Below are 224,363 nucleotides of genomic sequence, written 5' to 3'. Positions count from 1 at the left end.
CGAGAAGCAGGAGATCTTCGACGTCTACTTCCCGTACCTCGAGAAGGAGGGCTACGGCGACTACATCGAGCCGATCAAGGCCAACTTCCCGGGGACGCTCGGGCTGGATCCGAAGCCGGTGATCGCCGACGAGGACATCAAGCGGTGGGTCGACTGGCTCGACAGCCGCGGTGACGTCGACGGCGACGACCTCGACGTGTCCGACGTCTACACCAACGAGTTCAACCCCAACGCCTGACGACGTTGTGACAGGAGTGACACCACCATGAGCTCACGCATCACACTCGACGGCGTCGGACAGACCTTCTGGGTCCGCGGGGACGAGGACAAGCAGCTCCGCGAGTTCGTCGCCATCGAGAACCTCGACCTGGACGTCGCCGCAGGCGAGTTCCTCACCGTCGTCGGACCGTCGGGGTGCGGGAAGTCGACGGTCCTCGACCTGATCGCGGGCCTCGCCGAGCCGACCAGCGGCGAGCTCCGCATCGACGGGAAGCCGATCACGGGCCCCGGCCTCGACCGCAGCGTCGTCTTCCAGCAGTACACGCTGCTCCCGTGGAGGACGGCCGCCGGGAACGTCGAGTTCGCCCTCGAGGCGAAGGGTGGCCTCTCCAAGAAGGAGCGCGCCGCCGGGGCGCGCGAGTACCTCGAGCTCGTCGGCCTCTCCGAGTTCGCGAACCGCTACCCGCACGAGCTGTCTGGTGGCATGAAGCAGCGCGTCGCGATCGCGCGCAGCCTCTCGTACCAGCCTGAGGTGCTCCTGATGGACGAGCCCTTCGGCGCGCTCGACGCCCAGACCCGCGAGCGGCTGCAGGAGGAGCTCGTCGGCATCTGGAAGCGCACCGGCACCACGGTCGTCTTCATCACCCACGACATCGAGGAGGCCGTCTTCCTCGGGCAGCGGGTGGCCGTGATGAGCGCCCGACCCGGCGGCATCAAGGCGATCATCAACGTCGACCTGGACCGAGACGCGGCGGCCGAGACCGACGTACGGGCGACGCGGGAGTTCGCTGCGTACCGCCACCGCATCTGGTCGTTGCTGCGCGAGCAGCACGCCCCCGCAGCCCGCACCGAGGAGCTCGTCCATGCCTAGTCTCATCGCCGAGAAGACCGAGGCGCGTCCCAACCCGCGCCAGGAGGAGGCCGCTCGCGCGAAGGGCGTGTCTCCGGGTCGGCGACGCGCGGTGTCGGTCGCGCGCGGCGTCGCCGGGATCCTCACGCTCGCCCTGATCTGGGAGCTCGCCCCGACGTACGGGCTGGTCGACGCCTACTTCATCCCGCCGTTGCACGTGGTTCTCGAGGAGTGGTGGCAGATGGCCACCGACGGGGAGCTCGCCAAGCACGTCGGAGCGAGCCTGGTCCGGTCCGCGATCGGCTTCGGTCTCGCGATCGTCGTCGCGATCCCGGTCGGTGCCGCGATCGCCTGGTACAGGCCGGTTCGGGAGTTCTCCACGCCGGTACTCGAGGTGTTCCGCAACACCGCCGCCCTCGCGATCCTGCCCGTCTTCACGCTGATCCTCGGCATCGGTGAGGCGTCGAAGATCTCGATCGTGCTGTACGCGTGCTTCTTCCCGATCCTGCTCGCGACGATCTCCGGTGTCGCCACCGTCGATCCGCAGCTGCTGCGCTCGGCGAAGGTGCTCGGGCTCTCGCCGGTCGCGACGTTCCGCAAGGTCGTGTTCCCGGCGGCCGTGCCGACGATCTTCACCGGCATCAGGATCTCGGGCGCCGCAGCCATCCTCGTGCTCATCGCCGCCGAGATGATCGGCGCGACCGCGGGACTGGGCTTCCTCATCAACTACGCCCAGTTCAACTTCCTCATCCCCAAGATGTACGCCGCGATCATCACCACCGCCCTCCTCGGTGTCGCCGTGAACTACGGACTGGTCGCGCTGGAGCGCCGCTTCTCGCGCTGGCGCCCGGCCTGACAGCTCGGACCAGACCGTTCGGCGCAGACCGTCCCGACCAGACCGTTCGGACCAGACAAGGACAGACGACATGACTCGAACGCTCAGCCTCAACGCCTTCCTCCACGACACCGGCCACCACGAGGCGTCGTGGCGGCACCCGGACTCGTCGGTGGAGCGCGTCCACGACATCACCTTCGTGACCGAGCTCGCTCAGGCGGCGGAGGCGGCCAAGTTCGACGGCGTCTTCTTCGCCGACATCCCCGGGCTGTGGGCAGCAACGCCGTACCGCCCGACCGCGCACCTGGAGCCGATCACGCGCCTGTCGGCGATCGCCGCGAAGACCGAGAGGATCGGGCTGATCGCGACCGCGTCGACCACGCTGTACGACCCGTACAACCTTGCCCGGCTCTTCTCGTCGCTCGACATCCTGTCGGATGGCCGCGCGGGCTGGAACATCGTGACCACGCAGTCGGAGGCGGCGGCGCGCAACTTCAGCCTCGCCAAGCTCCCGAGCCCCGACGAGCGGTACGCCCGCGCGCAGGAGTTCCTCGACGTCGTGACGAAGCTGTGGGACTCCTGGGAGGACGACGCGGTCCTCGCCGACCGCGACAGCGGCCAGTACTTCGACCCGGAGAAGGTCCACGCGATCAACCACGTGGGCCGCTTCTACCAGGTGGAGGGCGCGCTGGCCGCGCCCCGGTCTCCGCAGGGACGACCGGTCTACGTCCAGGCGGGCTCGTCCAACAGCGGACGGGCGTTCGCCGCCCGCAACGCCGAGGCGATCTTCACCGCGCACCAGACGCTCGGCGACGCCCGCGCGTTCGCCGAGGACATCAAGTCCCGGGCGGCGAAGTTCGGTCGCAATCCCGACCACGTCCTGGTGCTCCCCGGGCTCAGTGCCTTCCTCGGTGACACCGAGGCCGAGGCGCGGGAGCTGCAGGAGCACGTGAATGCGCTGACGGTCCCGGCGTACGGCCTCGCGCAGCTGGAGGGGCTCGCCGGCGCCGACCTGAGCCACCTCGAGCTCGACGAGGTCGTCCCGGTCGAGGCGTTCGGCAGCGCCGGCAACGTGCTCGACAACCACCGCAGCCGCCTGCAGGTCGTCGCGAACATCGTCGAGCGCGACCGGCCGACGCTGCGCCAGCTGCTCCACCGCCTGGCCGGGGCGCGCGGGCACAACGTCGTGGCGGGGACGCCGCTGCAGGTCGCGGACCTCATCACCGAGTGGTTCGAGGAGGGCGCCGCGGACGGCTTCAACGTGATGCCGCCGCTCTACCCGCAGCTGTTCGACGCCTTCGCGGAGGGTGTCGTCCCGCTGCTCCAGGAGCGCGGCATCTTCCGGGCCGAGTACACCGGCTCCACGTTGCGCGAGCACTACGGGCTGCCCCGTCCCGACAGCCTCTACGCCGGCGACCGCGCCGCCGTCACCACCGCCTGAGGAGATCCCGATGACCACACGACAGCTCCATCTGAACGCCTTCCTCATGGAGGCGGGCCACCACGAGGCGGCGTGGCGCCTGCCGGAGTCCGAGGCCGGCGCCGGCCTCGACGTACGCCACTACGTCCGGCTCGCGCAGATCGCCGAGGCCGCGCGGTTCGACTCGATCTTCTTCGCCGACGGGGCGACGGTCCAGGGGAGCGGTGAGTTCCGGATCGCCGGCCAGCTCGAGCCGCTGACGCTGCTCACCGCGGTCGCCGCCGCCACGGAGCGGATCGGTCTCATCGCGACCGCGTCGACGACGTACAACGACCCGTACGCCCTGGCGCGCCGCTTCGCGACCGTCGACCACGTCTCGGGCGGTCGCGCCGGCTGGAACATCGTCACCTCCGCGACCCACGAGGAGGCGGCCAACTTCTCGCTCGCCGAGCGTCCGCTTCAGGCGACGCGGTACGAGCGCGCCGACGAGTTCCTCCAGGTCGCGCAGAAGCTCTGGGACTCGTGGGCGGACGACGCCTTCGTCGGGGACAAGGAGCGCGGGCGCTGGGGCGACCCGGCGAGGATCCGCTCGATCGACCACGAGGGGCGGTTCTTCCAGGTTGCTGGGCCGCTCAACGTGCCTCGGCCGCCGCAGGGCTATCCGCTCCTGGTCCAGGCCGGCGCCTCGGAGCAGGGCAAGGCGTTCGCCGCGAAGCACGCGGAGGCGATCTTCGTCGCGCACCAGACGCTCGAGCAGGCCCAGGCGTTCTACACCGAGATCAAGGGGCGGGCGGTCGCTGCCGGTCGCGATGCCGACCACGTCCTCGTACTGCCCGGCATCGTCCCGATCATCGGCGACACCGAGGCCGAGGCGACCGCGCTGGCCCGCCACCTCGACGACCTGCGCGTGCCTGAGTACGGCCTGCGCCAGCTGGCGGCGTTCCTCGAGGTCGACGAGAGCGAGCTCGACCTCGACGCGGCACTCCCTGACCACGTGGTCGAACGCACCCACCGCGAGGGGTTCGACTCGCGGTCTCGGCTCGTCATCGACCTGGCACAGCGCGAGAGCCTGACGGTGCGGCAGCTCCTCGGGCGCCTCGGCGGCGGCCGCGGCCACAATGTCGTGATCGGGACGCCGGTGCAGGTCGCGGACGTCATCGAGACCTGGTTCACGCAGGGTGCCGCCGACGGCTTCAACGTCATGGGTGCGGCGCTGCCGAGCGGGTTGGAGGCGTTCGCGGACACCGTCGTACCGATCCTGCGCGAGCGCGGACTCTTCCGTACGGAGTACGAGGGAACCACCCTGCGCGACCACTACGGTCTGCCGCGTCCGGCCAACCAGCTCGACCTGGTGGGAGCGGACGTTGTCTGAGCACACCGTGCCGGAGCGCGTCGCCGTCGTCGTCGGCAACCCGAAGCCGGCGTCGCGCACCCTCTCCGCCGCCACCTACGTCGCGCACGAGCTGTCCGGCGGCGAGCCGGACCTCGTGGTCGATCTCGCGACCCTCGGCTCCGCGCTGCTCGACTGGTCCTCGGTCGAGGTCGGGGACCTGGTCACCCGGGTGGGAGGCGCGGACCTGGTCGTCGTCGCCTCCCCGACGTACAAGGGCGCCTACACCGGGCTGCTCAAGCTGTTCCTCGACCGGTTCGCGGGACGCACCGGGCTGCGGGGCCTCGCAGTGCCACTGATGCTGGGCGGCTCGCCGGCCCACGCGCTCGCGCCCGAGCTGACGTTGCGGCCGGTGCTGACCGAGCTCGGCGCGACCGTGCCCGGGCGCGGGCTCTTCGTGGTCGACAGCGCGTACGACGACCCTGCGGCGTACCTCGGGTGGCTCGAGGACACGCGCCCGGTCGTGAAGAGCGTGCTCGGCGGCAGCGCCGTGGGAGGAGGACGATGACGATCACGTTCCCGACCAACCAGGACCTGGACCCGCTGCGTCTGCGCAAGGCGTTCGGCGTGTTCCCGACCGGGGTGGTCGCGGTGGCCGCGCAGGTCGACGGCGAGCTGGTCGGACTCGCGGCGAGCAGCTTCGCGAGCGTGAGCCTCGATCCGCCGCTGGTGTCGATCAACCTCGCGAGCAGCTCGAAGACGTGGCCGCAGCTGCGCCGTTCGTCGCACCTCGGCCTGACCGTGCTGGCCGACCACCACGGTCCGCTGTGCCGGCAGCTCGCGGGGCCGGTCGCACAGCGCTTCGACGACGTGGACGTCACCGTCACCGAGGACGGTGCCGTGCTCGTCGACGACGGGCTCGCGAAGTTCGACACCACGATCTACCGCGAGGTCGAGGCGGGGGACCACGTGCTCGTGCTGCTGGAGCTGCACGCGTTCGAGCACTCCGACGTCCCCACGCCGTTGATCTTCCACCGGAGCGGTTTCGTGCGGTTGGCGTGAATGCATCTGTATGCATTTCGTACCGCTCTAGAGTACGATCTGCATGTGACTCGGCCTCGTGTTGATCTGGCTCTCGCTCGAGCGCCCTTGCGTACGGTGCGTCCGCAAGACCTGGCGAAGGTGTACGCCCACCCGCGAACCCAGGTCGCGCGTCTGTCGCGGGGAGGCGCGCTCCTCCGGCTCACGGATGGCTACTACGTCGTCGTACCCGACGACCGTGGAGTCGATTGGCGGCCGACGCTTGAGGCCGCCGCCTTGGGCGTCGCGTCTGCGATCTACGGTGCGGGAGGCGCTGTCTTGATGGGCGTGAGTGCGGCGCGGGTGCGCGGGGCGATCCCGCGCGCCCTCGCGACCGCGACCGTCGCCGTCCCTCGGCAGCACCGCGCTATCTCGCTCGACGGTTTGGGAGACGTCGTCGTGCGGTTCGTCCAGCGCGATACCGACGACCTCGACGCACAGCTCGAGAGCTTCGGTGCCCTCGGGCGGGGCTTGGTGACGACGGTCGAGCAGACAATCCTCGATCTGGGGCGGCGAGTTCCGTCTGGCGCCGATGAGTCGCAGGTGCGCGAGGCGATCGACAACCTCTGGCTCCAGGCAGACCAAGAGCTGCTCGACGAGCTCGCACAGCGACAGCGCGGTCGCGCCACGCTGGTTCGGCTGAGGGGCGAGCGGCGCGATCGTGGATGACGGTGGGTGGCTCCCCTCAGGCCTCGCCCGCGACGAGCTGGCGCAGCGGCAGGAGCAGTTCGGGGTCGCTGAAGATCAGGTGATGCGCGATCACCTGATCTCGGTCCTCCTTGCAGCACTCGCCACGTCGCCGGTGCGAGGCGACGTGCTCTTCATCGGTGGCACGGCGCTGGCGCGAACGCATCTCATCGACTTCCGCCTGTCGGAGGACATCGATCTCCTGGTTGCCGGACGGCGGGTCGAGACTGCGCGGGCAGTCACTCGTGCTTTCGAACGCGCGATCGCCCGGAACTACGGGGCCCCGAGGTGGACGCCTCGGCTGGAGACGACACGCGGCTCGCAGCCGGCGGTGATGTCGGTCGAGGACGGACGGCTGTCGGTCCAGATCCAGTTGCTGGCAGCGGACGGTTATCCAAAGTGGCCGACCGAGGAGCGTGCGATCGAGCAGCGCTACTCCGACGTGGCCCCGGCTCGCCTGCGTACGCTCACCGCGGAGGCTTTCGCTGCCGCGAAGGCTGCGGTCTGGTTCGATCGGCGCGCGCCGAGGGACCTCGCTGACCTGTTCGGGTTGGCGCGGATCGGAGCGGTGACGCCTGCGGCCGCCGAGCTGTTCGCTCGTCTTGGACCGACGGGCGCGCCGCCGGGTCCCTGGATGTTCCGTGAGGCGCCGAGTGAGGAAGCCTGGCGTACGGCGCTCGCGCACCAGGGCCGTATGCCGGTCGGGCCCGCCGAGGCGCTGGCTGCCGTCGCCGAGGCGTGGCAGCGAGCCAAGCGGACATGACTGCAGGTCCGGCTCGCGCAGTCAGGAGGCGGCATCCGCTCGGACACGTCTCGGATCCGAGACACCAGCCGGTGCGATGTCGTAGCGGCGCGGGTCCCGGGCGCCGTGCAATGGACCCATGCACACCGTCATCGTCGGCCCCGGGCCGCTCGCCCCGGAGGACGTCGTCGCCGTCGCCCGCAGCGGGGCACCCGTCACCCTCTCCGAGGACGCGCGCACCGCGATCAAGACCGCGCGGACGCACGTCGAGGCCCTGGCCGCGTCGGACGAGCCGGTGTACGGCGTCTCGACCGGCTTCGGCGCCCTCGCGACCCGGCACATCCCCGCCGAGCAGCGCACGCAGCTCCAGCGCAGCCTGATCCGGTCTCACGCGGCGGGCACTGGTCCGCGGGTCGAGGACGAGGTCGTACGCGCGCTCATGCTGCTGCGCCTCTCGACCATGGCGACCGGCCACAGCGGGGTCCGCCTCGAGACCGCCGAGGCGTACGCCGCGATGCTGAACGCCGGTCTGACCCCGGTGGTGCGCGAGTACGGGAGCCTGGGCTGCTCGGGTGACCTCGCACCGCTCTCGCACTGCGCGCTCGCCGTGATGGGGGAGGGCGAGGTCGTGAAGGACGGTGTCGTACGCCCTGCGGCCGAGGCGCTCCGCGACCACGGGCTCACTCCCGTCGTCCTCGCCGAGAAGGAGGGTCTCGCGCTCATCAACGGCACCGACGGCATGCTCGGAATGCTCGTGCTCGCGCTGCACGACCTGCGCGACCTCCTTGACACCGCTGACCTCGCGGCCGCGATGAGCGTCGAGGGCCAGCTCGGAACCGACCAGGTGTTCTCCGAGGAGCTGATGGCGCTGCGGCCGCACCCCGGACAGGCGACGTCGGCGGCCCACCTGCGGACGTTGCTCGCCGAGTCGGAGATCGTGGCCAGCCACCGGTACGGCGACGGGGTGGTCCAGGACGCGTACTCGCTGCGCTGCACCCCCCAGGTCCACGGCGCGGCCCGCGACACGCTCGACCACGCCGCGCTGGTCGCCGAGCGGGAGCTCGCGTCCGCCATCGACAACCCGTCGGTGCTCGGTGACGGGCGCGTCTCGTCGCACGGGAACTTCCACGGTGCGCCGCTCGCGTACGTCCTGGACTTCCTGGCGATCGCGGTCGCGGACGTCGCCGGCATCAGCGAGCGCCGTACGGACCGGTTCCTCGACGTCTCGCGCAACCGAGGCCTTCCGCCGTTCCTCGCCGACGACCCCGGGGTGGACTCCGGCGCGATGATCGCGCAGTACACCCAGGCCGCTCTCGTCGCCGAGGTCAAGCGCCTCGCGGTGCCGGCGAGCGTCGACTCGATCCCGTCGAGCGCGATGCAGGAGGACCACGTGTCTCTCGGCTGGTCCGCGGCCCGCAAGCTCCGCCGCTCGTTGGACGCGCTCACGCGGGTGCTGGCGATCGAGGTGATGGTCGCTGCACGCGGCATCGACCTCCGGGCGCCGCTCGCACCCGCACCGATGACCGGCGCTGCGATCCGTACCTTGCGCCAGCAGGTCCCCGGCCCCGGCCCCGACCGATTCCTCGCGCCCGAGATCGACGCGACCGTCGACCTTGTCCGCACCGGCACGCTCCGTCCCCGATTTGGGCAGTTCGGTGCCGATTCCGGCACCGAATTCCCACCCGAAGTGCCCGAATCGGGGACGGGACCCGCACAGGAGGCACACCAGTGACCACGCATGAACCCGTACGGGCGCCCAGGGGCACCCAGCTCACCGCCCGCTCGTGGCAGACCGAGGCCCCGCTGCGGATGCTGATGAACAACCTGGACCCCGAAGTCGCCGAGCGGCCCGAGGACCTCGTCGTGTACGGCGGGACCGGGCGCGCCGCGCGCAGCTGGGAGGCGTACGACGCCATCGTCAGCACCCTCAGCACCCTCGCCGACGATGAGACGCTGCTCGTGCAGTCCGGCAAGCCGGTCGGGGTGTTCCGTACGCACGCCTGGGCGCCGCGGGTCCTCATCGCCAACTCCAACCTCGTCGGCGACTGGGCGACCTGGCCGGAGTTCCGGCGGCTGGAGGCCGAGGGGCTCACGATGTACGGCCAGATGACGGCCGGCTCGTGGATCTACATCGGGACCCAGGGCATCCTCCAGGGCACGTACGAGACGTTCGGTGCCGTCGCCACCAAGAGGTTCGGCGGCACTCTGGCAGGCACGCTCACTCTCACCGCCGGCTGCGGCGGCATGGGCGGCGCGCAGCCGCTCGCGGTCACGATGAACGAGGGCGTGGTGCTGATCGTCGACGTCGACGAGTCGCGACTCGCGCGCCGGGTCGAGCACGGCTACCTCGACGAGTACACGACCGACCTCGACGACGCCGTCGAGCGCGTCCTCGCCGCGAAGAAGGACCGGCGTGCGCTGTCGGTCGGCGTGGTCGACAACGCGGCGACCGTCTTCCCCGAGCTGCTCGCACGCGGCGTCGAGATCGACGTCGTCACCGACCAGACGAGCGCGCACGACCCGCTGAGCTACCTCCCCGAGGGCGTCGACCTCGCGGACTGGAAGGCCGAGGCCGAGCGCGACCCCGAGGGGTTCACCGAGCGCGCTCGCGCCTCGATGGCCAGGCACGTCGAGGCGATGGTCGGGTTCCTGGACGCCGGCGCCGAGGTGTTCGACTACGGCAACTCGATCCGCGAGGAGGCGCGGCTCGGCGGGTACGACCGTGCGTTCGCGTTCCCCGGGTTCGTCCCGGCCTACATCCGCCCGCTGTTCTGCGAGGGGAAGGGCCCGTTCCGCTGGGCGGCGCTGTCCGGCGATCCCGCTGACATCGCGGCGACCGACCGGGCGATCCTCGAGCTATTCCCCGAGGACCAGCACCTGCGCCGCTGGATCACGCAGGCGGGGGAGAAGGTCCACTTCGAGGGCCTGCCCGCCCGCATCTGCTGGCTCGGCTACGGCGAGCGCCACCGTGCCGGGCTCCGGTTCAACGAGATGGTGGCGTCCGGCGAGCTGAGCGCACCGGTTGTCATCGGCCGCGACCACCTCGACTCCGGCTCGGTCGCCTCCCCGTACCGCGAGACCGAGGCCATGGCCGACGGCTCCGACGCGATCGCCGACTGGCCGCTGCTCAACGCGCTGCTCAACACCGCCTCCGGCGCGACCTGGGTCTCGCTGCACCACGGTGGCGGCGTCGGCATCGGCCGCTCGATCCACGCCGGCCAGGTGATCGTCGCCGACGGCACCGACCTCGCCGCGGAGAAGATCGCACGGGTCCTCACGAACGATCCCGGGACGGGCGTGATGCGACACGTGGACGCGGGGTACGACCGGGCGCGCGAGGTCGCGCACGAGCGGGGCGTGCGCATCCCGATGGAGGACGCGTGAACACGCGGAGCGAGGTACCGGGGTGGTCGCGGGGAAGGAGCCCAGCGTGAACCTCCTCGCCCCCATCGAGCGCATCGGGCGCGACCCGCGCACGGGAGGCTACCGCCGGTTCGCGTGGAACGACGCCGACATGGAGCTGCGTGAGTGGTTCGCCGGGGAGGCGGCGGCGCGCGGCATGGCGTACGAGGAGGACGGCAACGGGAACCAGGTGGCGTGGGTGGGGGGTTTCGACTCGCAGGCTCGCTCAACCAGCGGGGGCCAGGCTCGCTCAACCAGCGGGGGGCAGGCTCGCTCAACCAGCGACTCGCAGGCTCGCTCAACCAGCGGGGGTGCGCTGCTGCTCGGGTCGCACCTCGACTCCGTGCCCGACGGCGGGGCGTACGACGGTCCGCTCGGCATCGTGTCCGCGTTCGCCGCGCTCGACCGGCTCCGCGCCGACGGCTTCACGCCCTCCCGGCCGATCGCCGTCGCGTGCTTCGCCGACGAGGAGGGCGCGCGGTTCGGTGTGGCGTGCGCCGGATCCCGACTCGCGACCGGCACGCTCGCGCCCGACCGTGCGCTCGGCCTCAAGGACCGTGACGGCCGCACGCTCGCGGAGGCGATGAGCGCCCGCGGCCGCGATCCGCGCGCGGTCGGACGCAGCGCCTGGCTCGACCGGATCGGCACGTTCGTCGAGCTCCACGTCGAGCAGGGACGCGCCCTCGTCCACTCCGGCGACCCCGTCGGGGTGGCGACCTCGATCTGGCCGCACGGCCGCTGGCGTCTGGGGTTCGAGGGCCGCGCAGACCACGCCGGCACCACGCCGATGGAGGACCGGCGCGACCCGATGCCCGCGTACGCCGCCACCGTCCTCGCCGCCACCGCTCGCGCCACGGATGCCGGTGCCCGAGCCACCTTCGGCCGCATCGCCGTCGAGCCGGGCGGCGCCAACGCCGTACCCTCGCTCGTCACCGGATGGCTCGACGCCCGCGCCGCGGACGACGCTGCACTCGCGCACCTGCTCGACGGCATCCTCGACGACGCACGTCGGGCGGCGTCCGGGGCAGGTGTGCGCCTGGAGGTCTCCGTGGAGTCGTCGAGCCCGTCGGTTGCGTTCGACACCGCGCTGCGTGAGCGTCTCGCTGACCTCCTGGCCGCCCCGCTGCTGCCGACCGGTGCCGGCCACGACGCGGGCGTGCTCAGCGCGACGATCCCGACGGCGATGCTCTTCGTGCGCAACCCGACCGGCGTCTCCCACTCGCCGGAGGAGCATGCCGACGACGCGGACTGCGCAGCGGGTGTGGAGGCTCTGGCGCGGGTCGTGCGGGAGCTCGCATGACGACGTTCCCCGGCCTGGCGAACTGCCACAGCCACGTCTTCCACCGGGCGCTGCGCGGACGCGCCCAGCCTGGTGGAGAGCGTGGTGGAGACACGTTCTGGGGCTGGCGTGACCGCATGTACGCCCTCGCGGCCGTCCTCGACCCGGACCTGCTGCACGACCTGGCGGTGGCGACGTACGCCGAGATGCGCCTCGCCGGCATCGGTGTGGTCGGTGAGTTCCACTACCTGCACCACGGCCCGGACGGCACCCCGTACGACGACCCGAACGCCACCGGCGAGGCGCTGATCGCCGCCGCGCGCGAGGTCGGGCTGCGGATCTGCCTGCTCGACACCGCGTACCTCGAGGTCACCGAGCACGTCCACCGCCGGTTCGCCGACACCGACGGCGAGGCGTGGGCGGGGCGTGTGAACGACCTGGCCGCCCGCCACGCCGGAGCCGACGACGTCGTGGTCGGTGCTGCGATCCACTCCGTCCGGGCTGTGCCGGCGGACCAGCTCGCCACCGTCGCCGGGGCGCTTCCCGATGCGCCGCTGCACGTCCACGTGTCCGAGCAGCCGGCGGAGAACGAGTGGTGCCTGGCGACGAGCGGGCTCACCCCCGTCGCTCTGCTGGCCGAGGCGGGCGTCTGGACACCGCGCACCACTGCGGTCCACGCGACGCACCTCACCGACGCCGACGTCATCCTGCTCGGGGACGCGACGGCGTACGCGTGCTTCTGCCCCACCACCGAGGCCGAGCTCGCCGACGGCGTCGGACCCTCGGTGCGGTTGCGCGAGGCCGGCGCACGGCTCACGCTCGGGTCGGACAGCAACACCGTGATCGACGTGTTCGCGGAGGCGAGGGCGGTGGAGATGCACGAGCGCCTGGTGACGGGTCGGCGCGGCGCGTGGGGTGCCGCGAAGCTGACCGAGGCGGCGACCCGTACGGGGTACGCCTCGCTCGGGTTCACCCCCGACCTCGCCGAGACCGACACGGTCACGCTGCGTGACTCCGTACGACTCGCCGGCGTCGACGAGCCGCTCTGGGCTGCGACCGCGTCCGACGTCGAGCCGCCGTCCGACCTCCCGTACGACGCCGCTGAGGTGACCGCCATGCTGCGGCGCGCGGTGGACGCGCTGTGGGAGCGCGTGTGAGCAGCCTCCTCCTCACCCGCATCGGCGAGCTGGTCACCTGGGACGACGAGCAGCCGGTGCGCACGGACGCTGCGCTCGTCATCGCCGACGGGGTCGTCGCCTGGGTCGGCGACGCCGCCGACGCCCCCGCGGCCGACGACGTGCTCGACGTCGCCGGCGGCACCGTCGTCCCCGGCTTCGTCGACTCCCACAGCCACCTGGTCTTCGCCGGTGACCGCGCGGCGGAGTTCGAGGCGCGGATGGCGGGACGGCCGTACGCCGCCGGCGGCATCCGCACGACCGTGGCCGCGACCCGTGCGGCGACCGACGAGGAGCTCGACACGACCGTCCGCCGGCTCGTCGCCGAGATGCGCCGCCAGGGGACGACGACGGTCGAGATCAAGAGCGGGTACGGCCTCACCGTCGCCGACGAGGCGCGCTCGCTGGCGATCGCCGGACGGCACACCTCCGAGACGACGTACCTCGGCGCCCACGTCGTCCCCGACGGCACGACACCCGAGGAGTACGTCGCCCTGGTCACCGGCCCGATGCTCGACGCCTGCGCCCCGCACGCCCGATGGATCGACGTGTTCTGCGAGGAGGGCGCGTTCGGCGCCGACGCGGCTCGCGCCGTCCTCACCGCCGGGCGCGACGCCGGGCTTGGGATGCGCGTCCACGCCAGCCAGCTCACGTACGGGCCGGGGGTCCTGCTGGCGTGCGAGCTCGGCGCCGCCGCCGTGGACCACTGCACCTATCTCACCGACGCCGACGTGGACGCGCTCGCCGCCTGCGGCACCGTGGCGGGCCTGCTGCCGGGGGTGGAGTTCTCCACCCGCCACCCGTACCCGGACGCCCGCCGCCTCCTCGACGCCGGCGTCACGGTCGCGCTCGCGAGCGACTGCAACCCCGGCAGCAGCTACACGTCGTCGATCCCGTTCTGCATCGCCGTCGCCGTCCGGGACATGGGACTCACCCCGTACGAGGCGCTCCGTGCAGCCACGCTCGGCGGTGCCGCGTCGCTCCGGCGCGACGACGTCGGACACCTGCGGCTCGGGGCACGCGGGGACGTGACGGTGCTCGACGCGCCATCGGCTGTTCATCTCGCCTACCGACCAGGCGTCCCGTTGGTGTCGCGCACCATCGCCTCGTCGGACTAGGTTGACCGCCATGGCGAAGCGGCGACGCAGGCGCGGCAAGAAGCGGCCCTGGATCATCAACACCTCCCGGGTCCGGCTGCTGCGCGCCAACCGCGCGTTCGCGAAGGCGACCCCTGCCGGCTCGCTGGTCCTCGACGCGGGCGCCGGGCACGGGCCGTACCGGCGCCTGTTCGCCCACACGCGCTACGAGGCCGCAGACTTCGCCCAGCTCGCCACGCGCTACACCCCGCTCGAGTACGTCTGCAGCCTCACCGACATCCCGGTCGAGGACGGGCGCTTCGACCGCATCCTCTGCAACCAGGTCCTCGAGCACCTCGACGAGCCGGCCGTGGCCCTCGCCGAGCTGCACCGGGTCCTGCGGCCGGGCGGTCGGATCCTGCTCTCCGCACCGCTGTTTTACCCCGAGCACCAGCAGCCGTACGACTACTTCCGCTACACGCAGTTCGCGCTCTCCAAGCTCTTCACCGACGCCGGTTTCGAGGGGGTCCGCACCACCTGGCTCGAGGGCTACTTCGGCACGGTCGCCTACCAGCTCGAGGTGATGCACCAGCGGCTGCCGCGGACGACGGGCCAGCCGCTGCGCCGGCGGATCGCGTACGGCCCGCTGCTCGGTGCGACGCGTGGCCTCGCGTTCGTCCTCTCGGGCCTGTTCGCGCGGCTCGACCTGCGGTGGAAGCACACCGCGAGCGGGATGCCCAAGAACTACGTCGTGCAGGCCGTCAAGCCGATCGACTGACTCCAGACGCACACGTCACGCGTGCAGGTGGGCGCCCTTGACGGTCTTGTCGACGGCGTTGCGGGGCCCGTGCACCGCGATCCCGACCAGGTCGAGGTCGTCGGTGCCCACCGCCCGCACGGCAGCGCGGTTGGCCTCGTCGTGGCCGGTCGCGAACAGGTCGCGCGTGTAGATCGACATCGGCATCCCTCGGCGCAGCGCGGCGGCGTGCGCCGAGCGCAGGACGGACGCGTCCGCGGTGAAGACGAGCATCGGCTGGCGCATCATCGGGAGGTATCGCTGCCCGTCGCCGTCCTCGTACGGCTCGCCGACCAGCCCGTCCTGCCGGGTCGCGATGCCGCTGACGAGGAAGGCCGTGACGTTCAGCTCCTGCCACGGCAGCAGGTCGTCACGCAGGACGATCGCGATCTTGGTGTCGAAGCGGGTGGCGGGTTCCATCACGGTGGTCATGCCTCGATCGTCGTACGCCGCTGCCGCACGGTCTTGTACGTTCTTTGCATGGCCGACCGGGTCCGTGCGTGGCGACCCGACGTGCCGCACCTGCGTGAGGTGCTGCACGCCGAGTTCACCGAGCACGCCTACCCGAGCCACACGCACGGCGACTGGGCGGTGCTCCTGATCGACGACGGCGCGGTCGCGTACGACCTCGACCGCCACCCGCACACGGCCGAGCCGACCACGGTGACGCTCCTCCCGCCGCACGTGCCGCACGACGGGCGTACGGCGCGCGCAGGGCGTCCGTTCCGCAAGCGCGTGCTCTACCTCGACGAGTCGTGGCTGCCGCCCGACACGATCGGCCACAGCGTCGACCAGCCGACCGTCGCCCGGCCCGACGTCGGCGCGGCCGTCCGGCACGTCCACGGAGCGCTGGTCGGCGGCGACGCGTTCGAGGCGGAGTCCGAGCTCGTCCGCATCCACGACCTCCTGCGCGAGCACCTCCACGGCCCCACCCCGCCGGCCGCGACGGACGCGCCGCTCGCCCGGCGGCTACGTGAGCTCCTCGACGCCGCGGTCGCCGACGGGGTCACGCTCGAGGAGGCGTCTCGCGTCCTGGGCGCACACCCGAGCCACCTCGTACGGTCGTTCTCCCGGGCGTACGGCATGCCTCCGCACCGCTACCTCACGAGCCGGCGGGTCGACCTCGCGCGCCGCCTCGTCCTCGACGGTCTGGCAGTCGCCGACGCCGCGGTCGCGGCCGGGTTCCACGACCAGGCGCACCTCACGCGCCACTTCCGCGCGGTCCTCGGCGCCACCCCCGGCGCGTTCGCGCGCTCGGCACGCTCCTGAGGTAGTCCCGGCGGGCCTAAGACCCCCGAGCCGGAAAACCTAGGGCGCTCTCCTGATGTGGGGCGCTACCTCAGACGACGAGAGTCGAGGCATCAGGAAACGAACGAAGGAGACCCTGATGTACATCGATCCCGAGAGCGCAGTCCCCGTCGAGATGTTGCACCGCATCGAGCGGATCCCGGTGCTCGGCGACGACCGCCGGGCCGAGTACGTCCGTGGCCCGCGGCTGCGTCGCCGCCGGGGCCTGCGCCACTGACAGCCGTACCCGCGACCGCGTCGTCCGTGCAAGGATCACCGCATGGGCGACGCGGTCATGATCGAGGTCGGGGACCGCGACGTCCGCATCTCCAACCCCGACCGCGTGTACTTCCCGGAGCGGGGCGAGACCAAGCTCGACCTCGTCAACTACTACCTCTCGGTCGGCGACGGCATCGTGAACGCGCTGCGCGAGCGCCCGTGCATGCTGCACCGCTTCCCCAAGGGCGTCGCCGAGAAGAAGGTCCACCAGAAGCGTGTCCCCGCGGGGGCGCCACCGTGGCTGGAGACCGTGCGGGTGGAGTTCCCCCGCTACAACCGTCACGCCTACGAGCTGTGCGTCACCGAGCTCGCCAGCGTGATCTGGGCCGTGCAGATGTCGACGGTCGAGTTCCACCCCTGGAACTCCCGTCGCGCCGACACCGAGAAGCCCGACGAGTGGCGCATCGACCTCGACCCGGGGCCAGAGTGCGACTTCGTCACCGTGCGCCGGGTCGCGCACGTCGCCCACGAGATCCTCGACGAGCTCGGCGCGGTCGGGTGGCCGAAGACCTCGGGTGGCTCCGGCATGCACGTCTACGTCCGCATCGCGCCGGAGCACGGGTTCGCCGACGTCCGCCGTGCCGCGCTGGCGTTCGCGCGTGAGGTGGAGCGCCGCGTGCCGGAGGACGTCACGACGACCTGGTGGCGCAAGGACCGTGACCCGGCCAAGCTCTTCGTCGACTACAACCAGAACACCCGTGACCACACGATCGCCGCCGCCTACTCCGTACGCGGGGTCCCGGACGCACGGGTCTCCGCACCGATCCGGTGGGACGAGGTCGACGACGTGGAGCCCGCGGACATGACGATCTCGACGATGCCCGGCCGCTACGCCGACCTCGGTGACCTGCACGCGGGCATGGACGAGGCGGTCTTCTCGATCGCGCCGCTCCTCGCGTGGGCGGAGCGCGACGAGGCGGAGGGGGCAGAGACGCCGCCCGAGGAGGGTGGCTGATCGCGCCGTACCGCGCTAGCGTCGAAGGACCATCAGCGACCGAGAGGATCCCTCATGAGCAAGCTCCCTCTTCTGATCGCCGCGGGTGTCGGATACGTGCTCGGCGCCAGGGCTGGTCGGGGCCGGTACGACCAGATCGTGGCTCAGACGAAGAAGCTCGTCGGCAGCCAGCCCGTCCAGAGCGGCGTCACGAAGGCCGGCGAGACGATCAAGGACCAGGCGCCGGTCGTCAAGGACAAGGTCGCGGAGGCGGCCCACAAGGTGGCCGACAAGGTGACGCCGGGGTCCGACTCGTCCGACGACATCGTCGGCACCTACTCCACGACGCCGAGCGGCAACCACGTCGACGTCGACGAGAGCCTGCCCTGGACCACGTCGTCCGACGACTCTCCACGGACCTGACGCCGGCTCCCGGTGGACGACCTGACAGCCGCCGCGTTCCGGGCGCGGCTCCTCCCGCTGGCGAGCGCCGAGCAGAAGGCGAAGTACGTGCGCTTCTTCCCGGGCGACGACTCGTTCGTCGGTGTGCCGATGCGGGACGTGTTCGGGCTCGCCAAGGCCCACCTCGCGATGCCCGCGGACGAGATCGAGGTCCTCCTCGACGACGAGGTCCGCGAGGCGCGCGTCGGGGCCTGCTCGATCATGGGGAAGGCAGCGACGCACAAGCGGGTGAGCGAGGAGCGCCACCGGGAGCTGTACGACCTCTACCTGCGGCGCCACGACCGGATCGACACCTGGGACCTCGTCGACCTCGGCGCGTCCCAGGTCGTCGGGAGCTGGCTGGTCGACCGTCCGCGCGACCCGTTGTACACGCTCGCGCGGTCGGAGGCGTGGCCGGAGCGTCGTACGGCGGTGGTCGCGACCGCGGCCTTCATCAAGCGGGGACAGGTCGAGGACACCTTCGCGATCAGCCGCCTCCTGCTCGGCGACGACGTCGAGCTCGTCCACAAGGGCGCGGGGTGGATGCTGCGGTACGCCGGCGACGTCGATCGCGCCGGGTTGACGGCGTTCCTCGACGAGCACGCCGCGACGATGCCCCGCGCGATGCTGCGGGCGGCGATCGAGAAGCTCGACAAGCCGGACCGTGCCACGTACCTCGCGTCCGGCCGGTCGTGACGGGACGGGGCCGGGCGTGAGTCGGAGCTGGTCGACGCCGGCGGTCCTCTGGGTCGTCGGAGGCGTGCTGGTCAGCATCGTCCTCGTGACCGGAAGTCCCGGTCTCGCGCTGGTCGAGGGCCTCGTCTTCGCCGCGGCGGGTGCGCTGCTCTCGCCGCTCGCCTTCCCGCGCCCCGTGACGGCGGACGAGGCTCGCCGTCGCAGCGCCCAGCACGGGCGCCCGATCGTCTACTGGCGGCCCGGCTGCCGTTTCTGCCTGCGGCTGCGGTTCCGCCTCGGTCGGCTTGCGCGCTCGGCGTCCTGGGTGAACATCTGGGCTGATCCCGACGGCGCGGCCGCGGTGCGTGCCGCCACCGGTGGTGACGAGACCGTCCCGACCTGCGTGCTCGGCGGCGTCACGGTCGTGAATCCCGATCCTGCCGACGTGCGCGCCGCGTGCCTCGCGTCGGGCAGGTCCTGACGCGAGACACGCGGAGCGGGTGGTGCAGGGTCCGCCACCTGCGTCGGGGGCGCGGGTGGCGGACCCCGGTCCTCATCGGGTCGAGAGCCCGAAGCCGTACGGGTAGAGCGGGTCGTAGTCCGCGTCCCCGACGTTGATCGGCTCCTGCTCGACCGTGCGCGGCCAGGTCACCGGCAGCTTGCCCGTGAACCGCTTCTTGCCGAACAGCACGTCGGCGACACCGTCGCCCTCGCTGCCCGGCAACCAGCCGGCGACGAGCCCGTCGATCTTGGACAGCAACGCCGGAGCAATCTCCAACGGGCGGCCGGAGATCACGATCACGACGCACTCCGCGGCCTGGGTGCACACCGTGTCGACGGCCTGCTGGTCGGCTGCGGACAGCTTCATGTCCTTCACCGGGCGCGGCACCCCGTTGTCACCTGGGTCGTACGCCCACTGCGGGCCACCGACGTCGCCGAAGCCCTCGGCGTACGGCGTCTCGCCGACGACGACGATCCCGGTCGCGCCGCTCGGGACGGGCGTCGACGCGGTCTCGCTGAACGTGACGTTGCGCCGGGAGGCGTCGTCGACGGCCTCGAGGATCGTCGAGCCCGGGATCACGTTCGTCGATCCGCCCTGCCACGTCAACGTCCAGCCGCCGGCCTGGTTGCCGATGTTGTCGGCGTTGCTGCCGGCCACGTAGAGCGGGGCCTTCTTCGACAGCGGGAGGACGTGCCCGCGGTTCTTGAGCAGCACCTGCGACTCGGCCACGGCCTGGCGGGCGACCTTGCGGTGCTTCGCGCTGCCGACCTCGTCGAGGTTGCGCCGGTCGGTGTAGGGCTCCTCGAAGAGCCCGAGCTCGAACTTCGCCGTCAGGATCCTCGTGACCGCGTCGTCGATGCGCGCCGTCGACACGCGCCCGGCCTCCACCTCCTCGGTCAGGGCGGTGATGAACTGGCGGAACTGCGCCGGCTCCATCGCCATGTCGATGCCGGCGTTGACGGCGGCTCGGACCTGCTCGTTCCAGGTGCCGGGGAGCTGGTGGATCGCCTCCCAGTCGCTGATGACGAGCCCGTCGAAGCCCATCCGGCCCTTGAGGACGCCGGTGAGGAGCTCGCGGTGGGCGGTCATCTTGGTCGGGTTGCCGACGCCGTCCTCGGTCCAGTCCACCGAGGAGAACGACGGCATCACGGACCCCGCGCCGTAGCGCTGGATCGCGGGCCAGTACGGCGCGAGCGCGAGGCGGGCGAACTCCTGCCTGCTGACGATCGAGATGCCCTGGTCGACGGTGTAGTCGCCGGTCGGCGTCCCGTACGTCGTCAGGCCGTCGCCGGCGAAGTGCTTCGGTGTCGCGAGGACCCGGTCGCGGTGGTCGAGCTGACCGCGACGACCCTGCAGGCCGCGCACCGCGACCGACAACCTGGAGACGAGGCCCGGCGTCTCGCCGAAGCTCTCGTACGTCCGCCCCCACCGGTCGTCGCGCACGACGCAGAGGCAGGGTGCGAAGTTCCACTGCGGCCCGGTCGCCCGGGTCTCCTTCGCCGTGATGTGGTTGACCTCCTCGACCAGCTTCGCGTCGCGGGTCGCGCCGAGACCGATGTTGTGGGGGAAGACGGTCGCGCCGTACAGGTTGGCGTGGCCGTGGACGGCATCCACGCCGTACAGGACCGGGATCCCGAGCCGGGAGGCGAGGGCGCCGTCCTGGAAGGCGTCGACCATGTCGGCCCAGCCCTCGGGAGTGTTGTCCTCCGGGACGGACCCGCCGCCGGACAGGATGCTGCCGAGTCCGAGCTCGGTGACGTCCGCGGGAGTGGCGTTGGCCCGCTCCGCCTGGGTCATCTGACCGATCTTCTCGGCCATCGTCATGCGGGAGAGCAGGTCGTCGACCCGCCGTTCGGTCGACAGTCGGGGGTTGAGGTACGGGAGCGTGGCGGACTGCTTGCCCGGGGCTGCTGTGTCGAGGGTGGCCGGTGCGGCGCTGGCGCCGACCCCGGCGAGCCCGGTGACGAGCGCGACTGCGGCGCCCACCGCCAGGGCGGCTCGACGGACGGTCGGGCGGGGCTCGGTGTCTCTGCTTCGACGTGCGACTTTCATGGAGTCCTCCGTTCGAATGTGATCTACGTCATACCCGCCTCCGAATATCGCGTACCTCGCAACAAATGACAAGGGGTGGCGCAAACCGCCCAGAACTGAGGTAGCCCGAGCAGCGGCCTAGGGACATCGCCTGATGCCTCCGGCTACCTCAGGCGACCACGATCGAACCATGATCGTGATGCCGGAGTACTACGTGAAGTACGAGATCGACCGCCGTATCGAGCAGGCGCACCCCAGGGCGCACCACCGCACCGCACGCCGTCGGCGGGGCGGTGCACGCGTCGCCGCGCCGCGCACCAGGACGTGACGAAGCCCGCAGAGCAGGCCGACACCGCGGCAATGGGTTCGAATCCTGTCGGGGGAGTGCGAGACGATGGACTCATGCCCTCCGACTGGACGACGACCGAGCCTCTCGTCGGACGAGAGGTCGAGCTGCAACGGCTGCTGCAGGCGGCCGGCGTCGGCGACCGGGAGGCCCGCGGGGGTGTCCTCCTGAGCGGCGATGCCGGCATCGGCAAGACGCGGCTGCTGCGCGAGCTGGCAGCGCGTGCCGCCGACGACGGGCACCAGGTCCTTGCCGGCCACTGCCTGGACCTCGGCGACAGTGCGATCCCGTTCCAGCCCTTCGCCGAGGTGCTGGTCGGGCTCGACGTCGCGACGCGCGAGGCGATCTCCGAGGCGATGCCTCCGCTCGGCCCGCTGATGTGGGGGGCGGTCGACGGCGCCGGAGTCGACCGCGGCGAGCTCTTCTCGTCGGTGGTCGCAGCCCTCGAGCTGCTGGCCGCGAGCCGGCCCCTGCTCCTGGTCGTCGAGGACGCCCACTGGGCAGACGCCTCTACCCGCCACCTCATCCGGTACGTCCTCGCCCAACGCTACGAGGGCCCGGTGCGGTTCGTCGTCTCCTACCGCAGCGACGACCTGCACCGCCGTCACCCGCTGCGGCCCGACGTCGCCGAGTGGAGCCGGCTGCCGGGCGTCCAGCGCCTCGAGCTCGGACCGCTCGGTGACGACGAGGTGCGGGAGCTCGTGCGGTCGCGCGCCACCGCCGGCCTCGGCGCCCCCGACGTCACGGCGATCGTGCGTCGTGCCGCCGGCAACGCCTTCATCGTTGAGGAGCTGCTCGACGTCGACGACCAGGAGGGGCCGCTGCCGTCGACGCTGGCCGACCTCATGCTGGTGCGGCTCGACCGGCTCGACGAGTCCGGGCGCCAGGTCGTACGCGCGATCGCGTGCGCCGGCGGTCAGGTGACCGACGAGCTGCTGGGTGCTGTGGTCGACCTTCCCGCGGCGACGATCGAGGAGGCCCTCCGCTCGGCCCTCGACCACCGCATCCTGACCCGCACCCGCTCCGACGGCTACGCCTTCCGGCACGCGCTCCTCGCGGAGGTGGTCCGCGACGACCTCCTCCCGGCCGAGCGACGCCGCATCCACACCGCGTACGTCCGCGCCCTTCTCGACGACGGCGAGTCCGCCGACGTGGCCCGCCACGCGTTCGAGGCGCAGATGCCCGACGTCGCGTTCACCGCGAGCGTCCACGCCGCCGAGCAGGCCACCCGGGTGACCGGGCACGAGGAGGCGGCCCAGCACTACGAGCGCGCGCTGAGCATCGCGGAGTCCGCACCCGACGGCACTGACGTCGTCGATCTCGTGATCGCCACGAGCGAGGCGCTGACGGCGTCCGGCTACGTGCGCCGAGCCTTCGGGGTCGTCGACGACTTCCTGGACCGGGAGTCGGCCGGTCTCTCCGACCACGACCGCGGGCGGCTCCTCGTCGCGTACGGCGCTGCCGCCCTCATGGCCGACCGTCAGGTCGAGCCGGCCCAGGCGGTCGAGCGCGCGTTCGCGATCGTCCCTGAGCAGCCGACCCCCCTCCGCGCGTCGCTCGAGGCGCTCGCCGCCATCGTCGCGGCCAACGAGCGCCGGCACGAGGACGCGATCCGCTGGGCGACACAGGCGGTCACGCTCGGGCAGCGGCTCGGCCTGACCCGGGTCGTGGCCGACGCCGCCGCGACGAAGGCCCGGGTGCGTGCCCGGATCGGCGACGACCCCGCGGGTGACGAGAGGCGCTTCCTCGAGGTCGCCGAGGCCGCGCGGGAGTCCGGCAACATCGTCGCCGAGCTGCGGGCGCGTCACCACCTCGCCTTCCACTACCACGACCGCGGCGACCTCGACATCGCCGAGCGCGAGTTCCTCTCCACCATGGACGCCGCCGCCAAGGCTGGGCGGCAGTGGGCACCGTACGGGTTCGACGGGCGCTTCTTCGCCTCCGTCACCGCCTACCTGCGTGGCCGGTGGGACCTGGTCGTCGAGCTCGGCGACGTCTCTGCTCTGCGCCCGCCCACGGTTCACGCTGCCTGCCTCGAGGCGGTCGGCCTCCTCGTCTCCGCGGGCCGCGGCGAGACCGACGCGCTCAGCACCGCCGAGCGCCTGCGCGACGGCTTCTGGAAGAAGGACATCGCGCTGGCGATCCACAGCGGCACGGCGGCGATCGACCTCGCCCCCGACGTGGTCTCGGCCGAGAGGTGGCACGACGACCTGGTCAAGACCCTGGCCTCGGACTGGGCCGGTGAGCTCGCTCCCGCGCGGTTGCGCATGGCCGGCCTGCTCGTCAGCCGGTACGCCGATGCGGCACCGCACGCCTCCAGCGTCGAGCGCAGCGGGTGGATCGAGAACGCCGCCCGCCTGCGTGCGGTCGGCGACCGGACCATCGTCGAGCGAGGTCCGTTCGGCCTGGAGGGCCGCGCCTGGAGCATGCGCCTCGACGCCGAGATCCTCCGACTGCGGTGGGGAGCAGGGGAGGAGGTGCCGCTCGAGACGATGCTGAGTGCGTGGCGCGAGACGACGGCCACCTTCGCCGAGCTCGGACACGTCTACGAGGAGGCCCGCTCCGCGTCACGCCTGGCGGCGGTGCTGCACGCCGCGGGCGACGTCGCTGGCGCCAAGCAGGTGGCGAGCGCCGCGTTCGAGAAGGCGGCAGACCTGCGTGCCGACCCGCTCGCACGCCAGCTCGAGCAGCTCGCCGGGACGACGACCCGGTCGTCCTCCTCGGACCGCGCGCCTGCGTCGACCCCAGCGGTCGCGGGGGAGAAGCCGCTGACGGCTCGCGAGCGCGAGGTGCTCGACCACCTCGTCGAGGGACGCACCAACGGCGAGATCGCCTCGATGCTGTTCATCAGCACCAAGACGGTGTCGGTGCACGTCTCCAACATCCTCGCCAAGCTCGGCGCGTCCACGCGCACCGAGGCCGCGGCGATCGCACGGCGCCAGCAGGTCTAGCCGCTCGGCTTCAGGCCGGTGGCGGCGTCGAGCCTCTGCAGCAGGTCGTGCGCCGCGAGCTCCACGTCCTTGTGCCTCCACTCGCCGGCGCGGTACACGCAGGCGATGAGGCCGCTGCGGTGCAGCCGCCGGAAGTCTCCGTAGACGAAGGCGTAGCGGCCCTTCGTCTCGTCCGACGCATCCACCGTGAGCCCGAGGAACCACTCCGCGTAGTCCTCCCACGGGTGCTTTTCCCGGTATGCGTTCTCGTCCGCCGCCTTCGGCTGCACCTCACCCCAGTCGCTGTCGAGGACGTACTGCCTCGCGTCGATCAGCGCGCGTGCCTTCGCCACGCCGGCGGGGTTCACCTCGTACTTCGCCATCGCCTCATCGTGCGACGCACCGTGGGTCCGCGCACCCGGGAGGGGTCGAGACTTCTCATCGGAGCCACGCGTGCTCCAGGTCGTCGTTCGTCCGGCCGCTGACGACGGACGCGAGGTCGTCCTCGGCCGGCTCCGACCCCGCCGCTACGCCGCGGCACGCATCTTCACGAGGATCCACTGCTCTTTCGGCCCGGCCGGGCCTGTGCGTGTCAGCGCGAAGGGTCCTGTCAGCTTCTGGCCGTGGAGGTCGACGACGAGATGTCCGGCGGCGAGCGCGGCTCCCGCGTCGACCGGCTCGCCGGGGCGCGGCGGGCGGCGGTCGAACGTTCCGAGGTCCCAGACGACGACGCTGCCGACCTTGCCGCCTGTGCGCTCGTAGGCGCCCTCGTACGTCGCGTGAGCCAGGTCGTGGTCGTCGGTCCGTACGGCGAGGCGCTTCTGCCCAGGGTCGGGCGAGGGGCCCTTGGGGACCGCCCACGAGACGAGGACACCGTCGATCTCGAGTCGGAGGTCGAAATGGAGAGCGGTCGCGTTGTGTCGCTGACACACGTAGATCGGGTGTCGCTGACACACGTCGATCGGGTGTCGCTGACACACGTCGATCGGGTGTCGCTGACACACGTAGATCGGGTGTCGCTGAGGGTTGGGGACGGGTCCGGACGGCGCGGTCACCTCGGCACCGTAGTCCGCCGTCGCGCTCCCTGCGCGCCGACGGGACCCGGGCATAGTCTCGAGAGGTGGAACGACGAGGAGGACACGTGACGCAAGCACGCATCGGAGTGACCGGACTGGCGGTGATGGGTCGCAACCTGGCCCGCAACCTCGCGCGCCACGGCTATCCCGTCGCCCTGCACAACCGCACGCACGCCCGGACCCAGCGCCTGGTCGAGGAGCACGGCGACGAGGGCACGTTCGTGCCGTCGGAGTCGATGCGGGACTTCGTGCAGTCGATCGAGCGTCCCCGTCCGATCATCATCATGGTGAAGGCGGGGGAGCCGACCGACGCGGTGATCGACGAGCTGGCCGACCTCCTCGACGAGGGCGACATCATCATCGACTGCGGCAACGCCCACTTCGCCGACACCCGCCGACGCGAGGCCGCGCTGCGGGAGAAGGGGCTGCACTTCGTCGGGGCCGGGGTCTCCGGCGGCGAGGAGGGTGCCCTCAACGGCCCGAGCATCATGCCGGGCGGATCCGCCGAGTCGTACGCGACGCTCGGCCCGATGTTCGAGGCGATCGCGGCGCAGGTCGACGGCACACCCTGCTGCACGCACGTCGGACCGGACGGGGCGGGCCACTTCGTCAAGATGGTCCACAACGGCATCGAGTACGCCGACATGCAGCTGATCGCGGAGGCGTACGACCTCCTGCGGCACGGGCTCGGCGCGGAGCCGGCGCAGATCGCCCGGATCTTCGCGGACTGGAACGCCGGCGACCTCGAGTCGTACCTCATCGAGATCACCGCGGACGTCCTCGCGCACACCGACGCCGACACCGGTCGCGCGTTCGTCGACGTCGTGCTCGACGAGGCCGAGCAGAAGGGCACCGGGCGGTGGACCGTCCAGACCGCGCTCGACCTCGGGGTGCCGGTGACCGGGATCGCCGAGGCCACCTTCGCGCGATCGGTCTCCGGGCACGCCGAGCAGCGCGAGCCGGCGCGCGCCGCCTATCCGGACGCTCACGCCGAGAGCGACTGGCGGCCTGACGACGTCGACGCGTTCGTGGAGGACGTCCGGCGCGCGCTGTACGCGTCCAAGGTGGTGGCGTACGCGCAGGGGTTCGACGAGATCCAGGCAGGCAGCAAGGAGTACGCGTGGGACGTCGATCCTGGTGCGATGGCGACGATCTGGCGCGGCGGCTGCATCATCCGCGCGCGGTTCCTCGACCGGATCCGGGAGGCGTACGACGCTGATCCCGACCTCCCGACGCTGCTGGTCGCGCCCTACTTCGTCGAGGCTGTGCAGGCGGGCCTCGAGTCGTGGCGGCGGGTGGTCGCGATCGCCGCCCGCACCGGCATCCCCGCACCGGCGTTCGCGTCGTCGCTCGCCTACTTCGACGCGCTGCGCGCCGACCGTCTGCCCGCTGCACTGATCCAGGGGCTCCGCGACGACTTCGGCGCGCACACCTACCGCCGCGTCGACAAGGAGGGGACCTTCCACACGCTCTGGGGCGGTGACCGCACAGAGGAGCAACAGGGCTGAGCGAAGCCTGGTCCCGCCAGGTCAGGAACCGCTGAGGGTCCGCACCGACCGTGGCACGGGGATGCCGTCGCGCAGGTCCGGTGCCGGCAGCGCGGCGCCGACCGTCTCGTGCAGCGGGACGACGCCGGCCCACCCGTCCCCGGCCACGTCGGCGGCCTCGTCCTCGGGCCACCCGTCCGAGATCTTGAGCGACCAGCGGTCGATCGGCAGCGCCAGCACCATCGTCGCCACGAGCTCGCGGCGCGTCGACGGCCGTACCTCCGCCGAGCGTCCCGGGATCAACGCCTCGGTGAGCCGGTCCAGCGCGGCGACCTGATCCTCGTCCGGCACCCGTGCCGCAGACCCGAACAGCACCGCGCTGCGGTAGTGCAGCGACGACTCGAACGCTGAGCGAGCGACGACGATCCCGTCGAGCGCGGTCACGGCAACCGAGATCGGAGCACCCCCGGCGACCGTCCGCATCCACGGCGATCCGGTGGACCCGTGGATGAGCAGCGTGTCGCCGTCGCGTGCGAACGCCGTCGGGAACGCCACGGGCTGGCCGTCGACGACCACCGCGACGTGACACACCCGCGTCGAGTCCAGGAGCTGGTCGAGCAGCTCGCGGTCGTGTCGCTGCTTCTCGGCGATCCTGGTGATCTGGGTACGGGGTGCGTCGGAGGAGGGCATGGCTCGCATCCTAAGGATGCGGTGCGCGGCCCCGCAGCCGACTAACGCGCGGACGCGACGTACTCGTTGAGCTGGTCCCGCTCGAACTGAAGCTGCTGCATCCGGAACTTCACGGCGTCACCGATCGACAGCAGCGCGACGAGCTCTGCTTCCTCGTCGACCACCGGGACGTGGCGGATGCGCTCGTTGGTCATGATCTCGAGCATCGCGGTGATCGAGTCGTCGGGTGTGCAGGTGTGCACGTCGGACGTCATGATCGACGACACCAGCTCGGCGGTCGGATCGGCGATGCCGCGGAGCTTGCGCACGACGTCGCGCTCGGACACGATGCCGACGACGTGGGTGCCGTCGTCGCTGACGACGAGCGCGCCGATGTTGCGTTCACCGAGCTCGTCGAGCAGTGCCGAGACTGGCGCGTCGGGTCTGATCGTGAAGACCTCGGTGCTTCCTTTGGACGTGATGACGTCGCTGACCTTCATCGAAGACCCCCTCGCACGCGGACGATGGGGTCAACCTAGCGTGACTCCGGTCACGGTCACCACCCCTGAGGCGGACCCTGCTCCCCGTACGACTGGCCGGGCTGACCGTACGACTGCCCCTGCTGGCCCGGCACCTGGCCCGGTGACGCGTACGGCGCAGCGGCACCGTAGGTGCCGGCGCCACCACCGCCGTACGGGGTGTCCCACCCGGATCCGCTGCGCGAGAACCACGCGTTGGCGCCGCCGGTGAAGAGCAGCACGATGACGGCGATCCCGGCGCCGGCCCACAGGAGCGAGATGAACGACAGGATCAGGAGGAAGCCGAGGATGATGGTCACGGCGGAGAGGACCGTGAGCGCGATCCTGGCCCAGCCCATCCGCCGAAGGACCAGGACGCCGAGCGCGACAGCGGCCAGCGAGACCACGATGCAGACGACTACCACCCCGTACACCGCGGCCATGTTGTCGTCGATCGCGTCGATGTCGCTCGTCGAGAGCTCGTAGTCGGCCGGATTCTTGCGCATCTCGTCGATGACGAGTCCCGCCATCGCGCCGAGCAGGACCCACCCGAGCGCGGTGAGCGCGGACAGCACGATGGTCGTCCAGGCCGCGATCGTCACGGTGACGGGGCGGGCGTCAGGATCGTTCGGGATGGGATAGCTCGCCTGCGGCAGCCCGGTGGCGTAGGGGTCGTACGGCGCGGGCTGCTGCCCGTAGCTGCCGTACTGCTGCTGCGACTGCCCGTACGACGGTTGGCCGTACGACGGTTGGCCGTACGACGGTTGGCCGTACTGCGGCTGTCCGTACTGCGGCGGCGACTGCCCGTACGACGGCTGCCCGTACTGCGGCTGCGGCTGCCCGGGCTGCGACTGCCCGGGGGCGGGCTGCCCGTAGGAGGGAGCCGGGTCCGATCCGGCGGGACGACCGGGCTCGGACGAGGACGGGGGCGTCGGTGTGGACATGCCGCTGATCCTACCGACGGAGGTGTCCGCCGGGACCCCGGATCAGGAGTCGGAACGCCGGTGCGCGGCCAGGTCCGTGACGTTGGTCGGAACGGGGGAGGGCGCGACCGTGTCGTCGGCGTCGTCGCGCTCGTCGTACGGCTCGGTGTCGGGGAAGTAGCCGAGGTAGGCCATCGCCGCGTCGTGCAGCATCGAGTTGGTCGCGAGGGCGTTGCCGTGCCACGGTCCGGGCTGCCCGTTCAGGGCCGTGAAGGTGCCTCCGGCCTCGCGCACGATCGGGTCGAGCGCGGCCATGTCCCACAGCGCGAGCTCGGGCTCGGCAGCGATGTCGACGGCGCCCTCGGCGAGCAGCATGTAGGACCAGAAGTCGCCGTAGCCGCGGGTGCGCCAGCACCGGCGCGTGAGCGCCAGGAAGCTCTCGAGCTTGCCGATCTCCTCCCAGCCACCGAGCGAGGCGTACGACAGGGAGGCGTCGTCGATGCGATCGACCTTGGACACCTGGAGACGGGTCGCCGACATCAGCGACTTCCCCATGAAGGCGCCACCACCCTTGGCGGCCCACCAGCGCCGGCCGAGCGCGGGTGCCGACACGCAGGACGCCACGACCTCGTCCTCGACGGCGAGCGCGATCAGCGTCGCCCAGACCGGCACGCCGCGCACGTAGTTCGAGGTGCCGTCGATCGGGTCGATGATCCAGCGCCGTGTCGCGTCCTCGATGGAGCCGATCTGCTCGCCGTTCTCCTCGCCGAGCACGATGTCGCGGGTCCTCGCACTGCGCAGCGTGCGGCGGATCGCCTGCTCGACGGCCTGGTCGGCCTCCGTCACCCACGTCGTGTCCGGCTTGGTCGAGACCACGAGGTCGGCCGTCCGGAACTTCTCCATCGAGATCGCGTCCGCGTTGTCGGCGAGCACGTGGCAGAGCCGGAGATCGTCGTGGTGGGAGTGCGCCATGGCCCCACATTAGAGGTTCGCGCCCCTAGGATGGACAGCGTCCGGAAGGAGGGCATGTGTTCGACTTCATCGACGGTGTCCCGATGCATCCCCTGTTCCTCCACGCACCGATCGTCCTGATCCCGATCACCGCTCTGCTCACGCTGGCGTTCCTCGTGCCGCGATGGCGCTGGGCGCTGCGGTGGCCGATCGCGATCCTCGCCGTCCTCGCCGCCGGCGCGACCTACGCGACGGTGAAGTCGGGTGAGGAGCTCAAGTCCAACCTCGAGCTCGGCGGGGAGATCGCGGCCGCGATCGACGCGCACGAGACGTGGGGCGACCGGCTCCTGTACGCCACGATCGTGATGGCCGTGCTCGCTGTGGTCGCGGCGATCGTCGTCACCCGTACGGCGGGCGTCGCGGCGACGGTCGTCGCCGTGCTCCTGGCGATCTCCGGCATCACTGCCGCATGGCTGACCTACGAGACGGGCGACCGCGGGTCGCGCGCGGTCTGGTGCGCCACCGGCCTTGCGGCGGGCGAGACAGACTCGCTCGAGGAGTGCCTCCGCACCTGACGGACGTCAGTCGGACCCTTCGCGCGACGCGAGCAGCCGACGGAAGGAGTCGACGCGTGCGGCGTCGAGGGTGCCGTCTGCGACAGCGAGGTCGAGGGCGCACTCGGGCTCGTCGGGGGTGTGCAGGCAGCCTCGAGGGCACTCCTCGGCCGCGGTGGCGAGGTCGGGGAACGCCGCCAGCAGTCGCTCGACGGACACGTGTGCCAGCCCGAAGCTGCGGATCCCCGGGGTGTCCACGATCCACCCGCCGAACGGCAGCGGGAGGACGCGCGTCGACGTCGAGGTGTGCCGGCCGCGACGGCTGACGGCGTTGATGACACCGGTGGCGAGGTCGGCGTCGGGGACCAGGGCGTTGACGAGGGTCGACTTGCCGACGCCGGAGTGCCCGACCAGCACGCTGGTGCGTCCGCGAAGGCGTTCGCGGATCATCTCGAGGTCGCCTCCGTGCTGGGTGACGACCACGTCCACCTCGAGCGGGACGAGCGACTCCACGAGCGCTGTCGGGTCGCCGATGTCAGCCTTCGTGAGGCACACCAGCGGTGTCATGCCGGCGTCGAACGCAGCGACCAGGCAGCGGTCGATGAGGCGCGGGCGCGGCGGTGGGTCGGAGAGGGCCGCGACGACGACCATCTGGTCCGCGTTCGCCACGATCACGCGCTCGATGGGGTCGTTGTCGTCGGCCGTACGGCGCAGCACCGTGGTGCGTTCCTCGACCTCGACGATGCGGGCGAGGGTGTCGGGGGTGCCGGAGGTGTCACCGACGACGCGGACGCGATCTCCGACGACGACCGCCTTGCGGCCGAGGGGCCGTGACTTCATCGCCGTGACGGCGCGCTCGTCGTCGCCGACCAGCAACGTGTAGCGGCCGCGGTCGACACCGATGACCCAGCCGTCGTCGGCGTCGGCGTAGGAGGGACGCTCCTTCGTACGGGGGCGCGTATGACGACGTGGCCGGTCGAACTTCTCGTGCGGCCGGTCCTCGTCGTAGCGCTGGCTCACGACGCGAACCGCTGCCAGTCCTGCTCGAAGCCGGGGTAGGTCTTCGCGGTGGTGGCGACGTCGTGGACGCGGACGTCCTTGACCGCGAGCCCGAGCACGGCCGCGGCGTGCGCCATGCGGTGGTCCGCGTACGTCTGCAGCTCGGCGCCGTGCAACGGGCGCGGATGGATCGTCAGACCGTCCGGGTGCTCGTCGACCTCGCCGCCCATGCGGGTGATCTCGGCCGTGATCGCGGCGAGGCGGTCGGTCTCGTGCCCCCGGAGGTGCGCGATGCCGGTGAGCGTCGAGACGCCGGAGGCGGTTGCTGCGACGGCGGCGACGACCGGAGTGAGCTCGCCCTCGTCGCGCAGGTCGAGCGAGACGCCGCTCAACGTGTCCGGAGCGCTCACGACGAGGTCGTCGCCGTCGATGCCGACGTCAGCCCCGAACGCCCGCGCGATCTCGCGCCAGCGGTCGCCGGCCTGGTCGGTGTCGCGCGGCCAGTGACGGACCCGCACGCGCCCGCCGGTGACCAGGGCGCCGGCGACGAACGCGCCGGCGTTGGAGAGGTCAGGCTCGATGGTGGTGTCGTACGCCGCGACGGGACCGGGGGCGACCACCCAGCGGTCGGCGGACTCCGTCACGGTGACACCCCGGCGGCGGAGCTCGGTCAGCGTCATCTGCACGTGCGTGGCGGAGGGGACGGGCGGGCCGTCGTGCCGGACGTCGATGCCGTCGTCGTACCGGGCGCCGACCAGCAGCAGGGCGGAGAGGAACTGGCTCGAGGCCGATGCGTCGATCGTGATCGGCCCGCCGAGGACGTGCCCGGCCCCTCGGACGGTGAACGGCATCGTGCCGCGGCCGGCGTCGTCGATCGTGACTCCGAGGGCGCGGAGGCTGCTGATCGTCGTCGCCATCGGCCGCTGGCGGGCGTACTCGTCGCCGTCGATCTCGACGTCGCCGTCGACCAGTGCCGCGACCGGCGGCACGAAGCGCATCACGGTGCCGGCCAGTCCGACGTCGATCCTGACGGGCTCCTGCCTCCCGCCCCACGCGCCGGGCGTCACCGTCCACGCATCCTCGTCACCGTCGATGCCGGTGCCGAGCGCGCGGAGGGCGTCGGCCATCAGCGTCGTGTCGCGGGAGACCAGCGGGCGGGTCAGGCGCGACGGGCCGTCGGCGAGAGCCGACAGGATCAGGGCGCGGTTGGTCTGCGACTTCGACCCGGGGAGCGACACGGTCGCGTCGACGGGGTCGGGACGGAACGGGGCAGCCCACAGTGGTGACGTCATCGCACCCGAGCCTATCGGTTCGCCTCAGCCGGGGAGTGCGTCCTTGAGGTGTGCCGCCGTCTCGTGCAAGGCGTCGGCGGCGGACCCCGACGCCTGCACGACCTTGTCCTTCGCCCGCCGCGCGAGCAGCTTCTTCTGCGGGTCGGGGTCGAGCATCGACATGAGCAGGCCGCCGAGGATCGAGAGGTTCTTCGTGAAGTGGATCCGCTGGTTGGCGGCCGCGGCCGGGTCGGACTCCTTCCAGAACGGGTGGCCCGCGACGGTCGTCGGGACCATCGTGCCTGCCAGGACGAGCGCCGACAGCCGCGGGAACCGCCCGAGCGCGAGCGACGTCCCGAAGGCGACGTGGATCGTCCCGTTGACGCGGACCATCGTCTCGGCGTCGGTGGGGATGGCGGTGCCGGGTGCGACGGACTCCACGAGCTCGGCGATGCGGTCGGTGACCGGCTGGACACGGGCGGCCATCGCTGAGGTGTTGCGGAGCGCGTTGACTCCGCCGTAGACGAACATCGAGGCGAGCAGCGGGCGAGCGACGTTGCGCAGAAGGGTCATGGAGCGGTTCCTCTTTCGGGGTGCGTCAGCCGGTTGCGAGGTCGGTGAGGGGTACGTCGGTGTCGGCGAGGCGGGCAGGGTCGACGCGGGTGCCGACGAGCGCCTTGAGCGGCTCTAGCCCGTCGTCCCACATGTTCACGTGCATGGCGGCGCCGACGATGCCGTCGTCCAGCCAGAACGCGTGGAACGCGAGCGGCCCGGCGGAAGGGTCGGCGTTGCCGCGGACGACGACGTCGGCCGTGGCAGGGTCCGAGACGGCCCCGACGTACTCCATGCCGAGGTCGTACTGGTCGGTGTAGAAGAACGGGAGCTTGTCGTAGGTGACGTCCTGCCCGAGCATCGAGCGCGCGGCGACGGGGCCGGAATCGTTGGCCATCGCCCAGTGCTCGACGCGCACACGGCGTCCGAGGCGTGGCTTCTCGGCGGCGGCGATGTCGCCGGCTGCCCACACCGCGGGATCGGAGGTCCGCATCGACGCGTCGGTGTCGATCCCGCCCTCGCCGGCGAGCCCGGCAGCCAGGGCCCACTCGCACTGGGGCGTCGCGCCGATGCCGACGACGACGGCGGCTGCGGGGATCTCGTCGCCGTCCGTCGTGACGACCGACGTGACGCCGGCGTCTCCACGGATCTCGGCCACGCCCGTCCCGAGCCGGAGGTCGACGCCGTGCTTTCGGTGCAGCGCTGCGAACACCTCCGCGACGCGGTCGCCGAGCACCCGCTGGAGCGGGAGGTCGGCGGTCTCGAGGATGGTGACCGGGACGTCGTGGGTGCGCGCGGCGGCGGCGACCTCGAGACCGATCCATCCCGCGCCGATGATCACCAGCGGCCCACCCGCGTCGAGGATCCCCTTGATCCGCTCGGCCTCGGGCATCGTCCGCAGATAGAGGACCCCGTCGAGGTCGGCGCCGGGGACGTCCAGGCGTCGCGGCCACGAGCCCGTCGCGAGGAGGAGCTTGTCGTAGCCGAGCGTCGTCCCGTCCGCCAGCTCCACGAGCCGGTCGTCGAGACGCAGGCCGGTCGCCGTCGTGCGGGTCCGCACGGTGATGTCGTGGGCGTCCCACCACGACGCCTCGTGCACGTAGGCGGACTCCACCGGGTCCGATCCGAGCAGGAACCCCTTGGAGAGCACGGGGCGCTCGTACGGGGGTCGGTCCTCCGCGGTGACCAGGACGATCTCGCCGTCGAACCCCTCCTCGCGCAAGATCTCGGCGGCCTTGCCGCCGGCCAGGCCACCACCCACCACGACGTACGTCTCGTCTGCCATGTCGGCGACCGTACGCCTGCCGCGGCGCTCGCGCTACCGGCTGAGCTCGGGGGAGTCGGGGAGATCGAGCACGAAGGTGAACCGCTGGTTGCGATCGAGCTCGCCGTTGTTGATCCGGACGGTGGCGATGAGCGGGCCGCCGATGCTGGCGGTGGTCGCGTCCAGGACCTGGCTCGGCCGCGCGCGGCTCGCGATCTGCTGCGTGGCCGTCGACGAGGGATCGAGCCCCCACTGCTGGCGCGTGCCTCCCTCGCACGAGCTCAGGGAGAGTGCGGAGACGAGCGGCGTGGACGAGGTCGTCAGGCAGGTCCCGGCGGCAGGGCCGGACGCCGCCCGCATCGTCGTCCAGCCGGATCCGGCGTCGTCCCACACCCTCCAGAGCGTCGCCGAGCCGCAGTCCTTGGCGAGCCGGACCGGGAAGAGCCCGCGCCCGTCGGCGAGGACGCACTGCGTGCCGAAGCCGAGGGGGCGTACGGAGAGCCTGCCCGTGCTCGGCAGCCTGATCGGCCCGAGCGTGGCGGCGTCGGAGTCGCCGTGCGCATTGAGGGCGACCACCTCGTACAGGACCCTGCCGCCGTTGGGGGCGTCACGGTCCACGAAGGACGTGGTGGTCAGCGGCGTCGGTCCGGACACCAGGTCGCCCGACACGGCCGTCGCGACGGATCGTCCGATCCCCGCGGCAGCGCCGCTGGTGCTGCGGTAGACCTCGTACCCGTCTGCGCCCGTCACCGCCGACCAGCGCAGCGTCACGCCGTCCGGCTCGTCGCTGATCGCGAGATCGGTCGGTGCTGTCGGGCGGGCCGGGGGCTCGGTCGGCTCCGTCGGTGTCGGCTCGGTGGGCTCCGTCGGTGTCGGCTCCGTGGGTCCGGGATCTCCGGGCCCCGGCTCCTTGGGACCCGGGCCCGGGTCGGTCGGCCCGGGATCGGTGGGCGACGGTTCGTCGGTGCCGGGGTCGTCCGCGCCGGGTTCGTCGGCGCCCGGGTCGTCCGCCACCGGCGGCGCGGGCGTCGCCGGAGGGAGGACCTGTGGGAGCGACTGCGGCCCGGCGGTCGGCGGCGCTGCGGTCGGCGCGGTAGGGGGCGCGGCAGTCGGCGCCGAGCCGTCCGGCAGGAGCGCGGTCGGTCCGGGCAACGAGAGCGACGGGCCGTCCGAGGCCTGCTCGGAGCTCGGCGTGGTCGGGAGGCCCAGGGTGATGAAGAGGAGCGTGCCCGTCACCGCCGCACCGATCACGCCGAGCGTGACGCCCGCTGCTGCCACACCGTGAGCCGGAGCCGCGACGATCCAGTCCCGCGCGCGGCCCGCGGCGGACCCCGCCCACCCGGTCGCGCTGCCGGCCGCGGCGGTGCCCGCGGCGGTCTTCGCGCCGGCGTCGGCGAGGTAGGCGAGCCCCGCCGCGCCGAGCAGCACGGGTGCGAGCAGCCCGCGGAGACCGGAGTTGACCTCGACGAGCTCGAGGTAGACCGCGGTGCAGCGTGCGCATCCGTCGAGGTGCTCGCGGACCTTGACCGTGTCGCGTCTGCCGAGGCCCTGCCGGACGTACGCACCGAGGTGCTCGGTGGTCCAGCGGCACTCCTCCTCGGCAGTGTCGGCGAGGTGCACCTGCAGGTAGGCCTGGCGCAGTCCCTCGCGGGCGCGGTACGCGAGCGCCGAGACACCGTTGGCCGTCATGCCGAGCATGGGAGCGATGTCAGCGGGCTTGGCGCCCTCCACGTCGAGGTGCCACAGGACGAGCTGCCAGCGCTCGGGCAGCGATGCGAACGCCTGGGCTGCGGCCGAGTTCTCGAACTTCGCGACCGCCGTGTCGTCGAACTCCACGCCGCTGTCGTACCGCTCGAGGTCGTCCGTCGGCTGCGTCCTGCGTTGGGCGCGGACGCGGTCGACGTGGAGCCGACGGATCGCGGTCAGGAGGTATGCGCGGAAGGCGACGTCGGGTCCCGCGCCGGCCCGCAGCTGGTCCATCACCTTGATGAACGCCTCGGAGACCAGGTCGTCCGCGTCGGGTCCGTGCACGAGCTGGCGCGCCATGCGCTGTGCCGCGTCGCGGTGACGCTCGAAGAGCACGCCGTACGCGTCGTTGTCCCCAGCACGGACCGCCGAGATGAGCTCGGCGTCGCTGGGAACGGTCGGGTCGGCGGTCTGATCATCCATGGCGCCTCCCACGGTAGGCGAGAACACAGACCTGACGACAGTTCCTGAGAAAAACGCCGCCGAGGAAAAAGTTCTGCGAAGTGGCGTCATGGTCCGCGTCGGCGCGCGTCTCACCTGCATGAAGCACGACGAGACGAGGGCTGGCACGGCGACCACGACCGGCCAGCAGACACAGGTCCCGCGCCCGGTGGGGGCACCGGCCGCGGTGACGGAGTCGTTGTTCCTCGTCCCCACGCGACACCTCGTCGCGTTGCGGGACGTGCTTCGTAGTGGTGAGGACCCGGAAGGGGCTGCGGTCGAGCTCGGGGCGGCCGCAGCCACTGAGGGGATCGGGTGGAGCGAGCTGTTGCGCGACGTCGAGGACGTGTGTCGCAGCGTCTCGGGCTCGCTCCCACCGTACGAGCTGGTCCGCGCGATGAGCATCGCCTGGACGGAGACGGCGATCCACGACGCCTACGAGACGTCGTGCGAGGACCCGTTGACCGGACTGGCGTCGGCCGCGCACCTGCGGTCGCGTCTCGACGACGCGTACCGGCTCGCCGAGCGTTCCGGGGTCCTCGCCTCTGACACGGCGGCGTTCGTCGTCGTCGAGGTGTCCGGCGGCGTCGGGCCCGACATGGGTCTGCTCCGCTCGCTCTCGATGCTCGTGATCGCCGACGCGCTGCGCACCTGCTTCGACGGCGACGAGACCATCGCCCGGCTCGGCGAGCACAGGGCGGTCGCCCTCGTACGCCGTTCCGACGCGATCCGCGGGTACCGCGCACTGCGCGAGGTGCTCGACCGGTCGGCCGACGTGCCGGCGACGCGGGTCTGGGTCGAAGGGCTCCCTGCGACGAGCGGCGCGGCGACGCGTCTGCTCGGCGAGCTCGGGCGGGGCAGCACCGCCTCCGGGCTCGGCTGACCGTTCTCGGCGTCCGCTCGCTCTCGGGACGGGCGGGCGCCGAGGACGATCAGCATCCCCCGACCGCTGAGTCGGCCGGGAGATCTGTGGAACGCTGGGGGCATGTGCGGCCGCTATGCCACGACCCGATCGTCTGCCGACCTGAGCGCGGAGTTCGAAGCCGAGCCCGCTGACGACCTGCCTGATCTCCGGCCCGACTACAACGTCGCCCCGACGAAGGTCGTCCCCCTCATCCTGGAGCGTCGTTCCCGGGAGGACCCGGCCGTCTCGCACCGCCTCGTGAAAGCGCTGACCTGGGGCCTGGTGCCCAGCTGGGCCAAGGACCGCGCGATCGGGAACCGCATGATCAACGCGCGCGCCGAGACGCTCGCAGAGAAGCCGTCGTTCCGCTCGGCGTTCGCGAAGCGGCGAGCGATCGTCCCCGCCGACGGCTTCTACGAGTGGTACACGAGCGAGAAGGCCGAGACGCCCGCCCCGGGGGGAAAGAAGGCGGGCTCGAAGTCCAAGCCGGTGAAGCAGCCGTTCTTCATCCACTCGCCGGACGGGAGCACGCTGGCGATGGCCGGCCTGTACGAGATCTGGAAGGACCGGTCGCTGCCCGAGGACGACGACGCCGCCTGGCTGTGGACGTTCACGATCATCACGACGACGGCGACCGACGATCTCGGACGCATCCACGACCGCGCACCCATGCTCGTACCCCGTGACCGGTGGAGCACCTGGCTCGACCCCGCGAACGACGACAAGGAGGCGCTGGGCCGGCTGCTCGTCCCGGCAGCGCCTGGCGCGCTCGAGGCGTACCCCGTCTCCACCACCGTCAACAACGTCAGGAACAACGGCCCCGAGCTGATGGAGCCGATCGCCCTCGAGGGCGAGCCGGACGCCGGCGACGGCGCCCAGCCCACGCTCGGGGACCTCTGATGCCGACGCTGTCCGAGCGCACGTACGACACCCCTCACGGCCCCGGCCGGATCGTGTCGCGCCGTTCCGACCGCGCCTGGGCGACCCTCGTGCTCACCCACGGAGCCGGCGGGGGTATCGAGAGCCACGACCTCGACGTGCTGACGCGGGGGCTTCCCCGGCTCGGCATCGGCGTGGTGCGCATCGAGATGCCCTGGCGGACCGCGGGCAAGCGCATCGCACCGGCACCCTCGGTCCTCGACGCCTCGTTCACGGCGCTCGTCGACCACCTGCGTCCGCGCGTTCCGATGTTCGTCGGAGGGCGCAGCGCCGGGGCGCGGGTCGCGTGCCGGCGCGGCCGCGCGCTCGGCGCGGTCGGCGTCGTCGCGCTCGCGTTCCCGCTCCACCCGCCTGGCAAGCCCGAGCGCTCGCGCGTCGACGAGCTCCTCGGTGCGGGGGTGCCGACGCTCGTGGTGCAGGGGGCGAACGACCCCTTCGGTGCTCCGGCCGAGTTCCCTCCCGGCCACGGCGCACTTCCGCTGTCGATGGTCGTGCTGCCGGGCGCGGACCACGCGCTCAAGGTGGCGAGGCGGGCCGACCCGGACCAGGCCGCGATCGACGCCGCGCTGGTCGACGGCGTGCACGCGTTCGTACGCCGGCGGGTGGGCCGCGACCGCCCATCGGGGGAATGACCCCGACCCCGGAGGCGTTGGACGAGACGGTGCCGCCGACAGCGGCGAACGGACGACCTCAGGAGGATGCACGTGCTCGCGACGTTGACCCGACCTGCCGACTCCGCCGCGCTCGACCCCGTTGCGACGGGGCTGCCCGGAGTAGGCTGGACGACGATGAGCGACTCCAGCGACACCGCCGCGACGGTCGTCCCCGACGAGGGGACCGACCGCGTCGAGGCGACCGAGACCCCCGAGCAGCGCACCGCCCGGTTCGAGCGTGATGCCCTGCCGTTCCTCGACCAGCTCTACTCGGCCGCGCTGCGGATGACCCGCAGCCCGCACGACGCCGAGGATCTGGTCCAGGAGACCTTCGCCAAGGCGTACCAGGCATTCCACCAGTTCAGGCCCGGCACGAACCTCAAGGCCTGGCTGTACCGCATCCTCACGAACACCTACATCAACTCCTACCGCAAGAAGCAGCGGCAGCCGCAGCAGCAGATGACGGAGGAGATCGAGGACTGGCAGCTCGCACGTTCGGCGGCCCACACCTCGAGCGGGCTCAAGTCCGCGGAGATGGAGGCACTCGAGCACCTGCCCGACAGCGACGTCAAGCAGGCACTCCAGCAGCTCCCCGAGGACTTCCGCTACGCCGTGTACCTCGCGGACGTCGAGGGATTCCCCTACAAGGAGATCGCCGAGATCATGGAGACCCCGATCGGCACCGTGATGTCGCGGCTCCACCGCGGACGCAAGCAGCTCCGCGAGCTGCTCACGGACTACGCGCGCGAGCGCGGGATGGTTACGGCTGGTGACAAGTCATGAGTGACGAGATCCGTCTTGAGCCCGACTGCCAGCAGGCGGTCGACAAGCTCTACCTCTTCCTCGACCGCGAGCTCGCGGAGGGTGACTGGGATGCCGTCCACGCGCACATCGCCGACTGCGCACCCTGCCTGACGCAGTTCGACGTCGAGCGCATCGTGAAGGAGCTCGTCGCGCGGTCGTGCCGCGAGAAGGCGCCGGAGATGCTGCGGGCGCGGGTGCTGACGTCGATCCGGACGACGGTCACGGTCACCACGACCGAGCGCGTCGCCGGGCCCGACGCGTGAGCGTCATCGAAAAGGGCCTGAGCGCGACGCTCACCCGCACGGTCGGTGAGGACGACACGGCGATCGCGCTCGGCAGCGGGTCGTTGCCGGTCCTCGGCACGCCTCGCGTGCTGGCCTGGTGCGAGGAGGCCACCTGTACGGCCATCGCCGGGGCGGTCGCAGACGGCCAGACCTCGGTCGGCACGCGTGTGCGGCTCGACCACCTCGGGGCGAGTCCTGTGGGCGCGACGGTGGCGGTGGTCGCGACCGTGACCGCCGTCGACGGGCGGCTCGTGTCGTTCGAGGTCGTCGCGACCGACTCCGACGGCAGGCTGCTCGCCGAGGGCGAGGTCCGCCGCGTGGTCGTCGATACCGAGCGCTTCCTGGCCCGCGTCGGCGCATGACGGCCTCCCAGGCGGTCGGGTCGGCCCGGCTCATGGTCCGCCCGGTCCGCCCGGAGGAGTATGCGCGGGCCGGCGCGATCGTGGTCGCCGCATACCGCGCCGAGGGCTACCTGCGCTTCTCCGACGGCTCGGAGGACGTCGCGTACGCCGCCAAGCTCGCCGACGTCGAGACGCGTGCTCAGGACTCCGAGGTCGCCGTCGTCGAGCTCGACGGCCGGCTCGTCGGCACCGTCACGTGGTGCTCCCCAGGATCGACGATGCGCGAGCTCGCGACCCGCGACGACCAGGGCGAGTTTCGGATGCTCGGCGTCGACCCTGCGGCGGCGGGCCTCGGCGTCGGTACGGCGATGGTGCGGTGGTGTCTCGCGCGCGCTGAGTCGGACGGGCTCCGCGAGGTCGTGATCAGCTCGCTCCCCGACATGGCGCCGGCGCACCGGCTCTACGCGGCGCACGGGTTCGTCCGGCGCGAGGACCTCGACTGGTCGCCGGTCCCGGGCACCGAGCTCATCGGCTTCAGCCGCCCCGTCGCCTGACCGGTCCGCGGGACGTCAGCGCCACAGCTCCGTGAGCTGCTCGGCAAGACCTCGGCCTTGTCCGGCACCGGCGTGGGCTGCCGCGGGCCGCAGCGAGAGGTCCATCGCGTTCGCGCCGAACAGGTGCTCGGAGCTGCCGTCCGGGACGACGGACTCGACTCTGCTGCCGGCCGCACGCAGCTCCTCGACCTGCGCGGCGAGCTGCAAGCCCCACTGCGGGGGCGTCCACGACCTGCCACCGAACGGTGCCAGGACGAGGACCCGCTCGTACCCTGCTGCCAGGTCCGCGTTCTCGTTGCGCCGGTAGCCGCCGTCGATGTAGCGACCGTCGCCGATCCCGTAGGCCGAGCCGCTGGCACAGCTGGCGGCCACGGCGTCCGCCAGGTCGACACCGCTCTCGCGGTCGAACACGACCGGCGCGCCGGTGTCGGCATCGACTGCTGTGACCAGCACCCGTCGGTGCGGCCACTGCTGGCTGGGCAGGCGTGCGGCGACGGTGGCGCGCCACTGGTCCTGCCACGAGGGGTCCGACGCGGCGGCCCTCTCGAGTGCGACGGCACCCATCCGGCGGCGCAGGTCGGCCGCATCCTGCGCGGCCTCGATGATTCGGCGGGTCCTCTCGAGCTGGTCGGCGACCCTCGCCGTCGTAGCGCGTCCGCCGGCGGGCCCGGCGGGTCCGGCCGGGCGCCGGGGCACAGGGGCAAGTGCGGCAGTGAGCAGCTCGGCCGGTGGCGCGCCCGTGATCTGGGCCGCCGCCGTCGATCCGGCTGATGTGCCGACGATCAGATCGGCGTCGGTCACGTCCAGCCCGGCCTCGGAGAGACCGGCGACGACGCCGATCAGCCAGGCGTTGCCCGTCGATCCGCCGCCGCCGAGGACCAGTGCTCGCTTTCCAGCAGCACGCGTCGTCGGGGAGTGGTGCAGAGCAGAAGAAGGTGTCGTGTTCATGGGAGTCGCCCTTTCGAGAAGGCCTGTCGGGCGCTCCCGTCGGCGACTAGCTCGGTCGCGCGGTCTCGGAAGGCGGGGGAGCACCCGGTGCGGATACTGCGTTCATGCGGGGCTCACCTCCTGCGGACGGCGTCGAGATCGGCACGACGCTAGCACGCCGACGGCGCGAGTGCGATCGACATTCGGGAGACGCGACGAGGGCCCCGCACCGGTGTGGTGCGGGGCCCTCGTCATGTCGATCAAGCGTTGGGACGCTTGCCGTGGTTCGCGCCCTTCTTGCGACGCGCCCGGCGCTTGCGGCCAGTCTTGCCCATGGGTCCTCCTCGAACTGTGCTGCTCCCATGGTCGCATGCCGGGCCAACCGGCCCGTACGCGACCTCAGGCCAGGTCAGACGCCGGTGGTGCTGCGCGGGTAGATCGCGTTCACGTCGGTCATCACGTTGACGAGGTACGGGATCCCCGACGCGAAGGCGCGATCGAGCGCAGGGCCGATCTCCGCCGGGTCCGTGACCGTCTCGCCACCGCCGCCGAGCGCGACGACGATCTCGTCGTAGCGCGTGTTCGGCGCCAGGTCCGCCGCGACGTCGTAGCCGTAGAGGAACTGCATCGGGGCCTTCTCCAGCCCCCACGCCGAGTTGTTGCCGACGACCATGACGACGGGGAGGTTGTGGCGGACGAGGGTGTCGACGTCGATCAGCGACATGCCGGCTGCACCGTCCCCGAACAGCACGACGACCTGGCTGTCAGGCCGGGCGATGCGTGCGGCCATCGCCGCTCCGAGACCGGCGCCGAGGCAGCCGTACGGTCCGGGGTCGAGCCAGCAGCCCGGACGCGCAGGCTCCAGGAACTTGCCGGCGAACGACACGAAGTCACCGCCGTCTCCGATGACGACGGCGTCATCGGCCAGACGCGGGATGAGCTCACCGTAGATGCGAGCCGGGTGGATCGGGTCGGCCGTGGCGTGGAGGAGCTCGGCGTCGCGCGCCGCTGCCGCGGAGACGGCCTCACGCAGCTGCTCGGTCCATGCGGTCCACGACGGGCGGGACCCGCTCGCCGTCTGCAGCGCCTGCAGGACCTGGTCGAAGCAGGTCGTGAGGTCACCCGACAGGGAAGCGGCGAGGTTGGCCGAGGACGACACCTGGGCGGGGCTGTCGGCGACGTGTACGACCTTCGCGTGAGGAGCGCCGTCCTTGCCGCCGAAGACGCCGTAGCCGAGGCGGAAGTCGAGCGGCGTGCCGACGACCACGACGAGGTCGGCCTTGCCGAGGGCTGCCGACCGTGCCTTGGTGACGAGCTGGCCGTGACCGCCGGGGATGACACCGCGGCCCATGCCGTTGGTGACGGCGGGGATGCCGGTCTCCTCGACGAAGCGCAGCGCGGCCTGCTCGGCGTGGTCGGCCCACACATCGGTGCCGAGGACCAGCACCGGACGCTCGGCCGCAGCGATCAGGCGCGCGACCGCAGCGACCTGGTCGCTGTCGGGCTCCAGGGCGGCGGGCAGCGTGCCGTAGTCGGCGCCGGTCACCGTCGTACGGCTGAAGAGCTGGTCCATCGGGACGTCCAGGAACGTCGGGCCGCGGTGCGAGCTGCCCGCGAGGGCGAACGCCTGGTCGACCGTCGGGGCGATCTCGTCGACCGTGAGCGCCGTGCCGGCCCACTTGGAGACCGTCGACACGATCGGCGGGTGGTCGAGCTCCTGGAGGCTGCCCATGCCCCACGTGTGGGTGGCCGCCCGGCCGCCGATCGTCACGAGGGGGGAGCCGGCGAAGTGGGCCTGCGCGATCGGGCTCACCCCGTTGGTGACACCCGGACCGGCGGTGAGCACGGCGAGCCCGGGCGTACGGGTGAGCTTGCCGGTGGCCTCGGCCGCGAACACCGCCGAGGGCTCGTGGCGGACGTCGACGATGCGCATCGGCTCGTCGGCCTTCACCGCGGCGTCGTACAGCGGGAACACGTGGGCTCCGGACAGGGTGAACATCGTCTCGACGCCGTGTGCACGAGCGGCGTCGAGTGCGTGGTCTCCGCCGTGGCCCTCGCGGCCCTCGGGGGCGGGAGCGTCGGCAGCAGTGGGGGTCTCAGCGGTCATGTGACCTAGGTTACCTATCGGTAGACCCCGTCAGCGTCCGGTGGTGACCGTCCTGCGTCCGCTGGTCGTCGCCGCGAACAGCCACGGCGTCTCGCCGCGGATCTGCTCGATCGCCGCGAGAAGGAGGTCGGCACGGTGCGGCGGCTGCGCTCCGAAGAGCTCGTCGTCGCCGGCGACACCCGCGCGCCCCTTCACGCCGAGGGCGAGCTGGACGTACAGCGCGCGCAGGAATCGCGACGTGTTGTACGCCGCCGGTGTGGGCCACTCGCCCACGGAGCTGCCGCGCGTCCGCGGGCGCTGCGTCCCGGCGCCGAGTCGCGCGAGCCACGGCTCGACGACGTTGGGGGAGACGACGCCGCGGTGCAGCACGGCCATGGCGGCGTAGGCGAGCCGGTCGTCCTCGCCGTGGCGCAGGACGTGGTCGGTCGGGATGAGGAGCCGGTCGGCGATCACGTCGAGGAGCACCGTGAGCTCGAGCATGTCGAAGTGGGGGGAACGGGCGAGAGCGCCCACGAGGTCGGCGCCGTTGGCGAGCGCGTGGGCCCAGCCGACGTCGGGGATCCAGCCCCGGAGGTCCTTCTCGCGGACCAGCCACGAGGTCGCCTGGTCGCCCCAGCCCATCACCGTCGCCGCCGGGAGCAGCTGCATCTCGTTGTCGCGGCAGATGATCTCGGAGAGGACCAGCGCGGTGTAGGAGCGTCGCAGCACCGTCAGGTCGCCCTGGTTGCCGAGCCCCGCACGAAGACCGGTGACCACGCCGTTGCCGAACCCGCGCAGCAGCCCGTCGTACTCGCCGGTGCTGATCCACGTCGCGAGCAGCGGGAAGGCGATCCCGTCGCGCACGTCGGCGTCGGAGCTCGCGAGCATGTCGACCAGCTCGAGCGTGAGGTCGTTGAGGGACCGGTCGCTCGGGACGGCCATCCCGGCGTCGATCACTGAACGCCAGTACGCCTCGGACACGGGGCTATCGTCGCACGTTCGGGAGTCGGAAGGAGACCCGGGCCACACCTGTCCGCTGCGGGAGCCGTCGCGCTGTCGCACGCTGGATACGCTGGGCTCCGTGCCATCACTCGACGACGTCGCCAGCCACCAGACCAGCCTCGACGCTGCGGACATGGAATGGCTCCACCAGCTCGTCGCCGACTGGCAGATCCTGTCCGACCTGTCGTTCGCGGATCTCGTCCTCTGGCTGCCCGACGCCGAGGGCAAGGGGTTCTGGGCGGGGGCGCAGATGCGGCCCACCACCGGTGTCACCGCGCACCTCGACGACGTCGTCGGAGACTTCGTGCCGCGCAACCGCCGCCCCACCATCGACGCCGCCTACCGTGACGGCCGCGTCGTGCGCGAGGGGGACCCTGAGTGGAGGGACGACATCCCGGTGCGGCTCGAGACGATCCCCGTCCGCCGCGCAGGCAACGTCATCGCCGTCATCGCCCGGAGCACCAACCTGCTGGGCGTCCGCACGCCGAGCCGGCTCGAGCTCGCGTACCTCTCGATGGCCGACGACCTGACGGAGATGATCTCCGAGGGTGCCTTCCCGCTCTCGGGGGAGCAGTCCGACCTCTCGCACTCGCCGCGCGTCGGCGACGGCCTGATCCGGACGGACGCAGACGGGTGCGTCGTCTACGCGAGCCCGAACGGCGTGTCGGCGTTCCGGCGGCTCGGCGTCACCGGTGACCTGGAGGGCGCGGACCTCACCGAGGTGGCCAGGGCGCTCATCGCCGCCCCGAACCGGCCGACCGACCAGGCGATCCGCCCGGCGCTCACGGGGCGCGGCGGCACCGAGGCCGAGCTCGAGAACGGCGACGCGTCGCTCAGCCTGCGCTCGATCCCGCTGTGGTCGTCGGGTCAGCCGTCCGGCGCGCTGGTCCTCCTGCGGGACGTCACCGAGCTGCGGCGCCGCGAGCGCGAGCTGATGAGCAAGGAAGCGACGATCCGCGAGATCCATCACCGGGTCAAGAACAACCTGCAGACCGTGCAGGCGCTGCTGCGGCTCCAGGCGCGGCGTACGGAGCCGGGCGCGGGACGCGAGGGCCTCGAGGAGGCCGTACGCCGCATCGAGTCGATCGCCGTCGTCCACGAGACGCTCAGCCGGGCGTTCGACGACATGGTCCAGTTCGACGAGGTCGCCGACCGGCTGCGGACGATGGTCGCCGAGGTGGCCTCCGCCGCGCGGAGCGTGACCACCGAGCGGGTCGGTGCGTTCGGCGAGCTCCCGGCCGAGATCGCGACGCCGCTCGCGATGGTGCTGACCGAGCTCATCCAGAACGCCGCCGAGCACGCCTTCGGCGAGGAGGAGCGCGGGCACGTGGTGCTGGAGGTACGCCGCCGTGGCGACCGGCTGGACATCTCGGTGCTGGACGACGGCGTCGGGCTCCCGTCAGGGTTCGACCCGCGCAACACGACCAGCCTCGGCGTCTCGATCGTCACGACGCTGGTCGAGTCGGAGCTCGGCGGGGTCCTGTCGTTCGGGCCGCGGCACCCCAACACGGGCGGGGGAGGGACCCGGGTCCGGGTCGAGGTCCCGCTCAGCGGCCGCGGGCGCTGAGACCGCGCCCAGCCCAGGACGTACCCAGCCCAGGACGTACGAAGGTCCCGCCCCGCGGTGCGGGGACGGGACCTGGGAGCGACGGCTCGTGGCCTGCGCGGCGTACTGTTCAGGCGGTGCGGATGCGGGCGCGAGCCGTACGACGCTTGAGTGCGCGACGCTCGTCCTCGCTCATGCCGCCCCAGACGCCGTGGTCCTGTCCGGACTCGAGAGCCCACGTGAGACACTGCTCGCGGACGTCGCAACGGCGGCACACCACCTTCGCATCCTCGACCTGCGAGATCGCCGGCCCCGTACTCCCGATCGGGAAGAACAGCTCCGGGTCCTCGTCGAGGCATGCAGAGTGGTGACGCCAGTCCATGGCGAAACGTCCTTTCTTCTGACCGTGGTGCTAAGCACGATCTCGCGTTGTGAATTGCTTCACGAATAGGGTGGAGACGGAGCTGCCCAAACCGTGTGGGTGGGGGTGGTGTCCGAGCTTCCGATGTGCCGTCGGGGCCGGGAATCTGACGGTTTGCGTCCGGTGATTTCGGCGCCGCGCAGCAGCACTAAGATCGTCGCAAGAAACCTGGGTTAACACAAGAGCAATAGAACGGAAGGGGCCTGTCTCGTGGGTCACACAACGCCCTCGCCGACCCCGAGGATCAGGCTGGCGGCGCTGCTCGTGGCGCTCGAGGGAGTGGGCATCGCCGCGTTCGGTGTCCTGGACCTCCTCGACATCCATCGCGACCGCGTCGTCCTCGCGCTCGCGACGTCGTTGTTCTTCTTCGCCTACGCCACGCTGCTGCTCGCGACAGCCCGCGGCCTGTGGCGCCTGCAGGTCTGGGTCCGCGCTCCGATCGCCTTCACCCAGCTCATCCAGCTCGGCATCGCGTGGAGCCTCCGGGACGCGGCGCCGTTGGTGTCGGCCGTGCTCGCCGTGACGGCCGCCGTCGTGATGTTCGGGACGCTCTCGCCGGGCACCAGCGCCCTCCTCCGCGAGGTCGACGAGCAGGCGCACGACTCGCAGCCCTGAGCGGTGTGGTTGAATGACCGACGGGGTCACCCCCTCGTCACTGCTCCCGCGGCCTGACCGGCCGTGCGTGGGGCTTCGGTGTCCGGTCCCGTCTCGACCGGTCCGTCCCTGTCTTCGGCACGTGTGTGCCGACGTGGGCCACTCATCCCAACTCCCAGTGAGGTTTCGTCGTGGTTGCCGAGTCAGTCGACCGTTTCCCGAACTCGTCGCAGTTCGCGGGGGATCCGGTATTCGACGTACACCGGGGCGGCAAGATGCAGATCGCCGCAACCGCTCCGCTGCGTGACGCCGACGACCTGTCGCTGTCGTACACGCCGGGCGTGGCACGCGTCTGTGAGGCCATCGCGGAGGATCCGACGGTCGCCGACGACTACACGTGGGTCTCCAACACCGTCGCCGTGGTCACCGACGGCTCCGCCGTCCTCGGGCTCGGCGACATCGGTCCGACCGCGTCGCTCCCGGTGATGGAGGGCAAGGCGATCCTGTTCAAGCAGTTCGGCGGTGTGGACGCGATCCCGCTCGCTCTGGACGAGCGCGACCCGGACGCCTTCGTCGACACCGTCGTGCGCCTGGCGCCGAGCTTCGGCGGCATCAACCTCGAGGACATCGCGGCCCCGCGCTGCTTCGAGATCGAGCGTGCGCTGCAGGCGCGCGTCGACATCCCGGTGTTCCACGACGACCAGCACGGTACGGCGATCGTCACGCTCGCCGCCCTGCTCAACGCGCTGCGCCTCACCGGTCGCGACGCCGCGGACACCAAGGTCGTCATCTCGGGCGCAGGCGCCGCCGGCGTGGCGATCGCCCGCATCCTGCTCGCGAGCGGCATCCGCAAGCTGGCGGTCGTGGACCGGGCAGGCGTCGTTCACCCAGGTCGTACGGACCTCACGCCCATCAAGGCGGAGATCGCGTTCGAGACCAGCGAGTGGGGCCGGTCGGGTCAGCTGTCCGACGCGCTCGACGGAGCGGACGTGTTCATCGGCGTGTCCGGCGGCACCGTCGGGGAGTCCGCGATCGAGCGGATGGCCGACGACGCGATCATCTTCGCGCTGGCCAACCCGACTCCGGAGGTCCACCCGGACATCGCCCGCCGTCACGCACGCGTGGTCGCGACGGGTCGCTCGGACTACCCGAACCAGATCAACAACGTCCTGGCGTTCCCGGGGCTGTTCCGCGGGGCCCTCGACGTGCGCGCGTCGAAGGTGACCGAAGGCATGAAGGTCGCCGCGGCGCGGGCGCTGTCCGATCTGGTCGGGGAGGCGCTGACCGAGTCGTACGTCATCCCGTCGCCGTTCGACGACCGGGTGGCGCCGGCGGTGGCGACGGCGGTGATGGCGGCGGCGCGTCGTGACGGCGTCGCGCGTCGATGACCTCCTCCCCGCCGTACGTCCTCGTGACTCGTCGGTAAGGTGCGGACATGTTTGCCGTGTATGCCGATTCCTTCAGCAACGACGACCCGCTCTCCGGCCTCGTGGTCGGTGAACGGCCCGATCCCGAGGTCCCGGACGGCTGGACCACCGTCACCGTCAAGGCCGCTTCGCTGAACCACCACGACGTGTGGTCCCTGCGTGGTGTCGGGCTGCGCGAGGAGTCGCTGCCGATGATCCTCGGCTGCGACGCCGCCGGCTACGACGAGGACGGCAACGAGGTCGTCGTCCACGCCGTGATCAGCGACCCGTCGTGGTCGGGCGACGAGACGCACGACCCGAAGCGGTCGCTGCTGTCCGAGCGCTACCAGGGCACGTTCGCCGAGAAGGTCGCCGTGCCGCGACGCAACGTCGTCCCGAAGCCCGCCGGCCTGTCGTTCGAGGAGGCGGCATGCCTCCCGACGGCGTGGCTGACGGCGTACCGCATGCTCTTCACGCAGTCCGGACTCAAGCCGGGTGACACCGTGCTCGTGCAGGGCGCCGGTGGTGGCGTCTCGACGGCGCTGATCACGCTCGCGCGAGCGGCCGGGATCCGGGTCTTCGCGACGAGCCGTGATGAGGCCAAGCGGGCCCGTGCCCTCGAGATCGGGGCCAGCGACGTCTTCGAGTCCGGTGCTCGCCTGCCTGCGCGGGTCGACGCGGTGATGGAGACCGTCGGCGCTGCCACGTGGTCGCACTCGATCAAGGCGCTCAAGCCCGGCGGCACCATCGTGATCGCGGGCGCGACGTCGGGCAACAACCCGTCGCAGGCGGAGCTGACCCGCATCTTCTTCCTGCAGCTGCGCATCCAGGGTTCGACGATGGGCACGCGTACGGAGCTGGCGCAGCTGGCCGAGTTCCTCGACGTGACCGGCACGCGACCCCTCATCGACCAGGTGCTGCCGATGACCGATGCCGCCAAGGGCTTCGAGGACGTGGCGTCGGGCGACGTGTTCGGCAAGATCGTCCTCACCCGCTGACCCTGCGCGGCGCGAGGTCCGGCCGGGTCCCGCCGGGTCCGCCGCCGGGTCCCGCCGGGTCCGCCACCGGGTCCTGCCGGGTCCTGCCGGGTCCCGCCGGGTCCGCCGCCGGGTTGCTGCCGGGTCGCGCCTCCTGTGTTTGCCACGCCCACCACGCAAACACCCCTGGTGCACCGCAAATTTGCGGTGCACCAGGGGTGTTTGCTGTGGGGGCGTGGCAAACGCCTGGGCGACGCCTGTACGCCTCGACGACGGGGCTGGCGGTGGTGGTGCGGTTGCTCAGTCGTCCTCGTCGTCGAGGCGGGCCAGCCACGTGGCCAGCCGCTCGACGGGCACCTCGAACTCAGGATTGAGGTCCACGAACTCCTGCAGCCGCTCCGAGAGCCACGCGAACGTGACCTCCTCGTCGCCGCGGCGCGAGTCGAGCTCCTCGATCCCTCTGTCGGTGAAGTACACGGTCGGTCCTCAGGCGAACGCGCTCGCCATCAGCGCCTTGTTCTCCTCGACGTGGCGCTTGTGGCTGCCGACCGACGGAGCGGCCGACGCGTCCCGCGACACGCGGACGAGCGGCAGGTCGAGCTCCGGAGCCAGGTTCAGTGCCATGTGCGGCCACGGACCCTGGTTGGCAGGCTCGTCCTGGACCCAGCGCAGCTCGCGTGCGTTCGGGTACTTCGCGAGCTCGGCCTTGATCTCCTCGACCGGCACCGGGTAGAGCTGCTCGACCCGGAGGATCGCCGTACGGATGCCGTCGGCCTCCACGGTGCTCCGGTGCGCGAGGAGGTCGTACGCGACCCGCCCGGAGGTCAGGATCACACGCTCGACGGCGTCCGCGTTGATGCTCGCCTCCGACGGGTCGGCCAGCACCGGCTGGAACGTCCCGTTCGTGAAGTCCTCGGGCTGCGACGTGGCGGCCTTCAGACGGAGCAGCTGCTTCGGCGTGAACACCACGAGGGGGCGGTGCTCGCTCCCGAGGTTCTGCTTGCGCAGCAGGTGGAAGTACGAGGCAGGTGTCGACGGCTGCGCGATGACCATCGCGTCCTCGGCAGCGAGCTGAAGGAAGCGCTCGATGCGTGCGGACGAGTGGTCAGGACCCTGGCCCTCGAAGCCGTGCGGCAGAAGCAGCACGACGCCGGACTTCTGGCCCCACTTCGCCTCGCCGGCGGAGATGTACTCGTCGATGACCGACTGGGCACCGTTGACGAAGTCGCCGAACTGCGCCTCCCACATCGTCAGCGCCTCGGGGCGGGCCACCGAGTAGCCGTACTCGAAGCCGAGGGCAGCGTACTCGCTGAGCAGCGAGTCATAGATGTAGAACGTGCCCTGGTCGTCGGCCATGCGCGTGAGCGGCGTCCACTCGTTGCCGTTCACGCGGTCGATGATCGTCGCGAACCGCTGCGAGAACGTGCCACGGCGCGAGTCCTGGCCGGCCAGACGCACCGGGCGCCCGTCGAGCAGCAGCGAGCCGATCGCGATGATCTCGCCCGTGCCCCAGTCGATGGGCCCGGCCGTGATGGACGCGGCGCGGCGCTGGAGCTGCGGGAGCACCTTCGGGTGGACGGTGAAGCCGTCGGGGACCGCCGTGTACGCCTCGGAGACCGCCTTCAGCGTCTCCGGGGTGACCGCCGTCTCGAGGCGCGGCAGCTCGGGCTTCTCCGGGTACTCCGGCGCCGTCTGGTAGTCGTCGGCGGCGGTGCCGGCCTCGGCGAAGACCCGCTGGAGCTGGTCCTGGTAGTCCTTGAGCGCGCTCTCGGCCTCTTCCATGGTGATGTCGCCACGACCGACGAGCGCCGACGTGTAGAGCACACGGACCGACTTCTTCTTCTCGATGACGTCGACCATCAGCGGCTGGGTGAAGCTCGGGTCGTCGCCCTCGTTGTGGCCGCGCTTGCGGTAGGTGATGAGGTCGATGACGACGTCGCTCTTGAACGCCTTGCGGTACTCGTAGGCCAGCTGGGCGATCCGGATGCACGCCTCCGGGTCGTCGCCGTTCACGTGGAAGATCGGCGCCTGGATCATGCGGGCGACGTCCGTCGCGTACGTCGAGGACCGCGACGAGCTCGGCGAGGTGGTGAAGCCGACCTGGTTGTTGACGATCACGTGGATCGTGCCACCGGTGCGGTAGCCGCGCAGCTGCGAGAGGTTGAGCGTCTCCGCGACCACGCCCTGGCCGGCGAACGCCGCGTCGCCGTGGATGAGCAGCGGCAGGACCGGGAAGTCCTCGCCGCGGTTCAGGCGGTCCTGCTTCGCTCGCGCGATGCCCTCGAGCACCGGGTCGACGACCTCGAGGTGCGACGGGTTCGCGGCGACCGAGACCTTGATCTTGTCGCCGTTGGCCGCGGAGAACTCGCCCTCGACGCCGAGGTGGTACTTGACGTCGCCGGAGCCCTGGACCGTACGCGGGTCGATGTTGCCCTCGAACTCGCGGAAGACGAAGCCGGGGTTCTTGCCGGCGATGTTGACCAGCACGTTGAGGCGACCGCGGTGCGCCATGCCGATGCAGACCTCGTCGAGGTTGTCGGCGGCAGCGGCCTCGCAGATCTCGTCGACCAGCGGGATCGTCGTCTCGGAGCCCTCGAGGCTGAAGCGCTTCTGCCCGACGAACTTCGTCTGGAGGAACGTCTCGAACGCCTCCGCCTGGTTGAGCTTGTGCAGGATCCGGAGCTGCTCCTCGCGAGGCGGCTTGGAGTGCTCGCGCTCGACCCGCTCCTGGATCCAGAGGCGCTGCTCCGGGTCCTGGATGTGCATGTACTCGATGCCGGAGGTGCGGGCGTAGGAGTCGCGGAGGATGCCGAGGATCTCGCGCAGCTTCATGAAGCGGCGCTCGCGGCCGCCGAAGGAGCCGGTGGCGAACTCGCGCTCGAGGTCCCACAGCGTCAGACCGTGCGAGGAGATCTCGAGGTCGGGGTGGCTGCGGGGGGAGTGGTCGAGCGGGTTGGTGTCGGCCATGAGGTGGCCACGCACGCGGAAGGCGTGGATGAGCTCGAGCACGCGCGCCTGGCGGTGCACCTCGTCGTCGTGGCTGACGGCGATGTCGCGGGCCCAACGGATCGGCTCGTAGGGGATGTTGAGAGCGCGGAAGATCTCGTCGTAGAAGCCCTCCTCACCGAGGAGCAGGCCGCTGACGCGCCGGAGGAAGTCGCCGGACTGCGCGCCCTGGATGATGCGGTGGTCGTAGGTCGACGTCAGCGTCATCATCTTGGAGATCGCCTGGGTGGCGATCGTGTGCTCGGACGCACCCTGGAACTCCGGCGGGTAGTCCATCGAGCCGACGCCGATGATGGCGCCCTGGCCCTTCATCAGGCGCGGGACCGAGTGGTTGGTGCCGATCGTCCCCGGGTTGGTCAGGCTGATCGTGGTGCCCTGGAAGTCGGCGACGGTCAGCTTGTTGTTGCGCGCCTTGTCCACGACGGCCTCGTACGCCGTCCAGAAGCCGGCGAAGTCCATCGTGTCGGCCTGCTTGATCGACGGCACCAGCAACTGACGCGTGCCGTCGGGCTTCGCGAGGTCGATCGCGAGACCGAGGTTGATGTGCTCGGGCTTGAGCAGGTTCGGCTTGCCGTCGACGACCTCGAAGCCGGCGTTCATCTCCGGCATCGCCCGCAGCGCCTTGACGAGCGCATAGCCGATGAGGTGGGTGAACGACACCTTGCCGCCGCGCGCGCGAGCGAGGTGGTTGTTGATGACGATGCGGTTGTCGATCAGCAGCTTCACCGGGACCGAGCGGACGCTGGTCGCCGTGGGGACCGTGAGGCTGTCGTCCATGTTGAGGGCGGTCCGGGCGGCGGCACCGCGCAGGACGACCTTCTCGACGTCGGTGGCGGTCGACGCGGGCGCCGCGGCCTTCGCCGGCGGGGCCGATGCGGTCGCGGGCTTCGCGGCCGGCTTCGCGGCCGGCTTCGCGGCGGCGGGCTTCGCGGCAGGCTTGGCCGGCGCGGCGGGCGTCTTCACGGCCGTCGCGGCGGGGGCAGCCTTCGTCGTCGCGGCCGCGGTCGGTGCGCTGGCCGGCGTCGTTCCACCTCCCTCGAAGAGTCGCGACCACGATGCGTCGACCGACTTCGGGTCGGTCTTGTAACGCTCGTACATCTCTTCAACCAGCCACTGGTTGGTGCCAAAATCTGGCAGGGGGCTGTCGCTCTCGGCCACGGCCTCGATCGCCTCTTCCGGGTTGTCCGATGTCTCCCACGCCCACAGGGCATACGCGTACCAGGGTAGACCCCGACCGAAGGGTCGCCACCGACGGGCGCGATCAGTGACGACGGTCACGCCCGGCGCGGCGCGAGAGGTCTGTCTAGCGTGCGCCGGGTGTGCTGAAACGCGACTCCGCGGCCCGCAACGCGTTCCTCGCCGCGGCCCGCACGACGGGCACCAGGGGAGCGACGAGGGCGGTCGCCGACTCGGGCAGGCGCTCGCGTCCCCAGCGGCGTGCGTCGCTCCATGCGTCGATGCCGCGCGCGTGCAGCTCGAGGCGTCGCCAAGCCAGCTCGAGGTCGCTGACGGCCTCGCGGTACGCGACGACGGTCTCGTGCTCGCGGGGGCGTACGAGGTTGCGCGCGTCGGTGGACCGGGCGGCGAGCGTCACGAACCGTGCGGTCGGCGCCCTCAGCACGTCGTCGGCGAGCCGGGTCGACGGCCGGTCGGCGTCGCCGTCGCGCATCGTCATCCACGCATCGAGGATCGCGTCGTGACGGCGGAGGGTGGTGCGGTGGAGCCGGGCGAAGTAGGCCCGCGCGCGCCGTCGGTAGCCGACCTCCTCGGCGGTGAGTGCAGCGGCGCACGCGCCGGCGGCGAGGACTGCGACCACTGGACCGATGGTGAGCCCCGCGAGTGCGGCAACCGAGAGCCACGCTGCCCAGCTGGGGAGGCGGTTGCCGCGGTTCGCACGCATGGAGACAGCGTACGTCTGCCGAGTGCGGCGCTGGGGTTCTGCAATAAAACGGAGTACGCTCATTTATGAGTGGACTTCAGGAAAGACGAGGTGGCGCGGTGACGGGTCCCGGTCGGCGCGAGCGCAACAAGCAGGAGAAGCGCGAGCGGATCCTCGCCGCCGCGTCCGCGCTGTTCGACGAGCGCGGGTACGCGGCGGTGACCACCCAGCAGGTGGCCGACCGCGCCGACGTCGCTGCCGGGACGCTCTTCCGCTACGCCGCGACCAAGCCCGAGCTCCTGCTGATGGTGACCAACGCCCGGGTCGCGGCGGCGCTCGAGACGGGGCTCCGGAGAGCCGACGGCGAGGGCGACCCCGCACGGGCGGCGCTCGCGCTGGTCGCGCCGCTGCTCGAGCAGAGCCGCGCGAACGCCGAGAACACCGCCTGCTACCAGCGGGAGGTGGTGTACGGCGCGGACGGCACCTACCGCACCGAGGCGCTCGAGCTCGTCGACGGCTTCGTGACGGCGATCGCCGCACTCCTCGAACGGGCGTGGACGCGCAGCCACCCCCGTACGGATGCGCCCGACCCCTCGGCGGCCGCCGACGCGGTCTTCGCCTCGCTCCACGCGGCGATCCTGGCCGCCGCGCGCCCCGACCTCGCCGCCGACCCGCTGTCCGACCTCCTCGCGGCCCAGGTCGCCCTCATCGTGCGTGGCTACCTGACCACGCCTCGCCCTGCTCGGAAGGGAGCAACAACATGACCGACATCACGACCGTCACTGTCCTCGGGACCGGTGTCCTCGGCTCGCAGATCGCCTACGCCACCGCGTACGCGGGGTTCGACGTGGTCGCCTACGACATCGACGAGCCGGCCCTCGAGAAGGCCCGCGAGCGCTTCGCCGGGCTCGTCACGACGTACGAGGCGGAGGTCGACGGCGCTGCGGGAGGCAAGGCGGAGGCAGGCCTCGCGCGCATCAACGTCACGTCCGACCTCGCCGCAGCCGTCGCCGACGCGGACCTCGTCATCGAGGCGGTACCGGAGAGCCTCGAGATCAAGCGCGCGACCTGGACGGCCGTCGGAGCGGCCGCGCCCGAGCGGACGATCTTCGCCACGAACTCCTCGACGCTGCTGCCGAGCGACTTCATGGAGGCCACCGGACGCCCGGACCGGTTCCTCGCCCTGCACTTCGCCAACCGCATCTGGGTCCAGAACACCGCCGAGGTGATGGGGACCCCGAAGACCGACCCCGCCGTCTACGCGACCGTCGTGGACTTCGCGCGCGAGATCGGCATGGTCCCGATCGAGGTCAAGAAGGAGCGGCCCGGATACGTCCTGAACTCGCTCCTCGTGCCGCTCCTCAACGCCGCCTCCGCGCTGTGGGTGGACGGGGTCGCCGACGTGGAGACCATCGACAAGACCTGGCGGATCGCCACCGGGGCTCCGTTGGGGCCGTTCCAGATCTTCGACGTGATCGGGATGGTCACCCCGTACAACATCGCGCGGACCTCCGACGATCCGACGCAGCAGAAGTTCGCCGAGATCCTCAAGCGCGACTTCATCGACGCAGGCAAGCTCGGGGCCGCGTCCGGCGAGGGGTTCTACTCGTACGGCGCCTGAGCCGTACGGCGCTGAGCAAGCCGAAGGGCCGCCGACCTGTCGTTGCAGGTCAGCGGCCCTTTGTCTGTGCCCCCGGTAGGATTCGAACCTACGCTCCCGCCTCCGGAGGGCGGTGCTCTATCCCCTGAGCTACGGGGGCGCGCTCGCGTTTTGTAGCGGGCCGGACAACGGTATCGCACGCCGAGTACGGTTGCGCACATGCCCTTCCCGAACGGCCGGCCGCCGCGTGTCCTGGTGGTCGACGACACCGACTCGATCCGGCTGCTTCTGCGGACGAACTTCGAGCTGGAGGGCTGGACGGTCCTCGAGGCCGCCGACGGGCTCGAGTGCCTGGACGTGGTCGTCGACACCCGTCCCGACGTCGTCACGATCGACGTCGTCATGCCGCGCATGGACGGCCTCGACACCGTGCGAGCGCTGCGCCGGTCGCCGAGCACCAAGGACATCCCCGTGGTGATGGTCACGACGCAGGTCCAGGCGCACGACCTCCAGCGCGGCCAGGACGTCGGCGTCGACGCGTACGTCACCAAGCCGTTCGACCCGATGGTGCTCGTCCGGACGGTCCGCGAGGTCCTCCAGGGCAACGGCGTCGACGCGTAGCAAGCGGAGATCCGCCGAATCCGCGTTGACGGGCCTCGATACGATCTGCAGGTGACTCCCGAACAGCTGTCGGACGCGATCGTCGACGCCCTGAAGTCCCTCGTGGCTGCAGGGACCCTTGCCCTGACCGAGCTGCCGACGACCGTGGTCGTCGAGCGACCCAAGGTCAAGGAGCACGGCGACTACGCGACCAACGTCGCGCTGCAGCTGGGCAAGAAGGCGGGCATGGCTCCGCGCGACCTCGCTGCGGCGCTCGCCGAGCAGCTCGCCCAGGCACCGGGGATCGGCTCGGTCGAGGTCGCCGGGCCCGGCTTCCTCAACGTCCGCGTCGACACCGGCGCGCAGGGCACGCTCGCGGGCGAGATCGTCCGCGCCGGCAGCGCGTACGGTCGCTCCGACGTGCTCGCCGGCCGCGCGGTGAACCTCGAGTTCATCTCCGCCAACCCCACCGGCCCGCTGCACCTCGGCCACACGCGCTGGGCGGTCGTCGGCGACGCGATCGCGCGGGTGCTGACGGCGGCAGGCGCACGGGTGTCGACCGAGTTCTACATCAACGACCGCGGCAACCAGATGGACAAGTTCGGCGCGTCGCTGATGGCGGTCGCGCGCGGCGAGGCCGTTCCCGAGGACGGCTACCACGGCGGCTACGTCGTCGACCTGGCCGCGGAGATCGTGGCTGCCGACCCCGGGATCCTCGACCTGCCGGAGTCCGAGCAGGCGGTCGCCTTCCGGGAGAAGGGGTACGCGCTGCAGCTCGCGAAGCAGCAGGCCGATCTCGCGAGCTTCCGGACGCTGTTCGACGTCTGGTTCTCCGAGCGCTCGCTCATCGCCTCCGGGGCGGTCGATCGCGCGCTCGAGGTCATCGCCGCCGAGGGCCACCTGTACGAGGCGGACGGCGCGACCTGGATGCGTACGACCGACTTCGACGACGACAAGGACCGCGTGCTGGTCCGCTCGAACGGCGAGCTCACCTACTTCGCCTCCGACACCGCCTACTACCTCGACAAGCGGGCTCGCGGGTTCGAGCAGTGCCTCTACCTGCTGGGAGCCGACCACCACGGCTACGTCGGCCGCCTCCAGGCGATGGCGGCCTGTGCGGGCGACCAGGCCGGATACAACCTGCAGGTCCTGATCGGGCAGCTGGTGAAGATCCTGTCCAACGGGGAGGAGCTCAAGCTCTCCAAGCGGGCCGGCACGCTCGTGACGCTGTCGGAGCTTGTCGACATGATCGGTGTGGACGCGCTGCGCTACACGCTGTCGCGCCACCCGGTGGACTCGCCGCTGACGATCGACGTCGCCGAGGTGACGCGGCAGAGCGCCGAGAACCCCGTGTACTACGTCCAGTACGCCCACGCGCGGCTGTCGAGCATCCTGCGGAACGCCGCGGACCTGGGGCTGGTCCCCGCGCCCGACTCCGCTGACCTCTCGCTGCTCTCGACCGAGCGCGAGGGCGACCTGCTGCGGGCGCTCGCGGAGTTCCCGCGGGTCGTGGCCCGCGCCGCCGAGTACCACGAGCCCCACCGCATCGCGCGCTACCTCGAGGACACCGCGTCGGCGTTCCACAAGTTCTACGACGTGTGCCGCGTCCTGCCGCAGGGCGACGAGGAGATCGGCGACGTCCACCGCGCACGCCTGGTCCTCGTGGAGGCCACGCTGACGGTCGTCGCCAACGGCCTCGAGCTGCTCGGCGTCTCGGCGCCCGAGCGGATGTGACGCCCGGTGCGCGCGCACGAGGCCGGGGCCCTGCACGGCCAGGCCGGAAGCCGTGGACCCGCCTGGCTGCGGGAGCCCGAGGACACCAACGCACTGGTCGCGTCCCTGTGGGCGACGAACGTCGAGCGTCGCGCGGACGGTGAGATCAGCGTCGCAGGCGTGAGCGCGACCGCGCTCGCCGCCGAGTTCGGCACGCCGCTGTACGTCGTCGACGAGGACGACTTCCGCGGACGGGCCCGCGCGTTCGCCGACGCGTTCGCCGGCTGGGACGTCTACTACGCCGCGAAGGCCTTCCTCTGCACGTCGGTCGCACGGTGGATCGCCGAGGAGGGCCTGCGGATGGACGTGTGCACCGGCGGTGAGCTCGCCGTCGCCCTGCGTGCCGGGGTCGACCCGTCCCGCATCGGCCACCACGGCAACAACAAGAGCGTCGCCGAGATCCGCCGGGCGCTCGAGGTCGGCGTCGGCAAGATCATCGTCGACTCCTTCGTCGAGATCGAGCGCGTCGCGGCCCTCGCCACGGAGCTCGGCGTCACCGCCCACGTCATGGTGCGCGTCACCGCCGGCGTCGAGGCCCACACCCACGAATACATCGCCACGGCGCACGAGGACCAGAAGTTCGGGCTCTCGATCACCGAGGGCGACGCTCTCGAGGCCGTACGCCGGGTGCTGGCGCAGCCGTCGCTGCACCTGCTCGGCCTCCACTCGCACATCGGCTCGCAGATCTTCGACACGGCCGGCTTCGAGGTCGCGGCCCACCGCGTCGTCGGGCTGCACGCCCGGATCGCCGCCGAGCTGGGCTACACCGCGCCCGAGCTGGACCTCGGCGGTGGCTACGGCATCGCGTACACGACCCAGGACGACCCGTCCACGCCGCAGCTGCTGGCCGACGGGATGCGCACGATCGTCGAGCACGAGTGCCGGGCGCTGGGCATCGAGGTCCCGCGCCTGTCGATCGAGCCGGGTCGCGCCATCGCCGGCCCGTCGACGTTCACCCTGTACGAGGTCGGCACGACCAAGGAGGTGGCTCTCGACGGCGGTGCCTCGAGGCGCTACGTCGCGGTCGACGGCGGCATGAGCGACAACGTCCGTACGGCGCTGTACGACGCGGACTACTCGTGCTCGCTCGCCTCGCGTGCGTCCACGGCCCCGCCGGTCCTCAGCCGGGTCGTCGGCAAGCACTGCGAGTCCGGTGACATCGTCGTCAAGGACGAGTTCCTCCCGGACGACGTCGCGCCGGGCGATCTCGTCGCGGTGCCCGGCACCGGCGCGTACTGCCGCTCGCTCGCCTCCAACTACAACCACGTCCCGCGCCCCGCGGTCGTCGCGGTCAAGGACGGGGCAGCGCGGTTGATCGTGCGGCGCGAGACCGAGGACGACCTGCTGCGCCTCGACGTCGACTGACCGACGGTGACCCGAGTTCGGACATCGAGGTCCGACGTTCCCGACCACGACTAGGCTGGACCGGTGACTTCCCACCCGCACGAACCCCGCACGCTGCGCGTCGCGTTGCTCGGCCACGGCGCCGTCGGCAGCGAGGTCGCACGCCTGCTGACCCGTGACGCCGACGAGCTGGCGCAACGCATCGGTGCCCGTCTCGAGCTGGTCGGCGTCGCCGTCGGCAGCGACCGTCCGGACCGCCAGACGGCGTTCGACCCGGCCCTGCTGACGACGGACGCGGCAGCGCTCGTACGGCGTGGGGACCTCGACGTGGTCATCGAGCTCATCGGTGGCATCGAGCCGGCGAGGTCGCTCGTGCTGGCCGCGCTGGAGCACGGAGCGTCGGTCGTCACCGGCAACAAGGCCCTTCTCGCCGAGGACGGCAGCACTCTCTTCGCGGCCGCCGAGGACGCCGAGCGGGACCTCTCGTACGAGGCGGCGGTCGCCGGCGCGATCCCGATCATCCGCCCGTTGCGCGAGTCGCTGACCGGTGACCACGTCCGGCGCGTGCTGGGGATCGTCAACGGCACCACCAACTTCATCCTCGATGCGATGACGACGACCGGGCAGGGCTTCGACGAGGCGCTCGCCGAGGCGCAGCGCCTCGGGTTCGCTGAGGCCGACCCGACGGCCGACGTCGAGGGGTTCGACGCCGCCGCGAAGGCCGCGATCCTCGCGAGCCTCGCCTTCCACACCCGCGTCACGATCGAGGACGTGCACCGCGAGGGCATCACCACGGTCACCGCGGACGAGATCGCGTCGGCCGACGACATGGGCTGCGTGGTCAAGCTCCTGGCGATCTGCGACCAGAGCATGGACGGCGGCGCCGTCTCGGCCCGTGTCCACCCCGTGATGATCCCGAAGGACCACCCGCTCGCCAGCGTCCGCGGCGCCTACAACGCCGTGTTCGTGGAGAGCGAGTCCGCGGGCCAGCTGATGTTCTACGGCCCCGGCGCCGGGGGAGCCCCGACGGCGAGCGCCGTGCTGGGCGACGTCGTCTCGGTGGCCCGCAACCGTCTCCTCGAGGTCACCGCGCCGCCCGAGCGGACCCACGCGCGCCGCCGTCTCCTCGGGATCGGTGACGCCCGGACCCGCTACCACATCGCCCTCGACGTCGACGACAAGGCAGGCGTGCTCGCGTCCGTCGCCCTGGCGTTCGCCGACAACGAGGTCTCGATCTCGGCCGTCCGCCAGGAAGGCCACGGCGACGACGCCCAGCTCGTCGTCATCACCCACACCGCGACCGACGCCGCACTGTCGCGGACGGTTCAGCAGCTCAGCGACCTGCCCATGGTCCGCGAGGTGTCGTCCGTCATGCGCGTCGAAGGAGAAGGACTGTGACCGAGCAGCTCGGCGCCCGCCCCTGGCGTGGCGTGATCGAGGAGTACCGCGACCGCCTCCCCGTGGTCGGCGACGCGCCGGCCGTGACGCTGGGGGAGGGCGGCACACCCCTCGTACGCTCCACGTGGCTGTCGGAGGCCACGGGGAGCGACGTCTGGCTCAAGGTCGAGGGCAGCAACCCGACGGGGTCGTTCAAGGACCGAGGCATGACGGCAGCGATCACGGTCGCGGCCGCCGAGGGCGCGAAGGCCGTCGTGTGCGCCTCCACCGGCAACACGTCGGCCTCGATGGCCGCGTACGCCGTCCGTGCGGGCCTCCAGCCGATCGTGCTCGTCCCGCAGGGCAAGATCGCTGCCGGCAAGATGGCGCAGGCGCTCATGTTCGACTCGCTCGTGGTGCAGGTCCGCGGCAACTTCGACGACTGCCTCGCCATGGCGCGCGGGATGGCCGACGACTACCCGGTCGCGCTCGTGAACTCGGTGAACCCGGTGCGGCTCCAGGGCCAGAAGACCGGCGCCTTCGAGATCGTGGACGTCCTCGGCGACGCGCCCGACCTCCACGTGATGCCCGTCGGCAACGCCGGCAACATCTCCGCGTACTGGTTGGGCTACGGCGAGTACGCCGCGGACGGCGTCGCCACCCGCACCCCGGAGATGTGGGGGTTCCAGGCCGAGGGAGCGGCGCCGCTCGTCGTCGGATCGCCGGTGCCGGATCCCGAGACCGTCGCCAGCGCGATCCGGATCGGCAACCCCGCGTCGTGGGACCTGGCGATCGCTGCTCGTGACGAGTCCCGTGGGCGGATCGCCGCAGTCAGCGACCAGGAGATCCTCGACGCCCAGCGTGAGCTGGCCCGTCGCGACGGCGTCTTCGTCGAGCCGGCGTCGGCCGCCGGCGTGGCGGGGTTGCTCAAGGCGGCCGCTGCGGGCGAGGCTCCCAGCGGCGCCACGATCTCGGTGGTCGTGACCGGCAACGGACTGAAGGACATCGACACGGCGCTCTCGCACCTCGGCGTCATCCCGGAGAACGTCATCGACGCCGACGTCAGCAAGGCCGCCGAGCTCGCCGGTCTCGCATGAGCAGGTTCGTCCCGGGGTCGGTCACGGTCGTGACCCCGGCCTCGTCGGCGAACCTCGGCCCCGGATTCGATGCGCTCGGGCTCGCGCTGCGCCTCTACGACGAGGTGACCGCCGAGGTCGTCCACGGCGACGGGCTCGAGGTCACCGTCTCCGGTGTCGGTGCGGACGAGGTCCCGTTGGACGAGTCGCACCTGGTCGTGCGCGCGCTGCGCTCGGTGTTCGCCCGGCTCGGCGTCCCCCAGCCCGGTCTGCGCGTGCACTGCGTCAACCGGATCCCGCACGCACGCGGGCTCGGGTCCAGCTCTGCGGCGATCGTCGGCGGCATCTCGGCGGCGCGCGCCCTCCTCGCGGTCGAGGATCCGGCGCCAGAGGTCGCGGCGTTCGACGACGCTGCCGCGCTGCGGCTCGCCACCGAGATCGAGGGCCACCCCGACAACGTCGCCGCCGCGCTCCTCGGCGGGTTGACGATCGCGTGGACGGACGAGGACGGGGGCCGTGCCGTCCGTCTCGACGCGTCGGTCTCCACCGTGGCGCTCGTCCCGACCGACGGCGTGAAGACGGAGGTCGCGCGCGGGCTGCTGCCCGCGTCGGTCCCGCACGCCGACGCCGCGCGCAACGCTGGACGCGCTGCCCTGCTCGTCGCAGCGTTCGGAGGACGCCCCGAGCTGCTCCTCGAGGCGACCGACGACCGGCTGCACCAGCACTACCGCGCTCCCGCGATGCCGGAGTCCTTCACGCTGGTGGAACAGCTGCGGGCCGACGGCGTCCCGGCGATCATCTCCGGTGCCGGCCCGACCGTGCTCGCGTTCGTCACCGACGCGTACGACGAGGCGCGCCTGGTCGCGCGGGCTCCCGCGGGCTGGGCGGCCCTCCCGCTGGGGATCGATGCTCAGGGTGCGCGCCCCGCGTGAGCGCTCGGGCGTTAGGTCACGATTGTGTGACTCGCGGCACCCGCGTGGAACAGATGGACCGTACCGGGTGTTATGGTCGATCAGGTGATCCGAGAGGGTCTGATTCGATCGAACCCCCTCGATCTCCCGTTCATCCCCGCATCCTCCCCGACGTCGCTCGACGCTCGGAGCTCCAGGACCCGCGTGGGAAATCTGCAATGCTTCGTTCGGCCTCGTTGTGCGAGGTCGAGCTTGGTGGTCCGCGACATCGTACGGACCGCTGACAACGAGCGGTGCCTGAGCGCCGCCTGACGTGGGAAGGACCTCACGTGACCGAAACACCAACCCTGCTCGGCGGCGCCGGCGAGCCCGCGGTCGACACCGCGGCTGCCAAGACCCCGCGCCGACGTGGCACCGGCCTGAACGGCATGGTGCTCCCCGAGCTGCAGCAGATCGCCTCCGGTCTGGGCATCAAGGGCGTCGGCAAGATGCGCAAGGGCGCCCTGATCGAGGCCATCCAGGCTGCGCAGGGAGGCGGCTCCGCCGCTGGCGCGACCCCCCAGGCGGCAGCCGCTGCCGTCGTGGCCGAGCCCGCTCGCGAGCCCGCAGCGCGCGCCGAGGCGCCGCGCGAGGAGCGGACCCAGCAGGCCCGCGCAGATCGCGGTGCGGACCAGCCCCGTGACAAGGCGGAAGCGCCCCGCGAGGACCGGAGCGAGAAGTCGCGCGGCGACCGCGCCGAGCGCTCCGAGAAGAAGGACAACCGCGGCGACGACCGCGGCGAGAAGAAGAACGACAGCCGCAACGAGCGCGGTGACAAGAAGAACGACAACCGCGGCGAGCGCAGCGACCGTGGCGATGCCAACCGTGGCGAGCGCAGCGACCGTGGTGACGCCAACCGTGGCGAGCGCAGCGACCGTGGTGACGCCAACCGTGGCGAGCGCAGCGACCGTGGTGACGCCAACCGTGGCGAGCGCAGCGACCGTGGTGACGCCAACCGTGGCGACCGCAACGACCGTGGTGACGCCAACCGTGGCGACCGCAACGATCGTGGTGACGCCAACCGTGGCGACGACAGCGACGGCGAGGGCGGCGGTCGCCGCCGCAACCGCAACCGCAACCGCAACCGCAACCGGGGCGAGCGCGAGCGCGGCAGCGAGCGTGGCGGTCGCGAGGCCGAGCCGATCGTGAGCGAGGACGACGTCCTGATCCCGGCGGCGGGCATCCTCGACGTCCTCGACAACTACGCCTTCGTGCGCACCAGCGGCTACCTCCCGGGCGAGAACGACGTGTACGTCTCCCTCTCGATGGTCCGCAAGTGGGGCCTGCGCAAGGGCGACGCGATCGTCGGCCAGGTGCGCCAGCCCCGCGAGGGCGAGCGCAAGGAGAAGTTCAACCCGCTCGTCAAGATCGAGTCGGTCAACGGCATGACGATCGAAGAGGCCAAGCAGCGCGTCGAGTTCGCGAAGCTCACGCCGCTCTATGCCTCCGAGCGCCTTCGCCTCGAGACCGAGCCGACCCAGATGACGGGCCGGATCATGGACATCGTCGCCCCGATCGGCAAGGGGCAGCGCGGGTTGATCGTGTCGCCGCCGAAGGCCGGCAAGACGATGGTCATGCAGCAGATCGCCAACGCGATCACGACCAACAACCCCGAGTGCCACCTGATGGTCGTCCTCGTCGACGAGCGTCCTGAGGAGGTCACCGACTTCCAGCGCACGGTCAAGGGCGAGGTCATCGCCTCGACCTTCGACCGTCCAGCGACCGACCACACCACGGTCGCCGAGCTGGCGATCGAGCGGGCCAAGCGCCTCGTCGAGCTCGGGCACGACGTAGTCGTGCTCCTCGACGGGATCACACGCCTCGGCCGCGCCTACAACCTGGCGGCACCCGCGAGCGGTCGAATCCTCTCCGGCGGCGTCGACTCCTCGGCGCTCTACCCGCCGAAGAAGTTCTTCGGTGCGGCGCGGAACATCGAGGACGGCGGCTCGCTGACCATCCTCGCCACCGCGCTGGTGGAGACCGGCTCGCGGATGGACGAGGTGATCTTCGAGGAGTTCAAGGGCACGGGCAACATGGAGCTCCGCCTGCGCCGCGAGTTCGCGGACCGGCGCATCTTCCCGGCGATCGACGTCGAGTCGTCCGGCACCCGCCGCGAGGAGCTGCTGATGAGCCGCGAGGAGCTCGCGATCATCTGGAAGCTCCGGCGCGTGCTGTCGGCCCTGGACGGTCAGCAGGCCCTGGAGCTGATGCTCGAGAAGCTGAAGTCGACGAAGAGCAACGTCGAGTTCCTGATGCAGATCAACCAGTCGACCCCGTCGACAGGTCGTCGCAACGACGACGACTGACGCGCACGACGCAGAGGCGGCGGGGCCCCGAACGGGGCCTCGCCGCCTCCGTCGTACCCGGCGCAAACATCTGTGGAACGTCGTTCCGAATTTCTCGTCCTTCATCCAGCCGTTGCGTGGAGGAACGCCGCCGTGGCCCGTACGCTGTCGCCATGACCTCCGCATACGACTTCCGTGCCGTCGACATCGACGGCAACGAGCGCAGCCTGGACGAGTTCCGAGGCAAGGCTGTTCTCGTCGTCAACACCGCGAGCAAGTGCGGGTTCACCCCGCAGTACGAAGGGCTCGAGGAGCTCTACCGCAAGTACCAGGACGAGGGCCTGGTGGTCCTCGGCTTCCCGTGCGACCAGTTCCGCAACCAGGAGCCGGGCGACGAGGCCGAGATCAAGTCGTTCTGCTCGCTGACGTACGACGTGACGTTCCCGATGTTCGCCAAGATCGACGTCAACGGCAACGACGCCCATCCCCTCTACAAGTGGCTGCGCGACCAGAAGTCGGGTCTGCTCGGCGACCGCATCAAGTGGAACTTCACCAAGTTCCTGGTCAACGCCGACGGGCAGGTCGTGGACCGCTACGCGCCGACCACGAAGCCCGAGGACATCGCCGGCGACATCGAGAAGCTCCTGAAGTGAGCCCGCTGCTGGTCACGGTGGTGCTGCTCAACGCGCTCGCCGCGGCCTCCGTGCTGTTCGCGCTCACCGAGGCCAACAAGGGCGTCCCGATCTCCGAGCTCGGCGTCTTCCTGACGGTGACGGTCGGTCTGCTCGGGCTGTCGATCATCCTGATCGCGGGCTCGATGATCATGGCGTGAGGCGCGTCCCGGCTCCGGGAATGCCACCCGGGCGATTCGTGTTTCAGAGAACGTCGATGGCACAATGGATAGAGGCTCTGGTTCACGCCCCGACCCGCGGGACGACCCAGCGGCCGATCGAGAGGACGACATGAAGAAGGACATCCACCCCACGTACGTGGCGACCGAGGTCTCCTGCACCTGCGGCAACACGTTCACCACCCGCAGCACCGCGACCGACGGAGTGATCCGCGTCGAGACCTGCGCGGCCTGCCACCCGTTCTACACGGGCAAGCAGCGCATCCTGGACACGGGCGGCCGCGTCGCCCGCTTCGAGAAGCGCTACGGCAAGAAGTAACGACCTCGCGGCGCCGGCCACGCACGAAGCGTGCGCCGGCGCCGTTGTCGTGTCTCGGTCCAGAGCGAAGGGGAGTCGATGAGCAGCCGGTTCGATGCCGTGGAGTCGCTGGTGCGCGAGCACTCCGACCTCGAGACCCGGATGGCCGACCCCTCGGTCCACACCGACCCCGCCCTCGCGAAGCGACTCGGCCAGCGCTACGCCGAGCTCACCGGCATCGTCCGGACCTACCGCGACTGGCAGCAGACGGTCGACGACATCGAGGCGGCGCGCGAGCTCGCTGACGAGGACGCGGGCTTCGCCGAAGAGGTGGAGACGCTGACCGCGCGCGAGCAGCAGCTCGCCGAGCGGCTGGAGCGTCTCCTCGTGCCGCGCGACCCCGCTGACTCCAAGGACGCGATCCTCGAGATCAAGGCCGGCGAGGGCGGCGAGGAGTCGGCGTTGTTCGCCGGCGACCTTCTCCGCATGTACCTGCGCTGGGCCGAGACCCAGGGCTGGAAGACCGAGCTGATCGACGAGAACGCCTCCGACCTCGGCGGCTACAAGTCCGTCACGGTCGGCGTGAAGGCCAAGGGCACTCCCGATCCCGGTGACGCGCCGTACGCGAAGCTGAAGTTCGAGGGCGGCGTCCACCGGGTCCAGCGGGTCCCGGTGACCGAGTCGCAGGGGCGCGTGCACACGTCGGCGGCCGGCGTCCTGGTGCTTCCCGAGGCGGAGTCGGTCGACGTCGCGATCAACGACAACGACCTCCGCATCGACGTGTTCCGGTCGTCGGGTCCCGGCGGGCAGAGCGTCAACACCACCGACTCGGCGGTCCGCATCACGCACCTGCCCACCGGCATCGTCGTGAGCTGCCAGAACGAGAAGAGCCAGCTCCAGAACAAGGAGTCGGCGATGCGGATCCTGCGTTCCCGGCTGCTCCAGGCCGCCCAGGACGCCGCCGACGCCGAGGCGTCCGACGCGCGCCGCTCGCAGGTGCGGACGGTCGACCGCTCCGAGCGGATCCGCACCTACAACTTCCCCGAGAACCGCATCTCCGACCACCGCGTCGGCTTCAAGGCCTACAACCTCGACCAGGTGATGGACGGCGCGCTCGACGACGTCGTCACGGCGTGCGTCGAGGCTGACCTCGCAGCCCGCCTCGCCGCGGTCGAGGCCTCGGCGTGACGGACGTCCGTACGGCGTTGGCGCAGGCCGCAGGCCGGCTCGACGCCGCCGGGGTCGCCTCTGCCCGCAACGATGCGGAGCTGCTGCTGGTCCACGTCCTGGGGACGTCGCGTGCCGGGCTGCTGCTCGTGGACGCGCTCGACGACGCCCAGGCGGCGGCGTACGAGTCGCTGGTCGTCCGGCGCGAGGCGCGCGAGCCGCTGCAGCACCTGACCGCGTCCGCGGCCTTCCGCTACCGCGAGCTGGCGGTCGGTCCGGGCGTGTTCGTGCCCCGTCCGGAGACCGAGTCGCTGGTCGAGTGGGGCCTCGGCGTCATCGACTCCCTCGACGTGGCGCACCCTGTCGTCGTCGATCTCGGGACGGGGTCGGGCGCGATCGCGGGAGCCGTCGCGTCCGAGCGCCCGCACGCCCGGGTGCACGCCGTGGAGCTCGGCGAGTCGGCCTTCGCGTACGCCGAGCGCAACCTCTCCGGCCTCGACGTGGACCTGCGTCACGGTGACCTCGCCGACGCGTTCGCCGACCTGGACGGGTCGGTCGACCTGGTGCTGTCCAACCCGCCGTACATCCCGCTGACCGCGTGGGAGTCGGTGGCCGTCGAGGCGCGCGACCACGACCCGGCGCTCGCCCTGTGGTCGGGGGAGGACGGTCTCGACGCCATGCACGACGTCGCCGCGACCGCCGCCCGGCTCCTGCGTGACGGCGGCGCCGTCGGTGCCGAGCACGCCGACGTCCAGGGGGAGTCGGCACCGGCGGTCTTCGTGGCGCACGGCGCGTTCGACGAGGTCCGCGACCAGCTCGACCTGGCGGGGCGGCCACGCTACGTGACGGCGAGACGCGTCCGACGGTGAGTCCGGATCTCGCGCGCCAGGCCGGACTGGCACCATGGCCCTTGTGAGTGAACGGTTCTCCTGCCTCGACCCCGACGGACGCGACGAAGGGCTCGAGGCCGCGCGGCTCGCGCTGCGAGACGGTGGTCTCGTCGTGATGCCGACCGACACCGTGTACGGCATCGCCGCGGACGCGTTCGACCCTGCCGCTGTCGCCCGGCTGCTCGCGGCGAAGGGCCGCGGTCGCCACATGCCGCCGCCTGTCCTCGTGGCCTCCAACTCCACGCTGGACGCTCTCGCCTCGAGCGTGGAGCCTTACGTCCACACGCTGACCGACGCGCTGTGGCCAGGCCCGCTCACGGTGATCTGCCGTCAGCAGGAGTCGCTGACGTGGGACCTGGGGGAGACCCGAGGGACCGTCGCGATCCGGATGCCCGACGACGAGACCGCGCGCGAGCTGCTTCGCCGTACGGGGCCGCTGGCAGTGTCCAGCGCGAACCTCACCGGCCACCCGGCGGCGACCACGATCGACGAGGCCGAGCAGCAGCTCGGCGAGAGCGTCGCCGTCTACCTCGACGGCGGACCCGCCGGGAGCGGCGTCCCCTCGACCATCGTGGACTGCACCGGCGAGCACCCCCGGATCGTGCGCATGGGTGCGATCACCGCCGACCGCTTCACCGAGCTCGGGGTCGAGGTCGGCTGATCCGTGCGCGAGTACCTCGTCGTCTTCCTCGTCGCCGTCGCGGTCACCTACCTGCTCGCGGTCCTCGCGCGCGAGGGCGCGATGAAGGTCGGGGCGTACGCTCCGGTGCGCGACCGTGACGTCCACGCCGTCCCCATCCCGTACCTCGGCGGTCTGGCCATGCTCTTCGGGCTGCTCGCTGCCTACCTGGTCGCGTCCCAGATGCCGTTCCTGTCGCGGTCGGAGGACGCCGTCCTGGCCGACGCAGGGGCGGTGATGGTCGGAGCGACCGTGATCACCCTGGTCGGCGTGATCGACGACGTCTACGAGCTCGACGCGCTGACGAAGTTCGCGGGGCAGGTCCTCGCGGCCGTCATCACGGTGTCGATGGGCGTCCAGCTCGTCTACCTGCCGCTCCCAGGCTCGACGTGGGCGATCGACCCGATCCAGTCGATCCTGTTCTCCGTCCTGACCATCGTCATCTGCGTCAACGCCGTGAACTTCGTCGACGGCCTCGACGGGCTGGCCGCCGGCGTCGTCGGCATCGGCGCCATCGCGTTCTTCATCTACGCCTTCGTGCTGGTCGCCGAGAACCGGCAGACCAACGCCATCGCCTCGGCGATGCTCTGCGCCGCGCTCGCCGGGGTCTGCGTCGGGATCCTGCCGCACAACTTCAACCCCGCCCGCATGTTCATCGGCGACGCCGGGGCGATGCTGATCGGGTTCGTGCTGGCCTGCTCGGCGATCTCACTGTCGGGCCGCTTCTCGGCGGCGGAGGCGATCCAGGGTCTGGGTGGTGCCGAGGCGTCCCTCTTCCCTGCCCTCCTGCCGCTGCTGCTCCCGTTCGCGGTGCTGCTGGTGCCGTTCGTCGACCTGCTGATGGCCGTCGTGCGCCGTACGCGTGCCGGGCGGTCGCCGTTCGCGCCGGACAAGCTGCACCTGCACCACCGGCTGCTCGAGATCGGCCACTCGCACCGGCGGGCGGTGCTGGCGATGTACATGATCGCCGGGGTCGTCGCGTTCGGCGCGGTCGCGCTCGGCCTGGTCGGGGGCTGGCGTGCCGTGGCGGGGGTTCTGGTCATGGTCGGGGTGACGGCGTTCGTGGTGTTCTGGCTGCCGCGCGTCGGGCGGGCGAGCGGCGCCAACCCCTAGTCGCACCCCGGAGTTGGGGGCGTCCGGGACCTTGTGCTAGTTTTCACAAACACCCACCCCGCACGCTTGGACGGCCGCCCCATGACGACCGAGAGCTCGACCCGACGCCCCGTGAAGGTCACGCGCGCGCTGATCGCGGTCGTTCTCCTGACAGCCGTCGCCTGCGTCGCAGGGAGCGCGCTCGTCGCCGGCGGCCCGGGCGTCGTCGGGGCTCTGATCGGGCTCGTGCTCGTGGCCTTCCTCCTGGGGTTCACCGCCGTGGCTCTGCGCGTGCTCGCGCGGCCGGCCAACGGGGCTACGCTCCTCATCGCGCTCCTGCTCTACGCCACCAACGTCATGTTCGTGGTCGCCGTCGCGCTCGCCCTCACCAGGTCGGGTGTGCTCGGCGACGCGGTGCACTCCGGAGCCCTCGGGATCACCGTCCTCGTCGGCGCTCTGGTCGGCACCGTGCTGTTCCTGGTCGCCGCCGTGACGACCCGCGAACCCCTGTACGACCTGGGGGGCGAGCGATGATCCGGGCGTGCTACCGTTCCGTTGGCAATGAGCGAATCCTCCCGACGTCCTCGACGCAGCCTGGGTCAGGCGATCAGACGGATCGTCGGAGGGATCGTGGTCTACGGAGCCATCGGCTTCGGCCTGGATCGCTGGTGGGGGACCTCGTTCATGGTGTTCACCGGTGCCGCCCTCGGGGCAGCGCTCGGGATCTTCACCGTGTACGCGGCCACGCCGCACAGGTCCTGACCGTTCATTTGCTACCCGACGTATCCGTGACGCCCGTGGAACCGCGGCGCGACCGTGCCACAGATGAGGTGATCGAGTGACCACCGAAGGACGGACTGTCCTCGCCGAGTTCCACCCGCCGGGTCCCTCCAGCTTCGAGCTGCCCCCGATCTTCACGATCGCCGGGGTCGAGTTCACGAAGCCGATGGTGCTGGTGATCCTGTCGGGGTTCATCGTCGTGGGCCTGACGTACGCGTTCGCGCGTCGTGCTGCGGTGGTCCCCGGACGCATGCAGTTCGCCGGCGAGTACGCCTACAACTTCGTCCGCAACAACATCGCCCGCGACAACATCGGGTCCGAGCACTACATGAAGTACGTGCCGTACCTCTTCGCGCTGTTCATGTTCATCCTGGTGAACAACTACTACGGCGTGATCCCGTTCATCCAGTTCCCGTCGTTCGCGCGCATCGGCTTCGTCGTCGCGCTCGCGGCGATCACCTGGGTGGTCTACAACACGGTCGGCATCGCCAAGCACGGCTTCGTCGGCTACCTCAAGCACGAGACCGTCCCCGGCGGCATCAAGGGTCCGATCCTGCTGCTCCTGGTGCCGCTGGAGTTCTTCTCCAACATCCTCATCCGGCCGATCACGCTGACGCTGCGACTCTTCGGCAACATGTTCGCCGGTCACCTCCTGCTGATCCTGTTCGCGACCGGCGGCGCCTACCTGCTGCTGGACTCGGGCAACGCGCTGTACGGCGTGGTCGGCGTCCTGTCCTTCGTGCTCGGCATCGCGGTGAGCTTCCTCGAGCTGCTGGTGATGTTCCTGCAGGCGTACGTGTTCACCCTGCTGACCGCGATGTACATCGGCGAAGCCATCGCCGACGAACACTGATTCACCCACCCCAAGAGTTCACCCGAAGCGCCCCCCAGGCGCTGACGACGAAAGGAAAAGCCGTGGAAGGCTCTCTGAACATGATCGGTCTCGGCCTTGCCGCGATCGGTCCCGGTGTCGGCATCGGCCTGATCTTCGCCGCGTACATCGCCGGCGTCGCCCGTCAGCCGGAGGCGCAGTCGCGCCTGCAGACGATCGCGATCCTTGGCTTCGTCCTCGCCGAGGCGCTGTTCATCATCAGCGTCGCGCTCGCGTTCGTCCTGCCTATCTGATCCAGTCCCGAGACGTAAGGGTCCCATCACATGGACATCACACAGCTGGCCGCGGAGGAGGCGCACAATCCCGTCCTCCCGGTCTGGTCCGAGGTCATCCTCGGGCTGATCGTCTTCGGGATCGTCCTCTTCCTGGTCGCGAAGCTCGTCGTGCCCAACTTCGAGAAGGCGTACGCGGAGCGTACGGCGGCGATCGAAGGCGGCATGAAGGAGGCGGCCCAGGCGCAGGAGGAGGCCAAGGCAGCGCTCGAGCAGTACAACGCTCAGCTCGCCGAGGCCCGCCACGAGGCCGCGCGCATCCGCGAGGAAGCCCGCGAGCAGGGCGCGCAGATCACTGCAGAGCTCCGCACGCAGGCGCAGGACGAGGCCCAGCGCATCGTCTCTGCGGCGCACCAGCAGATCGAGGCCGAGCGTGCCCAGGCGGTGCAGTCCCTGCGCCGCGAGGTCGGTCAGCTCTCGACCGAGCTGGCTTCGCGCATCGTCGGTGAGTCGTTGGAGGACGAGGCGCGTCAGCGTCGCACCGTCGAGCGGTTCATCGTCGACCTCGAGGGCTCGTCGAACGGATCGGCGAACTGATGCGGGGCGTCTCCGCGACCTCACGGGCGCAGGTCCTGGACACCGTGGGCGGCGCGACCGCCGACGGTGCGCAGGGCGTGGCTGTCGGCACCGAGCTGTTCGCGGTCGTCGGCGCGCTCGACTCCAACCCGGTCCTCCGACGCGTGCTGTCCGACCCGGCGACCGAGGCTGACGCCAAGGCCGGCCTGGTCGGCACGCTGTTCGGCGACAAGATCGGTGCGGGCGCTCTCGACGTCGTCGGCGCGGCCGCGCGCGGCCGTTGGAGCGCCGGACGCGACCTCGCCGACGCGCTCGAGCAGGCGGGTGTCCAGGCGGTGCTCAGCGCCGCGGACAGCGCCGGCTCGCTCGCCACGGTCGCTGACACGCTATTCGCGTTCACGCGCGTGGTCACCGGCAACCCGGAGCTGCGCCAGACGCTCAGCGACCGGTCGGCGTCCGTCGAGGGTCGCCAGGAGCTCGTCTCCCGGCTGCTCGGCGACCACGCGGACGAGGTGTCGCTCGCCCTGGCCCGCCAGGCCGTGGCGTCACGCGGACGCAGCTACGAGACGGCGATCGTCGACTACGCGCAGGACGCCATCGTCCGAGAGGGCAGGCTCCAGGCGCGGGTCGTCGCGGCGTACGCGCTCGACGACGACGAGAAGCAGCGTTTGGCCGGAGCCTTGGCCCGCAAGTACGGTCGAGACGTGCACGTGGACGTCACCGTGGACCCGGACGTGATCGGCGGCATCTCCGTCGAGATCGCCGGCGAGCGGATCGACTCCACGGTCTCGACCCGGCTCGCAGACGCCCGACGGGCCCTCGCCGGCTGACGATGGCTCCCACAACCCCCTCCCGAGAACTTCCCCAGCACGATCGAGAAGAAGGCAGGCACTGACATGGCGGAGCTCACGATCCGTCCCGACGAGATTCGCGACGCGCTCCAGCAGTTCGTCAGCGACTACAAGCCGCAGGCGACGACCGAGGAGATCGGCACCGTCGCGGAGGCGATGGACGGAATCGCCCGTGTCGAGGGCCTGCCGTCCGCGATGGCCAACGAGCTGCTCGAGTTCGAGGACGGCACGCTCGGCCTCGCCCTGAACCTCGACGTGCGCGAGATCGGCGTCGTCATCCTCGGCGACTTCGCCGGCATCGAGGAGGGTCAGCCGGTCAAGCGGACCGGCCAGGTCCTGTCCGTCCCGGTGGGCGACGGATACCTCGGCCGTGTGGTCGATCCGCTCGGCAACCCGATCGACGGGCTCGGCGAGGTGGAGACCACCGAGCGTCGTGCGCTCGAGCTCCAGGCGCCGACCGTGGTCCAGCGCAAGAGCGTCCACGAGCCCCTGATGACCGGCATCAAGGCCATCGACTCGATGACCCCGATCGGCCGCGGCCAGCGTCAGCTGATCATCGGCGACCGCCAGACCGGCAAGACCGCGATCGCGATCGACACGATCATCAACCAGAAGCAGTACTGGGAGACCGGTGACCCGGCTCAGCAGGTCCGCTGCATCTACGTCGCGATCGGTCAGAAGGGCTCGACGATCGCCTCGGTGCGCTCGGCGCTCGAGGAGGCCGGCGCGCTGGAGTACACCGCCATCGTCGCGGCCCCCGCGTCGGACTCGGCCGGCTTCAAGTACCTCGCTCCCTACACCGGCTCGGCCATCGGCCAGAAGTGGATGTACGAGGGCAAGCACGTCCTCATCATCTTCGACGACCTGAGCAAGCAGGCCGAGGCCTACCGCGCCGTGTCGCTGCTGCTGCGCCGCCCGCCGGGCCGCGAGGCGTACCCCGGCGACGTGTTCTACCTCCACAGCCGGCTGCTCGAGCGCTGCGCGAAGCTCTCGGACGACCTGGGCGCGGGCTCGATGACCGGTCTGCCGATCGTCGAGACGAAGGCCAACGACGTGTCGGCCTACATCCCGACGAACGTCATCTCGATCACCGACGGCCAGATCTTCCTGCAGTCGGACCTGTTCAACTCGAACCAGCGTCCGGCCGTCGACGTCGGCATCTCGGTGTCGCGCGTCGGCAGCGCGGCGATGCTCAAGTCGATGAAGGCCGTCACCGGCTCGATCAAGGTCGAGCTCGCGCAGTACCGCGCGATGGAGGCCTTCGCGATGTTCGCCTCGGACCTCGACGCCGCCTCGAAGCAGCAGCTCGCCCGCGGTGAGCGTCTGATGGCGCTGTTCCGGCAGGGCCAGTACGAGCCGTTCCCGGTCGAGGAGCAGGTCGTCTCGCTGTGGGCGGGCACGACCGGCAAGATCGACCCGGTTCCGGTCGACGACGTGCAGCGCTTCGAGTCCGAGTTCCTCGACTACCTGCGCCGCAGCGAGCCCGGCATCCTCGACTCCATCCGTGAGTCGGGCAAGTTCGACGACGACACCGCGTCCTCGCTCGAGTCGGCGTACAACAGCTTCGCCGACCAGTTCGAGACCAGCGACGGTGGTTCGATCAAGCCGGGCAAGGAAGAGCACGAGGCTCTCGCGGACGAGGACGTCTCGCAGGAGCAGATCGTCGCGCAGAAGCGAGGCTGACCTGTCATGGCAACCTCACTGCGCGAGTACCGCGCGAAGATCAAGTCGACGCAGTCGATGAAGAAGATCACGCGCGCCATGGAGCTCATCGCTGCGTCCCGCATCATCAAGGCGCAGCAGCAGGCCGCGGCGGCGACGCCGTACGCCCGTGAGCTCACGCGCGCGGTGTCGGCCCTCGCGACCTTCGGTCACGTCGATCACAAGCTGCTCACCGAGAACCCCGAGCCGAAGCGCGCGGCCATCCTGGTCATCGCCAGCGACCGCGGTCTTGCCGGCTCGTACTCGTCGGCGGTCCTCAAGGAGTCGGAGCGTCTCATCGAGAAGCTGCGCGCCGAGGGCAAGGAGGTGGACATGTACGTCACCGGCCGCAAGGCCGAGGGCTACTTCCGCTTCCGCCAGCGGCCGGTCGTCCAGTCCTGGACGGGCTTCTCGGACCGACCGACGTACGCGGACGCCCGCGAGGTGGGTGACGTGCTGACGGCGGCGTTCCTCATCGACCCGGAGGACCCCGAGACGGGCGACCCGGAGCGTGAGGTCGACGAGCTGCACGTGGTCTTCACCCGGTTCCGGTCGATGATCAGCCAGACGCCCGAGGTCATCCGGCTGCTGCCGCTCGAGGTCGTCGAGGGGACGGAGGCGCCGGAGAACGGCGACGTTTACCCCCTGTACGAGTTCGAGCCGTCGGCGACGGAGGTCCTCGAGGCGCTCCTGCCGAAGTACGTGAACCACCGGCTCTACTTCTGCTTCCTCCAGGCGGCAGCCTCGGAGCTCGCGGCGCGCCAGCAGGCGATGAAGAACGCCACGGACAACGCCGAGGATCTGATCCAGAAGTACACGCGAGTCGCCAACCAGGCCCGCCAGGCCGGTATTACCCAGGAAATCAGTGAGATCGTCGGTGGCGCGAACGCCCTTGCCGACGCGAACGCCGGGAGTGAGTGAAACCATGACTGCCACTGTCAACGAGACCACGACGACGGGCCGCATCGCCCGCGTCATCGGTCCGGTCATCGACGTCGAGTTCCCGACGGACCAGATGCCCGACATCTACAGCGCGCTCCACGTGAACTCGGCGCTGGACGCCGACGGGCGTCCGCTGACGCTCGAGGTCGCGCAGCACATCGGTGACGGCATGGTGCGTGCGATCTCCATGCAGCCGACCGACGGCCTGACCCGTGGTGCGGAGGTGCGCGACACCGGCGAGCCGATCTCGGTCCCGGTCGGCGACGTCACGCTCGGCCACGTGTTCAACACGATCGGCGAGTGCCTGAACCTCGAAGAGGGCGAGGTGCTCGACATCAAGGAGCGGTGGGGCATCCACCGCAAGGCGCCGTCGTTCGACTCGCTCGAGCCGAAGACCGAGATGTTCCAGACGGGCATCAAGGTCATCGACCTGCTGACCCCGTACGTGCTCGGCGGCAAGATCGGCCTCTTCGGTGGTGCGGGCGTCGGCAAGACGGTCCTCATCCAGGAGATGATCGCCCGAGTCGCGCGCGACCACGGTGGCGTGTCGGTGTTCGCCGGAGTCGGCGAGCGCACCCGTGAGGGCAACGACCTCATCGTCGAGATGGACGAGTCGGGCGTTCTCGGCCAGACCGCGCTGGTCTTCGGCCAGATGGACGAGCCGCCGGGCGCGCGTCTGCGCGTGGCCCTGTCGGCGCTGACGATGGCGGAGTACTTCCGCGACGTCCAGAAGCAGGACGTGCTCCTCTTCATCGACAACATCTTCCGGTTCACGCAGGCCGGCTCGGAGGTCTCGACGCTGCTCGGCCGCATGCCGTCCGCGGTGGGCTACCAGCCGACGCTGGCCGACGAGATGGGCGTCCTCCAGGAGCGCATCACGTCGACGCGTGGCCACTCGATCACCTCGATGCAGGCGATCTACGTTCCCGCCGACGACTACACCGACCCGGCGCCGGCGACGACGTTCGCGCACCTCGACGCCACGACCGAGCTCTCCCGTGAGATCGCGTCGCAGGGCATCTACCCGGCCGTGGATCCGCTGACCTCGACGTCGCGCATCCTCGACCCGCGCTACATCGCCGCCGACCACTACGCGGTCGCCACGCGCGTCAAGCAGATCCTTCAGCGCAACAAGGAGCTGCAGGACATCATCGCGATCCTCGGCGTCGACGAGCTGTCGGAGGAGGACAAGACGGTCGTGTCGCGCGCCCGTCGCATCCAGCGCTTCCTGTCGCAGAACACCTACGTCGCGAAGCAGTTCACCGGCATCGAGGGCTCCACGGTTCCGCTCGACGAGACCGTGGACGCGTTCAAGAAGATCGCCGACGGCGAGTACGACCACGTCGCCGAGCAGGCGTTCTTCATGTGCGGCGGTCTGGACGACGTCGAGAAGAAGTGGGCCGAGATCCAGAAGAGCTCCTGATCGAGCGATCGAGGAAAGAAGGAGTCGTCTGATGGCAGGCACACTGCACGTCGAGCTCGTGAGCGCTGACCAGCTGCTGTGGTCGGGCGAGGCCACGTCGCTGCTGGCGCGCACCCTCGAAGGCGACATCGGCATCCTCCCGGGCCACGCCCCGGTGATGTCGCTGCTCGCCGACGGAGTCGTGGAGATCGACACCGAGGACAACGAGACCTGGGTCGCCGCTGTCGACTCCGGCTTCCTCTCGGTCGCCCAGGACCGCGTGTCGATCCTGGCTGAGAGCGCGGAGATGTCGCACGACATCGACCTCGAGCGTGCGAAGCAGGAGCTCGCCCGCGTGCACGCCGAGGGTGCCAACGACGAGGAGGCTGCCGAAGAGGTACGCCGCCTCGAGGCCCGTATCCGCGCCGTCGAGCTCGCCTCGTCCTAGGGTCGTTCTCTAAAGCGTCCGGACGCTACGTCGAGGGAGGAGGGCACACATGCCGATCTGGTTGTGGGTGCTCGACTCCCTCGGCGTGCTTCTGGTCCTGGCGATCCTCGCCGTCCTCGGGCTGGGCGGCCGTCGCCGCTACCTGGCGCGTGGCGGCAGCACGTTCGACCTCAGCGTCAACCGACGTGCCGAGGCACCCCGCGAGGAGGGCGATCCGCGCGGGTGGACGCTCGGCGTCGGTCGCTACAACGCGAGCCACCTCGAGTGGTTCCGCACCTTCTCGTTCTCGCCGCGCCCGGTGCTGCGCTTCGAGCGAGGCCACGTCGAGGTCGAGCGGCGGCGGACGCCGGTCGGCTCCGAGACGTACGCGCTCCACGCGGGGAACACCATCGTCGAGTGCTCGCTCGACGACGGTGCCCGGATCCAGCTCGCGCTGAGCCCTCAGGCGCTGACGGGGCTGCTGGCCTGGTTGGAATCGTCTCCGCCCGGCCGCGAGGTCAACAACGTCATCTGACTCCGGGTCAGTCCGCTCCGACGTCGTGCCGGGTCAGCGTTCGCCGCCGGGCACCCAGAGGACGTCCCCTGTCGCCCGGTTGGCGTAGCGGGCCAGGATGAACAGCAGGTCCGAGAGCCGGTTGAGGTATTTCGCGGTGAGGACGTTCATGGTCTCGCCGTGCTCCTCGATCGCCGCCCATGCCGAGCGTTCGGAGCGCCGGCACACCGTACGCGCGATGTGGAGCACCGATGCCGCGGGCGTCCCGCCGGGCAGGATGAACGACCGCAGCGGCTCGATCTCGGCGTTGTAGTGGTCGCACCACGCCTCGAGACGATCCACGTACGCCGGCTCGACCCGCAGCTGCGGGTACTCAGGGTTCTCGACGACCGGGGCTCCGAGGTCCGCGCCGACGTCGAACAGGTCGTTCTGCACCCGCGCGAGGACCGCGTCGACGTCCTCGTCCAACGTCCCGAGCGCGCGGGCGTACCCGATCTGGCTGTTGAGCTCGTCCGTGTCGGCGTACGCCTGGAGACGGAGGTCGAGCTTCGACGTCTTGCTCATGTCGACGAGCCGGGTCGTGCCGTCGTCGCCGGTCCGGGTGTAGATGCGGGTGAGATTGACCATGCCGACACACTATGCCGCCAGCCGGCGACCTGGGGACGCCGGGAGCGACCCGGTCAGGGATGGTGGGGGGACTGCCTCGAGGCCACCCAGGCCCTGGCCACGTCGGCCTGCGTCTTCCACGCCAGCACCAGCCACCCGCGTACGTCGTGGGTGACCGAGGCGCGGATCCCTTCGGCCCGCAGGCGTGCAGCGGTGACCTCTGCGCCGTGCTGGTCCTTGCAGCGCGCGACCGGCACGAGCATCCCGTACGACGGCAGCTTGATGCGCTTGCCGGGAGACTGGGCCCAGCGCAGGATCAGTGCCAGGCCCACGATGGCGAGCGCGCTGACGAGCGGCACGAAGAGATAGCCCACCGCGGATCCGCCACCGGTCATCTCTCCAGTGTGCACCCGTCGGCCGGGAATGTGACCGACGTGACTCCGCTCACTCGGCTGTTACCCATCGGTCACAAGGAACTAACCTAAGCCGCATGGCCGACTCGACTCACCGCGATCGCCCCTGGGTGATGCGCACCTACGCCGGGCACTCCTCGGCGTCTGACTCCAACGCGCTCTACCGTCGCAACCTCTCCAAGGGCCAGACCGGGCTCTCGGTGGCGTTCGACCTGCCGACGCAGACCGGCTACGACCCCGACCACCAGCTGAGCAAGGGCGAGGTCGGCAAGGTCGGCGTCCCCGTGCCGGACCTGGGCGAGATGCGTCGTCTCTTCGACGGCATCCCCCTGAAGACCATGAACACGTCCATGACGATCAACGCGACGGCCATGTGGCTGCTCGCGATGTACCAGGTGGTCGCCGAGGAGCAGGCGCGTGACGCGGGCGAGGACCCGGCGGACTGGGTCGGCCAGCTCACCGGGACCACCCAGAACGACATCATCAAGGAGTACCTCTCGCGCGGGACGTACGTGTTCCCGCCGGAGGCGTCGATCAGGCTGACGACCGACATGATCGCCTACACGGTCGTCAACATGCCGAAGTGGAACCCGCTCAACATCTGCAGCTACCACCTGCAGGAGGCGGGCGCGACCCCGGTGCAGGAGCTCGCGTACGCCCTGTCGACGGCGATCGCGATCCTCGACGCCGTCCGTGACGCGGGCCAGGTCCCGGCAGAGGAGTTCGACAAGGTCGTCGGCCGCATCTCGTTCTTCGTGAACGCCGGTGTGCGCTTCATCGAGGAGACGTGCAAGATGCGCGCCTTCGGTCAGCTCTGGGACGAGATCACCCGTGAGCGGTACGGCGTGCAGGACCCGAAGATGCGTCGCTTCCGCTACGGCGTGCAGGTGAACTCGCTCGGTCTCACCGAGGCCCAGCCCGAGAACAACGTCCAGCGCATCGTGCTGGAGATGCTCGGTGTGAGCCTGAGCAAGAACGCTCGCGCCCGCGCGATCCAGCTGCCGGCCTGGAACGAGGCGCTCGGCCTGCCGCGGCCCTGGGACCAGCAGTGGTCGCTGCGGCTGCAGCAGGTGCTGGCGTTCGAGTCCGACCTCCTCGAGTACGGCGACATCTTCGACGGCAGTCACGTCATCGAGGCGAAGGTCGCCGAGCTCGTCGCCGGCGCCAAGGAGGAGATCGATCGCGTCCAGGCCATGGGTGGCGCGGTCGCGGCCGTGGAGTCCGGCTACATGAAGCAGGCGCTGGTGGCCTCGCACGCGGCTCGTCGCGCGCAGATCGAGGCAGGTGAGCAGCTGGTCGTCGGGGTCAACGCCTACACGGAGTCCGAGGACTCGCCGCTGACGGCTGACCTCGACGGCGCGATCCAGACGGCCGACCCGCTGGCCGAGGCGAGCGCGATCGAACGCGTCGACGCCTGGCGGGGTCAGCGTGACGAGTCCGAGGTCGCTGAGGCGCTCGATCGCCTCCGCGCCGATGCGAAGACCGACGCGAACCTGATGGAGGCGACCCTCGCCTGCGTACGCGTCGGGGCGACGACCGGTGAGTGGGCAGGCGCGCTGCGCGAGGTGTTCGGCGAGTTCCGCGCGCCGACCGGTGTGACGGGGGTGGTCGGTGTGGCCGAGGCGGGAGCAGAGCTCGCCGGTGTCCGTGAGCGGGTCCGGGCGACGGGGGAGGAACTGGGCGGACGTCTGCGGCTGCTCGTCGGCAAGCCCGGGCTCGACGGTCACTCCAACGGTGCCGAGCAGATCGCGGTGCGTGCGCGCGACGCGGGCTTCGAGGTCATCTACCAGGGCATCCGCCTGACCCCGACGCAGATCGTCGCTGCCGCCGTCGACGAGGACGTCGACTGCATCGGGCTGTCGATCCTGTCGGGCTCCCACATGGAGCTGGTGCCGGAGGTCCTCGCGCAGCTGCGTGACGCCGGCATCGGTGACGTGCCGGTGGTCGTCGGCGGGATCATCCCCGAGTCGGACGCCCGACGTCTGCTCGACGAGGGAGTCGCCGCGGTCTACACGCCGAAGGACTACGGCATGACCCAGATCATGGATGACATCGTCAGCGTGATCCGGCGGGCGAACGAGCTCGACTGACGCTGGCGCGCGTGCGCCGATCCAGGTCGAGCCTCCCTCATGCGGTGCTGGGGTCGCCGGAGCGTTGGTGGAGCGTCCACCAGCCCCAGGCGCCGACTCCGATCGGGATCGGGAGCCAGAACGAGAACAACCGGTACAGCAGCGTTCCGATGACTGCCGTGTCGGCCGGCACGCCGATGACGACCAGCAGCGCCGTCAGACCTGCGTCGACGAACCCGACACCACCGGGCGTGATCGGGATGATGGCGAAGGCCTGCGCCACGACGTAGGCCAGGAGCACCTCGGACGGACGTGCGTGCGCGCCGAACGCCACCAGGGCTGCGACGAGCGCCGCGTAGTCGAACATCCGGTTCGCGGCAGCGGCAACGACCGCCTGCCACCATCGGCCGCTGAACGCGACCACGATCCGGTCGCGTTCGACGAGGAGGATCTCGGCGACGCGGTCGGCCGTCACCTTGCGACGTACGAGGTGGACGACGGCGCCCACCGCGGCTCCGACGGCCTCCACGACGCGCGGCCAGGTGAACGCGGTGACCCCGACCGCGACGATGACCGTCGCGATGATCAACGAGACGAGCAGGCCGAGCTGGAGCTGCTCGGCCGGCGGTGGCCCGATCAGCAGCGCCGGGATCGTGAGCACCGGCAGCAGCATGAGGACGGCAGTCCCGAGAAGGCCGGTCGACGCCATCGCCGACGCGACCGCGCCGCCGGGTTGGCCTGAGGCGACCAGGATCTTGCCCTGGACCACGGCCCCGGCGGCGGGGCCACCGGGAATGACCTTGCTCGCCGCGTTCCCGGCCATCTGGGCGACCGCGAGCGTGCCCCACCCTGGCGGCGCGGGTGGCGTCAGGTGGTCCGCCGACCTCGACGGACGGCGGCCGGGCGTGAGGGCGATCCGCGTGAGCCACCACAACGCGGCGAAGCTGCCGAGCTCGAGCAGGGCGAGGACGGCGAACCAGTGCACCTCGACGTCGGCGAGCTGCGGCCACGCGTCGAACATCGTGAGCAGGCTCGGCGCCACCACGTACAGTCCGACGCCCGTGACGGCGAGCCCGACCGCACGGCCACCCCAGCGACGCACGATCGCGCCTGCCGAGATCCCCATGGCTCCCTCGTCACGTCGTGCGACCGCGTCGCGCTCGTGTCCTCCGCGCTCACCGTAGCGGCCGGCGCGCGACCCTGCTGAGGCCAGCCACGCCTACCTGGAAGGAAGCATCCGTACCGACTAGCGTCCTAGGTACCGACGTCGACGCGGGTGGACCCCGCAGCAAGGAGCCAGCCATGGCATCGGACAAGTTCGCAGCGCTGCTCAGCGAGCAGGTGGGCCACGAGTTCGCCGCCCACCAGCAGTACGTCGCGATCGCCTGCTACTACGACGCCCTCACCATGCCCCGCATGGCCGCCCTGTTCTTCAACCAGGCGGTCGAGGAGCGGGACCACGCGATGATGATGGTCCAGTACCTCCTCGACGCGGGCGTCTCGGTGCGCATCCCCGGGGTCGCCGACCCGACCAACGACTTCGACGACGTCGTCGCGCCGGTTCAGCTGGCCTTCGAGCAGGAGCGCCGCGTCACCGAGCAGATCAACGAGCTCACGCGCGTCGCCCGCGACGCGAACGACTTCGCGTCCGACCAGTTCATGCAGTGGTTCATCAAGGAGCAGGTCGAGGAGGTCTCCAAGATGAGCGACCTGCTCGCGGTGGTGTCCCGCTCGGCGGACGACCTCGAGGCGATCGAGCACTGGATCGCGCGCGAGGAGAAGGGCGAGGCCGCCGATCCCACGGCGCCGCCCATCGCCGGCGCCTGAGCAGGTGGCCGGACGGTGCGCGTGCTGGTCGTCGGAGCAGGGGTCACTGGACTGACGTGCGCCGTGGTGGCCGCTGAGCGCGGCCACCACGTCGACGTGCTCGCGCGCGACCTGCCGCTGGAGACGACGTCGGCCGTGGCAGCAGCCTGGTGGTACCCGTACCTCGCCGAGCCCGCCGACCGGGTCCTTGCGTGGTCGCGCCGGACGTACGAGGTGCTGGCCGGGCTCGACGGAGCAGACGCGGGCGTGACGATGCGGCGTTCGGTCGAGCTGCTGACGGACCCCGAGCCCGAGCCGTGGTGGGCGAGCGCCGTGGGCGTGCTCGCGCCGCTGCAGGACGTCCCACCTGGGTACGCCGCCGGCCGGGTGTTCGAGGCGCCCGTCGCGCACATGCCGACGTACCTCGACTATCTCGTGCGCCGGCTCGCCAGCTCCGGGGGGACGGTCACGCGCATGGCACTGTCAGCGCTGCCGCCGGGCGCCGACGCGGTCGTCAACGCCTCCGGCCTCGGCAGCCGTCTGCTCGCCGGGGACCCGTCGACGACACCGGTGCGGGGCCAGGTGCTGAGGCTCCCCGCGGTCGCCGGCGTCGACGAGGTCCTCCTCGCGGACCGTCCCGGCGAGACGACGTACGTCGTGCCGCGCGGAGACGACGTGATCGTGGGCGGCACAAGCGATCACGGGGAGTGGGACCTCGCTCCCCGGACCGAGGACACGACGGCGATCCTCGCTCGGGCGGTCGCGCTGGTCCCGGCACTGGCGGGCGCACCCGTGCTCGGCGTCCGCGTCGGGCTCCGCCCGGGCCGACCCACGGTGCGGCTCGAGCGAGAGGACCGTGCCGGGGCGAGCCCGGTGATCCACTGCTACGGGCACGGCGGTGCGGGCGTCACGACGTCGTGGGGCTGTGCGGAGGAGGTCGCCTCGCTGCTGGACGCGGTGGCCTGACCTGGCGGTTCAGCCGGTGGTGAGCTCCTTGACCGGCTCGTCGACGGGCTCGATCGCTGCGGGTGCGGGTGCGGGCGGCTCGGCTGCCGCGGGAGGCTCGGTTGCGGCGGACGGGCTGGCTGCGGGCGCGGACGAGCTGCCGGCCATGCCGGTCGGCGTCCGATCGAACGCCACCGATCGGGACGCGCGTGCCGTCAGGCTCGGCGCGGTGGCCTCGACTCGCGTCCACTCCTGCCGGATCTCGGCGAGGCGGTCGTCGGTGATCCGCTCGGAGAGGATGGCCTGCTCCAGCTCGCGTCGCAGGATGCCGTACTCGGCCGCGGCTCGTTGGTGTCCGGCGATGACGTCTGCGGGATCGCCGACCGTCTGCAGGAGCGCGACGGCCGCCGCGAGCCCCGAGAGGACGCCGGCGCCGATCGTCAGCCACGCGCCGTCGCTCACCGAGTAGGCGGCGAAGGCGCACGCGGCGGAGAGCGCGGCAAGGATCACGGTCGTGGTGCCGAGCACCCGTGCTCGGCGACGCCGTGACCGGGCAGCGAGGTGGTGGGCTTCGTGGCCGACGCTGATGGCGTCGAGCCACTGGAGAACGGTCGGCTCGTTGCCGCGATAGGTCCACACGGAGTCGGATGCTAGCGATCCCCGCCCTGTCCCGGCACGGGTTTGCCCGTGCCGTCCCACGGTACGGGCACCGAACCGTCCGCCAGGAGCGGACGCCGTTGCAATCGTGACGGATTCGGCGTAAGCCTGATTACATGATTACTCAGCAACAGACAGACGAGATCCGCGGATGGTTCGTCGGACGCCTTCCCGACGGTCTCTTCGAGAGCGTCGTGAGCGTCACCGTGGATCGGGAGGAGATCGTCGTCATCGGTGCGATCCCCGGGCCCAGCCTCGGTGACGACGCGTCGGACGCCGAGCGTCGTGGGGCGATCGAGGGGCGGGTGCGCGAGTTCCGTGAGCGCACCCGCGCGGAGCGGATCGAGGTGGCCCGTGAGGCCGAGCACCGCTTCGACCGGAAGGTGTCGTGGGGCGTCGAGTGCGAGGGCAGCCGGGTCCTGTTCACGCACCTGGCGGCACCGGTGATGACGCGCCTGCGCCAGCCGGACCGTCAGGTGCTCGACACGTTGATCGCCGGCGGCGTCGCACGCAGCAGGAGCGAGGCGCTCGCGTGGTGCGTCCGCCTCGTACAGAAGCACGCCGACACGTGGCTGGACGAGCTCCGGGACTCCTTGGAGAACGTGCGTCGGGTGCGTGAGCAGGGTCCTGACGCACAATCCTGACGCCGAGGCGGTCCTGAGCGGGCCGCTCAGCCGACGGCAGCGCGAAGAAGGCGTTCAGGAGCCTCGCCGTACGCCACCAGGAGGACGCGTTCGACGGTGGTGTCGGCCTCCCGCACCGTGGCGACGGCGATCGAGACCGCATCGTCGAGGGGCCAGCCGTACGCGCCGGCTGAGATCAACGGGAACGCCACCACCCGCGCCTCGAGCTCGTCGGCGACGGTGAGGCTTCGGATGTACGCCGAGCGGAGCAGCGCAGACCGGTCCTCGCTCGGCGACCACACGGGTCCGACGGCGTGGATCACCCAGCGCGCGGGAAGGAGCCCGCCCGTGGTGGCGACGGCATCGCCCGTCGGAAGGCCGTCGGGGTGGCTGGTCGTGCGGAGCGCGCGGCACGCCGCGAGGATGTCCGGCCCGCCCGCACGGTGGATCGCGCCGTCGACCCCGCCGCCGCCGAGCAGCGTGCTGTTGGCGGCGTTGACGATCGCGTCGGCGCGGACCGTCGTGATGTCTCCCTGGACGACCTCGATGCGGAGCATGCCTCCTGCTTACCTGATCGCGCCTCGGAGGGCCACGTCCACGACGGCGTCCGCGTACGCGTCGTCGAGAGCTCCCGAGCCGAGGAGCCACCTCCCGGCCACAGGTCCGACCAGGCACTCGACGAGGACGTCCAGGTCGACGTCGTCCCGCAGCAGGCCCGCGTCGTACGCGGTGGCGAGCCGCTGGCGGACGGCTGCCCGCTGGGGTGTGAGGAGTCGTTGCCTGTACTGCAGCGCGACGGCCTCGTCCTGGAGGATCTCCACCGTCACCGCGCGGAGGAACGCATCGGTCGACGGCGCCGTCATCTCGCGCGCCGATGCGCGGAGGAAGGACGACAGGTCGGCCCGCAGGTCGCCGGTGTCGGGGAGCGCGGCATCGCCGCCGCCGGAGCGTTCGAGCAGGGCGTCGAAGACGACGGCACCGCGCGACGGCCACCACCGGTAGATCGTCTGCTTGCCGACCCCCGCGCGCGCGGCGATCGCCTCCACGGTCAGCCGGGCGTACGGAACCTCCTCGATCAGTGCAGCGGTCGCGTCGAGCACCGCCGTACGGGCGCGTTCGCTGCGGCGCCGAGGGGCTCGGGAAACGGATTCGCGTTCGGGCACGTCTTCAGCATACGGTAGGCGAGACGAGACGGTCCGTCTCGCCAATCACAGACAGGAGCTCATATGCCGGAAGCCAGGACCTGGTTCATCACGGGAGCCGGTCGAGGACTCGGCCGCGCGTTCGCCGAGTCGGCGCTGGCGCGAGGCGACCGCGTCGCCGCCACCGTCCGTACGCCGGGCGTGCTCGACGACCTCACCGCCTCGTACGACGGTGCCGTGGCCGTCTACGAGGTCGACGTCACGGACCGCGGAGCCGTACACGCCGCGGTGTCCGCCGCGCACGACCGCTTCGGGCGGCTCGACGTGATCGTCAACAACGCGGGCTACGGGCAGGTCGGAGCGATCGAGGAGCTCACCGAGGCAGAGGTGCGCGCCCAGATCGACACGAACCTCCTCGGCGCGATCTGGGTGTCGCAGGCGGCGTTGCCGTACCTGCGCGAGCAGGGCGCCGGGCACATCGTCCAGATCTCGACCGTCGGCGCGGTGGGAACGGTGCCGCTGTTCGGCGCCTACAACGCGAGCAAGTGGGCGCTCGAAGGATTCAGCGGCGCCCTGGCCGACGAGGTGGCCGGCTTCGGCATCCACGTCACGATGGCCGAGCTCGGCGGGTTCGCGACTGACTGGGCGGGGTCGAGCATGCGGTTCGCCGCAGCGCCGCAGCCCGCGTACGAGGGAATGAGGGAGGCGGTGCTCGGGATGCCGGGATATCCGGACGCCGCAGCGGGCGCCGCAGCTGCCGAGGTCGAGTCGACCGACGAGAGTCCCGATGTCGCCGCGGCTGCGATCCTGGCGCTGGTCGACGACCCGCAGCCGCCGCGGCGCGCGATCATCGGTGCCGGCGCGCACGACATGGTGTCGACCGCGCTGGCGTGGCGGCGCGACGAGTATGCCCGCGATCCGGCGTTCAGCTGGCCGGAGGCCTGAAGGGCGGGGCGCCGTTCAGAACAGGCGGAGGGTCGGGTCGTCGATGCCGCGCAGCGCGTCGTAGTCGACGACCCGGCACTCGATCCCGCGGTCGGTCGCCAGCGTGCGCGCCTGCGGCTTGATCTCCTGCGCGGCGAAGATGCCGCGCACGGGGGCGAGAAGCGGGTCGCGGTTCATCAGCTCGAGGTAGCGCGTGAGCTGCTCCACCCCGTCGATCTCACCGCGCCGTTTGACCTCGACGGCAACGGATGCGCCGGTGCTGTCCCGGCAGAGCAGGTCGACAGGCCCGATCGCGGTCATGAACTCTCGACGGACGAGCGACATCCCTTCGCCGAGGCTGGTGGGGTGCTCGGCGAGGAGCTCCTGGAGGTGCTTCTCGACGCCGTCCTTCTGCAGCCCTGGATCGATGCCGAGGTCGTGGCTGGAGTCGTGAAGAAGGTCCTCGATCAGGATGCGCAGCGTGTCGTCGGTCTTGGTGGCAGAGACCGTCCACTCGATCGTGCCGTCGTCGGTCACGCCCTCGCGCATCACGGCCGGCGGACTCATCCAGTTCAGCGGCTTGAACGCACGGTCGTCGGAGTGGATCGAGACGGATCCGTCCGACTTCACGAGGATCAGGCGGGTCGCCATCGGGAGATGGGCGGTGAGGCGGCCGGCGTAGTCGACCTGGCAACGAGCGATGACGAGGCGCACCCCGACAGGCTAGCGACCGTCAGCGCACCCGCTTGAGCACGGTCCCGCGGATCGTGATCGTGTCGCCGGCGAGCCTGCCGCGGGTGGTGATCCCGTCGCCTCCCTTGAGGACGACGACCTTGCCCTTGAGGCGCCACGTGCCGGAGCGGATGTTCTTCACGCCGTCGAAGTCCTCCACGAAGCGACCGCTCGCCTTGATGCGCAGGACCCACGCGAGCTCACGGTTGCGCCAGCGGCCGACCGGGCTGCGCTTGGCGCTGGCCGCCGGCTTCGCGGCCTCGGACGGCGTCGCGGTGGCGGACGGCGTGGGGGCGGACGTCGTGTCCGGGGGCTCCGGGGTCTGAGTGGTTGTGCCGGCCGGGGCGGTCGTTGCGGTCGCCGACGGCGTCGGAGAGTCGGACGCGCTCGGGGAGGGAGACGTCGCGGTCGGGTCTGCGCCGGCGTCCCCGGACGACGTGCCGCACGCGGTGAGCACGAGTGCGAGGGCTGCCGTCGACGAGGCCACGACGAGGCGTCGTCGGACGCGTCGAGCGACGGCGGGACGGGCGACGTGGGGGCGATCGTCCAGGCTCGGCATCTGGCCATGCTAGGTGGCGAGGAGGTCGTCGGCAGGCCGCGCGGTCCGGGAATTCGTGACATGTGTCACGCGTACGACGGTGCTGCTGGCGGCTACTCGGTAGTAACCTGCCGGTAACTTCCGTCCCAGACACAGGAGACCTCCGTGGCGCGCGAGATCAACACAGTCGGAGTCGTCGGCGTCGGCACCATGGGTGCCGGCATCGCAGAGGTGCTGGCACGCAACGGCATCACCGTGCTCGCGGTGGATCGTGACGATGCGGCGCTCGAGCACGGCCGCTCGACCATCGAGCACTCCACCCAGCGCGCTGCCGAGCGTGGCAAGCTCGACGCCGCGGACCGGTCCGCGCTGCTCGCCCGCATCTCCTTCAGCACCGACCTCGCGAGTCTTGCCGACGCCGACCTCGTCGTCGAAGCGGTCGTCGAGCGGCTCGACGTCAAGATCGACGTGTTCCAGCAGCTCGACAAGATCGTGCGCGACGACGCGATCCTCGCGTCGAACACCTCCGCGCTCTCGGTCACCGAGATCGCGTCCGCGACGCGCCTCCCGAGCCGCGTGGTCGGGCTTCACTTCTTCAACCCGGCGCCGGTCCAGGACTTCGTCGAGGTCGTCCGGACGGTCGTCTCCGCCCCCGACGTGGTCGAGGACGCGGTCGCGCTCGCGCAGCGGCTCGGCAAGAGCCCGGTGACGGTCGGAGACAAGGCCGGCTTCATCGCGAACGCGCTCCTGTTCGCCTACCTCAACCACGCCGCCTCGATGTACGAGGCGCAGTACGCGACGCGCGAGGACATCGACGCGGCCATGCGGCTCGGCTGCGGCTACCCGATGGGTCCGCTCGCGCTGCTCGACCTGATCGGCCTCGACACCGCGTACGAGATCCTCGAGACCATGTACCTGCAGGACCGCAAGCGCGTCCACGCCCCGTCGCCGATCCTCAAGCAGATGGTCACCGCCGGCCTGCTCGGTCGGAAGTCGGGCCGCGGCTTCTACACCTATGCCGAGGAGTACTCCTCGACGGTCGTCGACGACGCGGTGACGCCGTCCTCCGACGCGGCGCCGCAGCTGCGCCGCCCGATCGGGCTGGTCGGTGTCGTCGGCACCGGCACCATGGCGTCGGGCATCGTCGAGGTCTTCGCGAAGGCCGGGTACGACGTCGTGTACGTCGGCCGTACGCCCGAGAAGCTCGACGGCGTCCGCGCGGCCATCACGAAGTCGCTCGACAAGGCGATCTCGCGCGGCCGCTCGACGGAGGAGAAGAAGGCCGAGGTCCTCGGGCGTCTCACCGGCAGCACCGAGCGCGAGGCCTTGGCCGACGTCGACATCGTCGTCGAGGCGATCGCGGAGGACCTCGACGTCAAGGTCGAGCTGTTCAAGGACCTCGACCGGATCTGCAAGCCGGGCGCCATCCTTGCCACCACGACGTCCTCGCTCCCGGTGATCGCCTGCGCCGCGGTGACCGACCGTCCGCAGGACGTCATCGGGATGCACTTCTTCAATCCTGCCCCGGTGATGAAGCTCGTCGAGGTCGTCTCCACGGTGGCGACCGCCGACGACGTCACGGAGACGGTGCAGGCGCTCTGCGCGAACGTCGGCAAGCACGCCGTCGCATGCGGGGACCGTGCCGGTTTCATCGTCAACGCGCTGCTGTTCCCGTACCTCAACGACGCCGTGAAGATGCTCGAGGCGCACTACGCGACCGCCGACGACATCGACGTCGCCATGAAGCTCGGATGTCGCCTGCCGATGGGTCCGTTCGAGCTCCTCGACGTGGTCGGCAACGACGTGTCGCTCGCGATCGAGCAGACGCTCTTCCGCGAGTTCCGCGAGCCCGCGTGGGCGCCGGCACCGCTCCTGGAGCACCTCGTGACGGCGGGCTACCTGGGCCGCAAGACCGGTCGTGGGTTCCGCGACTACGCGCGCCGCTGACCCGTACGGCGTCCCCGTACGCTGGACGCATGTCCCGCCGACGCCGCACGCCCCGTGGTCCTCGAGGCGCGCCACCTCCGCTCAACGGGGGCAACCAGCGGGTCGAGGAGCGGGGCGACGGCGACTGGGTCGTCCGTACGATCACGGGGTCCTCGTCGACGAAGACCTACACGTGTCCCGGCTGCTCGCAGGCCATCCGTCCGGCGACACCGCACGTCGTGGTCTGGCCGCTCGAGCCGGGGCTCCTCAGCGCGTCCGGGCTGGAGGAGCGGCGTCACTGGCACACGCCGTGCTGGAGGCGCCGCCGCTGAGCCGGTCTGCAGCTGGTGCTCGCGAGCCGCAGCGACCGGTCGACTCACCCGGCCCGGGTGACGCCCCCGGACTCCGGCTGCGGACAGACTGGCACGCATGGCGGCCGCGGACAGGATCGAGCGCTGGCGCGCGCGGTTCGTCACCGCCCGTGACTGGTTCGAGCGTTCGTTCCCGGGCCGTTGCATGCGACGGATGTACGAGATCGACGGCCGCAACCGTGCGATCACGCTCGCCGGCCAGGCCTTCATCGCGCTGATCCCGTTGCTCGTGGTCGTCTCCGGCTGGCTCTCGCGTGACGGGAACGCGCAGGCTGCCGACATCCTCATCGAGTACTTCGACCTGACGGGCAGCACGGCCGAAGCCGTCGAAGCGCTCTTCGCCAGCCCGCCCGACGCCACGGGGGGCCTCACGCTGCTCGGGTTCCTGATCCTGCTCTTCTCGGTCGGATCGTTCAGCCGATCGCTCCAGCGCCTGTACGAGCTGGCCTGGCAGCGCGCGCCAGCACCGCGCGTGCGGGCAGCCGTCTCCGGCATCGGCGGCCTGGCGTTCATGCTCGGGACGTTCGTGCTGGTCGGCTGGGTCGGTCACCTCCTCGGGCCGGCCGGGATCGTCATCCAGCTGCTGCTCTCGGTCCCGCTCTGGGTCGTGCTGATCCGGATCGAGCTGGGCGGACGCGCCGATCTGGAGGACCTGCTCCCCGCCGCGGTCCTGACGACGATCGTCCAGCTGGTCGCCGGCTGGTGGAGCCACCTGTACGTGCCGCATCTCATCGCCATCGACGCGCAGCGGTACGGCGTCATCGGCGTCGCGTTCGCCATCGTCGCGTGGCTCGTCATCGTCGCGTACGTCCTGGTCGGGACCGCGGTCGTGGGCTACGAGCTGTCCGTCTGGATGCGCGATCGCGGCCTCACCGCGCGCCTGCTGGCCACGGCCGGGCGCGCAGTCCCGGGCCGGCTCCGTCAGGATGAGCCATGACCGAGCACGACCGCACCGCTCCCGGGACACCGATCCCCGTCGCGACGTTGCCGAACCTCCGCAGCCTCGCCGGCTGGCGCGCAGCCGACGGGCGGGCCGTGCGCGAAGGCGTCCTCTTCCGATCGACCGACCTGAGCCGGCTCACGGGCACGGACACCGCCGTCGTCGAAGGTCTCGGCATCCGCACCGTCGTCGACCTGCGGACCGCGCCGGAGCGCGAACGCCGACCTGACGTCCGTCTCGACGGCGCCGACGAGGTGGTCCTCGACGTCCTCGCCGACGCCGTACAGGCTGCGCCGACCGACATGGCGGAGATCCTCGAGGACCCAGGGCGCGCGCGTGACCTGCTGTCGGACGGACAGGCTCGAGCAGCGTTCCTCCAGGCGTACGAGCACCTCGTCACGCTGCCCAGCGCCCGTGCGTCGTACGGGGCGTTCTTCAGGGTCCTCGCCGCCGGCAGCGGTGCGACGCTCTTCCACTGCACGACCGGCAAGGACCGGACTGGTTGGGCGGCGGCGAGCACGCTGATGCTCCTCGGGGTGCCCGAGGAGGTCGTGGAGCACGAGTACCTCCTGACGAACGACCAGCTCCTCCCGGCGCTCCAGCCGGTCCTCGACCACTTCGCGTCGCTCGGCGGCGACCCGGACCTGCTCCTGCCGGTGCTCGGGGTACGCCCGGAGTACCTCGCGACCAGCCTCGCGGTGATGCGGCGCACCTACGGGGACGTGGCGACGTACTTCGCCGACGGGCTGGGCATCGACGCGGCGACTCAGGCCGCGCTCCGCGAGCGGCTGCTCGTCGACCGCTGAGCGGATCACCCGTCGAGGGTGATCCGCGCTCGACCGGCAGCGGAGAGGCTGGTGGCAACAATGTCGGAGAGAGGGGTACCGATGGCCGAGAGCGTAGGCCCGTCCGGTCCGGTCGATATCGCCGTGCTGGGGTTCCTGGAGGGCTACCAGCCGGATGGCAGCGTCGCCAAGGTGGTCGCGGACGCCGTCGCGAGCGGCGCCGTGCGCCTGCTCGACGCGGTGATCGTCGCGCGGGCGGACGACGGAGACCTGACCATCATCGACGTCGACGACGGCGAGGCGGTGAAGGACGTCCTCGGGATCGAGAGCGACGTGCCGGGACTGCTCGGTGAGGAGGACATCCTGGCGATCGCCGACGAGGTTCCGCCGGGCACCGCCGCCGTACTGGTCGTCTGGGAGAACGTGTGGGCCGCTCGCTTCGCCGCCGCGCTCGACAGGGTCGGCGGCGTGGTGCTGGCGCACGAGCGCATCGACCGAGCCGACCTCGACGCCGTCGCCGCGGCGCTGAGCACAGACTGAACGAGGAGGAGAGCATGCTCGCACGACGCATGGGACGACCGGGGCTGGTGGGACTCGCCGCACGGACCGCTGTGGTGGCCGGAACCGCAGGAGCGGTGAACAACCGGATGCAGCGCCGCAACGACGCCCGGTACGAACAGGAAGCCCAGGCACAGGCGTACGAACAACAGCAGCAGCAGGCCGCGATGCAAGCGGCCGCCGCCCAGGCAGCGGCGGCCCAGCAGTACGCCGCGCCGCAGGCTGCACCCGCTGCTCCGGCCGGCGGCGACGTCGTCGGCCAGCTCGAGCGCTTGGCGGCGCTCCAGCAGCAGGGGATCCTCACGGCCGAGGAGTTCGCGGCGGAGAAGGCGAAGATCCTCAACGGCTGACCGGGTTGCGGCCGGCCCGACTCGTGGTGCGCGAATCACCCCGTCGGAGTGATGCAGCAGCGGTGGCACGCCGACACATTGGGGGTACGCGGCGGGCCGGCCGCCGCCTATCGAAGGAGCACCCATGTCCAGCCGCACCGGCACCAGCAATCCGTGGGCACAGGGAGTCACGATCTTCGCGGCAGCGATGCTCGCGATCATCGGTTTCGTCCAGGTCTTCCAAGGCATCGCTGCCATCGCCAAAGACGACCTGCTGGTCACCACCGAGAACTACCTGTTCTCGTTCGACACGACGACGTGGGGGTGGATCCACCTCGTCCTCGGAATCCTCTTCATCGTGATCGCGTTCGCGATCATGACCGGCAACGCGTTCGCGCGCGGCGCAGGCATCGGTATCGCGATCCTGTCAATCGTCGCGAACTTCCTCTGGCTGCCGTACTACCCCGTCTGGGGCGTCCTGATCATCGCGTTTAACGTCGTCCTGATCTGGGCACTTGCCAACTACACCCCTGACTTCGAAAGCTGACGGAGATGCCATGACGAGTGCCTCGCCGGGCCGCCGCACCTCGTTCGGGGTGGTGGTGCGCGCGGACCTGGACGAGGCACTCGTCTCGGCGCTCGGAGCGCTGCGGCTGCGGGTCGACGTGGGTGGCCCGGTGGCGCTGCGCGGTGAGTTCAAGGACCGAGCCGAGCTGCTCGGGGCGCTCCAGGCGCTCGAGGAGCTCGGCGTCGAGCTGGTCGAGGTCACCCAGCAGGACGATCCAGCTCCCTCAGACCCCGGCCGCGGGCGGGACGTCGGCTGAGTCGTCGCTGGCCTGCTCGTCGGTGCGGCGGGGCCCCGCGAGGAACTCGACGACCACGATGCCCAGGACGACGAGAATCACGATCACGAGCGCACTCCCGCCGGTCGGATGATCCAACGAGATGTAGACGAGCGCCCCGAGGGCGACGACAAGCACTCGAGCAAAGGTCCGGTACGTGCTGACGAACGTCGACACCGGACCACGTCGTACGCCGGACTTCGCCCGCAGCGAGGCGAGGCCGCCGGCGGCGCCCGTCCGGATCGCGGCCCCCGCGCCGGTCGGCGCCAACAGGAACGCTGCGATGGCGATCGCAAGGGCGACGACGAGGATGGCGCGAAGTGCCGTGCGGACGAACTCGACGAGCTGGTCGTAGATCACGGCTGCGGCGTCGACCGGGAGGACGTCGGTCGGCACCGCGTCGAGATAGACGGGCCTGACGAGGTTGAGCGTGAGGCCCAGCAGCAGCATCGACACGGCGACTGCCAACGATGCCGTGATCACCGTACGGCGGCGGTCGCGCGCGACCATCACGGCCGTGGCGAGCAGGATCAGCCCGAGGATCGGGAGCACCCGTGCGAGGGTGTCGAGCCAGCTGAACCACCTCTGCGCCTTGCCGATGTCCGCCGACTGGAAGAGGACGAACGAGGCGTCGACGGTCGGGATGCGCGAGGCGAGCTCGAACCCGCGATCGACCAGGAGCTCCTTCGATGCCTCGATGAAGGGCGCGATGTTGATGCTCACGGCGTTGTCCGACGTCTCGACCGCGCCGCTCGACTCACCGGTCAGGACGGCGACCGCCTGGGCGTGGGCCTCCCGGTTGGCGGCGACCCAGGCGTCAGCGAACGCGTCGCTTCGGACGACCCGTGCGACGGTGTCGTGGACGAAGTTCTCGACGGCGTTCGTCAGCGGAGTGCTCAGCGCAGGCAGGAGCGGCTCGGCACGGGGCGGGACAAAGCTCTGCTGTGACAGCGCGGTGAGCGCGTCCTCGGTCACCTGCTCGAGGTTCAGCCTGGTGACGATCGTCTCGGTCACCAGATCGGTGATCGCCGCCTGGACCGCAGGCTCGCTCGCCAGCGGGCCGACCGTCTCCACGTAGCGATCGGTGTCGCCGATCTCGTCGTGCGCCCAGGTGGCGACGACCGACAGGGGTGCCATGAGGGTGCCGAGCAGCACGAGGACGGCGACCAGCGGGGTGCGCCACCATCCGGTCCGGCCGGCGTCCGAGGACGGTGGTGAGCCTCCGCCCTCGGACTGCTCGGCGAGCTGGCCGCGCAGCGCCGCAACCTCGGCTCGCAGCTGGGTGACCTCGTTATCGGGCTCCGTCATCGCGGGTCTCCTTCGTGCGATGTGAGCGACGCTTCGGCTGAGGAGCGCCGTCTGCCTGGTGCGGTGTGCTGGACAGCAGCGGCCCGATCCAGCTCCGGTCCGGGCTGACGTCGATGAAGATCGCCTTCACGAGCAGGGTGAGCGGAATCGCAAGGATCGCTCCGACCCCGCCGAAGATCGAGGCCCAGAAGATGAGGGAGATGAAGGTGAGCGACCCGGACAACCCGACGGAGTTGCCGACGACCCGCGGCTGGATCAGCGTCTGGAGGACGAAGTTCACGGCGGAGTACATCACGATCACGGCGATCGCGGTGCCGATGCCATGGTCGAGGAGCGCGATGATCGTCGGCGGAATCAGGCCGATGACGAATCCGATGTTGGGGATGTAGTTCGTCAGGAACGCCAGCAGGCCCCACAGCCAGGCATCACGGATCCCGAGCGCGTAGAGGCCGATCACGTCGATGAGGGCGACCACGAGCCCGAACAGCGTCGAGACGACCAGGTACGACCGGGTGCCCGCCGCGAACACGCCGAACGCTTCCGCCGTGCGGGACCCGATCGACGGCACTGCCCGGAGCTTCGAGGTGAACGCGCCCGCGTCCGTGGCGACGAAGAAGAGCAGCACGATGATGAAGAAGAGGCTGGTGATGGTGCCCGCGAGACCGCCGATCAGGTTGGTCGCGACGTCGACCAGACCACCGAGGTCGACGTCGCTGAGCATCGATCGGATCTGCTCGGAACCGATCCCCAGGTCAGCCATCTTCTGGGACACGTCGTCGACGAACTCGTTGAACTGCGGCTCGTACTCGGTGAGTGCGCTGGCGAACTGTGCACCGGTCAGGATGAGCGCAAGGGCGAAGCCGATCACGATCGCGTACACCGCGAGCAACGTGACCATGGTCGCGAACCACTCGGGCAGACCGCGTCCGACTGCCCAGTCGCGGATCGGCTGGACGGCGATGACGAGGACGAGTGCGAGGATCAGCGGGCCTAGGATTCCGGAGAACTGCCGTAGGCCGACAATCGCGAGCAGCGCAGCCGCCAGGGTCACGATGATGAGGGGTTCGCGGGGGATCGAGGACCTCGGCGGAGCAACGGAGTCGTCAGGCACATCTCGACGTTAGGGCACCGCGGGCCGTTCGCGTCTCACCCGCGAGGTGTGACTTCAGGGAATCTGGTGAACCGAGACCAGCCCGAGGCCGAAGTCCTCCAAGGCGAAGATCACGTCGTTCAGCTCGGCGAGACCGGTGAACTCGCCACGCAGTGCGATGCTCCCGTCCGGCCGTGCCAGCACGTCCAGACCCCGGTCGTGCAGTGCCGAACGCGAGACGTCGGAGAGTACGCCGTCGGTCACGATCTCGTACCTCACGGTGTCCCCGCCCCCATCGCTCCATTGTGGGAGGGCACCGAGCACGAGGGATCACCCACGATGGGCGAGATCCGTCGTGCACGAACGGTTCAGAGGAGTCCGATCGACTCGGCCCTGAGCACGGCCTCGCGACGCGACTCCACCCCGAGCTTGCGGTAGATGGCACGGAGATGGGTCTTCAACGTGTTGCGGGAGATGAAGAGCGCCGCGCAGATCTCCGCCTGGTCGAGCGTGCCCGGAAGGTATTGGAGGATCTCGTCCTCGCGGGCGGAGAGCGCGACAACGAGCCCGACAGGATCCCCGCGGTGCTCGCCGCGAAGGTCGACGAGCAGACGCGCGACGGTGTCGGCGTGCCGCCCGACCCGTTGACGCTCAGCGGAGAGGAGGTCGACCGCCGTGGAGCCGAGCTCGCGCCACGGGCGTCGCCATCCGTGAAGCTCGGTGCTGTCGAGCGCTCGCCGAAGCGCTGTCGACGCGGCGGTCGCATCGCCTGCGCGGTGTGCGAGGACGGCCCGCGCGAGGTGGAGGCGTACCTCGACGTCGGGCGGCGGGACCGGCATCGCCGCGAGGTGGTCGGCGAACGCCGTCGCTGCAGCCGCGACCTCACCGATCCCCAGGAGCGCGATCTCGTCGGAGAGACGCGCGTGGTGCTCGACCAGCCACGTCTCCCCGCCGTCGGCGGCCACGGTCTGCGCAGGCACGGTCGCGCCGGTACGCCGGAGGAGGGCGCAGCGCGCCGAGCTCACCTCGCGGGCCGGTACGACGCCGGCGCGCCCACCGGCGTGGAGCGGGCCGCGCTGACCGTCGTCCGTCCCCTGCTCGTCGCGCTCGAACGCGACCCAGTCCTTGACGAGGACGGCGGAGTCGAGCTCGCCGTCGCCGAGGCGCGGGTCGCCAGCGAGCACGGCAGCCGCCCCTGCGAGGTCTCCCGCTCCGAACGCAGCCCACACCTCGATCTCGGCCGCGGCCGACTCGACGCGTACGAGACCCTCCCCGACACGGCGCGCGGTCGCGAGGTGCGCGGCGACGTCGTCGCGGGCGCCCGCGAACGCGGCGACGAGGCCGTTCGTCACCGCCCAGGCCGCCCGCAGCGCCGCCGCGGGAGAGCGTGGCAGGCTGTCGTGCTCGGAGAGCACCGGCTGCGGCGTCCCGAGTGCGCGGCCCACGTCGTCGATACGGTCCGCGCTGAGCGCGAGCCGCGCACGGCAGAGCCGGGTGAGGGCATCCATGTGCCGGGCCGTCACGATGTTGACGGACGGCGGTACGTGGGCCCGACTCAGCTCGTCGCCGGCGACGACGGTGTCGGTGTCCTCGACCCGCAGTGCGCGAGCCGCCGCCACGAGGTGGAGGCGGCCGTCATCCGTGCCGACGGCGTGCGGGATGGCGGCGACGAGGGCGTCGACCGCGCTCCAGGAGCCGTCCGCCAGGGCGACGCACGCCAGTGCGACGGCGTTGTCGGCGACGAGGTCCCAGTCGCGGGCCTCGGCCGCATGGCGACCGCTCGCCGCGTGCTCGGAGCGCTCCGCCTGCCAGTGGGCCGTCTCGCTGTGCAGGCCTGGGACGTCGTCGGGTGCACGCCGGGTCAGCTCGTCGAGCAGGACCTGGCGCATCAGGTGGTGGTAGTGGTAGATCCCCGACTCGACGTCGTGCGTGACGAAGCCGACCCGGTGGGCGACCTCGTCGAGCACGGCGCCTGCGTCCGCCCGGCCCGAGAGCGCGGTCGCGAGCGTGAGGTCGAAGTGCTCGGGCACCGCGGTCACGCGGAGGAAGTCGACGAGGTCGTCGTCGAGCGAGTCGAGCACCTGCGCGACGAGGTAGCTCCCGGTCGGGGAGAAGGCGCCGATGTGGACGGCGGTGCGCTGGGTCCGTCCAGCGCTCAGGCGTACGCCTGCCGGCCATCCGCCGGTCTCGTCGAACAGCGACTGCGCCTCGTCGTTGTCCAGCCGCCGGCCGGCGCGCGCGACCACACGAGCAAGCTCCCCGACGGTGAACGCGAGGTCGTCGGCCCGCAGCTCGCTGACGCGGCCCGCGAGGCGCTGGCCGTGCAGGGCGACGAGAGGGTCGATGCGGGTGGCGATGACCAGCGGCGCCTCCGTGGTCGCCGCCTCGCAGGCTGCGAGGAACTCGTCGCCCCACCCGAGGCGATGGCTGTCGTCGACGACCACTGTGCGCCCGCGTGCGAGCGCGCGCCGGGCGACGTCCCACGCGGCGGTAGTGCCGGCGCCGACCTGCAGGACGTCGGTCGCCCTCGTCTCGATCCACTGTCGCAGCAGCACCGTCTTGCCGTACCCGGCCGGTGTCGCGACCAGGACGATCGGCCGGCGCGCTGCTCGGTCGAGCGCGACCAGCACCCGCCGCCGCACGATGACGGCGTCGTCGACGAACTCCGGCTGGACCTTGTGCGCACGAAGCACCACGGCTTCCCCCTTGTGCCTGCGACCGTCCCCACGTCCGATCGCGGCACTCGGAGGCTACTGCGCCCACGCGTGCCCCGCGACCGGATCGCACAGGACCACGGACCGTAGGGTGGTCGGGTGAGCGACGCACAGGTCATCCGGGGCACCTCGGTGCTGCCCGCCCGACGTACCCCGATCACCCTTCACACCGCCGACGGCCTGGAGCTGGTGGGGGAGCTCGCACTCCCTGAGGACCGCGAGCCGGTCGCCACGATGATCTGCCTCCACCCCCTCCCGACCCACGGCGGGATGATGGACAGCCACGTCTTCCGCAAGGCGTCGTACCGGCTCCCGGCGCTCGCCGGGATCGCGGTGCTCCGGTTCAACACCCGGGGCACGACCAGCGTGCAGGGGACGAGCGAGGGGGAGTTCGACAACGCCCGCGGCGAGAAGTACGACGTCGCCGCGGCGATCGAGCTCGCGGACTTCGAGGACCTGCCGAACATCTGGATCGTCGGCTGGTCGTTCGGGACCGACCTGACGCTCAAGTACGGGCTCGACTCCGAGGTGCAGGGCGCGATCCTGCTGTCACCGCCGTTGCGTTACTCCGACACGGCGGACCTGGACGCGTGGGCGGAGTCGGAGAAGCCGCTCGTCGCGCTGGTGCCGGAGCACGACGACTACCTTCGTCCTGCCGAGGCACGCGAGCGGTTCGAGCGCGTGCCTCAGGCGGAGGTCATCGGCGTGGACGGCGCGAAACACCTCTGGGTCGGTGACACCGAGCGGGTGCTGGACGAGATCGTGGCGCGGCTCGCGCCCGACGTCGCAGTGCCGCTGCCGAAGGTGTGGGACGGTCCCATGGAACGGGCCGACGTCTCCGCCTACCGCGACCGGACAGTCGCGGCGTTCGGAGACGCCGGCCCGCACTCTGGTGACCAGCTGCCCTGAGGCTACTTGTCGTCCTCCGCGAGGTCGGCGGCCGCAGGGCCCCCGAGCCTCGCACGAGGCACGGAGCGCTCGGTCGAGGGGCGCTCGATCGGAGCGCTCTCGGTGGTGTCGTCGGTCGCGGTCTCCTCGACCGTGGCCTCGGCCTCCACGACGGCCTCCTCGACCGCTGCCACGAGCTCGGCCGCCGGCTCCGCTGCCGGGGTCGCGTTGCCGACGCCGGCCTCGGCGTCGGTGTCGAGAGCGTCGAGCCCGGCGAAGGAGCCGATGACCTCGCGCAGCTTGCCCAGCTGGGTCTTGACGGCGTCGCGCTTGGCGACGAGGTTGTCGAGCTCGTGACGCACCGACGAGATCTGCTTCTCGGCATCGGCACGGGCCTGGGCCAGCGAGTGCTCGGACTGGGTCCGGGCGGTGTGCATGATCTGCTCGGCCTCGCGACGCGAGCGCGCGACCATGCGCTCGGACTCGGCCTTGGTCTCCTCGCGGCGCTTCGTCGCAGCAGCGATCGCCTCGCGTGCGCGGGACTCCGCGGCCGAGGCGCGCGACTCGGCGTCGGTGATCATCTTGGCGGTCTGCTCGGTGGCGACGGCGTGAGCCTCGGTCGCCTCCTTGGCCATCCGCTCCTTCTCGAGCGCGAGCACACGGCGGGCCTCGGTCAGCTCACGGTCGGCGGCGGCACGGACCTGCTCGGCCTCGCGCGTCGCGCTGAGGCGGGCGGAGCTGGCCGCCTGGTTGGCCGCGAGCTCGATCTGGTCGGCCTCGCGCTTCGCCTTCGCGAGGATGTCCTCAGCCTCGGCCAGCGCGAGAGCGCGCTCGCTCTCGGCCTCGGCGAGAAGGCGCTCGCGGGTCTCCTCGACGTCGGCGAGCTGGACGGCGCGGAGGTCGTCCGCCTCCTTGGCCGCGGCAGCCTTCAGCGCGGTGGCCTCGGACTCGGCGACGCGACGCACGTCCTCGGCCTCGCGCTTGGCACGGTCGAGCATCTCGGAGGACTGCTGCTCCGCGAGACCGAGCAGCTCGGCGGCGCGGCCACCGAGGCCGGCGTAGCTGGGCTTGCTGGCCTCGGTGAGCTGGTTGCGGAGGCCGTTGATCTCGGCCTCGAGGGCGCCGGCCCTCGACTCGGCCGCCTGGGTGGCGGCCTGGGCGCGAGAGACCTCGGCCCGGTGCTGGGCGAGATAAGCGTCGACAGCGTCCTTGTCGTAGCCGCCGCGGCGAACCAGCGGGAAGCCGGCCCCCGTAGCCGGATCGCCGGTCGAGCGGGCGAACGGGTCGCCGTCGTAGGTCACGCTGTCATGAGGGTCTGACATGGATTGCCTTTGCGTCGTAGTTCGGGGGGAGGTCGCTCGGCAAAGCGTAGCGCGACCTCCCCCCGGAACTCACCACTCAGATGCCGCGAAAACGGTTGATCTCGGTGAGGTGCTTCGCACGCTTCTCGTCGTTGCGCACGCCGAGGCCTTCCTCGGGCGACAGGCAGAGCACGCCGACCTTGCCCTGGTGGGCGTTGCGGTGCACGTCGAGAGCCGCCTGGCCGGTCTCGTCGAGGCTGTAGACCTTCGAGACGGTCGGGTGGATCATGCCCTTGTCGATGAGACGGTTCGCCTCCCACGCCTCGCGGTAGTTCGCGAAGTGCGAGCTCAGGATGTTCTTGAGATTCATCCAGAGGTAGCGGTTGTCGTACTGGTGCATGTAGCCCGACGTCGACGCGCAGGTCACGATCGTGCCGCCCTTGCGTGCCACGTAGACGCTCGCGCCGAAGGTCTCGCGGCCCGGGTGCTCGAACACGATGTCGGGGTCGTCCCCGCCGGTCAGCTCACGGATCTTCGCACCGAAGCGCTTCCACTCCCGTGGGTCCTGCTCGTGCTCGTTCTTCCAGAACTTGTAGCCCTCTGCCGACCGGTCGATGACCAGCTCGGCGCCCATCGAGCGTACGATCTCGGCCTTCTCGGGCGACGAGACGACGCACACCGGGGTCGCGCCGCCGTTGAGCGCGAACTGGGTGGCGTACGAACCGAGGCCGCCGGAGGCGCCCCAGATGAGGACGGTGTCGCCCTGCTTCATCGCCGCGCCGTTCTTGGAGACCAGCTGGCGGTACGCGGTGGAGTTGACCAGGCCGGGGCTCGCGGCCTCCTCCCAGGAGAGGTGGCCGGGCTTCGGCATGAGCTGGTTGGCCTTGACGATCGCCAGCTCGGCGAGGCCGCCGAAGTTCGTCTCGAAGCCCCAGATCCGCTGCTCGGGGTCCATCATCGTGTCGTTGTGGCCGTCAGGGCTCTCGAGCTCGACCGACAGGCAGTGGGCGACGACCTCCTGGCCGGGCTTCCAGGCGTTGACGCCGGGACCGGTGCGCAGGACGACGCCGGCGAGGTCGGAGCCGACGACGTGGTACGGGAGGTCGTGACGCTTCGTGTACTCCGACAGGCGGCCGTAGCGCTCGAGGAACCCGAACGTCGACACCGGCTCGAAGATCGAGGTCCACACGGTGTTGTAGTTGATCGAGCTCGCCATCACCGCGACCAGTGCCTCGCCCGGCGCCAGCTCGGGGACGGGTACGTCGTCGAGGTGCAGGCTCTTGCGCGGGTCCTTGTCCCGTGAGGCAAGGCCCTCGAACATGTCGACCTCGTCCTTGTGGACGGTGACACCCCGGTAGGTCTCGGGGATGGTGATGTTCGCGAAGTCCTCGCTCGAGGTGTCCCCGGCCATGATGGCGTCGAGAATGTGCTGCACGTCGTCCTCCAGAATTGAGCGGCGCGGTTGCGTTACGCGGATATTACTCATCGGTAATGGTTGTGGTGTACGAGTGTGACCGATGTCGCTCCGCGCTGTGCGTCCGGAGCCCCGTGCTCGCCCGATTCGTGATCGGCGGTTGTCTGCCGACAGTACCGCCCGGCCTCCCGCCGGTAGCGTGGGAGTCGCCGTCCGACATCCCAGGAGCGCCGTGAGCACGATCGATCTCAACAGCGACGTCGGTGAGTCCTTCGGCCGCTGGGAGCTGGGGGACGACGCAGCGATCCTCGCCCTCGTGACCAGCGCCAACGTCGCCTGCGGGTTCCACGCCGGAGACCCGCGGACGCTGCGTCGTACGTGCGAGCTGGCCGCGGCGGGCTCGGTGGCCGTGGGCGCCCAGGTTGGGTACCGCGACCTGGCGGGCTTCGGGAGACGGTTCATCGACATGGAGCCCGCCGAGCTCGCCGCCGACGTCGTCTATCAGATCGGCGCCCTGGACGGCCTCGCGAAGGTCGCGGGGACACGTGTCCGCTACGTGAAGCCGCACGGGGCCCTCTACAACGCGACCGTGCACCACGACGCTCAGGCGCGGGCGGTCGCCGAGGCCGTGCACGCGTACGACCCCGGGCTGCCGCTGCTGGGTCTGCCCGGCTCGCGGCTGCTGGCGTGGGGGGAGCGACTCGGACTTCGGACGGTGCGTGAGGCGTTCGCGGACCGTGCGTACACCCCGTCGGGCGACCTCGTGCCCCGCACGGAGCCGGGCAGCGTGCTCCACGACGTCGAGGAGGTGGCGCAGCGCGCGCTCCGGATGGTCACCGAGGGTGCGGTCCGGGCGATCGACGGCCAGGACGTCGCGGTCGCCGCGGACTCCGTCTGCGTGCACGGCGACTCTCCGGGTGCAGTCGCGATGGCCCGCCGGATCCGCGCGGTGCTGGAGGACGCCCGGGTGAGCCTCGGAGCCTTCGTGTGAGGCTCACGCTGTACGGCGACCGTGCGCTGATCGCCGACCTGGACGACGCGGGAGCCGTGGTCGCGTGGGCCGACGCGGTGCGCGCGGCCGGGCTCGCGGGCGTCGCCGACGTGGTCCCCGCGGCGCGGACGGTGCTGGTGGTGGCCGACGACGGGGCCGACCTCGCGCAGCTCGCGGCGGCCCTCGTCCGGATGGACTTCGACGCCGGTGCAGTGCTCGGCGGGGATGCGGCGGGGGAGGGCGACGCGATCGTCGTCCATGTCCGGTACGACGGCCCCGACCTCCAGGAGGTCGCGGAGCTCACCGGCCTCGGCGTACGCGGGGTGGTCGACGCTCACACCGGGCACCCGTGGCGGGTCGCGTTCGGTGGATTCGCGCCGGGCTTCGCCTACCTCGTCGGCGGCGACCCGCGCCTCCAGGTCCCGCGGCGGCCCCGGGCGCGTACGGCGGTGCCTGCGGGTGCGGTCGGGCTCGCCGGGGAGTACTCGGGCATCTACCCGCGGTCGTCTCCCGGCGGCTGGCAGCTCATCGGCACGACCGACGCGACGCTCTGGGACCTCGACCGCGAACCGCCGGCGCTGCTGCGGCCGGGCGCCGCGGTCCAGTTCGTGGAGGAGCACAGCGTGGAGGAGCACAGCGTGGAGGAGCACAGCGTGGAGGAGCACAGCGTCGAGGAGCGCGCATGACGACGCTCGAGGTGGTCCGCAGCGGGCCGCTCGCGCTGATCGAGGACGAGGGGAGGCCTGGGTGGTCCGCGATCGGCGTCGGCCGTTCCGGTGCGGCCGACCGGGCGTCGTACCGGCTGGCCAACCGGCTCTTGGCGAACCCCGCCGGCGCCGCGGCGATCGAGGTGCTCCTGGGCGGGCTCGAGGTGGTCGCGCGAGGCGGCGACGCGTGGGTCGCGGTCACCGGGGCGCCAGCGCGGCTGACGGTGGACGCGCGCGCCGTCGATCCGTACGCGGCGGTGGCGCTGCGGGAGGGGCAGCGGCTCCGGATGGGGCTGCCGCCGGCGGGACTACGGTCGTACGTCGCTGTGCGGGGCGGCATCGACGTCCCGCCGGTGCTGGGGTCGCGCAGCCGCGACGTCCTCGCCGGGATCGGGCCGGAGCCGCTGGCGGCTGGTGACCGGCTCGTCGTCGGCCCCGCGCCGGCCGCGTACCCGCACGTGGACGCGGTGCCCGCCCCGGCGTACGAGGACGAGGTCGTCCTGCGGGTGGTCCGGGGCCCGCGCGACGACTGGATCCTCGACCCGGACCTGCTCGTCGGCGCGACCTGGCACGCGTCGGCGAACACCGACCGCGTCGGGATGCGGCTCGACGGGCCGCCGCTGCGCCTGGTCCGACCGGACCGCCAGCTGCCGTCGGAGGGGGCGGTCCGTGGCGCGATCCAGGTCCCGCCGAGCGGCGAGCCGGTCGTGTTCCTCGCGGACCACCCCGTCACCGGTGGCTATCCGGTCGTCGGTGTCGTGGTCGACGCCGACGTGGACCGCGCAGCGCAGGTCCGCCCGGGCACCCCGCTGCGGCTGCGCTGGGCCTGACCGGTCCCGCCCCGTCCGGCGCCGGCGTACGGGTCAGTGGGCGGCGTCCGCGGCGGGCTCGACGAGCTCCACGAGGACACCACCGGCGTCCTTCGGGTGGACGAAGTTCACGCGGCTGTCCGACGTGCCGCGCTTCGGCTGGTCGTACAGCAGTCGCATCCCCCGGCTGCGCAGGACGTCGCTCACGGCATCGAGGTCGCTCACGCGGTACGCGAGCTGCTGGATGCCGGGGCCGTTGCGCGTGAGGAACTTCGCGATCGTGGACTGGTCCGACAGCGGCGCGAGGAGCTGGATGCGCTGGTCGGTGTCGCCCACGGCGAGCATCGCCTCGCGGACGCCCTGCTCCTCGTTGATCTCCTCGTGCACGGAGTGCAGACCGAAGACGTTGGCATAGAACTCGAGCGCCTCGTCGAGGTCGGGCACCGCGATGCCGACGTGGTCGATGGCGATGAGCAGATGATCGGGAACCATGCGACGCACCCTAGGCCAGATGGCCGGCGCCGAGCGCTCCTGGTCGGCCCTGTGACCTTCCTCACCGCAGGCGACGGCGATGTTACGGGCGAGTATCGTGCAGGCAAGCCAACCGCGAACCGCCGTCCTCGGCCGGCCGCGCCTCCCGCGCTCGAAGGAGTTCTCATGTCTCGTCAGTCCGTCATCGTGGCCGGTGCCCGTACCCCGATCGGCCGGCTCCTCGGTGGTCTCAAGTCACAGTCCGCGTCGGATCTCGGCGGCGTCGCGATCAAGGGTGCGCTCGAGAAGGCCGGCATCACCGGCGACCAGGTCGAGTACGTGATCATGGGCCAGGTCCTGGGTGCCGGAGCCGGCCAGGTGCCCGCCCGTCAGGCCGCTCACAAGGGCGGCATCCCGCTCGACGTCCCGGCGATCACCATCAACAAGGTGTGCCTGTCCGGCCTCAACGCGATCGCGACGGCCGACCAGCTGATCCGCGCCGGCGAGTACGACATCGTCGTGGCCGGAGGCCAGGAGTCGATGACCCAGGCGCCGCACCTGCTCAAGGGGTCGCGCGAGGGCTACAAGTACGGCGCGCAGACGATCCTCGACCACATGGAGTACGACGGCCTGTGGGACTCGCTGACCGACCAGGCGATGGGCAAGCTCACCGAGTCGCGCAACGGCGAGGTCGACGCGCTCAGCCGTGAGGACCAGGACGCGTTCGGCGCCCGCTCGCACCAGCTCGCCGCGCAGGCCCAGAAGAACGGCATCTTCGACGACGAGATCGTCCCGGTCGAGATCGCGGGGCGCCGCGAGACCGTCACCGTGTCCGCCGACGAGGGCGTCCGCGGCGACACCACCGCCGAGACCCTCGGCAAGCTGCGCCCCGCCTTCGCGAAGGAGGGCACGATCACCGCCGGCACGGCGTCGCAGATCTCTGACGGCGCGTGCGCGGTCGTCGTCATGGCCAAGGAGAAGGCCGAGGAGCTGGGTCTGACCTGGATCGCCGAGATCGGCGCGGCCGGCTACGTCGCCGGACCCGACTCGACGCTGCAGATGCAGCCGGCCAACGCCATCGTCAAGGCCTGCGAGAAGGAGGGCATCGCGCCGTCCGACCTCGACCTGGTCGAGATCAACGAGGCGTTCGCGGCAGTCGGCATCGCCAGCCAGCGCGAGCTCGGCATCGACGCCGACAAGGTCAACGTCAACGGTGGCGCGATCTCCCTGGGTCACCCGATCGGCATGAGCGGCGCCCGCGTGGTGCTGCACCTGGCGCTCGAGCTGGCGCGCCGCGGTGGCGGCACCGGCGCCGCCGCGCTGTGCGGCGGCGGCGGCCAGGGCGACGCCCTGATCATCCGCGTCCCGCAGAGCTGATCCCGGCCAGCGCCGTACGGAGGAGAGTGCCCGCTTGATGGCACGTCGTACGGTCGCCGTCGACGAGCTCGTGACCCGAGCCGTCGACGGCGACCCGCGCGCGGTCGCACGCCTGATCTCGCTGGTGGAGGACGCGTCGTCGCTCCTGCCGGACGTCAGCGCCGCGCTCGCGCCGCACCTCGGCCGCGCCCAGATCATCGGGCTCACCGGCTCGCCCGGTGTCGGCAAGTCCACGACGACCGGAGCCCTCGTCGCGGCACTGCGCGCCCAGGACCGGAAGGTCGGCGTGCTGGCCGTCGACCCAACGTCGCCGTTCTCCGGCGGCGCGCTGCTCGGCGACCGGGTCCGGATGCAGGACCACGCCGGCGACCCCGGTGTGATCATCCGGTCGATGGCGACGCGCGGTCACCTCGGCGGGCTCGCCTGGGCGGCGCCGCAGGCCCTGCGCGTCCTCGACGCCGCCGGCTGCGACGTGATCCTTGTCGAGACCGTGGGCGTCGGGCAGTCCGAGATCGAGATCTCCAGGCTCGCCGACACCACCGTCGTGCTGCTCGCGCCCGGGATGGGTGACGGGATCCAGGCGGCGAAGGCGGGCATCCTCGAGATCGCCGACGTCTACGTCGTCAACAAGGCCGACCGCGACGGAGCGAGCCAGGTACGCCGTGAGCTGCGCGGGATGCTCTCGCTCACGCAGCGCCCCGACGGAGGATGGAAGCCCCCGATCGTCCTCACCGTCGCGTACCGCGAGGAGGGCATCGACGAGGTCGTCGCAGCCCTCGATGCGCACCTCGGTCACCTCCGCGACTCCGGAGAGCTCGGGCGTCGCCGGCTGCGTCGTACGCGGGACGAGATCGAGACGGTGGCGACGACCGAGCTGCGGCAGCGCTTCGAGGCGGTCCACGGCGACCGCAGGCTCGACGCGCTCGCCGCCGAGGTCGTGGCGGGGCGCAGCGACCCGTTCGCGGCCGCCCGCACCCTGCTCGAAGCGCCCTGAGCGACCGCTCCCTGCGCCGCGCGACGACTGCGCGCCGAAGTGATGCAGGTCACGACGGCGCGCCTGGTCACACGGCACTCCGCGATCCGCTATAAACGACCGAGAGTGTGCCCCAGCATTCTGCCCCCGAGAAAGGCAGCAGTGGTGAAAAAGGCGATCCAGGTCGTCCTGGTGATTTTCGTGATCTATTTCCTGCTCACGAATCCCACCGGTGCTGCCAACGCGGTGGAGCAGATCTTCAACTGGATCGTCGACGCCCTCGGCGCGATCGCTTCGTTCTTCCAGTCACTGCTGAACTGAGGAGCGCCCGGTGCTGCGTCGGATCCTGCGCGTGGTGCCGGACCGCAACATCGGCAAGCATCTCCTCCTCGATGACGGTGAACGCGTCAAGGACGTCGTCCGTCACCACTGGATCGTGTTCGTCACGCCGTACGCGATCGCGGCGAGTGGCCTGCTGCTGATCCTGCTGTTCCCGGTCCTGCCGATCGATGCCGCGGGGTTCCTCGCGCTCGTCGGCCTCGCCGTGATCGGTTTCGGCATGTACCGCGCGGCAGAGCAGCACCTCGACGTCTTCGTCATCACCAACCACCGCGTCCTCAAGATCCGCGGGGTGTGGGAGGTGAAGGTCGCGACGATGCCGATGGCACGAATCCTCGACATCACCGTCGAACGCACGATGCTGGGTCGGATCCTCGGCTACGGCCACTTCGTGTTCGAGTCGGCCGCGCAGGCCCAGGGTCTGCGCGACATCAAGTTCATCCCGGACCCGCTGGAGCGCGATCGTACGATCCAGCGCGCGCTGGTCGCCGCGGGTCTCCGTGGCCCCGCGCGCTGAGGCGGAGGCCACGGAGCACCGGCGTCAGACCGCGGCGTCGCGCTCCTGGGCGGCGAGGGCGCGCCCGAGATCCGATCGACCCTCGCTCACGTAGCGTCGCGTCGTCGGATCCAGGTCGGCGTTGCTCGCGAGCCATGCGTCGACGGCGGCGAGGTCCTCGGCGCGCGGGTTGGCGCGCGGGAAGAAGCTCTCGAGGATCTCCGACGCACGCCACACGCCCTTCTCGATCACCGTCTCGGCGACCTCGAGGTAGCGAGCGACGTACGGGGCGAGGAGCTCGCCCTGCCCCGGCTGCTGGAACGCGCGGGCGATGCTGCGCTGCGTCTCGTTCGGGAGGTCGTCCCGGACGACGACGGCGTCCCACGCGAACTCCTTGGCGGCGGCGTCCGGTCGCCCGGCGCGAGCACCGGCAGCCTTCTCCTGGCCTGCGATCGTGTTGTCGCGGGCGAGCTCGGCGTCGATCTCGGCGTCACCGAACGCGCCGGCGCGCGCGAGACCCGCGACGATCGCCCAGCGCAGGTCGGTGTCGACCGCGAGGCCCTCGGGGGCGACCGAGCCGTCGAGCAGACCCGTCAGGTACGCGATGGACTCGGGCGACTCGGCAGCACCCGCGTACGCGCGGACGAACGCGAGCTGGTGGTCCGAACCCGGGGCCGCGGCGTCGAGCAGCGCACGGACGCCCTGCTCCCATTGCGCACCGAGCGCGTCACGGTTGTCCGGCGCCGAGAACAGCGCGACCGCCGACCCGCCCTGCCGCAGGAGCGTCTGCACCGCGGTGAGGTCGGACTCGGTGCCGACACCGGCGAGCACGATCGGCACGAACTGGCGGGCGGGCAGCTCCGCGTCGCGCAGCATGTCCCACGCCGCGCCCCAGCACAGCGCGCGGGCCAGCGAGTCCGGCAGGTCGGCGATCGAGGTGGTCAGCGTCTCCAGCGACCGCTCGTCGAGGCGGATCTTGGCGTACGTCAGGTCGTCGTCGTTGAGCAGGACGAGATCGGGCTGCTTCTGGCCGACCAGCTCCTCGACCTCGGTGAGCGCGCCCTCGATGTCGGTCTCGACACGCGTCCGGCGGACCAGGCCCGCGTCGGTGCGGTCGTACAGGCCGACGGCGATGCGGTGGCGGCGAAGCGTCGGGTACGCGTCGACGGCGGTCTGCTCGACCGCGAACGACGTGAACGCGCCGTCGGCGTCGACGGTGAACCGCGGGCGCAGGGTGTTGACGCCCGAGGTCTGCAGCCACTCCTTCGCCCACGAGGTGAGCTCACGGCCGGAGGCCTCCTCGAGCTCGACGAGAAGGTCGCTCAGCTCGGTGTTGCCGTACGCGTGCTTGGAGAAGTAGGCGCGGAGGCCTGCGAAGAAGTCCTTCTCGCCGACCCACGCGACGAGCTGCTTGAGCGTCGACGCGCCCTTCGCGTAGGTGATGCCGTCGAAGTTGGCCTCGACCGCGTGCAGGTCGTAGTTGTCAGCCGCGATCGGGTGGGTCGAGGGGAGCTGGTCCTGGCGGTACGCCCAGTTCTTGCGCTGGTTCGTGAAGCCGGTCCACGCGCCGGTGTACTTCGTCGCGTTGACCTCGGCGTGGTGCGACGCGAACTCCGCGAACGACTCGTTGAGCCAGAGGTCGTCCCACCACTTCATCGTCACGAGGTCGCCGAACCACATGTGCGCCATCTCGTGCAGGATCGTGTTCGCGCGCGACTCGTACGCGGCGTGGGTCTGGCGACTGCGGAAGATGTACTCGTCGCGGAACGTCACGGCGCCGGCGTTCTCCATCGCGCCCATGTTGTACTCGGGGACGAACGCCTGGTCGTACTTCCCGAACGGGTAGCCCATCTCGAACACGCCCTCGAAGAAGCCGAAGCCCTGCTTCGTGATCTCGAAGATCTCGTCGTCGTCGAGGTGCTCGCGCAGGCTCTTGCGGACCTGGATGCCGAGCGGGATCTCGCCGTACTCGCCCTTGTACGTGTCGGTGACCGTGTCGTACTCGCCGGCGATGAGCGCCGTGATGTAGGTCGACATGCGCTTGGTCTCGGCGAAGGCCCAGCGGCTGACGCCGTCGCGGACCTCGGTCGGCTCCGGCGTGGCGGAGTTCGAGACGACGGTCCACCCGGTCGGTGCGTCGATGGTGAACGTGAACGTCGACTTGAGGTCGGGCTGCTCGAACGTCGTGTAGACGCGGCGCGCGTCGGGCACCTCGAACTGCGTGTAGAGGTAGACGCGGTCGTCGGCGGGGTCGACGAACCGGTGCAGGCCCTCGCCGGTGCGCGAGAAGGGGAGTCGGGTCTCGACCCGGAGCTCGTTCTCGGCGGCGAGGTCGGTCAACGCGATGCGGTTGTCCGCGTACGCCGAGGCGTCCACCTCGGTCCCGTTGAGCCAGATCTTCGGCTCCCGAGCATCGACCAGGTCCGCGAACGTCGACGCACCCGGCTGCCTGCACGAGAAACGGACGACCGTGGTCGACGCGAACTCCGTGGCGGAGAGGGTGAGGTCGAGGTCGATGGCGTAGTGGTGGACGTCGAGGAGCGCTGCCCGCTCCTGCGCTTCGTTGCGCGTGAGATTGGTTCCTGGCATGCGCCCCATCCTGTCACGGGGCTGAGACGAGCTGTCAGGTGTGGGAGGACGGTGCACGTCGAACGGACGACTGGCGACTCGCTCGCTTCTGGGCAGACGTTTCCCGGTGGAGCCCCTGCCGGGCGGGCGGGCCGCCGACGTGTCGCCGAGCCCACAGCCACAGCCGGAACGTGCGGCTCGCGGCTGGACCGTACCCGGGGCACCACCCTCGACGACGATCGCGCGGACTGCCGACGGCGCGACTGTCAGGTCGGACGGTGACCACAGCTCCGTCTAGAGCGGTGGTCTCGCATCGACGTCCTTCTGTACGGGGTGCAGGCCACCCCTGGGTGGCAGCGGTCGGTCGAACGCCGCTCAGCCGCCCACCTCGCGGGCGTACGTCGCCGGCGGGGTGCCGACGACCTCGGTGAAGCGTCGTACGAGGTGGGCCTGGTCGCTGAAGCCGAGCTCGGCAGCGAGGGCGGCCCAGTCGACGTCGTCGCCGGAGCGGGCGGCCGCCGCGGCTTCGAGCAGGCGGAACCGCTGCAGGACCCACTTGGGTCCGATGCCGACGTACGTCGCGAACTCGCGCTGGAGCGTGCGCAGGCTGATCCCGCCGAGGGCGGCCAGGGCGTCGGCGCGCACCAGCGTGCGGTCCTGCTCGGCTGCGGCGACCAGCTCCGCGACCTCGCCGGCACGCGGGTCGGGGTCGTACCCGACCGCCTCGAGGTAGTCCGTCAGCGCCGCCACGATCGTGTCGTCGGTCGCGTCGGCGGCGAGGATGCGGTCGGCGTACGGCCGGTCGTCCAGGCCGAGGACCTCGCCGGCGGGCACCTCGGCGTCGGACAGCCGGCCGACGGACGAGCGCAGGTAGCCGTGGAACCCGCCAGGGGTGAACGACGCGCCGAGCACGTGCCCGCGGTCCACCAGCCGACGGACGAACGGGCGCCGCGTCACGCCGTGCACCAGCAGCCGCCCCTGCTCGGCGGCAAGGTGGAGGCGCGGCTGCGGCACGACCCGCTGCTCGTACGGCTCGGTGACGTCCCAACGCACCCGCCAGAGGTAGTCGACTCCCGGCGTGCGGGACGTCGCGTCGATACGGCGCACGTCGATCGGCTCCGCGCGCCCGACGATGGCCTCGGGATAGCCCCTCGGCTCGGCCTCCGGTCGTGCACCCACGGTCCCAGCCTAGGGCCGTCGCGTTCCTTCAAGACGGTGCTGCGCGGCGCTCGTAGCGTCCCAGGCATGAGCTACGACAAGACAGCAGAGGCAACGTTCACGGTGGCGAGCTGGGAGGAGTCCGTCGTCGAGGACATCGACGGCACCGGCAGCGAGATGAACGGCGTGTACTACCCGGACCGCGGCGTCACCCGCGCGACCGTCACCTACACCTACTCCGGGGACATGGAGGGCGAGGGCGTCGTCCAGTACCTGATGACCTACAAGCCCGGCGACGCCCCGATCTTCGCGGTCGAGCGGTTCACGGGATCCATCGGGGGGCACGAGGGGTCCTGCGTGATCCTGCACCGTGCCTCGCACGACGCGATGACCGTCACCGACGCGGCCGAGGTGGTCGAGGGAATGGGGACCGGCGGGCTGGAGACGCTGCGCGGCGAAGGGACGCCGGAGGTCGACGGCCACAGCGAAGAGGGGTACAGGTACGTCCTGCGCTACTCCCTCGGTGCTTGATTCGCACAGCGCGAACGTTGTTAACGTCGGACCATGCCCGCCGACGTCACCACCCGCGCCCGCCCTCGCGGCACCCGGGTCCTCCTCGGACTCGTGGGTGCCGCGTTCGTGGTGTCGGTGATCCACTACATCGACAACGTCGCGAACTACTCGTCGTACCCGCAGCCCGGCCCGGACGGCCCGCCGGCGCCGTCCGCGGGAGTGATCGCGGCGTCCTGGTTCGTCTTCACGCTGTGCGGGGTCCTCGGCCTGATCGCGTTCTTCCGCCACCGGCGGGCGGCGTGCGCGGTCGGGCTGGGGTTCTACTCGATCAGCGGGCTCATCGGCATCGGTCACTACACGGTCGAGGGCGCGACGGACATGGTGTGGTGGCGCCAGACGCACGTGGTCGTCGACATCCTGGTCGGCGTCGCCCTCCTCGCCTTCGCGGTGTGGGTCGCCGTCGTACGCCCCGCGCCTTGGGAGCCCTCACAGCGCTCCTGAGGGTCACCCGGCAGGATGGGACCATGTCCCTGCCCTTCGCGCAGTCTCGGCGCTCGACGATCGGCATCGAGTGGGAGCTCGCACTCGTCGACGCCGACACGGGTGACCTCCGCCAGGTTGCGCGGACGGTCCTCGACGCCCTCGCCGGACCTGACGGCTCCCCGCACCCCCACGTGCACCAGGAGCTGCTGCTCAACACCGTCGAGATCGTGTCCGGCGTGCACGAGCGGGTCGCCGACGCCGGCCGCGACCTGCGTCGCAACATCGACGTGGTCCGCGACGTCACCGGGCCCCTGCGCGTCGAGCTGATGTGCGCAGGCACGCACCCGTTCGCCCAGTGGGACCACCAGAAGGTCACGGACAAGGAGCGCTACAACACGCTCATCGACCGCACCCAGTGGTGGGGGCGCCAGATGCTCATCTACGGCGTCCACGTGCACGTCGGGATCGAGGACCGCGCCAAGGTGCTCCCGATCATGCGGGCGGTCCTCGCGTACTTCGGCCACCTGCAGGCTCTGTCGGCGTCGTCACCGTTCTGGGGCGCGAAGGACACCGGGTACGCGTCGAACCGCGCGCTCATGTTCCAGCAGCTCCCGACCGCGGGGCTGCCTTTCCGGCTCGACGAGTGGGCGGACCTGGAGCGCTACACCGACGACATGCTCCACACCGGCGTCATCGACGACTTCAGCGAGGTCCGCTGGGACATCCGGCCGTCGCCACGGTTCGGGACCCTGGAGGTGAGGATCTGCGACGGTACGCCGACGCTGAGCGAGCTGCTCGCGATCGCTGCGCTCACGCAGTGCCTCGTCGACCACTTCTCCACCGAGCTCGACGCCGGCCGGGACCTGCCCGACCTGCCCCAGTGGTTCCTGCAGGAGAACAAGTGGCGCTCGGCGCGCTACGGGATGGACGCGATCCTCATCCTCAACGCCGCCGGTGACGAGGAGCTCGTCACGACCGACGTACGCCGGTTGCTTGAGGTCCTCGCCCCGACCGCGGAGCGCCTCGGGTGCACGGCCGAGCTGGCCGACGTCGAGTCGATCCTGACCGGCGGCGCCTCGTACCAACGACAGCGCGAGGTCGCACGGCGACACGGTGGCGACCTCCAGCCCGTGGCCTTCTCCCTCGTCGAGGAAATGCACGCCGGTAGACCGGTGTTGTGACTGAAGAAGGCTTCTGCTCCGCCGGCGTCCCCGCCGGCCCCCCGACCGAGAGGTGAAGCATGTCCAAGACCGTCGACATGTGGTTCGATCCGCTGTGCCCGTGGGCCTGGATGACGTCGCGATGGCTGCTCGAGGTCGAGCAGGTGCGCGACGTGGAGGTCCGCTTCCACGTGATGAGCCTGTCCGTCCTCAACGAGGACGCCGAGGACCTTCCGGAGTTCTACCGCGACCTGCTCGCACGCGGCTGGGCGCCGGTCCGCGTTGCTACCGCGGCCGCGCAGAAGCACGGTGAGGCGGTCCTGCGCGACCTCTACACCGCGATCGGGACGCGCGTGCACCCCGGCGGTCGCGATCTCGACACGACCGTCCTCGCGGAGGCGCTGGCCGAGGTCGGCCTCGAGCCGGAGCTGATCGAGGCGGGGGACTCCGACGCGTTCGACGAGGCGCTGCGCGCGTCGCACCAGCGCGCGATGGACCTGGTCGGCACCGACGTCGGGACCCCGGTCATCGCCATCGACGACATCGCGTTCTTCGGACCTGTCGTCAGCCCCGCTCCGAAGGGAGAGGCCGCCGGACGGCTCTGGGACGGCTGCCTGCTGGTCGCCGAGACGGATGGCTTCTTCGAGATCAAGCGGACGCGTACGCGCGAGCCGATCTTCGACTGAGCACGCGCACACCCCGGTGGTCGAGTAGGCCGAACCGCGCCTCCACCCCGGTGGTCGAGTAGGCCGAACCGCGCCTCCACCCCGGTGGTCGAGTAGGCCGAGCCGCTGGGCGAGGCCGTATCGAGACCGGTCTCGATACGCGCTCCGCCAGCGCTCCGCGCTACTCGACCAGCGGTGGTGGGGCGTGCTGAACCAGCGGGGCGTGGGGCGGGGCAGCAGCGCTAGCATCGCGGCATGCTGCATCCTCAGGCCCGTGCCGCGATCCCTCCCGACGACGCCACCTCTGTCGCCGCGTCCGACGTGGCTGCGGAGCGCGCGGCGGACCGAGAGGCCGCGCTCGCCGACACGATCCGCATCGACGTCGCCCATGTCGCTGACCTGGACGCCGACGGCGTTCCCGTGCGCCTCTACCGGCCTGAGGAGGACGCACCCGTCCTTCTCTACGTGCACGGCGGCGGGTGGGTCTTCCACGACCTGGAGACCCACGACGCGTTCTGCCGCTACCTCGCGAACGCGACCGGCTGGGCGCTCCTGTCCGTGGACTACCGGCGCGCCCCGGAGGACCCGTACCCCGCACCGCTCGACGACGTCGCAACGGCGCTGGCGTGGCTGCGCGAGCACGGCGACGAGCATGCGCTCGACACCTCGCTCGTCGCGGGGCTCGGCGACTCCTCGGGCGCGAACCTGGTCGCCGGGCTCTGCCTGCGCGACCGCGGCGCGCTCGCGTACCAGGTGCTGGTCTACCCACCTGTGGACGCGCTGGCCGACACCGAGTCCCGCCGGGAGGAGGGCGTCGCCGCGAACGGCTTCGTGACTGCCGACATGGACTGGTACTGGGACCAGTACGCCCCCAGCGAGGAGCTCAAGACCCACCCGGAGGTTTCCCCGCTGCGGGCAGCCGACCTCGGAGGCCTCCCGCCTGCGCTCGTGATCACCGCCGAGCACGACCTGCTGCGCGACGAGGGTGAGGCGTACGCCGCACGGCTCGCCGAGGCCGGAGTCCCCACCGTCGCGTGGCGGGCGCTCGGGATGACGCACGGGTTCTGGCGCCGGCCCTGGGAGTTCGACGCGTCGCGCTCGGCCGTCCGGCTGGTGGCGGGCACCCTGCACGACCTCGCCTCGTCATCGGGCGGCTGAGCCTGGAGCGGTTGATCGTCGCGGGACCGAGTGCTGAGAGACTGAGCGCATGCGCGTTCACATCGGTTGCGACCACGCCGGCTTCGAGCTCAAGAACCACCTCGTCACCCACCTGCGCGGGCAGGGACACGACGTCGTCGACCACGGCCCCGCCGAGTACGACGCGCTCGACGACTACCCGCCGTTCTGCATCGCGACCGGCGAGGCCGTCGTCGCCGACCCCGGCAGCCTGGGCATCGTCATCGGCGGCTCGGGCAACGGCGAGCAGATCGCGGCCAACAAGGTCGACGGCGTCCGGGCAGCGCTGGCCTGGTCCGTCGAGACGGCGACGCTGTCGCGCCAGCACAACGACGCGAACGTCGTCGCGATCGGCGCCCGCATGCACACCATCGACGAGGCCACACTGCTCGCCGAGACGTTCCTGGCGACCCCGTTCAGCGGCGACGAGCGTCACGCCCGGCGCATCGACCTGCTGACCGCGTACGAAGGCTCACGCAGCGCCGCCGAGCGCGGCGGGGACGCCTGACCCGTGCCCGAGGGGCACACGCTCCACCGTCTGGCGCTCGACCTCGACGCTGCCTTCGCCGGTGACACGACGTGGTCGTCGAGCCCGCAGGGGCGGTTCGTCGACGGCGCCGCACGCATCAACGGCCGGCTGATGGAGAAGGCCGAGGCGTACGGCAAGCAGCTCTTCGTCGCCTTCGCCGGCGTCGAGGAGCAGGTGCGGATCCATCTCGGCCTGATCGGCGGTCTCGCCGTCCACGAGTCGCCGCCGGGCACGGGCGGCGTCGGAGACCTCGGTGCCCGACCGGTCGTCGGCCAGGTGCGGTGGCGTCTCGAGTCGGCGCGGTCCTGGGCAGACTTGCGAGGCGCGACCGTGTGCACGCTGCTGACACCGGAGGAGCAGGCCGCGTACGTCGCCAGGCTCGGGCCCGACCCGCTTCGCGACGACGCCGATCCTGACCGCGCGTGGCGGCGCATCAACCGCTCACGCGTCTCGATCGCCGCTCTGCTGATGGATCAGGCGGTCCTCGCTGGTGTCGGCAACGTCTACCGTGCCGAGATCCTGTTCCGGCACCAGCTCGACCCGTTCATGGAGGGGCGGTTCCTCCGCCGCGCGGAGTGGGACGCGGTCTGGGGCGATCTCGTCGGACTCATGGCGTACGGGGTCCTGCACAACCGGATCGACACCGTGCGTCCGGAGCACGAGCCCGAGGCGATGGGTCGGCCGGCACGCAAGGACGACCACGGGGGAGAGGTCTACGTCTACCGGCGCACGCATCAGCCGTGCCTGGTGTGCGAGACCCCGGTGCGTACGGAGGTCGTGGCGGGCCGCAACCTGTTCTGGTGCCCGCGGTGCCAGCCGCGGAGCCGACGTCGTACGCCCGTGCGCGGCTGATCGCTGGCCGGCCCGTTTGCCACGCTCCCACCGCAAACGCCTGCCGTGCACCGCGAATATCCGGTGCACGGCAGGCGTTTGCGTGGTGGGCGTGGCAAACGGCGCTGCTGGTACTGGGAACGGGTCAGCTCAGGTCGGGGAGCGCGCGTGCTGCGAGCATCGCGCTGATCTCTTCGCGCTCCCGACGCGCGGCGGCCAGCTCGTTGGCGGAGCCGAGCGCGTTGGCACGGGAGACGTCGGTGGAAGCGAAACGTGCGAGGCCTGAGGCGGCCACCTGCCAGGCGAGATTGAGGGGACTCATCGCGAACCTCCGAGGAGAACGGCCGACGCGACGCCTGGTCCGCCTTCCCTGCCAAGCGGGCCAGGCGCCGCGTTGTGAGTGCCGGTTCGTGGATGCGTGATCTCGATCCGACACCACCGACACTAGGCGCCCCGGTCGGCGTCGGCGTTATCTGCGAGTGACATTCGGGTAAATTCGCCCGATCTCAGGTCGTCCGGCGGCGATCTCTCAGGGCCTCGAGAAGGGCGGTGCGCACCTCGGCGGGCAGCGGGTCGTCCTCGAGGCTGCCGAGCTCGCGGACCGTCCGGCGCATCTGGTCCACGTAGGTCGTGCAGCCGGGGCAGCCCGCCAGGTGCGCCTCGACGGCGCGGGCCTCCTCGGGCGGCAGTGCGTCCTCGAGGTACGCGGTCGCGAGCTCGACGACGTCACGGCACTGATCGATGCGCATCGGAGCCACCTCCTCCTTCGAAGTATGCCGCGACCTCGTCACGCACGGATGCGCGTGCGCGGTGCAGGAGCACGCGCTGGTGGCCAGGGGTGATGTCGAGGAGGTCGCAGACCTCGGCGCTGTCGCAGCTCTCGATGTCGCGCAGCGTGATGACCACCCGCTGACGGTGCGGCAGCCGAGCGACCGCCTCCTGGACCACGTCGCGAAGCTCGGCCGACGCCAGCGCCTGCTCCGGCCACTCGTCCGGGAAGGCGCGCCAGTGGCCGGGGTACGGGTCTTCGGGCCCCTGGAAGCGTGCGGCGCCGACCACGGGGCCGGCGTCCTCGCCCTCGAGACTGCCCATCGGCAGGATGCGGCCCTCCTGGCTGGCGCGACGTCGCGCCGCGTTCACCAGGATCCGGTAGACCCAGGTCCGCAGGCGGCAGCGCCCTTCGAAGCCGGGCAGCGACGTGACGACGGCGAGCCACGCGTCCTGGACCACCTCGACGGCCGAGGCGTCGGAGGTCACGAACGTGCGCGCGACGCGGCGCATCCCGGGCGACCATCCGTCCACGACGAGGGTGAAGGCCGCCTCGTCGCCCGCGAGCAGCTGCGCGACGAGGATCTCGTCCGCGGGCAGGGGGTGCGACGGCGGGGAAGACATGGTCGACCTCACCCTAGCCCGGGCGTACGGATCTCTCGCCGGTCTCGAGTGCGCGTAACGTCTGGCGGGCTCGTGTCTCTGAACGGTATGAGGAAGACGCGCACCACCCGTACGGCCGACTCCGCGCTGCGGCGGCGCCTTCGCCCGCTGCACCTGGCGGTCGCCCTCCAGGGGACGCTCCTGTGGGTGCCGATCGAGAAGCTCTTCATGGTCGACATCGGCTTCACGGCTGCCAGCATCGGGCTCATGGCAGCCGCGTACGCCGCCGTCGTCCCTCTCCTGGAGATCCCGTCGGGAGTGCTCGCGGACCGGTGGAGCCGCCGCGGCGTCCTGGTCGTCGCCGCGGTGGCGCTGCTGCTGTGCAGCCTCCTCGGCGGGTTGAGCAACGGCGTGGTGGGCTACGTGGTGAGTGCGTTGTTCCTCGGCGTCTACTTCGCGATGTACTCGGGCACCGTCGACTCGATGGTCTACGACACCGTTCTCGAGGAGACCGGAGCCGGGGAAGGGTTCGAGCGACGGATCGGCCGGCTCCGGCTCGTGGAGAGCCTGGCGTACGTCGCGAGTGCGGTCGCCGGCGGCGTTCTCGCGGGGGCGACCTCGCCCCGAGTCACGTACTTCGCCACCGTGCCCTTCGCGGCGCTGTCCGTGGTCGCCCTGCTCCGGTTCCGTGAGCCGCGCCTGCACCGCTCGGAGGCGCCGAAGCCGCTGCGGGAGCATGTCGCGGTGACCCTGCGAACGGTGACGCGGCACCCGGACGTCAGGCTGCTGGTGGTCGTCGGTGCGCTCGGTGGCGCCGTCGTCCAGCTGCTGTTCGAGTTCGGTCCGCTGTGGCTCGTCGCCCTGTCGGTCTCCGCCTTCCTCTACGGTCCCTACTGGGCCGCGATGACCGCGACCCTCGGCCTCGGCGGGCTGCTGGCCGGGCGCCTCGCGCTCGCCCGCGTACGGATGGTCCTGGCCGTCACGGCGGTGATGCTCGGTGCCGCACTGGTGCTGGTGCAGGGCGACGCCGTCCCCCAGGTCGTGGCCGCGCAGGTGCTTCTGGTGATGGCGCTGGTCGTGGTCGGGATCCACCTCTCGCAACGGCTGCACGACGCCGTGCCGTCGGCTGTGCGAGCAGGAGTGGCGTCGGGGGTGGGGACAGCGACCTGGCTCACGTTCCTCCCGTCGGCGCTCGTCTTCGGCTGGGTCGCCGAGGCACACGGGCCGTCGGTCGCCGGGTGGCTGGTCGTGGGGCTGCTCGTCGCGATCGGGGCCGGGATGTGCTGGATCGCCGTCAGGGAGCCGCGTTCTCACCGTGCAGAGAATTCGATGGAGGATGACCCCGCGTCCTCCCTAGGGTCGAACGGTCGGTCGATCCCGATCGGCACTCCGACAGAAGGGAACCATCCATGAGGAACACCCTGGTGCGCACGCTCGCGTCGGCGACGGCCGTGGCAGCGGTCACGGCCGGTGGCGTCACCGCGCTCGCGAGCCCTGCGAGCGCCGACGACTACCGGTGCAAGACCAGCGCGAAGGAGTTCCCGACGACCGGCTTCAACGCTGACGTGAAGGTCGAGCTGTGCCTCGTGCGCAGCTGGGGAGGCTCGGGCGGCAGCAACGAGATCAAGCGCGCCTACGCCCGCGTCAGCTGGGGCGAGTCCGGCTCCGGCAAGTGGGAGAAGTTCGCCGTGCAGGTGCGGATCGAGCAGAACGACTCGATCGTCAAGAGCAAGACGTGCGAGGTCACGAACATCGGCAACACGTCGGGCTCGTACACGTGCACGCTGGGTCCGTACACGAACATCTCGGGCAACACCGCGGACGGGACGGTGACGTACAACGTCAACGACGACGGCCTCGGCAACCAGTCCTGGGGACTGGCCGGGACGCCGAAGCTCTGAGAACGGACTGTGCCGCCTGGATCGGGCCGGGCGGCACAGGGCACGGCTCGCGGCGCAGGACGGGCGTGGAGCGGACGACGGGAATCGAACCCGCGTAATCAGTTTGGAAGACTGAGGCTCTACCATTGAGCTACGTCCGCGCGTTGTCGCCGGGCCGTACGCCCTGCGGTCAACCGCGACCATGATGACACACCGACCTGCTGTTCCCCGCAACGGGGCGAGCTTGCGTGTGGCGTCGAGGAAGTGGAGCGATTCGGGGTCGCTCGGCATCGTCTACTACAGTGGTGCGGGCGCCCGCACCACGCGAACGGTGCGCACCGGGATGTAGCGCAGCTTGGTAGCGCATCCGCTTTGGGAGCGGAGGGTCGCAGGTTCAAATCCTGTCATCCCGACAGCCGACGACACGTCACCACAACGGTGACGTCTGCACGACGACCAAGGAGAACGTACTCGTGAAGAGTGCCCAGGAGAATCTGAGCCCGACCCGGGTCAAGCTGACCATCGAGGTTCCGTTCGAGGAGCTCAAGCCGGCCCTCGACAAGGCCTACAAGACGATCGGGTCGCAGATCTCGGTCCCCGGCTTCCGCCGCGGCAAGGTCCCCTCGAAGGTCGTCGACCAGCGCGTGGGTCGCGGCGCGATCCTCGACCAGGCCATCAATGACGCCCTCCCGGGCATCTACTCGCAGGCCGTCGCCGAGGCCGGCATCCAGCCCCTCGGCCAGCCCGAGGTCGACGTGACGCGCCTCGAGGACGGGGAGCTCGTCGAGTTCACCGTCGAGGTGGACGTCCGCCCCGAGTTCGAGACGCCCGACCTGAGCGACATCGAGGTCACCGTGCCCGACGTGACCGTCGAGGACTCCGACGTCGACGAGCAGGTCGAGGCCCTCCGCGAGCGTTTCGCGACGCTGACCGAGGTCGACCGCGCCGCCGCCGACAACGACTTCGTGACCATCGACCTCTCCGCCAGCAAGGACGGCGAGAAGATCGACGCCGCCCAGGCGAGCGGTGTCGCGTACCAGGTCGGCAAGAACTCGATGCTCGACGGGCTCGACGAGGCCGTGACCGGCATGAGCGCCGGCGAGACCAAGACCTTCCAGACGCAGCTCGCCGGTGGCGACCTCGTGGGCGAGGATGTCGACGTCGAGGTCACGCTGACCGTCGTCAAGGAGCAGGAGCTCCCCGAGCTCGACGACGACTTCGCGCAGACCGCGTCGGAGTTCGACACCGTCGACGAGCTGCGTGCCGACGTCAGCGAGAAGCTCCTCCGCGGCAAGCGCATCGAGCAGGCCGCCGACGCCCGCGACGCGGTGCTCGAGGCCGCGCTCGAGAAGCTCGACGTTCCGCTGCCGGAGACGCTCGTCGACACCGAGCTGACCAACCGCCGCCAGCAGATCGAGCAGCAGCTCGCCTACGCCGGCATGTCGATGGACGCCTACCTCGACTCCGAGGAGCAGACCGTCGACGAGTTCGAGGCCGACCTCGAGAAGCGCGTCCGCGACTCGCTCGTCGCGCAGTTCCTCCTCGACCAGGTCGCCGCCGACTCCGAGATCGGCATCGAGCAGGACGAGCTCACCGAGCACATGCTCCGCCGCGCGCAGCAGTCCGGTGAGGACCCGCAGTCCTTCATGCAGCACATGGTCGAGCACAACCACATCCCGGAGCTCGTCTCCGAGGTCGTCCGCGGCAAGGCGCTCGCGGCGATCGTCGAGAACGCGACCGTCAAGGACGAGTCGGGCAACGTCATCGACCTCGCCAACCTGCGTGGCGACGGCACGATCGGCTCGCCCGACGAGGCCGAGGACGACGAGGCCAAGGCGGACGACGCCGGCTGAGTCTCTGCCGAACCCGTACGACGGCCCCTTCCCGCGCTGCGGGGAGGGGCCGCCGTCCTGTGTGACGAGCGTCCGATTCGGGCGTACGGGCTGGCGCAGACGCCTCGGATACCGGGAGTATGTGACGGTGCCTCCCACGCCACGTACCGCGCACACCGTCGCGCTGGCTCTCGGCTACGCCGACGACGTCGTGGTTCCGTGCGTCCGGGAGGTGCACGGCACGGTCGCGCGCCGCGTCTTCGGGTCGGTTGCGGGCGGCAGGGCGCCGCAGGTGCTCCACGACGCGGTCGCGGCCGTGGCGTACGCAGGAGTCTCGGGAGGTCTGCGCGGGGCGAGCCTCGGGCTCCGGCAGCTCGCCGACCGCGGCATCGGGGCGCCCGTCGAGCGCACCCCGCGCACCCGAATGCTCCGGTCCGCGGTCAACGCCCTGGTCGGTGACCGGCTCGCCGACGCCGAGGACCCGTATGCCCTGCCGATGGCCCTGCGGGTCGGCGGCGAGGACGTCGTGCCCGAGCCGTACGCGTTCGCCCTCGCCTACCCCGAGGCGACCAGCGAGATCGTCGTCCTCGTCCACGGGCTCGGCGAGAACGACGACTCCTGGGACCGTGGTGCCGACCGGCGCGGCGAGACGTACGACGACGTGCTGCGCGACCGGACGGGCACGACGCCGGTCCGGCTGCGCTACAACACCGGCCGGCACGTGTCCGACAACGGCGCCGACCTCTCCAACCTCCTCACCAAGGTCGTCGCTGGATGGCCGGTGCCGGTCTCGCGGCTCCACCTGGTGGGGCACTCGATGGGCGGGCTCGTCATCCGGTCCGCGACGGCGTACGGCGTGGCGCGCCGCGCCGCATGGACCGACACCGTCGCGACCGTGGTCTGCCTCGGCACCCCGCACCTCGGCGCCCCGCTCGAGCGCGCGGTCCACCTCGGCTCGCGGGCCCTGAGCGTCGTCCCCGAAAGCCTGCCGTTCGCCGGGATCCTCGGCTCACGCTCGGCCGGTATCACCGACCTCCGCCACGGCTACGTCACCCGCGAGGAGTGGCACGGCCAGGACCTGACCGCCCGGTGGGGGGACGGCCGGCTCGCGGTCGCACCGCTGCCGCGCGCCGCGTACCACTTCGTCGCGGCCACCGCCGACGTCATGGTGAGCACCGCGTCCGCCTCGGGGACGCCGTACGGCGACTCACCCGTGGTCGACGGAGCCTCGACCACGCGGGTGGCCACCGGCCACCTCGGACTTCTCAACCACCCGCGGGTCGCCGAGCGGCTGGCAGACTGGGTCGCCGGCCGTCCGGCGGCGCTCCCGGCCGGCACGTCCACGGACTGACCCGCCTCGCCCACACCCCGAAGGGACCCGCATGCCCACGCCCACCGCCGACCCGTACTTCCTCGAGGTCAGCACCGACGTCGCCGCATCTCCGCGAGCCGTCTGGACTGCCGTCTCCGACCTGCGGCGCATGCCGGAGTGGAGCCCGCAGACCCGCCGGATGGTGGTCCTTGGCCGCACGGCCGTCGGCACGCGCACGATCAACGTCAACCGACTCGGGTGGAAGGTCTGGCCGTCGACGTCGAAGGTCGTCCGGTACGAGCCGCAGCGGGCGATCTCGTTCCTCGTCCCGGTCAACGGCATGGTGTGGACGTACGAGATCGAGGATCTCGGCGACGGCACGACCCGGATCGTCGAGCGGCGCGAGGCTCCGAAGGGCTCCACGAGCATCTCCAAGGTGCTGATCAAGCGGTTCCTGGGCGGTCACGAGGGCTACTCCGCACGACTCGAGCAGGACATGGCAGCGACGCTGGCGAGGATCAAGGCGGCGGCGGAGCTCGACGCCTGAGCGCTCGGGGCGGGTTGTGCGCCCGTAGCGAAATCCGACGGGTTCCGCTCGGGTTCGTCCGCCCGCCCCGCTAGGGTCGAGCACGTGAACACAGAGACGACTCCCCGCATGGCCGGCGACGTCGGCCCCTCGGATCTCGACGGCCACATCTACCAGCGCCTCCTCAAGGAGCGCATCGTCTTCCTCGGTTCCGAGGTTCGCGACCAGAACGCGAACGCGATCTGTGCGCAGATGCTGCTGCTCAACGCCGAGGACCCGAAGAGCGACATCCGGCTCTACATCAACTCGCCCGGTGGCTCGGTCGACTCGGGCATGGCGATCTACGACACCATGCAGTTCATCTCGAACGACGTCGTCACCGTCGGCATGGGTCTGGCGGCCTCGATGGGCCAGTTCCTGCTCGCTGCGGGCACGACGGGCAAGCGGTACGCCCTCCCGCACGCGCGGATCATGATGCACCAGCCTTCCGGCGGTCTCGGCGGCTCGGCCTCCGACATCCGCATCCAGGCGGAGCAGAGCCTGATCCTCAAGCAGCAGCTCAACGAGCTCCAGTCCTTCCACACCGGCCAGTCCCTCGAGGCGATCGAGCGCGACTCCGACCGTGACCGTTGGTTCACCGCGGAGCAGGCCAAGGACTACGGCTTCATCGACCACGTGATCGCTCGCGAGAACGACGTGACGCGGGGTGAGGCATCGTGACCGCCACGTCCTTGCCGCTGTCCCGTCTGTCGTTGGGCGACCCGACCCCAGGAGCCGACATGACCATGCCGCACCAGCAGTTCGCGCCGTCGATGAACTACTACATCCCGCAGTGGGAGGAGCGGACGTCGTACGGCTTCCGCCGCATCGACCCGTACGCGAAGCTGTTCGAGGACCGCATCATCTTCCTCGGCACCCCGATCTCCGACGACGTCGCCAACGCGGTGATGGCGCAGCTGCTGTGCCTCCAGTCGATGGACCCGGACCGCGACATCTCGCTCTACATCAACTCGCCCGGCGGCTCGTTCACCGCGCTGACGGCGATCTACGACACGATGCGCTACCTCAAGCCGGACGTGCAGACCGTGTGCCTGGGCCAGGCGGCCTCGGCTGCGGCAGTGCTGCTGGCGGCGGGCACGCCCGGCAAGCGTCTGGCGCTCCCCAACAGCCGCATCCTCATCCACCAGCCGTACACCGAGGGCACCTACGGGCAGAGCTCCGACCTCGAGATCACGGCCCGCGAGATCCTGCGCATGCGCGATCTGCTGGAGACGATGATCTCCGAGGCGTCGGGCAAGCCCAAGGACGAGGTCAGCCGCGACGTGGAGCGCGACAAGATCCTCACCGCCGGCCAGGCGGTCGAGTACGGCCTCGTGGACCAGATCCTCGAGACCCTCAAGACCCCTGCGGTCTGATCACGATCTGACACGCCCGTGTGCCGGGTCGGCCGCACGTCGGCCCGGCACAGGGTACGGTCGATAGAAGCATCGCTGGGGGAGAGCCCCGCGCGACGAAGGTGAGGAAGCAGTGGCACGCATCGACGGCGGCGACCTGCTCAAGTGCTCGTTCTGCGGCAAGAGCCAGAAGCAGGTCAAGAAGCTGATCGCCGGGCCAGGCGTCTACATCTGCGACGAGTGCATCGAGCTCTGCAACGAGATCATCGAGGACGAGCTCCAGGAGACGTCCGAGGTCTCGCTCGAGGAGCTCCCGAAGCCGCGCGAGATCTACGAGTTCCTCAACCAGTACGTCATCGGCCAGGACTCCGCCAAGAAGTCGCTCGCGGTTGCGGTCTACAACCACTACAAGCGCGTGCAGGCTGGTGCCGCCGCGGGTCGCCACAAGGACGACGTCGTCGAGCTCGCGAAGTCCAACATCCTGCTCGTCGGCCCGACCGGGTGCGGCAAGACCTACCTCGCCCAGACCCTCGCCCGGATGCTCAACGTCCCGTTCGCGATCGCGGACGCGACGGCGCTCACGGAGGCCGGCTACGTCGGCGAGGACGTCGAGAACATCCTCCTCAAGCTGATCCAGGCCGCCGACTACGACGTCAAGAAGGCCGAGACGGGCATCATCTACATCGACGAGGTCGACAAGATCGCCCGCAAGAGCGAGAACCCGTCGATCACGCGCGACGTCTCCGGAGAGGGTGTGCAGCAGGCGCTGCTCAAGATCCTCGAGGGCACGACGGCCTCGGTGCCGCCCCAGGGCGGGCGCAAGCACCCGCACCAGGAGTTCATCCAGATCGACACCACCAACATCCTCTTCATCGTGGGTGGTGCGTTCGCCGGCATCGAGCAGATCATCGAGAGCCGCAACGGCAAGATGTCGCTCGGCTTCAACACCAACCGCGAGGAGCGCGCGACCGAGCGGGTCACGGGGCACGTCTTCACCAAGCTCATGCCTGAGGACCTGCTCAAGTTCGGGCTGATCCCCGAGTTCATCGGCCGCCTCCCGGTCATCGCGACCGTCGAGAACCTCGACAAGGAAGCCCTCGTCGAGATCCTGACGCAGCCGAAGAACGCCCTCACCAAGCAGTACGGCAAGCTCTTCGCGATCGACCAGGTCGAGCTCGAGTTCGCCGAGGACGCGATCGAGGCGATGGCCGACCTGGCGCTGCTCCGTGGGACCGGCGCGCGTGGTCTGCGCGCGATCATCGAAGAGGTCCTGCTGAACGTCATGTACGAGGTGCCGAGCCGTGACGACGTCGCGAAGGTCGTCGTCACCAAGGAGACGGTCCTCGACAACGTCAACCCGACGCTGGTGCCTCACCGCGACGAAGAGCGCCGCGACAAGGCTTCCTGAGCCCGCACCGCCAGCTCCGCCCACCTCGCTGGCCGAGTGGGCGGAGCCGCGCCCCCACCTCGCTGGTCGAGTAGCCCGAGCCGCGCCCCCACCTCGCTGGTCGAGTAGCCCGAGCCGCGCCCCCACCTCGCTGGTCGAGTAGCCCGAGCCCCTGGGCGAGGGCGTATCGAGACCCCCGGGCGTCGACCAACGCGTGGTCTCGATCGCTTCGCGCCTCGACCAGCGAGGGGGGTCTACGAAGCAAGCGCCGACGTGCCGAGGATGAGCAGCAGCGACGTCCCCGCGGCGGTGCTCGTCGCGACCGTCGCCAGCGTGAGGACACCTGCGGGCAGTGGCCACAGGTCACGTACGCGCAGGCCCAGGCCCAACCCGAACATCCCGGCTGCCAGCAGCAGGGTCGTGGCCGCGTCTGCGAGGTCCAGCGCGACAGGGCCGACCACCCCGGTGGCTCTGACGGCGACGGCGATGACGAAGCCGGCGACGAACCACGGGACGACCGGGGCGCTCGTGGCGCTCTGCCTGCCCTCTCGCCCCGCGGCGACGAGATAGACGCCGGCGAGCGTCAGGACGCGGCCCAGCTTGATCGTCGTGGCCAACGCCACCGCGAGCGGTCCTCCGATCAGTGATGCTGCGACGACGACCTGGGCGACCTCGTGGATGCTGGCGCCGGCCCACAGGGCGGCGTGCTCAGTGGACAGGCCGAGCACGCGCGAGGCGACAGGGATGACGGCGATCATGGCGGTCCCGTAGACCGTGACGAGGGCAACCGCGACCGCGACGTGGCGCTCGCGCGCTCGGACACCGTCCTGGACGGCGGCGATGGCTGCTGCACCGCAGACCGAGAACCCGGCAGCGATCAGGGTGACGAGCCCGCGCTCGACACCGAGAGCATCGCCGACCGCGGTCGTCACGCCGTACGTGATGGCAACCGTTGCGACGACGACGACGGCCCCACCGAGACCGATCCCGAGCAGGTCCCCGAGGGGAAGGCGGAGGCCGAGTAGCACGATCCCGGCTCGTAGGCAGGTGCGGGCTGCGGCGGAGGAGAGGGCGAGGCGCCCCGCCGCTGCCGTCGACGTGTTGGCCACGACGGCACCGAGGGCCAGAGCGACCAGCAGCGGGCCCAGCAGCGGTACGACGCCACTGACCAGCATGGCGGTGGCTCCGGCGGCAACCGGGGCCGATACGAGGACGGGACGGGGGAGGCGGGTCACCTGTCCAGCATCGGCGCGTGGCGCCGTACCCAGTAGTCGCGAAAATCGTCCTGACTCATAAGGTGGGGTGATGACTCCGGACGTGGACGTGCAGACGCTTCGCCTGCTGGTCAGCGTCGCTGAGCGCGGCAGCCTGGGCGCAGCAGCCCGCGAGCTCGGTATGACGCAGCCTGCTGCCAGCGCGCGAGTCCGTGCGTTCGAGGCGCGTTGGCGGGTCAGCGTCCTTGAGCGGTCGCCTCGAGGATCGCGTCTCACCGAGGACGGCGAGGCCGTCGTGTCCTGGGCACGCACCCTCCTCCACGAGCTCGAGACGGTGCGCTCCAGCCTGCTGGCGCTCGGCGAGGAACGGCGGACGGGCGTGGCGGTGGCAGCGAGCCTCACGATCGCGGACCTGATCCTCCCGCGGTGGCTCGCCGAGCTGCGGGCACGCCGACCGCAGGTCAGCCCGCGCCTCCACGTCGTCAACAGCGACACCGTCGCGGCGATGGTCCGCGACGGAGACGTGGATCTCGGGTTCATCGAGTCCGCCCGCACGCCACCGGACCTCGCGGCGCGGGTGGTCGGCCACGACAGCCTCGCCCTCGTGGTCGCGCCCGGGCATCCGTGGGCGCGACGCCGTACGCCGTTGACCCTCGAAGAGCTCCAAGCCGCGACCTACGTCGTGCGCGAGCCGGGGAGCGGGACCCGGAGCACGTTCGAGGCGGCGCTGCGACGGCAGCCCGACGTGGTCCTCGAGGCGAGCTCGACCAGCGCTCTGCTCGGCGCCGCCGCCGCGGGCGTCGGGCCTGCGGTGGTCTCGCGTCGGGCGGTCGCCGGTGATGTCGAACGCGGTCGGCTGGCCGTCGTACCGACAGAGCTCGACCTGCGTCGCCCGCTCACCGCGATCTGGGACCGGCGCCGCCGCCTCCGTGACGCGGCGGCCGACCTGGTCCTCATCGCTGCTGAGGCCTCGCGCGAGGCGTGACGGTCGGCAGGGCGCCGGCGGCCCCTAGACTCGCCCCGTGACCTACGCCTTCGCCCTGCTCGGAGCCACCGGATTCACGGGTGGGCTCACCGCCGACTACCTCGGGGCACATGCTCCGGCAGGCACCACCTGGGCGATCGCCGGGCGCAACCGCGCCAAGCTCGACGCCGTCGCTTCGCAGATCTCCGACGCCGGCGGGGTCGTCCCCGACGTCGTGGTCGCTGACGTGCACGACCCTGGACACCTGCTCGCGCTCGCGGAGTCGACAGGGGTTCTCGCCTCGACCGTCGGTCCGTACTCGCTTCACGGCGCCGCCGTCGTCGCCGCGTGCGCCGCCTCCGGCACCGACTACTGCGACCTCACCGGCGAGCCGGAGTTCGTCGACCGGATGTGGCTCGAGCATCACGACACCGCCGTACGCTCGGGGGCTCGCCTCGTGCACGCGTGCGGGTTCGACTCCGTCCCGCACGACCTCGGAGTGCTGCACACGGTCCAGCAGCTCCCGTCGGACGTGCCGATCACGGTTCGCGGATACGTGCGCGCCAGCGCGGACTTCTCCGGCGGGACGTTCCAGTCGGCGCTCGGTGCTTTCGCCGGCTTCCGGTCCTCGCGTGCGACCGCCAAGGCGCGCCGCCGGCGCGAGGGACGCCCGGCCGGACGGCGGGTCCGAGGTCTGCCCGAGCGACCCGGACGCGGCATCGGCGGGACCGGGTGGGCGCTCCCGCTGCCGACGATCGACCCGCAGGTCGTCCTGCGGTCAGCGCGAGCGCTCCCGGCATACGGGCCCGACTTCTCGTACGGGCACTTCGTCGAGTTCCGTCACCTGCCGGTCGCCGTCGGTGCCGCAGTCGGCGCCGGCGCCGTCGTGGCGGGCGCCCAGGTGCCCCCGATCCGTGAGGCGCTCGGCCGGTTCAAGGGCGCAGGGGAGGGCCCGAGCGAGTCTCGCAGGGCCCGGTCGTGGTTCCGGGTGCAGTTCGAGGCCGAGGCCGGCGGCGCGCGGCTGGTCACCGAGGCGGCGGGCGGCGATCCGGGCTACACGGAGACGGCACGGATGCTCGGCGAGTCGGTGTTCGCGCTCGCCTTCGACGACCTGCCGGACACCGCTGGCCAGGTCACCACCGCGGTCGCGATGGGCGACGCGCTCCTCGCACGGCTCCCGTACTTCCGCACGCTCTGACCGACTGTCGCCCGACACCACTCCGCGCCGAGCAGGAGCGTCGCCCACGCAGCGACGGTTTCGACCGTCGAGCGACACGTCCAGCCGTCGCTCGATGGTCGAAACCGTCGCTCGGTGGGTCCCAGGGCGGTCTCGCGTCAGCCGATCGGTCAGAAGCTGAGCTTGAACCCGACGTGGCTGGCGGTGAAGCCGAGCCGCTCGTAGAAGCGGTGCGCGCCCTCGCGGGATGCATCGGAGGTGAGCTGGACGAGGGTGCAGCCGCGGGCGCGCGACTCCTCGATCGCCCACCGGATCATGGCCGAACCGAGCCCAGCGCTGCGGAGGTCGCTGCGAACCCGTACGGCCTCGATCTGCGCCCGCGTCGCACCGCGGCGGCCGAGGCCGCGCATGTACGTCAGCTGCAGGGTGCCGATGACCTCGCCGTCGCGCACGGCGACCACGACGCGCTGGTTCGGGTCGCCGGCGATGTCGGCGAGCGCGTCGTGGTACGGGGTCAGGTCGTCGGGAGACTCGCGGGTCGCGCCGAGCGGATCGTCGACGAGCATCGCGACGATCGCCCGTACGTCGTCGGCGGCCGCGTCGCGGACCACGACGCCGCTGACCCCGGCGAGGCTCGTGCCGTCTACCCCGCTCACTGCGCCGGTGCCGCCGGCGGCTTCGGCTCGGGGTCGGCGAGCACAGCCTCGACGACGAGGTCGTTGCCCTGCTGGGACGGATCGACCACGAACTCGACCTCACCGGTCACGTTGCCGGCAGACCGCAGGTCCGGGAGGGCGCGCTTCGCGATCCCGACGCGCTGCTCGGAGCCGCGGACGACCAGGCCGGTCACCGCCGTACGCTGGCTCACCTTCGCGGTCGACTTGGCGCCGCGGATGCCCGCGAGCACCTCGCCGGCAGCGACCAGGAGCGCGGGGTCGTGCGGGGTCGTCGTGATCTCGAACTCGGCGTTCGGCCACTCGGCACGGTGGATCGAGCCCTCCTGCCACCACGACCACACCTCTTCGGTGACGTAGGGGAGGAACGGCGCGAGCAGCCGCAGCTGGACCGAGAGCGCGATCGCGAACGCTGCCTTCGCCGAGTCGGCCTCGGCCGCGTCGCCGCGCGCGCGGTCCTTGACCAGCTCGAGGTAGTCGTCGCAGAAGCCCCAGAAGAAGCGCTCGGTGACCTCGAGGGCGGTGGTGTAGTCGTAGGCCTCGAACGCCTCCGTCGCCTCGATCGCGACCTGGCGCAGGCGACGCAGCATCGACAGGTCCAGGGCCTCGGTGACGCGGTGCGGCTCGACGAACGACGCGTCGACACCCAGGCCGTACGACTCTGGTGCGGCGAGCACGAACTTCGACGCGTTGAGCACCTTCATCGCGAGACGGCGGCCGACCTTCATCTGCGCCTCGTCGAACGGCGAGTCCGCCCCCGGACGGGCGCCGGCAGCGCGCCAGCGCACCGCGTCCGCGCCGAACTTGTCGAGGATCTCGGTCGGGACGACGACGTTGCCCTTCGACTTCGACATCTTCTTGCGGTCGGGGTCGACGACGAAGCCCGAGATCAGCGCGTGCGACCACGGCGACGTCTGGTTCTCGAGGTGCGCACGGACGACGCTCGAGAAGAGCCAGGTGCGGATGATGTCGTGCGCCTGCGGTCGCAGGTCCATCGGGAACGTCTTCTCGAACAGCTCCGGATCACGCTCCCAGCCGCACACGATCTGCGGGGTGAGCGACGACGTGGCCCACGTGTCGAAGATGTCGGGATCGCCCATGAAGCCGCCCGGCTTGCCGCGCTGGTGCTCCTCGAAGCCCTGAGGCGCCTGCGACTGAGGATCGATCGGCAGCTCGGACTCGTCGGGGACGATCGGGCTGTCGTAGTCGGGCTCGCCCTCGCCGTCGAGACGGAACCAGACCGGGATCGGCACGCCGAAGAAGCGCTGGCGGCTGACGAGCCAGTCGGTGTTGAGGCCGTCGATCCAGTTGGTGTAGCGCGACTGCATGTAGGGCGGGTACCAGGCCATCTCGTGCCCGCGGGCGACGAGCTGGCCACGCAGCTCGGGCTCCTTGCCGCCGTTGGAGAGGTACCACTGGCGGGTCGAGACGATCTCGAGTGGCTTGTCGCCCTTCTCGTAGAAGTTCGCCATGCGCGTCGTCGGCTTGGGGTCGCCGTCGAGGTCACCCGACTTGCGCAGCGCCTCCACGATCGTCTCGCGCGCGGAGAAGACGGTCTTGCCGGCCAGCTCCTCGTACGCTCGGCGGCCGTCGTGCGACGAGATCCAGCCCGGGATCTCTCGCAGGATGCGGCCGTCGCGGCCGACGACGGTCCGGGTCGGCAGGTCGTACTCCCGCCACCACTGGACGTCGGTCAGGTCGCCGAACGTGCAGCAGTGGACGATGCCGGAGCCCTTCTCGGGGTCGGCGGAGGGGTCGGCGATGACCGGCAGCTCGACGCCGAAGAGCGGGGACGTCGCCGTGCTGCCGAAGAGGTGCTGGTAGCGCTCGTCGTCCGGGTGCGCGATGAGCGCGACCGCAGACGGCGTCAGCTCGGGACGCGTCGTCTCGACGTGCACCTTGGTGCCGTCTGCCAGCGTGTAGCCGACGCGGTAGTAGTGCCCGGGGTAGTCGCGCGCCTCGAGCTCGGCCTGAGCCACGGCGGTCTGGAAGGTGACGTCCCACAGCGTGGGGGCGTCGGACGTGTACGCCTCCCCGCGGGCCAGGTTGCGCAGGAACGCGCGCTGCGACGCCGTACGGGAGACCTCGCCGATCGTCGTGTAGGTCTGCTCCCAGTCGACCGACAGGCCGAGGGTGCGCCAGAGGTCCTCGAACGCCTTCTCGTCGATCGCGACGAGCTGCTCGCACAGCTCGATGAAGTTGCGGCGGCTGATCGGGATCTGCTTCTTGGCGTCCGGCTTCTCCGGCGGCGTGAAGTCCTCGTCGTACGGGAGCGACGGGTCACAGCGGACGCCGAAGTAGTTCTGGACGCGACGCTCGGTGGGGAGACCGTTGTCGTCCCACCCCATCGGGTAGAAGACCTCCATGCCGCGCATCCGCTGGAAGCGGGCGACCAGGTCGGCGTGCGTGTACGAGAAGACGTGCCCGACGTGGAGCGAGCCGGAGACGGTCGGCGGAGGGGTGTCGATCGAGTACACCTGCGCGCGCGTCTTGGAGCGGTCGAAGGAGTAGGTCCCACGCTCCTGCCACAGCGCGGACCACTTGGCTTCGAGGCCCTCCAGGGCAGGCTTCTCCGGCACGTTGCTCATGGACGCCAGTCTAGGAGGCGGGTGCTGGTGTCGAAGAACCGGTTCTGCCTGTGGTCACGGGCTGGGCGGGCCTGCGTCAGTGCCGGCCGAGACCCGCTCCGCCTCGGGCCCGGGGAAGTCGTCCGCTGCGTCGACGTCCTCCTTGCGACCGAGCGCGCTCGGCCACCACATGTGGCGACCCACGTCGAGGTTGAGCGCCGTCACGAGCACCGACCTCACGATCATCGTGTCGAGCAGCACGCCGAAGGCCACCGCGAAGCCGATCTCGGCGAAGAACACCAGCGGCAGCGTCCCGAGCACGGCGAACGTGCCGGCGAGCACCAGACCCGCCGACGTGATGACGCCACCGGTGGCTGCGAGGCCGATCAACGCGCCCCGGCGCGTGCCGAACTGCAGGGCTTCCTCGCGCACTCGTGTCATGAGGAAGATGTTGTAGTCGATACCGAGCGCCACCAGGAACACGAAGACGAACAACGGGAACGACGTGTCGGTGCCGGCGAAGTCGAAGACGTGCCGGAACACCAGGGCACTGACTCCGAGCGCGGCACCGAACGACAGCACGACCGTGCCGAGCAGGATGACCGGCGCGGTGATCGCCCGGAGCAGCACCATGAGGATCAGCAGCACGACGATCAGGACGGCCGGGATGATCACACGGTTGTCCCGTGCCGACGCGTTCTGGATGTCGAGCGTGACGGCGGTCATCCCGCCGACCAGGGCGTCGGGATCGACGGCGTCGAGATCGCTGCGCAGCGACTCGATCTCGTCGTACGCCGCATCGCTGTCCGGCTCGGCCTCGAGCGTGCCCTCCATGTAGGCCCAGTCGCCCTGGACCTGCGGTTCGGTCACGCTGCCTGCCGCGATGCCGTCGCTGGCCTGGAAGGTGGCCCGGACGTCGTCGGCGGTCTCGGGGCTCGACAGGACCACGACCGGCGCCCCTGCGCCGCCCGGGAAGTGCTCGGCCAGGACCTTCTCGCCCTTGACCGAGTCCGGGGTGCCGAGGAACGCCTCCTCGGTGCTGAGCCCCGTCGCGTTGAGCTGCACGATGCCGATGCTGGCGATCGCGAGCAGGAGGGACGTCGTCACCCAGACGCGGCGCGGTGCGCGGGCGATCCGGCGTCCGACCCCTGCCCACAGGCCGTGGGTGCTCGGGTCGGCGTCGAGGTAGTGCGGGATGCGAGGCCAGAAGATCCACCGGCCGAGCACCACGAGCAGCGCCGGCAGCAGCGTGAGCATGACCAGCAGGCCGGCGACGATGCCGATGGCTGCCACGGGACCGAGACCACGGGTGGACGTCATCTCGGCGAGCAGGAGGCAGAGCATGCCGATCGCGACGGTCGCGCCGCTGGCGATGATCGCGGGTCCTGCGCGGTGCAGGGCGACAGCCATGGCTTCGTTCCGGCGCTCGTGCCGGCGCAGCTCCTCGCGGTAGCGGGCGACGAGCAGCAGCGCGTAGTCGGTGCCCGCCCCGAAGACGAGCACGGTCAGGATGCTCGCGCTCTGCCCGTCGACGGTCAGGTCGGCGTGCTTGGCCAGGAGGACCACGACCGCTTGCGCCACGGTGAGCGCGACGCCGGCCGAGATCACCGGGAGCAGCCACAGCACCGGACTGCGATAGGTGAAGAGCAGCAGCACCGTGACGACACCGGCCGCGGCGAGCAGCAGCGTGCTGTCGATGCCCTCGAAGACCTCGGCGGAGTCGGCCGCCTGTCCGGCGGGGCCGGTGACGAACGCGTCGAGACCGTCAGGGCCGTCGTTCGCGACCTCCTCGATCTCGTCGACGACGTCGGGAGCCTTGTTCCAGCCGTCGGCGCCGAGGTTGAGCGGGACGATGATCTCGAGTGCTTCGCCGTCCTCCGACGGGATCGGGCCGACGACCTCCCCGTCGAGGTCGTCGCGCTCGGCGAAGGTCGCCGCGTCCTCCTGCGCGGCGGCGAGGTCGTCCGGTTGCAGGCCGCCCTCCCGCTCGTACACCACGACCGCGGGGATCATGTCGGGCGACGAGAAGGTCGCGGCGGCGTCGAGCGCCTTCGTCGACTCCGCGCTGGTCGGCAGCCAGTTCTCGGCCTCGTTCTCCTGGACGTCGGTCAGCTGCCCGGCCAACGGGCCCAGCAGCGCGACGACGATCACCCAGCCGACGATGGTGAGGGCGGGTGTGAAGCGGTGATTGATCCATCCGGCGATCGAACGGTGCATGACGGTCCCCCCGGGCGACGTTCCCTATCGACCCTACGACCGGGGAGGGTTCCAGAACTCATCGCTTGCATCCCTGGGATACTGGACAGCGATGACAAATCCCACGTACGCCGAGGTCGAGCGCGCGCTGCTGGCGCGCTGGCCTGAGTCGAAGCTCGAGCCGTCGCTGGACCGCATCCGCGCCCTGTGCCGGGTGATGGGCGACCCGCAGTCCGCGTACCCGGTGATCCAGATCACCGGCACCAACGGCAAGACGTCGACCGGCCGCATGATCGACGCGCTCCTGCGGGGCCTCGGGCTGCGGACCGGCCGGTTCACCAGCCCCCACCTGGTCTCGATGACCGAGCGGATCAGCATCGACGGCGAGCCGTTGAGCGAGGACCTCTTCGTCGAGGCGTACGCCGACGTCGCCGCGTACGCGCAGGTCGTCGACGACAGCCAGCCGGTGGCTCTCTCGTACTTCGAGCTGATGGTCGGCATCGCCTACCAGGCGTTCGCCGACGCGCCGGTCGACGCCGCCGTCGTCGAGGTCGGGATGGGCGGCACCTGGGACGCGACCAACGTGGCCGACGCCTCGGTCGCCGTCATCACGCCTGTCGCCGTGGACCACTCCCGCTACCTGGGTGACACGCCGGGAGACATCGCGGTCGAGAAGGCCGGGATCATCAAGCAGGGTGCGCAGGTCGTCGTCGCCCGCCAGCCCGAGGACGCGGCAAGCGAGATCTTCGCCCGAGCCTCCGAGGTCGGCGCGACGCTGCACCGCGAGGGAGTCGACTTCGGCGTCGTCGAGCGGACGCCCGCGCTCGCGGGTCAGATGCTCACGCTCCAGGGCATCGGCGCGACCTACGACGAGGTGTTCCTCCCGCTGTTCGGCGCGCACCAGGCCGACAACGCTGCGTACGCACTGGCGGCCGTCGAGGCGTTCACCGGCGGCAAGGAGCTCGACGCGCAGATCGTCCGCGACGCCTTCGCCGAGGTGACGTCGCCCGGCCGGCTCGAGGTCGTACGCCGCAGTCCGACCGTCGTCCTCGACGCCGCGCACAACCCGGCGGGCGCACGTGCGGCCGCCGAGGCGATCCAGGAGGCGTTCTCGTTCTCGCCGCTGATCGGCGTGGTCGGCGTGATGGCCGACAAGGAGGTCGACGAGATCCTCCAGGCTCTGGAGCCCGTGATGGCCGAGGTCGTCTGCACCCAGAACTCGACCGACCGTGCGATGCCGGCGCACGAGCTGGCCGACATCGCCGAGGGCATCTTCGGCAGCGAGCGTGTCCACGTGGCCAAGGGCCTGCCCGACGCGATCGAGAAGGCGGTGTCGCTGGCGGAGAGCGAGCGGTACGGCGAGGGAGTCGGAGGCGGGGGCGTCCTCGTGACCGGCTCGGTGGTGACCGCAGGAGAGGCGCGAGTCCTGCTCGTGCCGAAGGAGTCGAACGCCTGATGCGCGGGATGTGTGCCGGAGTGCTCTTCTTCGAGGCGATCGTCCTCGCGCTCGCCACGCCGGTGATGATCCAGGTCGAGGGCGTCTCGCCCGCGGTCGCGGCGTCGTACGCCTTGGGTCTGGCCGCTCTCGCCCTCGTGACGTCGGGGCTGCTGCGGCACTCCTGGGCGTACGCCCTCGGCTGGCTCGTCCAGGTCGGTGCCGTCGCGATGGGCTTCCTGCTGCCGATCGCCTTCTTCGTCGGCGGGATGTTCGCCGCGATCTGGGCGGCCGCGTGGGTGCTCGGTCGCCGGATCGAGCGGGACCGCGCGGAGAACCCCGAGTTCTACGCCCGCTGAGAAGGGCTGCGGTCCCTCCTCGCTACTGTGTGACGCATGTCCGAACGCACCCTGGTCCTGCTCAAGCCCGACGCCGTCCGCCGTGGTCTCATCGGTGAGATCCTCGGCCGCTACGAGGCGAAGGGCCTCGCCGTGGCTGCGATGTGGTTCGGGACGATCGACGGCGACAAGGCAGATGCCCACTACGCCGAGCACGTCGAGCGCGACTTCTACCCGCCGCTTCGCGCGTTCGTGACCTCGGGCCCGATGGCCGCGCTGGTGCTCGAGGGCGACTCCGCCATCGAGGTCGTACGTCTCCTCAACGGTGCCACCAACGGCGTGGTGGCCGCGCCGGGCACGATCCGCGGCGACCTCTCGCTCTCCAACCGCGAGAACCTCGTCCACGGCTCGGACTCGGCGGAGTCCGCAGCGCGCGAGATCGCCCTCTGGTTCCCCGAGCTGGGCTGACCGTCCGCCGCTCGTGAGGTTCGTCGAGCCTGACCCGTCGCTCCCCGAGGTGCCACTGGCCGGTGGGGACGTGACCGACGGGCTCGTCCGCGTCGGCGAGACGGTGCGCCGCCCGGTCGGACCGCACAGCCCGCTCGTCGTCGACGTCCTCGCTCACCTCGAACGGGTCGGGTTCGACGGCGCGCCACGTTTCCGCGGGATCGACGCGGCGGGGCGCCAGGTGCTGTCGTACGTCCCGGGCGAGGTCGCCTCGCGCCCGCGGCCGGAGTGGATCGCCGACGAGAACCGGGTCGCGAGCGTCGCGCGCCTGCTGCGTCGATACGACGATGCCGTCGAGACGCTCGGCATCCCGGCGTCTGCCGAGGGCGCGTTGGGCGCGGACCCGCCCGGCACGCCCGCACGGGTCGCCGGCCCGCCGACGCTGGTCGGTCACCTGGACGTCACCCCCGACAACGTGGTCTTCGTCGACGGCGAGGCGCGTGCACTCATCGACTTCGACATGGTCCGGCCGGCGGCGCGTACCGAGGAGGTGCAGAACCTCCTCCTCTGGTGGGCGCCGCTCGTCCCGCGCCCGGACCGGCCGGAGGTCCTCGTGGACGTCGACCCGTTCGCGCGGGCCACCCTCCTCGTGGACGCGTACGGGCTGGCCGCGTCCGACCGCGCTCGCCTGATCGACGTCGCCGAGAACACCGCCGCACGCGCGTGGTTCTTGATGCGCGACCGGGCGGAGCGTCTCGGCGGCGGGTGGGCTCGGATGTGGGACGACGGGGTAGGCGACGCGATCCGGCGGCGGCAGTCGTGGCTCGCACAGCACCGTACGGCGCTGGTCCGCGCCGTCGGCGGCTGACTCGCCACGCCGTGCCGGGCCGTCTGTCAGGTTCTTGCGCAAGATTTGACGCATCGTTGCAGACAGGTGGCGTCCCGCAGGGCTAGGGTTTCGCCATGGCTCGACGAATCGCTGAGGTGGCCGCTCGCGCCGGCGTGAGCGAAGCGACGGTCAGTCGCGTCCTCAACGGCAAGCCGGGCGTCTCGGAGGCCACCCGCTCCACCGTCCTCACGGCGCTCGACGTCCTCGGCTACGAGCGCCCCACCAAGCTCCGGGGGGAGCGGGCGCGCCTCGTCGGGCTCGTGCTCCCCGAGCTCCAGAACCCGATCTTCCCGGCGCTGGCCGAGGTCGTCGGCGCGCACCTCGCGCAGCACGGGCTCACCCCGGTGCTCTGCACGCGCACCGCGGGCGGAGTGGGTGAGTCGGAGTACGTCGACCTCCTCCTCGAGCAGCAGGTCGCCGGGGTGGTCTTCGCGGGCGGCGACTACAGCCAGGCGGACGCCGACCACTCCCACTACGACCGTCTCGTCAACCGCAAGCTTCCCGCCGTGCTGATCAACGCGGCGATCGACGACCTGGCGTTCCCACGGGTGGTGTGCGACGACGCGATTGCCGCCGAGCAGGCCGTCGGACACCTGCTGTCGCTCGGCCACACCCGGATCGGTTTCGTCCTCGGGCCCTCGGACCACGTGCCGTCCGAGCACAAGCTCGCAGCCGCGGTGCAGGTGCTCGAGCGGGCAGGCACGCCGTACTCGCCCGAGCTGGTCGAGCGGAGCCTCTACTCGCTGCAGAGCGGCCAGGCGGCAGCCACGCGCCTGCTGCAGCGTGGGGTGACGGGCATCGTGTGCGCGAGCGACCCGCTCGCGCTGGGGGCGATCCGCGCGGTGCGGCGGATGCGGCTGGGCGTGCCGGAGGACGTCAGTGTCGTCGGGTACGACGACTCCGCCTTCATGAGTGCGACCGACCCTCCGTTGACGACGGTCCGGCAGCCGATCGAAGCGATGGGGCGGGCGGCGATCACCCTTCTGCTGCGCCAGATCGCGGGAGCGCCGACCCCGCCCGAGGACATCTTCTTCGAGCCCGAGCTTGTCGTTCGCCAGTCAACCGGCGCTGCAAAGTTGCGAAATTAATTACATCCTGTCGAGTTCTTGCGGCTTGATGATGGGCGCGCGTAACCTCTCGATCACCTTCGAGAGTGAGGCGGGTCACAGTGACAGCAGGACGTGCGTGGTGGCGCAGCGCGGCGATCTACCAGGTCTATCCACGCAGCTTCGCCGACTCCGACGGTGACGGCACCGGTGACCTCGCCGGTGTGCGCAGCCGCCTCCCGTACCTGCGCGACCTCGGCGTCGACGCGATCTGGTTCACCCCGTGGTACCCGTCGCCGATGGCTGACGGCGGGTACGACGTCGCCGACTACCGCGAGATCGACCCCGCCTTCGGGACGCTCGAGGAGGCCGAGCGGCTGATCGACGATGCCCTCGACTTCGGCATCCGCACGATCATCGACGTCGTCCCCAACCACGTCTCCGACGCCCACGCGTGGTTCCGCGCGGCACTCGCCGCCGAGCCAGGGTCGCCGGAGCGGGAGCGGTTCTGGTTCCGGCCCGGACGCGGCGAGGACGGGGCCGAGGCGCCGAACTCGTGGACGTCGGAGTTCGGCGGTCCCGCATGGTCGCGCGCGCACCGCCCGGACGGCACCCCCGAGGAGTGGTACCTGCACCTGTTCTCCGCGGAGCAGCCCGACCTCAACTGGGGACACCCGGACGTCCGCCAGGAGTACGAGGACGTCCTGCGCTTCTGGTTCGACCGCGGCGTGTCCGGAGTCCGCATCGACTCGGCAGCGCTGCTCGCCAAGGACGCCGGCCTGCCCGAGGTCCCGGCGAACCACGGGCCTGGAGCCCACCCCTACGTCGACCGCGACGAGCTTCAGGAGATCTACCGCAGCTGGCGCAAGATCGCGGACTCGTACGGCGGTGACCGCGCCCTGATCGGCGAGATCTGGCTGCCGGACACCGAGCGCTTCGCCCGCTACCTGGAGCCGGACGTCCTCCACACCGCGTTCAACTTCGACTACATGACCGCACCGTGGGACGCCGGGCGGCTCCACACCTCGATCGACACCACGCTCGACATGCACGCGAAGGTCGGGGCTCCCGCCACCTGGGTCCTGTCCAACCACGACGTCACCCGTCCGGTCACGCGCTACGGGCGGGAGGACACGGCGTTCGCGTTCGCGACGAAGCGGTTCAGCACCCCGACGGACCCGGTCCTCGGTCGTCGCCGGGCCCGCGCCGCCGCGCTCCTCGCGATGGCGCTCCCCGGCTCCTACTACATCTTCCAGGGCGAGGAGCTCGGCCTCCCCGAGGTCGAGGACATCCCGCTCGACCGCCTCCAGGACCCGATGTTCTACCGGTCCCACGGGGTCGACCCGGGCCGCGACGGCTGCCGTGTGCCGCTCCCGTGGTCGGGCGACGTCCCGCCGTACGGCTTCGGCCCGGGCAGCGCGGACGCCTGGCTGCCGCAGCCCGACGACTGGGCGGCCCTGACGGCCGACGCGCAGTCGGTCGATCCCACCTCGATGCTGTCGCTCTACCGGGTCGCACTCCTGATCCGCCGTACCCATCCCGACCTCGGCGACGGGCCGATGTCGTGGCTGGAGTCCCGACCGGGGGTGCTCGCCTTGACCCGAGGCGACTCCTTCGCCTGCGTCGCCAACCTGACCAGCGCCCCGGTCGGCCTTCTCGCCAACGACCAGATCTGGGTCGCCAGCGCACCCCTGGAAGGAGGTCGCCTTCCGGCGGACGCCACCGCCTGGCTGAGGCTCCCGCCCGCGCCCGCGTGACCCAGCACGCGGCCCCACCTCGTACCCCGAACCGTGCATCTCGTGGACGCGAGCCGTCCACCCACGAAGGAGAAGTTCCATGAAGCAGCACCGGAAGCGGATCGCGGCGGTCGTCGCCGTGGCCGCGTCGGCGACCGTCCTCGCGGCCTGCGGGTCCGGCGACGACGACGCCGAGGCGGACGGAAAGGTCACCATCACCGTCGAGGGCTGGCGCCCCGGCGACGAGCAGGCGACCGCAGACTCCGTCAAGGATCTCGTCAAGGAGTTCAACAAGGCCAACCCCGACATCGTCGTCGAGCCCAAGGAGTGGGAGTGGAAGGCGGAGACCTTCCCGGCGCAGCTTGCCGGCGGCACGCTGCCGACGACCTTCCGGGTGCCGTTCACCGACACCCTGGGCCTCGTCCAGCGCAAGCAGATCGCCGACGTCACCGAGCAGGTGGAGGCGCTGCCGTACGCCGACAGCTTCAACGAGAGCGTCCTCGCCGCGGCCCAGGACGCCGACGGCAACATCTACGGCCTCCCGAGCGACGTCTACGGGATGGGCCTGCACTACAACCGTCAGCTGTTCGAGGAGGCGGGTCTCGACCCCGACAAGCCGCCGACGACGTGGGACGAGGTGCAGGCCTACGCCAAGCAGATCACCGACGAGACCGGTCAGCCGGGCTACGCCCAGATGACCAAGGACAACACCGGCGGATGGCTCCTGACGACGCTGACGTACGCCCACGGTGGCCGGATCGAGGAGACTGACGGCGACACGACGAAGGCCGTGATCGACAACCCCGAGACCGCTGAGGTCCTTCAGCGGCTCCACGAGATGCGGTGGGACGACAAGTCGATGGGCAGCAATCTGCTCCTCGACTGGGCCGGCATCAACCAGGCGTTCGCGGCCGGCAAGGTCGGGATGTACGTCGGTGGCTCGGACGTCTACAACGCGCTCGTGACGACCAACAGCGTCGACCCCGACACGTACGGTCTGACCATCGTGCCGCTCACCGACAGCCCCGACGCCGGCATCCTCGGCGGCGGCTCTGTCTCCGTCGTCAACGCGAAGGCGAGCAAGGCCGAGAAGGAGGCGGCCGTGAAGTGGAACGACTTCTTCCGGGTCCGCAAGCTCGTCGAGGAGGACGCCGCCGTCCTTGACGCCAAGACCCTGGCCGCGAGCGACCAGCCCATCGGTACGCCGCTGCTGCCCGTCTTCGACGAGGAGACGTGGAAGCAGCAGCGTGAGTGGATCGCCGACTACATCAACGTTCCCGTCGACCAGATGACCGGGTTCACCGACAACATCTTCGGTCAGAACCTGGTCGCGGAGCCGCCGTCGCACACCCAGGAGGTGTACGGGGTGCTCGACGCCGTGGTGCAGAAGGTGCTGAGTGACGAGAATGCCGACATCGCCGAGCTGCTGAGCACGGCGAACGGCGAGGCCGAACGGATCCTGGCGCAGTGATCCGAGGGTCGCGCCACGGGTCCCCAGCCGTGGCGCGACCCTGTCGCCGTCCGCCCCCACCCCTTCGAGGAGTCGCATGACCTCCGCCGCCCCGCCTCGTCGCCGCCCGCGCCGGTCCCCGTCCACGTGGGTCCGCGGGGGAGGGCTCAGCACGCTCGTGCTGCTCCTCCCGATGCTGCTCGTCTTCGGGCTGTTCTCGTGGTGGCCGATCGTCCGCTCGTTCGTGATGAGCCTCCAGGTGACCAACCTGGTGGGCCCGGCCGAGTGGGTCGGCCTCGACAACTTCCAGGCCGTGCTCGCCGACCCGATGCTCGGAACGGCGCTCTGGAACACGGTCTACTTCGCGCTGCTGGCGCTGATCTTCGGCTATCCGGTGCCACTGGTCCTCGCGGTGCTGATGAGCGACCTGCGGCGTGGCAAGGGGGTGTACTCGACGCTCGCGTACCTCCCCGTGGTCGTCCCGCCGGCGGTCGCGGTGCTGCTGTGGAAGTTCTTCTACGACGCGAGTCCGAGCGGCGTGTTCAACACGATCCTCGGATGGGTCGGGCTCGGGCCCGTCCCGTGGCTCGAGGACACCTCGTGGGCGATGCCGTCGCTGGTGGTCGAGGCGACCTGGGCCGCGGCCGGGGGCACGGTGATCATCTATCTCGCGGCGCTCGTGTCGGTGCCGCCGGAGCTGTACGACGCCGCCGAGATCGACGGGTCGGGGATCTGGCGCAAGATCTGGCACGTCACGCTGCCGCAGATGCGGACGATCCTGCTGATCACCCTGGTCCTCCAGATCATCGGGACCGCCCAGGTGTTCCTGGAGCCGTACCTGTTCACCGACGGCGGGCCGGACAACTCGACGACGACGCTGCTGCTGCTCGTCTACGACTACGCCTTCGGCAACAGCCTCGGCGGCGACTACGGCAAGGCGACCGCGTTGAGCCTCATGCTGGCGGGCGGGCTCGCGATCCTCTCGGCGGTCTACTTCCGCCTGACGCGCAGATGGAGCGACTCATGAGCCTCGATGCACCGAGCAGGCCCGCCGAGGTGGCGGCAGGCACCGCGGCGGCCGCGGAAGCCGCTGCGACGGGTTCGCGACGTGCGGCGCGACGGGCTCGCCGTACGGAGTCGTCACGCGGCTTCACCTCGGCGCACGACCTGCGACGTCCGCGGGTGCTGTGGACGCGTCGCCTGGTCAACGCGCTGGTGCTCGTCGGCCTGGTCGTCGTGGCGCTCGGGCCGCTGCTGTGGCTCGCGAAGGCCGCGATCACGCCGACGCAGGACACCTTGCGCAACCCGATGGCGTTCTTCCCGAACGGCACCGACTGGGCCAACCTCAAGACAGCGTGGGTCGACCTCGACCTCGGGCTCTACTTCGTGAACACGGTCGTCATCGCGCTCGGCTCGTGGCTCACGCAGATGGTGGTAGCGACCACCGGCGGGTACGTCCTGGCGATCGTGCGCCCGCGCTACGGCCGTGTGCTGTACGGGCTGGTGCTGGCGACGCTGTTCGTACCGACGGTGGTCCTGCTGGTGCCGCTGTACCTGACGGTGCTCGACGTGCCGTTCGTCCACGTGTCCCTGCTCAACACGTTCTGGGGGGCGTTCCTGCCGGCCGGTGCGAGCGCGTTCAACGTCGTCCTGGTCAAGCGGTTCCTCGACAACCTGCCTCGGGAGATCATCGAGGCGGCCCGGGTCGACGGTGCCGGGCCGTTCCGGCTGTTCGTCTCGATCGTGCTGCCGATGTCGCGGCCGATCCTCGGCGTGGTGTCGGTGTTCGCGGTGCTGGCGGCGTGGAAGGACTTCCTGTGGCCGCTGCTGGTCCTCCCCGACCCGCTGATGCAGCCGCTGTCGGTGCGCCTCCCGACCCTCGCCCCCAAGACGGAGCTCGACGTGTTCCTCGCCGCGCTGCTGCTCTCGACCGCGGTGCCAATCGTGTTCTTCCTGGTCTTCTCGCGCTTCTTCCTCCGTGGAGGCGGGCTCGGCGGAGCGGTCAAGGGCTGAGCCCCCGTCCCCGATTTGGGCAGTTCGGGTACGAAGTCGGACCGCGATTCCTACCCGAACTGCCCAAATCGGGGACGGGACGGGCGGTAGGGCGTGTCGGCCCGAGATGGAAGCGACCCCGACCTAGCCTGAGCGCATGTCCTTCCCCGTGCGGAGCCTGCTCGGGCGCGACATGGCGGTCGACCTGGGCACGGCGAACACGCTCGTCTACGTACGAGGCAAGGGCGTCCTGCTCGACGAACCGTCTGTCGTCGCCCTCGCTGCGCAGACCCACGAGATCCTGGCGGTCGGGTCCGAGGCGAAGCGCATGCACGGGCGGACTCCTGACGCGATCTCGGTGATCCGACCGATGAAGGACGGCGTGATCGCGGACTTCGAGGCGTGCGAGCACATGCTGCGGCTGTTCATCCAGCAGGTGCACCGCCGGCGCTACTTCACCAAGCCGCGCCTGGTCGTCTGCGTCCCGAGCGCCATCACGTCCGTGGAGCAGCGGGCGGTGCGCGAGGCGGGCTACCAGGCCGGCGCGCGGCAGGTGTTCATCGTCGAGGAGCCGATGGCGGCCGCGCTCGGCGCCGGGCTCCCCGTGCACGAGCCGACCGGCAACATGATCGTGGACGTCGGAGGGGGTACGACCGAGGTCGCCGTCATCGCCCTCGGCGGGATCGTTGCGAGCAAGTCCATCCGGACGGCCGGTGACGACCTCGACGAGGCCATCGTCGCGTGGTTCAAGAAGGAGCACGCGCTGCTGCTGGGGGAGCGTACGGCCGAGGACCTCAAGGTCGCGGCAGGGTCGGCGTTCCCGATGGCCGACGAGCGGACCGTGCAGGTGCGCGGCCGCGACCTCGTGGGCGGACTGCCTCGTACGGTCGAGGTGACCGCCGCCGAGGTGCGCCGTGCGCTCGAGGAGCCGGTCGCCGCGATCGTCGACGCGGTCCGAGCCACCCTCGACCTGACGCCGCCCGAGCTCGCCGGCGACATCATGGACCGCGGCATCGTGCTCACCGGCGGCGGCGCGCTGCTGCACGGGCTCGACGACCGCATCCGCCACGAGACGCAGATCCCGGTCCACGTCGTCGACGACCCGCTGCACTCCGTGGCGCTCGGAGCCGGCAAGTGCGTGGAGGAGTTCGACGCCCTGCAGCAGGTGCTCACCTCCGAGCCCCGGAGGTGACGCCGTGGCCCGGACCAGGACCCGTCCCGACCGCGAGCCGCGCCGTCCACGCACGGTGCTCCTCGTGCTCCTCCTCGCCGCCGTCGCACTGATCAGCATCGACCTGACCGGTGCCGGATCACCCGCGCGTACGGCCGCCGGCGCAGTCCTCGGTCCGCTGGAGTCCGGTGCCAACCGGCTGCTCTCGCCCTTCGGCGTCGACGCGTTCGCGACCCGCGACGACCTGCGCGCGAAGAACGCCGACCTCGAGGCCGAGAACGCTCGCCTCCGGGGGCTCGTCGCCTCCTCCGACGTCGACCGGACGCGGCTCGCCGAGTACGACGCGCTCGCCGCGTACACGACGGCGGCCGACCTCGAGACCGTGACGGCGCACGTCGTCGGCATCGGGTCGGCGCAGTCCTTCCGCCGTACGGTCACCCTCGACGCGGGGACGACCCGCGGCGTCCGTCGCGACATGACGGTGCTCGGCCCGGACGGGCTTGTCGGCCGGGTCATCAGCGCGTCACCGACCAACGCGACCGTCCTCCTGCTCGTCGACGCCGACTCGGTCGTGGGCGCGCGCCTCGGCGCCGAGCACGAGCTCGGCATGCTCCGAGGCGACGGCTCGGTGTCGGGCACCGGCCGTCTCCAGCTCGAGGCGCTGGACCGGTCCGCGGTGCCCGAGGTCGGGGACCCGATCGTGTCGTGGGGCTCGCGCGGCGGCGTCCCCTACATCGCGGGAGTCCCCATCGGACGCGTCGAGAAGGTCGTGGAGTCACCGCGCGACGAGACTGCCTCGGTCACCGTGGCGCCGTACGTCGACTTCTCGGCGCTCGACACGGTCGCGGTCGTGGTCGGCGCACGCCAGGGGTCGTGACGTGGCCGCCCGTCGTGCCGCGCTCGTCGTCGGGCTGCTGGTCGGTGCGGTGATCGTGCAGGTGAGCGTGCTCGCACCCGTCATCCCGACCGCCGTCGTCCCCGACGTCGTGCTCGTGGTCGTGATCGCGGTCGGACTGTGCAGCGGCCCGACCGACGGCGCGTGGGCGGGGTTCGTCGGCGGTCTGCTGCTGGACGTCGCGCCGCCCGCCGACCACCTGCTCGGCCGATGGGCGCTCGCGATGGCGCTGGCGGGGTTCCTCGCCGGCACCGTGGACCGCGGGAGCCGTCCGTCGTGGCTCAGTGACGGTGCCACCGTCGCGGCGACGGCGTTCGTCGGCCTCGCCGTCTTCGCACTGACCGGTGTGCTGCTCGGGGAGCCGGGCCTGACGCTCGCTGCCGCGCTGCCGGTGATCGGGCTGGCCGTCGTGTACGACGTGGTCCTCGGGCTCGCCGTCGTCCCGGCCGTCCGGATGCTCCTCGTGCGTGCCGAGCCCGCGCCGCGGGTGCGGTGGTGAGCATGCGTCGCAGCACGGGACGGCTCGTCGTGGTGCAGGTGCTCGTCGTGGCCCTGTTCGCGACGCTGCTCGTGCGCCTCTGGTACGTCCAGGTCGTCGGCGGTGACTCCTACCAGGCACAGGCCGAGAACAACGCCACCCGCCAGGTCGTCGTGCAGCCGCAACGGGGCCTGGTCGTCGACGCGATGGGCCGGCCGCTCGCCGCGAACCGCGTGACCTGGGTGGTGACCGTCGACCGGTCGCAGCTCACGAGGCTCGACGCCGCGAAGCAGACCGACGTCCTCGGCCGTCTCGCGAAGCTCGTGGACCTGAAGTACGACGTGCTCCTCGACCGCATCAAGCTCTGCGGCGAGGAGGGCGCCCCTGAGCCGCCGTCGTGCTGGAACGGCAGTCCGTACGAGCCGGTGCCCGTCGCCCAGGACGTGCCCCGCGACGTCGCGCTCTCGCTGTCCGAGCGCGGCGAGGAGTTCCCGGCGGTTGCCGCGGAGCAGCGGTCCGTGCGCGCGTACCCGCGTCCCGAGGGCGTCAACGCCGCACAGCTGCTCGGCTACGTCAGCGGGATCACGGCCGACGAGTACGACGCCGCGCGCGAGGCCGACGACCGGACCCTCAACGCCGCGTCGGTGGTGGGGCGCGCGGGCGTCGAGCGCAGCTACGACGCCGACCTGCGGGGTGTTCCGGGGACGACCGGCAAGTCCGTCGACTCCCGCGGACGCGTGATCGCGGAGGGCGCCGCCGTCGAGCCGGAGGCCGGAGGCACCCTCGTGACGAGCATCGACGCACGCGTCCAGGCTCTCGTCGAGTCCCAGCTCGAGAAGGCGATCAAGAAGGCCCGCACCACCCACGACGACGTCACCGGCCGTGACTACGAGGCGTCGGCCGGCGCGGCGGTCGTCCTCGACCCCGATGACGGCCGGGTGATCGCGGCGGCCAGCTACCCGTCGTACGACCCGGAGGTCTGGGTCGACGGCATCACCGACCGCCAGCTCGAGGCGCTGTACGCCGACGACTCCGGCACCCCGCTGCTCTCACGGTTCAGCCAGGCGCAGCTCGCCCCGGGCTCGACCTGGAAGCCGTTCGTCGCCGCCGGTGCGCTGGAGGACCGCTGGGAGACCGGTGACCGGCTCGACTGCTCGTCCGGTCTGCAGGTCGGCAACCGGTGGTTCAAGAACTACGAGTCGGCGTCGTACGGCTCGATCGGCTTCGACCAGGCGCTCGCCGTCTCCTGCGACACGTTCTTCTACCGCATCGCGTACGCCGGGTGGCTCGCCCAGGGCGGCAGCGACGCCGAGATCGGGGTGCACGACCCGCTGGTCGAGATGGCGCGGGCGTTCGGCTTCGGGGAGCGGACCGGCATCGACATCCCGGGGGAGGCGAGCGGGCGGATCGGCGACCGGCAGTGGCGCCAGGACTACTGGGAGGCCAACAAGGACCGCTACTGCCGCATCGCGAAGCGGCCGGAGAAGGTCAAGAGCGCCTACCTCCGGCTGTTCGCGCGCGAGTTCTGCGCGGACGGCTACGTCTACCGCGCGGGTGACGCCGTGAACTTCTCGATCGGGCAGGGCGAGACCCTCGTGTCGCCGCTGCAGCTTGCGACGGCGTACGCAGCCCTTGCCAACGGCGGCACGCTGTACGAGCCGCGCGTGGCCAAGGCGGTCCTCGCCGCTGACGGCTCCGTGGTGCGGAAGATCCCGGCCAAGAAGGCGGGGAAGGTCCCGGTCACCAAGAAGCACCTCCGCTACATCGACGACGCGCTCCTCGACACCGCGAGGACCGGCACGATGGCGTGGAAGATGGGCGGCTTCCCGCTCGACAAGGTGAAGATCCGCTCGAAGACCGGCACCGCCGAGGTCACCGGTCGGCAGACCACCGGCTGGGTGGCGTCGTACGACGACGACTACGTGGTCGTGATGATGATGGAGCAGGGAGGCACCGGCTCCGGCTCCTCCGGCGATGCCGTGCGGGCGATCTGGGAGGGCCTCTACGGCATCAAGGGCGGCACCGTCGACCGCGACACGGCGCTGATGCCGAACGCCCGGCCGCCGAAGGCGCTGCCGCGGATCGCCGAGGACGGCAAGATCCTGCCCCCGGTGGCGCGCAAGCGCGAGGGGGACGACGGATGAGCAGCCGAGGCACCGTACGCCCGCCGTCGCGGCCCGGGAGCGCGCGCCGGCCGTGGTGGGGCGACGTCGACCTCCTCCTGGTCGGCTCAGCGCTCAGCCTGTCGGTGATCGGGATGCTGCTGGTCTGGTCCGCGACGGCCTCGCGCGACGACCTGACCGGCGGCGACCCCACCGCGTACCTCGTCAAGCAGGCCACCAACATCGTGATCGCCGCCGGGCTGGGCGCCGTCATGGCGTGCACCGACCGTCGGTGGATCCGGCTGTGGGCGCCGGTGATCTACGGCGGTGCGGTGCTGGGCCTCGTGCTCGTGTTCGTGCCCGGGATCGGGGCCGTCGTCAACGGGTCGCGCTCGTGGCTGCAGGTCGGAGGACTCTCGCTCCAGCCGGCCGAGCTCGCGAAGCTCGGCGTCGTCCTCGTGATGGCGCTGCTCTTCGCCGAGCGGACGGAGGGGGCGATGCGGCGTACGGTCCGGTCGTCCGACGTCCTCCTCGCGCTCGCCTGCGCCGCCGTGCCGGCGACGCTGATCCTGGCGCAGCCCGACCTCGGCACGCTGATGGTGCTGATCGCGATCGTGCTGGGGGTCCTCGCGGTGGCGGGAGTCCGGCTCGCCTGGCTCGTCGGACTGGTCGCGGCGGGTGTCACGGCGATCGTGGTCGCGGTCTCCGTCGGGCTGATCGAGGAGTACCAGGTGCTGCGCTTCGAGGCGTTCACCGACCCGGGACTCGATCCGAGGGGCGCCGGCTACAACACCGTCCAGGCCAGGATCGCGATCGGCAACGGCGGCGTGCTCGGGCAGGGCCTGTTCCACGGCACGCAGACGCAGGCCGGTTTCGTGCCGGAGCAGCACACCGACTTCGTCTTCACGGTCGCGGGGGAGGAGCTGGGGCTGCTCGGAGCCGGGCTGGTCGTCGTCCTGCTCGGGGTGCTGGTGTGGCGGTGCCTGCGGATCGCCCGCCGTACCGACGACCTGTTCGACCGGCTCGCCGCCTCCGGGGTCGCGTGCTGGTTCGGCTTCCAGGCGTTCCAGAACATCGGGATGTCGCTGGGGATCATGCCGGTGACCGGGGTCCCGCTGCCGTTCGTGTCCTACGGCGGCACGGCGTTGTTCGCCTCGGCGATGGCCGTCGGGCTGCTGGTGGCGATCGACCGCCGCAGCGCACCGCCCGTCGTGGTCGCCCGCTCGCGCGCCGCCCGTTCCCGCTGACCTGGCGACGGATTCGGAGGGTGGGGGCCCGGTCGTTACTCTGGTGAGCATGTCCGTGCAGCCACTCGACGACACCGTCGCGTCGGTCTTCGACCGCCTCGAGCCGATCCTCCCGACGATCAGCAAGCCGATCCAGTACGTCGGCGGCGAGCTGAACTCCGTCGTCAAGGACTGGGGTGCCGCCGACGTCCGGTGGGCCCTGATGTACCCGGACGCGTACGAGGTCGGGCTCCCCAACCAGGGCGTCCAGATCCTGTACGAGGTCCTCAACGAGCGCGACTGGCTGCTGGCCGAGCGCACGTACGCGGTGTTCCCGGACATGGAAGCCGCGATGCGCGAGCACGGCATCCCGCAGTTCACCGTCGACACGCACCGGCCGGTCCGCGCGTTCGACCTCCTCGGTGTGTCGTTCTCCACCGAGCTCGGCTACACCAACCTGCTGACGGCGCTCGACCTCGCTGGCATCCCGCTGCACGCCGTCGACCGGACCGACGCCGACCCGATCGTCCTCTCGGGCGGGCACGCGGCGTTCAACCCGGAGCCGATCGCGGACTTCATCGACGCAGCCGTCCTCGGCGACGGTGAGGAGATCGTCCTCAAGATCAGCGACGTGGTGCGCGAGTGGAAGGCCGAGGGCCGACCGGGTGGACGTGACGAGGTGCTGATGCGCCTGGCGCGCTCCGGCAGCGTGTACGTCCCTAAGTTCTACGACGTCAGCTACCTCCCCGACGGTCGCATCCAGCGCGTCGCCCCGAACCGCGCGGGCGTCCCGTGGCGGGTCACGAAGCACACGCTCATGGACCTCGACCAGTGGCCGTACCCCAAGAACCCCCTGGTCCCGCTCGCGGAGACCGTCCACGAGCGCTACTCGGTGGAGATCTTCCGCGGCTGCACGCGCGGCTGCCGCTTCTGCCAGGCGGGCATGATCACGCGCCCCGTCCGCGAGCGGAGCCTGCAGACGATCGGCGAGATGGTCGACAACGGCCTCAAGAAGTCCGGCTTCGAGGAGGTCGGCCTGTTGTCGTTGTCGAGCGCCGACCACACGGAGATCGGCGAGGTCGCCAAGCAGCTCGGTGACCGCTACGAGGGCACCAACACGTCGCTGTCGCTGCCGAGCACCCGTGTGGACGCCTTCAACATCACGCTGGCCAACGAGTTCAGCCGCAACGGGCGCCGCTCGGGCCTGACGTTCGCCCCCGAGGGCGGCTCGGAGCGTCTCCGCAAGGTGATCAACAAGATGGTGTCCGAGGAGGACCTCATCCGTACGGTCTCCGCCGCCTACTCGCACGGCTGGCGTCAGGTGAAGCTCTACTTCATGTGCGGGCTCCCCACCGAGACCGACGAGGACGTCCTGCAGATCGGCGAGCTCGCCAAGAAGGTCATCGAGACGGGCCGTGAGGTGTCGGGCCGCAAGGACATCCGGTGCACGGTGTCGATCGGCGGCTTCGTACCCAAGGCGCACACGCCGTTCCAGTGGGCGGGTCAGCTCGACCACGAGACGACCGACGACCGTCTGCGCAAGCTCCGGGCGTCGGTGCAGTCGGACAAGCGGTTCGGCCGGGCGATCGGCTTCCGCTACCACGACGGCAAGCCCGGCACGATCGAAGGCCTGCTCTCGCGCGGCGACCGCCGGGTCGGCCGCATCATCGAGGCGGTCTGGCGCGACGGCGGCCGCTTCGACGGCTGGAGCGAGCACTTCTCGTACGACCGCTGGGAGCGCGGTGCGGCCGAGGCGTTGGCGGGCGAGCCGGTCGACCTCGACTGGTACACGACGCGTGAGCGCGAGTACGCCGAGGTCCTCCCCTGGGACCACCTCGACTCCGGTCTCGACCGCGACTGGCTGTGGGAGGACTGGCAGGACGCCATCGATCCCGACGGCGCGATGGAGGTCGAGGACTGCCGCTGGACCCCGTGCTTCGACTGCGGCGTCTGCCCGCAGATGGACACCGAGATCCAGATCGGCCCCACGGGCAAGACGCTGCTGCCCTTAAGCGTCGTCTGACGCGCGTGCGTCGGGCCAGTGCGCGGTGCGGCCGAGTCTTGTACCCGCGACTGCCGTGCCGTGCCGTGGCTGCGCCCGTCGGTGCGTGAGTGGTCACGCGTCCTAGTCGGGTGACCACTCACTGACCAACCCGAGGAGTGCCCCCGTACGGAGGGCTCAGCCCTCGCGGAGCTGGTCCTCGAGCATGATCGGCCGGGCGACGTACGACCCGACGACGCCGATCAGCACGGCGAGCGTGACGAGCATGGCGGTCGGGGCACCCCAACCGCCGCTCGCGTCGTGCAGGGCGCCCGTCCCGAAGGGCCCGAGGGCCGCGATCAGGTAGCCGAGGCCCTGCACGAACGCCGACAGCGCCACCGTGCCCTCGTGGGTCCGCGCACGCTTGGCGATCATCGTCAGCACCCACGGGAACGCCGCTCCGCCGACACCCAGCACGAGCGCCCACAGCCACGGCGCTTCCGAGGGCCACCAGAGCAGCCCGAGCCACCCGACGACCGTGAGGACCGCGAACGACCACGGGAGCACCCACGGGCGTCGGCTGGTCCAGCTGATCAGGGCCGGGAGCACTAGCGCGGCCGGGATCCCGACGCCGGTGAGGATGGCGAGCATCGCGCCTGCGTGCGCATCGTCGAGTCCGGCGTCCTCGAGGATCGCGGGGAACCAGCCGAACTGCGCGTACGCCTGAGCGGCCTGGCAGCCGAAGCAGACCGCCATCGTCCAGGCGAGCGGCGCCCGGACCAGCTGCCCGGTCGAGATCCGGGTGGTGTCGCCGGTGGAGCGTACGTCGTGGCCGAGCAGGCGGAGCCACGGCAGCACGGTCACGGCGGCGAGGAGCGACCAGGCGAACAGGCCCCAGCGCCAGTCGCCGGCAGCCTCGGACAGCGGCACGGTCAGCGCGGCGGAGAGCGTCGCGCCGCCGACGACGGCGGCGCTGGCGATCGAGGAGATCAGCGCGATCCGGTCCGGGAAGTGCACCTTCACCAGCGGCGGCAGGATCACGTTGCCGACCGCGCAGCCGGCGAGCGAGACCGCCGACGCCACGAGGAACACGGCGCTGCTGTCGACGAAGGCGCGCGACGCCAGTCCCACCGCGATCACGGCGAGCGCGACGGTCGCGGTCGTGTGGAGCCCGATCGCGCGTACGACGGAGTTGGCGAGCGATCCGACGACGGCGAACAGCACCACGGGGAGCGTCGTCAGCACCCCGGCCGTGGTGGGGGACATGCCGAGCCCGTCGATGATGTCGGTCAGCACGACGCCGACGCTGCCGACGGATGCGCGGAGGTTCAGGGCGAGAAGCACGATGCAGACGAGGACGAACGCACGCTTGCCGGCGGACTCGAGGGAGGGCTGCGTCACCGAGCCAATCTGTCATGCGCGGTTCTCAAGGACACGGTTGGGTCACGACGTCTCGTTCCGCGAGTCAACCATTGACCAGCGCGACACCTGCTCGCTAGCGTCCGTATATCGTATAGATTAGCCGCCGCTGGCCCTGCCAGTCGCGGCTCGGGACGGATCGGTGGTTGACCGCATGCGGGCTTTCTCGAGTTGGCCTTTCCTGAGTGGAAACGCCTCGAGTTCGGATGGCAGGGCACGACGCGGCGCGCGAGCGGGAGCGGTCGGGGTCGCGGTGCTGGCGCTCACGCTGACGGCGTGCGGCGGGGGCGACGGCGACGCTGACGCCAAGAGCGTCGACGACGCGTCGGTGACGATCGGCAGCACGGCCATCAGCAACAGCCTCGACCCGGCGGCGGCGCTGTCGTCGGTGGGCCGCACCTACACGAAGCAGGTCTTCGACCAGCTCGTGACCTTCGACGAGGACGGTGAGATCGCCGCCAGCCTCGCGACCGAGTGGGAGCGCGTCGACGACACGACCGTCGACTTCACCCTGCGCAAGGACGTGACGTTCTCCAGCGGTGCCGCCCTCGACGCGGCTGCCGTCGTCGCGAACGTCGAGCGTGTCCTCTCCGGCGACCCCGCGTACGCGACCGTGGCCGGCCGCATCGCCACCGTGAAGGAGGCGTCCGAGGTCTCGCCCGAGGTGGTCCGCGTCGTCACCTCCACGCCCGACGCCATCCTGCTCAACCGCATGACCCTGCTCGACATCGTCGATCCGGCGACCTTCGACGCCGACCGACCCGCCGGCACGGGGCCCTTCCAGGTCACCGGCTACGAGGCAGGCACGTCGATCGAGCTCACGCGCTTCGACGACTCGTGGCGCGCGACCGACTCGGTCAAGGACCTGACGATCCAGGCGATCCCCAACCCGGCGACGCTGTCGAGCGCCCTGCGCACCGGCGAGGTCGACGTCGCGTACGGACTGCCCGCCGACGTCGCGACCCAGCTCGAGGGCAGCGGCTTCACGAACGTGCACAAGCCGGCCGGTTCGTCGGCCATCACGAGCCTCATCGCCGACGTCGAGCCCGCGCTGGCCGACGTCCGCGTCCGCGAGGCGATCAACCTCGCCGTCAACCGTGAGGAGTTCGTCGACGCGGTGCTCGGCGGGTTCGGCACCCCGAACGGCAGCCAGCTGCTCCAGAAGGGCTACCTCGGATACGACGACTCCCTCCCGTCGTACGAGTTCGACCTGGACCGCGCGAAGTCGCTCGTGTCCGAGGCGGGGGTCGAGGGGCTCGAGCTCCCGATCGCCACCACGGCACTCTTCAAGGCGCCGGCGGAGGCCGTCGCCGGATACCTCAACGCGATCGGGTTCAAGAGCGAGGTCGTGGTGCAGGACCTCTCAGCGTTCATCCCGACGCTCCTCATGAAGTCCGAGTACCCGCTGCTCTACTGGCAGACCGACTACTACGACCTGCGCGACATCACGTCGGTCAGCCGTTTCGGGCCGACCGCGCCCGGCCAGCAGGCGCACATCCCGGTCAACGAGTACCAGGACCTGTACGCCTCGCAGTCCGGCGAGCTCGACGAGGCGAAGCGCGAGGCCCAGATCAAGCAGATGGCGAAGATCCTCAACGATGAGGCCGGCGTCCTGTTCCTGGCGTGGACCGACAACCTCTACACCGTGGCGCCGCGGATCTCGGACCTGCCGCTGTCGGGTGACAGCCTGGTGCGAGCCGAGGCGATCACCGTCAGTGAGTGACCGAGATGACTGAGGGTGTGGTGGCGTCGGTCGACCCCGGCGCCACCGCACCGCCCTCGGCCGGGCGGGGGCGTCGTGGACGTCGCGCCCGCCGGCTCGGGGCGATGACCGTACGCCTGCTGCTGACGCTGCTGGGCCTGCTGACGCTCCTCTTCTTCCTGGTCCGCCTCAGCGGCGACCCGGCGGGCGTCCTCGCCGGCCCGTCGGCGACGCCGCAGCAGCTCGAGGCCGTACGCGCGGGGCTGGGGCTCGACGAGCCGCTCCTCGCGCAGTACGCCGCGTTCCTCGGCGACGTCGTACGCCTCGACTTCGGCACGTCCGTCTTCTCTGGCGAGTCCGCGCTCGGCACGGCGCTGGGCGCGCTGCCGGCGACGCTGGTCCTGCTGGTCACGACGATGCTCGTCTCGGTCGCCGTCGGCATCCCGTGCGGTGTGCTGCTCGACCGTGGCGGCCGCGTGACCCGGGCGGTCGTCGGCACCTCGATGACGCTCGCGCAGGCGGTCCCGACCTTCGTGCTCGGCATCCTGCTGATCTACCTCTTCGCCGTACGCCTGGGCTGGCTGCCGGCGTTCGGCTCGGGGACGGCAGCCACGCTCGTGATGCCGACGCTGGCGCTCGCGACGTTCGCGATCGCGCGCACCGCGCGGATGGTCGCCGCCGAGCTCGAGCAGGTCGAGGACCAGGACTTCCTCCGTACGGCCGCCGCCAAGGGGGCATCGACCCGACGGGTCCTGTGGCGCCATGCGCTGCCGAACGCGTTCCCCGCGGTGGCGGCCGCTCTCGTCGTCGAGATCTCGTACCTGATCTCCGGGGCCGTCGTCGTCGAGGTGCTGTTCGCCTACGACGGGATCGGCAAGGAGCTCGTGGACGCGATCTTCGCGCGGGACTACCCGGTGGTCCAGGCCTGCGTCTTCGTGATCGGAGTGTTCGTGGTGGTGGTCAACGTGGTCGGCGACGGCCTGCTCCGTGCGCTCGACCCCCGTATCGCTCGGGCCCGCGCATGAGGCGCCGCGGGATCGACCTGCGCCTGTGGGTGCCGCTCGGCGTCCTCGTCCTCACGATCGTGGCCTGCTTCGTCGGCCCGATGCTTCTCGGCCCCGAGGCCGGGCAGCAGGCCCTCGGGGAGCGCCTCGCGCCGCCGGCCTGGCTGCCCGGTGCGATCGACGGGCGGCCGCTCGGCACCGACGCGTTCGGCCGGGACATGCTGACCCGGACCCTGGAGGGCGGCCAGGTCTCGCTCCAGGTCGGGTTCGGCGCGGCGACCGGCGCCGTGCTGGTCGGGATGGTGCTCGGCCTCGTCGCCGGGTACTGGGGCGGCTGGTGCGACCGCGTGATCATGGCGGGTGCCGACATCTGGCTGGCCTTCCCGTTCCTCGTGATCGCGCTCGCCGCCGTCGCCGTCGTGGGCTCGGACATCCCGGTCCTGATAGTGCTGCTGACCCTCGGCGGCTGGGTCCTGCCGACGCGGGTCACCCGGACGATCGCGCTGCGCGTGCGGAGCGAGGACTACGTCGTGGCCGCCGCTGGTGCGGGCGCCTCGGACCTCTACCTCGTACGCCGGCACGTCCTGCCGCAGGTGCTCCCCGCGAACCTCGTCGTGTGGTCCTTCACGGTGGGCGCGCTGGTGGTCATCGAAGGCGCGCTGTCGTTCCTCGGCCTCGGCGTGAAGCCGCCGACGGCGTCGTGGGGCAACATCATCGCCGACGGCACCCCGTACCTCCAGACGGCGTGGTGGATCGTCGCCTGGCCCGCCCTGATGATCGTCGTCACGGTGATCTGCGCGAACGCGCTCGGCAACGCGCTGCGGGGCCGCTGGAACGCCGGCGCCGACGTGATCGACAAGGAGGTGGTCCCGTGACCGCGGCACTGGAGATCGACGACCTGTGGGTCGAGGCGGGCGATCCGGACGACCCGCTGGTGCTCGTCCGCGGGGTGAGTCTCACGGTCGCGGCAGCGAGCGTCGTCGGGCTCGTCGGTGAGTCGGGCTCGGGCAAGACCGTCACCTGCATGGCCTCCCTCGGCCTGGCCGGGCGCGGCGTCCGGATCACCGGTGGCTCCGTCCGCGCCCAGGGGATCGAGCTCGTGGGCGCCGACGAGCGCACGCTGATGCGTGTTCGCGGAGGTGTGGTCGGCACGGTGTTCCAGGACCCGCTGAGCTCCCTCAACCCGCTGCAGCGGATCGGCGACCAGATCGCCGAGGCGGTCATGCTCCACCACGGGGGGCGCCGCAGGTCCCACCATGCCCGCGTCGTCGAGCTGCTCGCCAAGGTCGGGGTCCCCGCTCCTGAGCAGCGCGCACGCGCCTACCCGCACGAGCTCTCCGGAGGGCTGCGGCAGCGGGTCGCCATCGCCATGGCCCTCGCGAACGACCCTGCGCTCCTGGTGGCCGACGAGCCGACGACGGCGCTGGACGTGACGGTCCAGGCCCAGGTCCTCGACGTGATCCGGTCGGCGACACGCGACGAGGCGCGCTCGGCACTGATCGTGACGCACGACCTCGGCCTCGTGGCCGAGGTGGCCGATCGGGTGGCCGTCATGTACGCCGGTCAGATCGTCGAGGAGGGACCGGTGGCGTCGGTGTTCCAGGACCCGCAGCACCCCTACACGCGCGGGCTCCTCGCGAGCCGGCCGGTGCTCGCTGCCGGGCGGCGGCGCCTGGGCGCGATGGTCGGTCGGCCCCCGCTGCCGGGGTCCTGGCCAGCGGGATGCGCGTTCGCGCCGCGGTGCCCCGTCGCGACCGGCGCGTGCGGCGAGGCTCCGCCGATCCGAACCAGCGACCAGGGATGGTCGCGCTGCTGGCACCCCGGGAGCGGGGAGACCACCGCCACGTCGAGGGCCGAGGAGGGCGCCGCATGAGTCCCGTCATCGCGCTGGAAGGGCTCGCGAAGGGGTACGACATCGCCGGCGGTGCCCGGTTGACCGCCGTCGACGACGTGAGCCTCACCATCGCGGCGGGGGAGACGTACGCCCTCGTCGGGGAGAGCGGGTGCGGCAAGTCCACGCTCGCCCGGATGGCCGCCATGCTCACCGCGCCCGACGCCGGGCAGGTCAGCTGGTCAGGGCAGACGGTCTCGCAACAGCGCAGGTCCGCGGTGCGGGCGGTGCGCGACCACACCCAGTTCGTGTTCCAGGACCCGGCTGCGGCCCTGTCGCCGCGCCTGACCGTCGAGGAGGCCGTGAGCGAGCCGCTGCGGATCCGACGCCGTACGGGCTCGCGCTCGGTGGCCGACCTGCTGGACGACGTGGGCCTCGACCGCTCGATGGGCCGTCGCTACCCGCGCGAGCTGAGCGGCGGTCAGCGACAGCGCGTCGTGATCGCGCGGGCGCTCGCGCTCGAGCCGAAGCTCCTCGTGCTCGACGAGCCGGTCGCGTCGCTGGACGTCTCGGTGCAGGCACAGGTCCTCAACCTTCTCGCCGACCTCCAGGCCGAGCACGGTCTCGCCTATCTCCTCATCGCCCACGACCTCGCCGTCGTCAGCAGCGTCGCGGACCGGATCGGCGTGATGTACCTCGGGCAGATCGTCGAGGAGGGTCCGGCGGGCGACGTCGTGACGACGCCGCGCCACCCGTACACGCAGATGCTTATCGCGTCCGTCCCTGCCTTCGTGCCGGGGGAGCGCGGGGAGCGCCCACGCGTCGTCGGGGACCCCGCGAGCCCGACCGAGCGTCGTACGGGGTGTGCGTTCGCGACGCGGTGCGCGTTCGCCACGCAGGTCTGCCTCGACGTCGCACCGCCGCGTCGTGAGCTCGGCGACGTGGCCGTGCGTTGCCACCACGCCTCGTGACCGGCGCCCAGGAGCGCTCCATCGTCGTCGCGTCCCGGCGCTTGGGTACGCTCGAAGCGTGACGAGCCCCGACCGCTCCCCGGCCAACCCCGAGGCGCCCAACCCGCAGCTCCCGACCGTCCAGAAGCTGCGCATCCGGTACGCGAAGCGGGGACGCCTGCGCTTCACGAGCCACCGCGACTTCGGCCGCGCCTTCGAGCGCGCCGTGCGCCGCGCGGGCGTCCCGATCGCGCACTCGTCCGGATTCACGCCGCACCCGAAGATCTCGTACGCCGGCGCGTCCCCGACCGGAGCCGCCAGCGAAGCCGAGTACCTCGAGATCGGGCTGATCCGCGCCCTGGAGCCGAGCGAGGTCGGCGCGGCCCTCGACACCGCTCTGCCGCCGGGCATCGACGTCATCGAGGTCGTTGCCGTCAAGGAGGGCACCGGGTCGCTGGCGGACCGTCTGGAGGCGAGCTCCTGGTCGCTGGAGCTGCCTGGCGTGTCCCTCGAGGAGGCCTCCTCCGCGGTCGACGCGTTCCTCGCCGCGCCCGAGGTGCTGGTCGAGCGGATGACCAAGAAGGGCCTCCGCACGTTCGACAGCCGGGCGGCCGTCGTACGCCTCGCCGCCCGCACGTCGCCGGATGCTGAGGGTGGGTGTGCGATACTGGACCTGGTCGTACGACACGGCACCCCGTCCGTACGACCCGACGATGTTCTCGCCGGGCTCCGCGCCATCGCGGGTCTCGCGCCGTCGGCGGTCCCCGTGGCCACCCGACGCGCGCAGGGTCCCCTTGATGCGCTGTCCGGCACGGTCGGCGATCCGTTCGCGCCCGACCGCGACGCGTCGTAGGCACACGATGCCTGCGGCGGCGACCGCGGCGGCGGATGGAGCGCTCGTGACAGGCCGACAGACATGGGGAGCGTCGCCGTAGCCCGGGATCCCGGGCCGACCGCAGGCTTGCGTCCGCAGTGCGACCCCGTTGCACGCGGCGACGACATCGCCTCGCGCGCAGCAGTGGCTGCCCGCGGGGCCGAAGGAGCACCATGCTCGACGAACAGAACCCGCCCAACCCCGCATCGGACGACGCCGGGGAGCACGAGGGCAACGAGCCGGTCGTCGCGGTGACGCGTCGCCGGCGTACGGCATCACGTCCCGCAGGCCCGCCTCCGGCGGCTGCGGTCTTCTCCGAGGCAAGCGCCCCCGCGAAGCCCGTGAAGGCGACCCGCAAGCGCAAGGCTGCCGCCCCGGCGGAGTCCGCCGACGAGGCTGAGCAGGCTTCGACGCAGGCGCCGGCTGCTGAGGCGCCCGCCGCCGAAGCCCCGGCTGCTGACGCGCCCGCGGTCGCCGCACCGACGGTCACCCGCTCCACCCGGACGCGCAAGACCGCGTCCCGGTCCGCTGGCCCGGCCGCCCCGGCGCCTGCCGCGACGGAGGTCGCGGCCGAGGAAGCGCCGGCCCCCGTCGACGAAGCGCCGGTCGAGGACGCCCTTGTCGAGGACGCCGCCGTCGAGGACGCCGCAGTGGTCGATCCCGAGGTTGACGGCGACGCCGAGCTCGATGACGACCTCGAAGACGAGACCGACGAGATCGCCGCCCCGGACACCAGGGCCTCGGTCGCGCGCTCGCCGTTCGTCGCGCCGCTCTTCCAGGCCCCCGAGCCGACCGTCGCACCACGCCGCCGCCGTGCGGACGCCGAGGTTGTCGCGGACGACGCCGACTGGCCTTCCGACGACGACCGCCGTGCACGCGGTCGCCGCGACGCGGACGACCGGGTCGACAGCGAGGCCGACGTCGACTCTGACGCGGACGACGAGGACAACGGGTCCGACGACGCCGACGGCACCACGCCGGGTCGTCGGCGCCGCCGCCGCGGCGGACGCCGCCGCCGTCGCCCCGGCACCACGGACGCCGAGAACCTCGATCCCGACGCGGAGTCCGACGACGAGGACGGCGAGGACCGACCCGCGAGCACCGACACGCCCGACACCGACGACGAGTCGGCCGAGGACGACGCCGCGGACGCGGGCGACGAGTCGAGCAGCGGTTCGAGCCGCCGCCGCCGCCGTCGTCGCCGGCGTGGCGAGGACAACGACTCGGCCGCAGACGACCCCGAGAACACGGTCGTCCGGGTCCGCGAGCGCCGCAGCGCCGAGGACGAGATCACCAGCGTCTCCGGATCGACACGGCTCGAGGCCAAGAAGCAGCGCCGCCGCGAGGGCCGCGAGGCCGGCCGCCGCCGTACCCCCATCGTCTCCGAGGCCGAGTTCCTGGCGCGCCGTGAGTCGGTGAAGCGCGAGATGGTCATCCGCCAGCGCGAGGACCTCACGCAGATCGCCGTGCTCGAGGACGACGTCCTGGTCGAGCACTACGTCGCGCGTGACTCGCAGTCGTCGATGATCGGCAACGTCTACCTCGGCCGGGTCCAGAACGTCCTCCCGTCGATGGAGGCGGCGTTCGTCGACATCGGCAAGGGGCGCAACGCCGTCCTGTACGCGGGCGAGGTCGACTGGCGCAAGCTGGGCGACGGCAAGCCGCGCAAGATCGAAGAGGTCCTGAAGTCCGGCCAGGCCGTCCTCGTCCAGGTGACGAAGGACCCGGTGGGGCACAAGGGCGCACGCCTGACCAGCCAGATCAGTCTTCCCGGCCGCTTCCTCGTGTACGTCCCGGACGGCCAGACCAGCGGCATCTCCCGGAAGCTGCCCGACACCGAGCGCAACCGTCTGAAGTCGCTGCTGAAGGGCATCCTCCCCGAGGACGCCGGCGTGATCATCCGCACCGCAGCAGAGGGTGCCACGGAGGATCAGCTGACCCGCGACGTCGAGGCGCTCGACGCACGCTGGAAGGACATCGAGAAGAAGTCCACCTCCAGCGGCAACGCGCCTCAGCTGCTGTACGGCGAGCCGGACCTGACCATCAAGGTCGTCCGCGACCTCTTCAACGAGGACTTCTCCCGCCTGGTCGTCGAGGGCTCCGACGCAGCCGACATGATCGAGGGCTACGTCAGCCACGTCGCGCCGGACCTGAAGGACCGGGTCGAGACCTGGAGCGGATCGGCGTCGGGCGACGTCTTCTCGGCTCACCGTATCGACGAGCAGATCGCGAAGGCGCTCGACCGCAAGGTCTGGCTCCCGTCCGGCGGCTCGCTGATCATCGACCGCACCGAGGCGATGACGGTGGTCGACGTCAACACCGGCAAGTTCACCGGGTCGGGCGGCAACCTCGAGGAGACGGTCACCAAGAACAATCTCGAGGCCGCCGAGGAGATCGTCCGCCAGCTCCGTCTGCGCGACATCGGCGGCATCATCGTCGTGGACTTCATCGACATGGTGCTCGAGAGCAACCGCGACCTGGTGCTGCGTCGCATGGTCGAGTGCCTCGGCCGCGACCGTACGCGCCACCAGGTGGCAGAGGTCACCTCGCTCGGGCTCGTGCAGATGACGCGCAAGCGGATCGGCACCGGCCTGCTCGAGGCGTTCAGCGAGCCCTGTGAGCACTGTCACGGCCGCGGCCTGATCCTGCACGAGCACCCGGTCGAGCCGAAGAAGCAGGCCGAGGAGAGCCGTCGCGGACGCGGCGGTCGCGGCGGACGAGGCGGCGACAACCAGAAGTCGGGCGACGGTCAGAAGTCGGGCGACAACCAGCGGTCCGGCAAGTCGCAGAACGACGCCAAGGGCGGCCGCGGCCAGAAGGCCAAGAACGAGCCGAAGGACGCCGAGCCCAAGGACCCGGCGCCCGTGCCCGCAGACCGCGTCGACGCGGTCGAGGACGCCGCTCCTGCACCCGAGGAGACCGTCGAGACGGTCTCGTCGGAGGCAGTCGTCGCGGAGGTCGACGAGGCTCCTGACAGCTCTGCTGAGCCCGCGGCGACCGAAGCCTCGGCCGACGAGTCGTCCGAGCCCGCCGGCCCGCGCAAGCGGCGTCGTCGCCGGAGCGGCTCGGCCCCGACCGATCAAGCGGACGCCCCGAGCGCGCCGGCTGAGGCCCCCGCGCAGGCGGAGGGCACCGCTGGTGTGGAGGCCCCCGGTACGCTGGATGCAGGAGACCCCGACCCCGTTTTGACCGGTGACGGGGAGACTCCGTAGACTAGTGAGTCGGCGCGCCTGTGTGCGTGCCGGTCTGTGTGCCCGAGCCGTGGCCTAGCGCCCGGCGATGCACCACCCAGTTCTTAGTTTGTGAAAAGCCCAGTTTGGAAAGCCCAAGCTCCGACAGCGGAGCAGCAACGAGTGAGGATGTGAGTCGGCGGTGTACGCGATCGTGCGCAGTGGCGGCCAGCAGCAGAAGGTCGCGGTCGGCGACGTCATCGAGATCGACAAGCTCAAGAAGACCACCGTCGGCGAGTCGCTCGAGCTCCCCGCCGTGCTGCTCGTCGACGGCGACGCGGTGACCTCGGACGCCGATTCGCTCGCCAAGGTCTCGGTGACCGCCGAGGTCCTCGGCGCCACCAAGGGTCCGAAGATCATCATCCAGAAGTACAAGAACAAGACCGGTTACAAGAAGCGCCAGGGTCACCGCCAGCACTACACCCAGGTCAAGATCACCGGCATCTCGAAGTGACGCGAAAGTAGGCTTGAGCACATGGCACACAAGAAGGGCGCCGCTTCTACCAAGAACGGCCGTGACTCCAACTCTCAGCGCCTCGGCGTGAAGCGCTTCGGCGGCCAGCAGGTCAGCGCAGGCGAGATCATCGTCCGCCAGCGCGGCACGCACTTCCACCCGGGCACCAACGTCGGCCGCGGTGGCGACGACACGCTGTTCGCTCTCTCCGCAGGTGCGGTCGAGTTCGGCACGCGTCGTGGCCGTCGTGTGGTCAACATCGTCCCGGCGGAGTGATCTGACGGACTTCGACGACGAGGGGCGGGTCCGCGGTGGCGGACTCGCCCCTCGTCGCAGTTGCGGACAGGATGGCCTTGAGCCCGCCCGTCCCTGACACAGCACCGCGTACGACGTCGCCCGCGCGCGTCGTACGGAGCCGCTCCTGCGGCGGTGAGCGCGGCGTAGCAACGAAGAGGTGGCACGGATGGCAGTCCCGACGTTCGTCGACAAGGTGACCCTGCACGTCAAGGGTGGCGACGGCGGCAACGGCATCGCCTCGGTCCACCGCGAGAAGTTCAAGCCGCTCGGCGGCCCGGACGGCGGCAACGGCGGCCACGGCGGCGACGTGATCCTGCGGGTCGCGCCCGAGGTCACGACGCTGGTCGACTACTACCACGAGCCCCACCGCCGCGGCGGCAAGGGCCACCACGGCAGCGGCGACAACCGCAGCGGCGCCCAGGGCGAGGACCTCGTCCTCCCGGTGCCCGAAGGCACCGTGGTCCGCAGCCGCGACGGCGAGCTGCTCGCCGATCTCGTCGGCCCCGGCACGGAGCTCGTGGTCGCGTCCGGCGGCCGCGGTGGGCTCGGCAACGCCGCGCTCGCCTCGAGCAAGCGCAAGGCGCCGGGGTTCGCCCTCAAGGGCGAGCCGGGCGACGAGCTCACGATCACCCTCGAGCTCAAGGTCGTCGCCGACATCGGCCTCGTCGGCTTCCCCAGCGCCGGCAAGTCGAGCCTGATCGCGTCGCTGTCGCGTGCCCGTCCGAAGATCGCCGACTACCCGTTCACGACGCTCGTCCCGAACCTCGGTGTCGTCGTCGCTGGCGACACCACCTACACGGTCGCCGACGTTCCGGGCCTCATCGAGGGCGCCGCGGAGGGTCGCGGTCTCGGGCACGACTTCCTCCGGCACGTCGAGCGCTGCGCGGCGCTCGTCCACGTCATCGACTGCGCCACGATCGAGCCCGGTCGTGATCCCTTGACTGATCTCGACGTGATCGAGACCGAGCTGGCGGCGTACGGCGGTCTCGAGGACCGGCCGCGCCTGGTCGCGCTCAACAAGGTCGACGTGCCCGACGCCAAGACGATCGCCGAGTTCGTCCGCGGCGAGCTGGAGGAGCGCGGCCTCGAGGTGTACGAGATCTCCGCCGCCTCCCACGAGGGCCTGCGCGAGCTGTCCTTCGCCATGGCCGAGGTCGTCGCGTCGTCACGCAAGAAGGCGGCTCCCGCGCCGACGACGAGGATCGTCCTGCGGCCCCGCTCGGCCGACGGTCAGGACGACTTCACGGTCACGCACTCGGGCGGCCAGTGGCTCGTACGCGGTGAGAAGCCGGAGCGCTGGGTCCGCCAGACCGACTTCACCAACGACGAGGCCGTGGGCTTCCTGGCGGACCGCCTCAACCGGCTCGGGGTCGAGGCCAAGCTCGCCGCGATGGGCGCGCAGGCCGGCGACGACGTCGTGATCGGCAGCGTGGACGACGCGGTCGTCTTCGACTTCGACCCGCAGATCCAGACCGGCGCAGAGCTTCTCGGCTCGCGGCGCGGCGAGGACGACCGCCTGATCGAGAACCACCGCCGTACCAACAAGCAGCGCCGTGAGGATCTCGCCAGCAAGCGCGAGTTCGAGCGGACCGCGCGCGAGGCCCGGACCACCGGCCGCGTCGCGCCCGACTCGCTGTGGACCGACGAGATCCTGTCCGACGAGGACGGCGACGAGGACGAGTAGGGGCACGCCGGTGAGGATCGTCGTCAAGGTGGGCTCGTCGTCGCTGAGCTCCACCCTGGGTGGGCTCGACCTGTCACGCCTGCACGGGCTCGTGGACGCGCTCGCCGGGGCGCGCGATCGCGGTGACGAGGTCGTCCTCGTCAGCTCCGGCGCCATCGCGACCGGGCTTGCCCCGCTGTCGCTCCCGACCCGGCCCCGCGACCTCGCGACGCAGCAGGCCGCCGCCAGCGTCGGCCAGGGCCTGCTCGTCGCGCGCTACACGGAGCGCTTCGCCCGCCACGACCTCGTCGTCGGCCAGGTCCTGCTCACCGTCGACGACGTGGTCCGGCGGACCCACTACCGCAACGCGTACCGCACCCTCGCTCGACTGCTGGACCTCGGGGTCGTGCCGATCGTCAACGAGAACGACACCGTGGCGACCAGCGAGATCCGCTTCGGTGACAACGACCGGCTGGCCGCGCTCGTCGCCCACCTCGTCCACGCCGACCGCCTGATCCTGCTGTCCGACGTCGACGGACTGTACGACGGCAACCCGTCGACGCCGGGCACGCGGATGCTCCGGCACGTCCACGGCGACGCTGACCTCGAGGGGATCGACATCGGCACCCCGTCGGCGTCGAAGGTCGGCACCGGGGGGATGGTCACCAAGGTCGAGGCCGCCCGGATCGCCACCGGCGCCGGGATCCCGGTGCTGCTCACCAGTGCGGACCAGGTGAACACCGCGCTCGCGAGCGGGGACGTCGGGACGACCTTCCACCCGACCGGGCCGCGTCGCTCGACCCGGCTGCTCTGGCTGGCGCACGCGACCACGGGCAAGGGCAGCGTCGTTCTCGATCGGGGTGCGGTCCGAGCGATCGTCGAACGCGGCGCGTCCCTGCTGCCTGCTGGCGTGGTGCGGAGCGAAGGCGCGTACGAGGCTGGAGACCCCGTCGATCTCGTCGACGAGGCGGGAGTCGTGGTTGCGCGAGGTCTGGTCAACTACGACAGCGCCGAGGTGCCGAAGCTGATCGGTCGGTCCACCCACGACCTGGCGGCGGAGCTGGGAGCGGAGTACGAGCGCGAGCTGGTCCACCGCGACGACATGGTGCTTCTCGGCTGAATCTGAGAACCTGCGCATCCTCTCGTCCTCGCCTGCCCGGCGTCGTTCCTCAGCGCGCGTGACGCTCTGAGCGACACCGCGGGCGTCGGAAGATCGTGGCCACGGGGACGGGTCCCTGACGCGCTGGACTGTGACGTGCGGGGCGCTCAGGTCGCAGGTTCTGGTCGAAAGTACGAAAGCGCTCCCGTGCCGCGCCGAGCGCGATTAGGGTTGCCGCTGAGGATCACCGACAAGGAGGCACCGTGGCCGGGCAGGACAAGTTGTGGCACGTTGCCCTCACCGTGGCCGGGACACCGCACGACGACGACGTCGTCCATGCCGCGATGCTGCGTCTGCGGGACGAGCACGCGTTCCTCCACTCGCTGCGCTACGCCGAGGACCGTGCCGAGATCTGCTACTGGGAGCAGGCCGCGGAGATGCTCGACGCGGCGGCCATGGCGATGCGGGTGTGGTCCGAGCACCGCGATTCCGCGGGGCTTCCCCCCTGGGACGTGGTCGGGCTCGAGGTGCTCGACCAGGCGACGTACGAGCACCGTTCGCGCGACGACGCGATGGCCAGCCGTGGGGTCGGGTCGGTCATGCCGACTCCGGTCCATTTCTGACCTCACTATCCTGGTGACGTGAGCCACGATCTCGAGTCCCACGTCCACGAGTCCGCCCGCCGCGCACGCGCTGCTGCGCTCGACCTGCGTGCGGTGCCGCGTGCCACGAAGGACGCCGCGCTCGAGGCGATGGCGGACGCACTGATCGCCCGGACCGACGAGATCGTCGCCGCGAACGCGCTCGACGTCTCCGCCGCTCGCGAGTCCGGGACGGGCGAGCACATCATCGACCGTCTGCGCCTCGATGCCGACCGCGTGGCCGCGATGGCTCAGGGCACCCGCGACGTCGCCGCGCTCGCCGACCCGGTCGGGGAGGTCGTCCGCGGTTCCACGCTCGCCAACGGGCTCCAGCTCCGGCAGGTGCGCGTGCCGATCGGTGTGATCGGGATGATCTACGAGGGCCGGCCCAACGTGACCGCCGACGCCGCCGCGATCTGCCTCAAGGCCGGCAACGCGGTCCTGCTCCGCGGATCAGGCTCGGCGGCGCGCTCCAACGAAGCCATCACGGCGGTCCTCCGTACGGCGATCGCCTCGGTCGGGCTCCCCGAGGACGCGATCCAGGCGATCGACCCGTCCGACCGGTCGAGCTCGACGGCGCTCCTCAAGGCCCGCGGGCTGGTCGACCTCGTGATCCCGCGCGGGGGAGCGGGTCTGATCCAGACGGTCGTCCGCGAAGCGCAGGTGCCCGTCATCGAGACCGGCACGGGCAACGTCCACGTGTACGTCGACGCCGACGCCGACCTCGCCATGGCCCTCGACATCGTGGTCAACGCGAAGACGCAGCGCACCAGCGTCTGCAACGCAGCCGAGTCGCTCCTCGTGCACAAGTCGGTGGCGGACGAGTTCCTGCCGCGCGTCGTCGCGGCGCTGCGTGAGCGTGACGTGACGATCCACGGCGATCCGGCGTTCGCTGCGACCGACAGCGCGGTCGTGGCTGCCACGGACGAGGACTACGCCACCGAGTACCTCTCGCTCGACATCGCGGCCCGGGTCGTCGGCTCCTTCGAGGAGGCCGTGGCCCACATCCGCACGTACTCGTCCGGGCACACGGAGGCGATCGTCACCGGTTCGCTGGCGACGGCGCAACGCTTCACCGCTGCGGTCGACGCGGCCGCGATCATGATCAACGCGTCCACCCGGTTCACCGACGGCGGTGAGATGGGCATGGGGGCCGAGATCGGCATCTCGACGCAGAAGCTCCACGCGCGCGGCCCGATGGGGCTCCCCGAGATGACCACCACGACGTTCGTCGTCACGGGCGACGGTCACATCCGCTGAGCTCAGCCGTACCTGGCGGACCGGGGTCGTTCACGTGCGAGCAGGCGCCGGGCGGTAGATTGTGCCCATGTCTTTGAGCGGATCCGTCTTGACCCAGATCGTGGCGCAGGGCGCCGAGAACGAGGAAGCCCTCTCGCCGTACGTCGTGGGCGGCGCCGTCCTTCTCCTCTTCCTCCTCCTCCTCTTCGGTCTCTTCGCGTTCGGCAAGGGGCGCGAGCACTCCTGATGAGCCTGCCGCTCGAGGTCGGCCGGCGCCCCCGCGTGGGGGTGATGGGCGGGACGTTCGATCCCATCCACCATGGTCACCTCGTGGCGGCATCGGAGGTCCAGGCCTGGTACGACCTGGACGAGGTCGTCTTCGTGCCCACCGGCGAGCCTTGGCAGAAGGCCGACCGCAAGGTCTCGCCGGGGGAGGACCGCTACCTGATGACGGTCATCGCGACCGCGTCCAACCCGCGCTTCTGGGTCAGCCGCGTGGACATCGACCGCGACGGCCCGACGTACACCGTGGACACCCTGCGTGAGCTGCGGGCGCACTACGGCGGCGACGTGGACCTCTACTTCATCACCGGCGCCGACGCGCTCGCCCAGATCCTCACCTGGCGCAACGCCGAGGAGATGTTCGAGCTGGCCGAGTTCGTCGGCTGTACGCGCCCGGGGCACGACATCGACATGCACACGCTCGACGGCCTTCCCTCCGACCGTGTCGCGATCGTCGAGATCCCGGCGCTGGCGATCTCGTCGACCGACTGCCGGGAACGCGTCGCCAACCAGGAGCCCGTCTGGTACCTCGTGCCCGACGGTGTCGTCCAGTACATCGCCAAGCACCGCCTCTATGCCGACGTCGCCGCGACGTCGCACCGACCACACCGTCACCCCAAGGGGGGCCCGCAGTGACCGCATCCGAGAGGGCGCTGGAGCTCACGCACGCCGCAGCAGCGGCCGCCGCCGACAAGCTCGCGCACAACATCCTCGCGTTCGACGTCTCCGAGCAGCTCGTCATCACCGACGTGTTCGTCATCGCCTCGGCGAACAACGACCGCCAGGTCCGCGCCGTCGTGGACGCGGTCCAGGAGCAGCTCCTCAAGCTGGGCGCGAAGGTCGTCCGCCGCGAGGGCGAGCGAGAGGGGCGCTGGGTGCTGCTCGACTACGCCGAGATCGTCGTCCACGTGCAGCACGACGACGACCGCTCGTTCTACGCGCTGGAGCGGCTGTGGGGCGACTGCCCGGCGATCCCGCTCCCGGAGATCGGCGACGCGGCGGGACGTGCACCCGCGCCGCGTGAGTCGCGCGAGCTCGAGGACCCCGAGGCGGTCCCGCTGGCCGGTCAGCCTCCCGTCGCCGACGCATGAGCCGTCGCATCATCGTCTGGCGTCACGGCCAGACGGACTGGAACATCGGTGGCCGTCTCCAGGGCCAGACCGACACCCTGCTCAACGCGACCGGACGGGCTCAGGCCGCGGAGTCGGCGGCGCGCCTCGCGGTGCTCGAGCCGTCGCGGATCGTCAGCTCGGACCTGCAACGTGCTTCGGCGACGGCCGCTGCGCTCTCCCGGATCGTGGATCTCCCGGTCGAGACCGACCCGCGACTCCGGGAGGTGGCCTTCGGCGAGCGGGAGGGTCTCACGCACCAGGAGATCCGTGAGCGCTATCCCGAGCTCGAGGCACGCTTCAAGCGAGGCGAGGACATCGTCTCGCCCGGGGGAGAGACGCACGCCGCGGCCGGCGCGCGGTTCAGCGACGCGCTCCGCGACATCGCGACGTCGATGCAGCGCGACCAGACCGTCGTGGTCGTCGCTCACGGAGCCGTCATCCGGGTCGGGATCTGTGCCTTCATCGGCCTGCCGCAGGAGCACTGGCGTTCCTTCGGCGGCTTCAGCAACAGCTGCTGGGCGGTCCTTCAGGAGGGCTTCTCGCGGTGGCAGGTCACCGAGTGGAACGCCGGCAACCTGCCAGTCCCGGAGATGAGCGACGACGCTGCCGACTCGGGAGACGGCGACGAGCAGGAGGAGGGGGACCCCGGTTTCAGGACATTGGGGTCGACCCGCTAAGATCGACCTCGGCTCGATGAGCGGTTCGCCGCTCGCCGCGCGGGGCATTGGCGCAGTTGGTAGCGCGCTTCCATGGCATGGAAGAGGTCAGGGGTTCGAATCCCCTATGCTCCACCAGATCACACCGAAGGCCGGACCCTGTGGGGGTTCCGGCCTTTCGTGCTTTCCTCGTCAGGCCGGTGCAGGAGGCTCGCCTTCCCTAGAGTTCTTGCGTGACGACACTCTCAGTGACGTGGTGGGGACACTCGACGTCGACGGTGGAGCTCGGCGGTGTGCGGGTGCTCACCGACCCGGTCCTCGTCAACCGGTTCGTCCACCTCAGCAGGAGGTCGCCGGCCCCCGGCCCGTCGGCCGCCCTCGCGGACCTCGTGCTGATCTCGCACCTGCATCTCGACCACTTCCACCTGCCGTCGCTCCGGCGGATCCGGCCGGGCACCCCGATCGTCGTGCCCGGTGCGAGCAGCGACCTGCTGACGGGCCTCGACCTCGACGTCCACGAGGTGCTCCCCGGGGACGTCCTCGATATCGCGGGCCTGCAGGTGCAGGTTCTGGAGGCCGACCATCCTGCGACTCGGCACCGCTGGTCGCGCCGGGTTTCGCCGCCGCTCGGGTTCCGGGTCTCCGCCCCGGGGAACGAGTCCTTCTGGTTCCCCGGCGACACCGGCCCGCGGACCGACGTCTCGCACGTCGCGCCGGTCGACCTTGCGCTCGTGCCCGTCGGAGGGTGGGGGCCGACCCTCGGTGACGACCACGTGGACCCCGTGCAGGCGACCGACCTGGTCATGCAGGTCGGCGCGCGGTGGGCCGTACCCGTGCACTGGGGCACGTTCTGGCCTGTCGGCATGGGCAGGATCGGCGCGGCCACCCGCCAGCATCTCTTCGAGACGCCCGGCCAGCGGTTCGTCGATGCAGCCGAAGGTGCTCCGTTTCGCGCGGTGCTGGCGCCGCACGGCGCGCGCGTCGCGCTGGACTGAGCCGCAGCTGCCGCCGGCCGCCGATGCTCCTCGGCCGCCGGTCAAGAACCCCAGGTCAGGGCGGGCTCCGTGCGACCATGAGGCGTGACCCGGACGGCACGCGCCCTGTTCGACCGTGCTCGCCGAAGGTCCCTGGTCGGTCGCGACCGCGAGCTCGCGACGCTGCGGGCGTTCCTCGACGACGACGGCCGGATGCTCGCGTACCTGCACGGACCCGGCGGGGTCGGCAAGTCGGCGCTGCTCGACGCGATCGCGGGCGAGGCGGCCGCATCGGGGCGGCCCGTCGTGACCGTCGACTGCGCCAACCTGGAGCCCGGCCCCGGTGGGCTCCAGCAGTGGCTGCAGGCGGACGCCGGCGCGAGCACTCCAGCAGATGGCGCAGCGTCTCGGTTCGCCGCGGAGTCCGTGCTCGTGATCGACCGGTTCGAGCTGCTGGAGCCCGCCGCCGGGTGGTTCTGGCGCGCGTTCGTCCCCTCCCTCCCGGTCGACGCCCACGTGGTCGTCGCGGGACGGCGGCCGCCACCGGAGTCGTGGCGCCTCGACCCGGCGTTCGCCGCGTGCGGCCTCGTGGTGCCGGTTCGCAACCTCGACGCCGATGCCGCAGCTGCTCTCGTCCGTGCGCGCGGCGTGACGGACGACGAGACCGTCGCCGCCCTCGTACGCGGCAGCCGGGGGCACCCGCTCGCCCTGGTCATCGCGACGGACGAGCACGACGCCGGTGCGGCGACGGGCGGGGTCAGTCCGCTCCTGGACGACCCGGACGTGACGGCGCGCCTGCTGGGGAGGTTCCTCGACGACGGGGTGACCGCGCTCCAGCGTGAGGCGCTCCACGTCTGCGGTCACGCCCGGCGCGTCGATCGCAGCATGCTGCGCCAGGTCCTCCACCTCGAGGACGAGGACGCGGACACCTTGCTCTCGTGGGTTCGCGAGCGACCGTACGCGGAGTCCCACCCCGACGGCCTGACGCTCCACGAGGTCGTTCGGGACGCGCTGGACCGCGACCTCCGATGGCGCGATCGCGAGGCGTTCGTCGCCCTGCACGGACGCATCCGCGACGTCGTCCTGGACCGGATGTCCCGGCCGTCCGGGGCCGACCGCGACCGCCTGGCGGCCGATCTCCTCCACCTCCACCGGGGCAATCCTCAGGCGCAGGACCTGTACGCGTTCGAGGACCTCGGTGCGCTCGTCGCCCGACCGTCGACTCCTGCCGACGCGGCGTGGATCGTGGACGCGTTCGCGGCGGAGGCACGCACGGACGTCGCGGCGTACTGGGTGCGTGAGCAGCCCGAGGCGTGGACGGTCTTCGAGGACGCCGGCGGCCGCCGTACGGGCGTCTGCCTGACCGCGCGGCTCGATCTCGCGGCCGCCGATGCTCCCGACCACGACCCGGTCGCGGCGTGGGCGCTGAAGGCGCTCGCCGCGCGCCGGCCTCCCGAGCCCGGCGAGGTCGTCATCCACCAGGTCGGCCTCGACACCGACGTCCCGGGTCGGATCGGGCCCGTGTCGGACCAGGTTGCGGCCCACTCCCTGTGGGCGTGGCGCATCGGAGGTCTCGGCTGGGTCGTCGTGTCGAGCATGCAGGAGGAAGCGTGGGCGCCGATCTGGACGTACATCGGCTTCGAGCGTCTGGGGTGCTGCCGGGTCGGGGGAGCGGACGTCGGTGTGTGGGCGCGCGACTTCGCCAGGAGCCCGTACGTCGCGTGGCTGGCGGGGCTCGGAGCCCGCGAGCTCGACGACACGGGCACGGCCCCGGCGTCCGTCGTGGCTCCGGTGGCGCTGGCGCGGGCCGACTTCCACGACGCCGTCCGCCAGCTTCTCAAGGACCTGCACGACCCACCACGCCTGCGCCGCAACCCGCTCGTCGGCTCGCGGCTCGCCGGGGCTGGGACGACCGAGGCGAACGAGGCAGTCACGGTGCTGGCGGAGCGCGCGGAGCAGGCGGTGTCGATGCTTGCGGAGGCGCCTCGGATGGAGCTCGCCGCCCGGGCCGTCGACCGCACGTACCTCCGTCCGGGGGGCTCGCAGGAGAAGGTCGCCGGGATGCTCGGGCTGCCGTTCAGCACCTACCGCCGGCACCTGTCCACCGGGATCGACCGGGTCGAGGAGCTCCTGTGGGACTGGGAGCTCCACGGGCCGCCGGTCCTGCCGCACTCGGCGGAGCGTCGTGAGCAGGAAATGGGCAGCAACTCGTCTGGAGAGTGAGCGGCCCGCGCCTCGACGCTGGAGCCACCAGCTCGAGGAGGCACTCATGTCCACCACAGCACTCGACACGGTCGTGGTCGCCGGAGGCAGCATGGCCGGCCTGCTCGCCGCGGCTGCCGTCCGCCCGTACGCCCAGCGCGTCGTCGTCCTGGAGCGCGACCACGTGCCCGACGAGCCGCACGCGCGGCCGGGGACACCGCAGGCGCCGCACACCCACGGCGTCCTCTCGTCCGGCCGAGCGGCGATGGAGCAGCTGCTCCCCGGGCTCACCGACCAGCTGGTCGACGCGGGGGCAGTCTCCGGCGCCGACATCGGCTCGGCCGGCCGGTGGTGGGTGGGCGGTGGACTGATCGCGCAGTGCGAGACCGGCGACCGAGGGCTCGCGGTGTCTCGCCCCCTGCTCGAGCACACGATCCGTGCCCGAGTCGCCGAGCTCCCCGAGATCGAGCTCCGCGAGGCGGCTGACGTCGCGCACCTGGCGGCCGAGGGCGGGCGCGTGACGGGCGTCATGGTCCGCGACCGGGACGGCGACGGGAGCGAGGACGCGATCCCGGCGGACCTCGTGATCGACGCCACCGGACGGTCGGGGCGCGCGGCACGGTGGCTGCCCGACATCGGCGCGTCCGCGCCGGTCGAGGAGCGGATCGAGGTCGGTATCCGCTACGTCACGGTCCACGTGAAGGCGCGTGACGACGACCTCGACGGGCTCGCCTTCGTCGTCAGCGCGGCGACTCCCGACGTGCCGAAGGGCGGCGTCGCGATCCGGCAGGAGGACGGCACGTGGACGCTCACGCTCTTCGGGTACGGCGACGTGCCGCCGCCGCTGGACACCGACGGCCTCCGGCAGCTGGCTGACCTCGTGGTCGCTCCGGAGCTCGCTGAGCTGCTGCGCGACCGGGATCCGCTGCACGAGCCACTGGTGTACCGGTTCCCTGACTGCCGTCGGCGCCACTTCGAGCGGCTCGGCGACCTGCCGTACGGGTACGCGCCGGTGGGGGACGCGATCTGCAGCGTCGACCCGACCTTCGGCCAGGGGATGAGCCTGACCGCGCAGGAGGCTGTCGCGCTCGGTCGGGCGGTGGCCGTGGGAGAGGACGAGGTGCGGACCACCTACCCGAAGGCTGCGGCGGCGATCGTCGACACGGCGTGGGCGGTCGTCCAAGGAACCGATCTGCAGATCCCCGGGGTACGAGGCACGCATCCGCGGGGGCACGGTGTCGTCAGTCGGTACGTCGGGCGCCTGCAGCGGGTCGCACGGCGGGATCCGGCGGTCGCGCGCGCGTTCCTCCGGGTCACGAACCTGGTCGATCCGCCGCCGAGCCTGATGGCGCCGCCGGTCGCCGTACGCGTGCTGCGGCCAGGCGCAGCGGGGTGAGAGCCACTCAGCCGCCGAGGTCCGCGCGGACCCGCTGGCGTGCTGCTGCGTGCTCGGCGAGGAGCCAGTCCGCCGAGCCCGCCAGCCGCGGATCGTCGGGTTCCTCGTCGAGGGGGAGAGCCGCGAGGTAGGTGCGGTCGGCCGCGATGCGACGGAGCAGCTCCGCGCGGTCGCCGACCGTGCCGTGGCCCGGGACCACCACCTCGATCGACAGCGCGATCTCCGCGAACCGGTCGAGCGCCTCGGCGTAGTCGTCCCACGGGCGGGCGGCCTCCAGGTCGAGCAACGGGACCTCGACGTCGGACAGCATGTCTCCGGCCACCAGGACGCGGGCGTCGGTGACGAGCAGTGCCGCATGCCCCTGGGCGTGTGCCGCGTGCTCGACGACCCGGCACGCGCGGCCCGACCACGGCAGCGCGGTCGCGCCGGCCGGGAGCGCCACCACGCGTGCCATGCCGCTCGTGTCCACGCCGTCGAGGGCCTCGTGAGCCTTGCGCACGTTGTCGTCGGTGACCTCGAGCGCTCGTCGAGCACCTGCCGCGGTCGCCCAGCGCGGAGCGTCGCCCAAGGCCGGGCGCCAGAGGAGGTGGTCCCAGTGCGGATGCGTCGAGAACGCGCCCGTGACCGTGAGTCCACGCGCGGCGAGCGCAGCGGCGAGCGCGTCGATCTCCTCCGCTGTGACGGCCGGATCGACCAGGAGACACTCCCTCCCGTCTGCGCCGACGACCACCGTGGTGGTCGTGGCGCAGAACGGGTGGGTCGCGACGAGGACGCCTGGAGCGATCTCGACGAGCTCCGCCGACGTCATCCCACCGCGGGTACGGCTGCCAGCGACGCAGACAGCGCGTCGTCGCTCAGGGGGTCGTCGTCGAGGCGGCCGTGCAGGAACGAGTCGTACGCCCCCAGCTCGAGCAGGCCGTGACCGGACAGGCCGATGACGATGACGGGCTCCTCGCCGGACTCGGCCGCGGCGAGCGCCGTACGCCGTGCCTGGGCGAGGGCGTGCGACGACTCGGGAGCAGGAACGATGCCCTCGGTGCGCGCGAACTCGACGGCCGACTCGAAGCACTCGCTCTGGTGCAGGGCGACGGCCTCGATCAGGCCTTCGTGTGCGACGTGGGAGACCAGCGGGGCCATCGCGTGGTAGCGGAGACCGCCGGCGTGGATCGGTGACGGGACGAAGTCGTGGCCGAGGGTGTACATCTTCATGAGCGGCGTCATCCCGCCGGTGTCACCGAAGTCGTAGCGGTACTCGCCGCGGGTGAGCGTCGGGCACGAGGACGGCTCCACGGCGACGATCGTCGGCTCCTGGCGACCGGCGAGCTTCTCGCGGAGGAACGGGAAGGCGAGCCCGGCGAAGTTCGAGCCGCCGCCCGCGCAGCCGATGACGACGTCGGCGCCCGGCTCGCCCGCCTTCGCGAGCTGGAGCAGCGCCTCCTCGCCGATCACGCTCTGGTGGAGCAGCACGTGGTTCAGCACGGACCCCAGGGCGTACTTGGTCGCGTCGTCCTGCGCGGCGAGCTCGACGGCCTCGGTTATCGCGATGCCGAGCGAGCCCGGGTGCTCGGGGTCGAAGGCCTTGCCGAACTCGGTCAGCGTGCTCGGCGAGCGGTGGACCTTGCCGCCGAACACCTCGATGAGGGTGCGGCGCTGCGGCTTGGTGTCGAACGACGCGCCGACCTGCCACACCTCGCACTCCAGCCCGAACAGCGAGCACGCGTACGCGAGCGCGGTGCCCCACTGGCCGGCGCCGGTCTCGGTCGTCAGGCGCGTGACGCCGTTGAGCGCGTTGTAGTAGACCTGCGGGACCGACGTGTTGGTCTTGTGCGAGCCGGCGGGGGAGACACCCTCGTACTTGTAGTAGATCCGTGCTGACGTGCCGAGCTTCTTCTCCCATCGCACGGCACGGACGAGGGGGGACGGGCGGTACTGGCGGTAGACCTCGCGGACCGGCTCGGGGATCTCGACGTAGCGGTCGGTGGTCACCTCCTGCGCGATCAGCTCCGGCGGGAACAGTGGCGCGAGATCGTCCGGACCGACCGGCTCGTGCGTCGCGGGATGCAGCGGCGGCGGCGGGGGCGTGGGAAGGTCCGCGACGATGTTGTACCAGTGGGTCGGCATCTCCGACTCGTCGAGCGTGATCCGGATGCGGTCGTCGGACATGCGTTCCTCCAGGCTTGGCGATGGTGCCGTCAGGCTATCGCCGCACCCGCCGACGAACGACTGGGTTCAGTCCGCCAGCGCCATCGTCGTACGGAACACGTCGGCGAGGGTCGTGCGTGCGAGCTCGGCTCGGACGACGTCGTCGACGCGGGCGTAGACAGGCTCGAGCGCCGGGCGGATCCCACGGGCCACGGGGCAGGCGGGGTTCGGCTCGTTGCGGTGCATCGCGTACGCCGGCTCGGCGCCCAGGGCGTCGTCGACGTCGGCCAGGCTGATCTCGGTGGCGTCGTGCGCCATCCGCCAGCCGGCCCCGGGGCCGCGCCGTGACTCGACCAGCCCGGCGTCGCGGAGGTCGCCGAGCATGCGGCGAACGACGACAGGGTTGGTGCGCACGCTGTGCGCGACCTGCTCCGACGTCGACCACTCGTGGTCCCGCCGGCGTCGGAGCTCGAGGACGCTCAGCATGTGGACCGCGATAGTCAGGCGACTGTTGGCGCTCATGCTGTTATCGTAACCACATCTGTTACGAGATGACGGTCGTTGCAACGCCGACGTCCGTCTCTCGCCGGTCGAGGGGACGTGCGGTGGCGGTTTCTGTGGCAGTGGATGCGAGCCTCGGCTCACGACACCCGCGAGCGACGCTCGCCGTCGTCGCCTCGGGGACGCTGCTGATGATCATGGCGTTCACGCTGCCGCTCGCCACGATCGTGCCGACGGCCGCGTCGCTCGACGCGAGCACCGCCGCGCGGACCTGGATCCTCAGCTCGATGAGCATCGGCCTCGCCGCCGCCCTGCTGACCGCCGGCGCGGTCGCCGACGACCTGGGGCGGCGCCGTACGTTCGTGGTCGGCCTCGTCGTGCTCGCCCTCGGGGGTCTCGTGTGCGCCGTGGTCTCCGACCCAACGACCTTCGTCCTCGCGCGGGTCGTGCAGGGCGTCGGCGGCGCGGCAGTGACTGCGGCGAGCCTCGGGATCCTGGCGCACGCCTTCGCGCCCGGGCCTGCGCGTGTGGCGGCGACAGGCGCGTGGGGCGCCTCGCTCGGCGCCGGCATCGCGGTCGGCCCGGTGGTCGCGGGCCTCTGTGACGTGTGGGTGTCGTGGCGTCTGGCGTACGCCGTCCTCGCGGTCGCGGCCTTCGTGACCGTCGTCGGGGCGCTCCGCTACCTGGACGAGTCGCGTGCGCCGGTGCGGCGCCGGCTCGACCGGTGGGGCGGGCTCCTCATCGCCGGCGGGTTGAGCTGCCTCCTGGCGGGGCTGGTCGAGAGCCGCGAGCCGGGACGGGGGCTCCTGTCCGGGGGGCTCTTCGTCGCGTCCGCCGCGCTCCTGGTCGGGTTCGTCGTCGCGGAGCGTCGAGGGCGCGCTCCGATGCTCGATCTCGCCCTGCTGCGCCACAGGCCGTTCGTGGCCGCGACCACTGCGGCGTTCGCCACGGGCATGGGCGTGATCGCGCTCTTCTCGTTCATGGCGATCTTCCTCGACACCGGGTTCGGCATCGGTGCGCTCGGTGCGGGCATCCTGCTGCTCTCGTGGTCCGCGACGAGCGTGGTGTCGTCCCTGCTGGCGCGGCGCCTGCCGTCGGGATGGAGCGGTCGGTCCTTGCTGGCGGCCGGGTTGCTCGGCGTGGCGGCCGGGCAGGCGCTGCTGACGGGCGTCGGCCCGGACACGTCGTGGTGGCGGTTCGTGCCTGCGCTCCTGCTCGCCGGCGTCGCGAGCGGCGTGCTCAACGCGGCGCTGGGACGCGAGGCGGTGGCGAGCGTCCCTGTCGGGCGCGAGGCGATGGGCAGCGGGGCCAACAACACCGCCCGCTACGTCGGCTCCGCGATCGGGGTCACCGTCGTCTCCGTGATCGTCGACGCGCACGGCTCGACGCAGCAGGACCTGTACGACGGCTGGAACGTCGCCGCGCTCGTGACGGCGGCCTTCTCTCTCGCCGGCGCAGTGGTCGTCATCGCCTGCCGGCCGCGGCGCTCGCAGTAGCGACGAGCCTGTTCGGCGCGGGCGCCATGTGCACCTGACGCGACCTGCAGCGGCATGCCGAGGCGTGGGACCGCAGGCTGTCGCTGCTCAAGCGCGCTGCCGAGAGCGAGGGGTAGCGGTCCCGCCTCGACACCGGCCGGTCGTGTTGGTTAGGCTCGCCTAACTCAATCGTCCGAGGAGGACCCGTGGCCCGCGCCAACCTGGACTCGACCCGCGTCGAAGCACGCACACCTGGCCTGCTCACGCTGCACGTCGTGGGACGCCGGCAGATCTCGCCGAGCTACGTGCGAGTGACCCTCGGCGGTGGTGACGTGGCCGACTTCGTCCCCCTCGGGTACGACCAGTGGTTCCGGCTGTTCCTGCCGGTCTCGGACACGTCGCTGGCCCGCGTCCCGAAGAAGCTCACCACGCTGTCGTACCTCAAGTTCCTGACCGTCTCCAAGACCGAGCGGCCTGTGCTCCGCAACTACACCGTGCGCGCCTACCGGGCCGACGGCGTCGACGGGCCCGAGATCGACGTCGACTTCGTCGTCCACGGGTCGGCGGAGGACGGCACCGCAGGGCCCGCGGCGTCGTGGGCGCAGTCGTGCAACCCCGGTGATGCCGTGGCGCTCCTCGACGAGGGTCTGTGCTTCAACCCGGCTGCCGGCACGTCTCGGGTGCTCATCGCCGCGGACGAGACCGGCCTGCCGGCCGTCGCGGGGATCCTTGCCTCGCTCGACGCCACCGCGGTCGGCCATGCCGTGGTCGAGGTCCCGAGCGACGCGGATCGTCAGGACCTCGAGGCGCCGGCCGGGATCGAGGTTGCCTGGGTCGTCCGCGACGATCCCTCGGCGGTGCCCGGTCAGGCAGCGCTCCGGGCCGTGGAGGCGCTGACCCTCCCCGACGAGCCCGCGTACGCGTGGGTCGTCGGGGAGTCCAGCCTCGTGGCGGGTGCGCGGCGGCACTGGGTGCAGGCGGGCGTCCCGAAGGAGAACATCACCTTCGTCGGCTACTGGAAGGCCGGCAAGGCCCACTGAAGCCGGGTCGGCGGCTCAGTCGAACAGGTCGGAGAGCCAGTTCTCCTTCTTCTTCCGCTTGTAGCCGCGGTCGTCGTAGCCCCGCTGCGGGTACGACGGCTGCTGGTACTGCTGCGGGGGGCGCTCCTGGTACGTCCGCTCCGGCGTCGGTGCCGGCGTCGGCGCGGGCGCTGTCTGGGCTCCGGCGCGGTCGATGATCTTGTCGAGCTCGCCGCGATCGAGCCAGACTCCGCGGCACTCGGGGCAGTAGTCGATCTCGATCCCGCTGCGCTCGCTCATGACGAGGGTGGTGTCGTCGTTGGGGCATCTCATGGCTTCATCCTGCTGGGTCCGGGGGCCTTATCCAAGGGTTGTCGTCGCTGCTCGGCCGCTGGGCGAGCGCGTCGAGCACTGCGGGGTCCGCCGACATCAGTCGCTCGACCTCCTCGCCGCCGTCGCAGCGGCACAGCGCCACGGTCGCCCGGGCGGAGGTGCGGGCGACGACGCGCCACGTCCCGCCGGCGCGCTCCCATCGCTCGAGATCGTCCCTCAGGTCGGACACGTCCCCATCATGGCGCGCACGGGACACTCGTGGGAGCCTTCGAGCATGCCGATCCCCACGCGCGTGGGCCGCTTCAACCGCGCGCTGCCCAACCGAGCGATCGTCCACGTCGCGCCGTACGTCCCCGGGTTCGGCGTCGTGACGCATCGCGGACGCAGGTCCGGGCGGACGTACCGGACGCCTGTCGCGGTGTTCCGAGAAGGCGATCAGGTGACGCTCGCCCTCGTGTACGGCGCCGAGGCGGACTGGGTGCGCAACGTGCTCGCCGCGGGGGAGGCGACCGTCACCACGCGCGGTCGGACGATCAGCGTGGCGGCGCCGAGGAAGGTCCACGACCCGCAGCGACGTCGTGTCCCGAGGGCGGTCCGGCCGGCACTGCGGGCGCTCGGCGTCGACGACTTCCTGGTCGGCGACGTCGCGCCCCGGTGAGGCGGGGCGTCAGCGGAGCCAGGCGCCGGCGCCGTCGCTGACGGCCTCGGAGAGGATCGCGAGCGAGGGCGAGTCGAGCTGGTACTGGTGCCAGTAGAGCTTCACGTCCGTGCGCGTCCGCTCGGCGATCTCGCGCACCTCGCCGGCGGCCTCGAGGTCGGCGGACTGGAGATCCGGCAGCATGCCCCACCCGATCCCGAGCCGGACCGCGTTGCGGAAGGCGTCGGAGCCCGCGACGTAGTGGCTCGGCGGTTCGGTTCTGCTCCCGCGGGCGACGTGACGCACGAACCGGCGCTGCAGGTCGTCGAGGCGGTCGAAGTTCACCATCGGGGCACGCTCGAGCGTCGCGGCCGTGACTCCGTCGGCGAACCAGCGCTCGATGAAGGCGGGGCTCGCCATCGCGCGGTAGCGCATCACGCCGATCGCGGTCACCGAGCAGCCGGGGACGCGGTCGGCGTCCGCGGAGACCGCCGCCAGCGTGCTGCCGTCCCTCAGGCGCGCCAGCGAGTGCTGCTCGTCCTCGCGCTGGACGTCGATGCGGACCCGGCCGAGGACCGGCGCGACCGACGGCAGGAACCAGGTCGCCAGCGAGTCGGCATTGACCACGAGCGGGACCGTGAGGGGGAGCGCGTCGCCGTCGGCCGGCCGCAGCTCGCGGACCAGGAGGTCCACCTGGCGCGACAGGCGGAGCACCTCCGCGCCCTGCTCGGTCACGGCCACCGGACGCGTACGGCGTACGAGCACGCGGCCGGTCGCCGCCTCGAGCGCCTTGATCCGCTGGCTGACGGCCGACGGCGTGATGCGCAGGGCAGCGGCGGCAGCCTCGAAGCTGCCCTCGTCGACGACCGCCACGAGCGTACGGAGCTGTTCCAGGGCGAGGTCGTTCATGAAGCACTCCTTCATCGACGTAAGAAACATTAGCTGGACTGAAGAAGAACCGGTGCCTACGGTCGAGGGGTGGCAGACACGCTTTCGGTCCTCGCGGCAGGACTGCTCACCGGGCTCTCGCTGATCGTCGCGATCGGCGCCCAGAACGCCTTCGTCCTCCGGCAGGGACTGCGCCGCGAGCACGTCGGCCTGGTGGTCGTCGTGTGCGCGCTGTCCGACACGGTGCTGATCGTCGCCGGGGTCGCGGGCATGGGAGCGCTGATCGCGGGGGCGCCGACCCTGGTCGCGGTCGCGCGGTGGGGCGGTGCGGCGTTCCTCGTCACCTACGGACTTCTCGCAGCGCGGCGCGCCGTCTCGGGCGGTCGGCTCGACGTCGACGACAGGGGGGTCCGGACGTCGCGCTGGGTCGTCATGTCCACCGCGCTCGCTCTCACCTGGCTGAACCCGCACGTCTACCTCGACACGGTTCTGCTGCTCGGGTCCATCGGCTCGTCGTACGGCGACTCCCGCTGGGCCTTCGCCCTGGGCGCGCTGGCCGCGAGCTGGGGTTGGTTCGCTGCGCTCGGGTACGGCGCACGCCTCCTGCAGCCCGTCTTCACGCGCCCGTGGGCCTGGCGGATGGTCGACGCCGGCATCGCCGCGGTCATGTTCGCGGTGGCCTACATGCTGGTCCGCGGGGCGTGACGCGCGGCCAGGAAACCGTCGCCGGCCTGCGGCGTTGCTAGGCTTCGCGGAGATCACCGACGACGTACGAGGGGCCGGATGTCAGCGGGCGACACCGCGGAGGACCACGTCCCGACGGTCCATGTGGGCGACCGCCGGGTCGATCGTGATGCCCCGACGGCACGCGTCGCGACCGGCATCGCCACGCCCCTCGAGGCCGACGGCGGGACCGCCGGCCCGTACCACCTGAAGACTCTGATCGGGTCCGGAGGATTCGGCGCCGTCTACGTCGGCCGGGCGCCGAGCGGGCCTCCAGTGGCGGTCAAGCTGCTCACCTACGTCGGTGACGGCGCCCGCGAGCGGTTCGCGCGCGAGGCCGAGCTGCTCCACCGGCTCGGCGGGGCCGGCTTTCCCCGCTACCTCGACGGCGACCTCCGTGCCACCCGCCCGTGGTTCGCGATGGAGCTCCTCGAGGGCGTCACGATCGCCGATGCGGTGCGTCACGTCGGTCCGCTCTCCGAGGAGACCGTGGTGACGGCGGCCCTCGACGCTGCGCGGTCGCTGCGCCGGCTCCACGAGCTGGGCTACGTCCACCGTGACGTGAAGCCCGCCAACGCCGTGCTCGCCGGACGCCGCGCGACCCTCATCGACGTCGGCATCGCGAAGGGGGAGCACGTCCACGACCTCACCTCGACCGGCGAGATGATCGGGTCGGTGGCCTGGGCGGCTCCCGAGCGCCTCGCGGGCGACCGCGGCACCGCGGCCAGCGACGTCTACGGGATCGGACTCCTCATCGCATTCGCATCCTCGGGCACCATGCCCTTCCCGCGCGGGGACGACGCAGGCACGATGAGCGCGGTCGCCGAGGGGCGCAGCGACCTTCGGGGCGTGCCCGCCGCGCTCCTGCCGCTCGTACGCCGGACCACTGCCGTCGCCCCTGAGGACCGCCCGCCGATGCGCGAGGTCGTGGCCGAGCTCGAACGCCTGGCCCCCGGCGCGGTCATCCCGAAGGCCCCCCGGCGTACACCCGAGGCGCCGAGCCCGACGCGCGTGGCGGCCCCGGCCGTTCCCCCGCCGTCGCCCGAGCCGCCCACACCTCCGGCGCCGCCCGCGCCGCCGGCGCCGCAGACGGTCGCCGTGCCGCAGCCGACGCCGCCCGCGGGACCGCCCGACGGCCTCCAGCGCATGTTCGACAACCGCCGTCTCGCGCTCACGCTGAAGGCGGCGCACGAGCGCGGCTACGACGCGGCCGCGGTCCACCTCGTGGCCCGTGCGCAGCGCCACTCGCACCGCAAGGCCGTACGCGCTCTCGATCCGGCGCGCGTGAAGGCGTCGATCTGGCGTCGTAACGGGTGGTGGGACGGCCAGTACGCCGCGCGCCGCCGTTTCCCCGACACCGAGCACGGCTGGGCGCAGGAGCGCGGGAAGGTGCACCGCGGCTGGTGGCTCGACAAGGCCGCGGGCATCATCGCGCTGATCGCCTTCATCGCCGTCGTGGTCGGCAGCATCTCAGGGCAGGACGCCTCTGTCCGGGCGCCGTTCGAGTGGCTGCGCCGGGTCCTGCCGGTCGTGGAGATCGCGGGCCGGTCGATCGCGTGGGACATGATCGGCCTGCTCCTGGTCGTCGTCGCCGCGCTCTACGGCGCGGTCCGCGTCTCGCGCACCGCACAGCGTGACCGCGGTGTCGGCGCCCCGCAGGCGATCCGCTTCGCCCCGGGGCTGATCGCCGTCGGCTACGCCGTGGCGGCAGCCGCCGGCGTGCTCGCCGTGCTCGGTGTGCTGGCCTGACCTGAGGCGGTCAGGCGAGCGACAGGAAGACGCGTTCGAGCTTCTCGGCGTCGGCCTCGGCGCCCTCGCTGATGCACTCCCTCAACCCGGTGGCGATCAGCGCGAAGCCGGCCCGGTCGAGGGCCTTGCTGACGGCAGCCAGCTGGGTGACGACGTCCTCGCAGTCGCGCTCCTCCTCGAGCATGCGCAGGACGCCCGCCAGCTGACCCTGCGCTCGGCGGAGGCGGTTGACGACGGGCTGCGTGGACTCGGTGGAGAGCTGCATGCCTTGAAGGATACCCCGGGGGGTGTAGGGTCGGCATCAGTCGAAAGATACCCCCCTGGGTATCCAAGGAGGACAAGAGATGTGCCGAGCCGTGGCGTGCAAGACGTGTGGCAAGACGACCTGGGCGGGATGTGGGCAACACGTCGCGTCCGTCATGGGGCCGGTCCCGAAGGCTGATCGCTGCACGTGCGACCGCGCCGCCGTCAAGCCACGCTCGCTCGCGAGCTGGCTCCCGCCGTTCGGGCGCCGGTGAGCGCCGTGGGTGCGCCGCGACGCACCGTCGTGGTCGGAGGTGTTGCCGCCGGGATGTCCGCGGCCACTCGCCTCCGCCGCAACGACGAGCACCGCCACATCGTCGTGCTCGAGCGTGGGACCCACGTGTCCTTCGCCAACTGCGGGCTGCCGTACCACGTCGGCGGTGTGATCCAGGAGCGCGACGACCTCCTGCTCCAGACGCCGGCGTCGCTGGCGGCCCGGTTCCGCCTCGACGTGCGGACGCGGCACGAGGTCGTCGCCCTCGACCGCACGCGCCGCGTCGTCGTCGTGCGGGCCCTGGAGACGGGCGAGGAGTACGAGGAGCCGTACGACGACCTCGTCCTCGCGACCGGGGCGCGCGCCGTACGCCCGTCGATCCCCGGCGTGGAGCGCGCTCACACCCTGCGCGACCTCGACGACATGGACGCGATCCTCGCGGCGCTCGGCGGCGGCGACCGCGCCGGCGCGCGTACGGCGGTGGTCGTCGGCGCCGGCTTCATCGGGATCGAGCTCGCCGAGAACCTCGTCCGCCGGGGGCTGGCCGTCACCCTCGTCGAGCGCGAGCCGCAGGTGCTGCCGCCTCTCGACCCCGAGATGGCCGCCGTGGTCGACCAGCGGCTCCGTGAGAGCGGCGTCGCCGTACGGACGCGCGCCGCGGTCGTGAGGATCGACGACACCACGGCGACCCTGGACGACGGGACGACGCTGCCCGCAGACGTCGTCGTCACCGCGGTCGGCGTGGTCCCGGAGTCCGCACTCGCCGAGCGAGCGGCGCTCGAGGTCGGCGAGCGTGGCGGGATCGTCGTGGACGAGCAGCAGCGCACGAGCGACCCCTCGGTGTACGCCGTCGGTGACGTCGCCGTGAAGCGCGACGCCCTGAGCGGCGGTGCGACCCTCGTCCCGCTCGCGCAGACCGCCAACCGGCAGGGCCGCCTCGTCGCGGACGTCGTCTCCGGTCGCGACGTGAGCGCGACCCCGGTGCTCGGTACGGCCGTGGTCGGGGCGTTCGGCCTGACCGCGGCGATGGTCGGGTGGAGCGAGAAGCGCCTACGGGCCGCCGAGCGGCCCGTACGGGTCGTCCACACGCACCCGAGCGACCACGCCGGCTACTACCCCGGGGCCCGTGCGATGGCGCTGAAGCTGCTCGTGGATCCGGAGACCGACGCGATCCTCGGAGCGCAGGGTGTGGGGGAGTCGGGCGTGGACAAACGGATCGACGTGATCGCCACCGCGATGCGCGGCGGCCTGCGGGCCAGCGAGCTGGCCGATCTCGAGCTCGCGTACGCGCCGCAGTACGGCTCAGCGAAGGACCCCGTGAACATGCTCGGCATGGTGGCCGACAACCTCGCCGCCGGCATCACGGACAGCGTCCAGTGGCACGAGGTCGACAGGGCGATGCGTGACGGTGCGACCGTGGTCGACGTCAGGACGCCGGGGGAGTACGCGTCGGGGACGCTGCCCGGCGCCGTGAACCTGCCGCTGGACGAGCTCCGTATCCGGCACGCCGAGCTGCCGTCGGGACGGCTGGTCGTCACCTGCGCGGTCGGGCAGCGTGGCCATGCGGCGACACGGCTGCTGCGTCAGCTCGGGCGTACGGACGTCGTCAACCTCGACGGCGGCTACCGGACGTGGAAGCAGGCGGTCGGCGTCTGAGACCATGGGCGCCGCCAGGCGTCGAGGGAAGGAGTCCGCGTGCGCGAGCAGGCGCCACCGGTCGTGAGGTTCCGTACCGGGCTCGGGCTCAAGGTTGCAGCCGTCGCGCTTCCGCCGCCGCTCATCGTCGTGGGGCTGGCCGTGGCGGCCACCGTCGACCAGGGTGAGGTCCCTCCTGACGTGCCGCTCGTGCTGGGGATCGCGTGCGCGCTGTCGCTGCTGATCGTCGGGCTGGCACTCGGGGCGGCGCCGTCGCACCGATGGGACCTCGTGCGGGGTCGTCTCACGATCCGGCGACGCGAGGTCGCGCTCGGTTCGGTGACACGCGTGGTCGTGTTCCCAGGATTCCGTGGGTGGGTCGGGATGAGCTTCTGGGACGCCGGCGGGAGGATCGCGCGACTCGGTGCGGACGTCGCCTTCGGGAACCGGCGCTCGCTCGGGCGAGACCAGTGGTCGGCGCTGCGGACGCTGCTTGCGGCGCCCCAGGCTCCGGCCCTCCAGGCCTACCGCTCTGTCACTCAGCGACAGATGGCGACGCGAGCGCCAGCGAGGTCGCTGGCGGGGGAGGGCGCCGTACGCCTCGTCGACGCGCAGATCGCCTGGATCGACTCGGGACGGCGTTCGACGGATCCGGGATCGCCGATCCTGCGCTTCGTCCGCGGATCCTGAGGCTGCTCAGTCCTCGGCGGCCAGGGCGGCCCTGCAGTGGGGGTCCTCCTCGGCAGCGCGAGCGAGCCGAGCACCGAGGAGCGAGGCAGTCTGGGCGAGGCCTTCCACGCGATCGGCGCCGAGGGTCTCCAGCACCAACGACCGCAGCGACGCCTCCCGTACGGCTCTGGCTCGGGCGGACGTCGTCCGTCCCTCCGGGGTGATCACCACGTCGGCGCTGCGTCCGTCGGCCTCGCAGGTCTCGCGCGCGAGGAGGCCGCGTTGCTCCATGCGGCGGATCTGGTGGGACAGGCGGCTCTTCTCCCACTCGAGCGCGAGGCGGAGCTCGCGTGAGCGCAGCCGGCCGCCGGGCACGTCGACCAGGGCGTCCAGGACGGCGTAGTCCGCGTCCGACAGGCCCGTCTCACGCGTGATCTCGCGCGCGAGGTGGCGTACGAGGCGCTCGTGTGCAGCGGCGTACGCGCGCCAGGCGTCCATGCCGGCGTCGGTGGTCGGAGTCGCGGTCACGTCGTCCAGCCTACCGGGAGGTTGATGTGTCATCCAGTGCGATGTACGGTTGATCTATCAACCAAGCACGGAGGATCGCATGCCCGACTACGGCCACGACCTGAGATTCGGCACGTTCATCACGCCCCAGAACGCCGCGCCCGACCAGGTCGTCGCTCTGGCTCAGCTCAGCGAAGAGCTCGGGTTCGACCTGGTGACCTTCCAGGACCACCCCTACCAGCCCGCGTTCCTCGACACGTGGACGCTCATCAGCTACGTCGCCGCGCGCACCGAGCGTGTGCATCTGGCGCCGAACGTCCTCAACCTCCCGCTGCGCAACCCCGCCGTCCTCGCGCGCTCCGTCGCCAGCCTCGACCTGCTCGCCGGTGGCCGGATCGACCTCGGGCTCGGCGCCGGCGCGTTTTGGGAGGCGATCGAGGCGATGGGTGGCCCGAAGCTGACCCCCGGGCAGAGCGTGCAGGCCCTCAGCGAGGCGATCGACGTGATCCGGGGCATCTGGGCCGCCGACGAGCGTGGTGGGCTGTTCGTCCAGGGCGAGTTCCACGCCGCCAACGGCGCCAAGCGCGGCCCCGCGCCCGCGCACGACGTGCCGATCTGGCTCGGCGCCTACAAGCCGCGCATGCAGCGGCTGATCGGTGAGAAGGCAGACGGGTGGCTCCCCAGCCTGAGCTACCTGCAGGCGGGGGACCTCGCCGCAGGCAACACCGTCATCGACGAGGCGGCGGCAGCCGCGGGACGTGATCCACGCGAGATCCGGCGGCTGCTCAACATCACCGGCGGCCGCGAGTGGCAGGGGCGGCCCGAGGCCTGGGCCGAGCAGCTTCTCGCGTACGCGATCGAGGACGGCATCAGCACCTTCATCCTCGGCACGGACGATCCCCGCAGCATGCAGGAGTTCGCCGAGGAGGTCGTGCCGCGGCTGCGCGCCGCGGTCGGGGAGGGGCGTGAGACCTCGTCGTCGGGTGAACGCGTCCGGGGCGCGGCGGCTCTCGCCCGTCGCGCCCCGGGCATCGACTACGACGCGATCCCCGACTCGCTGGCCGCCGACGCGGTCGAGCCCGGTGACGCCCAGTACGCGCGCGTCCGGCACAGCTACGTCCATCCCGGCAGCCCAGGGCTGGTCCTGCGGCCAGCCGACACCGCCGAGGTCGCGGAGGCGGTCGCGTACGCCCGCCGTCAGGCGGTGCCGTTCGTCGCGCGCAGCGGTGGTCACGGCGTCGGTGGACGCTCGACCAACGACGGCGGGATCATCATCGACCTCGGCCGTCTCAAATCGCTCGAGGTCCTCGACCGTGACCGTGGGCTCGTCCGGCTCGGCGCCGGCCTGCGTTGGCGCGAGGTCGCCCAAGGTCTCACGCCGTACGGGCTCGCGATCAGCTCGGGCGACTCCGGCGACGTCGGCGTCGGCGGACTCGGCACCTCCGGCGGCATCGGGCTCCTGGCTCGTGAGTTCGGGCTCACGATCGACCACGTGGTCGGCGCCGACGTCGTCCTGGCCGACGGCACGGTGGTCCGCGCCGACGCCGAGCACCACCCGGACCTGTTCTGGGCCGTGCGCGGCGGTGGCGAGTACGTCGGGATCGTCACCAGCCTCGACATCGAGGCCATGGAGCTGACCGACGTCGTGCTCGCGGTGATCGTGCACCAGCTCGACGACACGCCCGACTACCTCGCCCGCCTCGGCGCGCTCATCGAGTCGAGCCCTCGCCGGCTCACGCCGTTCACCACGGTCTTCCCCGCCGGCGACGGTCAGACCTACGCCCGGATCATGCTCGTGTGGGCCGGGGACGACACCGAGGCCGCGGTCGGCGCCATCGAGCCGTTCCTGCACCTTGCGCCGGTGGTGCAGCAGCAGGCCCAGGTGACGCCGTACCAGGGCATCATCCGCTCCACCGGCGACCCGACCGCGGGTCACCCGCAGCCGCCGACCCGCTCGGCGCTGGTCGCGCACCTCGACGACGAGGCCGCGCGGACGGCAGGACACCTGATGGACGACGGCCGGCTCGGCCTGATCCAGGTCCGTGCCTTCCCCGGGGCGGCGGGCGACCTCGACGCGGACGCGACTGCGTTCGCGCACCGCGACCGCGCGTACAGCGTGATCTTCGTCGCGACCCCCGGCGAGGACGTCGACGAGGCGTGGGACCGCGTCGTGGACGCGCTCTACGGGAACTTCGAGACCGTGACCACACCGGAGACGCTCGCCAAGACGTTCCCGCCGTCGACCCTCGCCCGGCTGCGCGAGGTCAAGGCGACCTACGACCCCGACGGGGTGCTGGGCCGCACACCGCTCGGCTGACCCTCGTGGCGCACCGGCGTCTAGCATGGTGCGCGGCGATGGATCCCGCCGAGACCTGCCCGGTCTGAACCGCCGACCCGGCTGATGGACCCTGTTCCGTTCGAGGGGCAGGGGATCGGCGTGCGTGGGAGACGGATCAGACTGGTCGCCGCGGTCGCGGCAGGCGGAGCGCTGGGTACGACGGCACGGGCCGTGCTGGGGGAGGTGCTCCCGCACGACGGCGGCATCCCGTACGCGACCCTGATCGCGAACGTCACCGGCGCGTTCCTCCTCGGTCTGCTCCTGGAGCGCCTGCTTCGTACCGGCGATGAGACACCGCGTCGACGTCTCGTGCGACTCGGGCTCGGCACCGGCGTGCTCGGCGGGTTCACGACCTTCTCGAGCCTCGCGCTGGAGTCCGTGGAGCTCACCCGCGCTGACGACGCTGCGACCGCGGTGGTGTACGCGGTCGGATCCGTCGCGCTCGGTCTCGCCGCGTGCGTCGCCGGGATCGTCCTCGGCGCCCGGTCCGCCCGGAGGGCCACGTGACCGCGGGGGAGCTGGTGCTCGTCGGTCTCGCCGGCGGGATCGGCGCGACGTGCCGGTTCGTCGTCGAGACACTGGTGCGTCGACGATGGCTGGGCGTGATGCCGTGGGGCACGATCGTGGTCAACGTCTCGGGGTCGCTGCTGATCGGCGGGCTCGCGGCGGCGTGCGCGGACGGCGCGCTCGGCTCGCAGGCGTACGCCGTCGCGGCCGTCGGATTCTGCGGCGGCTACACGACGTTCTCGGCGGCGATGATGGACACCGTCCGCCTGGCCCAGGTCGGCGCGACTGGCCGTGCTGTGCTCAACGCCTGCGGCACGCTCGCCCTCACCTGCACCGCGGCGGCCTTCGGCTGGGCCGTCGTCGCAGCCGTGCTGTGAGGACGGCGGCGCGTCAGGCGTCGTTCGCGGTGCGGAACTCGCTCACGCGGGGAGAAGGGCTCAGACGGACCACGGACGGGAAGCCGCCCCCCGTGAGGGATCGCTCGACGCCGTCGCGGACCTTCGGTCCGGCCAGGCCCGCCGGGGCCTCGTAGAACAACGACAGGCAGCCCCCCACCCGCAGGGTGCGACGCAGCTCGCCCACGAGCTCGGACGCGTCGGTCGTCCAGAACACGTTGACGTTGACGGCGAGCACGACGTCGAACGCGGCATCCGGAAGCGTGGGCGTGACCTCCTCGATGGCGCCGCGTACGACGTCCCAGCGGGCGTCTGGGCCGACGTCGGCGCAGCGTTGCCGCGTACGGCGCTCGGAGACGGCCGAGCGGTCGACACCGAGGTACGACCCGGTGGAGCAGAGCCGTTCGAGGATCAGCGCCGCTGCGGCGCCGGGGCCGCAACCGATCTCCAGGACGTCGCTCGCCGGGGTCAAGGGGAGGGCGTCGACGGCAGCGGTGACGCGTGCAGGGACGGCCATGCCCCACACCGTACGACGTCGCGGCGACGTGCCTCAGCATCGTGAGATCATGCGGCCATGAGCCTGAACCTCACGGGAGACGTCGACGCGGATCGGCTCCTCGACTCGGACCCGTTCGCGCTGCTCGTCGGGATGCTGCTCGACCAGCAGTATCCGATGGAGGCCGCGTTCGCCGGGCCGCACAAGATCGCGCAGCGACTCGGGACGCTCGACGTCACGACGATCGCCGAGCAGGACCCCGAGGCGTTCGCGTCGATGTGCTCGACGCCTCCGGCCGTGCACCGCTATCCGGGTGCCATGGCGAAGCGGATCCAGGAGCTCGCCCGCCTCCTGGTCGAGGAGTACGACGGTGACCCGACCCGCATCTGGACCGACGGCGACCCGGACGGCAAGACGGTGCTCAAGCGCCTGAAGGCCCTTCCCGGGTACGGCGACCAGAAGGCCCGCATCTTCCTCGCGCTGCTCGGCAAGCAGCGTGGGGTCGAGCCGAAGGGCTGGCGCGAGGCCGCCGGCGCTTACGCCGAGGAGGGCTCGCGCCGCTCCATCGCCGACGTCGTGGACGCCACGACGCTGCAGGAGGTGCGGACCTTCAAGAAGGAGCAGAAGGCGGCAGCGAAGGCGGCGAAGGAGCAGGGCTGAGAGGTCTCGGCTGCAGCGGAGCCCGCATCGAGACTGGGGGCCTCGATACGGGCTCCGCTGGCGCTCCGCCCTACTCGACCAGCGAGGGTGAGTGACCTCGACCGGCGAGGGTGAGTGTCCTCGACCAGCGAGGGACGCGCTCACATCGGCGGCATCAGCACCGTGTCGATGAGGTAGACGGTCGCGTTGGCCGTCTTGACGCCGCCGCAGATCACGGCGGCATCATCGGCCCCGACGGTCAGTGCGTCGGGCGTGCCTGCCACCTCGAGCTCGGCGCCGTTGGCCGTCGTGTGCGTGCCGACGACCTCGTCTGGGCTCAGCTGCCCCGGCACGACGTGGTAGGTCAGCACGGACGTCAGGGTCTCCGCGCCGGCGGGCGTCGAGAGCTCGGCGACCGTCTCCTTCGGCAGCTTCGCGAACGCGTCGTCGACCGGCGCGAACACCGTGAACTCGTCACCGTTGAGGGTGTCGACGAGGTTCACGTCGGGGTTGAGCTGACCGCTCACCGCGGCGGTGAGGGTCTTCAGGAGCGGGTTGTTGCTCGCGGCCGTCGCGACGGGGTCCTGTGCCATCCCGTCGACCGACCCTGCGCCGTCCGGCACCTGCTCGGCGTACGCGGCGCAGCCCGGTCCGACCAGGTCGGACGAGGCGTCGGCCATCGCGTCGTCCTCGGCCATCGCGTCGTCGCTCGGCGAGGCGGACGCGCTCGACGAGTCGCTCGTGCCCGCGTCCGAGTCGTCGCCGCCGCACGCGGAGGTGACGAGGGTCAGCGAGGCGAGAAGGACTGCTGTCGCCAGCAGACGGTTCTTTCCAGTGGTGGTTCGCATCATCGTGCCTTCCTTTGGGGATCGGTCACTTCACCGAGAATCTGACGCTGTGCCAGCCGGTGGATCCGTCCGGCCGGGGTGGTTCCCGGTCGGAGGTCTGGGTGTTGCCTTCCGCGTCTGTCGCGCGGACCGTGAGCTCGTGGTCGCCCGGCGATGCGTCGTCCCACTGCCAGGTCCACTGCCGCCAGGTGTCGATGCCGTCCTGCGGGACGAGCCGCGCGCGCTCCCACGGTCCGTCGTCGACGCGCACCTCGACGCTGTCGACGCCGGTGTGCTGCGCCCAGGCGACGCCGCCGACGCGCACCGCGTCGGCGGCGAGCGACTCGAACGAGCGGGGGACGTCGATGCGGGAGGCGAGCTTGATCGGTGCCTGCTCGGCCCACCCGCGCTCGGTCCAGTACGCCGTGAAGTCCGCGAACCGCGTGACCTCGATGTCGACCAGCCACTTGGTCGCCGACACGTAGCCGTACAGCCCGGGCACGACCATGCGTGCGGGGAAGCCGTGGTCGAGGGGGAGCGGCTCTCCGTTCATCGCGATGGCGATCATCGCGTCGCGGCCATCCAGGACGACCTCCAGCGGAGTGCCGATGACCATCCCGTCGGCGCTGGTGCACTTGAGCGCGTCGGCACCCTCGCGAACCCCTGCCCGGCGGAGCAGGTCCGCGAGCGGGACACCGATCCACGTCGCGTTGCCGGCGTACGGCCCCCCGACCTCGTTGGAGACGCACGTCAGGGTGATGCGGCGTTCGATCAGGCGCTCGTCGAGGAGCTCGGCGAAGTCCAGCTCGAGCTCCTGGTCGACGTCGCCGTGGATGCGCAGACGCCAGGTGTCGGCGGGCACGTCCGGGACGAGGAGCGCGGTGTCGACGCGGTAGAAGTCGCGGTTCGGGGTCAGGTAGGACGAGATGCCCTCGAGCGGGTCGACGCCTGCCGGCAGCGCGGGGGCGGCACTCGCGGGCGCCGGGATCTTGACGCCGGCGCGCGACACGGCAGCACCTGAGGTGCCGAGAGTCCGGGTGATGCCGGCGCCGACTGCCGCGACCGCCGCCGTCCCGAGGACGGCGGTGAGAAAGCGCCGCCGGTCGAACCCTGAGGGCAGGTCGTCGCCGGGGCGGCGCCCGAGCGGGTCAGCGTCGCCGGGGCGGCGCTCGAGCGGGGCAGCGTCGCCGGGGCGGCGCTCGACCGGCTGGGTGGCGCCCGCCTGCAACGGACGCAACAGCTGGAGGAGAGCGGCCACGCCGACGACCGTGGTGACCAGCGGTGCGAGGAGCGCGACGGCGATCGGGGCGGACGTGGTCGTGTCGACGGCTGTCGCGAGGGCGGCGAGCACCCCGAGCGCGACGACGAGACCGACGGCGACCCGCGGCCTGGTGAGCCCGATCCAGCCGGCAACCGCTGCCAGCGCGACGAGAACGACTGCCATCCCCCCGAGAAGGACGGCTTTGTCGTTCTCGCCGAACTGGCGTACGGCGAAGTCCTTGAGGAACCCCGGCGTTCGTGCGACCACGGCGTTCCCCACCGCGATCACGGGGGTGGGACCCCCGGTGAACGTGGCGGTCGCCGACCCCGCTGCGAGGCCTGCGAGTCCGGCGAGGACTCCAGCGCCCGCAGCGAGGAAGCGATGCGATGCCATGGGTTCGACCATGCTCCTGATTCGGCACCAGCGGGGCGCCGGATGGGTCGGGCACGGCAGAATGACGAGAAGTTCCTCGACCCATCCATGACGCCCACGGTGTCGAATCACCCGTGACATCCCCCAGGAGCAGGAGGACCGATGCCAGGTCCGGAGCGCGGTCGTCGCGCGGAGAACGACGAGGGTGACCCCCCGTACGAGGATCCGCTCGAGCCGTTGATGGCGCGCGTCGCCCGCGGAGACGAGCAGGCGTTCGGCGCCGTGTACGACGCGCTGGCCGGGTCGGTCTTCGGGCTCGTGCGCCGGGTCGTCCGCGACCCGGTGCGGGCAGAGGAGGTGACGCAGGAGGTGTTCCTGCAGGTCTGGCAGAAGGCTCCGCGCTTCGACGCGAGCCGGGGGCGGCCCAAGACGTGGGTCCTCACGCTCGCGCACCGCCGGGCGGTCGACGTCGTGCGGCACGACCAGGCCGCCTCCGACCGCGACCAGCGCTACGACTGGACGGGCGGACCCGCGTACGACCAGGTCGCCGACGAGGTCACCGTCCGCCTGGAGCACCAGGCCGTACGCCGGTGCCTCGAGACGCTGACGGAGCTGCAGCGGGAGGCCGTCGGCCTCGCGTACTACCAAGGACACACCTACGCCGAGACGGCGTCGATCCTCGATGCGAACCCGGCCACGGTGAAGACCCGACTTCGAGACGGTCTCATCCGGCTCCGCGACTGCCTGGGGGTGACGGCGTGACCAGCGATCCGCACAACCTCTCCGGCGCGTACGCGCTCGACGCCCTCGACGCGGCGGAGCGGGACGCGTACGAGTCCCACCTCGCCGAGTGTTCCGACTGCGCCGAGGAGGTCCGCGGCTTCCGGGCGACGGCCGCTCGTCTCGGCGCGGCCGAGGAGACGCACGTGCCGGAGCACCTGCGCCGGACCGTCCTCGACGCCGTGGCGCGCACGCCCCAGGAACGGCCGGTCGTCGTCGACCTCGCCAGCCACCCCCGTACCCGCTGGGCGACGCGGGCACTGCTGGTCGCCGCCTCGCTCGCGCTCGTGGTCGGTGCGGCGGTGTTCGGCGTGACGCAGCGGGACCGGGCCGACGACATGGCGGCTCAGCAGGAGGCGATCACGGCGGTCCTGTCAGCACCGGACGCCGCGATGGTGTCGTCGCCGGTCGAGGGCGGCGGGACCGTGCGGGTCCTCCAGTCCGCAGAGCTCGCCAAGGCCGTGATGGTGGTCTCGGACCTGCCGAAGCTGGCCGAGGACGAGGACTACCAGATGTGGACGCAGAGCGACGGCGCCATGCACAGCGCGGGAGTGCTGCCGCGCGACGAGCAGGGATCGCGGGGGGCGCACGTCATGGACGACGTCACCGGTGTCACCGCGGTCGCGATCAGCATCGAGCCGGCGGGTGGCTCGGAGGAGCCGACGTCGGACCCGATCGTGCTGATCGAGACCACCTGACCGGGGCCGCGCGCTGGTGACGTGGACGATCGGTGCCTCGGAAGAGCACCGATCGTCCACGGCGTCCGGCCCAGCGGTCAGCCGAGCCCAGCGCGCTCGGCGAGACCACGGACGTACGAGGCCTGTCCGAGGTGCTGGATGCTGTCGTCGAGCATGCTGACGATCCGGACGGACGCAGTCACCGGCGGCTCCCAGCGCTCGTCGACGACGCGCGACAGCTCCTCGACGTCCAGCTCGCGAAGGTGGGCGCGCAGCCGGTCGGTGACGTCGTGGTGGTAGGCCGCGAGGTGGGAGCCGCTCGCGACGACCTGGGCGACCTCGTCCGGGGACTGCCCGTAGCCGGTCGCCGAGGCGGCGAACGGCAGTGCCAGCTCGTCGGACCAGCCGCCGTCGGTCCAGGCCTGCGTAGCACCGGCAAGGTCGGCCCCGTGGTCGTCGAGGACGCGGGACTGGTGCCAGACCAACCAGCACACGGTGTTGGACTGCCCGTCCGGACGATAGGTGCCGACCGGCATCGGGAGGTCTCGGGTGAGGGAGTCGACCAGCTCGTCGATCCGGTCGACGTGGTCGAGAAGGAGGGATCGGAGGGCTTCGAGGGCAGGATCGGCGCTCATGCGATCCACGGTAGGCGGTTGCGGTGACAGGGGATGGTGGGTTTCGACTCGCTGCGCTCGCTCAACCGGCGGTGGGGGCTGCGCTCGCTCAACCAGCGGTGGGGGCTGCGCTCGCTCAACCAGCGGTGGGGCTGTGCTCGCTCAACCGGCGCAGGGGAATAGGGCCGTGTGGCAGATAGTTGAAGGGTGTACTAGTTTGATCCAGTGATCGCATCAGGGCGATCGGAGAGAAGGCAGAGATGCAGTTCGGGATCTTCACCGTCGGCGACGTCACCACCGACCCCACCACGGGCACCACGCCGACGGAGCACGAGCGGATCAAGGCGACGATCGAGATCGCCAAGAAGGCCGAAGAGGTCGGCCTGGACGTCTTCGCGACGGGCCAGCACCACAACCCGCCCTTCATCCCCTCCGCCCCGACGACGACGCTCGCCTACATCGCCGCGCAGACGAAGCGGATCATCCTGTCGACCTCGACGACGCTGATCACGACGACCGACCCGGTGCGCATCGCGGAGGACTACGCCACGCTGCAGCACCTGTCGGACGGTCGCAACGACCTCATGATGGGCCGCGGCAACACCGGCCCGGTCTACCCGTGGTTCGGCAAGGACATCCGTGAGGGCATCGAGCTCGCGGTCGAGAACTACCACCTGCTGCGCCGCCTCTGGACCGAGGACGTCGTGGACTGGGAGGGCAAGTTCCGCACCCCGCTGCAGGGCTTCACCTCGACCCCGCGCCCGCTGGACGGCGTCGCGCCGTTCGTCTGGCACGGGTCGATCCGCAGCCCCGAGATCGCCGAGCAGGCTGCCTACTACGGTGACGGGTTCTTCTCGAACCACATCTTCTGGCCGGCCAGCCACACCGAGCGCATGATCGCGTTCTACCGGCAGCGCTTCGAGCACTACGGCCACGGCAGCGCCGACCAGGCGATCGTGGGCCTCGGCGGACAGGTCTTCATGCGCAAGAACAGCCAGGATGCGGTCAACGAGTTCCGGCCGTACTTCGACAGCGCGCCCGTCTACGGGCACGGGCCGAGCCTCGAGGACTTCACCCGCGAGACCCCGCTGACCGTCGGCAGCCCGCAGCAGATCATCGAGCGGACCCTCGGGTTCCGCGACTACGTCGGTGACTACCAGCGCCAGCTGTGGCTGATGGACCACGCCGGCCTGCCGCTCAAGACGGTGCTCGAGCAGCTCGACATCCTCGGCGAGGAGGTCGTCCCGGTGCTCCGCAAGGAGTTCGCCGCCCTGAAGCCCGACCACGTGCCGGACGCGCCGACCCACGCGTCGCTCGTCGCCGCCGCCGGCGGCGGCCGCGACACCACCGTCCACGCCACGGGAGACGACGTCACCGGACGCTCGCCCGAGGCAGACCTCCAGGAAGAGGTGACCGCATGACCACGCGAAGGATCGCCGTCGTCAGCGCAGGGCTGAGCCAGCCCTCGTCGACCCGGCTGCTGGCCGACCGCCTGGCCCAGGCCGTACGCGACGACCTCATGACCCGCGGCGTCGAGGCGGAGGTGACGGTGCACGAGCTCCGCGAGCACGCGCACGACATCACCAACGCCATGCTGACCGGCTTCGCACCGACCGGGCTCCAGGCCGTGATCGACGACGTCGTGAGCGCCGACGGGCTGGTCGTGGTGACGCCGATCTTCACCGCGTCGTACTCCGGGCTCTTCAAGTCCTTCTTCGACGTGCTCGAGAAGGACGCGCTCGCGGGCAAGCCCGTGCTGATCGCGGCGACAGCCGGCACAGCACGTCACTCGCTGGCGCTGGAGCACGCACTCCGGCCGATGTTCGCCTACCTGCGGGCCGTGGTCGTCCCGACCGCCGTGTTCGCCGCGTCGGAGGACTGGGGTGGCGTCGACGGCATCAGCGGCGCTCTCCAGGCACGGGTCCACAGGGGAGGCGCCGAGCTGGCCGAGCTGGTGGCGGCGCGTGCGTCGTCGGCGCCGGCCGACCCGTTCGCCCTGACCACCTCCTTCGAGGACATGCTCGCCGGAAGGTGACACCGCGTGGCTACCTCCCGCGGGGGGACTGGTGTGTTGTGATTCCGGCATGCGCAGGCCGGTGAGGTTGTCCGACCGGGCGCGCGGGTTCGGGCTGTGGCCGGGGGACATCCTCGCCAGCCTGCCCGGCGCCCGGCTCGGTCACGTCTCCCTCCAGCCCGGATCCGAGTCCGTGATGGTGGTGACGCTGCTGCTCCCCGCGGACACGTCACCTGTCGCAGACGTCCCTGTGCGCATCGTGCTGACGTTCGCCGACGCGAGCGTCCGCTCATGGCGTCCCTCGTGGCGTGCCCGGCTGCGGCCGGCTCGCACCGACCACCGCCCCCTGCTGGTCGAGATGACCCGGGGCCGTGCCGGCCGCTACCGCCTGCTCCACAGTGCCGGGCGCATCGTCGTCAAGAGCCGCGAGCTGCGCATCGACGTCGTCCCCGCGAACCATCTCGTGTCGGTCCGCGACGACGCCATCGCCTCCTGACCTGGGGCCCGGGCCGACGCGGACCGGACGGTACGGTGGCTCGCGTGACCACCGCCGTACGCCCCCGAGTCGGAGCCGTCGTCCTCACCCAGGGGAAGCGCCCCGCCGAGCTGCGGGCTGCCCTGGAATCGGTTCTCGCGCAGGAGGGAGTCGACGTCGAGGTCGTGTGCGTCGGCAACGGTTGGGAGCCGACAGGTCTCCCCGACGGCGTCGCGACCGTCGCGCTGCCGGAGAATCTCGGCATCCCCGCAGGGCGCAACGCCGGCGTGCCCCACGTCGCGGGAGACCTTCTGCTGTTCGTCGACGACGATGCGCGCCTCGCCGACACCGACTTCCTGGCGCGTGCCGCGGCCCTCTTCGCGGCGGACCCGCGGCTCGGGGTCGTCCAACCCCGGGTCGAGAGCCCGGGGGAGGAGGCGCCGACCCGATGGATCCCCCGGATGCGCAAGGGCGACCCGACGCGGTCGTCGCCGGTCTTCTCGCTCTGGGAGGGTGTCCTCGTCGCCCGTCGGACGGCGTTCGACGCCGCGGGGCGATGGGGTGACGAGTACTTCTACGCCCACGAGGGCATCGAGCTGGCGTGGCGGGTCTGGGACGCCGGCTACGAGGTCTGGTACCGCGGAGACCTGAGCTGCGAGCACCCGGCGATCGATCCGGCACGCCACGACTACTACTACCGGCTGAACGCCCGCAACCGCGTGTGGCTCGCCCGCCGAAACCTGCGCTGGCCCTTCACCTGGGCGTACGTCGCCACCTGGACGGCTGTCGCTGTCGTCCGCGGGGTCCGGTCCGCGGGCGGGCGACGGTCGCTTCGCCCGTGGTTCGCGGGCTGGCGCGAGGGATGGCGCACGGATCCGGGGCCGCGCCGACCCATGCGGTGGCGGACGGTCCTCGTGATGACGCGCCGCTGGAGGCCCCCGGTCGTGTGAGGTGCGCAGGCGGGTGCCGCCTGCGGTCAGACGACGGTACGGAGGTTGTCCTCGTCGCCGTCGTCCTCCTCCTCGTCCTCCTCGTTGAGGAGCCCGAGCCGGCGCATCCTGCGCATCCTGCGCTCGTGGCGGCGGCGGAGCGCGGCCTCGTCGCCGGAGTCGCTGAAGTACTGGTCGACGACCTCCTGGATCGGGCCGTCGAGCACGAGCGTGCCCTCGCGCAGATAGAGGCCGCGCGTGCAGAAGCGCGTGAGGTTGGCCTCGCTGTGCGACACCATGAACAGCGTGCGGCCCTGCGAGAGCATCTCGTCGATGCGCTCGAAGCACTTCTCGCGGAAAGCGCGATCACCGACCGCCAGGACCTCGTCCACGAGCATGATCGGCTCGTCGAGCCGCGAGACGACGCTGAACGCGACGCGCACCTTCATGCCGGAGGACAGGTGCTTGTACGGGGTGTCGACGAAGTCCTCGATCTCCGCAAACTCGACGATCTCCTCGAACGAGGCGGCGATCTGCTTCTTGCCCATGCCGTGCAGGCCCGCGGCGAGGTAGATGTTGTCGCGGACCGTCAGGTCGCCGACGAAGCCGCCGGTGATCTCGATCAGCGGCGCGACGCCGCCGTTGACGTTGACCCGGCCCTCGTCGGGGATGAGGACGCCCGCGATGGTTTTGAGCAGCGTCGACTTGCCTTGACCGTTGCGGCCGACCACGCCGATCGCCTCGCCCGGCTGCACGTCGAACGAGATGTGGCGCAGGCCCCAGAACTCGCCGGCTCGGACGCCGGACTCACCCTTGAACAGCAGGTCGCGGAGACTCCGGTGACGACGCGACCGGTGGAACCGGATCGAGATGTCCTGGACGGAGATGATGGGTTCGGTCACAGGTCAGAGCTCCTTGAGCACGGTGCGCTCGAGCCGCGCGAACAGCCACCATCCGAGGGCGAGCACGAGCAGCGAGACCACAGCGGTGTAGCCGACATGGGTCCACTCGAGGTAATGCGGGAAGATCCCCGAGCGGAACATCTGGAGGATGTCCGCCACAGGGTTCGCGACATAGACCCACCGCAGGTCTGGCGGAAGCTTGGTCACGGAGTAGAGGACGGGCGACGCGTAGAAGAACAGGCGCAGGAAGATCTTCACCAGACGATCCAGGTCGGGGACCATCACGGTGAGGACGCTCAACCCGAGCCCGATGCCGGTGAGCAGGACCGCCATCAGCACGATCGCCAGGGGGAACGTGACGAGCATGTTCCAGTGCAGGGGCACCTGGTAGGCGATGAGGAAGCCGGCGAGCACGGGGATCGAGAACAGGAACTCGACGCCGTTCGACGCGACGACGCGCAGGATCCAGATCTCGCGGGGGAGGTTCGTGGAGCGGATCAGCCGCGACGAGCTGCGCAGCGCCTTGGCGCTCTGGGAGACAGTGCTGTTGAACCACTGCCAGGGCAGCATGCCCGCCAGCAGGAAGACGATGTACGGGTCGTCACCGGGGACGTTGCGGGCGAAGAGGATGCTGAACATCGCCCAGTAGACGAAACTCATCAGCAGCGGGTCGAGCACCGTCCACATGTAGCCGAGGACGGAGTTGGCGTACCGGACCTTCAGGTCGCGCCGCACGAGGAGGAACAGGATCTTACGGGCGCCCCAGATCGCGCGCATCCGCGCAACGGGCGACCGCGTGTAGCTCGAGTCGACCATCGGTCCCTTTCGTCCGGATCCCCGTCCCGTCGGGGACGGACCCCCGCGTAGCACGCCTACTGTACGCGCGCGAACAAAGTGATCCACGCGCACCCTGGGGCTCGTGTCTCGTCCGACAAGTTACCCTCTAGGTCGTGACTAGGATGCGAAACGTGGCCGTCGTGCTCGCCGGCGGTGTCGGGACCCGAGTCGGGCTCTCGATCCCGAAGCAGCTGATCAAGATCGCCGGCAAGCCGATCATCGAGCACACGATCGCCGCCATGCAGGCCTCCCCGCTGATCGACGAGATCGTCGTGATGATGACGCCGGGGCACCTCGACCCCATCCGTGCCATCGTGCGCAGCGGCGGCTACGACAAGGTCACCCAGGTCCTCGAGGGCGCCGACACCCGCAACGCCACCACCCAGCGCGCCCTCGCCGCGCTCGGCGACCAGGAGTGCAACGTCCTCCTGCACGACGCGGTGCGCCCGCTGGTGTCCCAGACGATCATCGAGGACGTCGTCGCTGCCCTCGACGAGTACGAGGCGGTCGACACGGTCATCCCGTCCGCGGACACGATCGTGCAGGTCCACGAGGACTCGGGCACGATCTCCGACGTCCTCCCGCGTCACCTCCTGCGACGGGGGCAAACCCCCCAGGCGTTCCGCCTGTCGGTGATCCGCGCGGCGTACGCCGAGGCTGACAAGGACCCCGACTTCGTCGCCACCGACGACTGCACCGTGGTCCTTCGCTACAACCCGAGCGTCCCGATCACGGTCGTCGACGGTCACGAGCGCAACATGAAGGTCACCGAGCCGATCGACGTCTACATCGCCGACAAGCTCTTCCAGCTCGCCTCGGCCGAGCGTCCGGACGCCCTGAGCGAGGCCGAGCAGGTCGCAGCGCTCGAGGGCAAGACGGTCGTGGTCTTCGGGGGTTCGTACGGCATCGGGGGAGACATCGCCGCGATCGCCGAGCGTGCCGGCGCCCACGTCTTCTCGTTCTCGCGATCGGCCACGGACACCCACGTCGAGCGACGCGGCGACGTCCGCGCCGCCGCGGAGACCGTCCTCGCGAAGACCGGCCGCGTCGACTATGTCGTCAACACCGCCGGCGTCCTGCCGATCGCCCCGCTCGCGGAGACCAGCGAGGAGACGATCTACAACGCGACCGAGGTCAACTACCTCGGACCGATCTTCATCGCCCAGGAGTTCTACCCGCACCTCGCCGAGACCTCCGGCTCGCTGCTCCTGTTCACCTCGTCGTCGTACACCCGCGGGCGCTCGGGCTACTCGCTCTACTCGTCGGCGAAGGCAGCCGTCGTGAACCTCACCCAGGCGCTGGCCGACGAGTGGTCCGGCTCCGTCCGGGTCAACTGCGTGAACCCGGAGCGCACCGGCACGCCGATGCGTACCAAGGCCTTCGGCGACGAGCCGGCAGGCACCCTGCTCTCGTCCGACGAGGTCGCCCGTCAGTCGCTCGACGTCCTCCTGTCCTCGCAGACCGGTCACGTCATCGACATCCGACGCGAGAGCGGCCCCGCGGCGATCACGAATGGCTGACGCGGGGCTGGCTCCGCCGGAGGCGGGACGTGTCACGGCAGCGCGCATCGGCGATGCCGCGACAGAGATCGGGACGGCCGCAGCGGTCGTGCTCGCCGCAGCCGCGGCGCTGGCCGGCGTGGTGGACTCCGTGGTCGTCGCCCTGCTGCTGGCAAGCCTCGCCGCACTGGCGTTCGACGCGTGGCGGTTCACGCGCCGTGACGACCTGCCGCTGACCGAGGACCTGGTCCTCCTCGGCCGCGCAGGCCCGATCCGTGGTGGTGTGGGCGCCGCCATCACCGTCTGCTTCGTCGCGTGGAGCGACTCGTCGGTGTGGGTGGCGTCGCTGGCCGCGCTGGTCAGCATCGGTGTCGTCGTCCTTGAGCCGGTCCTCGGTCAGGCCCGCCAGTACCGTGTCACCTTCGTCTCGAACGTCCCCGGGCTGGCCCAGGCGCCGAAGCAGATCGACCTGGAAGGGGCGGCGACGGCTGCCCACCTCGGTGCGCTGGCGTTCGGTGCGGTCGCCGCGGGCGTCGGGCTGCCTGTTGTCTGGTGGGCCGCGGTGACGCTGGTCGCGGCAGTCCCCGACATCGTCATGGGCATCAACGCCGCGGTCAGGATGCGCGCCGGCCGGAGGATCGAGGCCGAGCTCCCGGGGGCGGTGACTCGGTACGCCCCCGAGGCGGTCGTCTACACGGCGTGGCCCGAGGACGGCACCCACCAGGTCACGATGTGGCTCCCGTACCTCCAGCGGACGGAGCGCCGCCTGCTGATCGTGGCCCGTCACAACTTCCCGGCGGAGCTGCTGGCCGAGCACACCGATCTGCCGATCGTCGTTCGCCGCGGGTCCCGCGATCTCGACGACGTGGTCGTGCCGTCGCTCACGACGGCGTTCTACGTGAACGCGTCGTCAGGCAACAGCATCTTCGTGCGCCACAACCAGATCACGCACGTGTTCCTCGGCCACGGCGACTCCGACAAGCCGACCTCGTACAACCCGACCCACGCGATGTACGACCGCATCTTCGCGGCCGGTGAGGCAGCGGTGCGTCGCTACGCCGCGCACGGTGTCTCGATCCCCCGGGAGAAGTTCGACGTCGTCGGCCGGCCCCAGGTCGAGGGCGTGGATCGGTTCGACGGTCCCGTGCCCGAGAAGCCGACGGTGCTGTACGCCCCTACCTGGCGCGGTCATGTCGACGAGACCGCCTACCACTCGCTGCCGATCGGGGTCTCGATCGTCCGCGGCCTGCTCGCCCGCGGCGCGACGGTGGTGTTCCGGCCACACCCGTTCAGCTACCGCTTCGACACCGACACCGACACGATCCGCGCGATCCACCAGCTGCTCCGCGAGGATGCCGAGCGCACCGGCCGCCAGCACGTCTACGGCGAGCGCGCGGAGCGGTCGATGTCGATCTTCGACTGCATCAACGCCGCGGACGCGATGGTCTCCGACGTCTCGAGCGTGGTCGTGGACTGGCTCTTCTCGGGCAAGCCGTTCGCGATGACCGCGATGACCGAGAACGGATCGGACTTCGCTGCGCACTACCCGATCGCCTCTGCCGCGTACGTGATCGAGGGAGACGCCGCGAACCTCGACGTCGCGCTCGACGCCCTCCTCGGCGACGACCCTCTCGCCCTCGAGCGACGTTCCGTACGCGCCGACTACCTCGGGGACTTCGCGGCCGACGGCTACTCCGACGTCTTCGTCGACCGTGCCCGCGAGATCATCGACGCGCGCCGTGAGCACACGGCCGACGAGACCGCGGCTGCCGACACCGAGGACGGCGGTGGCCGCCTCACGCTGGGCGCCGTCCGGCGAGAGCTGGCCGTGGCCGCTCGCGACGTGGTCACGGGCGGGCTCGCGCTCCTCGTCTTCGTCGCCACGCTCGTCGGCTCCTCTCCGACGCTGCCGTTGGTCGTCACGCTCGTCACGATGGCGCTGTTCGTGCCGCTGCACCGTCGGGCACGTCCCGGCAACCCGCAGTACCCGCTGATCGCCGGCACGCTGCAGATCTCACGCATCCTCCTGCTCCTGGCGCTCGTCGTGGGGTGGTTCGACTGGCACGGCGTGTCGTGGGCCGTCGCCGCCGCCCTCGCGGCCGTCGCCGCGGCGACCGCGGCCGAGTCCACGGTCTTCGAGAACTGGGAGCGCGTCGGCCTCGAGGCGCGGAACCTGCCGACGCTGAAGGTCGAGATCCGCGAAGTCGTCTCGCGCGGGACGGTCGGGGTCGTCAACATCGTGGCGGTCGTCGCCCTGTGGATCTGCGGAGCGGCGGGCTGGTCGTTCCTGCTCGTGGCCGTTGCCGTCGCCGTCGCTGCGACGACGCTGGTCTCGCTGGTGGTCGGTCTGACCCGCGTCCACCGGTGCGTGGACGCGGAGGACCGCCTGTACGCGACGCTGGAGGCGCACGCGCCGGAGTTCGCGGTGTACTTCGGCTCGAACATCGGCGCCCCGTACCAGCTCGGCATGTGGATGCCGTACTTCGAGCGCCTGGGCCGCCCCTTCGTCGTCGTCACCCGCAACCTGACGATGTTCCGCATGATCGACGGCATCACGTCGGCGCCGATCGTCCACCGGCCGACCATCCGCAGCCTGCAGGAGGTCGTGGTCCCGAGCATGCGGGCCGCGTTCTACGTCAACAACGCACCGAACAACACGCACTTCCTCGAGCGACGGCAGATGGCCCACGTGTGGCTCAACCACGGCGACTCGGAGAAGCCTGCCTGCTACAACCCGGTCCACGCGATCTACGACCGCATCTTCGCGGCGGGTCAGGCCGGCATCGACCGCTATGCCCGCCACGGCGTCGCCATCCCGCCGGACAAGTTCGAGGTCGTCGGCCGTCCGCAGGTCGAGGACATCGCGCCGGCACGCGGGCCGATCGGCTCGCTCGAGGACCGCACCGTGCTCTACGCGCCGACCTGGCGCGGGCCGTACGCCGACTCCGAGGTCTACTCGCTGCCGCGCGGCGAGGAGATCGTCGCCGCGCTGCTCGCCCGGGGCGCGCGGGTGATCTTCCGGTCCCACCCGTTCAACTACCGGTTCCCGGACGCCACCCGGACGATCGCCCGCATCGGCGCGCTCCTCGACGGCGACAAGGCCCGCACGGGGCGGCAGCACCTCTGGGGGGAGGCCGCCGAGGGAGCGATGTCGGTCGTGGACTGCTTCAACGCCTCGGACGCGATGGTGGCCGACGTGTCGGCGGTCGTCTCCGACTACCTGCAGTCGGGCAAGCCTTACGCGATGGTGTCGGTGGGCCGTACGCCCGAGCAGCTCTGCGAGGAAGCGCCCGCCGCGCGCGCGGCGTACGTGATCGACGGGAACCTCGCGAACCTCGACGACGCGATCGACGCGATGCTCGGTGACGACCCGCTGGTCGCGGACCGGGTGGCGTCTCGGGTCTACTACCTCGGCGAATTCGCGTCAGGCTCGTACGCGGACGGTTTCCTGTCCGCCGCACGGCGCCTGATCGATGCCGGTCCACTCGACGAAGGGTTGCGATGACGACCGACCGCGCAGGATCGATGCCTCCGGTGTCGGTCTTCATGACCGTGCGCAACGAGGAGCGTGACCTCGGCGAGTGCGTCGAGCGGATCCTCGCCCAGGACTATGCCGGTGAGATCGAGGTCGTCGTCGCCGTCGGTCCGTCGCACGACCGGACACGAGAGATCGCCGACGGGCTGGCAGCGGCGCATCCGACCGTGACGATCGTCGACAACCCCACCGGGCTCACCCCGCAGGGGCTCAACGCGGCGATCGCCGCTGCGACGCACGACTACCTCGTCCGCGCCGACGGGCACGCCCTGTTCCCGCCGGACTACCTGACGCGGATCGTGACCGCGCTGGCCGACACCGGCGCGGCGAACGTCGGCGGCCGCATGGCGCCTGAGGGTGTGAGTCCCTTCGGGCGTGCGGTGGCGCGAGCGATGTCGTCGCGGTTCGGCATCGGAGGAGCGGCGTTCCACACCGGCGGCGTCGCTGGGCCGCAGCTGACGGTCTACCTGGGGGCGTTCCGTCGCGACGCGCTCGCCAAGATCGGCGGCTACGACGAGCACTTCGTCCGCGCCCAGGACTGGGAGCTGAACTTCCGGCTGCGCGAGTCGGGCGAGACGGTGTGGTTCCTCCCCGACGTCGCCGTCACCTATCGCCCGCGCGAGACCTGGAAGGCGTTCGCGACCCAGCAGTACCGCACCGGCGGGTGGCGCCGCAGGGTGATCAAGCGCCACCCGGAGACGGCGTCGGCGCGCTATCTCGCACCACCGGCCGTGGTGGTCGCCTCGTCGCTCGGTCTCGCGGCCGGCGTGATCGGTGCGTTCACCACGCCGTGGCTGCTGCTCGGGCTCGCGGTCCCGGCCGGCTATCTCGCAGGCGTCTCCGCGGCGGCGCTCTGGGAGGGGCGCGACCTGGATCCGCAGGCGCGGCGCCGCCTTCCGGTGGCCATGGTGACGCTCCATGGGGCATGGGGGTTAGGCTTCCTCTTGAGTTAGTCGACTGCCTTAGGAGACATTCGTGACGAGGTTGCTGATCCGGGCCCACAAGAGCCCCTTCACCGCTCCCACCGCCGAGCGGGTGCTCGCGCGCAACCTCATCGGCAACAACGTGGGCAACCTGGTCTTCAGCTACGCGGTCCAACGCACGCTGTCGGTGCCCGGCACCACGATCGACGTGGCGCGACTCAACCGGGCACGGACCCTCAGCCCCGCCGAGATCGACGACCAGTACGACCACGTCGTCATCCCGTTGGCCAATGCGTTCCGCAGACGGTTCCTGCCCAACCTCGACGCGATCACCGAGACCATCGAGCAGCTCTCCGTCCCGGTGACGGTCGTCGGCGTCGGCGTCCAGTCCGCCGTCGGGCAGCGCGTCGCAGCACCGCGCCAGGTCGGCGACGCGGTGACCCGCTTCGTCCGGGCCGTGCTCGACCGCTCGCCGTCGATCGGGGTCCGGGGTGAGTGGACCGCCGAGTACCTCGCAGGACTCGGCTTCGGATCCGAGCACGTCGAGGTCATCGGCTGCCCGTCGATGTTCCTGCACGGCGACCGCCTCCCGCTCCGACTCTCGCGGAAGAGGCTCGACCCGAAAGGCCCCGTCGCGTTCAATCTGTCGCCGTACCTGGCGCAGATGGCGCCCGTCGTCGAGGACCAGGTCGCGCGCTACCCGGGGCTCGTCTACTTCGCGCAGGACCTCGAGACCCTCCACCTGCTCCTGGAGGGCACCAGCGACCGCGCGGTCATCGACGAGCGCCTGCCGATCCATCCTGACCACCCCCTGATCACGGACGGGCGGACGCGGTTCCCGACGAACGTGCCGACCTGGATGGCGTCGCTCGAGTCGTTCCCGTTCTCCTACGGGACCCGGATCCACGGGAACATCGCCGCACTCCTGTCCGGGACGCCTGCCTACGTCCTGACCCACGACGCCCGCACCCTCGAGCTCGCGCGCTACCACGAGATCCCGCACCGCCGGATCGACGTCGAGTTCGACGGCGTCGACGCGGTCGCGCTGCACGCGGAGGCCGACTGGGGGCCACTGCTCGCGGGGCACGCCGAGCGCTTCGCGCGCTACTCGGCGTTCCTCCACTCGCACGGCCTGTCGCACGTCTTCGACCCGGGCCAGGCCGCCGGCGCCGAGGCGTTCGACCGACGGATCGCGCGCAAGACCTTCGCACCGCCGGTCGGTGAGGTGGCTGCTGCGCGTCGCCAGAGGGACCGGTTCACTCCGGCGCTGCGGAAGCTGGTCCGATCGGCTCGTCCGCGAGCCTGAGCGCCTCGTCGAGTGCGGACTGGAACCGCCTCGTGCTTGCCCCGTCGGCGGTGTCGCCGAAGTAGTGCTCGGACAGGGCGAGCATGCGGTCTCGTGGCCAGTCGCCGTCGAGCAGCACTGCCGTACGAGGGGCGTCGGCCGCGTGGAGCCGCGGGACCTCGGCCAGGAGCCGTGACGGCGGCAGGGTGGTGCGCGGCTCCGTCGGCACCGTCACGAGCATCGGCTTCGCCGTGGCCAGCCAGTCGTAGGCGACCGACGACAGGTCGGTGACGCACACGTCGGCGAACGCCCACTGCCAGCCGTACGGTCCGACGTCGACGAGGTGCCGCTCGCCGTGCTCGGAGAGCAGTGCGCGGATCCGACGGTCCGCGGCGGCGTACGCCGGGTCCTGCACGCCGGTGCGCGGGTGCGGGCGGTAGATGACGCGGTAGCGGGGGTCGGCGACCAGTGACGACACCAGGGCGACCCCGTGGGACGCCACCGATCCGTACGCCATGCTCGCGCGGTCGCCCTCCCACGTCGGGGCGTACAGCACGCGGGTCGTGCCGTCGTCGGGCCAGTCCGGCGCGCCCGGGTAGTCGAGGTCGAGCTGCGGCCGGCCCACCTCACGCACGTGCGCCGCGTCGTCGAACTCGCGCAGCGCGCCCGCCACCCGCTCGCGCGCGGCCGGACCGGCGACCAGCACCCGGTCGTACGCCTTGTTCTGGTTGGTGACGCTCGAATCCTTGTCGCTCTCGCCGTGTCCGAGGTGTACGTGGACCGGTGAGGCGAAGCGCAGCATCCGGAAGTTGAGCGGGAGGTGGTTCACGTAGAGGACCGTCTTGAGCGTGCCGTGCGCGAGGAGGTCCTCGAGGTACGTCGAGCCGGGCGCGAAGTAGACCGGGAGCGACGTCTCGGCGAGCACCCGGCGCCCGGTGTCGGGGCGGGACACGATCACGACGACGGGCCAGGGGAGCGCCGCGAGCACGCGGTCCCACTGGTGGAGCTGGTAGAGGTTCTCGGGGCCGTCGGCGAAGTACAGCGCGACGGGAGCGCCCAGCGCCGCCGGGTCGGTGTTGCAGCGCGCCGCGAACGAGCCGCGGTCGAGCCGGTTGCGGACCTGCGTGCGCGCCTGCGCGGCGATCCTGGCCAGCCTTCTGAACCGGTGCACGCCGCCGATCCTAGGCCACGGGCCGTCTGGTCATGCGTGAACGGTGGTTCGTCGTTCCTGCAGGTCTTGCGTGGAGGACGACGTCCTACGCCCGGAGCCGTGACGACGCCATGATCGTGACGAAGTGCCCGATCACGGCGAGCAGTGCCAGCGGCAGGAGCACGACGAGCAGGGTGCGGGTCCCGGCGAGCCCGCCCCACGCCGAGCCGGCGACGATGTCGACGATCGCGGCGACGAGCGCGAGCAGGGTCAGCTCGACCGAGTGGTACAGCCGGTGGAACGGGATGAACCGTGCGATGCGGCGCAGCCGGGCGACCAGGCCCGGGCGTGGCGCAGCCGTCTCCGCGCTGTCGGCCAGACGCGGCAGGCCGGAGAAGGTGCGCGAGACGTGGACGAAGTCGTTGAGCGCCTTGTTGAGCAGGATGAGTACGGCGAGCAGGGCGCCGAGGGTCGTCCAGCCGTAGTGCCCGTCGAGGTCGCCGAACCCGCCCGCGGCGCGGACACCCAGCGCGATCGGGATCAGCGACTCAGCCGTGTAGTGGCCGATCTTGTCGAGGAACGTGCCCGCCGGAGAGAACGTCCCGCGCCAGCGCGCCACCTCGCCGTCTGCACAGTCGAGCAGCATCTGGAGCTGGCCGAAGAACACGGCGAGGACGACGCCGACCAGTCCCGGGATCAACAGCGAGCCGGCCGCAGCCCACCCGCTCAGGATCATCAGCCCGGTGACCGCGTTGGCGCTCAGCCCGAGGCGTACGAGAGGGCGGCTCAGGTAGGGCGAGATGTCACGGAGGTAGACGTCTGCGACCCAGTGCTCGGCGCTGCGCCGGTTGCGCACCTCAGGCGGCTGCGCGATCGCGCGGTACTCCGCGAGCGTGGGATGAGCGGGGCGCGGGGGCGACGAGTCGGACACGGCCGCCACCGTAGCACCAGCGTCAGGACACCCAGCGGGCCAACATCGGCGGCTCCGGCACCGACCAGCGCAGCGCCTCGGGGCAGTAGGGCTCGTGCCACTCCCGCACCACCTGGATCCCGCCCGAGGGGACGATCTCCGCCCACCACTGCGGGCAGTGCGCGCACGGCGTGATCACGAGGTCAGAGGCGTCGAACTCCACCGGGACCATCGGCGCACTCTGGGCCGGATGGGCGCCGACCTCGCTCACGTCGACGAGGAACCCGTCGATCCGCGGGCCCAGCTCGCCGCCGTCGGGGACGATCCGTCCGACGACGACGACCTCGTGGACGAGCCCCAGCGCGTCGACGATGCGGTGCGGATAGCTGTAGTCGGCCGGATGGGTGAGGTCACGCATCGCGAACGCCACCTCGGTGCGGCCGGCGTCGTCAGGGTGCTGGTGCCGACGGACGAGGTCCGTGGTCACGGGTGTCGTCTCCGGGATCCCGAGAATCGCGTACATCCCCTCGGAGAACTCCCACTTCTCCGCGTGGGGCCAGTAGGTGTAGTGGCCGAGCGCCGGTGACGGCCCCCACGGCATGTGATTCTTCATCGGCTCCCCCGAGCAGTCAGGCATGCCACCCCCCGGTGGCATGCGACGACGGTAGGTCACCGGTCGCGAACCCGACAAGGGTTGCACCCCCGTTGCGCCGAAGCCGGCCGGAGCAGACCTGGGCGCTGCTCAGTGGGGGAGGCGGTGCCGTCCGGCCATCACCATCCGGATCGCCGGGATGGTGAGGAACGCCGCGACCACGTTGAGCGGCCCGAACCCCCACACGCTCACGATCACGCCGGCGAGCAGCCCGCCGAGCGCGCCACCGAGGTTCATGACGAGGTCGGACGCGCCCTGAACAGCCGGGCGAGAGTCGGGCCCGACGGCCTGCGCGACCAGCGACGAGCCGGCGATGATCGACGCGGACCACCCGAGCCCGAGCAGGACGAGCCCGACGATCATCCGGGACTCCGACTCGCCCGCGGTGCCGGCGACCAGAGTCGCGAGCAGCAGGGTGGCCTGGCCGAGGGTGATGGTGCGTCCACGTCCCCAGCGGTCGGCGAGGATGCCCATCACCGGCGCGAGGGCGAACATGCCGGCGATGTGGAGGCTGATGGTGAGGCCGATCACCGTCAGCGTCGAGCCGTGGTCCTCCATGTGGACGGGCGTCATCGCCATCACGGCCACCATGACCGCGTGGGCGCCCGCGACGGTCACGACGCCCGTGCGTGCGGCGGCGTTCGTCCGCAGGATCGGCCACGCGTCGCGCATCCGCGAGCGCTTGGAGGTGTCGTCGTGCGTCGGGCGGATCATCCGCGCCACCCGCAGCGGGTCCGGGTTGAGCATGACCGCCATCAGCGTCGCCGTGAGGGCGAAGCCGACGGCCGCGAACACGAACGGCCCGGCGAGGTCGGGGATGTCGAGAGCGTCGGCCGTGCGGGCGCCGGCCTCGGTGAGGTTCGGGCCGATCACCGACCCGATCGTCGTCGCCCACACGACGAGCGACAGCGCGCGCCCGACGTGCATAGGCTCGGCGAGATCGGTGGCCGCGTAGCGGGACTGGAAGTTCGTGGCGCTGTTGGCGCCGACCACGAACAGGCCGACCAGGACGAGCCAGGTGGCGTCGAGCTGCGCGCCCCCGACGACGACGAGGGCGCCGAACGACGCGATCAACCAGCCGGTCGAGAGGCTGGTGCGTCGGCCACGCGCGGACGCGAGCGCGGCGAGCGGGACGGCGAGGAGCGCCGCCCCGAGCGTGAGCATCGTGGTGGCGAGGCCCGCCACGGCCGACGAGCCGGAGACGTCCTTGACGAGGAGGGCGCCGACCGACAGTGCGGCGCCCGCGCCGATGCCGCCGACCACCTGCGCGGACGCGAGGACGCCGATCGTACGGCGTTGGATCCCGGCGACCCGGTCGGCGGTGTAGACCTCGGTGCTCACCAGATCGTCACACGCTGGTCAGGCTCGAGCCACATCGCGTCGTCGGGCGTCACCACGAACGCGTCGTGGAACGCATCGAGGTTGCGGAGAACCTGGTTGCACCGGAACTCCGGCGGCGAGTGCGGGTCGACGGTCAGACGGCGTACGACCTCGGCGGGGCGGACCTTGCCACGCCAGACCTGTGCCCACGACGTGAAGAACCGCTGCGCGCCCGTGAGCCCGTCCATCACGGGCGCCTCCGCGCCCCCGAGCGACAGGAGATAGGCCTCGTACGCGATGCCGAGGCCACCGAGGTCGCCGATGTTCTCGCCGATCGTCAGCGCGCCGTTGACCGACTGGCCGTCGGCTCCGTCCGGGGACAGCGCGTCGTACTGGGCGATGAGCGTGCCGGTCAGCTTCTCGAACGCGGCGCGATCGTCGTCGGTCCACCAGTTGACGAGCGCACCCGTGCCGTCGTACTGCGAGCCCTGGTCGTCGAAGCCGTGGCCGATCTCGTGCCCGATGACCGCACCGATACCGCCGTAGTTGACGGCGTCGTCGGCGTCGGCGTCGAAGAACGGGGGCTGGAGGATGGCTGCCGGGAAGACGATCTCGTTCATGGTCGGGTTGTAGTACGCGTTGACGGTCTGCGGCGTCATCAGCCACTCGTCGCGGTCGATCGGCTTGCCGATCTTGGCGAGCTCGCGGTCGGTGGCGACGTCGGAGGCGCGGCGCACGTTGCCGAGGAGGTCTGCCGGGTCGACCGACAGGGCGCCGTAGTCGCGCCAGCGCACCGGGTACCCGACCTTGGGGGTGAACGACTCGAGCTTGTCGAGGGCCTTCTGCTTGGTCTCGTCGCTCATCCAGGCGAGCGTCAGGATGCTTCCGCGGTAGGCCTCGACGAGATTGCGGACCAGCTCGTCCATCCGTGCGGCGGCGGTCGGCGGAAAGTGGCGCTCGACGTACAGGCGGCCGATGCCCTCTCCGATCGCTCCCTCGGCGAAGCCGACGCCGCGCTTCCAGCGGGCGCGCAGCTCGTCCGTGCCCGAGAGGGTGCGGCCGTAGAAGTCGAAGTTGGCGTCGACGAAGGCGCTGGACAGGTACGGGGCGGCCGACGACACCAGGCGGAACCGCAGCCAGTCCTGCCACGACTCGACAGGCTCGTCGCGCAGCGCCTCGGACAGCGCCTCGAGGTAGGACGGCTGGGCGACGACGACCTCCGCGAGGACGGCCGGGTCGAAACGGGCGGCGGCCGCCCAGGCGCGCCAGTCGAGCGCCGTGATCAGCAGCTGGAGCGCGTCGGCGTCGAGGAGGTTGTACGTCTTGACGGCGTCGCGGCAGGCGACGCGGTCCCAGTGCCCCTTCGCGAGCCTCTCCTCGAGCGCGTACACACGAGCGGCGCGGCCCTCGGGGTCGTCGAGTCCCGCGAGCCCGAGCATGGTCGCGACGTGGGTCTGGTACGCGGCGCGCACCGGCGCGAACTGCTCGTCGCGGTAGTAGGCCTCGTCCGGGAGGCCGATGCCGCCCTGGACCATGGTCACGACGTAGCGGTCGGGGTTGCCGGCGTCCGGTCCGACGTACATGCCGATGACGCTGGACGCGCTCTGCCGCTCGAGCCGGCCGATGGCCTCGACCACGTCGTGCAGGTCGGTGACGGCGTCGACAGCAGCGAGGTCGGCGGCGAGCGGGGAGACGCCCAGCGCCTCGACCCGGTCGGTGTCCATGAAGCTGGTGTAGAGGGCGCCGATCTTGGCCGCCTCGTCCGCGACCGTCGTACCGGTGGGGTCACCGGCCGCGCGCTGGCACTCCTCGACGATCGCGCGGACGTTCGCCTCTGCCTCGTCCACGAGCGTGACGAACGAGCCTGCGACGGCACGGTCGGCAGGGATCTCGCTGGTGGCGAGCCAGGTCCCGTTGACGTGCCGGAAGAGGTCGTCCTGCGCGCGGACGTCGTGGTCGATGCCGCTGCCGTCGATGCCTGATCTCATCCGGTCAGTCTAGGGAGGGTCCGACCGGTCTCGCGACGGGATTCCGGCCGGGGTGACGATCACGAGGATGCCCTCGGCAGGCTCGTCGCCGAGGGCGGCGTAGTGGTGGGGGACGTCGGCGTCGAACGCGACGTGCTCGCCAGCGACCGCTTCGCAGGGCTGCGTGTCCGGTCCCAGCTGCAGCGCTCCACGGACGACGACGAGGTGCTCGCGGACACCGGCGCCGTGCGACGGCGAGTGGCGGACCTCTCCGGCCGCGAAGTGCATGACGTACGTCTCGACCGTGCTGTCCGGGTGGTGCCGGACGTCGAGCAGGCGCGCCGTGACCCCGCCGCCGGAGACCTCGGCGCCGACGGCCTCGTCGAGGAGCGCCGCGAGCGGCACGCCCAGGGGAGCCGCGAGGGCGTACAGGGTCGAGAGCGTGGCGTTGCGGCGGCCGGCCTCCAGCTCGGAGAGCGAGGCCTTGCCGATCCCGGCCGCGCGGGCGAGCGCGGACAGCGAGAGCCCGCGGTCCTCGCGCAGACGGCGGACACGGGCCCCCACGCGCAGCGACGTGTCGGCGGACGACGCGGTTGCTCCGTGGGTCCCCGGCACGGGCATCCTCCTAGATCGGCTATCGTTCCGGTTACGGAACGTTCTGTATGCGGAACGATCTCATCCTTGCACGAAGGAGCATCCCGTGAGCACCTCACGACGTACGCCGGTCACGACAGGCCTCGTCACGGCCCTCGTCGGCTTCACGAGCTCCTTCGCCGTCGTCCTCGCCGGTCTGCGTGCCGTCGGGGCCAGCGACACCGAGGCAGCCTCGGGCCTGCTGGTCCTCTGCGTGACGCAGGCCGTCGGCATGATCGTCCTGTCGTGGCGCTACCGGCTCCCGATCACGCTGGCATGGTCCACGCCGGGCGCGGCGATGCTGGCGGGCGCTGCCGCCACCGACGGAGGCTGGCCCGCAGCCGTCGGCGCGTTCGTCGTGACCGGGCTGCTCGTGCTCGCAACCGCGGGCTGGCCGGCGCTGGGCCGGCTCGTCGCGCGGATCCCGCAGCCGGTCGCCCACGCGATGCTCGCCGGAGTCCTCCTCCCGTTGTGTGTGGCACCTGTCCGGGCGCTCGTGACGAGCCCGTGGCTGGTCGCGCCGGTCGTCCTCACGTGGCTCGTGCTGCTGCGCCGCGCACCCCGGTGGGCCGTACCCGCGGCGTTCGCCATGACGATGGTCGTCGTCGGCATCTGGCTCGCGCGCCACGGCGACGCCCTCGACGGCCCTCTGCTCCCGCACCTCGCCCTGACCGCGCCCACCCTCGAGTGGCAGGCGGTCGTCGGGATCGCACTTCCCCTGTACGTCGTCACGATGGCCGCGCAGAACGTGCCGGGCGTCGCCGTGATGGCGTCGTACGGGTTCACCGTCCCGTGGCGCGCCGCGATGGCGACCACCGGCATCGGCACGGTCGTGGGCGCACCCGGTGGCGGGCACGCGATCAACCTCGCGGCGATCACGGCCGCGATGACCGCAGGTCCCGAGGCCGGCCCTGAGCGGGAGCGGCGGTGGATCGCCGCGCAGACCGCCGGCTGGGCGTACCTCGTGATCGCGCTGGGGTCGACCGCGCTCGCGACGGTCGTCGTGGCGGCTCCTGCGGGCGTCGTCGAAGCAGTCGCCGGCCTGGCGCTGATCGGCACGCTGGGGGCGGCGCTGCACGGCGCAGTCACCGCCGAGGGTCCGCGCGAGCCGGCCGTCGTGACGTTCGTCGTCGCTGCGAGCGGTGTCGCCGTCGCAGGGATCGGCGCGGCGTTCTGGGCGCTGGTCGCGGGCGTCGTCGTCCACGCCGTCGTCGTACGACGCGCCAGCGGGGCGGACGCTGCCGACGAGGACGCGGCTACTTCACCGAGCCCGACACCAGGCCGTTGACGATGTAGCGCTGCAGCGCCAGGAACACCGCCATCACCGGGATCGCCGCAAGCACCGCGCCTGCTGCGAAGATCGACCAGTTCGTCGACGTCTGCTCGGACACGTAGCCGAACAGGCCGACGGCGAGCGTCTGCTGGTCCGGGTCGGTGAGGAACACGCTGGCGATGATGAACTCGCTCGTCGCCGTGATGAACGCGAGCAGCCCGACGACCGCGAGGATCGGCGTGACGAGCCTCAGGATGATCCCGAAGAACACCTGCGCGTGACTCGCCCCGTCGAGGCGCGCGGCCTCGTCGATCGAGACCGGCACCGTGTTGAAGAACCCGTACATCAGATAGGTGTTCACCCCCAGCGCGCCGCCGAGGTAGACGAGGATCAGCCCTGCGTGCGTCCCGATTCCGATCGCGGGGAACACGTCGCCGATCGTCGACATCAGGATGAAGATCGCGACCACGGCCAGCATCTGCGGGAACATCTGCACGAGCATCAGCGTCAGCAGCCCGACCCGGCGTCCCGAGAAGCGCATGCGGGAGAACGCGTACGCGGCGAGGGCACCGAGGAACACCGTGCCGATCGCCGTCACGCCCCCCACGACGAGCGTGTTCACGAACCAGCGGCCGTACGGCCTGGACGGGTCGGTGAACAGGTCGCGGTAGTTGCTGAGGTCGATCGTGCTGAACAGCCGCGAGCTGCCCGCCAGGGTGCCGGACGGGTCGAGCGAGGCCGAGACGACGTACAGGATCGGGAACGCGGCGTACACGGTGACGGCGATGCCGACCAGGTGGCGCCAGCCGAGGTCGGTGAACCACCGGCGGAACGTGCGGCGGCGCGGTGCGGGGACGGTGCTCATCAGTGGATGTCCTCCAGAGCCGTGGTACGGCGGAAGAGCAGCGCCGCGATGACGCCGATGACGACGAAGATGATGATGGAGAGCGCGCTGGCGAGGCCGTAGTCACGGCCCGTGCCCGTCCCGAAGGCGACCTTGTAGACCATCGTGATCAGCAGGTCGGTAGCCCCGATGTCGCTCGTCGTGTCCTCGAACCGAGGACCACCCCGCGTCAGCATGTAGATCACGTTGAAGTTGTTGAAGTTGTAGGCGAACGTCGTGATGAGCAGCGGCGCCACCGACACCAGCAGCAGCGGGAGCTTCACCGCCCTGAACGCGCGCCACGGGCTGGCGCCGTCCATGCGAGCGGCCTCGTTCATCTCGTCCGGGATCGACTGCAGCGCACCGGTGCAGACGAGGAACATGTACGGGAAGCCGAGCCAGAGGTTGACGAACAGCACGCTGAACCGTGCGAGCCACGGATCGGTCAGCCACTCGATGTCGGCGCCGCCGAGCAGGACCTGGTTGATGAAGCCGAACTCGGTGTTGAGCAGTCCGGCCCAGACGAGGCCCGACAGGAACGCGGGGAAGGCGTAGGGGAGGATCAGCATCACCCGGTAGAACTTCTTGCCGCGCATGCTGGCGACGTTGAACACCATCGCGAGGAACAGGCCGAGCCCGAAGACCAGGGCGACCGACAGCGTGGCGAACACGAACGTCCAGGCGATCACGGCGAGGAGCGAGTCGCGCAGCTGTGGCGTCTCGACCGCTCGGCGGAAGTTGTCGAGGCCGACGTTGATCTTCCAGCCGGGCACCAGCGCCTCGCCGTCGTCCGACACGTACGACCCCTCGCCCCCGTCGCGGTAGACGGTGCCGGTCGTGGTGTCGGTGAACGTGTCGGCGGCCTCGTCGTAGGTGAGGTTGGAGCGGTACTCGTACGCGGTGCTTCCGTCTGCCGTACGAAGGCTGCCGTCGGACGGGTTGTCGGACACCGGGACGGCGACCGCGAGGATCTCGTCCTGCTGGTCGAGCAGCTCCTCGAACGACAGGGTGGAGTAGCCGTCGACGGAGACCGCCTTGCCGCTGCCGTCGACCTCGGCGTCGTCGACCTCCTCGAGCGGCTCCTCGGACGAGCCGAGCGCGACCGTGCCGTCGGGCGCGGTGACCAGGAACCAGAGGGACGCACGCTTCTCGAGCACCGACAGCTGGTACTGGGGGGAGTCCGGGACGCGCTCCTGGCCCTTGGTGGCGATGGCCTCGATCGCGTCGCTCTTCGTGCTGTTGTGGCCGTCGCCGGCGTTGGTGAACGCGATGTAGCCGGTGTAGACCATCACGAACACCTGGAAGATCAGCAGGAGGGTGATTCCGGGTGCGAGGTACTTCGCGGGGAGACCGTCTCGCCGCAGGTAGACGACGTTGACGCCGACCGTCAGGACGACCGCGACGGCGAGGACCGCCCACTTCTCCTGCGCGGCGAGCACGAACACCGCGTAGATCGCGATCGCGTCGACCAGCCCCAGGAGCACGATCTTCACGAGGATCCCGACCAGCCCGTCGGTCTCGCCGGGTCGGCTCAGGCGAGCCCGCAGACCGCGTCGTTCGTCGGTGGGCGTCATGGGGCGGGGTCCTCCAGGGGCGGGGCAGCAGGGTGGGGAGAAGCACGGCGGCCGGGGAGCGAGCGACGCTCCCCGGCCGTCAGTGGCTGTGGATCAGCCGGCGACCTTCGACTGGACGCTCTGGACCATCTTCGGCCAGGCCGTCGCGGGGTCGACCTTGCCCTTGATGATGTCGAGCTCGGTGGCGCCCCAGTCGGCCCACACCGCGTCCATCTGCGGGATGGCCGGCATCGGTGCACCGGTCTTGCCGATCTCACCGAACGCGGCGACGATCGGGTCGGAGGCGGCCTTCTCGAACGACGCCTTGAGCGCCGGCGGGCGGCCGCCGGTCTTGAACAGCGCGTCCTGCGCGTCCTCGGTGCTGAGGTAGTTCAGGACGAACTCGCTCGCCGCGAGGGCGTTGGTGGCCTTGGAGCTGATGAAGAAGCCGTTGACGCCGATGAACGGGGTCGCGGCCTCGTCGCCGCCGGTCGGGATCGGGTCGATCGCGATCTCGAGACCGGCCTTCTGCATGTCCGGGACGTTCCACGGGCCAGTGAGGAAGTAGGGGGACTCACCCTTGTTGAACGCCGTCTTGGCGATGTCGCCGGTGATGCTGGGGTTCAGCGCGCCGGCCTTGGACCAGGCGGCGAGGTCCTTGGCGAACTCGACACCGCCGGGGTTGCCGAGACCGAGCTGGTTCGGGTCGTAGTCGCCGGCGTCGTTGCGCTCGAAGACGGGTGCGCCGTACGAGGTCTGGATGCCGTAGAGGTGGTAGGGGTCGCCCTGCTTGGGGTCGAGCCCGACGAGGAACGGGTACTTCGCCTTGCCGGCCTTCACGACGCCGTTGCCGGCAGCCACCACGTCGTCCATCGTCTGGGCGGGCGTGTCGAGGAGTGCCGTGTTGCGGACGAGCGCGACGTTCTCGATCGCGTAGGGGAGCCCGTACGTCTTGCCCTCGTACGTCATCGCCTGGACCGCTGCGTCCTCGAAGTCGCCGGCCTTGTCGCCGAGCTCCAGCGGCGCGACGACGCCGTTCTGGACGAACTTCCCGACCCAGTCGTGCGGGCCGACGATCATGTCGGGACCCTTGCCGGTCGGGACCTGGGTGATGAAGTCGTCGCGGGCGGACTGGAAGTCCTTGATGACGAGCTTGACCTCGACGTCCTTGTCCTTCTTGAAGGACGCCGCTGCATCCTTCAGTGCCGGTGCGCGCTCGGCGTCGACCCACATCGTGAGGGTGGTCGAACCCGACGACGAGTCGTCCGAGCCCGAGTCGTCGGACGACCCGCAGGCGCCGAGCAGGAGTGATGAGGCGACGGCCAGGGCACCAGTGGCCAGGACGCGTCTGCGGTTCACCAGCATGAGGATTGCTCCTTCGAGGTAGTGGAATCGGTTCCATTTCTAGGTCACCGAACGCGCTCCTGGCAAGAGCAAGCTTGAAACCTGATCGCAACAGTTCGATAACGCGCGGCGTTCGATCACTGTTATTGCAGGAGTGAAGGGAACTCTGCCTGTGTTCGCCCTTGCGACCGCACGGCGCGAGGCTATGGTGTAATCGCTTCCAACATCCGGTCCATCTTCCTCTCCGCCCTCCAAGGAGCACCGACGTGATCGACGTGGCCCCTCGCACCGACGGACCCACGCCGCAGGCTCGCCCCACAGACGAGCGCGGCTGGTGG

228 protein-coding genes and 4 tRNA genes (2 of these 232 cut by a window edge) are annotated in these 224,363 nt (G+C 71.1%); 161 read left to right on the top strand and 71 right to left on the bottom strand.

Annotated features, from left to right (window positions below):
- The 15 genes from GH747_RS10025 to GH747_RS09955 all read left to right on the top strand — a co-directional run.
- Positions 1 to 238 carry the 3' end of an ABC transporter substrate-binding protein gene (locus GH747_RS10025; protein ID WP_149769397.1) on the top strand. The gene continues 806 nt to the left of window position 1, outside the view, so the window shows 238 of its 1,044 coding nt (coding positions 807-1,044); its start codon lies beyond the left edge, outside the window; the stop codon is at positions 236 to 238.
- 27 nt (positions 239 to 265) lie between these two features.
- Positions 266 to 1,090, top strand: a complete 825-nt coding sequence (locus GH747_RS10020) for an ABC transporter ATP-binding protein (protein ID WP_149769396.1) — start codon at positions 266 to 268, stop codon at positions 1,088 to 1,090.
- Positions 1,083 to 1,925, top strand: coding sequence for an ABC transporter permease (locus GH747_RS10015; RefSeq protein ID WP_149769395.1), 843 nt, complete (start codon positions 1,083 to 1,085; stop codon positions 1,923 to 1,925). Before GH747_RS10020 ends, GH747_RS10015 begins: the two co-directional genes overlap by 8 nt.
- 70 nt (positions 1,926 to 1,995) lie before the next feature.
- The gene (locus GH747_RS10010; protein ID WP_149769394.1) at positions 1,996 to 3,345 is read left to right on the top strand and encodes an LLM class flavin-dependent oxidoreductase; all 1,350 of its coding nucleotides are present in this window, start codon (positions 1,996 to 1,998) and stop codon (positions 3,343 to 3,345) included.
- 10 nt (positions 3,346 to 3,355) lie between these two features.
- Positions 3,356 to 4,696, top strand: a complete 1,341-nt coding sequence (locus GH747_RS10005; RefSeq protein WP_149769393.1) for an LLM class flavin-dependent oxidoreductase — start codon at positions 3,356 to 3,358, stop codon at positions 4,694 to 4,696.
- Complete coding sequence (locus tag GH747_RS10000; RefSeq protein WP_205602867.1) at positions 4,689 to 5,222, top strand: NAD(P)H-dependent oxidoreductase; 534 nt, start codon at positions 4,689 to 4,691, stop codon at positions 5,220 to 5,222. Before GH747_RS10005 ends, GH747_RS10000 begins: the two co-directional genes overlap by 8 nt.
- Entirely contained in the window at positions 5,219 to 5,716 is a 498-nt protein-coding gene (locus tag GH747_RS09995) for a flavin reductase family protein (RefSeq protein ID WP_149769392.1), read from the top strand. The genes GH747_RS10000 and GH747_RS09995 overlap by 4 nt, the downstream gene beginning before the upstream one ends.
- 120 nt (positions 5,717 to 5,836) lie before the next feature.
- Positions 5,837 to 6,403 carry a type IV toxin-antitoxin system AbiEi family antitoxin domain-containing protein gene (locus GH747_RS09990; RefSeq protein ID WP_205602866.1) on the top strand — a complete coding sequence of 189 codons (567 nt, stop codon included), beginning with the start codon at positions 5,837 to 5,839 and terminating at the stop codon, positions 6,401 to 6,403.
- 82 nt (positions 6,404 to 6,485) lie between these two features.
- Complete coding sequence (locus GH747_RS09985; protein ID WP_149769390.1) at positions 6,486 to 7,184, top strand: nucleotidyl transferase AbiEii/AbiGii toxin family protein; 699 nt, start codon at positions 6,486 to 6,488, stop codon at positions 7,182 to 7,184.
- A gap of 118 nt (positions 7,185 to 7,302) precedes the next feature.
- Positions 7,303 to 8,895 (top strand): histidine ammonia-lyase, encoded by a 1,593-nt coding sequence (gene hutH, locus GH747_RS09980; protein ID WP_149769389.1) that lies wholly within the window; start codon positions 7,303 to 7,305, stop codon positions 8,893 to 8,895.
- Entirely contained in the window at positions 8,892 to 10,547 is a 1,656-nt protein-coding gene (hutU, locus tag GH747_RS09975; protein WP_149769388.1) for a urocanate hydratase, read from the top strand. Before hutH ends, hutU begins: the two co-directional genes overlap by 4 nt.
- 46 nt (positions 10,548 to 10,593) lie before the next feature.
- The gene (locus tag GH747_RS09970) at positions 10,594 to 11,865 is read left to right on the top strand and encodes an allantoate amidohydrolase (protein ID WP_228552860.1); all 1,272 of its coding nucleotides are present in this window, start codon (positions 10,594 to 10,596) and stop codon (positions 11,863 to 11,865) included.
- Positions 11,862 to 13,001, top strand: a complete 1,140-nt coding sequence (locus GH747_RS09965; RefSeq protein WP_149769387.1) for a formimidoylglutamate deiminase — start codon at positions 11,862 to 11,864, stop codon at positions 12,999 to 13,001. Before GH747_RS09970 ends, GH747_RS09965 begins: the two co-directional genes overlap by 4 nt.
- A complete protein-coding gene (hutI, locus tag GH747_RS09960) occupies positions 12,998 to 14,137 on the top strand; it encodes an imidazolonepropionase (protein WP_149769386.1) in 1,140 nt (379 codons plus the stop codon). The genes GH747_RS09965 and hutI overlap by 4 nt, the downstream gene beginning before the upstream one ends.
- Positions 14,138 to 14,147: 10 nt before the next feature.
- On the top strand, positions 14,148 to 14,873 hold the full coding sequence (locus GH747_RS09955) for a class I SAM-dependent methyltransferase (RefSeq protein ID WP_149769385.1): 726 nt from the start codon (positions 14,148 to 14,150) through the stop codon (positions 14,871 to 14,873).
- A gap of 15 nt (positions 14,874 to 14,888) precedes the next feature.
- Here GH747_RS09955 and GH747_RS09950 read toward each other — a convergent pair whose 3' ends face one another.
- Entirely contained in the window at positions 14,889 to 15,323 is a 435-nt protein-coding gene (locus GH747_RS09950) for a DUF2000 domain-containing protein (RefSeq protein ID WP_149769384.1), read from the bottom strand.
- A gap of 48 nt (positions 15,324 to 15,371) precedes the next feature.
- Here GH747_RS09950 and GH747_RS09945 point away from each other — a divergent pair, with 48 nt between their 5' ends.
- From GH747_RS09945 to GH747_RS09920, 6 genes are all read left to right on the top strand, one after another.
- Entirely contained in the window at positions 15,372 to 16,160 is a 789-nt protein-coding gene (locus GH747_RS09945) for a helix-turn-helix transcriptional regulator (protein ID WP_149769383.1), read from the top strand.
- Positions 16,161 to 16,278: 118 nt separating this feature from the next.
- A complete protein-coding gene (locus tag GH747_RS09940) occupies positions 16,279 to 16,416 on the top strand; it encodes a hypothetical protein (protein WP_153816623.1) in 138 nt (45 codons plus the stop codon).
- Between the two features lie 42 nt (positions 16,417 to 16,458).
- Positions 16,459 to 17,412, top strand: a complete 954-nt coding sequence (ligD, locus tag GH747_RS09935) for a non-homologous end-joining DNA ligase (protein ID WP_149769382.1) — start codon at positions 16,459 to 16,461, stop codon at positions 17,410 to 17,412.
- 54 nt (positions 17,413 to 17,466) lie between these two features.
- Positions 17,467 to 17,814 carry a YtxH domain-containing protein gene (locus GH747_RS09930; RefSeq protein WP_149769381.1) on the top strand — a complete coding sequence of 116 codons (348 nt, stop codon included), beginning with the start codon at positions 17,467 to 17,469 and terminating at the stop codon, positions 17,812 to 17,814.
- Positions 17,815 to 17,826: 12 nt separating this feature from the next.
- Positions 17,827 to 18,528, top strand: coding sequence for a DNA alkylation repair protein (locus tag GH747_RS09925; RefSeq protein WP_149769380.1), 702 nt, complete (start codon positions 17,827 to 17,829; stop codon positions 18,526 to 18,528).
- Between the two features lie 16 nt (positions 18,529 to 18,544).
- Complete coding sequence (locus GH747_RS09920; protein ID WP_149769379.1) at positions 18,545 to 18,988, top strand: glutaredoxin domain-containing protein; 444 nt, start codon at positions 18,545 to 18,547, stop codon at positions 18,986 to 18,988.
- Positions 18,989 to 19,060: 72 nt separating this feature from the next.
- On the opposite strand, the gene GH747_RS09915 is transcribed toward GH747_RS09920, so the two are convergent.
- On the bottom strand, positions 19,061 to 21,061 hold the full coding sequence (locus GH747_RS09915; RefSeq protein ID WP_149769378.1) for a glycoside hydrolase family 3 protein: 2,001 nt from the start codon (positions 21,059 to 21,061) through the stop codon (positions 19,061 to 19,063).
- A 169-nt stretch (positions 21,062 to 21,230) separates the two neighbouring features.
- Here GH747_RS09915 and GH747_RS09910 point away from each other — a divergent pair, with 169 nt between their 5' ends.
- Together GH747_RS09910 and GH747_RS22420 are read left to right on the top strand one after the other, a co-directional pair.
- Positions 21,231 to 21,368: a hypothetical protein gene (locus tag GH747_RS09910; RefSeq protein ID WP_153816622.1), complete on the top strand. Its 138-nt coding sequence runs from the start codon at positions 21,231 to 21,233 to the stop codon at positions 21,366 to 21,368.
- Between the two features lie 74 nt (positions 21,369 to 21,442).
- On the top strand, positions 21,443 to 24,337 hold the full coding sequence (locus tag GH747_RS22420; protein ID WP_163695443.1) for a helix-turn-helix transcriptional regulator: 2,895 nt from the start codon (positions 21,443 to 21,445) through the stop codon (positions 24,335 to 24,337).
- Here the strand turns inward: GH747_RS22420 and GH747_RS09900 are convergent.
- Together GH747_RS09900 and GH747_RS09895 are read right to left on the bottom strand one after the other, a co-directional pair.
- Entirely contained in the window at positions 24,334 to 24,699 is a 366-nt protein-coding gene (locus GH747_RS09900; RefSeq protein WP_149769376.1) for a hypothetical protein, read from the bottom strand. The two genes, GH747_RS22420 and GH747_RS09900, sit on opposite strands and share 4 nt — an antisense overlap.
- A gap of 144 nt (positions 24,700 to 24,843) precedes the next feature.
- Positions 24,844 to 25,248 (bottom strand): DNA polymerase ligase N-terminal domain-containing protein, encoded by a 405-nt coding sequence (locus tag GH747_RS09895; protein WP_205602865.1) that lies wholly within the window; start codon positions 25,246 to 25,248, stop codon positions 24,844 to 24,846.
- Between the two features lie 248 nt (positions 25,249 to 25,496).
- Between GH747_RS09895 and gndA the strand changes: the two genes are divergently transcribed.
- Positions 25,497 to 26,900 carry an NADP-dependent phosphogluconate dehydrogenase gene (gndA, locus tag GH747_RS09890; RefSeq protein WP_377036102.1) on the top strand — a complete coding sequence of 468 codons (1,404 nt, stop codon included), beginning with the start codon at positions 25,497 to 25,499 and terminating at the stop codon, positions 26,898 to 26,900.
- Between the two features lie 21 nt (positions 26,901 to 26,921).
- Here the strand turns inward: gndA and GH747_RS09885 are convergent, their stop codons facing one another.
- The 4 genes from GH747_RS09885 to GH747_RS09870 are packed head-to-tail and all read right to left on the bottom strand — an operon-like array spanning position 26,922 to position 29,961.
- On the bottom strand, positions 26,922 to 27,569 hold the full coding sequence (locus GH747_RS09885) for a pyridoxamine 5'-phosphate oxidase family protein (protein ID WP_149769374.1): 648 nt from the start codon (positions 27,567 to 27,569) through the stop codon (positions 26,922 to 26,924).
- A gap of 41 nt (positions 27,570 to 27,610) precedes the next feature.
- Positions 27,611 to 28,048 (bottom strand): CBS domain-containing protein, encoded by a 438-nt coding sequence (locus GH747_RS09880; protein WP_149769373.1) that lies wholly within the window; start codon positions 28,046 to 28,048, stop codon positions 27,611 to 27,613.
- A 56-nt stretch (positions 28,049 to 28,104) separates the two neighbouring features.
- Entirely contained in the window at positions 28,105 to 29,010 is a 906-nt protein-coding gene (locus GH747_RS22025; RefSeq protein WP_194842900.1) for a hypothetical protein, read from the bottom strand.
- Between the two features lie 42 nt (positions 29,011 to 29,052).
- Positions 29,053 to 29,961: an inositol monophosphatase family protein gene (locus GH747_RS09870; protein WP_149769372.1), complete on the bottom strand. Its 909-nt coding sequence runs from the start codon at positions 29,959 to 29,961 to the stop codon at positions 29,053 to 29,055.
- Positions 29,962 to 30,017: 56 nt separating this feature from the next.
- Here GH747_RS09870 and GH747_RS09865 point away from each other — a divergent pair, with 56 nt between their 5' ends.
- Positions 30,018 to 30,515: a DUF2231 domain-containing protein gene (locus GH747_RS09865; protein WP_149769371.1), complete on the top strand. Its 498-nt coding sequence runs from the start codon at positions 30,018 to 30,020 to the stop codon at positions 30,513 to 30,515.
- Positions 30,516 to 30,521: 6 nt separating this feature from the next.
- Here the strand turns inward: GH747_RS09865 and rsgA are convergent, their stop codons facing one another.
- The 5 genes from rsgA to GH747_RS09840 are packed head-to-tail and all read right to left on the bottom strand — an operon-like array spanning position 30,522 to position 36,749.
- Positions 30,522 to 31,514, bottom strand: a complete 993-nt coding sequence (gene rsgA / locus GH747_RS09860) for a ribosome small subunit-dependent GTPase A (protein WP_149769370.1) — start codon at positions 31,512 to 31,514, stop codon at positions 30,522 to 30,524.
- Positions 31,511 to 32,785, bottom strand: a complete 1,275-nt coding sequence (aroA, locus tag GH747_RS09855) for a 3-phosphoshikimate 1-carboxyvinyltransferase (RefSeq protein ID WP_149769369.1) — start codon at positions 32,783 to 32,785, stop codon at positions 31,511 to 31,513. Before aroA ends, rsgA begins: the two co-directional genes overlap by 4 nt.
- Before the next feature lie 24 nt (positions 32,786 to 32,809).
- Positions 32,810 to 33,337, bottom strand: coding sequence for a DoxX family protein (locus GH747_RS09850; protein WP_149769368.1), 528 nt, complete (start codon positions 33,335 to 33,337; stop codon positions 32,810 to 32,812).
- 25 nt (positions 33,338 to 33,362) lie between these two features.
- On the bottom strand, positions 33,363 to 34,601 hold the full coding sequence (locus GH747_RS09845; RefSeq protein WP_149769367.1) for an NAD(P)/FAD-dependent oxidoreductase: 1,239 nt from the start codon (positions 34,599 to 34,601) through the stop codon (positions 33,363 to 33,365).
- Positions 34,602 to 34,634: 33 nt separating this feature from the next.
- The gene (locus tag GH747_RS09840; RefSeq protein WP_163695440.1) at positions 34,635 to 36,749 is read right to left on the bottom strand and encodes a sigma-70 family RNA polymerase sigma factor; all 2,115 of its coding nucleotides are present in this window, start codon (positions 36,747 to 36,749) and stop codon (positions 34,635 to 34,637) included.
- A gap of 88 nt (positions 36,750 to 36,837) precedes the next feature.
- Between GH747_RS09840 and GH747_RS09835 the strand changes: the two genes are divergently transcribed.
- The 7 genes from GH747_RS09835 (at position 36,838) to GH747_RS09805 (ending at position 41,246) form a co-directional block, all read left to right on the top strand.
- On the top strand, positions 36,838 to 37,650 hold the full coding sequence (locus GH747_RS09835) for a hypothetical protein (RefSeq protein ID WP_163695438.1): 813 nt from the start codon (positions 36,838 to 36,840) through the stop codon (positions 37,648 to 37,650).
- Between the two features lie 102 nt (positions 37,651 to 37,752).
- Entirely contained in the window at positions 37,753 to 38,571 is an 819-nt protein-coding gene (locus GH747_RS09830) for an SOS response-associated peptidase (RefSeq protein WP_149769364.1), read from the top strand.
- Entirely contained in the window at positions 38,571 to 39,242 is a 672-nt protein-coding gene (locus tag GH747_RS09825) for an alpha/beta hydrolase family protein (RefSeq protein ID WP_149769363.1), read from the top strand. Before GH747_RS09830 ends, GH747_RS09825 begins: the two co-directional genes overlap by 1 nt.
- A 156-nt stretch (positions 39,243 to 39,398) precedes the next feature.
- Positions 39,399 to 40,046 (top strand): sigma-70 family RNA polymerase sigma factor, encoded by a 648-nt coding sequence (locus GH747_RS09820; protein ID WP_149769362.1) that lies wholly within the window; start codon positions 39,399 to 39,401, stop codon positions 40,044 to 40,046.
- Positions 40,043 to 40,330 carry a mycothiol system anti-sigma-R factor gene (gene rsrA, locus GH747_RS09815; RefSeq protein ID WP_149769361.1) on the top strand — a complete coding sequence of 96 codons (288 nt, stop codon included), beginning with the start codon at positions 40,043 to 40,045 and terminating at the stop codon, positions 40,328 to 40,330. The genes GH747_RS09820 and rsrA overlap by 4 nt, the downstream gene beginning before the upstream one ends.
- Complete coding sequence (locus tag GH747_RS09810; RefSeq protein WP_228552859.1) at positions 40,327 to 40,713, top strand: thioesterase family protein; 387 nt, start codon at positions 40,327 to 40,329, stop codon at positions 40,711 to 40,713. Before rsrA ends, GH747_RS09810 begins: the two co-directional genes overlap by 4 nt.
- Positions 40,710 to 41,246 (top strand): GNAT family N-acetyltransferase, encoded by a 537-nt coding sequence (locus tag GH747_RS09805; RefSeq protein WP_205602864.1) that lies wholly within the window; start codon positions 40,710 to 40,712, stop codon positions 41,244 to 41,246. Before GH747_RS09810 ends, GH747_RS09805 begins: the two co-directional genes overlap by 4 nt.
- 15 nt (positions 41,247 to 41,261) lie before the next feature.
- Here the strand turns inward: GH747_RS09805 and GH747_RS09800 are convergent, their stop codons facing one another.
- The 4 genes from GH747_RS09800 to GH747_RS09790 all read right to left on the bottom strand — a co-directional run bounded on the left by GH747_RS09800 (position 41,262) and on the right by GH747_RS09790 (position 45,240).
- Positions 41,262 to 42,194, bottom strand: coding sequence for a patatin-like phospholipase family protein (locus tag GH747_RS09800; RefSeq protein WP_149769360.1), 933 nt, complete (start codon positions 42,192 to 42,194; stop codon positions 41,262 to 41,264).
- A 239-nt stretch (positions 42,195 to 42,433) separates the two neighbouring features.
- Positions 42,434 to 42,508: a 50S ribosomal protein bL37 gene (locus tag GH747_RS22495; RefSeq protein WP_369797015.1), complete on the bottom strand. Its 75-nt coding sequence runs from the start codon at positions 42,506 to 42,508 to the stop codon at positions 42,434 to 42,436.
- 74 nt (positions 42,509 to 42,582) lie between these two features.
- Positions 42,583 to 44,280, bottom strand: a complete 1,698-nt coding sequence (locus tag GH747_RS09795) for an acetolactate synthase (protein ID WP_149769359.1) — start codon at positions 44,278 to 44,280, stop codon at positions 42,583 to 42,585.
- A gap of 30 nt (positions 44,281 to 44,310) precedes the next feature.
- Positions 44,311 to 45,240: a DUF2785 domain-containing protein gene (locus GH747_RS09790; protein ID WP_228552858.1), complete on the bottom strand. Its 930-nt coding sequence runs from the start codon at positions 45,238 to 45,240 to the stop codon at positions 44,311 to 44,313.
- A gap of 100 nt (positions 45,241 to 45,340) precedes the next feature.
- On the opposite strand from GH747_RS09790, the gene GH747_RS09785 reads away from it, so the two are divergent.
- Positions 45,341 to 46,828, top strand: coding sequence for a sensor histidine kinase (locus tag GH747_RS09785; protein ID WP_149769358.1), 1,488 nt, complete (start codon positions 45,341 to 45,343; stop codon positions 46,826 to 46,828).
- 109 nt (positions 46,829 to 46,937) lie between these two features.
- Here the strand turns inward: GH747_RS09785 and GH747_RS09780 are convergent, their stop codons facing one another.
- Complete coding sequence (locus GH747_RS09780; RefSeq protein WP_149769357.1) at positions 46,938 to 47,189, bottom strand: WhiB family transcriptional regulator; 252 nt, start codon at positions 47,187 to 47,189, stop codon at positions 46,938 to 46,940.
- A gap of 249 nt (positions 47,190 to 47,438) precedes the next feature.
- Between GH747_RS09780 and GH747_RS09775 the strand changes: the two genes are divergently transcribed.
- From GH747_RS09775 to GH747_RS09765, 3 genes are all read left to right on the top strand, one after another.
- Entirely contained in the window at positions 47,439 to 47,843 is a 405-nt protein-coding gene (locus tag GH747_RS09775; RefSeq protein WP_149769356.1) for a hypothetical protein, read from the top strand.
- A 254-nt stretch (positions 47,844 to 48,097) separates the two neighbouring features.
- Entirely contained in the window at positions 48,098 to 49,210 is a 1,113-nt protein-coding gene (locus GH747_RS09770) for an NAD(P)-dependent malic enzyme (protein WP_149769527.1), read from the top strand.
- A 47-nt stretch (positions 49,211 to 49,257) separates the two neighbouring features.
- Positions 49,258 to 50,226, top strand: a complete 969-nt coding sequence (locus GH747_RS09765) for a zinc-binding dehydrogenase (RefSeq protein WP_149769355.1) — start codon at positions 49,258 to 49,260, stop codon at positions 50,224 to 50,226.
- 279 nt (positions 50,227 to 50,505) lie between these two features.
- On the opposite strand, the gene GH747_RS09760 is transcribed toward GH747_RS09765, so the two are convergent.
- The 3 genes from GH747_RS09760 to GH747_RS09750 form a co-directional block, all read right to left on the bottom strand.
- Positions 50,506 to 50,682, bottom strand: a complete 177-nt coding sequence (locus GH747_RS09760; RefSeq protein WP_163695435.1) for a DUF6104 family protein — start codon at positions 50,680 to 50,682, stop codon at positions 50,506 to 50,508.
- A 9-nt stretch (positions 50,683 to 50,691) separates the two neighbouring features.
- Complete coding sequence (locus GH747_RS09755) at positions 50,692 to 54,378, bottom strand: multifunctional oxoglutarate decarboxylase/oxoglutarate dehydrogenase thiamine pyrophosphate-binding subunit/dihydrolipoyllysine-residue succinyltransferase subunit (RefSeq protein WP_407663275.1); 3,687 nt, start codon at positions 54,376 to 54,378, stop codon at positions 50,692 to 50,694.
- 136 nt (positions 54,379 to 54,514) lie between these two features.
- Positions 54,515 to 55,111 (bottom strand): hypothetical protein, encoded by a 597-nt coding sequence (locus GH747_RS09750; protein ID WP_149769353.1) that lies wholly within the window; start codon positions 55,109 to 55,111, stop codon positions 54,515 to 54,517.
- A gap of 98 nt (positions 55,112 to 55,209) precedes the next feature.
- Between GH747_RS09750 and GH747_RS09745 the strand changes: the two genes are divergently transcribed.
- Both GH747_RS09745 and GH747_RS09740 read left to right on the top strand, forming a co-directional pair.
- Positions 55,210 to 55,854 carry a TetR/AcrR family transcriptional regulator gene (locus GH747_RS09745; protein ID WP_205602863.1) on the top strand — a complete coding sequence of 215 codons (645 nt, stop codon included), beginning with the start codon at positions 55,210 to 55,212 and terminating at the stop codon, positions 55,852 to 55,854.
- Positions 55,851 to 56,711 (top strand): 3-hydroxyacyl-CoA dehydrogenase, encoded by an 861-nt coding sequence (locus GH747_RS09740; RefSeq protein WP_149769351.1) that lies wholly within the window; start codon positions 55,851 to 55,853, stop codon positions 56,709 to 56,711. Before GH747_RS09745 ends, GH747_RS09740 begins: the two co-directional genes overlap by 4 nt.
- Positions 56,712 to 56,778: 67 nt before the next feature.
- Here the strand turns inward: GH747_RS09740 and GH747_RS09735 are convergent.
- Positions 56,779 to 56,850, bottom strand: a tRNA-Arg gene (locus GH747_RS09735).
- Between the two features lie 59 nt (positions 56,851 to 56,909).
- On the opposite strand from GH747_RS09735, the gene GH747_RS09730 reads away from it, so the two are divergent.
- The 25 genes from GH747_RS09730 (at position 56,910) to GH747_RS09610 (ending at position 79,389) form a co-directional block, all read left to right on the top strand.
- Positions 56,910 to 57,311, top strand: coding sequence for a response regulator (locus GH747_RS09730; protein WP_149769350.1), 402 nt, complete (start codon positions 56,910 to 56,912; stop codon positions 57,309 to 57,311).
- A gap of 51 nt (positions 57,312 to 57,362) precedes the next feature.
- A complete protein-coding gene (gene argS / locus GH747_RS09725; protein WP_149769349.1) occupies positions 57,363 to 59,024 on the top strand; it encodes an arginine--tRNA ligase in 1,662 nt (553 codons plus the stop codon).
- Positions 59,025 to 59,030: 6 nt separating this feature from the next.
- On the top strand, positions 59,031 to 60,428 hold the full coding sequence (gene lysA, locus GH747_RS09720) for a diaminopimelate decarboxylase (RefSeq protein ID WP_149769348.1): 1,398 nt from the start codon (positions 59,031 to 59,033) through the stop codon (positions 60,426 to 60,428).
- A gap of 63 nt (positions 60,429 to 60,491) precedes the next feature.
- A complete protein-coding gene (locus GH747_RS09715; protein WP_149769347.1) occupies positions 60,492 to 61,805 on the top strand; it encodes a homoserine dehydrogenase in 1,314 nt (437 codons plus the stop codon).
- The gene (thrC, locus tag GH747_RS09710; protein ID WP_149769346.1) at positions 61,802 to 62,881 is read left to right on the top strand and encodes a threonine synthase; all 1,080 of its coding nucleotides are present in this window, start codon (positions 61,802 to 61,804) and stop codon (positions 62,879 to 62,881) included. Before GH747_RS09715 ends, thrC begins: the two co-directional genes overlap by 4 nt.
- A complete protein-coding gene (gene thrB, locus GH747_RS09705; protein WP_149769345.1) occupies positions 62,878 to 63,792 on the top strand; it encodes a homoserine kinase in 915 nt (304 codons plus the stop codon). The genes thrC and thrB overlap by 4 nt, the downstream gene beginning before the upstream one ends.
- A gap of 407 nt (positions 63,793 to 64,199) precedes the next feature.
- Positions 64,200 to 66,116, top strand: coding sequence for a transcription termination factor Rho (gene rho, locus GH747_RS09700; protein ID WP_228552871.1), 1,917 nt, complete (start codon positions 64,200 to 64,202; stop codon positions 66,114 to 66,116).
- A gap of 152 nt (positions 66,117 to 66,268) precedes the next feature.
- On the top strand, positions 66,269 to 66,748 hold the full coding sequence (locus tag GH747_RS09695; RefSeq protein WP_149769343.1) for a glutathione peroxidase: 480 nt from the start codon (positions 66,269 to 66,271) through the stop codon (positions 66,746 to 66,748).
- Positions 66,745 to 66,927: a hypothetical protein gene (locus GH747_RS09690; RefSeq protein ID WP_149769342.1), complete on the top strand. Its 183-nt coding sequence runs from the start codon at positions 66,745 to 66,747 to the stop codon at positions 66,925 to 66,927. Before GH747_RS09695 ends, GH747_RS09690 begins: the two co-directional genes overlap by 4 nt.
- 130 nt (positions 66,928 to 67,057) lie before the next feature.
- Positions 67,058 to 67,264, top strand: a complete 207-nt coding sequence (gene rpmE, locus GH747_RS09685; RefSeq protein WP_149769341.1) for a 50S ribosomal protein L31 — start codon at positions 67,058 to 67,060, stop codon at positions 67,262 to 67,264.
- A gap of 78 nt (positions 67,265 to 67,342) precedes the next feature.
- Complete coding sequence (gene prfA / locus GH747_RS09680; RefSeq protein ID WP_149769340.1) at positions 67,343 to 68,431, top strand: peptide chain release factor 1; 1,089 nt, start codon at positions 67,343 to 67,345, stop codon at positions 68,429 to 68,431.
- Complete coding sequence (gene prmC / locus GH747_RS09675) at positions 68,428 to 69,279, top strand: peptide chain release factor N(5)-glutamine methyltransferase (protein WP_149769339.1); 852 nt, start codon at positions 68,428 to 68,430, stop codon at positions 69,277 to 69,279. Before prfA ends, prmC begins: the two co-directional genes overlap by 4 nt.
- Positions 69,280 to 69,322: 43 nt before the next feature.
- Positions 69,323 to 69,961, top strand: a complete 639-nt coding sequence (locus tag GH747_RS09670; protein ID WP_228552857.1) for an L-threonylcarbamoyladenylate synthase — start codon at positions 69,323 to 69,325, stop codon at positions 69,959 to 69,961.
- A 3-nt stretch (positions 69,962 to 69,964) separates the two neighbouring features.
- Positions 69,965 to 71,092: an MraY family glycosyltransferase gene (locus tag GH747_RS09665; protein ID WP_149769337.1), complete on the top strand. Its 1,128-nt coding sequence runs from the start codon at positions 69,965 to 69,967 to the stop codon at positions 71,090 to 71,092.
- Between the two features lie 81 nt (positions 71,093 to 71,173).
- Positions 71,174 to 71,605: a hypothetical protein gene (locus GH747_RS09660; protein WP_149769336.1), complete on the top strand. Its 432-nt coding sequence runs from the start codon at positions 71,174 to 71,176 to the stop codon at positions 71,603 to 71,605.
- 27 nt (positions 71,606 to 71,632) lie between these two features.
- The gene (locus GH747_RS09655; protein WP_149769335.1) at positions 71,633 to 71,833 is read left to right on the top strand and encodes an AtpZ/AtpI family protein; all 201 of its coding nucleotides are present in this window, start codon (positions 71,633 to 71,635) and stop codon (positions 71,831 to 71,833) included.
- Positions 71,834 to 71,909: 76 nt separating this feature from the next.
- Positions 71,910 to 72,704, top strand: a complete 795-nt coding sequence (gene atpB / locus GH747_RS09650; protein ID WP_149769334.1) for a F0F1 ATP synthase subunit A — start codon at positions 71,910 to 71,912, stop codon at positions 72,702 to 72,704.
- 62 nt (positions 72,705 to 72,766) lie between these two features.
- Positions 72,767 to 72,976 (top strand): ATP synthase F0 subunit C, encoded by a 210-nt coding sequence (gene atpE, locus GH747_RS09645; RefSeq protein ID WP_149769333.1) that lies wholly within the window; start codon positions 72,767 to 72,769, stop codon positions 72,974 to 72,976.
- A gap of 30 nt (positions 72,977 to 73,006) precedes the next feature.
- A complete protein-coding gene (locus GH747_RS09640; RefSeq protein ID WP_149769332.1) occupies positions 73,007 to 73,552 on the top strand; it encodes a F0F1 ATP synthase subunit B in 546 nt (181 codons plus the stop codon).
- Positions 73,552 to 74,361, top strand: a complete 810-nt coding sequence (locus GH747_RS09635) for a F0F1 ATP synthase subunit delta (RefSeq protein WP_149769331.1) — start codon at positions 73,552 to 73,554, stop codon at positions 74,359 to 74,361. The genes GH747_RS09640 and GH747_RS09635 overlap by 1 nt, the downstream gene beginning before the upstream one ends.
- Before the next feature lie 66 nt (positions 74,362 to 74,427).
- Positions 74,428 to 76,065 carry a F0F1 ATP synthase subunit alpha gene (gene atpA, locus GH747_RS09630; protein ID WP_149769330.1) on the top strand — a complete coding sequence of 546 codons (1,638 nt, stop codon included), beginning with the start codon at positions 74,428 to 74,430 and terminating at the stop codon, positions 76,063 to 76,065.
- Positions 76,066 to 76,071: 6 nt separating this feature from the next.
- A complete protein-coding gene (locus tag GH747_RS09625; protein WP_149769329.1) occupies positions 76,072 to 77,004 on the top strand; it encodes a F0F1 ATP synthase subunit gamma in 933 nt (310 codons plus the stop codon).
- 4 nt (positions 77,005 to 77,008) lie between these two features.
- Complete coding sequence (gene atpD / locus GH747_RS09620) at positions 77,009 to 78,448, top strand: F0F1 ATP synthase subunit beta (protein ID WP_149769328.1); 1,440 nt, start codon at positions 77,009 to 77,011, stop codon at positions 78,446 to 78,448.
- A 31-nt stretch (positions 78,449 to 78,479) separates the two neighbouring features.
- Positions 78,480 to 78,875 (top strand): F0F1 ATP synthase subunit epsilon, encoded by a 396-nt coding sequence (locus GH747_RS09615; RefSeq protein ID WP_149769327.1) that lies wholly within the window; start codon positions 78,480 to 78,482, stop codon positions 78,873 to 78,875.
- 49 nt (positions 78,876 to 78,924) lie between these two features.
- Complete coding sequence (locus GH747_RS09610; protein ID WP_149769326.1) at positions 78,925 to 79,389, top strand: DUF2550 domain-containing protein; 465 nt, start codon at positions 78,925 to 78,927, stop codon at positions 79,387 to 79,389.
- Between the two features lie 33 nt (positions 79,390 to 79,422).
- Here GH747_RS09610 and GH747_RS09605 read toward each other — a convergent pair whose 3' ends face one another.
- Together GH747_RS09605 and GH747_RS09600 are read right to left on the bottom strand one after the other, a co-directional pair.
- Positions 79,423 to 79,995: a cob(I)yrinic acid a,c-diamide adenosyltransferase gene (locus GH747_RS09605; RefSeq protein ID WP_149769325.1), complete on the bottom strand. Its 573-nt coding sequence runs from the start codon at positions 79,993 to 79,995 to the stop codon at positions 79,423 to 79,425.
- Between the two features lie 53 nt (positions 79,996 to 80,048).
- Positions 80,049 to 80,369 (bottom strand): hypothetical protein, encoded by a 321-nt coding sequence (locus GH747_RS09600; RefSeq protein WP_149769324.1) that lies wholly within the window; start codon positions 80,367 to 80,369, stop codon positions 80,049 to 80,051.
- Positions 80,370 to 80,464: 95 nt separating this feature from the next.
- Between GH747_RS09600 and GH747_RS09595 the strand changes: the two genes are divergently transcribed.
- On the top strand, positions 80,465 to 82,477 hold the full coding sequence (locus GH747_RS09595) for a protein meaA (RefSeq protein ID WP_149769323.1): 2,013 nt from the start codon (positions 80,465 to 80,467) through the stop codon (positions 82,475 to 82,477).
- Positions 82,478 to 82,514: 37 nt separating this feature from the next.
- On the opposite strand, the gene GH747_RS09590 is transcribed toward GH747_RS09595, so the two are convergent.
- Entirely contained in the window at positions 82,515 to 83,582 is a 1,068-nt protein-coding gene (locus GH747_RS09590) for a lysylphosphatidylglycerol synthase transmembrane domain-containing protein (RefSeq protein WP_149769322.1), read from the bottom strand.
- 176 nt (positions 83,583 to 83,758) lie between these two features.
- On the opposite strand from GH747_RS09590, the gene GH747_RS09585 reads away from it, so the two are divergent.
- Positions 83,759 to 84,283, top strand: coding sequence for a ferritin (locus tag GH747_RS09585; RefSeq protein WP_149769321.1), 525 nt, complete (start codon positions 83,759 to 83,761; stop codon positions 84,281 to 84,283).
- A 15-nt stretch (positions 84,284 to 84,298) separates the two neighbouring features.
- Positions 84,299 to 85,228 carry an FAD-dependent oxidoreductase gene (locus GH747_RS09580; RefSeq protein ID WP_149769320.1) on the top strand — a complete coding sequence of 310 codons (930 nt, stop codon included), beginning with the start codon at positions 84,299 to 84,301 and terminating at the stop codon, positions 85,226 to 85,228.
- Between the two features lie 9 nt (positions 85,229 to 85,237).
- On the opposite strand, the gene GH747_RS09575 is transcribed toward GH747_RS09580, so the two are convergent.
- Positions 85,238 to 85,846 carry an SLATT domain-containing protein gene (locus tag GH747_RS09575; RefSeq protein ID WP_149769319.1) on the bottom strand — a complete coding sequence of 203 codons (609 nt, stop codon included), beginning with the start codon at positions 85,844 to 85,846 and terminating at the stop codon, positions 85,238 to 85,240.
- Between the two features lie 134 nt (positions 85,847 to 85,980).
- Here GH747_RS09575 and GH747_RS09570 point away from each other — a divergent pair, with 134 nt between their 5' ends.
- Positions 85,981 to 86,508 carry a hypothetical protein gene (locus GH747_RS09570; protein WP_149769318.1) on the top strand — a complete coding sequence of 176 codons (528 nt, stop codon included), beginning with the start codon at positions 85,981 to 85,983 and terminating at the stop codon, positions 86,506 to 86,508.
- A 26-nt stretch (positions 86,509 to 86,534) separates the two neighbouring features.
- Here GH747_RS09570 and GH747_RS09565 read toward each other — a convergent pair whose 3' ends face one another.
- Positions 86,535 to 87,044: an O-acetyl-ADP-ribose deacetylase gene (locus GH747_RS09565; RefSeq protein WP_149769317.1), complete on the bottom strand. Its 510-nt coding sequence runs from the start codon at positions 87,042 to 87,044 to the stop codon at positions 86,535 to 86,537.
- Between the two features lie 9 nt (positions 87,045 to 87,053).
- Positions 87,054 to 87,650: a TetR/AcrR family transcriptional regulator gene (locus GH747_RS09560; RefSeq protein ID WP_149769316.1), complete on the bottom strand. Its 597-nt coding sequence runs from the start codon at positions 87,648 to 87,650 to the stop codon at positions 87,054 to 87,056.
- A 63-nt stretch (positions 87,651 to 87,713) separates the two neighbouring features.
- Between GH747_RS09560 and GH747_RS09555 the strand changes: the two genes are divergently transcribed.
- Positions 87,714 to 88,574, top strand: a complete 861-nt coding sequence (locus GH747_RS09555) for an SDR family NAD(P)-dependent oxidoreductase (RefSeq protein WP_149769315.1) — start codon at positions 87,714 to 87,716, stop codon at positions 88,572 to 88,574.
- Positions 88,575 to 88,589: 15 nt separating this feature from the next.
- Here the strand turns inward: GH747_RS09555 and nucS are convergent, their stop codons facing one another.
- Both nucS and GH747_RS09545 read right to left on the bottom strand, forming a co-directional pair.
- A complete protein-coding gene (nucS, locus tag GH747_RS09550) occupies positions 88,590 to 89,267 on the bottom strand; it encodes an endonuclease NucS (protein ID WP_149769314.1) in 678 nt (225 codons plus the stop codon).
- A 19-nt stretch (positions 89,268 to 89,286) separates the two neighbouring features.
- Positions 89,287 to 89,844 (bottom strand): hypothetical protein, encoded by a 558-nt coding sequence (locus tag GH747_RS09545; RefSeq protein ID WP_153816621.1) that lies wholly within the window; start codon positions 89,842 to 89,844, stop codon positions 89,287 to 89,289.
- Positions 89,845 to 89,988: 144 nt separating this feature from the next.
- On the opposite strand from GH747_RS09545, the gene GH747_RS09540 reads away from it, so the two are divergent.
- The 8 genes from GH747_RS09540 (at position 89,989) to GH747_RS09505 (ending at position 95,556) form a co-directional block, all read left to right on the top strand.
- Entirely contained in the window at positions 89,989 to 91,770 is a 1,782-nt protein-coding gene (locus GH747_RS09540; RefSeq protein WP_149769313.1) for a 3-hydroxyacyl-CoA dehydrogenase family protein, read from the top strand.
- A gap of 29 nt (positions 91,771 to 91,799) precedes the next feature.
- Positions 91,800 to 92,081 (top strand): hypothetical protein, encoded by a 282-nt coding sequence (locus GH747_RS09535; protein ID WP_149769312.1) that lies wholly within the window; start codon positions 91,800 to 91,802, stop codon positions 92,079 to 92,081.
- Positions 92,082 to 92,178: 97 nt separating this feature from the next.
- The gene (locus GH747_RS09530) at positions 92,179 to 93,057 is read left to right on the top strand and encodes a YhjD/YihY/BrkB family envelope integrity protein (RefSeq protein ID WP_149769311.1); all 879 of its coding nucleotides are present in this window, start codon (positions 92,179 to 92,181) and stop codon (positions 93,055 to 93,057) included.
- Entirely contained in the window at positions 93,054 to 93,866 is an 813-nt protein-coding gene (locus GH747_RS09525; protein WP_149769310.1) for a tyrosine-protein phosphatase, read from the top strand. The genes GH747_RS09530 and GH747_RS09525 overlap by 4 nt, the downstream gene beginning before the upstream one ends.
- An 81-nt stretch (positions 93,867 to 93,947) precedes the next feature.
- Positions 93,948 to 94,385, top strand: coding sequence for a DUF6325 family protein (locus GH747_RS09520; RefSeq protein ID WP_149769309.1), 438 nt, complete (start codon positions 93,948 to 93,950; stop codon positions 94,383 to 94,385).
- Positions 94,386 to 94,399: 14 nt separating this feature from the next.
- On the top strand, positions 94,400 to 94,753 hold the full coding sequence (locus tag GH747_RS09515) for an SHOCT domain-containing protein (RefSeq protein WP_205602862.1): 354 nt from the start codon (positions 94,400 to 94,402) through the stop codon (positions 94,751 to 94,753).
- Between the two features lie 124 nt (positions 94,754 to 94,877).
- Entirely contained in the window at positions 94,878 to 95,279 is a 402-nt protein-coding gene (locus GH747_RS09510) for a DUF7144 family membrane protein (RefSeq protein ID WP_149769308.1), read from the top strand.
- 10 nt (positions 95,280 to 95,289) lie between these two features.
- Entirely contained in the window at positions 95,290 to 95,556 is a 267-nt protein-coding gene (locus GH747_RS09505) for a hypothetical protein (protein ID WP_149769307.1), read from the top strand.
- Here GH747_RS09505 and GH747_RS09500 read toward each other — a convergent pair.
- The 4 genes from GH747_RS09500 to GH747_RS09485 all read right to left on the bottom strand — a co-directional run bounded on the left by GH747_RS09500 (position 95,524) and on the right by GH747_RS09485 (position 100,668).
- Positions 95,524 to 96,882: a hypothetical protein gene (locus GH747_RS09500; protein ID WP_149769306.1), complete on the bottom strand. Its 1,359-nt coding sequence runs from the start codon at positions 96,880 to 96,882 to the stop codon at positions 95,524 to 95,526. The two genes, GH747_RS09505 and GH747_RS09500, sit on opposite strands and share 33 nt — an antisense overlap.
- Positions 96,866 to 97,993: an AI-2E family transporter gene (locus GH747_RS09495; protein WP_149769305.1), complete on the bottom strand. Its 1,128-nt coding sequence runs from the start codon at positions 97,991 to 97,993 to the stop codon at positions 96,866 to 96,868. Before GH747_RS09495 ends, GH747_RS09500 begins: the two co-directional genes overlap by 17 nt.
- 54 nt (positions 97,994 to 98,047) lie before the next feature.
- Positions 98,048 to 98,236, bottom strand: a complete 189-nt coding sequence (locus GH747_RS09490; RefSeq protein ID WP_149769304.1) for a hypothetical protein — start codon at positions 98,234 to 98,236, stop codon at positions 98,048 to 98,050.
- A gap of 104 nt (positions 98,237 to 98,340) precedes the next feature.
- A complete protein-coding gene (locus GH747_RS09485) occupies positions 98,341 to 100,668 on the bottom strand; it encodes a winged helix-turn-helix domain-containing protein (RefSeq protein ID WP_149769303.1) in 2,328 nt (775 codons plus the stop codon).
- Between the two features lie 117 nt (positions 100,669 to 100,785).
- Here GH747_RS09485 and GH747_RS09480 point away from each other — a divergent pair, with 117 nt between their 5' ends.
- Complete coding sequence (locus tag GH747_RS09480) at positions 100,786 to 101,595, top strand: alpha/beta hydrolase (protein ID WP_205602861.1); 810 nt, start codon at positions 100,786 to 100,788, stop codon at positions 101,593 to 101,595.
- A gap of 2 nt (positions 101,596 to 101,597) precedes the next feature.
- Here GH747_RS09480 and GH747_RS09475 read toward each other — a convergent pair whose 3' ends face one another.
- The gene (locus GH747_RS09475; RefSeq protein ID WP_149769302.1) at positions 101,598 to 102,896 is read right to left on the bottom strand and encodes a coiled-coil domain-containing protein; all 1,299 of its coding nucleotides are present in this window, start codon (positions 102,894 to 102,896) and stop codon (positions 101,598 to 101,600) included.
- A 76-nt stretch (positions 102,897 to 102,972) separates the two neighbouring features.
- Positions 102,973 to 104,310 (bottom strand): crotonyl-CoA carboxylase/reductase, encoded by a 1,338-nt coding sequence (gene ccrA, locus GH747_RS09470; RefSeq protein WP_149769301.1) that lies wholly within the window; start codon positions 104,308 to 104,310, stop codon positions 102,973 to 102,975.
- A gap of 211 nt (positions 104,311 to 104,521) precedes the next feature.
- On the opposite strand from ccrA, the gene GH747_RS09465 reads away from it, so the two are divergent.
- Genes GH747_RS09465 through GH747_RS09455 form a run of 3 tightly spaced genes read left to right on the top strand, consistent with a single transcriptional unit; the run spans position 104,522 to position 106,817 of the window.
- Positions 104,522 to 105,280 carry a LamB/YcsF family protein gene (locus GH747_RS09465; RefSeq protein WP_205602860.1) on the top strand — a complete coding sequence of 253 codons (759 nt, stop codon included), beginning with the start codon at positions 104,522 to 104,524 and terminating at the stop codon, positions 105,278 to 105,280.
- Entirely contained in the window at positions 105,277 to 105,966 is a 690-nt protein-coding gene (locus tag GH747_RS09460) for a 5-oxoprolinase subunit B family protein (protein WP_149769299.1), read from the top strand. The genes GH747_RS09465 and GH747_RS09460 overlap by 4 nt, the downstream gene beginning before the upstream one ends.
- Positions 105,963 to 106,817 (top strand): 5-oxoprolinase subunit C family protein, encoded by an 855-nt coding sequence (locus GH747_RS09455; protein ID WP_149769298.1) that lies wholly within the window; start codon positions 105,963 to 105,965, stop codon positions 106,815 to 106,817. The genes GH747_RS09460 and GH747_RS09455 overlap by 4 nt, the downstream gene beginning before the upstream one ends.
- A gap of 33 nt (positions 106,818 to 106,850) precedes the next feature.
- Here the strand turns inward: GH747_RS09455 and mce are convergent, their stop codons facing one another.
- On the bottom strand, positions 106,851 to 107,288 hold the full coding sequence (gene mce, locus GH747_RS09450; protein ID WP_149769297.1) for a methylmalonyl-CoA epimerase: 438 nt from the start codon (positions 107,286 to 107,288) through the stop codon (positions 106,851 to 106,853).
- A 165-nt stretch (positions 107,289 to 107,453) separates the two neighbouring features.
- Between mce and GH747_RS09445 the strand changes: the two genes are divergently transcribed.
- The 4 genes from GH747_RS09445 to GH747_RS09430 all read left to right on the top strand — a co-directional run bounded on the left by GH747_RS09445 (position 107,454) and on the right by GH747_RS09430 (position 110,473).
- A complete protein-coding gene (locus GH747_RS09445) occupies positions 107,454 to 108,644 on the top strand; it encodes an acetyl-CoA C-acetyltransferase (protein WP_149769296.1) in 1,191 nt (396 codons plus the stop codon).
- Between the two features lie 37 nt (positions 108,645 to 108,681).
- On the top strand, positions 108,682 to 109,638 hold the full coding sequence (meaB, locus tag GH747_RS09440) for a methylmalonyl Co-A mutase-associated GTPase MeaB (RefSeq protein ID WP_149769295.1): 957 nt from the start codon (positions 108,682 to 108,684) through the stop codon (positions 109,636 to 109,638).
- Positions 109,639 to 109,782: 144 nt separating this feature from the next.
- Positions 109,783 to 109,938: a hypothetical protein gene (locus GH747_RS09435; protein WP_153816620.1), complete on the top strand. Its 156-nt coding sequence runs from the start codon at positions 109,783 to 109,785 to the stop codon at positions 109,936 to 109,938.
- A gap of 10 nt (positions 109,939 to 109,948) precedes the next feature.
- Positions 109,949 to 110,473 carry a PH domain-containing protein gene (locus GH747_RS09430; protein ID WP_149769294.1) on the top strand — a complete coding sequence of 175 codons (525 nt, stop codon included), beginning with the start codon at positions 109,949 to 109,951 and terminating at the stop codon, positions 110,471 to 110,473.
- Positions 110,474 to 110,497: 24 nt separating this feature from the next.
- Here the strand turns inward: GH747_RS09430 and pepN are convergent, their stop codons facing one another.
- Entirely contained in the window at positions 110,498 to 113,041 is a 2,544-nt protein-coding gene (gene pepN / locus GH747_RS09425; RefSeq protein ID WP_149769293.1) for an aminopeptidase N, read from the bottom strand.
- A gap of 354 nt (positions 113,042 to 113,395) precedes the next feature.
- Positions 113,396 to 114,199, bottom strand: coding sequence for a helix-turn-helix domain-containing protein (locus GH747_RS09420; protein ID WP_149769292.1), 804 nt, complete (start codon positions 114,197 to 114,199; stop codon positions 113,396 to 113,398).
- Between the two features lie 66 nt (positions 114,200 to 114,265).
- Between GH747_RS09420 and GH747_RS09415 the strand changes: the two genes are divergently transcribed.
- The 7 genes from GH747_RS09415 to GH747_RS09385 all read left to right on the top strand — a co-directional run bounded on the left by GH747_RS09415 (position 114,266) and on the right by GH747_RS09385 (position 119,556).
- The gene (locus tag GH747_RS09415) at positions 114,266 to 114,709 is read left to right on the top strand and encodes a DUF3224 domain-containing protein (protein ID WP_149769291.1); all 444 of its coding nucleotides are present in this window, start codon (positions 114,266 to 114,268) and stop codon (positions 114,707 to 114,709) included.
- Positions 114,710 to 114,742: 33 nt separating this feature from the next.
- Positions 114,743 to 115,192 (top strand): hypothetical protein, encoded by a 450-nt coding sequence (locus GH747_RS09410; protein ID WP_149769290.1) that lies wholly within the window; start codon positions 114,743 to 114,745, stop codon positions 115,190 to 115,192.
- A 23-nt stretch (positions 115,193 to 115,215) separates the two neighbouring features.
- Positions 115,216 to 116,355, top strand: coding sequence for a glutamate--cysteine ligase (locus tag GH747_RS09405; protein ID WP_149769289.1), 1,140 nt, complete (start codon positions 115,216 to 115,218; stop codon positions 116,353 to 116,355).
- A 59-nt stretch (positions 116,356 to 116,414) separates the two neighbouring features.
- Entirely contained in the window at positions 116,415 to 117,020 is a 606-nt protein-coding gene (locus GH747_RS09400; protein WP_149769288.1) for a DsbA family oxidoreductase, read from the top strand.
- Positions 117,021 to 117,254: 234 nt separating this feature from the next.
- Positions 117,255 to 118,157: an alpha/beta hydrolase gene (locus GH747_RS09395; RefSeq protein WP_149769287.1), complete on the top strand. Its 903-nt coding sequence runs from the start codon at positions 117,255 to 117,257 to the stop codon at positions 118,155 to 118,157.
- Positions 118,158 to 118,206: 49 nt separating this feature from the next.
- A complete protein-coding gene (locus GH747_RS09390) occupies positions 118,207 to 118,683 on the top strand; it encodes a ribose-5-phosphate isomerase (protein WP_149769286.1) in 477 nt (158 codons plus the stop codon).
- Positions 118,684 to 118,686: 3 nt separating this feature from the next.
- Positions 118,687 to 119,556, top strand: a complete 870-nt coding sequence (locus GH747_RS09385) for an Fpg/Nei family DNA glycosylase (protein WP_149769285.1) — start codon at positions 118,687 to 118,689, stop codon at positions 119,554 to 119,556.
- 124 nt (positions 119,557 to 119,680) lie between these two features.
- On the opposite strand, the gene GH747_RS09380 is transcribed toward GH747_RS09385, so the two are convergent.
- From GH747_RS09380 to GH747_RS09370, 3 genes are all read right to left on the bottom strand, one after another.
- Positions 119,681 to 119,857 (bottom strand): hypothetical protein, encoded by a 177-nt coding sequence (locus GH747_RS09380; RefSeq protein ID WP_153816619.1) that lies wholly within the window; start codon positions 119,855 to 119,857, stop codon positions 119,681 to 119,683.
- Between the two features lie 184 nt (positions 119,858 to 120,041).
- Entirely contained in the window at positions 120,042 to 120,284 is a 243-nt protein-coding gene (locus GH747_RS09375; protein ID WP_149769284.1) for an anti-sigma factor family protein, read from the bottom strand.
- A complete protein-coding gene (locus GH747_RS09370) occupies positions 120,262 to 120,927 on the bottom strand; it encodes an RNA polymerase sigma factor (protein WP_149769283.1) in 666 nt (221 codons plus the stop codon). The genes GH747_RS09375 and GH747_RS09370 overlap by 23 nt, the downstream gene beginning before the upstream one ends.
- A gap of 87 nt (positions 120,928 to 121,014) precedes the next feature.
- On the opposite strand from GH747_RS09370, the gene GH747_RS09365 reads away from it, so the two are divergent.
- Both GH747_RS09365 and GH747_RS09360 read left to right on the top strand, forming a co-directional pair.
- Positions 121,015 to 122,319 carry an MFS transporter gene (locus tag GH747_RS09365; RefSeq protein ID WP_149769282.1) on the top strand — a complete coding sequence of 435 codons (1,305 nt, stop codon included), beginning with the start codon at positions 121,015 to 121,017 and terminating at the stop codon, positions 122,317 to 122,319.
- Entirely contained in the window at positions 122,316 to 122,807 is a 492-nt protein-coding gene (locus GH747_RS09360) for a hypothetical protein (protein ID WP_149769281.1), read from the top strand. Before GH747_RS09365 ends, GH747_RS09360 begins: the two co-directional genes overlap by 4 nt.
- 66 nt (positions 122,808 to 122,873) lie before the next feature.
- On the opposite strand, the gene GH747_RS09355 is transcribed toward GH747_RS09360, so the two are convergent.
- Positions 122,874 to 122,947, bottom strand: a tRNA-Gly gene (locus GH747_RS09355).
- Between the two features lie 178 nt (positions 122,948 to 123,125).
- On the opposite strand from GH747_RS09355, the gene GH747_RS09350 reads away from it, so the two are divergent.
- The 7 genes from GH747_RS09350 (at position 123,126) to clpX (ending at position 129,258) form a co-directional block, all read left to right on the top strand.
- Positions 123,126 to 123,199: transfer RNA gene (locus tag GH747_RS09350), tRNA-Pro, on the top strand.
- A gap of 60 nt (positions 123,200 to 123,259) precedes the next feature.
- Positions 123,260 to 124,639, top strand: a complete 1,380-nt coding sequence (gene tig / locus GH747_RS09345) for a trigger factor (protein WP_149769280.1) — start codon at positions 123,260 to 123,262, stop codon at positions 124,637 to 124,639.
- Positions 124,640 to 124,766: 127 nt separating this feature from the next.
- Positions 124,767 to 125,969, top strand: a complete 1,203-nt coding sequence (locus GH747_RS09340) for a lipase family alpha/beta hydrolase (RefSeq protein ID WP_149769279.1) — start codon at positions 124,767 to 124,769, stop codon at positions 125,967 to 125,969.
- A gap of 31 nt (positions 125,970 to 126,000) precedes the next feature.
- A complete protein-coding gene (locus GH747_RS09335; RefSeq protein WP_149769278.1) occupies positions 126,001 to 126,477 on the top strand; it encodes an SRPBCC family protein in 477 nt (158 codons plus the stop codon).
- 108 nt (positions 126,478 to 126,585) lie between these two features.
- Entirely contained in the window at positions 126,586 to 127,176 is a 591-nt protein-coding gene (locus tag GH747_RS09330; protein WP_149769524.1) for an ATP-dependent Clp protease proteolytic subunit, read from the top strand.
- A 59-nt stretch (positions 127,177 to 127,235) separates the two neighbouring features.
- On the top strand, positions 127,236 to 127,871 hold the full coding sequence (locus GH747_RS09325; protein ID WP_267236163.1) for an ATP-dependent Clp protease proteolytic subunit: 636 nt from the start codon (positions 127,236 to 127,238) through the stop codon (positions 127,869 to 127,871).
- 112 nt (positions 127,872 to 127,983) lie between these two features.
- Entirely contained in the window at positions 127,984 to 129,258 is a 1,275-nt protein-coding gene (gene clpX, locus GH747_RS09320; protein WP_149769277.1) for an ATP-dependent Clp protease ATP-binding subunit ClpX, read from the top strand.
- 233 nt (positions 129,259 to 129,491) lie between these two features.
- Here clpX and GH747_RS09315 read toward each other — a convergent pair whose 3' ends face one another.
- Entirely contained in the window at positions 129,492 to 130,472 is a 981-nt protein-coding gene (locus tag GH747_RS09315; RefSeq protein ID WP_149769276.1) for a YeiH family protein, read from the bottom strand.
- Positions 130,473 to 130,542: 70 nt separating this feature from the next.
- On the opposite strand from GH747_RS09315, the gene GH747_RS09310 reads away from it, so the two are divergent.
- Both GH747_RS09310 and GH747_RS09305 read left to right on the top strand, forming a co-directional pair.
- On the top strand, positions 130,543 to 131,436 hold the full coding sequence (locus GH747_RS09310) for a LysR family transcriptional regulator (RefSeq protein ID WP_149769275.1): 894 nt from the start codon (positions 130,543 to 130,545) through the stop codon (positions 131,434 to 131,436).
- 37 nt (positions 131,437 to 131,473) lie between these two features.
- Positions 131,474 to 132,613: a saccharopine dehydrogenase family protein gene (locus GH747_RS09305; protein ID WP_149769274.1), complete on the top strand. Its 1,140-nt coding sequence runs from the start codon at positions 131,474 to 131,476 to the stop codon at positions 132,611 to 132,613.
- A gap of 149 nt (positions 132,614 to 132,762) precedes the next feature.
- Here GH747_RS09305 and GH747_RS09300 read toward each other — a convergent pair whose 3' ends face one another.
- The 3 genes from GH747_RS09300 to GH747_RS09290 are packed head-to-tail and all read right to left on the bottom strand — an operon-like array spanning position 132,763 to position 138,050.
- Complete coding sequence (locus tag GH747_RS09300; RefSeq protein WP_228552856.1) at positions 132,763 to 133,248, bottom strand: GNAT family N-acetyltransferase; 486 nt, start codon at positions 133,246 to 133,248, stop codon at positions 132,763 to 132,765.
- Positions 133,245 to 135,854 carry a valine--tRNA ligase gene (gene valS / locus GH747_RS09295; protein WP_149769273.1) on the bottom strand — a complete coding sequence of 870 codons (2,610 nt, stop codon included), beginning with the start codon at positions 135,852 to 135,854 and terminating at the stop codon, positions 133,245 to 133,247. The genes GH747_RS09300 and valS overlap by 4 nt, the downstream gene beginning before the upstream one ends.
- 54 nt (positions 135,855 to 135,908) lie before the next feature.
- Positions 135,909 to 138,050, bottom strand: coding sequence for an MMPL family transporter (locus GH747_RS09290; protein ID WP_149769272.1), 2,142 nt, complete (start codon positions 138,048 to 138,050; stop codon positions 135,909 to 135,911).
- A 91-nt stretch (positions 138,051 to 138,141) separates the two neighbouring features.
- On the opposite strand from GH747_RS09290, the gene GH747_RS09285 reads away from it, so the two are divergent.
- From GH747_RS09285 to GH747_RS09215, 15 genes are all read left to right on the top strand, one after another.
- Positions 138,142 to 139,485, top strand: coding sequence for a bifunctional folylpolyglutamate synthase/dihydrofolate synthase (locus GH747_RS09285; protein ID WP_205602859.1), 1,344 nt, complete (start codon positions 138,142 to 138,144; stop codon positions 139,483 to 139,485).
- Positions 139,485 to 139,823, top strand: coding sequence for a DUF4233 domain-containing protein (locus GH747_RS09280; protein ID WP_149769270.1), 339 nt, complete (start codon positions 139,485 to 139,487; stop codon positions 139,821 to 139,823). Before GH747_RS09285 ends, GH747_RS09280 begins: the two co-directional genes overlap by 1 nt.
- Before the next feature lie 36 nt (positions 139,824 to 139,859).
- Positions 139,860 to 140,270 (top strand): nucleoside-diphosphate kinase, encoded by a 411-nt coding sequence (gene ndk / locus GH747_RS09275; protein ID WP_149769269.1) that lies wholly within the window; start codon positions 139,860 to 139,862, stop codon positions 140,268 to 140,270.
- A 13-nt stretch (positions 140,271 to 140,283) separates the two neighbouring features.
- Entirely contained in the window at positions 140,284 to 141,117 is an 834-nt protein-coding gene (locus tag GH747_RS09270) for an aminoglycoside phosphotransferase/kinase family protein (RefSeq protein ID WP_205602858.1), read from the top strand.
- Between the two features lie 95 nt (positions 141,118 to 141,212).
- Entirely contained in the window at positions 141,213 to 142,226 is a 1,014-nt protein-coding gene (locus GH747_RS09265) for a LacI family DNA-binding transcriptional regulator (protein ID WP_149769268.1), read from the top strand.
- Positions 142,227 to 142,306: 80 nt separating this feature from the next.
- Positions 142,307 to 143,941 carry a glycoside hydrolase family 13 protein gene (locus tag GH747_RS09260; protein ID WP_205602857.1) on the top strand — a complete coding sequence of 545 codons (1,635 nt, stop codon included), beginning with the start codon at positions 142,307 to 142,309 and terminating at the stop codon, positions 143,939 to 143,941.
- A 79-nt stretch (positions 143,942 to 144,020) separates the two neighbouring features.
- Positions 144,021 to 145,391, top strand: coding sequence for an ABC transporter substrate-binding protein (locus GH747_RS09255; RefSeq protein ID WP_149769266.1), 1,371 nt, complete (start codon positions 144,021 to 144,023; stop codon positions 145,389 to 145,391).
- A gap of 76 nt (positions 145,392 to 145,467) precedes the next feature.
- Positions 145,468 to 146,397, top strand: a complete 930-nt coding sequence (locus GH747_RS09250) for a carbohydrate ABC transporter permease (protein WP_149769265.1) — start codon at positions 145,468 to 145,470, stop codon at positions 146,395 to 146,397.
- Entirely contained in the window at positions 146,394 to 147,383 is a 990-nt protein-coding gene (locus GH747_RS09245; RefSeq protein WP_149769264.1) for a carbohydrate ABC transporter permease, read from the top strand. Before GH747_RS09250 ends, GH747_RS09245 begins: the two co-directional genes overlap by 4 nt.
- Positions 147,384 to 147,519: 136 nt before the next feature.
- Positions 147,520 to 148,554 carry a rod shape-determining protein gene (gene mreB / locus GH747_RS09240; RefSeq protein ID WP_149769263.1) on the top strand — a complete coding sequence of 345 codons (1,035 nt, stop codon included), beginning with the start codon at positions 147,520 to 147,522 and terminating at the stop codon, positions 148,552 to 148,554.
- 4 nt (positions 148,555 to 148,558) lie between these two features.
- Positions 148,559 to 149,410: a rod shape-determining protein MreC gene (mreC, locus tag GH747_RS09235; protein WP_149769262.1), complete on the top strand. Its 852-nt coding sequence runs from the start codon at positions 148,559 to 148,561 to the stop codon at positions 149,408 to 149,410.
- 1 nt (position 149,411) lies between these two features.
- A complete protein-coding gene (mreD, locus tag GH747_RS09230; protein ID WP_163695431.1) occupies positions 149,412 to 149,927 on the top strand; it encodes a rod shape-determining protein MreD in 516 nt (171 codons plus the stop codon).
- 2 nt (positions 149,928 to 149,929) lie between these two features.
- Positions 149,930 to 152,050 (top strand): penicillin-binding protein 2, encoded by a 2,121-nt coding sequence (gene mrdA / locus GH747_RS09225; RefSeq protein WP_149769261.1) that lies wholly within the window; start codon positions 149,930 to 149,932, stop codon positions 152,048 to 152,050.
- Positions 152,047 to 153,255 (top strand): rod shape-determining protein RodA, encoded by a 1,209-nt coding sequence (gene rodA, locus GH747_RS09220; RefSeq protein WP_149769260.1) that lies wholly within the window; start codon positions 152,047 to 152,049, stop codon positions 153,253 to 153,255. The genes mrdA and rodA overlap by 4 nt, the downstream gene beginning before the upstream one ends.
- A 49-nt stretch (positions 153,256 to 153,304) precedes the next feature.
- Positions 153,305 to 155,257 carry a TIGR03960 family B12-binding radical SAM protein gene (locus tag GH747_RS09215; protein WP_149769259.1) on the top strand — a complete coding sequence of 651 codons (1,953 nt, stop codon included), beginning with the start codon at positions 153,305 to 153,307 and terminating at the stop codon, positions 155,255 to 155,257.
- Between the two features lie 156 nt (positions 155,258 to 155,413).
- Here GH747_RS09215 and GH747_RS09210 read toward each other — a convergent pair whose 3' ends face one another.
- On the bottom strand, positions 155,414 to 156,616 hold the full coding sequence (locus GH747_RS09210; RefSeq protein WP_163695428.1) for an MFS transporter: 1,203 nt from the start codon (positions 156,614 to 156,616) through the stop codon (positions 155,414 to 155,416).
- A gap of 271 nt (positions 156,617 to 156,887) precedes the next feature.
- On the opposite strand from GH747_RS09210, the gene GH747_RS09205 reads away from it, so the two are divergent.
- The 21 genes from GH747_RS09205 (at position 156,888) to GH747_RS09105 (ending at position 178,240) form a co-directional block, all read left to right on the top strand.
- Positions 156,888 to 158,357 carry an ABC transporter substrate-binding protein gene (locus tag GH747_RS09205; RefSeq protein WP_163695425.1) on the top strand — a complete coding sequence of 490 codons (1,470 nt, stop codon included), beginning with the start codon at positions 156,888 to 156,890 and terminating at the stop codon, positions 158,355 to 158,357.
- 5 nt (positions 158,358 to 158,362) lie between these two features.
- Positions 158,363 to 159,361 carry an ABC transporter permease gene (locus GH747_RS09200; RefSeq protein ID WP_228552870.1) on the top strand — a complete coding sequence of 333 codons (999 nt, stop codon included), beginning with the start codon at positions 158,363 to 158,365 and terminating at the stop codon, positions 159,359 to 159,361.
- Complete coding sequence (locus tag GH747_RS09195) at positions 159,358 to 160,215, top strand: ABC transporter permease (RefSeq protein WP_149769255.1); 858 nt, start codon at positions 159,358 to 159,360, stop codon at positions 160,213 to 160,215. Before GH747_RS09200 ends, GH747_RS09195 begins: the two co-directional genes overlap by 4 nt.
- Complete coding sequence (locus tag GH747_RS09190) at positions 160,212 to 161,213, top strand: ABC transporter ATP-binding protein (protein ID WP_163695422.1); 1,002 nt, start codon at positions 160,212 to 160,214, stop codon at positions 161,211 to 161,213. The genes GH747_RS09195 and GH747_RS09190 overlap by 4 nt, the downstream gene beginning before the upstream one ends.
- Positions 161,210 to 162,142: an oligopeptide/dipeptide ABC transporter ATP-binding protein gene (locus GH747_RS09185; RefSeq protein WP_149769253.1), complete on the top strand. Its 933-nt coding sequence runs from the start codon at positions 161,210 to 161,212 to the stop codon at positions 162,140 to 162,142. The genes GH747_RS09190 and GH747_RS09185 overlap by 4 nt, the downstream gene beginning before the upstream one ends.
- 58 nt (positions 162,143 to 162,200) lie before the next feature.
- Complete coding sequence (locus tag GH747_RS09180) at positions 162,201 to 162,974, top strand: TIGR03936 family radical SAM-associated protein (protein ID WP_149769252.1); 774 nt, start codon at positions 162,201 to 162,203, stop codon at positions 162,972 to 162,974.
- A gap of 194 nt (positions 162,975 to 163,168) precedes the next feature.
- The gene (locus GH747_RS09175) at positions 163,169 to 166,207 is read left to right on the top strand and encodes an Rne/Rng family ribonuclease (protein ID WP_149769251.1); all 3,039 of its coding nucleotides are present in this window, start codon (positions 163,169 to 163,171) and stop codon (positions 166,205 to 166,207) included.
- Between the two features lie 160 nt (positions 166,208 to 166,367).
- Positions 166,368 to 166,679, top strand: coding sequence for a 50S ribosomal protein L21 (rplU, locus tag GH747_RS09170; RefSeq protein WP_149769250.1), 312 nt, complete (start codon positions 166,368 to 166,370; stop codon positions 166,677 to 166,679).
- Positions 166,680 to 166,700: 21 nt separating this feature from the next.
- A complete protein-coding gene (gene rpmA / locus GH747_RS09165) occupies positions 166,701 to 166,955 on the top strand; it encodes a 50S ribosomal protein L27 (RefSeq protein WP_149769249.1) in 255 nt (84 codons plus the stop codon).
- Positions 166,956 to 167,142: 187 nt separating this feature from the next.
- Entirely contained in the window at positions 167,143 to 168,660 is a 1,518-nt protein-coding gene (gene obgE, locus GH747_RS09160) for a GTPase ObgE (RefSeq protein ID WP_149769248.1), read from the top strand.
- Positions 168,661 to 168,670: 10 nt separating this feature from the next.
- Positions 168,671 to 169,759 carry a glutamate 5-kinase gene (proB, locus tag GH747_RS09155; protein ID WP_149769247.1) on the top strand — a complete coding sequence of 363 codons (1,089 nt, stop codon included), beginning with the start codon at positions 168,671 to 168,673 and terminating at the stop codon, positions 169,757 to 169,759.
- Positions 169,760 to 170,001: 242 nt separating this feature from the next.
- Positions 170,002 to 170,361: a BTB/POZ domain-containing protein gene (locus GH747_RS09150; protein WP_194842899.1), complete on the top strand. Its 360-nt coding sequence runs from the start codon at positions 170,002 to 170,004 to the stop codon at positions 170,359 to 170,361.
- An 18-nt stretch (positions 170,362 to 170,379) separates the two neighbouring features.
- Positions 170,380 to 171,639, top strand: a complete 1,260-nt coding sequence (locus GH747_RS09145) for a glutamate-5-semialdehyde dehydrogenase (RefSeq protein ID WP_149769246.1) — start codon at positions 170,380 to 170,382, stop codon at positions 171,637 to 171,639.
- Between the two features lie 67 nt (positions 171,640 to 171,706).
- Positions 171,707 to 171,865: a hypothetical protein gene (locus tag GH747_RS09140; RefSeq protein WP_153816618.1), complete on the top strand. Its 159-nt coding sequence runs from the start codon at positions 171,707 to 171,709 to the stop codon at positions 171,863 to 171,865.
- On the top strand, positions 171,865 to 172,536 hold the full coding sequence (gene nadD, locus GH747_RS09135; protein WP_194842898.1) for a nicotinate-nucleotide adenylyltransferase: 672 nt from the start codon (positions 171,865 to 171,867) through the stop codon (positions 172,534 to 172,536). The genes GH747_RS09140 and nadD overlap by 1 nt, the downstream gene beginning before the upstream one ends.
- The gene (rsfS, locus tag GH747_RS09130; protein ID WP_149769245.1) at positions 172,533 to 172,991 is read left to right on the top strand and encodes a ribosome silencing factor; all 459 of its coding nucleotides are present in this window, start codon (positions 172,533 to 172,535) and stop codon (positions 172,989 to 172,991) included. Before nadD ends, rsfS begins: the two co-directional genes overlap by 4 nt.
- Positions 172,988 to 173,689 (top strand): histidine phosphatase family protein, encoded by a 702-nt coding sequence (locus GH747_RS09125; protein WP_149769244.1) that lies wholly within the window; start codon positions 172,988 to 172,990, stop codon positions 173,687 to 173,689. Before rsfS ends, GH747_RS09125 begins: the two co-directional genes overlap by 4 nt.
- Positions 173,690 to 173,730: 41 nt before the next feature.
- Positions 173,731 to 173,806: transfer RNA gene (locus GH747_RS09120), tRNA-Ala, on the top strand.
- A gap of 95 nt (positions 173,807 to 173,901) precedes the next feature.
- Entirely contained in the window at positions 173,902 to 174,663 is a 762-nt protein-coding gene (locus GH747_RS09115) for an MBL fold metallo-hydrolase (protein ID WP_149769243.1), read from the top strand.
- 84 nt (positions 174,664 to 174,747) lie between these two features.
- Entirely contained in the window at positions 174,748 to 176,865 is a 2,118-nt protein-coding gene (locus GH747_RS09110; RefSeq protein WP_149769242.1) for an ATP-binding protein, read from the top strand.
- 46 nt (positions 176,866 to 176,911) lie between these two features.
- On the top strand, positions 176,912 to 178,240 hold the full coding sequence (locus tag GH747_RS09105) for an NAD(P)/FAD-dependent oxidoreductase (protein ID WP_149769241.1): 1,329 nt from the start codon (positions 176,912 to 176,914) through the stop codon (positions 178,238 to 178,240).
- Positions 178,241 to 178,247: 7 nt separating this feature from the next.
- Here the strand turns inward: GH747_RS09105 and GH747_RS09100 are convergent, their stop codons facing one another.
- The 3 genes from GH747_RS09100 to GH747_RS09090 form a co-directional block, all read right to left on the bottom strand.
- The gene (locus tag GH747_RS09100) at positions 178,248 to 179,048 is read right to left on the bottom strand and encodes an MBL fold metallo-hydrolase (RefSeq protein ID WP_149769240.1); all 801 of its coding nucleotides are present in this window, start codon (positions 179,046 to 179,048) and stop codon (positions 178,248 to 178,250) included.
- A complete protein-coding gene (locus tag GH747_RS09095) occupies positions 179,045 to 180,403 on the bottom strand; it encodes a TrpB-like pyridoxal phosphate-dependent enzyme (RefSeq protein ID WP_149769239.1) in 1,359 nt (452 codons plus the stop codon). Before GH747_RS09095 ends, GH747_RS09100 begins: the two co-directional genes overlap by 4 nt.
- Before the next feature lie 66 nt (positions 180,404 to 180,469).
- Positions 180,470 to 180,904, bottom strand: a complete 435-nt coding sequence (locus tag GH747_RS09090; RefSeq protein ID WP_149769238.1) for an Rrf2 family transcriptional regulator — start codon at positions 180,902 to 180,904, stop codon at positions 180,470 to 180,472.
- 83 nt (positions 180,905 to 180,987) lie between these two features.
- Between GH747_RS09090 and GH747_RS09085 the strand changes: the two genes are divergently transcribed.
- Positions 180,988 to 182,379 carry an MFS transporter gene (locus GH747_RS09085; RefSeq protein ID WP_228552855.1) on the top strand — a complete coding sequence of 464 codons (1,392 nt, stop codon included), beginning with the start codon at positions 180,988 to 180,990 and terminating at the stop codon, positions 182,377 to 182,379.
- A gap of 185 nt (positions 182,380 to 182,564) precedes the next feature.
- Positions 182,565 to 183,398 (top strand): siderophore-interacting protein, encoded by an 834-nt coding sequence (locus tag GH747_RS09080; RefSeq protein ID WP_194842897.1) that lies wholly within the window; start codon positions 182,565 to 182,567, stop codon positions 183,396 to 183,398.
- A 15-nt stretch (positions 183,399 to 183,413) separates the two neighbouring features.
- On the opposite strand, the gene GH747_RS09075 is transcribed toward GH747_RS09080, so the two are convergent.
- Together GH747_RS09075 and GH747_RS09070 are read right to left on the bottom strand one after the other, a co-directional pair.
- Complete coding sequence (locus GH747_RS09075; RefSeq protein ID WP_149769236.1) at positions 183,414 to 183,710, bottom strand: TFIIB-type zinc ribbon-containing protein; 297 nt, start codon at positions 183,708 to 183,710, stop codon at positions 183,414 to 183,416.
- Between the two features lie 4 nt (positions 183,711 to 183,714).
- A complete protein-coding gene (locus GH747_RS09070) occupies positions 183,715 to 183,939 on the bottom strand; it encodes a hypothetical protein (RefSeq protein WP_149769235.1) in 225 nt (74 codons plus the stop codon).
- Positions 183,940 to 183,984: 45 nt separating this feature from the next.
- On the opposite strand from GH747_RS09070, the gene GH747_RS09065 reads away from it, so the two are divergent.
- Positions 183,985 to 184,368 (top strand): nitroreductase family deazaflavin-dependent oxidoreductase, encoded by a 384-nt coding sequence (locus GH747_RS09065; protein WP_149769234.1) that lies wholly within the window; start codon positions 183,985 to 183,987, stop codon positions 184,366 to 184,368.
- Between the two features lie 9 nt (positions 184,369 to 184,377).
- Here the strand turns inward: GH747_RS09065 and GH747_RS09060 are convergent, their stop codons facing one another.
- Complete coding sequence (locus GH747_RS09060; protein WP_149769233.1) at positions 184,378 to 185,256, bottom strand: LysR family transcriptional regulator ArgP; 879 nt, start codon at positions 185,254 to 185,256, stop codon at positions 184,378 to 184,380.
- Positions 185,257 to 185,325: 69 nt separating this feature from the next.
- On the opposite strand from GH747_RS09060, the gene GH747_RS09055 reads away from it, so the two are divergent.
- Both GH747_RS09055 and GH747_RS09050 read left to right on the top strand, forming a co-directional pair.
- The gene (locus GH747_RS09055) at positions 185,326 to 185,940 is read left to right on the top strand and encodes a LysE/ArgO family amino acid transporter (RefSeq protein WP_149769232.1); all 615 of its coding nucleotides are present in this window, start codon (positions 185,326 to 185,328) and stop codon (positions 185,938 to 185,940) included.
- A 78-nt stretch (positions 185,941 to 186,018) separates the two neighbouring features.
- Complete coding sequence (locus tag GH747_RS09050; protein WP_149769231.1) at positions 186,019 to 187,707, top strand: serine/threonine-protein kinase; 1,689 nt, start codon at positions 186,019 to 186,021, stop codon at positions 187,705 to 187,707.
- Positions 187,708 to 187,717: 10 nt separating this feature from the next.
- Here GH747_RS09050 and GH747_RS09045 read toward each other — a convergent pair whose 3' ends face one another.
- Positions 187,718 to 187,972: a metal-sensitive transcriptional regulator gene (locus tag GH747_RS09045; RefSeq protein WP_149769230.1), complete on the bottom strand. Its 255-nt coding sequence runs from the start codon at positions 187,970 to 187,972 to the stop codon at positions 187,718 to 187,720.
- A 249-nt stretch (positions 187,973 to 188,221) separates the two neighbouring features.
- On the opposite strand from GH747_RS09045, the gene GH747_RS09040 reads away from it, so the two are divergent.
- On the top strand, positions 188,222 to 189,880 hold the full coding sequence (locus GH747_RS09040; RefSeq protein ID WP_323740630.1) for an FAD-dependent oxidoreductase: 1,659 nt from the start codon (positions 188,222 to 188,224) through the stop codon (positions 189,878 to 189,880).
- Between the two features lie 39 nt (positions 189,881 to 189,919).
- On the top strand, positions 189,920 to 190,549 hold the full coding sequence (locus GH747_RS09035) for a hypothetical protein (protein WP_149769228.1): 630 nt from the start codon (positions 189,920 to 189,922) through the stop codon (positions 190,547 to 190,549).
- Between the two features lie 6 nt (positions 190,550 to 190,555).
- Here GH747_RS09035 and GH747_RS09030 read toward each other — a convergent pair whose 3' ends face one another.
- A complete protein-coding gene (locus GH747_RS09030) occupies positions 190,556 to 191,056 on the bottom strand; it encodes a MarR family winged helix-turn-helix transcriptional regulator (RefSeq protein ID WP_205602856.1) in 501 nt (166 codons plus the stop codon).
- 79 nt (positions 191,057 to 191,135) lie between these two features.
- Here GH747_RS09030 and GH747_RS09025 point away from each other — a divergent pair, with 79 nt between their 5' ends.
- The 3 genes from GH747_RS09025 (at position 191,136) to GH747_RS09015 (ending at position 194,257) form a co-directional block, all read left to right on the top strand.
- The gene (locus GH747_RS09025; RefSeq protein ID WP_149769226.1) at positions 191,136 to 193,352 is read left to right on the top strand and encodes an LLM class flavin-dependent oxidoreductase; all 2,217 of its coding nucleotides are present in this window, start codon (positions 191,136 to 191,138) and stop codon (positions 193,350 to 193,352) included.
- A gap of 120 nt (positions 193,353 to 193,472) precedes the next feature.
- Positions 193,473 to 193,880: a fluoride efflux transporter FluC gene (locus GH747_RS09020; protein ID WP_228552854.1), complete on the top strand. Its 408-nt coding sequence runs from the start codon at positions 193,473 to 193,475 to the stop codon at positions 193,878 to 193,880.
- The gene (locus GH747_RS09015) at positions 193,877 to 194,257 is read left to right on the top strand and encodes a fluoride efflux transporter FluC (protein ID WP_149769224.1); all 381 of its coding nucleotides are present in this window, start codon (positions 193,877 to 193,879) and stop codon (positions 194,255 to 194,257) included. Before GH747_RS09020 ends, GH747_RS09015 begins: the two co-directional genes overlap by 4 nt.
- Positions 194,258 to 194,270: 13 nt before the next feature.
- On the opposite strand, the gene GH747_RS09010 is transcribed toward GH747_RS09015, so the two are convergent.
- Complete coding sequence (locus GH747_RS09010; protein ID WP_149769223.1) at positions 194,271 to 194,792, bottom strand: class I SAM-dependent methyltransferase; 522 nt, start codon at positions 194,790 to 194,792, stop codon at positions 194,271 to 194,273.
- A gap of 57 nt (positions 194,793 to 194,849) precedes the next feature.
- On the opposite strand from GH747_RS09010, the gene GH747_RS09005 reads away from it, so the two are divergent.
- Positions 194,850 to 195,431 carry an HhH-GPD-type base excision DNA repair protein gene (locus tag GH747_RS09005; RefSeq protein ID WP_149769222.1) on the top strand — a complete coding sequence of 194 codons (582 nt, stop codon included), beginning with the start codon at positions 194,850 to 194,852 and terminating at the stop codon, positions 195,429 to 195,431.
- A gap of 140 nt (positions 195,432 to 195,571) precedes the next feature.
- On the opposite strand, the gene GH747_RS09000 is transcribed toward GH747_RS09005, so the two are convergent.
- Positions 195,572 to 196,261: a fasciclin domain-containing protein gene (locus GH747_RS09000; RefSeq protein WP_323740629.1), complete on the bottom strand. Its 690-nt coding sequence runs from the start codon at positions 196,259 to 196,261 to the stop codon at positions 195,572 to 195,574.
- 22 nt (positions 196,262 to 196,283) lie between these two features.
- Positions 196,284 to 197,891, bottom strand: coding sequence for a molybdopterin-dependent oxidoreductase (locus GH747_RS08995; protein WP_205602855.1), 1,608 nt, complete (start codon positions 197,889 to 197,891; stop codon positions 196,284 to 196,286).
- Between the two features lie 141 nt (positions 197,892 to 198,032).
- On the opposite strand from GH747_RS08995, the gene sigK reads away from it, so the two are divergent.
- Together sigK and GH747_RS08985 are read left to right on the top strand one after the other, a co-directional pair.
- A complete protein-coding gene (gene sigK, locus GH747_RS08990; protein WP_149769220.1) occupies positions 198,033 to 198,632 on the top strand; it encodes an ECF RNA polymerase sigma factor SigK in 600 nt (199 codons plus the stop codon).
- Positions 198,629 to 199,348, top strand: a complete 720-nt coding sequence (locus tag GH747_RS08985) for an anti-sigma factor (RefSeq protein WP_163695483.1) — start codon at positions 198,629 to 198,631, stop codon at positions 199,346 to 199,348. The genes sigK and GH747_RS08985 overlap by 4 nt, the downstream gene beginning before the upstream one ends.
- Positions 199,349 to 199,425: 77 nt before the next feature.
- Here GH747_RS08985 and GH747_RS08980 read toward each other — a convergent pair whose 3' ends face one another.
- Positions 199,426 to 199,962 carry a mycothiol transferase gene (locus tag GH747_RS08980; RefSeq protein ID WP_149769218.1) on the bottom strand — a complete coding sequence of 179 codons (537 nt, stop codon included), beginning with the start codon at positions 199,960 to 199,962 and terminating at the stop codon, positions 199,426 to 199,428.
- A gap of 239 nt (positions 199,963 to 200,201) precedes the next feature.
- On the opposite strand from GH747_RS08980, the gene GH747_RS08975 reads away from it, so the two are divergent.
- Genes GH747_RS08975 through GH747_RS08965 form a run of 4 tightly spaced genes read left to right on the top strand, consistent with a single transcriptional unit; the run spans position 200,202 to position 203,380 of the window.
- Positions 200,202 to 201,362, top strand: coding sequence for an LLM class flavin-dependent oxidoreductase (locus GH747_RS08975; RefSeq protein WP_149769217.1), 1,161 nt, complete (start codon positions 200,202 to 200,204; stop codon positions 201,360 to 201,362).
- Entirely contained in the window at positions 201,359 to 201,976 is a 618-nt protein-coding gene (locus GH747_RS08970; RefSeq protein ID WP_149769216.1) for an FMN reductase, read from the top strand. The genes GH747_RS08975 and GH747_RS08970 overlap by 4 nt, the downstream gene beginning before the upstream one ends.
- A gap of 49 nt (positions 201,977 to 202,025) precedes the next feature.
- Positions 202,026 to 202,451 carry a hypothetical protein gene (locus GH747_RS22245; RefSeq protein ID WP_228552853.1) on the top strand — a complete coding sequence of 142 codons (426 nt, stop codon included), beginning with the start codon at positions 202,026 to 202,028 and terminating at the stop codon, positions 202,449 to 202,451.
- A gap of 44 nt (positions 202,452 to 202,495) precedes the next feature.
- Positions 202,496 to 203,380 (top strand): glycosyltransferase family 2 protein, encoded by an 885-nt coding sequence (locus GH747_RS08965; RefSeq protein ID WP_228552852.1) that lies wholly within the window; start codon positions 202,496 to 202,498, stop codon positions 203,378 to 203,380.
- 26 nt (positions 203,381 to 203,406) lie between these two features.
- On the opposite strand, the gene GH747_RS08960 is transcribed toward GH747_RS08965, so the two are convergent.
- Positions 203,407 to 204,261 carry an ABC transporter ATP-binding protein gene (locus GH747_RS08960; protein WP_149769214.1) on the bottom strand — a complete coding sequence of 285 codons (855 nt, stop codon included), beginning with the start codon at positions 204,259 to 204,261 and terminating at the stop codon, positions 203,407 to 203,409.
- Positions 204,262 to 204,264: 3 nt separating this feature from the next.
- Positions 204,265 to 205,077: an ABC transporter permease gene (locus GH747_RS08955; protein WP_205602854.1), complete on the bottom strand. Its 813-nt coding sequence runs from the start codon at positions 205,075 to 205,077 to the stop codon at positions 204,265 to 204,267.
- Between the two features lie 143 nt (positions 205,078 to 205,220).
- Between GH747_RS08955 and GH747_RS08950 the strand changes: the two genes are divergently transcribed.
- From GH747_RS08950 to GH747_RS08935, 4 genes are read left to right on the top strand one after another with little or no spacing between them, the layout of a single operon-like run.
- Entirely contained in the window at positions 205,221 to 206,618 is a 1,398-nt protein-coding gene (locus GH747_RS08950) for a bifunctional cytidylyltransferase/SDR family oxidoreductase (RefSeq protein ID WP_149769515.1), read from the top strand.
- Entirely contained in the window at positions 206,611 to 210,102 is a 3,492-nt protein-coding gene (locus tag GH747_RS08945) for a CDP-glycerol glycerophosphotransferase family protein (RefSeq protein ID WP_149769213.1), read from the top strand. Before GH747_RS08950 ends, GH747_RS08945 begins: the two co-directional genes overlap by 8 nt.
- Entirely contained in the window at positions 210,099 to 211,085 is a 987-nt protein-coding gene (locus tag GH747_RS08940; RefSeq protein WP_149769212.1) for a glycosyltransferase family 2 protein, read from the top strand. The genes GH747_RS08945 and GH747_RS08940 overlap by 4 nt, the downstream gene beginning before the upstream one ends.
- Before the next feature lie 22 nt (positions 211,086 to 211,107).
- Complete coding sequence (locus GH747_RS08935) at positions 211,108 to 212,361, top strand: polysaccharide pyruvyl transferase family protein (RefSeq protein ID WP_149769211.1); 1,254 nt, start codon at positions 211,108 to 211,110, stop codon at positions 212,359 to 212,361.
- On the opposite strand, the gene GH747_RS08930 is transcribed toward GH747_RS08935, so the two are convergent.
- The 6 genes from GH747_RS08930 to GH747_RS08905 all read right to left on the bottom strand — a co-directional run bounded on the left by GH747_RS08930 (position 212,312) and on the right by GH747_RS08905 (position 218,954).
- The gene (locus tag GH747_RS08930) at positions 212,312 to 213,511 is read right to left on the bottom strand and encodes a CDP-glycerol glycerophosphotransferase family protein (RefSeq protein ID WP_149769210.1); all 1,200 of its coding nucleotides are present in this window, start codon (positions 213,509 to 213,511) and stop codon (positions 212,312 to 212,314) included. The two genes, GH747_RS08935 and GH747_RS08930, sit on opposite strands and share 50 nt — an antisense overlap.
- An 85-nt stretch (positions 213,512 to 213,596) precedes the next feature.
- A complete protein-coding gene (locus tag GH747_RS08925) occupies positions 213,597 to 214,421 on the bottom strand; it encodes a CDP-alcohol phosphatidyltransferase family protein (RefSeq protein ID WP_149769209.1) in 825 nt (274 codons plus the stop codon).
- A gap of 22 nt (positions 214,422 to 214,443) precedes the next feature.
- Entirely contained in the window at positions 214,444 to 215,013 is a 570-nt protein-coding gene (locus tag GH747_RS08920; RefSeq protein WP_153816617.1) for a hypothetical protein, read from the bottom strand.
- A gap of 129 nt (positions 215,014 to 215,142) precedes the next feature.
- A complete protein-coding gene (locus GH747_RS08915) occupies positions 215,143 to 216,393 on the bottom strand; it encodes an MFS transporter (RefSeq protein WP_149769208.1) in 1,251 nt (416 codons plus the stop codon).
- Positions 216,390 to 218,360 carry a M13 family metallopeptidase gene (locus GH747_RS08910; RefSeq protein ID WP_149769207.1) on the bottom strand — a complete coding sequence of 657 codons (1,971 nt, stop codon included), beginning with the start codon at positions 218,358 to 218,360 and terminating at the stop codon, positions 216,390 to 216,392. Before GH747_RS08910 ends, GH747_RS08915 begins: the two co-directional genes overlap by 4 nt.
- A 9-nt stretch (positions 218,361 to 218,369) precedes the next feature.
- On the bottom strand, positions 218,370 to 218,954 hold the full coding sequence (locus tag GH747_RS08905; RefSeq protein ID WP_205602852.1) for a helix-turn-helix domain-containing protein: 585 nt from the start codon (positions 218,952 to 218,954) through the stop codon (positions 218,370 to 218,372).
- 85 nt (positions 218,955 to 219,039) lie between these two features.
- On the opposite strand from GH747_RS08905, the gene GH747_RS08900 reads away from it, so the two are divergent.
- A complete protein-coding gene (locus GH747_RS08900) occupies positions 219,040 to 220,260 on the top strand; it encodes a benzoate/H(+) symporter BenE family transporter (protein ID WP_149769205.1) in 1,221 nt (406 codons plus the stop codon).
- On the opposite strand, the gene GH747_RS08895 is transcribed toward GH747_RS08900, so the two are convergent.
- The 3 genes from GH747_RS08895 to GH747_RS08885 form a co-directional block, all read right to left on the bottom strand.
- Positions 220,229 to 221,110, bottom strand: coding sequence for a sugar ABC transporter permease (locus GH747_RS08895; protein ID WP_149769204.1), 882 nt, complete (start codon positions 221,108 to 221,110; stop codon positions 220,229 to 220,231). The genes GH747_RS08900 and GH747_RS08895 overlap by 32 nt on opposite strands.
- Positions 221,110 to 222,702: an ABC transporter permease subunit gene (locus GH747_RS08890; protein WP_149769203.1), complete on the bottom strand. Its 1,593-nt coding sequence runs from the start codon at positions 222,700 to 222,702 to the stop codon at positions 221,110 to 221,112. The genes GH747_RS08895 and GH747_RS08890 overlap by 1 nt, the downstream gene beginning before the upstream one ends.
- A 93-nt stretch (positions 222,703 to 222,795) precedes the next feature.
- Complete coding sequence (locus GH747_RS08885) at positions 222,796 to 224,046, bottom strand: sugar ABC transporter substrate-binding protein (RefSeq protein ID WP_149769202.1); 1,251 nt, start codon at positions 224,044 to 224,046, stop codon at positions 222,796 to 222,798.
- Between the two features lie 245 nt (positions 224,047 to 224,291).
- Here GH747_RS08885 and GH747_RS08880 point away from each other — a divergent pair, with 245 nt between their 5' ends.
- Positions 224,292 to 224,363, top strand: partial view of a glycoside hydrolase family 13 protein gene (locus GH747_RS08880; RefSeq protein ID WP_149769201.1) — the 5' portion only. 1,638 nt of this gene lie beyond the right edge of the window; only the first 72 of its 1,710 coding nucleotides appear in the window; it begins with the start codon at positions 224,292 to 224,294; its stop codon lies off the right edge, out of view.

It is taken from the genome of Mumia xiangluensis (assembly GCF_010994095.1).
Classification (GTDB): Bacteria; Actinomycetota; Actinomycetes; order Propionibacteriales; family Nocardioidaceae; genus Mumia; species Mumia xiangluensis.
This window is presented reverse-complemented; position numbering and strand designations above follow the sequence as displayed.

Excerpts from the sequence above, each read along its gene's own strand:
- atpA (WP_149769330.1), top strand. The coding sequence starts at position 74,428 with ATGGCGGAGCTCACGATCCGTCCCGACGAGATTCGCGACGCGCTCCAG.
- GH747_RS09605 (WP_149769325.1), bottom strand. The coding sequence starts at position 79,995 with ATGGTCAATCTCACCCGCATCTACACCCGGACCGGCGACGACGGCACG.
- GH747_RS09835 (WP_163695438.1), top strand. The coding sequence starts at position 36,838 with ATGGTCCGCGTCGGCGCGCGTCTCACCTGCATGAAGCACGACGAGACG.
- GH747_RS09610 (WP_149769326.1), top strand. The coding sequence starts at position 78,925 with ATGCCGATCTGGTTGTGGGTGCTCGACTCCCTCGGCGTGCTTCTGGTC.
- GH747_RS09565 (WP_149769317.1), bottom strand. The coding sequence starts at position 87,044 with ATGCTCCGCATCGAGGTCGTCCAGGGAGACATCACGACGGTCCGCGCC.
- GH747_RS09380 (WP_153816619.1), bottom strand. The coding sequence starts at position 119,857 with ATGAGTCCCCTCAATCTCGCCTGGCAGGTGGCCGCCTCAGGCCTCGCA.
- GH747_RS09410 (WP_149769290.1), top strand. The coding sequence starts at position 114,743 with ATGCCCGCCGACGTCACCACCCGCGCCCGCCCTCGCGGCACCCGGGTC.
- GH747_RS09615 (WP_149769327.1), top strand. The coding sequence starts at position 78,480 with ATGGCAGGCACACTGCACGTCGAGCTCGTGAGCGCTGACCAGCTGCTG.
- GH747_RS09940 (WP_153816623.1), top strand. The coding sequence starts at position 16,279 with ATGTACATCGATCCCGAGAGCGCAGTCCCCGTCGAGATGTTGCACCGC.
- GH747_RS22420 (WP_163695443.1), top strand. The coding sequence starts at position 21,443 with ATGCCCTCCGACTGGACGACGACCGAGCCTCTCGTCGGACGAGAGGTC.
- GH747_RS10015 (WP_149769395.1), top strand. The coding sequence starts at position 1,083 with ATGCCTAGTCTCATCGCCGAGAAGACCGAGGCGCGTCCCAACCCGCGC.
- GH747_RS09530 (WP_149769311.1), top strand. The coding sequence starts at position 92,179 with ATGGCGGCCGCGGACAGGATCGAGCGCTGGCGCGCGCGGTTCGTCACC.
- GH747_RS09985 (WP_149769390.1), top strand. The coding sequence starts at position 6,486 with ATGCGCGATCACCTGATCTCGGTCCTCCTTGCAGCACTCGCCACGTCG.
- GH747_RS09065 (WP_149769234.1), top strand. The coding sequence starts at position 183,985 with ATGCCGATCCCCACGCGCGTGGGCCGCTTCAACCGCGCGCTGCCCAAC.
- GH747_RS09370 (WP_149769283.1), bottom strand. The coding sequence starts at position 120,927 with ATGTCTTCCCCGCCGTCGCACCCCCTGCCCGCGGACGAGATCCTCGTC.
- GH747_RS09045 (WP_149769230.1), bottom strand. The coding sequence starts at position 187,972 with ATGCAGCTCTCCACCGAGTCCACGCAGCCCGTCGTCAACCGCCTCCGC.
- GH747_RS09010 (WP_149769223.1), bottom strand. The coding sequence starts at position 194,792 with ATGGCCGTCCCTGCACGCGTCACCGCTGCCGTCGACGCCCTCCCCTTG.
- GH747_RS09255 (WP_149769266.1), top strand. The coding sequence starts at position 144,021 with ATGAAGCAGCACCGGAAGCGGATCGCGGCGGTCGTCGCCGTGGCCGCG.
- GH747_RS09090 (WP_149769238.1), bottom strand. The coding sequence starts at position 180,904 with ATGAGCGCCAACAGTCGCCTGACTATCGCGGTCCACATGCTGAGCGTC.
- GH747_RS09585 (WP_149769321.1), top strand. The coding sequence starts at position 83,759 with ATGGCATCGGACAAGTTCGCAGCGCTGCTCAGCGAGCAGGTGGGCCAC.
- GH747_RS09390 (WP_149769286.1), top strand. The coding sequence starts at position 118,207 with ATGCGCGTTCACATCGGTTGCGACCACGCCGGCTTCGAGCTCAAGAAC.
- GH747_RS22245 (WP_228552853.1), top strand. The coding sequence starts at position 202,026 with ATGCGCAGGCCGGTGAGGTTGTCCGACCGGGCGCGCGGGTTCGGGCTG.
- GH747_RS09060 (WP_149769233.1), bottom strand. The coding sequence starts at position 185,256 with ATGAACGACCTCGCCCTGGAACAGCTCCGTACGCTCGTGGCGGTCGTC.
- GH747_RS09475 (WP_149769302.1), bottom strand. The coding sequence starts at position 102,896 with ATGTCAGACCCTCATGACAGCGTGACCTACGACGGCGACCCGTTCGCC.
- GH747_RS09600 (WP_149769324.1), bottom strand. The coding sequence starts at position 80,369 with ATGACCGGTGGCGGATCCGCGGTGGGCTATCTCTTCGTGCCGCTCGTC.
- GH747_RS08940 (WP_149769212.1), top strand. The coding sequence starts at position 210,099 with ATGACGACCGACCGCGCAGGATCGATGCCTCCGGTGTCGGTCTTCATG.
- GH747_RS09655 (WP_149769335.1), top strand. The coding sequence starts at position 71,633 with ATGAGCGAATCCTCCCGACGTCCTCGACGCAGCCTGGGTCAGGCGATC.
- hutH (WP_149769389.1), top strand. The coding sequence starts at position 7,303 with ATGCACACCGTCATCGTCGGCCCCGGGCCGCTCGCCCCGGAGGACGTC.
- GH747_RS09405 (WP_149769289.1), top strand. The coding sequence starts at position 115,216 with ATGTCCCTGCCCTTCGCGCAGTCTCGGCGCTCGACGATCGGCATCGAG.
- GH747_RS08970 (WP_149769216.1), top strand. The coding sequence starts at position 201,359 with ATGACCACGCGAAGGATCGCCGTCGTCAGCGCAGGGCTGAGCCAGCCC.
- GH747_RS09555 (WP_149769315.1), top strand. The coding sequence starts at position 87,714 with ATGCCGGAAGCCAGGACCTGGTTCATCACGGGAGCCGGTCGAGGACTC.
- GH747_RS10020 (WP_149769396.1), top strand. The coding sequence starts at position 266 with ATGAGCTCACGCATCACACTCGACGGCGTCGGACAGACCTTCTGGGTC.
- GH747_RS09375 (WP_149769284.1), bottom strand. The coding sequence starts at position 120,284 with ATGCGCATCGATCAGTGCCGTGACGTCGTCGAGCTCGCGACCGCGTAC.
- GH747_RS09445 (WP_149769296.1), top strand. The coding sequence starts at position 107,454 with ATGTCTCGTCAGTCCGTCATCGTGGCCGGTGCCCGTACCCCGATCGGC.
- GH747_RS09335 (WP_149769278.1), top strand. The coding sequence starts at position 126,001 with ATGCCCACGCCCACCGCCGACCCGTACTTCCTCGAGGTCAGCACCGAC.
- GH747_RS09750 (WP_149769353.1), bottom strand. The coding sequence starts at position 55,111 with ATGCGTGCGAACCGCGGCAACCGCCTCCCCAGCTGGGCAGCGTGGCTC.
- mrdA (WP_149769261.1), top strand. The coding sequence starts at position 149,930 with ATGCGTCGCAGCACGGGACGGCTCGTCGTGGTGCAGGTGCTCGTCGTG.
- GH747_RS09215 (WP_149769259.1), top strand. The coding sequence starts at position 153,305 with ATGTCCGTGCAGCCACTCGACGACACCGTCGCGTCGGTCTTCGACCGC.
- GH747_RS09880 (WP_149769373.1), bottom strand. The coding sequence starts at position 28,048 with ATGAAGGTCAGCGACGTCATCACGTCCAAAGGAAGCACCGAGGTCTTC.
- GH747_RS09965 (WP_149769387.1), top strand. The coding sequence starts at position 11,862 with ATGACGACGTTCCCCGGCCTGGCGAACTGCCACAGCCACGTCTTCCAC.
- GH747_RS09845 (WP_149769367.1), bottom strand. The coding sequence starts at position 34,601 with ATGGCAGACGAGACGTACGTCGTGGTGGGTGGTGGCCTGGCCGGCGGC.
- GH747_RS09770 (WP_149769527.1), top strand. The coding sequence starts at position 48,098 with ATGCAGATCGCCGCAACCGCTCCGCTGCGTGACGCCGACGACCTGTCG.
- GH747_RS09520 (WP_149769309.1), top strand. The coding sequence starts at position 93,948 with ATGGCCGAGAGCGTAGGCCCGTCCGGTCCGGTCGATATCGCCGTGCTG.
- GH747_RS09910 (WP_153816622.1), top strand. The coding sequence starts at position 21,231 with ATGATCGTGATGCCGGAGTACTACGTGAAGTACGAGATCGACCGCCGT.
- GH747_RS09995 (WP_149769392.1), top strand. The coding sequence starts at position 5,219 with ATGACGATCACGTTCCCGACCAACCAGGACCTGGACCCGCTGCGTCTG.
- GH747_RS09125 (WP_149769244.1), top strand. The coding sequence starts at position 172,988 with ATGAGCCGTCGCATCATCGTCTGGCGTCACGGCCAGACGGACTGGAAC.
- GH747_RS09105 (WP_149769241.1), top strand. The coding sequence starts at position 176,912 with ATGTCCACCACAGCACTCGACACGGTCGTGGTCGCCGGAGGCAGCATG.
- ndk (WP_149769269.1), top strand. The coding sequence starts at position 139,860 with ATGTCCGAACGCACCCTGGTCCTGCTCAAGCCCGACGCCGTCCGCCGT.
- GH747_RS09515 (WP_205602862.1), top strand. The coding sequence starts at position 94,400 with ATGCTCGCACGACGCATGGGACGACCGGGGCTGGTGGGACTCGCCGCA.
- GH747_RS08975 (WP_149769217.1), top strand. The coding sequence starts at position 200,202 with ATGCAGTTCGGGATCTTCACCGTCGGCGACGTCACCACCGACCCCACC.
- GH747_RS09590 (WP_149769322.1), bottom strand. The coding sequence starts at position 83,582 with ATGGGGATCTCGGCAGGCGCGATCGTGCGTCGCTGGGGTGGCCGTGCG.
- gndA (WP_377036102.1), top strand. The coding sequence starts at position 25,497 with ATGGGTCGCAACCTGGCCCGCAACCTCGCGCGCCACGGCTATCCCGTC.
- GH747_RS09005 (WP_149769222.1), top strand. The coding sequence starts at position 194,850 with ATGAGCCTGAACCTCACGGGAGACGTCGACGCGGATCGGCTCCTCGAC.
- GH747_RS08920 (WP_153816617.1), bottom strand. The coding sequence starts at position 215,013 with ATGAAGAATCACATGCCGTGGGGGCCGTCACCGGCGCTCGGCCACTAC.
- GH747_RS09525 (WP_149769310.1), top strand. The coding sequence starts at position 93,054 with ATGACCGAGCACGACCGCACCGCTCCCGGGACACCGATCCCCGTCGCG.
- pepN (WP_149769293.1), bottom strand. The coding sequence starts at position 113,041 with ATGCCAGGAACCAATCTCACGCGCAACGAAGCGCAGGAGCGGGCAGCG.
- GH747_RS09095 (WP_149769239.1), bottom strand. The coding sequence starts at position 180,403 with ATGTCCGACGACCGCATCCGGATCACGCTCGACGAGTCGGAGATGCCG.
- GH747_RS09325 (WP_267236163.1), top strand. The coding sequence starts at position 127,236 with ATGACCATGCCGCACCAGCAGTTCGCGCCGTCGATGAACTACTACATC.
- GH747_RS08950 (WP_149769515.1), top strand. The coding sequence starts at position 205,221 with ATGCGAAACGTGGCCGTCGTGCTCGCCGGCGGTGTCGGGACCCGAGTC.
- GH747_RS09730 (WP_149769350.1), top strand. The coding sequence starts at position 56,910 with ATGCCCTTCCCGAACGGCCGGCCGCCGCGTGTCCTGGTGGTCGACGAC.
- GH747_RS09635 (WP_149769331.1), top strand. The coding sequence starts at position 73,552 with ATGCGGGGCGTCTCCGCGACCTCACGGGCGCAGGTCCTGGACACCGTG.
- GH747_RS09765 (WP_149769355.1), top strand. The coding sequence starts at position 49,258 with ATGTTTGCCGTGTATGCCGATTCCTTCAGCAACGACGACCCGCTCTCC.
- GH747_RS09780 (WP_149769357.1), bottom strand. The coding sequence starts at position 47,189 with ATGGACTGGCGTCACCACTCTGCATGCCTCGACGAGGACCCGGAGCTG.
- valS (WP_149769273.1), bottom strand. The coding sequence starts at position 135,854 with ATGAGCAACGTGCCGGAGAAGCCTGCCCTGGAGGGCCTCGAAGCCAAG.
- GH747_RS09500 (WP_149769306.1), bottom strand. The coding sequence starts at position 96,882 with ATGACGGAGCCCGATAACGAGGTCACCCAGCTGCGAGCCGAGGTTGCG.
- aroA (WP_149769369.1), bottom strand. The coding sequence starts at position 32,785 with ATGACGTCACCACTGTGGGCTGCCCCGTTCCGTCCCGACCCCGTCGAC.
- GH747_RS09640 (WP_149769332.1), top strand. The coding sequence starts at position 73,007 with ATGGACATCACACAGCTGGCCGCGGAGGAGGCGCACAATCCCGTCCTC.
- GH747_RS09840 (WP_163695440.1), bottom strand. The coding sequence starts at position 36,749 with ATGGATGATCAGACCGCCGACCCGACCGTTCCCAGCGACGCCGAGCTC.
- GH747_RS09595 (WP_149769323.1), top strand. The coding sequence starts at position 80,465 with ATGGCCGACTCGACTCACCGCGATCGCCCCTGGGTGATGCGCACCTAC.
- rho (WP_228552871.1), top strand. The coding sequence starts at position 64,200 with ATGGTGCTCCCCGAGCTGCAGCAGATCGCCTCCGGTCTGGGCATCAAG.
- GH747_RS09510 (WP_149769308.1), top strand. The coding sequence starts at position 94,878 with ATGTCCAGCCGCACCGGCACCAGCAATCCGTGGGCACAGGGAGTCACG.
- GH747_RS09265 (WP_149769268.1), top strand. The coding sequence starts at position 141,213 with ATGGCTCGACGAATCGCTGAGGTGGCCGCTCGCGCCGGCGTGAGCGAA.
- GH747_RS09285 (WP_205602859.1), top strand. The coding sequence starts at position 138,142 with ATGACAAATCCCACGTACGCCGAGGTCGAGCGCGCGCTGCTGGCGCGC.
- GH747_RS09290 (WP_149769272.1), bottom strand. The coding sequence starts at position 138,050 with ATGCACCGTTCGATCGCCGGATGGATCAATCACCGCTTCACACCCGCC.
- GH747_RS09820 (WP_149769362.1), top strand. The coding sequence starts at position 39,399 with ATGAGCGACTCCAGCGACACCGCCGCGACGGTCGTCCCCGACGAGGGG.
- GH747_RS09850 (WP_149769368.1), bottom strand. The coding sequence starts at position 33,337 with ATGACCCTTCTGCGCAACGTCGCTCGCCCGCTGCTCGCCTCGATGTTC.
- GH747_RS09200 (WP_228552870.1), top strand. The coding sequence starts at position 158,363 with ATGACTGAGGGTGTGGTGGCGTCGGTCGACCCCGGCGCCACCGCACCG.
- prfA (WP_149769340.1), top strand. The coding sequence starts at position 67,343 with ATGAGCAGCCGGTTCGATGCCGTGGAGTCGCTGGTGCGCGAGCACTCC.
- GH747_RS09870 (WP_149769372.1), bottom strand. The coding sequence starts at position 29,961 with ATGGCGCACTCCCACCACGACGATCTCCGGCTCTGCCACGTGCTCGCC.
- GH747_RS09740 (WP_149769351.1), top strand. The coding sequence starts at position 55,851 with ATGACCGACATCACGACCGTCACTGTCCTCGGGACCGGTGTCCTCGGC.
- GH747_RS09000 (WP_323740629.1), bottom strand. The coding sequence starts at position 196,261 with ATGATGCGAACCACCACTGGAAAGAACCGTCTGCTGGCGACAGCAGTC.
- GH747_RS09175 (WP_149769251.1), top strand. The coding sequence starts at position 163,169 with ATGCTCGACGAACAGAACCCGCCCAACCCCGCATCGGACGACGCCGGG.
- GH747_RS09570 (WP_149769318.1), top strand. The coding sequence starts at position 85,981 with ATGATTACTCAGCAACAGACAGACGAGATCCGCGGATGGTTCGTCGGA.
- GH747_RS08895 (WP_149769204.1), bottom strand. The coding sequence starts at position 221,110 with ATGAGCACCGTCCCCGCACCGCGCCGCCGCACGTTCCGCCGGTGGTTC.
- GH747_RS09795 (WP_149769359.1), bottom strand. The coding sequence starts at position 44,280 with ATGACCGCTGAGACCCCCACTGCTGCCGACGCTCCCGCCCCCGAGGGC.
- GH747_RS09250 (WP_149769265.1), top strand. The coding sequence starts at position 145,468 with ATGACCTCCGCCGCCCCGCCTCGTCGCCGCCCGCGCCGGTCCCCGTCC.
- mce (WP_149769297.1), bottom strand. The coding sequence starts at position 107,288 with ATGGTTCCCGATCATCTGCTCATCGCCATCGACCACGTCGGCATCGCG.
- GH747_RS09505 (WP_149769307.1), top strand. The coding sequence starts at position 95,290 with ATGACGAGTGCCTCGCCGGGCCGCCGCACCTCGTTCGGGGTGGTGGTG.
- GH747_RS09075 (WP_149769236.1), bottom strand. The coding sequence starts at position 183,710 with ATGAGATGCCCCAACGACGACACCACCCTCGTCATGAGCGAGCGCAGC.
- GH747_RS09805 (WP_205602864.1), top strand. The coding sequence starts at position 40,710 with ATGACGGCCTCCCAGGCGGTCGGGTCGGCCCGGCTCATGGTCCGCCCG.
- GH747_RS09535 (WP_149769312.1), top strand. The coding sequence starts at position 91,800 with ATGTCCCGCCGACGCCGCACGCCCCGTGGTCCTCGAGGCGCGCCACCT.
- GH747_RS09950 (WP_149769384.1), bottom strand. The coding sequence starts at position 15,323 with ATGACCACCGTGATGGAACCCGCCACCCGCTTCGACACCAAGATCGCG.
- GH747_RS09050 (WP_149769231.1), top strand. The coding sequence starts at position 186,019 with ATGTCAGCGGGCGACACCGCGGAGGACCACGTCCCGACGGTCCATGTG.
- nadD (WP_194842898.1), top strand. The coding sequence starts at position 171,865 with ATGAGCCTGCCGCTCGAGGTCGGCCGGCGCCCCCGCGTGGGGGTGATG.
- GH747_RS09695 (WP_149769343.1), top strand. The coding sequence starts at position 66,269 with ATGACCTCCGCATACGACTTCCGTGCCGTCGACATCGACGGCAACGAG.
- GH747_RS09280 (WP_149769270.1), top strand. The coding sequence starts at position 139,485 with ATGCGCGGGATGTGTGCCGGAGTGCTCTTCTTCGAGGCGATCGTCCTC.
- GH747_RS09360 (WP_149769281.1), top strand. The coding sequence starts at position 122,316 with ATGAGGAACACCCTGGTGCGCACGCTCGCGTCGGCGACGGCCGTGGCA.
- GH747_RS09185 (WP_149769253.1), top strand. The coding sequence starts at position 161,210 with ATGAGTCCCGTCATCGCGCTGGAAGGGCTCGCGAAGGGGTACGACATC.
- GH747_RS09800 (WP_149769360.1), bottom strand. The coding sequence starts at position 42,194 with ATGAACACGACACCTTCTTCTGCTCTGCACCACTCCCCGACGACGCGT.
- GH747_RS09025 (WP_149769226.1), top strand. The coding sequence starts at position 191,136 with ATGCCCGACTACGGCCACGACCTGAGATTCGGCACGTTCATCACGCCC.
- GH747_RS08955 (WP_205602854.1), bottom strand. The coding sequence starts at position 205,077 with ATGGTCGACTCGAGCTACACGCGGTCGCCCGTTGCGCGGATGCGCGCG.
- mreB (WP_149769263.1), top strand. The coding sequence starts at position 147,520 with ATGTCCTTCCCCGTGCGGAGCCTGCTCGGGCGCGACATGGCGGTCGAC.
- GH747_RS09400 (WP_149769288.1), top strand. The coding sequence starts at position 116,415 with ATGTCCAAGACCGTCGACATGTGGTTCGATCCGCTGTGCCCGTGGGCC.
- GH747_RS08995 (WP_205602855.1), bottom strand. The coding sequence starts at position 197,891 with ATGGCATCGCATCGCTTCCTCGCTGCGGGCGCTGGAGTCCTCGCCGGA.
- GH747_RS09395 (WP_149769287.1), top strand. The coding sequence starts at position 117,255 with ATGCTGCATCCTCAGGCCCGTGCCGCGATCCCTCCCGACGACGCCACC.
- GH747_RS09365 (WP_149769282.1), top strand. The coding sequence starts at position 121,015 with ATGAGGAAGACGCGCACCACCCGTACGGCCGACTCCGCGCTGCGGCGG.
- GH747_RS09245 (WP_149769264.1), top strand. The coding sequence starts at position 146,394 with ATGAGCCTCGATGCACCGAGCAGGCCCGCCGAGGTGGCGGCAGGCACC.
- GH747_RS09885 (WP_149769374.1), bottom strand. The coding sequence starts at position 27,569 with ATGCCCTCCTCCGACGCACCCCGTACCCAGATCACCAGGATCGCCGAG.
- GH747_RS09900 (WP_149769376.1), bottom strand. The coding sequence starts at position 24,699 with ATGGCGAAGTACGAGGTGAACCCCGCCGGCGTGGCGAAGGCACGCGCG.
- GH747_RS10010 (WP_149769394.1), top strand. The coding sequence starts at position 1,996 with ATGACTCGAACGCTCAGCCTCAACGCCTTCCTCCACGACACCGGCCAC.
- rpmA (WP_149769249.1), top strand. The coding sequence starts at position 166,701 with ATGGCACACAAGAAGGGCGCCGCTTCTACCAAGAACGGCCGTGACTCC.
- GH747_RS08945 (WP_149769213.1), top strand. The coding sequence starts at position 206,611 with ATGGCTGACGCGGGGCTGGCTCCGCCGGAGGCGGGACGTGTCACGGCA.
- GH747_RS09955 (WP_149769385.1), top strand. The coding sequence starts at position 14,148 with ATGGCGAAGCGGCGACGCAGGCGCGGCAAGAAGCGGCCCTGGATCATC.
- GH747_RS09825 (WP_149769363.1), top strand. The coding sequence starts at position 38,571 with ATGCCGACGCTGTCCGAGCGCACGTACGACACCCCTCACGGCCCCGGC.
- ligD (WP_149769382.1), top strand. The coding sequence starts at position 16,459 with ATGGGCGACGCGGTCATGATCGAGGTCGGGGACCGCGACGTCCGCATC.
- GH747_RS09195 (WP_149769255.1), top strand. The coding sequence starts at position 159,358 with ATGAGGCGCCGCGGGATCGACCTGCGCCTGTGGGTGCCGCTCGGCGTC.
- GH747_RS09330 (WP_149769524.1), top strand. The coding sequence starts at position 126,586 with ATGGCCGGCGACGTCGGCCCCTCGGATCTCGACGGCCACATCTACCAG.
- GH747_RS09625 (WP_149769329.1), top strand. The coding sequence starts at position 76,072 with ATGGCAACCTCACTGCGCGAGTACCGCGCGAAGATCAAGTCGACGCAG.
- rsrA (WP_149769361.1), top strand. The coding sequence starts at position 40,043 with ATGAGTGACGAGATCCGTCTTGAGCCCGACTGCCAGCAGGCGGTCGAC.
- obgE (WP_149769248.1), top strand. The coding sequence starts at position 167,143 with ATGGCAGTCCCGACGTTCGTCGACAAGGTGACCCTGCACGTCAAGGGT.
- GH747_RS09415 (WP_149769291.1), top strand. The coding sequence starts at position 114,266 with ATGAGCTACGACAAGACAGCAGAGGCAACGTTCACGGTGGCGAGCTGG.
- GH747_RS09100 (WP_149769240.1), bottom strand. The coding sequence starts at position 179,048 with ATGACGTCGGCGGAGCTCGTCGAGATCGCTCCAGGCGTCCTCGTCGCG.
- atpD (WP_149769328.1), top strand. The coding sequence starts at position 77,009 with ATGACTGCCACTGTCAACGAGACCACGACGACGGGCCGCATCGCCCGC.
- GH747_RS09140 (WP_153816618.1), top strand. The coding sequence starts at position 171,707 with ATGTCTTTGAGCGGATCCGTCTTGACCCAGATCGTGGCGCAGGGCGCC.
- GH747_RS09830 (WP_149769364.1), top strand. The coding sequence starts at position 37,753 with ATGTGCGGCCGCTATGCCACGACCCGATCGTCTGCCGACCTGAGCGCG.
- thrB (WP_149769345.1), top strand. The coding sequence starts at position 62,878 with ATGAGCAGGTTCGTCCCGGGGTCGGTCACGGTCGTGACCCCGGCCTCG.
- GH747_RS10005 (WP_149769393.1), top strand. The coding sequence starts at position 3,356 with ATGACCACACGACAGCTCCATCTGAACGCCTTCCTCATGGAGGCGGGC.
- rpmE (WP_149769341.1), top strand. The coding sequence starts at position 67,058 with ATGAAGAAGGACATCCACCCCACGTACGTGGCGACCGAGGTCTCCTGC.
- meaB (WP_149769295.1), top strand. The coding sequence starts at position 108,682 with ATGGCACGTCGTACGGTCGCCGTCGACGAGCTCGTGACCCGAGCCGTC.
- GH747_RS09310 (WP_149769275.1), top strand. The coding sequence starts at position 130,543 with ATGACTCCGGACGTGGACGTGCAGACGCTTCGCCTGCTGGTCAGCGTC.
- GH747_RS08890 (WP_149769203.1), bottom strand. The coding sequence starts at position 222,702 with ATGACGCCCACCGACGAACGACGCGGTCTGCGGGCTCGCCTGAGCCGA.
- GH747_RS22025 (WP_194842900.1), bottom strand. The coding sequence starts at position 29,010 with ATGTCCACACCGACGCCCCCGTCCTCGTCCGAGCCCGGTCGTCCCGCC.
- GH747_RS09545 (WP_153816621.1), bottom strand. The coding sequence starts at position 89,844 with ATGCCGAGCCTGGACGATCGCCCCCACGTCGCCCGTCCCGCCGTCGCT.
- sigK (WP_149769220.1), top strand. The coding sequence starts at position 198,033 with ATGCCAGGTCCGGAGCGCGGTCGTCGCGCGGAGAACGACGAGGGTGAC.
- GH747_RS09930 (WP_149769381.1), top strand. The coding sequence starts at position 17,467 with ATGAGCAAGCTCCCTCTTCTGATCGCCGCGGGTGTCGGATACGTGCTC.
- GH747_RS08910 (WP_149769207.1), bottom strand. The coding sequence starts at position 218,360 with ATGAGATCAGGCATCGACGGCAGCGGCATCGACCACGACGTCCGCGCG.
- GH747_RS08885 (WP_149769202.1), bottom strand. The coding sequence starts at position 224,046 with ATGCTGGTGAACCGCAGACGCGTCCTGGCCACTGGTGCCCTGGCCGTC.
- GH747_RS09660 (WP_149769336.1), top strand. The coding sequence starts at position 71,174 with ATGACGACCGAGAGCTCGACCCGACGCCCCGTGAAGGTCACGCGCGCG.
- GH747_RS09915 (WP_149769378.1), bottom strand. The coding sequence starts at position 21,061 with ATGAAAGTCGCACGTCGAAGCAGAGACACCGAGCCCCGCCCGACCGTC.
- GH747_RS09455 (WP_149769298.1), top strand. The coding sequence starts at position 105,963 with ATGACGACGCTCGAGGTGGTCCGCAGCGGGCCGCTCGCGCTGATCGAG.
- rodA (WP_149769260.1), top strand. The coding sequence starts at position 152,047 with ATGAGCAGCCGAGGCACCGTACGCCCGCCGTCGCGGCCCGGGAGCGCG.
- GH747_RS09945 (WP_149769383.1), top strand. The coding sequence starts at position 15,372 with ATGGCCGACCGGGTCCGTGCGTGGCGACCCGACGTGCCGCACCTGCGT.
- GH747_RS08980 (WP_149769218.1), bottom strand. The coding sequence starts at position 199,962 with ATGAGCGCCGATCCTGCCCTCGAAGCCCTCCGATCCCTCCTTCTCGAC.